This window comes from Leisingera sp. ANG-M7 (assembly GCF_000813965.1).
In the GTDB taxonomy this organism is placed as follows: Bacteria; Pseudomonadota; Alphaproteobacteria; order Rhodobacterales; family Rhodobacteraceae; genus Leisingera.
This window is the reverse complement of record NZ_JWLI01000001.1, coordinates 555,953-722,140: the sequence shown is the minus strand read 5'-3', so window position 1 is coordinate 722,140 and position 166,188 is coordinate 555,953. Positions and strand designations below refer to the sequence as shown.

167 protein-coding genes, 7 tRNA genes and 3 riboswitches (1 of these 177 running past the window's edge) are annotated in these 166,188 nt (G+C 63.0%); of the genes, 77 read left to right on the top strand and 97 right to left on the bottom strand.

Annotated features, from left to right (window positions below; genetic code table 11):
* Positions 1–406: 406 nt before the first annotated feature.
* The gene (locus RA26_RS03625; protein WP_019294714.1) at positions 407–592 is read right to left on the bottom strand and encodes a DUF6324 family protein; all 186 of its coding nucleotides are present in this window, start codon (positions 590–592) and stop codon (positions 407–409) included.
* Positions 593–682: 90 nt separating this feature from the next.
* On the opposite strand from RA26_RS03625, the gene RA26_RS03620 reads away from it, so the two are divergent.
* From RA26_RS03620 to RA26_RS23145, 3 genes are all read left to right on the top strand, one after another.
* On the top strand, positions 683–1,183 hold the full coding sequence (locus RA26_RS03620; RefSeq protein WP_039180063.1) for a GNAT family N-acetyltransferase: 501 nt from the start codon (positions 683–685) through the stop codon (positions 1,181–1,183).
* A gap of 175 nt (positions 1,184–1,358) precedes the next feature.
* A tRNA-His gene (locus RA26_RS03615) sits at positions 1,359–1,435 on the top strand.
* Positions 1,436–2,314: 879 nt separating this feature from the next.
* Positions 2,315–2,674, top strand: coding sequence for a hypothetical protein (locus RA26_RS23145; protein WP_241482574.1), 360 nt, complete (start codon positions 2,315–2,317; stop codon positions 2,672–2,674).
* 9 nt (positions 2,675–2,683) lie between these two features.
* Here RA26_RS23145 and RA26_RS03605 read toward each other — a convergent pair whose 3' ends face one another.
* Positions 2,684–2,989 (bottom strand): DUF6476 family protein, encoded by a 306-nt coding sequence (locus tag RA26_RS03605; protein WP_039179802.1) that lies wholly within the window; start codon positions 2,987–2,989, stop codon positions 2,684–2,686.
* On the opposite strand from RA26_RS03605, the gene RA26_RS03600 reads away from it, so the two are divergent.
* The 4 genes from RA26_RS03600 to RA26_RS03585 all read left to right on the top strand — a co-directional run bounded on the left by RA26_RS03600 (position 2,988) and on the right by RA26_RS03585 (position 7,174).
* Complete coding sequence (locus RA26_RS03600) at positions 2,988–4,013, top strand: RluA family pseudouridine synthase (protein ID WP_039179799.1); 1,026 nt, start codon at positions 2,988–2,990, stop codon at positions 4,011–4,013. The genes RA26_RS03605 and RA26_RS03600 overlap by 2 nt on opposite strands.
* 161 nt (positions 4,014–4,174) lie before the next feature.
* Entirely contained in the window at positions 4,175–5,071 is an 897-nt protein-coding gene (rpoH, locus tag RA26_RS03595; protein WP_039179797.1) for an RNA polymerase sigma factor RpoH, read from the top strand.
* A 517-nt stretch (positions 5,072–5,588) separates the two neighbouring features.
* Entirely contained in the window at positions 5,589–5,858 is a 270-nt protein-coding gene (locus RA26_RS03590; RefSeq protein WP_039179794.1) for a DksA/TraR family C4-type zinc finger protein, read from the top strand.
* 194 nt (positions 5,859–6,052) lie between these two features.
* The gene (locus RA26_RS03585) at positions 6,053–7,174 is read left to right on the top strand and encodes a serine/threonine protein kinase (RefSeq protein ID WP_039180058.1); all 1,122 of its coding nucleotides are present in this window, start codon (positions 6,053–6,055) and stop codon (positions 7,172–7,174) included.
* 100 nt (positions 7,175–7,274) lie between these two features.
* On the opposite strand, the gene RA26_RS03580 is transcribed toward RA26_RS03585, so the two are convergent.
* From RA26_RS03580 to RA26_RS03560, 5 genes are all read right to left on the bottom strand, one after another.
* Positions 7,275–7,652, bottom strand: coding sequence for a hypothetical protein (locus tag RA26_RS03580; RefSeq protein ID WP_039179790.1), 378 nt, complete (start codon positions 7,650–7,652; stop codon positions 7,275–7,277).
* A gap of 92 nt (positions 7,653–7,744) precedes the next feature.
* Complete coding sequence (locus tag RA26_RS03575; RefSeq protein WP_039179787.1) at positions 7,745–8,236, bottom strand: GNAT family N-acetyltransferase; 492 nt, start codon at positions 8,234–8,236, stop codon at positions 7,745–7,747.
* Complete coding sequence (locus RA26_RS03570; protein WP_039179785.1) at positions 8,236–10,056, bottom strand: M3 family oligoendopeptidase; 1,821 nt, start codon at positions 10,054–10,056, stop codon at positions 8,236–8,238. The genes RA26_RS03575 and RA26_RS03570 overlap by 1 nt, the downstream gene beginning before the upstream one ends.
* A gap of 147 nt (positions 10,057–10,203) precedes the next feature.
* On the bottom strand, positions 10,204–11,166 hold the full coding sequence (locus RA26_RS03565; RefSeq protein ID WP_039179782.1) for an alpha/beta hydrolase: 963 nt from the start codon (positions 11,164–11,166) through the stop codon (positions 10,204–10,206).
* The gene (locus RA26_RS03560) at positions 11,166–11,456 is read right to left on the bottom strand and encodes an SCP2 sterol-binding domain-containing protein (RefSeq protein WP_039179780.1); all 291 of its coding nucleotides are present in this window, start codon (positions 11,454–11,456) and stop codon (positions 11,166–11,168) included. The genes RA26_RS03565 and RA26_RS03560 overlap by 1 nt, the downstream gene beginning before the upstream one ends.
* 101 nt (positions 11,457–11,557) lie before the next feature.
* Between RA26_RS03560 and RA26_RS03555 the strand changes: the two genes are divergently transcribed.
* The 5 genes from RA26_RS03555 (at position 11,558) to RA26_RS03535 (ending at position 16,619) form a co-directional block, all read left to right on the top strand.
* Positions 11,558–12,124, top strand: coding sequence for a tetratricopeptide repeat protein (locus tag RA26_RS03555; RefSeq protein ID WP_039179777.1), 567 nt, complete (start codon positions 11,558–11,560; stop codon positions 12,122–12,124).
* 28 nt (positions 12,125–12,152) lie between these two features.
* Entirely contained in the window at positions 12,153–15,026 is a 2,874-nt protein-coding gene (locus RA26_RS03550; protein ID WP_039179774.1) for a helicase-related protein, read from the top strand.
* 7 nt (positions 15,027–15,033) lie between these two features.
* Positions 15,034–15,408, top strand: coding sequence for an RNA-binding S4 domain-containing protein (locus RA26_RS03545; RefSeq protein ID WP_039179771.1), 375 nt, complete (start codon positions 15,034–15,036; stop codon positions 15,406–15,408).
* Between the two features lie 62 nt (positions 15,409–15,470).
* Complete coding sequence (fdxA, locus tag RA26_RS03540) at positions 15,471–15,809, top strand: ferredoxin FdxA (RefSeq protein ID WP_019294695.1); 339 nt, start codon at positions 15,471–15,473, stop codon at positions 15,807–15,809.
* 300 nt (positions 15,810–16,109) lie between these two features.
* The gene (locus RA26_RS03535) at positions 16,110–16,619 is read left to right on the top strand and encodes a CarD family transcriptional regulator (RefSeq protein ID WP_019294694.1); all 510 of its coding nucleotides are present in this window, start codon (positions 16,110–16,112) and stop codon (positions 16,617–16,619) included.
* Positions 16,620–16,688: 69 nt separating this feature from the next.
* Here RA26_RS03535 and cobS read toward each other — a convergent pair whose 3' ends face one another.
* The gene (gene cobS / locus RA26_RS03530) at positions 16,689–17,447 is read right to left on the bottom strand and encodes an adenosylcobinamide-GDP ribazoletransferase (protein ID WP_039179768.1); all 759 of its coding nucleotides are present in this window, start codon (positions 17,445–17,447) and stop codon (positions 16,689–16,691) included.
* Between the two features lie 100 nt (positions 17,448–17,547).
* Here cobS and cobT point away from each other — a divergent pair, with 100 nt between their 5' ends.
* Positions 17,548–18,564 carry a nicotinate-nucleotide--dimethylbenzimidazole phosphoribosyltransferase gene (cobT, locus tag RA26_RS03525; RefSeq protein WP_039179765.1) on the top strand — a complete coding sequence of 339 codons (1,017 nt, stop codon included), beginning with the start codon at positions 17,548–17,550 and terminating at the stop codon, positions 18,562–18,564.
* A 53-nt stretch (positions 18,565–18,617) separates the two neighbouring features.
* Here the strand turns inward: cobT and RA26_RS03520 are convergent, their stop codons facing one another.
* The 3 genes from RA26_RS03520 to RA26_RS03510 form a co-directional block, all read right to left on the bottom strand.
* Positions 18,618–20,510 (bottom strand): cation:proton antiporter domain-containing protein, encoded by a 1,893-nt coding sequence (locus tag RA26_RS03520; RefSeq protein ID WP_039179762.1) that lies wholly within the window; start codon positions 20,508–20,510, stop codon positions 18,618–18,620.
* Between the two features lie 89 nt (positions 20,511–20,599).
* Entirely contained in the window at positions 20,600–21,820 is a 1,221-nt protein-coding gene (locus RA26_RS03515; protein WP_039179759.1) for a PAS domain-containing protein, read from the bottom strand.
* 67 nt (positions 21,821–21,887) lie between these two features.
* Positions 21,888–22,343 carry an Lrp/AsnC family transcriptional regulator gene (locus RA26_RS03510; RefSeq protein WP_039180055.1) on the bottom strand — a complete coding sequence of 152 codons (456 nt, stop codon included), beginning with the start codon at positions 22,341–22,343 and terminating at the stop codon, positions 21,888–21,890.
* 151 nt (positions 22,344–22,494) lie between these two features.
* Here RA26_RS03510 and hppD point away from each other — a divergent pair, with 151 nt between their 5' ends.
* Positions 22,495–23,595, top strand: a complete 1,101-nt coding sequence (gene hppD / locus RA26_RS03505; RefSeq protein ID WP_039179757.1) for a 4-hydroxyphenylpyruvate dioxygenase — start codon at positions 22,495–22,497, stop codon at positions 23,593–23,595.
* Positions 23,596–23,768: 173 nt separating this feature from the next.
* Here hppD and RA26_RS03500 read toward each other — a convergent pair whose 3' ends face one another.
* Entirely contained in the window at positions 23,769–26,258 is a 2,490-nt protein-coding gene (locus RA26_RS03500) for a hypothetical protein (protein WP_039180052.1), read from the bottom strand.
* Positions 26,259–26,436: 178 nt separating this feature from the next.
* Between RA26_RS03500 and RA26_RS03495 the strand changes: the two genes are divergently transcribed.
* Complete coding sequence (locus RA26_RS03495) at positions 26,437–27,156, top strand: SIMPL domain-containing protein (protein WP_039179754.1); 720 nt, start codon at positions 26,437–26,439, stop codon at positions 27,154–27,156.
* A 59-nt stretch (positions 27,157–27,215) separates the two neighbouring features.
* Here the strand turns inward: RA26_RS03495 and RA26_RS03490 are convergent, their stop codons facing one another.
* The 4 genes from RA26_RS03490 to RA26_RS03475 form a co-directional block, all read right to left on the bottom strand.
* Positions 27,216–28,508, bottom strand: a complete 1,293-nt coding sequence (locus RA26_RS03490; RefSeq protein WP_039179752.1) for an O-acetylhomoserine aminocarboxypropyltransferase/cysteine synthase family protein — start codon at positions 28,506–28,508, stop codon at positions 27,216–27,218.
* A 193-nt stretch (positions 28,509–28,701) separates the two neighbouring features.
* Positions 28,702–29,742, bottom strand: a complete 1,041-nt coding sequence (locus RA26_RS03485) for an ABC transporter substrate-binding protein (RefSeq protein WP_039179749.1) — start codon at positions 29,740–29,742, stop codon at positions 28,702–28,704.
* Positions 29,739–31,130: a sensor histidine kinase gene (locus RA26_RS03480; protein WP_039179746.1), complete on the bottom strand. Its 1,392-nt coding sequence runs from the start codon at positions 31,128–31,130 to the stop codon at positions 29,739–29,741. Before RA26_RS03480 ends, RA26_RS03485 begins: the two co-directional genes overlap by 4 nt.
* Complete coding sequence (locus RA26_RS03475; protein ID WP_039179743.1) at positions 31,123–31,794, bottom strand: response regulator transcription factor; 672 nt, start codon at positions 31,792–31,794, stop codon at positions 31,123–31,125. Before RA26_RS03475 ends, RA26_RS03480 begins: the two co-directional genes overlap by 8 nt.
* 156 nt (positions 31,795–31,950) lie before the next feature.
* On the opposite strand from RA26_RS03475, the gene RA26_RS03470 reads away from it, so the two are divergent.
* The 3 genes from RA26_RS03470 (at position 31,951) to RA26_RS03460 (ending at position 34,982) form a co-directional block, all read left to right on the top strand.
* Positions 31,951–32,928: a Bug family tripartite tricarboxylate transporter substrate binding protein gene (locus tag RA26_RS03470; RefSeq protein ID WP_039179740.1), complete on the top strand. Its 978-nt coding sequence runs from the start codon at positions 31,951–31,953 to the stop codon at positions 32,926–32,928.
* Positions 32,929–32,999: 71 nt separating this feature from the next.
* Positions 33,000–33,431: a tripartite tricarboxylate transporter TctB family protein gene (locus tag RA26_RS03465; RefSeq protein ID WP_039179738.1), complete on the top strand. Its 432-nt coding sequence runs from the start codon at positions 33,000–33,002 to the stop codon at positions 33,429–33,431.
* A 12-nt stretch (positions 33,432–33,443) separates the two neighbouring features.
* Positions 33,444–34,982 (top strand): tripartite tricarboxylate transporter permease, encoded by a 1,539-nt coding sequence (locus RA26_RS03460; RefSeq protein WP_039179735.1) that lies wholly within the window; start codon positions 33,444–33,446, stop codon positions 34,980–34,982.
* 131 nt (positions 34,983–35,113) lie between these two features.
* Here the strand turns inward: RA26_RS03460 and RA26_RS03455 are convergent, their stop codons facing one another.
* The 5 genes from RA26_RS03455 to RA26_RS03435 all read right to left on the bottom strand — a co-directional run bounded on the left by RA26_RS03455 (position 35,114) and on the right by RA26_RS03435 (position 41,077).
* Positions 35,114–36,622 carry an AMP-binding protein gene (locus RA26_RS03455; protein WP_039179732.1) on the bottom strand — a complete coding sequence of 503 codons (1,509 nt, stop codon included), beginning with the start codon at positions 36,620–36,622 and terminating at the stop codon, positions 35,114–35,116.
* A complete protein-coding gene (sauS, locus tag RA26_RS03450) occupies positions 36,619–38,040 on the bottom strand; it encodes an acylating sulfoacetaldehyde dehydrogenase (protein ID WP_039179727.1) in 1,422 nt (473 codons plus the stop codon). The genes RA26_RS03455 and sauS overlap by 4 nt, the downstream gene beginning before the upstream one ends.
* 72 nt (positions 38,041–38,112) lie before the next feature.
* Positions 38,113–39,072 carry a Bug family tripartite tricarboxylate transporter substrate binding protein gene (locus RA26_RS03445; protein WP_039179724.1) on the bottom strand — a complete coding sequence of 320 codons (960 nt, stop codon included), beginning with the start codon at positions 39,070–39,072 and terminating at the stop codon, positions 38,113–38,115.
* 41 nt (positions 39,073–39,113) lie between these two features.
* Entirely contained in the window at positions 39,114–39,569 is a 456-nt protein-coding gene (locus tag RA26_RS03440) for a tripartite tricarboxylate transporter TctB family protein (protein WP_039179720.1), read from the bottom strand.
* On the bottom strand, positions 39,566–41,077 hold the full coding sequence (locus RA26_RS03435; RefSeq protein WP_039179716.1) for a tripartite tricarboxylate transporter permease: 1,512 nt from the start codon (positions 41,075–41,077) through the stop codon (positions 39,566–39,568). The genes RA26_RS03440 and RA26_RS03435 overlap by 4 nt, the downstream gene beginning before the upstream one ends.
* A 114-nt stretch (positions 41,078–41,191) precedes the next feature.
* Here RA26_RS03435 and RA26_RS03430 point away from each other — a divergent pair, with 114 nt between their 5' ends.
* Positions 41,192–42,217, top strand: coding sequence for a LacI family DNA-binding transcriptional regulator (locus tag RA26_RS03430; protein ID WP_039179714.1), 1,026 nt, complete (start codon positions 41,192–41,194; stop codon positions 42,215–42,217).
* 39 nt (positions 42,218–42,256) lie between these two features.
* On the opposite strand, the gene cobF is transcribed toward RA26_RS03430, so the two are convergent.
* The 10 genes from cobF to RA26_RS03385 all read right to left on the bottom strand — a co-directional run bounded on the left by cobF (position 42,257) and on the right by RA26_RS03385 (position 49,576).
* Entirely contained in the window at positions 42,257–43,009 is a 753-nt protein-coding gene (gene cobF, locus RA26_RS03425; protein WP_039179710.1) for a precorrin-6A synthase (deacetylating), read from the bottom strand.
* A 74-nt stretch (positions 43,010–43,083) separates the two neighbouring features.
* Positions 43,084–43,584, bottom strand: coding sequence for a hypothetical protein (locus RA26_RS03420; RefSeq protein WP_039179707.1), 501 nt, complete (start codon positions 43,582–43,584; stop codon positions 43,084–43,086).
* Positions 43,585–43,645: 61 nt separating this feature from the next.
* Complete coding sequence (locus tag RA26_RS03415) at positions 43,646–44,344, bottom strand: CbtA family protein (RefSeq protein ID WP_039179702.1); 699 nt, start codon at positions 44,342–44,344, stop codon at positions 43,646–43,648.
* A 4-nt stretch (positions 44,345–44,348) separates the two neighbouring features.
* Positions 44,349–44,519 carry a CbtB domain-containing protein gene (locus RA26_RS22315; protein ID WP_082015742.1) on the bottom strand — a complete coding sequence of 57 codons (171 nt, stop codon included), beginning with the start codon at positions 44,517–44,519 and terminating at the stop codon, positions 44,349–44,351.
* 34 nt (positions 44,520–44,553) lie between these two features.
* Positions 44,554–44,766, bottom strand: a riboswitch (cobalamin riboswitch).
* Positions 44,767–44,836: 70 nt separating this feature from the next.
* On the bottom strand, positions 44,837–45,172 hold the full coding sequence (locus tag RA26_RS03410; protein WP_039179699.1) for a DUF1636 family protein: 336 nt from the start codon (positions 45,170–45,172) through the stop codon (positions 44,837–44,839).
* Positions 45,169–45,903: a uroporphyrinogen-III C-methyltransferase gene (gene cobA, locus RA26_RS03405; protein WP_039179696.1), complete on the bottom strand. Its 735-nt coding sequence runs from the start codon at positions 45,901–45,903 to the stop codon at positions 45,169–45,171. The genes RA26_RS03410 and cobA overlap by 4 nt, the downstream gene beginning before the upstream one ends.
* On the bottom strand, positions 45,900–47,219 hold the full coding sequence (locus RA26_RS03400; RefSeq protein WP_039179693.1) for a cobyrinate a,c-diamide synthase: 1,320 nt from the start codon (positions 47,217–47,219) through the stop codon (positions 45,900–45,902). Before RA26_RS03400 ends, cobA begins: the two co-directional genes overlap by 4 nt.
* A gap of 4 nt (positions 47,220–47,223) precedes the next feature.
* A complete protein-coding gene (gene cobM, locus RA26_RS03395; RefSeq protein WP_039179691.1) occupies positions 47,224–48,018 on the bottom strand; it encodes a precorrin-4 C(11)-methyltransferase in 795 nt (264 codons plus the stop codon).
* Positions 48,015–48,392, bottom strand: a complete 378-nt coding sequence (locus RA26_RS03390) for a cobalamin biosynthesis protein (protein ID WP_039179687.1) — start codon at positions 48,390–48,392, stop codon at positions 48,015–48,017. The genes cobM and RA26_RS03390 overlap by 4 nt, the downstream gene beginning before the upstream one ends.
* The gene (locus RA26_RS03385) at positions 48,389–49,576 is read right to left on the bottom strand and encodes a bifunctional cobalt-precorrin-7 (C(5))-methyltransferase/cobalt-precorrin-6B (C(15))-methyltransferase (RefSeq protein WP_039179684.1); all 1,188 of its coding nucleotides are present in this window, start codon (positions 49,574–49,576) and stop codon (positions 48,389–48,391) included. The genes RA26_RS03390 and RA26_RS03385 overlap by 4 nt, the downstream gene beginning before the upstream one ends.
* Here RA26_RS03385 and RA26_RS03380 point away from each other — a divergent pair.
* The gene (locus RA26_RS03380) at positions 49,575–50,315 is read left to right on the top strand and encodes a cobalt-precorrin-6A reductase (RefSeq protein ID WP_039179681.1); all 741 of its coding nucleotides are present in this window, start codon (positions 49,575–49,577) and stop codon (positions 50,313–50,315) included. The genes RA26_RS03385 and RA26_RS03380 overlap by 2 nt on opposite strands.
* On the opposite strand, the gene cobJ is transcribed toward RA26_RS03380, so the two are convergent.
* From cobJ to RA26_RS03345, 7 genes are all read right to left on the bottom strand, one after another.
* Complete coding sequence (gene cobJ / locus RA26_RS03375; protein ID WP_039179678.1) at positions 50,312–51,076, bottom strand: precorrin-3B C(17)-methyltransferase; 765 nt, start codon at positions 51,074–51,076, stop codon at positions 50,312–50,314. The two genes, RA26_RS03380 and cobJ, sit on opposite strands and share 4 nt — an antisense overlap.
* Positions 51,073–51,789 carry a precorrin-2 C(20)-methyltransferase gene (locus RA26_RS03370; RefSeq protein ID WP_039179674.1) on the bottom strand — a complete coding sequence of 239 codons (717 nt, stop codon included), beginning with the start codon at positions 51,787–51,789 and terminating at the stop codon, positions 51,073–51,075. The genes cobJ and RA26_RS03370 overlap by 4 nt, the downstream gene beginning before the upstream one ends.
* A 2-nt stretch (positions 51,790–51,791) precedes the next feature.
* On the bottom strand, positions 51,792–52,421 hold the full coding sequence (locus RA26_RS03365) for a precorrin-8X methylmutase (protein ID WP_039179672.1): 630 nt from the start codon (positions 52,419–52,421) through the stop codon (positions 51,792–51,794).
* A 1-nt stretch (position 52,422) separates the two neighbouring features.
* Entirely contained in the window at positions 52,423–53,586 is a 1,164-nt protein-coding gene (gene cobG, locus RA26_RS03360; RefSeq protein ID WP_039179669.1) for a precorrin-3B synthase, read from the bottom strand.
* Entirely contained in the window at positions 53,583–56,828 is a 3,246-nt protein-coding gene (gene cobN, locus RA26_RS03355; RefSeq protein WP_039179666.1) for a cobaltochelatase subunit CobN, read from the bottom strand. Before cobN ends, cobG begins: the two co-directional genes overlap by 4 nt.
* A 153-nt stretch (positions 56,829–56,981) precedes the next feature.
* On the bottom strand, positions 56,982–58,016 hold the full coding sequence (gene cobW, locus RA26_RS03350) for a cobalamin biosynthesis protein CobW (protein WP_039179663.1): 1,035 nt from the start codon (positions 58,014–58,016) through the stop codon (positions 56,982–56,984).
* 2 nt (positions 58,017–58,018) lie between these two features.
* Positions 58,019–58,429, bottom strand: a complete 411-nt coding sequence (locus RA26_RS03345) for a DUF1636 family protein (protein WP_019298451.1) — start codon at positions 58,427–58,429, stop codon at positions 58,019–58,021.
* A gap of 97 nt (positions 58,430–58,526) precedes the next feature.
* A riboswitch (cobalamin riboswitch) is annotated at positions 58,527–58,736 on the bottom strand.
* 51 nt (positions 58,737–58,787) lie between these two features.
* Here RA26_RS03345 and cobO point away from each other — a divergent pair.
* Positions 58,788–59,423 carry a cob(I)yrinic acid a,c-diamide adenosyltransferase gene (gene cobO / locus RA26_RS03340; protein ID WP_039179660.1) on the top strand — a complete coding sequence of 212 codons (636 nt, stop codon included), beginning with the start codon at positions 58,788–58,790 and terminating at the stop codon, positions 59,421–59,423.
* A gap of 63 nt (positions 59,424–59,486) precedes the next feature.
* On the opposite strand, the gene glpD is transcribed toward cobO, so the two are convergent.
* The 12 genes from glpD to metG all read right to left on the bottom strand — a co-directional run bounded on the left by glpD (position 59,487) and on the right by metG (position 70,545).
* The gene (glpD, locus tag RA26_RS03335; RefSeq protein WP_039179657.1) at positions 59,487–61,064 is read right to left on the bottom strand and encodes a glycerol-3-phosphate dehydrogenase; all 1,578 of its coding nucleotides are present in this window, start codon (positions 61,062–61,064) and stop codon (positions 59,487–59,489) included.
* Positions 61,057–61,842 (bottom strand): DeoR/GlpR family DNA-binding transcription regulator, encoded by a 786-nt coding sequence (locus RA26_RS03330; protein WP_039179654.1) that lies wholly within the window; start codon positions 61,840–61,842, stop codon positions 61,057–61,059. Before RA26_RS03330 ends, glpD begins: the two co-directional genes overlap by 8 nt.
* Positions 61,843–61,982: 140 nt before the next feature.
* Entirely contained in the window at positions 61,983–63,062 is a 1,080-nt protein-coding gene (locus RA26_RS03325; protein WP_039179652.1) for a DUF1513 domain-containing protein, read from the bottom strand.
* Positions 63,063–63,077: 15 nt separating this feature from the next.
* Positions 63,078–64,073, bottom strand: a complete 996-nt coding sequence (locus RA26_RS03320; RefSeq protein ID WP_039179650.1) for an imelysin family protein — start codon at positions 64,071–64,073, stop codon at positions 63,078–63,080.
* Positions 64,073–65,602: a di-heme oxidoreductase family protein gene (locus RA26_RS03315; RefSeq protein WP_039179648.1), complete on the bottom strand. Its 1,530-nt coding sequence runs from the start codon at positions 65,600–65,602 to the stop codon at positions 64,073–64,075. The genes RA26_RS03320 and RA26_RS03315 overlap by 1 nt, the downstream gene beginning before the upstream one ends.
* Positions 65,592–66,080, bottom strand: a complete 489-nt coding sequence (gene bfr, locus RA26_RS03310) for a bacterioferritin (RefSeq protein WP_039179644.1) — start codon at positions 66,078–66,080, stop codon at positions 65,592–65,594. The genes RA26_RS03315 and bfr overlap by 11 nt, the downstream gene beginning before the upstream one ends.
* Positions 66,028–66,321 (bottom strand): (2Fe-2S)-binding protein, encoded by a 294-nt coding sequence (locus tag RA26_RS22310; RefSeq protein ID WP_082015741.1) that lies wholly within the window; start codon positions 66,319–66,321, stop codon positions 66,028–66,030. The genes bfr and RA26_RS22310 overlap by 53 nt, the downstream gene beginning before the upstream one ends.
* 194 nt (positions 66,322–66,515) lie before the next feature.
* Complete coding sequence (locus tag RA26_RS03305) at positions 66,516–67,784, bottom strand: imelysin family protein (RefSeq protein WP_039179641.1); 1,269 nt, start codon at positions 67,782–67,784, stop codon at positions 66,516–66,518.
* A gap of 28 nt (positions 67,785–67,812) precedes the next feature.
* Positions 67,813–68,292 carry a hypothetical protein gene (locus tag RA26_RS03300; protein WP_039179639.1) on the bottom strand — a complete coding sequence of 160 codons (480 nt, stop codon included), beginning with the start codon at positions 68,290–68,292 and terminating at the stop codon, positions 67,813–67,815.
* A complete protein-coding gene (gene hemP / locus RA26_RS22305) occupies positions 68,289–68,459 on the bottom strand; it encodes a hemin uptake protein HemP (protein WP_019297511.1) in 171 nt (56 codons plus the stop codon). Before hemP ends, RA26_RS03300 begins: the two co-directional genes overlap by 4 nt.
* Complete coding sequence (locus tag RA26_RS22900) at positions 68,456–68,623, bottom strand: hypothetical protein (protein ID WP_193747577.1); 168 nt, start codon at positions 68,621–68,623, stop codon at positions 68,456–68,458. The genes hemP and RA26_RS22900 overlap by 4 nt, the downstream gene beginning before the upstream one ends.
* 203 nt (positions 68,624–68,826) lie before the next feature.
* Positions 68,827–70,545, bottom strand: coding sequence for a methionine--tRNA ligase (gene metG / locus RA26_RS03295; protein WP_193747576.1), 1,719 nt, complete (start codon positions 70,543–70,545; stop codon positions 68,827–68,829).
* 234 nt (positions 70,546–70,779) lie between these two features.
* Between metG and RA26_RS03290 the strand changes: the two genes are divergently transcribed.
* Together RA26_RS03290 and RA26_RS03285 are read left to right on the top strand one after the other, a co-directional pair.
* Positions 70,780–71,532, top strand: a complete 753-nt coding sequence (locus RA26_RS03290) for an OB-fold-containig protein (RefSeq protein WP_039179633.1) — start codon at positions 70,780–70,782, stop codon at positions 71,530–71,532.
* A 74-nt stretch (positions 71,533–71,606) separates the two neighbouring features.
* Positions 71,607–73,373: a flotillin family protein gene (locus tag RA26_RS03285; RefSeq protein WP_039179630.1), complete on the top strand. Its 1,767-nt coding sequence runs from the start codon at positions 71,607–71,609 to the stop codon at positions 73,371–73,373.
* Positions 73,374–73,465: 92 nt separating this feature from the next.
* Here RA26_RS03285 and RA26_RS03280 read toward each other — a convergent pair whose 3' ends face one another.
* The 5 genes from RA26_RS03280 to RA26_RS03260 all read right to left on the bottom strand — a co-directional run bounded on the left by RA26_RS03280 (position 73,466) and on the right by RA26_RS03260 (position 77,292).
* Entirely contained in the window at positions 73,466–74,692 is a 1,227-nt protein-coding gene (locus tag RA26_RS03280; protein WP_039179628.1) for an MFS transporter, read from the bottom strand.
* Positions 74,693–74,806: 114 nt separating this feature from the next.
* Complete coding sequence (locus tag RA26_RS03275) at positions 74,807–75,412, bottom strand: YceI family protein (protein WP_342586109.1); 606 nt, start codon at positions 75,410–75,412, stop codon at positions 74,807–74,809.
* Between the two features lie 175 nt (positions 75,413–75,587).
* Entirely contained in the window at positions 75,588–76,310 is a 723-nt protein-coding gene (locus RA26_RS03270; protein WP_039179625.1) for an ImuA family protein, read from the bottom strand.
* 79 nt (positions 76,311–76,389) lie between these two features.
* Complete coding sequence (locus tag RA26_RS03265; RefSeq protein ID WP_039179623.1) at positions 76,390–76,791, bottom strand: rhodanese-like domain-containing protein; 402 nt, start codon at positions 76,789–76,791, stop codon at positions 76,390–76,392.
* A 75-nt stretch (positions 76,792–76,866) separates the two neighbouring features.
* Complete coding sequence (locus RA26_RS03260; RefSeq protein ID WP_052272291.1) at positions 76,867–77,292, bottom strand: rhodanese-like domain-containing protein; 426 nt, start codon at positions 77,290–77,292, stop codon at positions 76,867–76,869.
* Positions 77,293–77,456: 164 nt separating this feature from the next.
* On the opposite strand from RA26_RS03260, the gene RA26_RS03255 reads away from it, so the two are divergent.
* Positions 77,457–78,500, top strand: a complete 1,044-nt coding sequence (locus RA26_RS03255) for an aldo/keto reductase (RefSeq protein ID WP_039179619.1) — start codon at positions 77,457–77,459, stop codon at positions 78,498–78,500.
* A 215-nt stretch (positions 78,501–78,715) separates the two neighbouring features.
* Here RA26_RS03255 and RA26_RS03250 read toward each other — a convergent pair whose 3' ends face one another.
* Positions 78,716–79,699, bottom strand: a complete 984-nt coding sequence (locus tag RA26_RS03250) for a GlxA family transcriptional regulator (protein WP_039179618.1) — start codon at positions 79,697–79,699, stop codon at positions 78,716–78,718.
* A gap of 132 nt (positions 79,700–79,831) precedes the next feature.
* Between RA26_RS03250 and RA26_RS03245 the strand changes: the two genes are divergently transcribed.
* The 3 genes from RA26_RS03245 to RA26_RS03235 all read left to right on the top strand — a co-directional run bounded on the left by RA26_RS03245 (position 79,832) and on the right by RA26_RS03235 (position 83,082).
* Complete coding sequence (locus RA26_RS03245; RefSeq protein ID WP_039179614.1) at positions 79,832–80,749, top strand: 3-keto-5-aminohexanoate cleavage protein; 918 nt, start codon at positions 79,832–79,834, stop codon at positions 80,747–80,749.
* 87 nt (positions 80,750–80,836) lie between these two features.
* Positions 80,837–82,312, top strand: a complete 1,476-nt coding sequence (locus tag RA26_RS03240; RefSeq protein WP_039179603.1) for a carnitine 3-dehydrogenase — start codon at positions 80,837–80,839, stop codon at positions 82,310–82,312.
* A gap of 11 nt (positions 82,313–82,323) precedes the next feature.
* On the top strand, positions 82,324–83,082 hold the full coding sequence (locus tag RA26_RS03235) for an SDR family oxidoreductase (protein WP_193747581.1): 759 nt from the start codon (positions 82,324–82,326) through the stop codon (positions 83,080–83,082).
* Positions 83,083–83,206: 124 nt separating this feature from the next.
* Here RA26_RS03235 and RA26_RS03230 read toward each other — a convergent pair whose 3' ends face one another.
* Positions 83,207–84,067: a helix-turn-helix domain-containing protein gene (locus tag RA26_RS03230; RefSeq protein WP_039179593.1), complete on the bottom strand. Its 861-nt coding sequence runs from the start codon at positions 84,065–84,067 to the stop codon at positions 83,207–83,209.
* A gap of 114 nt (positions 84,068–84,181) precedes the next feature.
* Between RA26_RS03230 and RA26_RS03225 the strand changes: the two genes are divergently transcribed.
* The 3 genes from RA26_RS03225 to RA26_RS03215 are packed head-to-tail and all read left to right on the top strand — an operon-like array spanning position 84,182 to position 86,216.
* A complete protein-coding gene (locus RA26_RS03225; protein ID WP_039179592.1) occupies positions 84,182–84,388 on the top strand; it encodes a DUF2061 domain-containing protein in 207 nt (68 codons plus the stop codon).
* Positions 84,381–85,295 (top strand): fatty acid desaturase, encoded by a 915-nt coding sequence (locus RA26_RS03220; RefSeq protein ID WP_039179589.1) that lies wholly within the window; start codon positions 84,381–84,383, stop codon positions 85,293–85,295. The genes RA26_RS03225 and RA26_RS03220 overlap by 8 nt, the downstream gene beginning before the upstream one ends.
* An 18-nt stretch (positions 85,296–85,313) precedes the next feature.
* Positions 85,314–86,216 carry an EamA family transporter gene (locus RA26_RS03215; protein ID WP_039179587.1) on the top strand — a complete coding sequence of 301 codons (903 nt, stop codon included), beginning with the start codon at positions 85,314–85,316 and terminating at the stop codon, positions 86,214–86,216.
* A 93-nt stretch (positions 86,217–86,309) separates the two neighbouring features.
* Here the strand turns inward: RA26_RS03215 and RA26_RS03210 are convergent, their stop codons facing one another.
* Positions 86,310–87,041 (bottom strand): NUDIX hydrolase, encoded by a 732-nt coding sequence (locus RA26_RS03210; protein WP_039179580.1) that lies wholly within the window; start codon positions 87,039–87,041, stop codon positions 86,310–86,312.
* A 4-nt stretch (positions 87,042–87,045) separates the two neighbouring features.
* Positions 87,046–87,471 carry a DUF983 domain-containing protein gene (locus tag RA26_RS03205; protein WP_039179578.1) on the bottom strand — a complete coding sequence of 142 codons (426 nt, stop codon included), beginning with the start codon at positions 87,469–87,471 and terminating at the stop codon, positions 87,046–87,048.
* A gap of 198 nt (positions 87,472–87,669) precedes the next feature.
* Here RA26_RS03205 and RA26_RS03200 point away from each other — a divergent pair, with 198 nt between their 5' ends.
* From RA26_RS03200 to RA26_RS03180, 5 genes are all read left to right on the top strand, one after another.
* Complete coding sequence (locus RA26_RS03200; RefSeq protein WP_039179564.1) at positions 87,670–88,140, top strand: EF-hand domain-containing protein; 471 nt, start codon at positions 87,670–87,672, stop codon at positions 88,138–88,140.
* 67 nt (positions 88,141–88,207) lie between these two features.
* Positions 88,208–88,789 (top strand): RNA polymerase sigma factor, encoded by a 582-nt coding sequence (locus RA26_RS03195; protein WP_039180044.1) that lies wholly within the window; start codon positions 88,208–88,210, stop codon positions 88,787–88,789.
* Complete coding sequence (locus RA26_RS03190) at positions 88,782–89,147, top strand: hypothetical protein (protein WP_052272290.1); 366 nt, start codon at positions 88,782–88,784, stop codon at positions 89,145–89,147. Before RA26_RS03195 ends, RA26_RS03190 begins: the two co-directional genes overlap by 8 nt.
* Positions 89,144–89,635 (top strand): periplasmic heavy metal sensor, encoded by a 492-nt coding sequence (locus RA26_RS03185; protein WP_039179558.1) that lies wholly within the window; start codon positions 89,144–89,146, stop codon positions 89,633–89,635. Before RA26_RS03190 ends, RA26_RS03185 begins: the two co-directional genes overlap by 4 nt.
* 288 nt (positions 89,636–89,923) lie before the next feature.
* Positions 89,924–90,442 (top strand): GAF domain-containing protein, encoded by a 519-nt coding sequence (locus tag RA26_RS03180; protein WP_052272289.1) that lies wholly within the window; start codon positions 89,924–89,926, stop codon positions 90,440–90,442.
* Here RA26_RS03180 and RA26_RS03175 read toward each other — a convergent pair.
* On the bottom strand, positions 90,403–91,797 hold the full coding sequence (locus RA26_RS03175; RefSeq protein ID WP_039180038.1) for a diguanylate cyclase domain-containing protein: 1,395 nt from the start codon (positions 91,795–91,797) through the stop codon (positions 90,403–90,405). The two genes, RA26_RS03180 and RA26_RS03175, sit on opposite strands and share 40 nt — an antisense overlap.
* Positions 91,798–91,912: 115 nt before the next feature.
* Between RA26_RS03175 and RA26_RS03170 the strand changes: the two genes are divergently transcribed.
* From RA26_RS03170 to RA26_RS03150, 5 genes are all read left to right on the top strand, one after another.
* A complete protein-coding gene (locus tag RA26_RS03170; RefSeq protein WP_039179555.1) occupies positions 91,913–92,197 on the top strand; it encodes a DUF3572 domain-containing protein in 285 nt (94 codons plus the stop codon).
* Positions 92,198–92,253: 56 nt separating this feature from the next.
* Positions 92,254–92,943, top strand: a complete 690-nt coding sequence (locus RA26_RS03165; protein WP_039179551.1) for an HAD family hydrolase — start codon at positions 92,254–92,256, stop codon at positions 92,941–92,943.
* Positions 92,944–93,189: 246 nt separating this feature from the next.
* Complete coding sequence (locus tag RA26_RS03160) at positions 93,190–94,749, top strand: trimethylamine methyltransferase family protein (RefSeq protein WP_039179549.1); 1,560 nt, start codon at positions 93,190–93,192, stop codon at positions 94,747–94,749.
* Between the two features lie 364 nt (positions 94,750–95,113).
* A complete protein-coding gene (locus tag RA26_RS03155) occupies positions 95,114–95,701 on the top strand; it encodes a heme NO-binding domain-containing protein (RefSeq protein ID WP_039179546.1) in 588 nt (195 codons plus the stop codon).
* A complete protein-coding gene (locus tag RA26_RS03150) occupies positions 95,698–96,750 on the top strand; it encodes a GGDEF domain-containing protein (protein WP_039179543.1) in 1,053 nt (350 codons plus the stop codon). The genes RA26_RS03155 and RA26_RS03150 overlap by 4 nt, the downstream gene beginning before the upstream one ends.
* A gap of 217 nt (positions 96,751–96,967) precedes the next feature.
* Here RA26_RS03150 and RA26_RS03145 read toward each other — a convergent pair.
* Positions 96,968–97,042, bottom strand: a tRNA-Glu gene (locus tag RA26_RS03145).
* Between the two features lie 593 nt (positions 97,043–97,635).
* On the opposite strand from RA26_RS03145, the gene RA26_RS03140 reads away from it, so the two are divergent.
* Positions 97,636–97,711: transfer RNA gene (locus RA26_RS03140), tRNA-Thr, on the top strand.
* 419 nt (positions 97,712–98,130) lie between these two features.
* Here RA26_RS03140 and RA26_RS03135 read toward each other — a convergent pair.
* Positions 98,131–99,510, bottom strand: a complete 1,380-nt coding sequence (locus tag RA26_RS03135; protein WP_446720168.1) for an aminotransferase — start codon at positions 99,508–99,510, stop codon at positions 98,131–98,133.
* A 38-nt stretch (positions 99,511–99,548) separates the two neighbouring features.
* Entirely contained in the window at positions 99,549–100,619 is a 1,071-nt protein-coding gene (locus RA26_RS23140; RefSeq protein WP_052272288.1) for a phytoene desaturase family protein, read from the bottom strand.
* A gap of 149 nt (positions 100,620–100,768) precedes the next feature.
* Between RA26_RS23140 and RA26_RS03125 the strand changes: the two genes are divergently transcribed.
* The gene (locus RA26_RS03125) at positions 100,769–101,425 is read left to right on the top strand and encodes a TetR family transcriptional regulator C-terminal domain-containing protein (protein ID WP_039179540.1); all 657 of its coding nucleotides are present in this window, start codon (positions 100,769–100,771) and stop codon (positions 101,423–101,425) included.
* Between the two features lie 430 nt (positions 101,426–101,855).
* Here RA26_RS03125 and RA26_RS03120 read toward each other — a convergent pair whose 3' ends face one another.
* Positions 101,856–102,773, bottom strand: coding sequence for a LysR family transcriptional regulator (locus RA26_RS03120; RefSeq protein WP_039179537.1), 918 nt, complete (start codon positions 102,771–102,773; stop codon positions 101,856–101,858).
* Positions 102,774–102,883: 110 nt separating this feature from the next.
* Here RA26_RS03120 and RA26_RS03115 point away from each other — a divergent pair, with 110 nt between their 5' ends.
* From RA26_RS03115 to RA26_RS03090, 6 genes are all read left to right on the top strand, one after another.
* On the top strand, positions 102,884–103,849 hold the full coding sequence (locus RA26_RS03115) for a glutathione S-transferase family protein (RefSeq protein WP_082015739.1): 966 nt from the start codon (positions 102,884–102,886) through the stop codon (positions 103,847–103,849).
* Positions 103,850–103,911: 62 nt separating this feature from the next.
* Positions 103,912–104,724, top strand: coding sequence for a hypothetical protein (locus RA26_RS03110; protein ID WP_039180029.1), 813 nt, complete (start codon positions 103,912–103,914; stop codon positions 104,722–104,724).
* 64 nt (positions 104,725–104,788) lie between these two features.
* Positions 104,789–105,460, top strand: coding sequence for a DsbA family oxidoreductase (locus RA26_RS03105; protein WP_039179535.1), 672 nt, complete (start codon positions 104,789–104,791; stop codon positions 105,458–105,460).
* Between the two features lie 551 nt (positions 105,461–106,011).
* A complete protein-coding gene (locus tag RA26_RS03100; RefSeq protein ID WP_039179533.1) occupies positions 106,012–107,031 on the top strand; it encodes a putative 2-aminoethylphosphonate ABC transporter substrate-binding protein in 1,020 nt (339 codons plus the stop codon).
* Positions 107,032–107,167: 136 nt separating this feature from the next.
* Positions 107,168–108,274 (top strand): putative 2-aminoethylphosphonate ABC transporter ATP-binding protein, encoded by a 1,107-nt coding sequence (locus tag RA26_RS03095; RefSeq protein ID WP_039179530.1) that lies wholly within the window; start codon positions 107,168–107,170, stop codon positions 108,272–108,274.
* 5 nt (positions 108,275–108,279) lie between these two features.
* Positions 108,280–110,295 carry a putative 2-aminoethylphosphonate ABC transporter permease subunit gene (locus RA26_RS03090; RefSeq protein WP_039179528.1) on the top strand — a complete coding sequence of 672 codons (2,016 nt, stop codon included), beginning with the start codon at positions 108,280–108,282 and terminating at the stop codon, positions 110,293–110,295.
* Between the two features lie 231 nt (positions 110,296–110,526).
* Here RA26_RS03090 and RA26_RS03085 read toward each other — a convergent pair whose 3' ends face one another.
* Positions 110,527–111,399 (bottom strand): LysR family transcriptional regulator, encoded by an 873-nt coding sequence (locus RA26_RS03085; RefSeq protein ID WP_039179525.1) that lies wholly within the window; start codon positions 111,397–111,399, stop codon positions 110,527–110,529.
* Positions 111,400–111,502: 103 nt separating this feature from the next.
* Between RA26_RS03085 and RA26_RS03080 the strand changes: the two genes are divergently transcribed.
* The 4 genes from RA26_RS03080 (at position 111,503) to RA26_RS22595 (ending at position 114,078) form a co-directional block, all read left to right on the top strand.
* Positions 111,503–112,231: a TSUP family transporter gene (locus tag RA26_RS03080; RefSeq protein ID WP_193747574.1), complete on the top strand. Its 729-nt coding sequence runs from the start codon at positions 111,503–111,505 to the stop codon at positions 112,229–112,231.
* Between the two features lie 6 nt (positions 112,232–112,237).
* A complete protein-coding gene (locus tag RA26_RS03075; protein ID WP_241482573.1) occupies positions 112,238–113,260 on the top strand; it encodes a D-cysteine desulfhydrase family protein in 1,023 nt (340 codons plus the stop codon).
* A 61-nt stretch (positions 113,261–113,321) separates the two neighbouring features.
* On the top strand, positions 113,322–113,687 hold the full coding sequence (locus RA26_RS23350) for an ester cyclase (RefSeq protein ID WP_275041633.1): 366 nt from the start codon (positions 113,322–113,324) through the stop codon (positions 113,685–113,687).
* Positions 113,688–113,775: 88 nt separating this feature from the next.
* Complete coding sequence (locus tag RA26_RS22595; RefSeq protein ID WP_206540422.1) at positions 113,776–114,078, top strand: hypothetical protein; 303 nt, start codon at positions 113,776–113,778, stop codon at positions 114,076–114,078.
* Between the two features lie 74 nt (positions 114,079–114,152).
* On the opposite strand, the gene RA26_RS03065 is transcribed toward RA26_RS22595, so the two are convergent.
* On the bottom strand, positions 114,153–114,644 hold the full coding sequence (locus tag RA26_RS03065) for a hypothetical protein (RefSeq protein ID WP_039179518.1): 492 nt from the start codon (positions 114,642–114,644) through the stop codon (positions 114,153–114,155).
* Between the two features lie 166 nt (positions 114,645–114,810).
* Here RA26_RS03065 and RA26_RS03060 point away from each other — a divergent pair, with 166 nt between their 5' ends.
* Positions 114,811–115,800 (top strand): hypothetical protein, encoded by a 990-nt coding sequence (locus tag RA26_RS03060; protein ID WP_039179515.1) that lies wholly within the window; start codon positions 114,811–114,813, stop codon positions 115,798–115,800.
* Between the two features lie 6 nt (positions 115,801–115,806).
* Here RA26_RS03060 and RA26_RS03055 read toward each other — a convergent pair whose 3' ends face one another.
* From RA26_RS03055 to thiC, 8 genes are all read right to left on the bottom strand, one after another.
* Complete coding sequence (locus RA26_RS03055; protein ID WP_039179512.1) at positions 115,807–117,165, bottom strand: amidase; 1,359 nt, start codon at positions 117,163–117,165, stop codon at positions 115,807–115,809.
* Between the two features lie 114 nt (positions 117,166–117,279).
* Positions 117,280–117,984: a bifunctional hydroxymethylpyrimidine kinase/phosphomethylpyrimidine kinase gene (gene thiD, locus RA26_RS03050; RefSeq protein WP_039179510.1), complete on the bottom strand. Its 705-nt coding sequence runs from the start codon at positions 117,982–117,984 to the stop codon at positions 117,280–117,282.
* Positions 117,981–118,952 carry a HesA/MoeB/ThiF family protein gene (locus tag RA26_RS03045; protein WP_039179507.1) on the bottom strand — a complete coding sequence of 324 codons (972 nt, stop codon included), beginning with the start codon at positions 118,950–118,952 and terminating at the stop codon, positions 117,981–117,983. Before RA26_RS03045 ends, thiD begins: the two co-directional genes overlap by 4 nt.
* On the bottom strand, positions 118,949–119,554 hold the full coding sequence (locus RA26_RS03040) for a thiamine phosphate synthase (protein ID WP_039180020.1): 606 nt from the start codon (positions 119,552–119,554) through the stop codon (positions 118,949–118,951). Before RA26_RS03040 ends, RA26_RS03045 begins: the two co-directional genes overlap by 4 nt.
* Complete coding sequence (locus RA26_RS03035) at positions 119,554–120,321, bottom strand: thiazole synthase (RefSeq protein WP_039179503.1); 768 nt, start codon at positions 120,319–120,321, stop codon at positions 119,554–119,556. Before RA26_RS03035 ends, RA26_RS03040 begins: the two co-directional genes overlap by 1 nt.
* A gap of 1 nt (position 120,322) precedes the next feature.
* Positions 120,323–120,520 carry a sulfur carrier protein ThiS gene (thiS, locus tag RA26_RS03030; RefSeq protein WP_039179499.1) on the bottom strand — a complete coding sequence of 66 codons (198 nt, stop codon included), beginning with the start codon at positions 120,518–120,520 and terminating at the stop codon, positions 120,323–120,325.
* Positions 120,489–121,457, bottom strand: coding sequence for an FAD-dependent oxidoreductase (locus RA26_RS03025; protein ID WP_039179496.1), 969 nt, complete (start codon positions 121,455–121,457; stop codon positions 120,489–120,491). The genes thiS and RA26_RS03025 overlap by 32 nt, the downstream gene beginning before the upstream one ends.
* Positions 121,454–123,268, bottom strand: a complete 1,815-nt coding sequence (gene thiC / locus RA26_RS03020) for a phosphomethylpyrimidine synthase ThiC (protein ID WP_039179493.1) — start codon at positions 123,266–123,268, stop codon at positions 121,454–121,456. The genes RA26_RS03025 and thiC overlap by 4 nt, the downstream gene beginning before the upstream one ends.
* A 137-nt stretch (positions 123,269–123,405) precedes the next feature.
* A riboswitch (TPP riboswitch) is annotated at positions 123,406–123,534 on the bottom strand.
* 212 nt (positions 123,535–123,746) lie between these two features.
* On the opposite strand from thiC, the gene bioB reads away from it, so the two are divergent.
* From bioB to RA26_RS02960, 12 genes are all read left to right on the top strand, one after another.
* Positions 123,747–124,724, top strand: coding sequence for a biotin synthase BioB (bioB, locus tag RA26_RS03015; RefSeq protein ID WP_039179490.1), 978 nt, complete (start codon positions 123,747–123,749; stop codon positions 124,722–124,724).
* On the top strand, positions 124,724–125,863 hold the full coding sequence (locus RA26_RS03010) for an 8-amino-7-oxononanoate synthase (protein WP_039179487.1): 1,140 nt from the start codon (positions 124,724–124,726) through the stop codon (positions 125,861–125,863). Before bioB ends, RA26_RS03010 begins: the two co-directional genes overlap by 1 nt.
* Positions 125,860–126,486, top strand: a complete 627-nt coding sequence (gene bioD, locus RA26_RS03005) for a dethiobiotin synthase (protein ID WP_039179484.1) — start codon at positions 125,860–125,862, stop codon at positions 126,484–126,486. Before RA26_RS03010 ends, bioD begins: the two co-directional genes overlap by 4 nt.
* Positions 126,483–127,781, top strand: coding sequence for an adenosylmethionine--8-amino-7-oxononanoate transaminase (bioA, locus tag RA26_RS03000; RefSeq protein WP_039179481.1), 1,299 nt, complete (start codon positions 126,483–126,485; stop codon positions 127,779–127,781). Before bioD ends, bioA begins: the two co-directional genes overlap by 4 nt.
* A gap of 3 nt (positions 127,782–127,784) precedes the next feature.
* On the top strand, positions 127,785–128,399 hold the full coding sequence (locus RA26_RS02995) for a pimeloyl-ACP methyl esterase BioG family protein (protein ID WP_039179478.1): 615 nt from the start codon (positions 127,785–127,787) through the stop codon (positions 128,397–128,399).
* Positions 128,399–129,190, top strand: a complete 792-nt coding sequence (gene bioC, locus RA26_RS02990; protein WP_039179476.1) for a malonyl-ACP O-methyltransferase BioC — start codon at positions 128,399–128,401, stop codon at positions 129,188–129,190. The genes RA26_RS02995 and bioC overlap by 1 nt, the downstream gene beginning before the upstream one ends.
* A gap of 162 nt (positions 129,191–129,352) precedes the next feature.
* Positions 129,353–130,321, top strand: coding sequence for an ABC transporter substrate-binding protein (locus RA26_RS02985; RefSeq protein ID WP_039179473.1), 969 nt, complete (start codon positions 129,353–129,355; stop codon positions 130,319–130,321).
* 382 nt (positions 130,322–130,703) lie between these two features.
* Positions 130,704–131,669, top strand: coding sequence for an ABC transporter substrate-binding protein (locus tag RA26_RS02980; protein WP_039179470.1), 966 nt, complete (start codon positions 130,704–130,706; stop codon positions 131,667–131,669).
* Between the two features lie 9 nt (positions 131,670–131,678).
* Positions 131,679–132,731, top strand: a complete 1,053-nt coding sequence (locus tag RA26_RS02975; RefSeq protein WP_039179467.1) for a quaternary amine ABC transporter ATP-binding protein — start codon at positions 131,679–131,681, stop codon at positions 132,729–132,731.
* On the top strand, positions 132,731–134,767 hold the full coding sequence (locus tag RA26_RS02970) for an ABC transporter permease (protein ID WP_039179464.1): 2,037 nt from the start codon (positions 132,731–132,733) through the stop codon (positions 134,765–134,767). Before RA26_RS02975 ends, RA26_RS02970 begins: the two co-directional genes overlap by 1 nt.
* A 123-nt stretch (positions 134,768–134,890) precedes the next feature.
* Positions 134,891–135,553: an NnrU family protein gene (locus RA26_RS02965; protein ID WP_039179461.1), complete on the top strand. Its 663-nt coding sequence runs from the start codon at positions 134,891–134,893 to the stop codon at positions 135,551–135,553.
* Positions 135,554–135,615: 62 nt separating this feature from the next.
* Positions 135,616–136,134: a DUF2478 domain-containing protein gene (locus tag RA26_RS02960; protein ID WP_039179458.1), complete on the top strand. Its 519-nt coding sequence runs from the start codon at positions 135,616–135,618 to the stop codon at positions 136,132–136,134.
* A 132-nt stretch (positions 136,135–136,266) separates the two neighbouring features.
* On the opposite strand, the gene RA26_RS22590 is transcribed toward RA26_RS02960, so the two are convergent.
* Positions 136,267–136,350: transfer RNA gene (locus RA26_RS22590), tRNA-Tyr, on the bottom strand.
* A 120-nt stretch (positions 136,351–136,470) separates the two neighbouring features.
* Here RA26_RS22590 and rlmB point away from each other — a divergent pair.
* From rlmB to RA26_RS02945, 3 genes are all read left to right on the top strand, one after another.
* On the top strand, positions 136,471–137,247 hold the full coding sequence (gene rlmB, locus RA26_RS02955) for a 23S rRNA (guanosine(2251)-2'-O)-methyltransferase RlmB (protein ID WP_039179454.1): 777 nt from the start codon (positions 136,471–136,473) through the stop codon (positions 137,245–137,247).
* A 94-nt stretch (positions 137,248–137,341) separates the two neighbouring features.
* Positions 137,342–137,803, top strand: coding sequence for a YHS domain-containing (seleno)protein (locus RA26_RS02950; protein ID WP_039179450.1), 462 nt, complete (start codon positions 137,342–137,344; stop codon positions 137,801–137,803).
* A gap of 204 nt (positions 137,804–138,007) precedes the next feature.
* Positions 138,008–138,478, top strand: a complete 471-nt coding sequence (locus tag RA26_RS02945; RefSeq protein WP_039179447.1) for a CoA-binding protein — start codon at positions 138,008–138,010, stop codon at positions 138,476–138,478.
* 241 nt (positions 138,479–138,719) lie between these two features.
* Here the strand turns inward: RA26_RS02945 and RA26_RS02940 are convergent, their stop codons facing one another.
* Together RA26_RS02940 and hisF are read right to left on the bottom strand one after the other, a co-directional pair.
* Complete coding sequence (locus RA26_RS02940) at positions 138,720–139,037, bottom strand: phosphoribosyl-ATP diphosphatase (protein WP_039179445.1); 318 nt, start codon at positions 139,035–139,037, stop codon at positions 138,720–138,722.
* A gap of 11 nt (positions 139,038–139,048) precedes the next feature.
* Positions 139,049–139,810 carry an imidazole glycerol phosphate synthase subunit HisF gene (gene hisF, locus RA26_RS02935; protein ID WP_039179442.1) on the bottom strand — a complete coding sequence of 254 codons (762 nt, stop codon included), beginning with the start codon at positions 139,808–139,810 and terminating at the stop codon, positions 139,049–139,051.
* Positions 139,811–140,020: 210 nt separating this feature from the next.
* Between hisF and RA26_RS02930 the strand changes: the two genes are divergently transcribed.
* The gene (locus RA26_RS02930; protein ID WP_039180017.1) at positions 140,021–140,467 is read left to right on the top strand and encodes a DUF302 domain-containing protein; all 447 of its coding nucleotides are present in this window, start codon (positions 140,021–140,023) and stop codon (positions 140,465–140,467) included.
* Between the two features lie 2 nt (positions 140,468–140,469).
* On the opposite strand, the gene RA26_RS02925 is transcribed toward RA26_RS02930, so the two are convergent.
* A complete protein-coding gene (locus RA26_RS02925; RefSeq protein WP_039179439.1) occupies positions 140,470–140,757 on the bottom strand; it encodes a hypothetical protein in 288 nt (95 codons plus the stop codon).
* Positions 140,758–140,783: 26 nt separating this feature from the next.
* The gene (gene hisA / locus RA26_RS02920; protein WP_039179436.1) at positions 140,784–141,506 is read right to left on the bottom strand and encodes a 1-(5-phosphoribosyl)-5-[(5-phosphoribosylamino)methylideneamino]imidazole-4-carboxamide isomerase; all 723 of its coding nucleotides are present in this window, start codon (positions 141,504–141,506) and stop codon (positions 140,784–140,786) included.
* Between the two features lie 135 nt (positions 141,507–141,641).
* Between hisA and RA26_RS02915 the strand changes: the two genes are divergently transcribed.
* Positions 141,642–142,028, top strand: a complete 387-nt coding sequence (locus RA26_RS02915; RefSeq protein WP_039179433.1) for a DUF2147 domain-containing protein — start codon at positions 141,642–141,644, stop codon at positions 142,026–142,028.
* A gap of 16 nt (positions 142,029–142,044) precedes the next feature.
* Here the strand turns inward: RA26_RS02915 and RA26_RS02910 are convergent, their stop codons facing one another.
* Together RA26_RS02910 and RA26_RS02905 are read right to left on the bottom strand one after the other, a co-directional pair.
* Positions 142,045–142,296 carry a WGR domain-containing protein gene (locus tag RA26_RS02910; protein WP_039179429.1) on the bottom strand — a complete coding sequence of 84 codons (252 nt, stop codon included), beginning with the start codon at positions 142,294–142,296 and terminating at the stop codon, positions 142,045–142,047.
* Between the two features lie 108 nt (positions 142,297–142,404).
* A complete protein-coding gene (locus tag RA26_RS02905) occupies positions 142,405–142,941 on the bottom strand; it encodes a peroxiredoxin-like family protein (protein WP_039179427.1) in 537 nt (178 codons plus the stop codon).
* A gap of 102 nt (positions 142,942–143,043) precedes the next feature.
* Here RA26_RS02905 and RA26_RS02900 point away from each other — a divergent pair, with 102 nt between their 5' ends.
* Complete coding sequence (locus RA26_RS02900) at positions 143,044–143,775, top strand: AraC family transcriptional regulator (protein WP_039179424.1); 732 nt, start codon at positions 143,044–143,046, stop codon at positions 143,773–143,775.
* Positions 143,776–143,842: 67 nt separating this feature from the next.
* On the opposite strand, the gene hisH is transcribed toward RA26_RS02900, so the two are convergent.
* Positions 143,843–144,481, bottom strand: a complete 639-nt coding sequence (hisH, locus tag RA26_RS02895) for an imidazole glycerol phosphate synthase subunit HisH (protein WP_039179421.1) — start codon at positions 144,479–144,481, stop codon at positions 143,843–143,845.
* A gap of 1 nt (position 144,482) precedes the next feature.
* Positions 144,483–145,070, bottom strand: coding sequence for an imidazoleglycerol-phosphate dehydratase HisB (hisB, locus tag RA26_RS02890; protein WP_039180015.1), 588 nt, complete (start codon positions 145,068–145,070; stop codon positions 144,483–144,485).
* A gap of 201 nt (positions 145,071–145,271) precedes the next feature.
* On the opposite strand from hisB, the gene RA26_RS02885 reads away from it, so the two are divergent.
* Positions 145,272–145,511 (top strand): Lrp/AsnC family transcriptional regulator, encoded by a 240-nt coding sequence (locus RA26_RS02885; RefSeq protein WP_039179418.1) that lies wholly within the window; start codon positions 145,272–145,274, stop codon positions 145,509–145,511.
* 75 nt (positions 145,512–145,586) lie between these two features.
* Here RA26_RS02885 and RA26_RS02880 read toward each other — a convergent pair whose 3' ends face one another.
* From RA26_RS02880 to RA26_RS02850, 7 genes are all read right to left on the bottom strand, one after another.
* Positions 145,587–146,939, bottom strand: coding sequence for an aminotransferase (locus tag RA26_RS02880; RefSeq protein ID WP_039179415.1), 1,353 nt, complete (start codon positions 146,937–146,939; stop codon positions 145,587–145,589).
* A 152-nt stretch (positions 146,940–147,091) separates the two neighbouring features.
* Positions 147,092–147,166 (bottom strand) — tRNA-Gly (locus tag RA26_RS02875).
* Positions 147,167–147,310: 144 nt separating this feature from the next.
* Positions 147,311–147,385 (bottom strand) — tRNA-Gly (locus RA26_RS02870).
* Positions 147,386–147,475: 90 nt separating this feature from the next.
* The gene (locus tag RA26_RS02865) at positions 147,476–147,889 is read right to left on the bottom strand and encodes a very short patch repair endonuclease (protein WP_039179412.1); all 414 of its coding nucleotides are present in this window, start codon (positions 147,887–147,889) and stop codon (positions 147,476–147,478) included.
* Complete coding sequence (locus RA26_RS02860; RefSeq protein WP_039179409.1) at positions 147,874–148,776, bottom strand: NaeI family type II restriction endonuclease; 903 nt, start codon at positions 148,774–148,776, stop codon at positions 147,874–147,876. Before RA26_RS02860 ends, RA26_RS02865 begins: the two co-directional genes overlap by 16 nt.
* Before the next feature lie 42 nt (positions 148,777–148,818).
* Entirely contained in the window at positions 148,819–149,778 is a 960-nt protein-coding gene (locus tag RA26_RS02855; RefSeq protein WP_039179406.1) for a DNA cytosine methyltransferase, read from the bottom strand.
* Positions 149,779–149,921: 143 nt separating this feature from the next.
* Positions 149,922–149,996, bottom strand: a tRNA-Gly gene (locus RA26_RS02850).
* Positions 149,997–150,151: 155 nt separating this feature from the next.
* Here RA26_RS02850 and RA26_RS02845 point away from each other — a divergent pair.
* Entirely contained in the window at positions 150,152–150,337 is a 186-nt protein-coding gene (locus tag RA26_RS02845) for a hypothetical protein (protein ID WP_039179403.1), read from the top strand.
* Positions 150,338–150,415: 78 nt separating this feature from the next.
* Here the strand turns inward: RA26_RS02845 and RA26_RS02840 are convergent, their stop codons facing one another.
* From RA26_RS02840 to RA26_RS02825, 4 genes are all read right to left on the bottom strand, one after another.
* Positions 150,416–150,907: a DUF2314 domain-containing protein gene (locus RA26_RS02840; RefSeq protein ID WP_152612550.1), complete on the bottom strand. Its 492-nt coding sequence runs from the start codon at positions 150,905–150,907 to the stop codon at positions 150,416–150,418.
* Positions 150,908–150,979: 72 nt separating this feature from the next.
* A complete protein-coding gene (locus RA26_RS02835; protein WP_039179400.1) occupies positions 150,980–154,423 on the bottom strand; it encodes a pyruvate carboxylase in 3,444 nt (1,147 codons plus the stop codon).
* Between the two features lie 322 nt (positions 154,424–154,745).
* Positions 154,746–155,891, bottom strand: a complete 1,146-nt coding sequence (locus RA26_RS02830) for an alpha-hydroxy acid oxidase (RefSeq protein ID WP_039180011.1) — start codon at positions 155,889–155,891, stop codon at positions 154,746–154,748.
* Between the two features lie 81 nt (positions 155,892–155,972).
* Positions 155,973–157,772 carry a sensor domain-containing diguanylate cyclase gene (locus RA26_RS02825; RefSeq protein ID WP_039179398.1) on the bottom strand — a complete coding sequence of 600 codons (1,800 nt, stop codon included), beginning with the start codon at positions 157,770–157,772 and terminating at the stop codon, positions 155,973–155,975.
* Positions 157,773–157,978: 206 nt separating this feature from the next.
* On the opposite strand from RA26_RS02825, the gene RA26_RS02820 reads away from it, so the two are divergent.
* Entirely contained in the window at positions 157,979–160,480 is a 2,502-nt protein-coding gene (locus tag RA26_RS02820; protein ID WP_039179395.1) for an ATP-dependent helicase, read from the top strand.
* A gap of 27 nt (positions 160,481–160,507) precedes the next feature.
* On the opposite strand, the gene RA26_RS02815 is transcribed toward RA26_RS02820, so the two are convergent.
* From RA26_RS02815 to RA26_RS02805, 3 genes are all read right to left on the bottom strand, one after another.
* Positions 160,508–161,371 (bottom strand): EamA family transporter, encoded by an 864-nt coding sequence (locus tag RA26_RS02815; protein WP_039179392.1) that lies wholly within the window; start codon positions 161,369–161,371, stop codon positions 160,508–160,510.
* Positions 161,372–162,160 (bottom strand): phosphodiesterase, encoded by a 789-nt coding sequence (locus RA26_RS02810; protein ID WP_039179388.1) that lies wholly within the window; start codon positions 162,158–162,160, stop codon positions 161,372–161,374.
* Between the two features lie 314 nt (positions 162,161–162,474).
* A complete protein-coding gene (locus RA26_RS02805) occupies positions 162,475–162,684 on the bottom strand; it encodes a DUF1127 domain-containing protein (RefSeq protein ID WP_039179387.1) in 210 nt (69 codons plus the stop codon).
* Positions 162,685–163,027: 343 nt separating this feature from the next.
* On the opposite strand from RA26_RS02805, the gene RA26_RS02800 reads away from it, so the two are divergent.
* From RA26_RS02800 to rsmH, 3 genes are all read left to right on the top strand, one after another.
* Complete coding sequence (locus RA26_RS02800) at positions 163,028–164,092, top strand: Mrp/NBP35 family ATP-binding protein (RefSeq protein ID WP_039179384.1); 1,065 nt, start codon at positions 163,028–163,030, stop codon at positions 164,090–164,092.
* 887 nt (positions 164,093–164,979) lie between these two features.
* Positions 164,980–165,483, top strand: a complete 504-nt coding sequence (gene mraZ / locus RA26_RS02795; RefSeq protein ID WP_082015735.1) for a division/cell wall cluster transcriptional repressor MraZ — start codon at positions 164,980–164,982, stop codon at positions 165,481–165,483.
* Between the two features lie 3 nt (positions 165,484–165,486).
* Positions 165,487–166,188, top strand: partial view of a 16S rRNA (cytosine(1402)-N(4))-methyltransferase RsmH gene (rsmH, locus tag RA26_RS02790; RefSeq protein WP_039179383.1) — the 5' portion only. The gene runs 291 nt beyond the window's last position; 702 of the gene's 993 nt are visible here — the first part of the coding sequence; it begins with the start codon at positions 165,487–165,489; the stop codon falls past the right edge of the window.

Sequence of the window (166,188 nt, the reverse complement as noted above, 5' to 3'; positions counted from 1 at the left end):
GTGTTGGGGGCGGGGGCAGGGACTGCTGGTGCGCCGCCCAGTTTCACAACCGCATTCTGCACCTGCGGTTTCTCCCAGCCGTGCGCCGCTGGCGGCAGGCCTTCCGGCCCGCGGCGGCCCTGGCTGCCGAACAGGGCGTTGGCTTCCTGCTGCAGTTCATCGGCGCTCATGCCGAGGGCTGGATTGATCCCGTCTAGGGAAGCGCGCGCGCCGCTGCTCACAGCGGTCAGTTGCGCTGAATAGAAAAAGGGGTTGGCTGTGCTGCTCGTCAGGTTCACCATCTTACTCACTCCAATAACTGGCTGAGCACCAAGGTGAGCCCTGAGACTTTAGATAGATATAATAGCTAAAATTGCAGATCAGAAAATTCGCCTGAAAACCATGGTGGTTTTTCCGAAAGCTTGTCTTACTTGACGGTGCGTGCTGCCTGTGCGGCGGCGCGAAGCTCGTCGGCGATCTCTTCTGCTTCTTCGGGGTCAAAGTCCATCGGGATCTCGACTCCGCCCGCCTCGATGAAAATCCGCACCATGCCTTGATCGGTCGGGCCGATCTGCATGTTTGCTTCAACGTCGCGTTCGGTATTGATGCCCATCTTGCACTCCACTGGCAGTCAGCCGCCTGAATGCTGGTGCTAGCCCGCCGCAGGCTGAAACGCAAGCCGGGTTTGCGCTACACTGCCTGCATGATGGATGTAACGCTGCGCCGATTCGCCCCGACCGACATGCAATGGCTGGTGGCTCGCCACCAGGATCTCTATTCCCGAGAAGCAGGGTTCGACAGCAGTTTCGGGGTGCAGGTCGCGGATATTCTGCACAGCTTCTGTGCCGCTCACGATCCCGTGTGTGAGCGCGGCTGGATGGCGGTCAGCGGCAAGGAGCGTCTGGGCACGGTATTCTGCATGAAGAAAGATCAGGAAACAGCACAGTTGCGCCTGTTCCTGCTGACGCCAAAGGCGCGTGGCAGGGGGCTGGGCAAACGGCTTCTGCGTGAGTGCATGGCCTTCGCCCGCTCCGCCGGATACAGCGGCATGATGCTGAAGACCCACGAAAGCCATCGCACGGCCTGCGCCCTTTACCGCGCTTTCGGGTGGCAGTTGCAGGACAGCCGACCGGTGTGCAATTACGGCCAGGATCTGGTGGAGCAGACCTGGCATCTTACTTTTCAGGAAGCTGTGGCGTCATAAGACGCAGCGGTGAAATTTTGGAGCAAATGCAAACTGTTGCGGGCGACGCTCCGCAACAGTTTGTGTGTTCCGCTGGGGTCATCGCCACGCGTGTTCTTATGAGGCGGATTTCTGAAACAGAAAGGTGAAAAACCTCTTGCACGGCTCCGGAGCGTGCTATAAATGCCCCCTCAGTGCCGCCTTAGCTCAGTTGGTTAGAGCGCTGGATTGTGGATCCAGAGGTCCCCCGTTCAAGCCGGGGAGGCGGTACCATCTCCCCGCTGAAGATGTATGAAGCCTACCTTTTCATCAGGCTGTTGGCGTCCGGATTTTCGGGCATAGAATTGTCCGGTGAACACATGAAGGGGGTGCCTTTATGTGCGGCGGCCAAGCCTGAGCCTGCCCTTCCTTAATCCGCTGACGTGGATGACGTGGTTGTGCTTGCGGAGTCACTGTCGCTTGCAACCACTGCAATGAACAGTAACCCGGTGATTGCCCCGGCGGCGGCTCCCGCTGAAAGCCCGGTGGCAGGCAGCGCCTGACCGGTGACACCACTTATTGATTGGGCTCCCGCAGCCTGGCAAGTGACTTGCAGAGCTCCATCGGGCAGATAGCTGGCAGAGACCGGCGTTCCCGCTCCGCAGGCGAGCCGTCTTTTGGCTTCGTCAAGCGCAGATGGATCTGTCTGTGCCAGAGCGGCCTGTCCGGCAAAAATGATCGGCAGAATAAGGGGTATTCCCCGGAAAATACTGGTATACATAGGTAAACAACCTCATCGGTTTGGATGGATTAAACTTAGGAAGTGATCTGTTTTCGAACAACATGATGGTGCTGTGTGATCCGTTTTCCAGCGAAATGCCGCCCAGCTGCGAATATCTGATCGGCGGAAATGAGTTCTGTGATGCCTGACAGCGAATGGAGAGGGAAACTATGTTCAGAGTGGTGTTAAAGAGTTTGACAGCAGGGGCGGCTTGTCTCGGGCTGGCGGGCGGGCCGGTCCTGGCTCAGGCCCCAGGGGGGCTTATCTATACTGTGGTAGTGCCTGCGGGGGAATTCGGCTCAGCCGCATTTCTAAGCGAGCTTTTGAGCACATTGGCAGCTGCCAAGGCTTTCTGCAGTTCCACCGGCGATTCGTCGCTGCAGGTTGACTGCTTGTCCGAACGTCTGGAGGCCGCGGCGGACGGGATACCTAATGGCACCGATTACGAAGAGGTGAGGGAAGTCCTGCAGGACACTTCTCAGCAGCTGAAGCGGCTGGCCCGCCAGAACAGGGATCCGAACCGGGGGCGGGTGACGGTCACCAGTTCAACAGACCAGGCGCAAAAAACAAACCGTCCTCTGATCCCGGTCCGTGCCTCGGCGCAGGCTGAGGTCAACAGGGAGGCGGCCAAGATGTTTGAGGAGGCTGGCAAAGTGCTGCTGCGCAGTGCAGAGGCGGCACAGGAGCGACAGACGCAATATGCGCAAATCGCCGCGGCAATCGACTCCAACAAGGTGCTGCTCAGATCCTGACCTGCCGGATCAATTGTTCATCAAAACTTCCTGGCGCAGATCACCGGTCTCACGGTCAAAGATCAGGATGCGGTTGTCCCGGCTGACGATTGCAATCCAGTCGCGGCCCAGCGTTACCGCTTCGGCTTCAACACCGTCGGGCAGGGCGATTTCCGCAGGCAGCGGCGCATCGCCTGCTTGCAGGCGGATGACAAGCAGCGAGATAATCACTACAAGCCCGCCAATCATCACCACCGTCAGCGTGGTTACCAGCCGCCGCAGGAACCGGATCTGCGGCGGTTCCTGTTGGATTTCGGTCTCGGAAGGATCAGTCATGGGCAGCCGCCGGATTGAGTTTGTCATCGCGGAAAACCCGCCTAAACGGCTTGATAAAGCGGTTTCGCGCGATGTGCCAGAGGAGGCGTCTCTGTCGCGCACCCGGCTGGCACGGCTGATCGAAGAAGGAGCGCTGACAGTGGATGGCGCCGTCGTGCAGGACCCCAAGGCGAAGATCGCCGAAGGCGCTCAGATCTCCATCCAGGTGGAGGAGGCCGAGGACAGCCACATTGGCCCCGAAGACATCCCGCTGGAAATCGTCCATGAAGACGAAGATCTGATTGTCATCAATAAGCCCGCGGGCATGGTGGTCCATCCGGCGCCGGGCTCGCCTTCTGGTACCTTGGTTAATGCTCTGCTGCATCATTTCGGCGGCAACCTGTCAGGCGTCGGCGGGGTTAAACGCCCCGGTATCGTGCACCGGATCGACAAGGAAACCAGTGGCCTATTGGTGGTGGCCAAATCTGATGCCGCTCACCAGGGGCTGGCTGCCCAGTTCGAAAAACACACGGTGGAGCGCTATTATCAGGCTGTCTGCTACGGCGTGCCGGATGGCAACGATCCCCGCTTGCGCGGCGTCAAGGGCGCCAGTTTCGAACCCGGCAATATCCTCAAGCTCACCACCCAGCTGGCCCGGCACAAGACCGACCGCCAGCGCCAGGCGGTGCTGTTCCAGGGCGGCCGCCATGCGGTGACCCGCGCCCGCATCGTCGAAAGCTTCGGCACCCCGCCGAGCCTCGCGCTGATTGAATGCTGGCTGGAAACCGGCCGCACCCACCAGATCCGGGTGCATTTGGCCCATGCCGGCCATGGGCTGATCGGCGACCCCACCTATGGCGGGCGCCGCAAGCTGGCTGCCAAGACTCTCAGCGAAGCAGGGCAGGCGGCGGTGCAGGCCTTCCCGCGCCAGGCTTTGCATGCGGCGGTTCTGGGGTTTGATCACCCGGTAAGCGGAGAGGCCCTCAGGTTCGAGGCGCCGCTGCCCCCGGATATGGCCGCACTGCTGGATGCCTTGCGCCAGTAAACTGACAGCAAATAAGCGTGTTCCCTCCTGTGACGCAATTCACAGACGAAAAGACTCGGGCTACCATAGAAGAATTCCTTAAGCGGTCCTTGAAAAGGGCTTAGCGCTATCACATATGCGCTAATGTTAAGTCCTTATACATTTTGGGAGGGACACTTTATATGGCGAATTATGCAAACCTGCCTGCCCCGACGCCCGAAGGCGGCCTGAACCGGTATCTCCAGGAAATCCGCAAATTTCCGCTTTTGGAGCCGGAAGAGGAATACATGCTGGCCAAGCGCTGGGTGGAAGAACAGGATGCGGCCTCGGCCCACAAGATGGTGACGTCCCATCTGCGGCTCGCGGCCAAGATCGCCATGGGCTACCGCGGCTATGGCCTGCCGCAGGCCGAAGTGATCTCCGAGGCAAACGTCGGCCTGATGCAGGCGGTGAAACGCTTTGATCCGGAAAAGGGCTTCCGTCTGGCAACCTATGCCATGTGGTGGATCCGCGCCTCGATCCAGGAATACATTCTGCGCTCTTGGTCTCTGGTGAAGCTTGGCACCACCTCGGCCCAGAAAAAGCTGTTCTTCAACCTGCGCAAGGCAAAGGCTCGCATCGGCGCGCTGGAGGAGGGCGACCTGCGCCCCGAAAACGTCGCGCGGATTGCCACGGACCTCGGTGTGACCGAGGATGAGGTGATCTCGATGAACCGCCGCATGTCCGGCGGCGATGCGTCGCTGAATGCCACAGTTGGTTCTGAGGGCGAAGGCACCATGCAGTGGCAGGACTGGCTGGAGGACGAAGATGCCGACCAGGCCGGCGACTATGAAGCCCGCGATGAGCTGGAGGCCCGCCGCGAGCTGCTGGCCGAGGCGCTGGACGTGCTGAACGACCGCGAGAAGGACATCCTGACCCAGCGCCGGCTGATGGATCAGGCAGTCACGCTGGAGGACCTGAGCACCCAGTACAATGTCAGCCGCGAACGGATCCGCCAGATTGAGGTGCGCGCGTTTGAAAAGCTGCAGAAGAAGATGCGCGACCTGGCGATGGAAAAGGGCATGCTGAACGGCGCCTGAACCAGCGTCAGTCCGAAAGAATGAAAGGCGGTGCTGTGCACCGCCTTTTTTGTCACCTGACAATGATGCTGGCTTTACGGCAGCGGTTCTGCCGTAATGTTTCGCGCGCGAAACATTTGGTCAGATGTGCTGACCTGCCTTGCTGGCAAATGCTGGCGGGAAAACCTGTCTGGCACGGGCCTGGCAAAAAGCTGGGTGCGCGGCTGAATGGGGAGGGCTGGCAGAATTGCTGGCTGAATACTCTAGGCGCGGCTGGCTGAAATCACTCTGGTTGCTGGCGATGCTTGCTGTCTGGCTGCCCTGACGGGTGGCTGGAGCGCTGGCTGCTTGCGGCCTGCTGATTCTGGCTTGCTTGCAATTTCTGCATTCTGTGTAACTGCCTAGGGTGCGGCAGTCAATGGAAAATGCAATAAAATCAAATAGTTGATAGATTTACTCGGAAATTGGAGCGGACTGGCCCTAGCCAGACTATCCGTCCGGCCCTAAATTCATTCCCTCTGGTACAGGAGGAAGGGACATGGCTGGCGGCTGGGCGCAGGACGGCGCGGTGAATGAGCAGATCGAAGCCTCGATCAACGACGAGCTGGCGCGGATGAAGGCGCAGAAACGCCCTGTCGGCGAAAGCCTGACCCATTGTGCCGAATGCGAAGAGCCAATCCCGGAAAAGCGCCGCATCGCCCTTCCCGGTGTCAAGCTATGCATCGACTGCCAGCAGGAGCGTGACAGCGCCCATCAGGCCCGCGGCGGCATCAACCGGCGCGGTTCCAAGGACAGCCAGCTGAAATAGCCCGGGTCTGGGCCTGGGGGTTGAAACATCTTCCCCGGCCTCATTGCTGATGTTATATCCAGTGCCGGGCTGACTGGCGATGGCGTCGCTGCAGAGCTGACTGCTCTGGCCCGCAACCCACGCTCCTGTACGCCGGGACTTTCAATCGGGAGATTGAAGGCCCCGCCTTTGCCTCCCTAACAATGGAGGCATCCATGGCCTGGTCGCCGGAGAAAACTGAAGTCAAAAGCTGGAATGAATGGGACACGCTGCGCCATGTGATCGTGGGCCGCGCTGATGATTGCCATATCCCGCCGGAAGAGCCCGCGCTGGATGCCAAGGTGCCGGAAGACAGCGACATGCGCGGCCAGTGGGGGCGCCGCCCGCAGGAAGCCATCGACCGCGCCAACGAACTGCTGGATAATTTCGCCGATCAGCTGCGCAAGCGGGATATCCGGGTGGACCGCCCGGTCTCCATCGACCATTCGCAGCCGGTGACGACTCCGGACTTCCACACCGACAGCCAGTTCGGGTGCATGCCGCCGCGCGACGTGTTGCTGACCGTCGGCCATGAGATGCTGGAAGCAACCATGTCCTACCGCTGCCGCTGGTTCGAATACCTGAACTACCGGCCGCTGCTGAAGCAGTATTGGGAGGAGGATCCGAACTTTCGCCACGAGGCAGCCCCCAAGCCGCGCCTGACGGATGCCGACTACCACCCCGATTACCTCAGCGACAAAATCGGTGTCGCCAAGCGCCTGGAATGGGCGGCAGAGAAGTTCTTTGTCACCACTGAGGAAGAGCCGCTGTTCGACGCCGCTGACGTGCTGCGGTTCGGCAAGGATCTGGTCGTGCAGCATGGCTTCACCACCAACCTCAAAGGCATCGAATGGCTGCGCCGCCACTTCCCGGATCACCGGGTGCACACAGTGAATTTCCCGGGCGACCCTTATCCGATCCACATCGACGCGACCTTCACGCCTCTGCGCCCGGGTCTGATCCTGAACAACCCGCAGCGCCGCTTGCCGGAGGAGCAGCGCGCGATGTTCAACAAGAACGGCTGGGATATTGTTGATGCGGCTCAGCCCGCCCACAACACCCCGCCGCCGCTGTGCTATTCCTCCACCTGGCTCAGCATGAACGTGCTGGTGCTGGACCCGAAAACCGTCTGCGTCGAAAAATCAGAGGTCTATCAGGCTGAGCAGATGGACAAGCTGGGCATGGAAGTGGTCGAGGTCGAGCTGCGCGACGCCTATGCGTTTGGCGGCGGGTTGCACTGCTGCACCGCGGATGTGTACCGCGACGGCGACTGCGAGGATTACTTCCCGCATCAGTAGACGGCTCGCTTGATACTAAACGGCCTCCCGAGTTATGCGGGGGGCTGCCTTTGGCTTTGAGCGCCTGGTAATCAGCCAATGCCCAAGAAACCAAGGTTTCCTACTGTAATCGCTTGCAGTGGACACGGTTTCGGGCATCCTGAAGCAATATCTGCCGACGGTTAAGTTTTAGAACATCCGAAACGTTGGTTTGACCTATCAGGTCATCTAGAAACGCATTTGCCTCGTCCAATTCTTGCTTTTCCTTTCCGAATACCTTGAACTCTGTCAATTCAGCGTGATTAGTGTGTTCAATCAGGCTGTCCTGGGATAGGGACCATATCCCAGAGACCTGCCCTGCGGATTTGACACGCACTCCCTGTCTGATCCCATCTCCAGCAAAGCTTGATGTGAAAAAGCCATCGTCGGTGTAGGTGATTGTTGTCTTAACTGCGCTTCCAATTTTGCATTCCCATGTTCCTTCAATGCCGTCGGCCATAAGCGGTTTTACGGACATCGCCGAAATCAGGGTCGCGATAACTATATGGAAGTATATTTAAAATATTGCCTTTTTAAATTTTTGAATGCGTTTCATTGAGTCTCGGGATGTTTCGTCAAAGCCATCCGCAGGATGTGCTGGGGTCCGGCAAGGCCGTACGGGTAGATGCCTCCTGTATCCTCAAACCCGCCCTTCAGGTAGCAGCGGACAGCGGCGGGGTTCTGCATATTGACTGTCAGAACTACTGCGCGGTGGTCCAGGTAGTGGGTGGGCAGATATGCTTTTAGGGCCGCGACGGCGGCGGTCGCAATGCCTTTACCCTGCGCGATGTGGTCAATCATGAAGCCGCGCAGGCCCAGGTCATCCGCCCCGGCGAAATCATAGGTCTCGTGATACAGCCGGTCGGTCTTGAAGAAGCCAACCGCACGGTTGCCGTTGAGGATGGCATGAAAATCCACGCCGTCCTCATCTTCTTCAAAGGCCTGCGCCACGGTGCCGGAAAAACGGATTTGATCCGGTTCCACCTGAATATGGGCGACCAGATCAAATTCCTCGCGGGACACCGGGCGCAAGGCTATCGGCATCAGTCTTCCATCGCTTCCAGCTCGTCAATGAAGCCGGAGATCATGGAGAGGCCTTTGTCCCAGAACTTGGGGTCGGTGGCATCCAGGCCGAAGGGCGCCAGCAGCTCCTTGTGGTGCTTGGAGCCGCCAGCCTTCAGCATCTCGAAATACTTGTCTTCGAAGCCTTCGGCACCTGACGCGTAGACCGAGTAAAGCGCGTTCACGAGACCGTCGCCGAATGCATAGGCGTAGACGTAGAAGGGTGAGTGAACGAAGTGCGGGATATAGGCCCAGAAGGTTTCATAGCCTTCCATATACTCGAACGCTTCGCCCAGGGATTCGGCCTGCACCGACATCCAGATGGCGTTGATGTCATCCGGGGTCAGCTCGCCTTCGGCGCGGGCAGCGTGCAGCTTGCACTCGAAGTCATAAAACGCGATCTGGCGGACCACTGTGTTGATCATGTCCTCGACCTTGCCCGCCAGCAGCACTTTGCGCTGCTCCTTGGTTTCGGCCTTGTCGAGCATCTTGCGGAAGGTGAGCATCTCGCCGAACACGGACGCGGTTTCCGCCAGGGTCAGCGGGGTGGAGGAGAGCATTTCGCCCTGTTCCGCCGCCAGCACCTGATGCACCCCGTGGCCCAGCTCATGCGCCAGGGTCATCACGTCGCGCGGCTTGCCGAGGTAATTCAGCATCACATAGGGGTGCACGTTGGTGACGGTGGGGTGGGCAAAGGCGCCGGGGGCTTTGCCGGGTTTCACGCCCGCATCGATCCAGCCATCGGAGAAGAACGGCGCGGCAATCTCGCCCATGCGGGGATCAAAGGCGTTATAGGTCTCCATCACCGTCTTTTCCGCCTCGTCCCAGCCAATAGTACGCGTGTCTTCCAGCGGCAGCGGCGCGTTGCGGTCCCAGACCTGCATCACGTCGAGGTCGAGCCATTTCCGCTTCAGCTCGTAGTAGCGGTGGGAAAGCTTGGGGTAGGCGGCAACCACGGCCTCGCGCAGGGCTTCGACCACTTCCGGCTCCACGTCGTTGGAGAGGTGGCGGCCGGTCTGCGGGCTGGGCATGCCGCGCCAGCGGTCGATGATTTCCTTTTCCTTGGCCTGGGTGTTGTGGACGCGGGCAAAGGTCTTGATGTTCTCGGCAAAGACGCGCGCCAGCTCGCGCGCTGCGGCCTCGCGTTTGCTGCGGTCCTGTTCGGTCAGCAGGTTCAGGGTGCCTTCGATGTTCAGCTCTTCGCCGTTCACGGTGAAGGTCAGGCCCGCGATGGTCTCGTCAAACAGCTTTTCCCAAGCGTCGCCGACGATGCCGAGGTCGTGCATGAACTTCTCCAGCTCATCCGACAGCTGATAGGGTTTCATTGCGCGGATGCGGCGGAACACGCTGTCATAACGGGCAAGTTCGGCGTTGGCGGCCAGATGCGCGTCCATCACGCTGTCTTCGATCCGGTTCAGCTCCAGCGTGAAGAACACCAGCGGAGTTGTGGCGATGGTGACCTTCTCCTGGCAATCGGACAGGAAGGCCGCGCGGTCGGCGTCGGTGGTCAGCTGATAATAGCGCAGGCCGGCAAAGGACATGAGGCGGCCGGCGATGTTGTTGATCTTCTCGTTGCGCTGCACGCAGGTCAGCAGCCCGTCCGCATCCAGATCAGCGAGCTTGCCCTCGTAATCTGCGGCGAAGGCAGCGCATTCCTTTTCCAGCCATTCCAAGTCGCGGGCCAGTTCGGGGGCGTCCTCAGACGCATACAGATCGCTGAGGTCCCATTCCGGCAGATCGCCAAGGCCGCCGGAACCGGCAGTGGCGTTTGCGTCGCGGACGGGGAAGGGAAGCTGGAACATGGGGGCTCCTGTCATGAGAAATTCTTTGATCCAACATCTAAGGGCGTGCTTGCGGGATCACAAGCAGGCGGATGCCGGGCCGCAAGAGAATGGCATATTCAGGTAATGAGCACGTAAACAGGGCGTACGCAGCCCAGGCAACGGGGGTCAGCTGCTGTACTGATCAAACAAGCGGCACATGCGGGAAAACACATGGGCGCGGATTTCCGGGGTTTCCATCATGACCTCGTGCTGGCCGCCCTTGATCAGGTCCAGTTCACCGCCCGGCCAGCGGTCCATGCGGCTGCGGATCGCTGCCGGACTGACGATCTGTTCATCGGTGCCGAGGAAGGTGATGCAGGGCAGGGCGGGTGAGGGCATCTGTTCCAGTTTCGCGCATTCCTCCAGGCTGACCCGCAGCCATTGGATGGTGGGGCCTCCCAGCGCCAGATCCGGTTGGGCTGCCAGCTGGGCGTGCATCAGCTTGTACATCTCGGGATCGGTGGTCAGTGTGTTGCCCTCGAACGGGGTGATCTGCACGTATTGCTCCAGCGCGGTGGTCGGCAGCAGCCGTTCGTCCAGGCGCAGAAATGGCGCGATGCCGCCTAGGGCGCGAACCAGCGGGCGCATCAGCGGCGGGATCTGGATGCCCCACATCGGGCCGGTGAAGCAGCAGGAGTTGACGTCCAGACCCTCGATGAGGGCGCGCAGGCCGATGGCGCCTCCCATCGAATGTCCAACTAGGTGCCAGGGCCGGGGCAGGTCCAGCTGCTTGGCCAGAGTGGCGAGCGCCTGCACATCTTTCTGAAAATCAGTGAAATGGCCGACGTGGCCCAGTCTGCGTTCTGCCAGCATCCGCCCGGCAAGCCCCTGGCCGCGCCAGTCCACGGTCAGGGTGGCATAGCCGCGGGCGGCGAACTCGGCCGCGGCGGGTCCGTATTTCTCGATATATTCCGTGCGTCCGGGGAACAGCAGGACCGTGCCCTTTGCCTTCCCCTCCGGACGCCAATGGCCTGCACGGATGCGCAGGCCATCTGAGGTGTGCACCCAGTGGGCTTCGCCGCCTGCCGGTCCCTGCGCGATCTCCGCAAACAAGGGGGCGGGCTGGAGGTCCACCGGAGCGCCGTCCATCAGGCCAGCGCAGAGGCGAGCTGCATCGCCGTGCCCATATCGCCGTCGATGGTCAGCTTGCCGGACATAAACGCAGCGGTCGGGTTCAGCTCGCCCTCAAGGATCGACTGAAAGGTGTCGGCGTCCGCAGACATGGTCACGTCGGCCTCTTCATCGGCGACGCGGGCGCCGGAGCCGTCCAGCATGATGGCGCCCAGGCCTTCGATCTGGAATTTGGCGGAGGCGGTGAATTCGCCTGCATCCAGTTTGCCGTTCAGGGCCTCAGCTGCCTGTTCAAGGGTAACGCTCATCTTGATCCTCAATCTGTTTTGCGCGCCTTATAGCACAAACCTGTGAAGCCATAGCAGCTATTACTGGTAAATGTAGCGCGCGGGATTACACTGGGAGCATCATGGTGGCAAATTTCCCAAAGCTCAAAGCTATCGTGGCGGCAACGGCGGCCATGACTGCGCTGTGCCTGCCCTTCGGCAGCGCTGCGCAGGTGCTGTCCGCCGACGTGCTGCTGCAGGACCTGGCGCAGGCGGAAGCGTCTGAGGCCGCCGCGATTGACCGCGAGTTGCAGGCGCTGTGGGCAAGAAGCGGCTCTCCTTCAATGGACCTGCTGCTGCGGCGGGGGCGCGATGCGATGGAGCGCGGGGACCTGCAGGAGGCGGTGGAGCATCTGACCGCGCTGACCGATCACGCGCCTGGCTTTGCCCGCGGTTGGTATGAACGCGCGCGGGTCTATTTCGAGATCGGGCTCTACGGGCCGTCTATCGCGGACCTGGAACGGGCACTGGCGCTGAACCCGCAGGATTACAACGCGATTTATGCGCTGGGCGTGGTGTTTGAGCAGTTCCGCCAGCCGGAGCGCGCCTATGAGGCCTACCAGCGCGCCAAGGCTATACATCCGCACCACGAGGAAGTAAGCAGCGCCCTCGAACGTCTGAGGCCCTCGGTTGAGGGCAGGGAACTGTAAGCCCCGCTGGGGCGCGGGGGCTGAAGTTATGGCAAGCGCATCGCGGATCGTGGCCGTTCTGGGCCCGACCAACACCGGCAAAACCCACTATGCCATCGAACGGATGCTGGGCTACCGCACCGGGGTGATGGGCTTTCCGCTGCGCCTTTTGGCGCGGGAAGTCTATGACAAGGTGGTGGCGGCGCGCGGCCCGTCAGTCGTGGCGCTGGTCACCGGCGAGGAGCGCATCGTGCCGCCGCGGGCGCAGTACTGGATCTGCACCGTGGAGGCGATGCCGGAGGGCATGGGCTGCGATTTCCTGGCCATCGACGAAATTCAGCTCTGCGCCGACCCGGAGCGCGGCCATGTGTTCACAGACCGGCTGCTGCGCGCCCGCGGCACTCATGAGACGCTGTTTCTGGGCGCAGACACCATGCGCGGACCGATCTCGGCGCTGGTGCCGGGTGTCGAATTCGTCCGTCGCGACCGGATGTCCGATCTAGTCTATACAGGTTCGAAAAAGATAAGCCGAATGCCGCCCCGCACCGCAATCGTCGGGTTTTCGGTTGATAATGTCTATGCGATTGCAGAGCTGATCCGCCGCCAGAAAGGCGGTGCAGCGGTGGTGATGGGGGCGCTCTCCCCCCGGACACGCAACGCGCAGGTGGCGCTCTATCAGAATGGTGAAGTTGATTACCTTGTGGCGACCGATGCCATCGGCATGGGGTTGAATCTGGATATCGACCATGTGGCTTTCTCTTCCACCACCAAGTTCGACGGACGCCGGATGCGGCCGCTGGCTCCCAATGAACTGGCGCAGATCGCAGGCCGCGCCGGCAGAGGGATGAGCCACGGTACCTTTGGCGTAACCGGTGATGCACGGCCGTTGGATGAGGGCACCGCATCGGCCATCATGAACCATCAGTTCACGCCGCTGAAGAAACTCAACTGGCGCTCTGCCGATCTGCAATTCGGCTCGGTTGAGGCGCTGATCAACTCGCTCGAATCAAGCCCCTCGAACGAGAACCTGATCAAGGCGCGTGAAGCCGATGATCTGGGCGCGCTGAAGATGCTGTCGCGGGAATCCGCCGTCATCTCGCGCACCACCAACGCGCAGTCGGTGAAACTGCTGTGGAACGTCTGCCGGATCCCGGATTTCCGCGGTATCAGCCATGCCGAACACACGTCGCTTCTGGGGGTGATTTTCGAGCATCTGCACGGCGGCGGAGTGGTGCCGGACGACTGGATGGCCCGCCAGATAAAGCGGATTGACCGCACCGATGGAAACATCGACACATTGTCCAAGCGTCTGGCATTTATCCGGACGTGGACATATGTCGCGCAGCGGAATGGCTGGCTGCGTGACGAAAGCCATTGGCGCGGGGAGACGCGCGCTGTAGAAGACAGGTTGTCAGATGCTCTGCATGAGCGTTTGACTCAGCGATTTGTGGACCGGCGCACGTCTGTGCTGTTGCGGCGGCTCAAACAGAAGGAGGCCCTTTTGGCCGAAGTGAATGACAAGGGTGAAGTGACGGTCGAAGGCGAATTCGTCGGCCGTCTGGAGGGGTTCCGGTTCAGCCCGGACAAAGCTGCGCAAGGCACCGAGGCAAAGGCCCTCAAGGCGGCCTCGCTGCAGGCATTGGCGCCGCAATTCCATCTGCGTGCGGACCGGTTCTATAACGCGCCCGATACCGAGATCGATTTTACCGAGCAGGGCGGCCTGATGTGGGGCGAGCATGCGGTGGGTAAGCTGGTTGCCGGCGCCGATGCGCTGAACCCGCAGATCGAGGTTTTCGTGGATGAGGCCGCAGGGCCGGATGTGGCCCAGAAGGTTGAACGCCGCCTGCTGCATTTCATCACCCGAAAGATCAACGCGCTGTTCGAGCCGCTTTTGAATCTGCAGAAAGACGAAGAACTGACCGGCCTCGCGCGCGGCTTTGCCTTCCGCATGGTCGAGAACCTCGGCGTGCTGCCGCGTGCAAGCGTTGCGCAAGAGGTGAAGGACCTGGACCAGGACGCCCGCGGCGCGCTGCGCAAACATGGCATCCGTTTCGGTCAGTTCACCATTTTCATGCCGCTGCTGCTGAAGCCGGCGCCGACCCGTCTGCGCCTGGTGCTGTGGTCGCTGGCCAATGGCCTGCAGGACTTCCCGGAGGCACCGCCCCCGGGGCTGGTCACCGTGCCGTCCATCAAGGATGCGCCCGAGGGCTATGACACCATGTCCGGCTACCGCGCGGCAGGCGAGCGGATGATCCGCATCGACATGCTGGAGCGTCTTGCAGACATGCTGCGCAGCGAAGACAGCCGCGGCGGCTTTGAAGCCAAGGCCGACATGCTGTCGATCACCGGCATGACGCTGGAACAGTTTGCCGACCTGATGCAGGGCTTGGGCTATAAGGCTGAGAAGGGTGAGCGCGAAAAGGTGAAGCCGGTTGCGGCTGAGGCTGAGGCGAAACCTGCTGAAGCGGTTGAAGAGGCGCCTGCAGCAGAAGAAACCGCTGCTGAAGTCCCCGTTGCCGAAGCTGCTGCGGAAACTCCGGAAGCACCGGCTGAGGCTGAGGCTTCACCTGTTGAAGAGGCAACTGAAGCCAAGGCTGACGCAGTTGCTGATGCAGATGCAGAACCTGAGGTCGAGGTCTTCTTTACCTTCACCTGGGGCGGCAACCGTGGCGGACGCCAGGGCGGTCAGCGCCAGCAGAACCGCCGCCCGCAAGGCGATGGCAAGCCGGCAAGCAAGGGTAAGCCGCGCGGTGCAAAAGGCGGCGACCGTGATGGCGGCCGGGGCAAACCGGGCCGCAAGGGCGGTCCGCGCCAGGATCAGGGGGCCAAGACCTATTCCTCGCGCCCTGCCAAGAAGGAAAAGCAGATCGATCCTGACAACCCCTTTGCCGCAGCGCTGATGGGGCTGAAGCAGGGCGACTGATCGCGCCATGGCCGACGGCGCGCTCAAGATCCGCATCGATAAGTGGCTGTGGCATGCGCGGTTCTTCAAGACCCGCAGCCTGGCCGCTAGGCAAGTCAGCGCGGGTCATGTGCGGCTGAACGGCAGCAAGGCACTGAAACCGGCTCAGAACGTCGCCCCGGGTGACGTTCTGACCTTCGCCCAGGCCAAAGTGATCCGCGTCGTTCGGGTCGAGGCCATAGGCGAGCGCCGCGGACCGGCGCCGGAGGCTCAGGCGCTGTACTCAGACATGACGGAAAAGCAGGAAAAAGTTCCAGCTAACCCAAAGTTCGAGGGAAAAGGCCGTCCGGACAAAAAAGCCCGCAGGGCGCTTGATCTTACCCGCAAGCCCGAGGGCTTTTGACGCCTTGAAGTGCAGCCGCGTCTGGATTAGCTAGGCGCAAACGGAAAACGGGACTCGGTACAATGACGTATGTCGTGACGGAAAACTGCATCGCCTGCAAATACACCGACTGTGTCGAGGTGTGCCCGGTGGACTGTTTCTATGAGGGCGAGAACACCCTTGTGATCCATCCCGATGAATGCATCGACTGCGGCGTTTGCGAACCGGAATGCCCGGCTGACGCAATCCGCCCGGATACCGAGCCGGACATGGACAAATGGGTTGAATTCAATCGCAAATACGCCGAGCTGTGGCCGGTCATCGTGTCCAAGAAAGACCCGATGCCCGGGTATGAGGAGCGCGACGGCGAAGAAGGCAAGATGGAGAAGTATTTCTCCGAGGCGCCCGGCGAAGGCGGCTGATTCTCTGCCTCGCACGGCAATGCCGCATTTGTGCGGAAAACCGCCGTATTGCTTCGGGTTTTCACAGCCCCTTGCCAGCAGGCCGCCTTTCAGGCGGCCCTTTTTTATGGTATACTTAAACCACAATAGACATAAACAATCGGAGTCCGCCCCCGGTGCGCCGTAGCAGTGGCGCGCATAATGGGCGGTATTTCTGCGGAGAAAGTGTCCTGAGAGCTGGTCAAACTGAACTGACCGGGACTGGAGATTTTTTCCGCCACAGTGCCGGTGCCGCCCGGCCATGAGTGAGGAAGAACCTGTATGACCAAGTCGAAGAAGCTCGAATTCCGCCCCAATGATTATGTGGTCTACCCGGCGCATGGCGTCGGCCAGATCATCTCAATTGAGGAGCAGGAAGTGGCCGGCTTTGCGCTGGAGCTTTTCGTGATCACCTTTGAAAAGGACAAGATGACCCTGCGGGTGCCGACCAACAAGGCGACCGAAGTGGGCATGCGCTCGCTGAGCTCGCCGGACGTGATTGCCCAGGCGATGAAAACGCTGAAAGGCAAGGCCAAGGTCAAACGCGCCATGTGGTCGCGCCGCGCCCAGGAGTATGAGCAGAAGATCAACTCTGGCGATCTGATCTCCATCGCAGAGGTCGTGCGCGACCTGCACCGCACCGACGACCAGCGCGAGCAGAGCTATTCCGAGCGTCAGCTGTACGAGGCCGCACTGGAGCGCCTGACCCGTGAAGTGGCTGCCGTTTCCGGTAATGATGAGATTGCGGCTGCTAAGCAGGTGGATGAGGTCCTCACCTCCCGCGCTGCCTAATCCCCGCGCCGATCCAAAACCGAAGGGCCGTGCCTGTGAGGGCGCGGCCTTTTCTTTATTGAAGGCGGATTAACGGCAGATAGCAAGCAGGCTGAGCAGGCCGGCAATTTCGGCAATTTGCTGAGATGCTCCCAGGATGTCGCCGGTCTGGCCGCCGATCTTGGCCTTCGCCAGCGCGCCCAGCCCGGCTGTGGCAGTAGCCATTGCCAGGGCCGCACCAATGGCCGCACCGCCGATCAGCAGCAGCGACAGGGCGACTGCCAGAACGGCCGCCAGAAGGCAGGGCAGGGCGTGGGGGCGGCCCACCGCCTGCGACAGACCCGCCGCCCGCGCATTGGGCAGAGCCGCCATCAGCGCGGGCATCACCGCTCGGCTCATCATCGCCAGCACCAGCAGCGGCCAGACCCCAGCAGCTGCAAACAGTGCGGACAGGGCGCTCCAGCGCAGGCCCAGCCCCAGGATCAGCGCAATCACCCCATAGGCGCCAATGCGGCTGTCCTTCATGATCTCAAGCCGCCGCTCGCGGTTGAACCCGCCCCACAACCCGTCAGCAGTATCTGCCAGCCCGTCCTCATGCATGGCGCCGGTCAGAAGGATCTGTGTGGCCAAAGCCAGACCGGCTGCCACTTGTGCGGGCAGTCCCGCAGCCAGCGTCAGAGAGGCCAGCAGTGCTGCGGGCAGTGCAACAGCGAGACCTGCCAGCGGAAAGGCCCAAACCGCTTTGGCCTGCCGCTGGAATGCTTGCGGCGGCAATTGCGGCAGCGGCAGCCGGGTCAGCAGCACCAGTGCCAGCAGGATGTCTTTTGGCAGTATGTCGTTTTTTGGCATTCGCGGGCCTATTGCAGTGCTTGCGGCGGGGCTGCTAGCGGTTAAAGAGGGTCCATCCGCTTTATCCGCGTCCACCACTCAGATGCAACGAGGCTTTCACATGCTGCCACAGCTTTCCTCCCTTGATGATTTCCGCGCCGCACTGGCTGGCGCGCCTGCCCAGGACCAAGCGTCTGTCGCCGGTGCGGCGGCACGCAATGGCCAGCTGACAAAACCGCCGGGCGCACTGGGGCGGCTGGAGGATCTGGCGGTATGGTACAGCGGCTGGCGGGGCAGCGACCGGCCTGAAATCACAGCACCCCAGGTGATTGTGTTTGCCGGCAATCATGGAGTGATCGAGCAGGGGGTCTCGGCATTCCCGGCAGAAGTGACGGCGCAGATGGTGATCAACTTTGAGCACGGCGGCGCTGCCATCAACCAATTGGCCAAGCTGGCCGGGGCCCGTATGGACGTGCATGCGCTGGAGCTGGACCGCCCGACCGCCGACTTCACAAAAGGCGCCGCGATGAGCCAGGAAGATTTGCTGGCGGCGCTGAAGACTGGCTGGGACGTTGTGGATCCGTCTGCGGATCTGCTGGTGGTTGGCGAAATGGGGATCGGCAACACCACCCCGGCAGCAGCCCTGGCCTGCGCGTTGTTCGGCGGTGAGGCCGCGGACTGGACCGGCCGCGGCACCGGTGTGGACGACGCGGGTCTCGCCAACAAAACCCGTGTGGTTGCCGAGGGTGTGGCGCTGCATGGGGATGCAATCCGCGACGGATTGGATGCGCTGGCCTGTCTCGGCGGGCGGGAGATTGCGGCCATGGCGGGTGCCATAGCCGCGGCCCGTGTGCTGCGCATTCCGGTGATCCTCGACGGGTTCATCTGCTGTGCGGCGGCTGCGTGCCTGCTGCAGACGGCGGATGGCGCGCTGGACCATACGGTTGCTGGCCACCAAAGCGCGGAAGGCGCGCACGCAGCGTTGCTTGCAAAACTTGGCAAGGAGCCGCTGTTGTCGTTGGGCCTGCGCCTGGGCGAAGCGTCCGGTGCCGCGCTGGCGATCCAGATCTTGAAGGGCGCCATTGCCTGCCACAGCGGCATGGCCACGTTTGCCGAGGCCGGGGTCTCGGACGGCTGATCCGTTGGACTATGCCATGAAACGGAAAACCCCGGCTTGATGCCGGGGTTTTATTATTCTGCGGCTTCCGACGACCTCTTTCGCTTTCTTTCAGCCATCTCGAAGATCGCGCTTTCGATTGCTTTTTCCAGCTCCTGCGCCCGCTCAATATACGCCGGGTTCTGGCTGGCCGGCACACCTGGCATCCAGTGCTGCGCCAGATCGCGCAGGTTCTGGCGGTCATGATTGTAGAAGGTCTGCGCCGCCTGTGCCGCCTCATATTCGCTGAGGCCGACGTTTTCGAGCACATAGCGGCCCGCGCGGACTGAGCTGTCGAACAATTCCCGCACGATGTCGTCGGCGCCAGCCTGGTACAACTCGTAGACGTGGTTGCGATCCTTTGCGCGGGCGATGATGTGCAAGTCAGGATAGGCGCGGCGAACATAAGACACCATCTTCACCACGCCTTCCGGGTCGTCCAGCGCCACCACAAAGACTTTGGCCTTTGCAATGCCTGCGGCCTTCAGGAGTTCTGGGCGGGTGGGGTCGCCGAGGAAACTTTTGACCCCGAAGCGGCGCATCAATTGCACCGCTTCCATATCGTGATCAAGTACAACAGTCTTGAAGCCGCTGGCCTGCACCAGCCGGTTGACGATCTGCCCGAAACGGCCGATGCCCGCGATGATCACCGGCCCTTCTTCGTCGATCTCGTCCGGTTCAGGTGCCTGCAGCGGCTCTCCCATGCGCTTGGACAGCAGATCATAGGCGATGAACAATAGCGGAGTGATCAGCATAGACAGCGCGATCACCAGCAGCAGTTTCTCTGACAGCGCCGCGGGAATAACGTTTAGCTGGGTGGAGAATGCCAGCAGGACAAAGCCAAATTCCCCGGCCTGTGCCAGGCTGAGGGTGAATAGCCACAGCCGGCGCCGGCGCAGCCCGAAGGCACGGCCGACAGCAAACAGCACCACCCCCTTGGCGAAGATCACCAACAGCGCCAGCCCGATCAGATCGCCGGGGTCGGCCAGGAACTGGCGGTAATTGATGCCGGCCCCCACGGTGATGAAGAACAGTCCGAGCAAAAGTCCCTTGAATGGGTTGAGGTCGCTTTCCATCTCGTGCCGGAACTCGGAGTTGGCCAGCACCACGCCCGCCAGGAAGGCGCCAAGCGCCGGAGACAGGCCGACAAGGGTCATCACGAAGGAAATGCCAACCACAATCATCAGCGCCAGTGCCGTATACATCTCGCGCAGGTTGGAGGCGTGAATGAAGCGGAACAGAGGCCGGGTCAGGTAGATGCCTGCCAGGATGATGAGGGCGATCGCAGCCAGGGTCACCAACGCCACGGCCCAGCCGGGCAGCCCCTCTACCAGTGACAAGGAGCCATGCCCGCCGCCATGCCCGCCCGCAGCTTCACGGCTGATGGAGCCGTCGGCAGAGAATTGCGGAATGGCGTAAGTGCCCAGAAGCGGCAGAAAGGCGAGAATCGGGATCACCGCGATATCCTGCGTCAGCAGCACCGAGAATGCCGCGCGGCCGCCGCCGGTCTGCATCAGCCCCTTTTCCGATAATGTCTGCAGCACAATCGCGGTGGATGACAGCGATAGCGCCAGGCCCACCGCCAGGCTGACATGCCATGGCTGGCCCATGGCCATCGCCGCGCCCATCAAAACAACTGTCGAAGCGGTAACCTGCATGCCGCCCAGGCCGATCAGCTTGTCCCGCATCGCCCAAAGCGCGCGGGGTTCAAGCTCCAGCCCGATCAGGAACAGCATCATCACCACGCCGAACTCGGCAAAATGACGAAGATCCTCAGTTTCCGCGCCGGTCAAGCCAAGCACAGGGCCAATCGCGATTCCGGCCGCAAGATACCCCAGCACCGACCCCAGACCGAGACGCGCCGCCAGCGGCACTGCGATGACCGCAGCACCGAGGTAAATGGTTGCCTGATAGAAAAACTCTTCCATAAAACAGGTATCGCAAGCCCGCCGGTACCTTGGCAATGGCTTTAGAGCGGCAGGGCAGGCTGTTATGGCAATTGAGCGCCTGCGTGGCGCTACTGCTCGAGCATACGGATGTCTTCGCTGAGTTTTGCGATCCTATCCAGCCGCCGTGAAATCCGTTCCTGGAAACCGCCGAGCTGGTCGATGATGTCAGCCAGGGTTTCGCCGGAATCCGTAAGCCGCGCACTTTCGATCTTGAGCAGTACCCTGGTCGAGCTGAGGCCCAGGAAATGGCGGTGCATGATCTGGCAGGCGCCAGTGATGCGTGCGGCTTCCTCATCCACTTCCTTCATGCCGTCCTCAGACCGTTTCACCTGCTCCTTCACCAAGTCACCCAGAATCTTGCGCTCGGATTCCATGTCGGGGTTGCCAAGTTCGCGACGTTCCTTCTGAAGCTGGTTGTCGCATTCAATAAGCACGCGCGCCATGCCTTCGACAAACAGGCTGTCGTTCACCGACGACTTAATCTTGGCGAAGTTGCTGTTCTCACCCATCACGTGGGCGCCGAACCAATCGGACATCTGCCGCGACATGGCTCCATAGTTCTGGGACAGGACTGTCACCGGGCCGCCCGAAGGTTCGATGCGTGAGGCCAGCACCCGCAGGTTATGCGGGATGGTGTGCATGGCATCGAAATCGGCAATCAGTCCATCGGTTTCCTCTGCCAGTTTTTCGGCATCCTGCAGCATGCCTGACAGCTCTTGAATCCGGGCATGCGTCTGGTTCCCCAGCCCCTGATCCCGTGCGATCAGTTCCTGGCTGAGAGCATGGGCTGCAAATTGATGATAGTTCTCGTAGCCTTGGCCTTTGAGCCAGTCGAGCAGATGCTGGGCGCTTTCTTCCGGCTTGACGCCTTCTTCCTTTTCGCGCTTCAGCATTTTGGCGTATAGGCTGCGCACGTCTTCGAACAGCTTGCTGCTTGGTTTGATGCGGGCGGACAGATAGCCGTCCTGACAGGGGACCACCACGGCGAAGACCCAATAGTAAAGCCCGTCTTTGGCCTTGTTCTTAACGTAGGCACCGATGCTTTCACCGCGCTGGATGGTATCCCAGAACAGCGAGAATACGCCCTTGGGCATGTCCGGGTGACGGATCACTTTGTGCGGCGCACCAATCAATTCTTCCCAGGGATAGGCGCCGACGCGGCGGAACACATAGTTGCCGGCCCGGATCACCCCGCGGCTGTCGGTTCGGGAAAAAAACACCTCATTGAGGCCAAACGGGGCCTCGCCGCTGGTTGGGCGAGTTTCAACACGGCGGTCTACAAAGGACACGGAAGGGTTCCACTTTGGGTTACATAGATCGTCGGTTCACCTTTAAGTCCAAAACCTTCCCAGCTGGTTAAGTCGGCAGCGGCGCGTCGCGTTTTAATTGTGCCATCACGATTTGGCTTTGAACCCTCGCAACACCGGGATGGGGCAGCAAAATTTCGTGGATGAGCGTGTTCAGTGCCTGAAGGTCGGTGCAATAGACGCGCAGCAGGTAATCGGCCTCGCCGGTCATGGTCCAGGCCGATGTGATTTCCGGCTGGCTGGCCACCAGTCGGGCGAATCCCTTCGACTGTTCCGGTCCATGACTGCTCAGGTGCACCTGCACGAATCCCTGAACGGCCAGCCCCAGCCTGGCGGGGTTGAGCCGGGCGGCGTAGCCCTCGATGTAGCCTTCTGCCTCCAGCCGCTGCCGCCGCCGGCCAGCTTGGCTGGGGGACAGGTTCAGCATCTCTCCCAGTTCTTGAGCCGTCAGGTGGGCGTTTTTCTGCAGAGCCGCGAGCAGTTTGGTGTCGGTCGGATCGATCATGCGCGGCATTCCTTTCAATGGGCAAAATTATGCGGCAATTGCGCATACATCAAGCTTCTGGTGCGTAAGTATGCGGAATATTTGCGCTACGAATGCGGTATTCTTGATTCAAGAAATCACATTGTCCCGAATGATATGAAGGAGACGCGCGATGGGTCCTTTCCCGCATAACGCCCCGAAATCCGAAATCACGCCGGAAAACCCGGCTGGCACGGATGGTTTTGAATTTGTTGAGTTCGCCAGCCCGGATCCGGAAGAGCTGCGGGCTCTGTTCACCCGCATGGGTTATGAACTGACGGGCCACCGCAAGGGCCAGCCTCTGGTGGAACTGTGGCAGCAGGGGGATGTCACCTACATCCTGAATGCCGACCCAAAGAGCTTTGCTGCAAAATTCGTGGATGAACACGGCCCCTGCGCCCCGGCTATGGGATGGCGGGTTGCTGATGCGCAAAAGGCGTTTGAACATGCCGTGTCCAAAGGCGCGAAAGCCTACGAAGGCCCTGGTAAGGTCATGAACGTGCCTGCCATCAAGGGCATTGGCGGTTCTCTGATCTACTTCATCGACCAGTATTATGACACCTCGCCCTACAACGAGGAATTTGAGTGGCTGAAGCAGTCCAAACCCCGCGGCGACGGCTTCTACTACCTCGATCACCTGACCCACAACGTCTACAAGGGCAACATGGACAAGTGGTTCAAGTTCTACGAAGAGTTGTTCAACTTTAAGGAGATCCGTTTTTTCGACATTCAGGGTAAATTCACCGGTCTGTTCAGCCGCGCGCTAACCTCGCCCTGCGGCCGCATCCGGATCCCGATCAACGAGGATCGCGGCGAAACCGGGCAGATCGTGTCGTACCTGAAAAAATACAACGGCGAAGGCATTCAGCATATCGCGGTTGGCACCGAGGATATATACGCCAGCACCGATGCGATTGCAGAAAAGGGCCTGAAGTTCATGCCTGGCCCCAACGACGCCTACTACGAGATGTCCAAAGAGCGCGTGCAGGGCCACGACGAGCCGCTCGACCGGATGAAGAAGCACGGCATCCTGATTGACGGCGAAGGCGTGGTGGACGGCGGCGAGACCCGCATCCTGCTGCAGATCTTCTCCAAGACCGTGATCGGGCCGATTTTCTTTGAGTTTATTCAGCGTAAGGGCGACGACGGCTTTGGCGAGGGCAACTTCAAAGCGCTATTTGAATCGATCGAGCGCGAGCAGATCGAAAGTGGCGAGATCCAGGCCGCGGAATAAGCGCAGGTTGAGGAACTGACTGAGCCGGGTCTGTCATGCAGGCCTGGCTTTCTTGCGTCTGAATAATGCTGGCTTTGGCGCCTGCAGGCGGACAACAGTGCTGTTGCTTGCCATGCAGCCAGCAACAGGGATGCCTAATGCCGCAGGATGCCTGGTGTGTTCAGTTTTCTCTTTTAGCCCTTGGGCATTGTCAGGGTGCGGTTGCGGCCGCCTTTCTGATACTGAAGCTGGCTTTCGCCAATGGCGATCACCCGGCCGCCGTCGATGCGATCGCCGACTTGCACCTTCTTGTAGCGGCCCGAAGGCAGGCGCACCAGGGCGCGGCGGTTGGCGGCTGTGCCATAGACGCCGATCAAGTTCAGCTTTCGCAGATTCAGGGCGTTGCTGACGGTGGCGCGGCGGGCGACAGAGGCGCTGGTCGGAATGCGCGGCGGGGTTGCCGCTGCGGCGGCAGGAACGGCAGCGGCAACCTGCACTTGGTTCTGCGCATTACGGCGGGCGCGGTCGACCAGATTGGCGAAATTGGCAGGACGGCCGCGCGGCACGACCGAGGACGCGATGGCCTGCGCGGTGACGGGTAGTTCTTCTTCTGCCGGTTTCAGGCTTGCGGGCCGGTGACGCGGTCGCAGGCTGGCCAGTTCGGCGCGGCTGAGGCCGCCGTTCTGAGTTCGTTCAACCTGTTCCGTAAGGTTAGCAGGACGGGCCTTGGGCCGCTTGCGCGACAGAACTTGATTTCGGGCGAGTTCTTCTGCCAGCGCTTCGGCGGCCGGGTCGCTGCGATCTGGCGCAGGCGGCGGAACCTTCTTGGGGCGGCCAAGAAAAACGGTGATTCCATCTGGATTGAGTGCCCCTTCCGGTGTTGCCTTGACCAGCCCGCGTGCGTCCAGATCGAAGGCCGATCCTGCTGCGGCAGGGGAGGCAACTGCAGACGGCGCGTCATCCTGATCATAGGACCGGGGATCTGGCAGGGCCACAGCGTCAGCCGCAAATTCGGTGCGGTCGACAGACGCAGTGTAAAGCTCTTCCAGACCGGCCGCTGCCGGGATGCCGCCGAGTTCCGGCGCCACTGGCCAGACGCCGGTCGCCGCGTAGCGTGCGGCCAGGGCCAGTTCGTCCAGTTCGGGGGAAACCTGCGTGTCTGTGGCACCAGGCTGCAGGGCCTCCGGATCCAGGAAGGCAGTATCTGTTCCTTCTTCCGGCGGCTCGACGCCGTCAGCAGCGGCTTCATCTTCTGCTGTGGGTTCCGCGTCCGAACTGCTGACTTCAGGGAGGCCGGTATCGGCGAGACCTGGGTCCGGCTGATCCGCCAGCACGCTGACCTGCGGTGCAATATCCTCTGCAGGCCCGGTTTCGCCGGAAAGCCGGGATGAAGCGGATTCGCTGCCGCTGATGGTGGGGGCAGGGGAAAGATCGTTGCCGGTTTCCGTCAGCGCGGCAAGAAAACCGTCTTCGCGGAACAGCGCCCAAGCGGCCACTGCCGTCAGGAGCAGTGCGGCTGTCAAGGCAAGCCCAAGTGAACGCCGCTTGCCGCCGGGTGCTGCTTTGTGTTTCGGTGCAGTTTTCGGCGGCTGGACCGGCGCGGCAGGAGACGGCGCGCGCAAGGCGGCCGGTGCGGGCGGAATCGTTCGCGTTGGTCCGGGCTTTTCCGCTGCGGTAGCGGCGCTTGCCGGCCCTAGCGGTTTCGCCGCTGCAGGACTTGCGGCACTTGAACGTCTTTCAGTCAGAATCAAGGGCGATGGTTTCGCCACAGGCGGCGGCCTGGAAGTGAAATTCGCTTCGCTTCCTTGCAAGTTCGCCGGAACCCGGGGGCTGGTGTCTTTTGGCATATCCGGCTTTGCGGCCTCCAGGGCTGGAGTGCTGCCGGTTTCGAAAGCGGCAGGCGGTGCAGGCGGTACGCTTGCTGGCATCGCTGCAAGGGGTGGCTGATCGGATTCCGCCTCCTTGGGCGTATCCGGCCGTTCCAGCAGGATGGGCGTCTTCGGGGTGTCTGGTTCCTCGTCAGATCCAGACATTTCTTCCGCTTCTGCAGCTTCCTCTGAAGAGGCGGTTGAGACGAATTCTTCTTCAGGTTCAAGTCTAGCATCAGCCGGGTCTTCAACATCATCGGCTGGCACAGGATCGGGCAGCTGAAACGCACCGATTGTTTTGACCACGGTATTGTCAGGTTCGACCTCGGTTCCGCGGATCGCCCGGGTGGTGCCAAAGAACGGCTCCCCCTGGAAAACACCGTCTTCCGGCACCGCCACGAAACTGACAGGCCCGAAGCCATGCTCAACCGCAAATGTCTCGGCCTCATCCAGCGTTTCCAGCGCCACTGCGGCCACATGGGTTACACTGCCGTCAGCGCAAACATCAAAGGCCAGTTCGTCCACCGGATAGGGTGTGGCGCCTTCCAGCGCCTGCCGTGCCGCCGCGATCCGTTCTCCGGCGGGCAGGCCGCCGGTTTCAATGCTCAGATACCGGATCTGGTCATTGGGCAGGATCAGCTTGCTGTAAATCCCGTCCGGCGCCAGCCGCAGAGCATCAGCCCGGATTGCGGCCAATGCGGCGGGAAGGTCCTCTGTGTCAAATGGAGTGCTGGCAACGCTCCTCCAGCCGTCCTCTGCGCGGTAGATCAATGCGATCCCGTCGGCGGAAAGCGAAAGAGCAAAGGCCGGTTTCATGCTTTGGGTCAAACCATCCAAATCCATACTGCCCGGGGGCGCATAGCGCGCCCGGTGTTTTGCTGCGGACCTTAAAGCAGGAACCTGCCGAGTTAAAGGAAAAGACATCTTCTGGCTCTTGCGGGCGGCGGTTTGCCGTCCCCATCTAAAGGGCATTCGGAAAAGGAGCTTTTTCAGCATGAAGGCAAAGAAACTTCTGGCAGCGGCGCTAATGCTATCGATGAGCGCAAGCGCTCTGGCCGCAAGCGAAACCGTGCCGCCGCGCCAGATTACCGTAAACGGTGAAAGCACCCTGCAGGTGCCGCCTGAACTGGCAACGATCACTCTGGGCGTGACGGAGGAGGCCGAGGAAGCCGCTGCCGCCATGGCTGCAGTCTCACAATCCATGGGGACGGTGATCGCCCGGCTCAAGGAGGGCGGCATCGCCGCCGAGGACATGCAGACCCAGCAGATATCCATGCGCCCTGTCTGGTCGCAGGACCGTTCCTATGACAGTGGCGGGCGGCGCGAAATTACCGGTTTCGAGGCCTCGAACACGCTGATGGTGCGGGTCCGGGATCTGGATGGTCTGGGACCGGTTCTGGACAAGGTTCTGGCTGCAGGGGCGAACCGGTTCCAGGGCTTGAGTTTCGCGGTGTCTGATCCCGCCGCAGTGATTGACCAGATCCGCGGCGAGGCGGTTAAAGATGCCATCCGCAAAGCCCAGCAGCTGGCGGATGCCGCTGGCATGGAACTGGGCCCGGTGCGCTCTATCACAGAGCATGGCGGCGGCGGCGGCCGTCCGATGATGGCCATGGAAATGGCCCGCAGCGACGCGATGCCGATTGAGGCCGGGGAACTGAGTTTTACCCACAATGTCTCAGTTGTGTTCGACATGACTGTGCCGGGTAGCGAGTAACATCAAACGCAGAAAGGCCGGGCTGGGTGCCCGGCCTTTCCTTTAAGGTGGGGCAGGCCTTAGCCGCAGGCTTTGGCCAGTGCCTGATCCAGGTCGCGGATAAGATCGTCCGCATCTTCGATGCCGATGGAGACCCTGACCACATTCGGACCGGCACCTGCTGCTTCCTGCTGCTCCGGGGTCAGTTGCCGGTGCGTGGTTGAGGCCGAGTGGATGATCAGCGAGCGGGTATCGCCGAGGTTGGCCACATGGCTGAAAATCTCCAGCGAATCCACAAGCTTGACGCAGGCCTCATAGCCGCCTTTGACGGCAAAGGTGAACAAGCCGCCGGTGCCCTTGGGATAGCAGGCCTTGGCGCGCTCGTAATAGGGGGAGGAGGGCAGCCCGGCATAGGTCACATAATCGACGCGGCTGTCATTCTCCAGCCACTCGGCCAACTTGCGGGCGTTCTCGCAGTGCCGCTGCATCCTGAGAGACAGGGTTTCGACCCCCATCAGCGTGTAATGCGCGGCTTGCGGGTTCATCGTCATGCCAAGATCGCGCAGGCCGATTGCGATGCCGTGGAAAGTATAGGCCAGCGGCCCGAATGTCTCATGGAACTTGAGGCCGTGATAGGCGGTTTCCGGCTCCGACAGCGACGGGAACTTGTCATTCGCGGACCAGTCGAACTGGCCGCTGTCAATGACACAGCCGCCGGTCACGGTGCCATTGCCGGTGAGGTATTTGGTGGTGGAGTGAACGACCAGAGTTGCACCATGTTCAATGGGTTTGCACAGGTAAGGGGTGGCGGAAGTGTTGTCGACAATCAGCGGAATGCCGGCGCCATCGGTAATGTCAGCAAGCGACCGGATGTCGGTCACATAGCCGCCTGGGTTGGCCACGGATTCGCAGAACACCGCCCGGGTGTTTTCATCGATTGCCGCCTTCACTGCATCCAGGTCGTCGGTGTCGACGAATTTCGCCGACCAGCCGAAGCGCTTGATGGTCTGGCTGAACTGGGTGACGGTGCCGCCGTAAAGACGGGTCGAGGCAACCACGTTGCAGCCCGGGCCCATCAGCGGGAACAGCGCCATGATCTGCGCCGCATGGCCGGAGGAGCAGCAGACTGCGCCGACACCGCCCTCCAGCGTCGCAAGGCGCTCCTGCAGTACTGCAACTGTGGGGTTGGTCAGCCGCGAATAGATGAAGCCGACTTCCTGAAGGTTGAACAATGCGGCCGCGTGTTCGGCATCGCGGAAGACATAGGCGGTGGATTGATAGATCGGTGTCTGCCGTGCGCCGGTGGCCGGGTCCGGCTTGGCGCCGGCGTGAATTTGCAAGGTGTCAAACCCATAAGACGGGGCGTCGGTCATCTGTATGTCTCCCTGAGAGGTCTTCTGTTGCGCGCACCTCAGCATGGCTGCGCGCGGAAGGCAATCGCGCGAATGCCGCAGCGGCAGCGTCCTGTCAGTCACTGGACGTTGAAAATCTTCAGCATCGAGGCGCCAGTGGCGTGGAGTTCAAAGCCCAGCCTGAACTCCGGCGAGTGAAAAGGCCTGAGTCTGCTCAGGGTGTGGCGCCCTGGCCAAAGGTATCGCTCCAGAACTTGAGCAAAAGCGCGCGCCGGTTGGCATCGAGCGCGACCAGCAGGGACGGTGATAGAGGGATGTATCGGCGGGCGCTGGCGGTAAGCCCGGAGCCGGTCTCCTCGATCACGGCGACGAGCCCGGCTTTGACGAGCATCTCTTGCGCCTCGGCGCTCAGCAGAAAATCGAGCAGCTCTGCAGATGCGCCCCGCTGTGCGGCGTGCTTGGGGATCATAAAGGCACGGGACAGAACCAGCGTGTAGTCCTCTGGCAGAATGGTGCCGACCTCCGGTGCGGAGGCGTTGGCAACATAGGATCCCAAGACGTTGTAGGCGATCAGAAACCGGCCCTCCGCAACGCCAGCGATGATTTCGGCGGAACAGCAGGTGGCCACGGCATCGACCCGGGCAAAGCCCTCCATCAGCGCGCCGAAGGTGGTGGCTTCCAAACTGTCGCTGTAGGCGAACAGGTAACCCAGACCGGAGGCGGCTATGTCGTAGGTGGCGATCCTGCCGCGGTAGAGGCCGGGTTTGGCGCGCAGTGCATCCAGCAGGGCAAAGCGGCTGCGCGGCACATCGGCGCCATCAAGCAGCCGCTTGTTGTAGACGATCACTGCCGGTTCGGTGGTGATCCCCCACAGTTCGTCACGCCAGCGTCGCGATGGCGGCAGTACCACTGTTGCGGGCGAGCGGTGCGGTTGCGCACAGGCCGCATTGACCAGCCAGACCATTTGCTGCACGGCCGAGGACAGCACCGCGTCGGCCGGCGGGCTGCCATCCCGGCAATCCGCGCGGCTCCTGGCAAAAAGAGCGTTTGAGCCCCATTGCTCGTAGGTGATTGTGAGATCCGGGTTCAATTCCGCAAAGCGTTCCATGACCGGCTGGATGACACTGTTGTCGGTGGTGGAACGGATCAGGAAAGGCACCGGGCCGCTGCCGTATCGCACGGCCGCCTCCTGCGCGGCGGCGGGAACCGGCAGCAGAGCGGCGATGAGCAACAGCATCTGCCAGGCCCGCATCATGGTTTCTCCTCCGCAGCGGGCAGAACCAGGGCCGCGCGGAAGCCGCTGTCCTCGTTCGCCATCTCTACCCGGCCGCCAAAGGCAGCGGCCACGGAAGCCACGATCGACAGGCCGATGCCGGTGCTGTTCTCCTGGGTGCCGGCGCTGCGGTTGAAGCGGCTGCCGAGCTGTTCCGTAACAGCGGGCGCCGGGCCGGGGCCGGCATCGCGCACCCACAGGATGGCCTCGCGGCCGCGCTGCTCTGCGCCTATGGCGACCGGCGGTGTGCCGTGCCTGAGCGCATTGCCCAGCAGATTTCCGGCCGCCTCGCCAAGGGAAAAGGCATCGGCCAGCACCATCACCGGGTCCTCTCCGATCTCCAGCCGCAGGTCGCTGCCGGGGGCCAGCAATGCGTGGTCATCGCGCTCCATGATCTCCAGTGCGACCTCGCGCAGGTCGACGGGCCGCCGCGGGGCGCTGTCGGTGCGATGCGCCACCAGCGCACGGCTTAGAAGCTGATCCAGCAGCCTGCCCAGCGAGCGGGTGCGCGCCAGCAGCCGCTCCAGGGCGCGGCGGCGGGCGGCTTCGCCGGGTTCGGCCACCGCGGTTTCCGCCTGCACGCGCATTGCGGCCACCGGCGTGCGCAGCTGGTGTGCAGTGTCGGAGATCAGATTGCGCATCGCCTCGACCTGAGTGTCCAACCGCCCCATGAACCGGTTCATGGCGCCCAGCACCACCTGCAGTTCCCGCGGAAGGCGGCCCGTGGCAATTGGTGTCAGGTCATAGGGGTCGCGGCGCGCCAAATCGTCGGTGATGTCCTCCAGCGGGCGCAATGCGGTGCGGATCACCAGCCAGGCCATTGCCATCAGCGCCAGACCTGCGACTGCCATCGGTAGGAGCGCATCCAGCATCAGATCCGATGTCATCGCCTTGCGCGCCCGCAGGGTTTGGCCGACCACAACCTCGACGGGGCCGGAGAAGCTGCGCTCCGCGAAGCGGCGGGTGATCCGGACGAAGCGCGCGGGCTCGCCGTTGAGGGGGGCCTCGAAGTAATCCGGGCCGCCGGATCCGGGGGGCGGCACCTGAACTTCACTTTCGGGATCAACGCCGGTTATGAACGCCTGCCCGGGCCCATGCACCGCATAATAGATGCGGTCGTCAGGAGCCTGTGCCAGCAGCTGGAAAGCCGAAACCGGCAGGTCGGCGGCAGGGACCCCCTCCTGGACCCGGACCGACTCGGCGATATCTCTGGCCGCGCCCAGCAGGATGCGGTCATAGGCCTGACGCGCGGCCTGCTGACCGTTCAGCCAGGCGCTTCCGGACACCAGCACGCCGCCGAGAAGCAGGATCAGCAGAACCGCCCCCAGCACCCGGGCCGCCAGCGTAAGCGGCGGGCGCGGCTCAGCCATTCAGATGCAGCCGGTAGCCGACCCCCCGCTGGGTGCTGATGCTGACATCGCTACCCGCGATCTTCTTGCGTAGGCGGGCGATGTAAAGCTCGATCGCGTTCTCGCCCACATCGGCATCGTCGAAACCATAGAGCGAGTCATAAAGCCGCGTTTTGGACAGGTAGCGGTCCTGATGGCGGATCAGCATATCCAGCAGGGCGGCCTCGCGCCGGGTCAGTTCCAGCAGGCGGCCGTCCAGCCGGGCGCTGCGGTCGCTGGGCGAAAAAGCCAGGCAGCCCAGCACGATCCGCTCATCCTTCCGCTCCATCTGGCGCCGCACCAGCGCCCGCAGCCGCGCTTCCAGTTCACGCTGGTCGAAAGGCTTGCCCAGGTAATCATCCGCCCCCTGATCCAGCGCTGCCACCCGGTCGTCCACCGAGGTCAGCGCGGTCAGCATCAGCACCGGGGCCGGGTCGCCCGCCAGGCGCATCTCGCGCAGCAGCGACAGGCCGGAGCCGTCCGGCAGGTTGATGTCCAGTATCACCGCGTCATAGGCCTGCACCGCCCGGCAGTCGCGGGCGCTTTCGATGTCCGGCGCCAGATCACAGGCAATTCCCGAACGGGCCAGGTGGGCGGTCACCCCCTCGGCCAGATCCTCTGCATCCTCAACCATCAAGACCCGCATTCAATGGCGCTCCGCTTTGCTGAAACCGGCGACAGGTTGGTGACAGCTTCAATGGGTAAACATGTCTAACCCGCAGAAACAGAGCTGCCAAAGCGAATTGTTGCGGGCGATCTCCGGTGCTTGGGAGTGCGCCGGCCACGACCTGAGGAGGAACGCATGAAATTCACTGTCACCCGCGGCCTGTTTGCCGCCGCCGCCCTGTCGCTGTCCGCTTTTGCGGCCCGGGCACAGGAAAACCCCGAATGCATCGCCCCGGCCAACCCGGGCGGCGGCTGGGACTTTACCTGCCGCCAGGTTGGCAAGTCGCTGCAGGATCTGGGACTGATCGACAAGACCATGCAGGTGGTGAATCTGGCTGGTGGCGGCGGCGGTGTGGCCTTTGCCGAGGTGGTCAACAAGCGCGCGGACGACAACAGCCTGATCGTTGCTGCTTCCAGCGCCACTGCAACCCGCCTGGCACAGGGCGCCTATCCGGGCAACAGCATGGACCAGGTGCGCTGGCTGGCGGCCATCGGCGCGGATTACGGCGTGATCGCGGTGTCTGCCGACAGCGGAATCGAAACGCTGCCGCAGTTGTTGGATACCATCAAGGCAGACCCAACCTCGGTCTCCGTCGCGGGCGGTTCTGCGGTGGGCGGCTGGGACCACCTGAAGGTTTTGATCGCGGCAAGTGCCTATGGCATCGAGGACGTGCGCAGCGTCAAATACATCGCCTTTGACGGCGGCGGCGAAGCCGTGACCCAGTTGCTGGCAGGTTCCGTGCAGGCCTTCACCGGCGACATCTCCGAGGCCAAGGGGTTTGTGGATTCAGGTGACATCAAGGTGATTGCAGTGCTGTCGCCGGAACGCCTGCCAGGCGAATTTGCGGACTTCCCGACCGCCAAGGAACAGGGTGTTGATGCAATCGGCGCCAACTGGCGCGGCTTCTATGCGCCTGGCGGCATGTCGGACGAGGCCTATGACGCATGGGTTTCCAAGATCGGTAATCTTTATGCGTCTGACGCGTGGAAAGAGGTAATGGCCGCCAACGGCCTGGCACCGCTGGACCTGCAGGGGGCGGCTTTCCAGGAGTTCGTCAGCGGCTCAGTTGCCCAGATTCAGACGATTTCGAAGGACATCGGGATCATCAAGTAACCTGCCGCGGGGCGGACCGGCACAGCAGCCTGTCAGCCCGCCCCGCCTGAATACCCGAACTGGAGACCGCCATGAGCGATCGTATCTTCGGGGTTTTCGGCATCATCCTTGCCGCCGGCTATGTCTTTGCCGCGCTTGCGATTGAGGAAAGCTTTCTCTCCGATGCCGTCGGCCCCAAGGCCTTTCCCCTGATCATTGCCGCTATCCTCGCCCTGTCGGGTGCCGTGATCGCGCTGCGCCCGGACCCTGAACCGCACTGGCCTGCCTTGGCACGTCTGGCAGAAGTTGCTGCTGCCGTGGTGGTGCTGATCCTCTACGCTGAAATGCTGCCGGTCGCGGGTTTTGTCATTGCTACCGCCTTTGCCGCCGCCTATCTGGCCTGGCGCCTGGGATCGGGACCGCTGGAAACAGCGGCCGTGGGCGCCGGCACTTCCATCGGCATCTATGTCACCTTTCACCTGATCCTCGGCCTGTCGCTGGCCAAGGGTCCGCTTGGCTTCTGAGGAGGGCGCCGCATGGAGCTTCTCGCAAATCTTGGCGACGGCTTTGCCATCGCGCTCAGCTGGCAGAACATCGGCCTCGCGCTGCTGGGCTGTTTCCTGGGCACCATCATGGGGGCGCTGCCGGGGCTGGGGCCGTCGAACGGGGTTGCCATCCTGATCCCGCTGGCCTTTACCCTGGGGCTTGGGGCGACGCCCTCGCTGATCCTGCTGACCAGCGTCTACTATGGCGCCATGTACGGCGGGCGCATCAGCTCGATCCTGCTGAATATTCCCGGGGATGAGCCGGCCATGATGACCTGCTTGGACGGCCATCCGATGGCCAAGAAAGGGATGGCGGGCGAAGCTCTGTCGCTGTCGGGTATCGCGTCCTTTGTCGGCGCCTTCCTGGCCACCTGGGGGCTGATCCTGCTGGCGCCGCAGCTGGTGAAGATCGCCCTTCTGTTCGGCCCGGCGGAATACTTCGCGCTGTTTGCGCTCGCCTTCATGACCTTGGGCGGCGTCTCTTCGACAAATCAGGCAAAGTCGGCCTTTGCCGCAGCGCTGGGCCTGGGCCTGGCGACCATCGGCGTCGATACCCAGACCGGCGTGCCGCGGTTCACCTTTGGTGAGGTGCATCTTTATGACGGGCTGGATTTCCTGGTTGCCATCGTTGGCCTGTTCGCCCTGTCTGAGGTCTTTATCTTCCTGGAGACCCGGCACGGCGGATCCGACGCTGCGGGGCGTAAACTGACCATCGGCAAGCTGTATCCGCCGGTTTCAATGATCCGGCGGACCACCCCGACCATGCTTCGGACGTCCTTTTTAGGCTTCATTGCCGGTGTTCTGCCCGGTGCGGGCGCCTCGCTGGGCTCGTTCATCTCTTATTCAATGGAGAAGAAACTGGTCGACAAGGAAGGCACCTTCGGCACCGGTGATCCGCGTGGCGTGGCAGCACCTGAAGCCGGCAACAACGCAGCTGCCGGCGGCGCGCTGGTGCCGATGCTGGCGCTGGGTGTGCCGGGATCGGGCACAACCGCGGTTCTGCTGGCGGTTCTGCTGGCGCTGAATATCACACCCGGCCCGCTGCTGTTCAGCCAGAACCCGGATGTGGTCTGGGGCCTGATCGCGGCGCTGTTCATTGCCAACTTCATGCTGCTGGCGATGAACATCCCGATGGTTGGCTTGTTCACCCGTGTGCTGATGATACCGTCGCGGATCCTGATGCCGATTGTGGCGATGGTCAGCTTTGTCGGTATCTATGGCATCTCGGGCAGCACCTTCGATCTCCTGGTGATGATCGGTTTCGGGGTGATGGGCTGGGTGCTGCGCAAGCTGGATGTGCCGCTGGTGCCGATCATTCTGGGCACCCTGCTGGGCAATTCGATGGAGAACAACCTGCGCCGCGCTGTGACAATCGACAATGGCAACTGGTGGACGCTGATTGACAGCCCGCTGTCCATCGCACTCTGGGCCATTGCCATTATCGGCTTTGTGCTGCCGCTGATTGTCGGCGCGCGTGTCAAAGCCAAGATGCACCAGCGCCGCGACGAGGAGGGCGCAATCAGCGACTGACCAAACGAAGAGCCATTTCAGAGCACCCTCTGGAATGGCTTCATTTGACTTTTCTGATCGATTAATTGCCCAGTTCGGCCATTGTTCAATGTGCCTGGCCCCGGTTCCGCGACGCTGCCGGAACGCGCAGTTTAGACATGGTGTCGGGCATTTGATAGTGCCGCAAGTATTTTGTTCCGCTGGATTTTTCCTGATGGGCCTTTGGGTAGTTCCTTGAGAAAATGCACCCCGTCAGGTGATTTGAACTTCCCAAGCTGAGCCCGGCAGATTTCGATCAGGTCCAATTCGGTCAGCTCGGAACCGTCGCGTATTTTCACTGCGGCTTCAACTGTTTCGCCATAGCTTTTGCAGGGACGCCCGAAGGCGGCGGCCTCTATCACATCCGGATGGGAGTAGAGGGCTTCGTCGATCTCGCGCGGGGCAATGTTTTCGCCGCCCTTGATGATCAGTTCCTTGAGGCGCCCGGTAACGAACACGTAGCCGTCGCCGTCTATCCGCCCCAGATCCCCAGTGCGCAGCCAGCCGTCCGGGGCAAAGGCGGCTGCCGTAGCCTCCGGGTTGTTCAGGTATTCCAGCATCACGTTGGGACCGCGCACTGCCAGTTCCCCCTCGCGGCCATCAGTGGCAGGCTGAAGCTGGGCATCCAGAGTCGTGACCTCATTGCCAAAGGCGATGCCGGGAGAGCCGATCTTGCGGACACCGGGAGGCAGGGGGTTGGACAGAATCTGCGCAGCAGTTTCTGTCAGACCCATGGTTTCGATGATCGCGATCCCAAAGCGGTCTTCAAATGCGCGCTGCACGTCCGGAGCCAGCGCCGATGAGGCGGAGCGGCCGAAGCGCAGCCGTGCCTTGGTGCTTTCCACGGGATCAAGGTCCGAGTGCAGCAAGTGCGAGATGATGGTGGGCACAACCGAAAACCAGGTGGCCTGCGACCAGCCTGCATGGGCCCAGAATCGGCTGGCGGAGAACCGTTCGCACATCGCAAGCGAGCCGCCGGAGATAAGCGCGCCCATTACCGTCACGCAGAGCCCGTTGATATGGTAGATCGGCAGCACGCAGAGGCCGCGGTCCTGCGGCGTCAGCTCATGCGCCACGGCGGTGGTCCAGCCGCCCGCCAGCAGGCTGGCGTGCGTATGCACCACCCCCTTGGGCTGGCCGGTTGTGCCCGAGGTGTACATCAGCAAAGCGTGGTCACCGGCAGAAAGCGGATGCAGCTCTGCCGGTGACCCGCCGGTTGCTGCCGCCTGGTCCAAAGGAGAGAGAAAAGGCAGGCTGGCAGTCTGCTCGAACAGGTCAATCTGGCTGGCGTGCACAAAGGCAAATCGGGCACAGCTGTGCTCCAGGGCGTAGGACACCGCGCTGTTGCCTGCGACCAGATTGATCATGGTGGCGCGGAAGCCGCCGTAGAGCACCCCGAACAGGCATTCGAGCGCTTCACGCCCGTTGGGATGCAGGATGGCGATGCTTTCGCCCTTGGCGATGCCTTTGTCGGTCAGATAGCGGGCGATGGCGTCTGCCGTCTGGCGCAGCTCGGCCCAGCTGAGATCGGGGCCGCCGTCCGGAAAGACAAAGCCGGTGCCGCCTTCAGCTGCGCGTGTGTCCAGCCAATCGCGAATGGTTCCCTTGGGCGGTTCCATCATTGGCCCGCCTCCGCCCAGTAGCTGCCAAAGACGTCTTCGAGCGCAGGTTCGCGGGAGGGGATTTCGCGCACGATCTTGGTGCTTTGCACGAAGTGGCGCCAGTTGAGGTTGGTATCGATCGAATTGCCGCCCCAACTGCCGCATCCCATCGACAGAGAAAATGGCATGCCATTGGTAAAGGCGCCGCCGGTGGCGAATGTATGGGCCTGATTGACGATCACCCGGCAGGTGGGGAGGTCGCGGCCCATTTGCACCGCGCGTTCGTCCCGTGTGGTATGAATGCCGATGGAGTGGCCAGCGCCCTGATGATCGAGGATGCGGGAAGCGGTGGCTTTGGCATCCGTGAAATCAGCAGCCCGGTAGACAGCCAGAATACGGCTCAGCTTTTCGCCGGACAGCGGGTGGTCCGGGCCGATGCCCTTGGTTTCCACCGCCAGGAAATTGGTGTCAGCCGGCACTTTGTCATCCATGCCAAGCGCGGCCAGCATCTTGTCCGCATCCTGTGCGATGACTTCTCGATTCAGGTGACCGTCCGGCCAGAGCCTGGCGATGATGCCTGCGGCGTCCGCCTCAGGCACCAGCGCGCCGCCTTCCCTGCCGAGCGCTGCAATGAACTGATCGTAGATGGCGTCCACCACCACGACGGAATTCTCCGACGAGCAGGAGGTGGCATTGTCGAAACATTTGGAGGCGGTGATCTTGGCCGCTGCATCGGCCAGGTCCGCGGTTTCGTCCACGATCACGGTCACATTGCCGGCGCCGACTGCTACGGCAGGCGTGCCGCAGGACTGGGCGCGGTGCACATTATTCTGGCTGCCGGTGCAGATCACCCGGTCGGCGGCCTCCATCAGCGCCTGGGTCTTGGCCTTGGAGCCCGGTGCAGGGATCATCTGCACCAGATCGGGGCTGAGGCCCAGCTTGGCAAACTCCGCATGGATATATGAAAGCAGCAGCTCGCAGGAGGCCACGCCTTTTGGGGAGGGGGCCACCACGATGGCATTGCCGCCCTTCAGCGCGTTGATGATGTTGTTGGCAGGCGTCGCCGCCGGGTTGGTCGAGGGGACAACGGCCCCGATCACGCCGATGGGGCGCATGATCTCGGTGATGCCGGTTTCCGGGTCGTCGCTGATGACGCCATGGGTCTGGACGTCCGCGATGTCGCGCAGCAGTCCCAGCGTCTTGCGGTGGTTCTTGGTGATCTTGTCCGGCACATTGCCGAGGCCGGTTGTTTCCACCGCCAGCTCCGCCAAGGCGCGGTTACGGGCGGGTTCCATGATGGCCCAGCCTGCCGCAAGAGCGGCCTTGTCATAAAGCGCCTGGCTTCCCTTGGCTTCAAAACCCCGTTGGGCGGTGCGGGCGCGCACCATGATCTGTTCCACCTCGGCGGTGCCGGAGGCGAGTGCGTCCTGAGCGTTCATGTCTTACCTCGATATCTTGGCCGGGACGCGCGCTGCGGCTGCGCGCGCGCCCCGGAGGAGCTCTGCCTGGGATCAGAGCCCGGCCAGAAGCTCTTTCAGTGTCTGTTCGCGGGCAGCCCACATCTTCTTGACCTCATCGCGGGTCATGATGTGCATGGGCGATCCGCCAGCCTGCATCTTCTTGGCAACGCGGGGGTTGGCGAACATCTCGGGTACCGTTGCCGCCAGTTTGTCTATCACCTCCTGCGGGGTGTCCTTGGGCACCATCACACCGCGGAAGTTGACGGAGGAATTGTCAACGTCCAGCCCTTGTTCCTGCATGGTGGGAACATCCGGCAGAAAGTCAGAGCGCTGCAGGTCGGCAACGCCCAGGATTTTCACGTTACCTGCCTCCTGCGCGCGGAAAGCGTCGGACAGGTTGTTGATGCCGCCCATGACTTCACCGGCGATCACGGCCTTCATTGCAGCTGCGCCGCCGCCCTTGGTCGGGATATAGGCCATCTTCACGCCTGCAGCCTTTTCAATTTGAAGCGCAGCGATGTGGTGGCCAACGAACAGTCCCGCACCGGAGAAGGTCAGCTTGCCCGGGTTTTCTTTGGCATGGGCAACCACATCTGCCATCGAATTGAAGGGGCTGTCGGCGGCGACCACAAAGACCGCCGGGTCGGCACCCCAGTTGGCAATGGGTTCGAAACTCTCAGCGGAATACTGGACACCGCCCTTGATCGACTGGGCGATGAAGTGGGGCACGTTGTAGGCTGCGAGGGTATACCCGTCGGCATCGGCCTGGGTGGCAAACCAGTTCCAGCCGACACGGCCGCCGGCGCCGGGCTTGTTGATGATGGCGATGGGCATTCCCAGCGCATCCTCGTTGCCCGCGGTCATGGTAACGATCCGGGCCTGGAAATCGGTGGCCCCGCCAGCCCCGTAGGACACCATCATCATGATCGGGCGCTCCGGGTAGTCCTCGGCCATGGCAGCGCCTGCCAGACCCATCAGCGCCATCGCAGCGCCTGCAATCAGTTTCTTCATTTTCTTCTCCTCCCTATTGGTATCGGACCGGGTTCAGGCGGTCAGAACAGAATTTCCCGCGGCGTGTAGACGCTCAGCAGCTTGGCAAAGAGGCCGTACATCACCGCCACGAACACCGCGGTGATCAGCGCGCGCCGGATCCAGGTCCTGCCTTCGGAATGCGGCGCGGGATCGTAGAGCGACAGCAGGATGAAAAAGCCGATGGCGGTGGCGGTGTAGAACCCCAGCGCCTTGGCGGCCCAGAAGACATAGACCAGCATCACGGCCAGCCCCGGCACCATGTTCAGGAACATCGTGCGCGTGACGCCGGAGCCGACTTTGCTGAGTCCCATTACCGCTTTGCCGAAGGTCCAGCCTGCCAGCACCACAAACACCGATGCGATCAGGCGCGGGAACAGGAAAGCCTCGGCAGGCTGCTGGGTATAGCTGACCCAGGCGACCCAGATGCCCACTGCGAACACAAGGCCGGAGCCAAGGATGTGCTGAGACCGGTTCATGCCTGCGCCTCCTCTTTGGTGGTGTAACGGCGGCTGCGCAATTCCATCCAGGCCGAATAGGCGATAGAGGCGACGACCACGGCGATCAGGAAGATGTTTAGCCCGCCGGTCAGGAAGTAGGCGGATTTGCCGACGGTGGCGTCGGCGATCATGCCGCCCTGGATGAAGTTCGCCTCGGCAATCGGGCCCAGAATCAGGCCCAGCACCAGCGGCGCGGCGGAAAAGCCGAAACGCTCCAGGAAATACATGCCAATGCCGAGGCAGGCCATGACATAGACGTCTCCCATGGAGCTTTGCACCGAGTAGGCTCCGAAGACCGACAGGGCCAGCACGATGGCAGCCATCACCGATTGCGGCACCTGGGCAACGCGGGCGGCAAGACCGGCGACGTACAGACCGAAGAGGCACATCAGGACCTGGCCCACCAGCATCGAGTTGATGAAGGTCCAGGCCACATCCGGGTGATTGTCGAACAGATCGGAGCCGGGGAAAATGCCGTGGATCAGCAACCCGCCCAACAGCACCGCGGCGGTGGGGCTGCCGGGGATCGACAGCGTCAAGAGCGGCACCAGCGACGGGCCGACCATCGCGTTGTTGGCGGCTTCAGCGGCGATCACGCCTTCGCTGTGGCCCTTGCCGAATTTCTCCTTCTCGGAAGAAAACTTCTTGGTCTGGTCATAGGCCACGAGTCCGGCGATCTGGCCGCCGACGCCGGGGATCAGTCCGATGACGGAGCCGGTGATGGTGCCGATGCCAAGCGCGCGTGGGCGGCGCAGCAGTTCACGGGTGGCGTCGAGGACGGAATGTTTCTGAACCTCGATCACCTCGGCGCCCTCCGTGCGGCGGCCCTTGGCAAACATGGTCAGCACCTGCGGGATGGCAAACAGGCCGATGAGGGCTGCAATGATGTTGATGCCGCCGCCCAGTGACGGGTGGAAGATAAAGCGCTGGGCACCCATGATGTCGTCAAAGCCGATGGTCGCCAGCCACAACCCGATGCAACCCGACAGCAGCCCCTTCACGACAGAGGCCGAATCCAGCGAGCCGATCACGGTGACGCCCAGGATTGCCAGCCAGAACAGGTGCGAGGGGCCGAAAGCCAGCGCCCACTCAGCCAGCAGCGGGGTCAGGAAAATTAGCAGGAGCACGCCGAAGATGCCACCCGCGGCAGAGGCGAGGAAGGACAGCTGCAGCGCCTTGGCGCCCTTGCCCTGCTTGGCCATCTTGTGGCCGTCCAGCGTGGTGGCGATATTGGCGGGCGCGCCGGGTATCTTCAGCAGGATCGCACTCACCGCGCCCCCCGCCACGGTGGAGGTATAGGCCGCCCCCAGGAGGATCAGGCCCTGAACCGCCTCCAGGTGGAAGGTGAAGGGGATCAGCAACGCCACTGCCATCGTCGGGGAAAGTCCCGGGGTCGCTCCCAGGATCAGCCCGCCGATTGTGCCGCCCAGAAGCAGCAGGAATGACAGCGGCGAGAACACGTCTCCGAAGTAATAAATGAACTCCATTCAGGGCCTCCCAACCCGGCTGATCGCGCTTTTGCTTTTGTTGACAAAACAGGTTAGGCCATGAAAATAGTATTGCAAACGTTTTCATAATTCTTGCCGGAGGAAGGGGAGATTATGGCGCCGAAACAAAAGGGTAACGTGGATATCGTGGCCGTGGCGAAAGCTGCAAAAGTGTCGCCCTCCACGGTGTCGCGCACCTTCAACCACCCCGATCTGGTGAGCCCGGCGACTCGCAAGAAGATCAATCGCGCGGTGCAGAAACTGGGCTATGTCAGGAACCGCGCCGCGCAGATGATGCACGGCAAGCGCTCCGGCACTATCGGGCTGGTGGTGCCCACCATCAACCACGCGATTTTTGCCGAGGTGATCCAGGCGTTTTCAGACGCCATCGACCAGGCCGGGTTCACTCTGCTGCTGGCGTCGCACGGCTATGATCTGGACCGCGAATATGAGATGGTGCGTAAGCTGATGGAGCACCGGGTGGACGGTGTGGCGCTGATCGGACTAGAGCATTCGGCGGCCACTTCCCGATTGATTGCACAGCAGGAAACACCTGCGATGGCGATCTGGAACTATGCAGAGGAGTCTGAGCTGCCCTGTGTCGGCGCGGATAACCGGCTGGCCGGCAGAATGGCGGCGGAGCACCTGCTGGAGCTGGGGCACAGGGACATCGGCCTGATCTTTCCCGATACCCGTGGTAATGACCGGGCGCAGTACCGGTTGACGTCGGCTTTGGAGGCGCTGCGGAAAAAGGGTGTGTTTGTCCCGGAACACCGCATGTCTGAGGCCCCTTACAGCGTGGCGCAGGCCAAGCAGGCGGCGATCAGGCTGTTTTCAGAGGACGCCCGGCCGACAGCCCTGTTGTGCGGCAATGACGTGATCGCCCAAGGCGCTCTTTACGGTGCACAAAAATGCGGTCTGCGGGTGCCCGAGGACGTGTCAATCATTGGGATCGGCGACTTCAAGGGATCAGCGGATATCGAACCTGGGCTGACCACCATCCGCATCCCGGCCGAAACCATCGGATCGCTCGCCGGGCAACGGTTTACAGGTTACATCACGTCTGACATGCGCGAGCAGTTCAGGCTGTGCTGCGGGCTGGAACGCGTCGTCCGGGGAACGACAAGTCCTGCTGCCTGACACCATTTCAGCGGCAAACCTGCCTGGTTGCAGTCTGCGTCATGTCCGCCGCAGAAGGTAGATATCCATGATCCACCCGTGCTCAGCCCGTGCCATTGCGCGGGTTTCGATGATCCGCCCGGCCACATCTGCCAGCGGGCCTGCGACGGATATCTGGTTCTCCATGCCTGCATAGGCGGTCCAGAAGATTTCCACGTCTTGCGGGCTGATTGCCTGAAAGGAGCATTCCCCGTCCAGCATGATGACCAGCGTATCTGCGCTGTCCGGCCAGCCGGTTTCACGCAACTGCCGCCCGGTGGTGATGGTGAATGGCGCGCCTATTTCGTTGACGGGGATGGCATGCGCCGCTGTCAGCGCCTGGATCGAGGTGATGCCGGGGATCACGGTCAGTTTGATTTCTGCCAGCCTTTTCAGCCGCTCGGCAATCCGCATGGTGCTGTCGTAAAGCGACGGATCGCCCCAGACCAGGAACCCGGCCTTGCCGCCATCCGGCAGATGGGCGGTGATATTCTGCCACCAGATTTCGGCGATGGCGTCGTGCCAGTCGTCCACCCGCTTGCGGTAGCCCTTGGTCGCCTCGTCCCGAACCGGTAGGGCGAACTCGACTATTCCCGGGCCTTCACCCTTGATTGCGCGCGCGCAGATCTCCCGGCGCAGTCCCGCCAGGTCATCCTTGCCCGCCCCTTTGTTGGGGATCAGGATCACATCCTGAGCGTTCAGCGCGTCGATGGCCTGCAGCGTCATGTGCTGCGGGTTTCCGGTGCCTATGCCGATCAGGGAAAGCTCAATCATGACGGGGCCTTTCAGGTGAAAACACGGCCTTCTATGGGGCCGTGCCATTTGTCTTGCAAGCCGGGATTTACGGCTCAGGAGCCTTCGCCTGCGGCAACGGTAATCTTCGCTTCCACCGGCTGGCCGTCCACCAGCAGTGCGCTGTGGCTGTTGGTGTTGAGCGAGACCTTGACCTCAGCCCCGTCTGGCAGGGCAGGGATATGCATCCAGCTGGCGTAAAGCCGGGCGAGTTTCTCGCCGTTCACATAGACATGCGCGTGGCCTTCACCGTCGACGTCTGCGGCAGAGGCGTTTTGCGGGGCAAAGCGGAAGTTCTGCGGCGTAACGTGCAGGTTCCAGCCGGACATCGGGTCCTTGTGCAACTGGATGGCGACGCCGGGCGCATCCGGGCCCGCTGCCAGGCTGACGGTCTGGGAATGGTCATGAGAAGCCATTTCGCCGTGACCGCCGCCGTGGTGCGCCGGGTCGCCATGGTCGTGGCCGTCAAAGGCGATGCCATTGCCGGCAGCGGTCACAAAGCCGGCACCGCCGCCAAAAATCAGGCCGATGGCAAAAAGAGCAAGAGAACGGGACATGATGTCACCCTCGAAAAAGAAAGCTCCCGCCGGGGCAGGCCCGGCGGGAGGTGTCAGGGGATCAGGCTGCGGCTTCCGCGCGTTTGCCTTCTGCTTGCCAGAAGTAGCCCGCAAAGCTGCCCAGCAGCACCCAGGCGGCCATGCCGACGCCGAAGGCACGGGCGGCAAACAGCGCGCCGATCTCGGTTGGAACCGGGCCAGAGAAGCTCTCAGGCTCAGGGGCGCCAACAATATGCGGGGCCATCAGCAAAAGGGCTGCGATCAGGTGGCTCACCAGATTGCCGCCAAAGGCAATCAGCCACATGGCAACGCCGGCCGAGGCCACAGTGATGGTCCACCAGACCTGGCGCACACCCACATCGGCAGCGGCAACACCCGGCACCTCGGGCGCCAGCGACAGGCCGGGCGCGAAGTGGAAGGTGATGAATCCCGCCAGGCCCCACATCAGGCCGGTGCGTGCGTTGATCTCATGGCCCTGGCGTTCGGCCACGGACATCAGCGCCGCCATTACCAGCGCATAGCCGGTGTAGGTCAGCATGGTGAAGATGATGCTGAGGCCATCGCGCACCGGCTCGGCGAACATGCCGGGCAGGTCGGGATGCGCGGTTACGGGGTCAGCACCAAAATGCACCAGCTCGCCGCCCTCGTAAAGTTCGGCGTGGAGCAGCACGGGCTGCACGAAATACAGCTGCAGCAGGGCGGTAATCAACCCTGCTGCAGCACCAGCGAACAAGCCGCTGGTCAGAATGCGACTGAACATGGCCTTAGTGGCAGGGGAAGCCAGTTGCGTGGCGCACGTCATGCGCGGCGTCGTGCAGGGCAGATGCCTGAACATGGCCGGTCAGCGTGATGATCCCGAAACCCAGAACCACTGCAAACAGTGCCGGAAGAACACTGGTGCCAGCGGCGGAAGCCTTAAGCGTCTTGGTCGTCATTTCTAGTCCTCCTTACCGTCACACCCGACGGTATAAGTTGCGTTTCCACACGGCCGGTCTCCTGACTCGCGGGTCGCTGCTGCCTTCCTCCTTCCCGGCTTGCGCCAGTGGTTTTTGGAAGGCCGCTCGCCGCTCACAGTCGCGGGGGCGGTTGAGGCTTCGGTGCCGCGATTTGGTCCACCGTCCTCATTCCCGTTTCAGTCCCAGTGCTTAGGCACTATCAGACACCGTATCGGATTATTTTGCCCCGTGCGGCTGAGTCTGGTCAAGGACGAAACCGCCAATCCGGGGCGCTTCAGCGTCATAGGGCAGGCGGATCAGCCCATACTCTCCGGAATGCGGGCAATCGCCTTGAACCGCAGGCGGCCCAACGGGCGGGCGTCGGCAATTTGGCCGTCAGGACTCTCCGCATAGATCCGCAGAAAGGTCAGGATATCCGGCAGGTCCTCAGCAGTGACCTCGCCGAACAGGTAGGCGGTCTTGCCGTGTTGCCGTACCGCCAGCGTCTGCGGACGCTTGCAGCCGGACATGCAGTCCACCTGCTGCAGCCGCGCCTTCACCCCTGCCGTCTCCAGCGCTGCGGCGACCTGCCCGGGCAGGGCAGGGTCGGCGTCGCGGCAGGTACGGCACAGGGTGAGGGTGGGCAGGTTCATGCGCCAGGCAGGTCCTGATCGGCCAGGGGCCCGTAAAGGATCAGCACCGGCGCCTTGGTCTCCATCGCGCGCAGAACGGCCGGCAGCTCTCCCACGGTGTGGCAGAACAGTTTCTGCTCAGGAGTGGAAACCCCCTGCGCCACCAGCGCGTGGGTGTCCGCGGGCAGGCCCGCTTCCATCAGCTTTTCCGCCAGCGCGGCAAAGGTGCTTTTGCCCATATAGACCACGGTTGTGGCATGCGGGTCGGCCAGCGCCGCCATGTTCAGATCGTCCGGCAGACCGCCGGTCACGTCATGGCCGGTGATGAACTGCAGCCGCCGCGCGGTCAGCCGCCGGGTGAGCGGAATATTTGCCGCCGCTGCCGCCGCCGAGGCTGCGGTGACGCCGGGCACGATCTCAAACCCGATGCCTGCCTCTCGCAGCGCGGTCATCTCCTCCTCCAGCCGTCCGAAGACGCCGGAATCGCCGGATTTCAGCCGCACCACATTGAGACCGCTCTGGGCGTAATCGACCAGCAGCTGGCTCACATGGTCCTGCTTGGGGGAGGGGCGACCTGCGCGTTTGCCCACACCCACCAGATCGGCGTCAGTCCGGGCATGGCTCAGGATTGGCCCCGACGACAGGTCGTCGAACAGGATCGCATCCGCCGCCGCCAGCCGTTTGACCGCCTTCACGGTCAGCAGTTCCGGATCGCCGGGGCCGGAGGAGACAAAGCTCACAAAACCGCTCATGCCTGTTCTCCCGTGATCAGGTGGAAGAATGTGCCGGTGACGTTGCCCTTGATGGAGCCGGTTTCCGGCACCGGGCCGCCGTCGGCGTCCATGACATTGGCCAGCGGCGCGTCCGGCTCTTCCAGAATGGTGGAGTAATGGAACTCATGCCCGCGCAGCGCCGTGCCTGCGTCAAAGCCCGGCATCCCGGCCTGCAGCACGGCACGGCGGTAGCCGAGATGGAACTTGCGCTTCTCGTAGGAGGTCACAAGGCCCAAGAGACCCAGCATCCGGTGGCGGTTGCCTTGCTTGTCGATCAGCGCCTCGCCTAGGGCCATGTAGCCGCCGCATTCGCCATGCACCGGCTTGGTCTCGGCGTGCTTGCGGACACCGGTGCGGAAGGTCTCCGCCGCTGCCAGGGCAGGCCCATGCAGTTCCGGGTAGCCGCCGGGCAGCCAGACCAGATCGGCGTCCGCCGCCGGGGCCTCATCTGCCAAGGGAGAGAACGGCAGGATTTCTGCGCCTGCCGCGCGCCAGCCGGTCAGCAGATGCGGGTAAGTAAAGGAAAACGCCGCATCGCGGGCCAGCGCAATCCGCTGCGCGGGTGGTTTGGGCAGGTTTGCCGGTGCGGGTGCCTGACCGGCCAGTGCCGCGGATTTGATGGCTTCCAGGTCCACATGCGCGCGCAGGAACGCCGCATAGTCTGCAATGGCGGCCTCCAGATCCGGATGCTCCACCGCTTGGATCAGGCCCAGATGCCGCTCCGGCAGGGTGAGATCGCCGCGGCGGGGCAAGGAGCCAAGGACCTTGATGCCTGCTTTCTCCATGCCCAGCCGGGTCAGCCGTTCGTGGCGCGGGCTGGCAACCCGGTTCAGGATGACGCCGGCAAAGGGCAGTTCCGGGTCGTAATTCTTGAACCCCAGCGCAGTGGCCGCGGCAGATTGCGCCTGACCGCCCACATCGACGACCAGCACCACCGGCCAGCCCATCCGCTTGGCAGTCTCGGCAGAGGAGCCGAAGCCCGACTGGCCGCGCGTCGCCACCCCGTCATAAAGGCCCATCGAGCCTTCGCCGACGCAGATTTCCGCACCAGCCGACTGGGCGGTGACTGCATCCAGAAGCCCGCCATCCATCGCCCAGGTGTCGAGGTTGAAGCTGGGCCGTTTGGCAGCTGCGAGGTGGAAGGCCGGGTCGATGTAATCCGGCCCGCTTTTGTAGGGCTGGACGGTTAGCCCGTCTTCGGCCAGTGCCCGCAGAAGGCCTAGCATCACAGTTGTCTTGCCGGTGCCCGAGGAGGGCGCCGAGATCATCAGTCCGGGAGGGTTCAAATTCGTCATAGCCTTAGTCGTCCCCATGGCTCCAGCTCGACCACGGGCTGTCGGCGCTTTGCGGGCGGTAGCGGCGGTCGTAGTCGGTGGAATAGAGGCAGCTTTCGTCAAATCCCTCGCCCTTCAGAACGGGCCCCACCAGAATGAGCGCGGTGCGGGAGATCTTTTCGTCCAGCGCCTCTTTCAGTGTTTCCAGCGTGGCTCGGATGATCTGCTGATCCGGCCAGCTGGCGCGGTAGACCACGGCCACTGGGCAATCTGCGCCGTAATGCGGTGTGAGGCTGTTCACCACATGGTCCAGATTGCCGATCGACAGGTGGATCGCCAGCGTGGTGCCGGTACGCGCAAAATTCTCCAACGACTCACCTGCAGGCATCGAGGACGCGCGGCCCGGCGTGCGGGTCAGTACCACAGATTGGCCCAGGCCCGGCAGGGTCAGTTCGGTTCCCAGCGCAGCAGCCGCGGCGGCAAAGGACGGTACACCCGGGGTGACGCTGACCGGGATGCCCTCTGCCTTCAGGCGGCGGATCTGCTCGCCCATCGCGGACCAGACCGACAGGTCGCCGGAATGCAGCCGCGCCACGTCCTGGCCTGCCGCGTGTGCGGCCTTGATCTCTGCCACGATGGCATCCAGGTCCATAGCCGCGGTGTTCACGATCTTCGCGTCCGCCGGGCAGTGGCTCAGGATTTCCTCCGGCACCAGGGAACCGGCATAGAGGCACACCGGGCAGGCGGCGATGATGTCGCGCCCGCGCAGGGTCAGAAGGTCGGCAGCGCCCGGTCCGGCGCCAATGAAGTGAACGGTCATGGCTCAAGTCTTTCTGCTATGGCCGCGGTGGCAAGCCCATCCGCGGTGACAACTCTGGGGGCGAGAAGGCGCGCGGTGGCACCCGCTGCCCCATGGCGCGCTCCGGCCAGCGCCGCGGCTTCCGCCAGCGACCCGGTGCCGAACCGCGCCTTGATCTTGGGCGAGCAAGTCAGTGTCTGCTCCCCGGCAATATCTTGTTCCTGCAATGAAATCACCGGCAGGCCTATGCTGCGCGCAAACTCCTGCATGGCGGGCGCCCCGGCCTTCTCAGCGATAGAGGCCAGCGCATCCACCTGCGCGCCGGTCAATGCCAGCGCTGCCTGCAGATCTGCCGCCGTGGCGGCACTGCGAAATCCGAAGCCTGCCACCTTCATCGCGTGACGCTCCATTGGATCACCGGCCGCGCCCGCCGCCAGTCGCGCATGGTTCCCAAGGGGCCTGCTTCGGCGATCTCCGCTTTCAGCAGATGGCCGCCGCGCGCGGCATGGGCCTGCATCAGCAGGGTCTCGGTTTCCAGTGTGACGCCATTGGCGACCAGCCTTGTACCCGTCGGCAGCACGTCCCACAGATGGTCCAGCAGCTCTTGCGAGCCGCCGCCGCCGATGAAGACACAGTCAGGCAGGGGGTGGCCGTCCAGCACATCCGGCGCCTTGCCGAGCACGGCTTGCATCCGGTGATCCAGCCCAAAGGCCGCCGCATTGGAGCGGATATTCTCCAGCCGGCTTTCGCGCGGCTCAAAGGTGATCGCGCGCGCCCCCCTTGCCGCCAGGCACCACTCGACCGAGACCGAGCCGGAGCCGCCGCCGATATCCCAAAGGAGTTCCCCCGCGCGCGGTGCCAAGACCGACAGTGTCAGCGCACGGATGGGGCGTTTGGTGATCTGACCGTCGCTGGCAAAGAGATCATCCGCCAGCCCGGACGCCTGCGGCAGCCCCTTGCTGCCTGCGGCTTCGACAGCCACTGCAACAGGCGCCTGAATGCTCTGCAAATCAAACCTCTCAGCAGTGGCGGAACGCACCCGCTGGCGCGGCCCGCCAAGGCACTCCATCACGGTCAGTTTTGAGGCGCCGAAGCCCTCAGCGGTCAGCGCTTCCGCCAGCTCCGCGGGCGCGTCGCCGTTGCGCATGGTGCAGATCACGCGCGTCCCGTTTCCAAGCAGAGCCCGCAGCCGCGCATAAGGTGCGGCGTGCAGGCCGAGGCACAGCACCTCCTCCAGCTTCCAGGCCAGATGGTTTGCGGCCAGCGCGAAGGTGGATGGCACCGGGTAAGAAACCCACTCGCCCGCCTCCAGATGCCGGGCAAGCGAGCCGCCTGCGCCATGCCAGAACGGATCGCCCGAGGCCAGAACGGCGACGTTGCGGCCGCGCATCGCCAGCACAGGTTCAATGGAAAACGGCACCGGCCAGGGCTGGCCTTTGCTGCCTGCACCCGCCAGTTCCAGGTGCCGCGGGCCGCCGAAGACGACTTCGGCCTCCGCCAGCGCCTTCCGGCTTGCATCGCCCAAGCCTTCCAGTCCATTTTCGCCCAGACCGATTATCGCAAGCCACGGATCAGACATGACACGCATCCTCCTGCTGGGCGGCACCACCGAAGCCTCGAGGCTGGCCAAGACCTTGGCCGGAGCGGGTATAGATGCGGTGTTTTCCTATGCAGGCCGCACCTCCAAACCGGTCAGCCAGCCGCTGCCCACCCGCGTTGGCGGTTTTGGCGGCGTGGAAGGGCTTGGGGAATATCTGAAGACCGAATGCATCACCCATGTAGTCGATGCAACCCACCCCTTCGCGGCGCAGATGAGCACCAACGCGGTGCATGCCTGCGTGGCGGCGGGGGTGCCGCTCTGCGCCTTCGAACGCCCGCCCTGGCAGGTGGGTGAGGGCGACCAATGGGTTCACACGGACAGTATCGAGGGCGCAGTGGCGGCGCTGCCTCAGACCCCTGTGCGGGTGTTCCTTGCGATCGGCAAGCAGAACCTCACCCAGTTCGCGGCCAAGCCCCAGCACCACTACCTGTTGCGACTGGTGGACGCGCCGGGGGCGGAATTGCCGCTGCCCAATACCACAGTCGAGATTGCCCGCGGGCCGTTCGACGTTGCGGGCGACACCGCGCTGATGCAGCACCATGGCATCACCCATATCGTCGCCAAGAACGCAGGCGGCGCTGGTGCTGCGGCCAAGCTCACCGCCGCGCGCACGCTCGGCCTGCCGGTCGTCATGATCGGCAGACCCAAGGTGCCCGAGCGGTCCATCCTGGGCAGCGTGGCAGGGGTGATGGCCTGGCTGTCGCATCCCGGCGCTTAACCCTCAGCCGCGTAGCGGGGCGTATAGACGTAATTGCCAACCCGCCGGGTGTCGCGGTTGCCGACGATGACCACGGTGCGCATGTCCGCCATCTCAGGCGTGGCCTCCTTCAGCGGCACCGTCAGCAACTCCTGCCCTGGCTTGGTCACGTCGCGGGCGAAGGTGATCAGCGTACCCTGGCCGCAGGCTTCACGCAGGATCTCCAATGCGCGGGCAAACTGATGCGGGCGCGATTTGGAGCGCGGGTTGTAGAACGCCATCGCCAGACCGGCCTCACCGACTAGCTGCAGGCGCTTTTCGATCAGGCTCCAGGGCTTCAGGTTGTCGCTGAGGTTGATGGCCGCGAAATCATGCCCCAAGGGCGCGCCGATGGCGGCGGCAGCAGCCAGCATCGCGGTGATGCCGGGCAGCACCTTGATCTCGAGATTCAGCCAGTCCGGGTGGCTTTCCGCGTTATTCTCCAGCGCTTCGAACACGGCGGAGGCCATGGCGAACACCCCCGGATCACCGGAGGACACCACCACAACCCGCTTGCCCTCGGCGGCCATTTCCAGCGCATGGGTGGCGCGGTCGACCTCAACCCGGTTGTCTGTGGCATGCAGGGTCAGGCCGTCGCGGGGCGCGATGCGTTTGACGTAGGGGATATAGCCAACAATATCGGTGGCGTCGGCGATGGCGTCACGCACTTCTTGTGTGACCAGCGCCTCGTTGCCGGGGCCAAGGCCCGCGATCACGACCCAGCCGTTTCCTGTGTTGCTCATGGCCGGCGCCCCTGTCCGTGAACCAATACGATGGAGAAATAGGGAACCTCGCCCGTGATCTCCGACAGCTTCTGCACGGTCTGGCCGGGCATGGTGCCGCGTTCGACCAGCCAGGCGTCATCGGCGCGGCCCGCGCGTTCCAGCGCGCGGCGCAGCTTGGGCAGGTTGCGGCCGATCTTCATCACCACCAGCGCGTCGGTTTCCGCCGCGCGCTTGGCCAGCTCATCCTCGCTGAGGGTCGCCATCGCCACGGTCAGCACGTCGTCGCCCCAGGTGATCGGCTGGCTGGAAGCGGTCCAGCAGCCGGACATGCCGGTGATGCCGGGCACAATCTCCTGTTCCGCGCGGCCCTGCAACCGGGTGTAGAGATGCATGTAGGAGCCATAGAGGAATGGGTCGCCCTCGCAGAGCACCACCACGTCTTCGCCTTTGGCAATCTCGGCCAGAGTGTCGGCCCATTGGTCGTAGAACTCCGCCAGCACCCGGTTGTACTCGGGGTCCGAGAAATGGATCTCCGTCGTGACCGGGTATTCCATCGCGTGTTCGGTGACGCCCTCAGCCAGCATGCCCTCAACGATAGCGCGGGCCTGGCCCTGGCGGCCTGCCTTGCGGAAATAGGCGATGTGGCGCGCGGAGGAGATCAGCCGGTGCGAGCGGACGCTCATCAGGTCGGGATCACCGGGGCCAAGCCCTGCGCAGATGACTTTGCCCATGGTTACTCTTTCCAGCTTGCCAGCGCGTTCACCGCCGCGACGGTGATGGCGGAGCCGCCAAGGCGGCCCTTTACGATCATCGACGGCACCGGCAGGTCTTCCATCAGCGCGTCTTTGGATTCCATCGCGCCGACAAAGCCCACAGGGCAGCCGATGATGGCAGCAGGGCGCGGGCAGTCCGGATCCTTCAGCATGTTCAGCAGGTGGAACAGCGCGGTGGGGGCGTTGCCGATGGCCACGACAGAGCCTTCCAGCTTCGGGCGCCACAGCTCCAGCGCGGCGGCGGAACGGGTATTGGACATTTCCTTGGCCAGATCCGGCACCTTGGGGTCGCGCAGGGAGCAGATCACCTCGTTGTCCGCAGGCAGGCGCGGGCGGGTAATGCCTTCGGACACCATGTAAGCGTCGCACAGGATCGGCGCTCCGTTGGCAAGTGCTGCGCGGGCGGTCTCGGCCATGCCCTCGGAAAAGCGCACATGCTCTTCCAGTCCCACCATGCCGGCGGCATGGATCATGCGGACGACGACGCTTTCCTCGTTCTTGTTGAAGCGGGCCAGGTCGGCCTCGCGGCGGATGGTGGCAAAGCTTTCGGCGTAGATAGCGGCGCCGTTGGTTTCATAGGTGTGGAGCATGTCAGCTGCCCTCTTTCAGAAGTTCGGGAGCGGCGCGCAAAGCGTCGGCGCTCAGGCGGGTCTTTAGCGGCTGATCCGCGGCAGTGCCATTGCGGATCAGGGAGAATTCGTTTTTGCCGGTGGCTGTAAGTGTCAGCGGCGCGGCGCCCGGGCAAGCGCAGCCCTTGGCGCAGCCGGACACATGCAGGCGGGATCCGGCGGGGACATGCGGTGCGAGGTCCCGCGCCAGATCGCGGGTCGGCGAAAGCGCCTGCAGGCAGCCTGGCGCGCCGGTGCAGGCGACGACTTGCAGGCGCGGATCCGTTGCATCCAGAATCAGGCCGGGCAGGTGCGGCAGGTTCTCCGCACCTTCCACCAGCAGCATGCGCCAGGGGGTGAGGCGGATATCGCCGTGGTCTGCCAATTGCGCGAGCGTCGCAGCAGGCATCTGGCCGAACTCCAGCGCCGCGAGTGTTCCTGCGAAAACAGTGCCTGGCTTTGCGGTGAAAGCGGTTCTTGCCACCGGTGCGGCATGTGCCGCCGGCGGTCCGCGGCGCGCGATAAGACGGTGCATCCTGCCGCGTCCCTCGGGCGCGCCGCCTTGTTCGAGGAACCAGCGGGCGAGGGCGAGGGCTTCGGGAACGGCGGATTCATGTGTGACGAGCTTGCCGGTGTCGGCGCCGTCAGCGCGCAGTATCAGGGTGCTGCCATAGCGTTCGATGCGGATATCGGCGGCGGTGTCTTGCAGGACAGGTTCCGCGCCGCAGTCAATGGCAAAGCCGAATTTTCCCGGCAGGGTTAGGTCTGTTGCCGCCGTCAGCGCAGCGCTCAGTCCGGTGGCGATGGCGTGGGTATCGTCACCTGCGCTCCAGAACGGGGCAAGCAAGACATTGCGGCGGGCTTCGACGTTTGCATCCGGGTCGATAAGGCCGAGATCGCGCAAGGCTTCGATCAGTTCCGCATGCGCGTCTTCGCGGATGCCGCGCATCTGCAGGTTGGCGCGGGCGGAGATGTCGAGAAGGCCGTTGCCGAACTCTTCAGAAAGTCTTGCCACACCGCGCGCCTGTGCAGCCGACAGTTTACCCAAAGGCGCGCGCACCCGCAACACCAGCCCGTCGCCGGAAATCATCGGGCGCAAGGCGCCGGGGCACCAGCCATAGACCTTGGGTTCAGCGGCGCTGCTCATGCCGCGCCCTCCAGCTCTGCCATGATCGAGTTGCGCCGGGTGCTCCAGAGGCCTGCGTCGTACAGGGCACGGAAGCGGTCGCGCATGGCGGCGAGCGCCTCCGGGTTTTCGCGCTCCATGAATTCGACCAGATCGTCACGGCCCAGGGTGGCGTCGAAGTAGAGGTCGAAGAGATGCGGCTGCACCACTTGCGCCAGATGCGCGAAGGCGGCCATGTGGTCGAGGGTGGCGGCAATTTCCGCCGCGCCGCGGAAGCCGTGGTTCATCATCGAAGTGGCCCAGCCCGGGTTGGCGGCGCGGGCGCGGGTGACGCGGGCGATCTCCTCGCCCAAGCTGCGCGCCTGCGGCTTGTCGGGGCGGGTCGCGTCTAGGTGATAAAGCGCGGGCGCGGTCTGGCCGATGCGGGCCATGGCGGCGGCAAAGCCGGCCTCATGCGCGGCATAGTCCGAGGCGACCAGCAAGTCGGTTTCCGGCAGGTCCTGCAGATGCACAAAGCTGTCAGCGCCCTGCAGGCGGGTTTCCAGCGCCGCGCGGGCGTCTGTGATGATGCCCTTGGCGTCGATGGCGTGGGAGGACGCGTTGAGCCAGGCCTCACCCGCGGCCTGGCGGGCCTCATCTGTGTAGTCGTCCAGATGCGGGTTCATTGACAGCCCGTACTGGCCAGGCTTGGGACCGAAGACACGAGGTGTTTCAGTGAGATAGGGGTTGTCGGCCTGGGTTTCCTCGCGGGCGGCCAGCGCGGCGGCGGCACTTTCGAACATCTGGGCAAGGCCTGGGAAGACATCGCGGAAAAGGCCGGACACGCGCAGAGTCACGTCGATGCGCGGGCGGTTCAGCATCGGCAGCGGCAGCACCTCAAAGCCGGAGACGCGTTCAGAGCCTTCGTCCCACTTGGGCGCGAGGCCCGCAAGATGCAGCGCCATGGCAAACTCCTCACCCGCGGTGCGCATGGTGGCGGAGCCCCAGAGGTCGATCACCAGCCCCTTGGGCCAGTCGCCGTGATCCTGAAGGTGGCGGCGCAGCAGCTCTTCCGCCAGTTTGACCCCTTGCGCATGCGCCGCCCGCGACGGCACCGCCCGCGGATCGGTGGTAAACAAGTTGCGCCCGGTCGGGATCACATCAGCACGGCCGCGGAACGGTGAGCCGGAGGGGCCGGGGGTGACAATTTTCCCGTCCAGCGCGGCAATCAGCCCGGCGCGTTCCTGTGGCCCGCATTGGCCGGTGCCGAAGATATGCAGCCCCTCGCCGTACTGGCTTTCCTTGATGTCGCAGACAAAGGCGTCGATGCGGGTGATTGCCTCAGCCGGGGAGGTGTCGGGGGTGAGGCCGAGGTCGGCTTCGACGCCGGTGCCCTGCGCCTCGGCGCGGATGTCGACGATCAGCCGGTCGCGGCGGGCCGGGTCCAGGCCGTCGGCGGTTGAATATTCGTCGAGCAGGCTTTCGAGCCGTGCCATGCCCTCGGGCAGGTTGGTCTGTGCCAGAGGCGGCGGCAGGTGGCCGAGGGTCACAGCACCGATGCGGCGTTTGGCCTGTGCGGCCTCGCCCGGGTCATTGACGATGAACGGGTAGGCGACGGGCAGCGGGCCGGTCAGCACCTCGGGCCAGCAGGAACCGGAGAGGGCGACTGCTTTGCCCGGCAGCCATTCCAGGGTGCCGTGGGCGCCGATGTGGATCAGCGCGTCAGTCTGGGCGCGCAGCCACAGGTAAAAGGCGACATAGGCGTGGCGAGGGGTGCGGTCGAGGTCGTGGTAGTCATCGACCCGGGTTTTCACTTCGCCGCGTTCGGGCTGCAGGGCGATCAGGGCGTTGCCGGCGCGCAAGGCCTTGAAGTGAAAAGCATCATCGCGGCAGTCAGGGTCTTGTTCCGGGGCGCCCCAGGCCTCGGCCAGGGTGTCCTGCAGGCCTTGCGGCAGGGTGGCGAGGGCGGCTTTGTAGTCGGCGAGGGGGACGCTGAGCGTCTCTTCCATCAGCCGCAGGCCGGTGTTTTCCGTCGCCTCGACGGAGTAGCCTTGGGCCGCCAGTTCGCGCAGGATCTCGTCGCAGGAGGCGAGCGCGTCCAGTCCGACGGCATGGGCGAGGTTGTGGTCGCGGCCAGGGTAGGTGGAGAGGATCAGCGCCAGGCGTTTCTCAGCATTCGTCAGCTTGGCGAGGCGGAGCCAGCCCTCGACGCGGTCCACGGCAGCCTTGATGCGGTCCGCGTCGGCACGGTGGGCAAAGCGGGAGTATTGAAGATCTGCGTCTTTCTTGCCCGGTGACTTGAAGCTGACAACGCCTGCGAAGATGCGGCCGTCGACTTCGGGCAGCACCACATGCATGGCGAGGTCGGCGGGCGACAGCCCGCGGTCGGCCTCAGCCCAGTCTTTCTTGCGTGCGGTGGAGAGGGCGACCTGGAACACCGGGCAGCCGGTAGCCGAGAGCGGCGAGGCGCTGCCGTCGGTGCCTTGCGCGGAAAACGCGGTGGCGTTGATGATGGCAGATGGGTTCAGTTCGGGCAGTTTCCCGCGCAGCCAATCGGCGGCAGAGGGGGCCTTGAGGCTGGCCGCAAAGGCGCCGTAGGCGGCATAGCCGCGGGCGCGCAGTTCCTCGATCAGCGCATCCACCGGAGCGGTATCGGCGGCGGTGAGGTAGGAGCGGTAGAAGCTTACCAGCACCAGCGGTTTGTCCTGCGGCGGAAGATCTGCGAGCACGCCCTTGGCCGGATCGTAGAAGCCGTGCTGAGGCATGGATTTGAGGCCAAGCACTGGGCCTGCGTAAAGCCCTGCGGCAAGTGACAGCTGGGCCAGCGCGGCCTGAGCGGCAACGGCGCCGCCGGCGTCGCACAGGGATTGCAGGCGGCGCAGGGTGGAGACGGGCAGGGTGGAGAGCTCATCCAGCCGCGCATCCTCGCGCCCGTCGGCGGGCAGGACCGCCAGCGCGATGCCCTTGCGGCGGGCGAGGTCCTGCAGGGTGGCAAGGCCGTAGGACCAGTAGCTTTCGCCGCCAATCAGGCGGACAAGGACGCCCTTGGCGCCCTCCAGCGTCTGTTCCGCGTAGACGTCGACCGAGAGCGGGTGTTTCAGCGCCACCAGGTTGGCGAGGCGCAGGGAAGGCAGCTTGCCGTCTGCCCGGTGCCAGCCCGCCGCGAAAGCGCCGAGGTCGCTGTCGGAGAAGGACAGCACCACCAGGTCCGCAGGCGTCTGCCCGAGGTCCTGCGGGGTATCGGTCTCGTCGAGGCCGTGGCTTTCGCGGAAGACGACGTGCATGGCTTACTTCCTGTTGGGATCGCCACGAAGGGCGGCGCCCGTCCCGGCGGGGAGGGCGAGAAGCGCCCGCCCCGTGGGGGGCGGGACGGGCGCTGCCCGGCCTGTCGGCCGGGCGGAGCATCCCACTTTGCGCCTCGTGGTTTTCATTTCAGCCTACGCCCCCAGCTCGGCGCGGATGGCCTGTTCGTCGATGTCGTCATGCTCGGCAATGACCACCAGGGCGGTTTTGCGCGGCTGCGCGCCCCAGGGCTGATCATACTGGGCGCGCAGGCGCTCGCCCACGGCCTGAACCAGCATCCGCATCGGTTTCCCCTCCACCGCGACATAGCCTTTGACGCGCAGGATGTTGCGCTCGCGGGCGAGTTTCACGATGGCATTCTGCAGCGCTTCCGGGTCGGAGACTTCGCCCATTTCGACAACGATGCTTTCAAAATCGTCATGCTCGTGGTCGTGGTGGCCGTCGTGATGGCTGGGGCGGGAGTCCAGATCGTCTTCGGCAGCGGCGCCCAAGCCCAGGATGATGCGCGGGTCGATGACGCCTTCGCTCATCGGCAGGATCGGCAGCTTGCGGGGGGCCTCGGCCTCGATCACCGCGCGGGCCTTCTCGACGCCTGCGTCGCCGGCCAGATCGGCTTTGGACAGGAGAACGATGTCGGCGCAGGAGATCTGATCCTCGAACACCTCGGACAGCGGGGTTTCGTGGTCGATGCTGTCATCCGCCTCGCGCTGGGCCTGCACGGCGTCCAGGTCAGGGGCGAACTGGCCCTTGGCAACTGCCTCGGCGTCGGCCAGCGCAATCACGCCGTCGACGGTGATGCGGGAGCGGATGGCGGGCCAGTCGAAGGCCTTCAAGAGCGGCTTGGGCAGGGCCAGGCCGGAGGTTTCGATCACGATGTGATCGGGCTTTTCGGGCAGGTCCATCAGCTGTTCGATGGTGGGGATGAAGTCATCGGCCACGGTGCAGCAGATACAGCCGTTTGCCAGCTCCATGATGTTTTCCGCCGGGCAGTTTTCATCAGCGCAGGATTTCAGGATGTCACCGTCAACGCCAGCGGTGCCGAACTCGTTCACCACAACCGCCAGGCGCTTGCCCTGCGGGTTCTGCATCAGGTGGCGGATCAGGGTGGTCTTGCCCGCACCGAGGAAGCCGGTGATGACGGTGACGGGGATCTTGTTGAGGTCGCTCATGATTACTCCTCGGAGAAGAACTTGGCCGGCGGGATGCGGGCAACGGATTGCTTGCGGAAGGTCTGCGGGCGCTCGCGCCATGGAACGACGCCATCGGTAGTGGCGGCATAGGCTGCGGCGCCTTCCAGAATTTCGGGGACGTGCTGGTCCGGGTCGAGGTCGCCGTAGACATAGGTCCAGCGTTCTTCGCCGCCGACCAGCGCCACGGCGCAGCCGCGCTTGCAGGAGGACAGGCATTCGACCCCGCGCAGGCGGACGCCTTCGGGCATCCCGGCTTCTTCCAGGGCTGCGTGCAGGATGGCGCCGGGGCGTGCTGCCTCGGGATCGGCGCCCTCGCGGCGGCAGGTGAGGCAAACGGTCAGCGTGACCGGTCCCTGGGTGCTGGCAGTCTTGCCTGCCATATCGTCAGCCATCAGCGCGTCTCCTGTCGCGGCAGGGCGTGCGGGATGGCCAGAAAGGAACTGTGTCGTGCCAGCCCCTCACCCGGTCGCAGAACACCCCGTCTGCCCGTTGATCTCTCTCTCGCTGGCAGGTCTCCCGGCTTGCGGATGCCAAGGCGCTCAGGCCTTGCCGGCCATCCTGCCTTCCCGGGACGTATTCCCAGTGGCATGGCGGCCTCATCCGGTCACGGTCGCGGGGGCGGCTGTGCTTGAGCCTTGGCAAGGCCTTCACATTCCCTCTTCGCCTGTTTTCACAGGAACCAGCTGAACCCCCTTGCGCTATGGCGCCCTTCTTTGTCAAGACATGGGGTCAAACAGCTGGAGAGCCCCCATGAGCGAAAAGTCTGAAACCGGCATCTCAGAGGAAGAAGCCGCCCGTCACGCCTCCAAGATGGCCAAGAAAAAGGCCGCGCGTGACCGGATGATGAAGACCAAGGACGGCGAGAAGGGCCTGATCATTGTTCACACCGGTCCTGGCAAGGGCAAATCCTCTTCGGGTTTCGGAATGATCATGCGCTGTATCGCGCATGGGATGCCGTCTGCCGTGGTGCAGTTCATCAAGGGTGCCTGGCAGACCGGCGAGCGGACCCTGATCGAGGAAAACTTCAGCGATCTCTGCCAGTTCTATACTATGGGTGAGGGCTTCACCTGGGAGACACAGGACAAGGCGCGCGACATCGCCGCCGCCCAGAAGGGCTGGGAGAAGGCCAAGGAGATGATCCTGGACGAGCGCAACACGATGGTGCTGCTGGATGAGATTAACATCGCCCTGCGCTATGAGTACCTGGACCTGGAGGAGGTGCTTGAGTTCCTGGTGGAGCAGAAGCCACCGATGACCCATGTGGTGCTGACGGGCCGCAACGCCAAGGAAGAGCTGATCGAAATCGCCGATCTGGTGACCGAAATGGGGCAGATCAAGCATCCGTTCCGCGCCGGTGTGAAAGCGCAGAAGGGCGTGGAGTTTTAAGAACTTTCGCCCGGCCGGCAGGCCGGGCCGCGCCTCAGCTCGCGTTTGCACGCCCCCTTTGCGTTATGCCGCGAGCTGTGACGCTTTTCCTTGAATATAGGCATCCACCGCCGCGCGCTGGGCTGCATCCAGCCGCAGCCCCAGCTTGGTCCGCCGCCACAGGTAGTCATCGCCTGTTCGCACCCACTCGCGGCCAATCGCCCAGTCCAGTTCCCGCGCTGTGATGGTGGCGCCGAAGTCTTGCCCCAGATCAGCGGCAGACTTGGCATCGTCCAGCACTTCCCAGGCCTCAGAGCCATAAGCGCGGATCAGGCGGCGGGTTCCGTAGGGAGACAGGAACGGATAGTCCGCTGCGAGTTTGCCTTGCAGCTTTTCCACATCCGCCACCGCAAAATCACCGCCGGGCAGGGCAATGCCTGCGGTCCAGTCCGCGGGCAGCTGGGGGAACACTTCGCCGATCTTTGCCAGCGCGGCCTCCGCCAGCTTGCGATAGGTGGTGATCTTGCCGCCGAAGACATTCAGGAGAGGCGCCTGGGCCTGATCCAGTGTCAGCACATATTCGCGGGTGGCCGCGGTGGCAGAGCTGGCACCGTCGTCATAGAGCGGGCGCACGCCGGAGTAGGTCCAGACGATATCGTCACGGCTCAGCGGCTGATTGAAGTACCCGGACGCGAAATCAATCAGATAGTCCTGCTCGGCTGCGGTGCATTCCGGTGCGGTCTCCGGATCCGGATGATCGGCGTCGGTGGTGCCGATCAGGGTGAAATCCTCTTCATAGGGAATGGCAAAAATGATCCGCCCGTCGGTGCCTTGGAAGAAATAGCAGCGGCCGTGGTCGAACAGTTTCGGCACCACGATATGGCTGCCGCGCACCAGCCGGACGTTTTCGCGGCTGTTCTGGCCCAGTTTCTGGTGCAGCACGTCGGCAACCCATGGCCCGCCTGCATTGACCAGCATTTTCGCGCGGCGCTGTTGGGTGTCGCCGCTGGCCTGATCCTGCAGGGTGATCACCCAGTGATCAGCGTGGCGCTCGGCGGACAGCACCTTAGTTCGGGTCAGAATCTCGGCGCCGCGGGCCTGTGCGTCGCGGGCGTTCAGTACCACCAGACGGGCATCCTCGATCCAGCAGTCGGAGTATTCAAAGGCGGTCTTGAACTTGTCCTTCAGGGGGCGGCCCGCCGGGTCGGCGGCCAGGTCCAGTTTCGCTGTGCCGGGCAGAATGCCGCGTTTGCCCAGGCTGTCATACAGGAACAGTCCCAGACGGATCAGCCAGGCCGGGCGGCGACCCTTCATCCATGGCATGAAGGTTGTGAGCAGCTTGGAGGTCGGTGTATCGCTGTCGAACCGCATGTCCTTGTGAAACGGCAGCACGAACCGCATCGGCCAGGAGATATGCGGCATCGCCTTCAAGAGCACCTCGCGCTCAATCAGCGCTTCGCGCACCAGCCGGAATTCGAAGTACTCCAGATAGCGCAAGCCCCCGTGGAACAGCTTTGTCGAAGCGGAGGAGGTGGCGGAGGCGAGGTCATTCATCTCAGCCAGTGTCACCGACAGGCCGCGGCCGGCGGCGTCGCGGGCGATGCCGCAGCCGTTGATGCCGCCGCCGATGATGACAAGATCCGTTACAGGGGTGTCAGTCATTTTCGCTGCTTTCGTTTTGTCCTGCGGTCAGGATTCGTGTGCCTGCCGCCTGCGCGGCCTCGGCGAATTCCGGGGGAACCGGCCGGTCGGTGATCACCACGTCCAGATCGTGAACGTCGCAGATCCGCACCGGGGCGGAGCGGTCGAACTTGCTGCCGTCGCAGACCAGAACCTTTTGACGAGCGTTCTTCAGGATCGCGCGGGCGACTGAAACCTCGCGGGCGTCATGGTCCATCACCGCGCCGTCGGCATCCAGCGCCGAGGCGCCGATGACGGCGAAATCCACCTTGTAGCGGGAGAAAAAGTCCACCGCGTCTTGGCCGGTGATGGCACCGTCGCTTTGCCGCACAGTACCGCCGGCTAGGATCAGCTCTTTGGCCTGTCCGCCTATCATCATGTTGATAATGTTTATGTTGTTGGACATAACCGTCAATCCGCTGTGGCTGGACAGCGCCCGGGCAACCTGTTCGGTGGAGGTGCCGATGTTGAGCGAAAGCGAGCAATTGTCGGGGATCAGCTCTGCCGCCAGAGCGGCCATAGCCAGTTTGTTGCCTGCGTTCAGCTTGCGCCGGTCCTCGTAGCCCTGGCTGGCGGCGGAGCTTACACGAACGGCGCCCCCATGCACGCGGGACAGCGCGCGGCGGGCCGACAGGTCGCGCAGGTCTGCGCGCACGGTCTGCAAGGATACGCCGAAGCGGCGGGATAGATCCTCAACCTCGACCCGGTCCTGCCGGTTCAGGAGGGACACGATTTCGTTCTGACGGCTTGCTGCATCCATTTGCTTTCCTTTCGCTGCGAATCTGTAGCGTATCGCGCGCGAAGAGTCATCATTCGTTTTCGTATTGGTTTCGAAGGTGGTTAAAACGAAAAGGGCGCGCCGTTGCGGGCGCGCCTCAGAAGTGCCAAAATACAAGTGTGTCAGAAGAGCGGGATCAGGTGGTTGTCCCAGGCCAGATCCGCCCGGTTCAGCACATGGTGCCCGGTGTCCGAAACGGCAAAGAACTGACCGGTTCCGGTACTGGCGGTGAACCCTCCTGCGGCGGCGGCCAGCCCGCAGACGTCGCTCATCCTGTGTTCCCGCAGCAGCGTGCCGCCGACAGTGTCCATCGCCTGCAGCACGCCGCCGCGCGGGGAGGTGACGCCGACCTGGCTGCCGTCGGCGGAAAACGCGATAGAGCCGCCGTAGCCCTGCATGTTCAGCACCCGCGCGTCGTCCTCGGCCAGCAGGAAGGGGGCGCTGCCGGGTATGTGTAGGCCCGCGGTAGGGACTTGCTCGCCCAGATCTCCCTGCCACTGCATGGCAAAGCCCACGGTGCCATCCGCGCGCATAGCCAAGTGCCGGATCGAGTTCAGGTGCAATTCCTGCGGCAGTTCCATCTGGTCCTGCAGTTGACCCTCGAAGCTCAGATAGCTGAGGTTCGGGCGCATGTCGGCAAGGTTCAGCTTGGCGCGGCCGCTGTCGGGATGGGTCTCAATGCCACCATTGGCCACCACCAAGCCCGGCGCATCGCGGCGCAAAAGCATATCGTGCGGTCCTATTCCGCCGGAGGAGAATGCTGCGATACGGCGGTAACCGTTTGCGGCGTCCCAGACACCAATCACACCGCGGGCGTTTTCATAGTCGTTCTCGGTGGTGAAAAGGCGGCTGCCATCCGGGGAGAAGGTGCCGTGGCCATAGAAGTGATGGCCGGCAGGCGGTTCCAGCCGCGCCAGAGCGGTGCCGGTCTGGCAGTCTATCACATCGGCAAAGCGGCCCGGGCGGCGGGCGAAGGCAACGGCTTCCGGGCGGGAGGGATGCGCGGCTGCTGCGTGGCCGCGGTCCGGCAGCGGGTGGCGGAACAGGATTTGTCCTGTCCCGGTGAGGCCCGCCAGCAGAAAGGCGCCGTTGGTATTCTTGCCCGCCGACAGGAAGGCCGGGCTGCCGGCACTGGCCCAGCTGGCCTGCGGGGCGAGGGTGGAGGCCATCAGGCCTGCCAGAAATCCGCGGCGGGAGGTCATGGCGGGTCCTTTCCGTTAGTCGCCGTCGAGCGAATTGAAACCTGCCGCCACGCCGAGAGCCGGGCCAAGGCGTTCAGAGACAATCACGCGAAGGTCTTTCACTTGCTGGCGCAGCGCCTCGATACGGATGCGGGTGGCGGGGTCGGCAACGCCCGCAAAAATCGGGTCGTCCAGTGCTTCGGCGCGGCTGCGGACCATACCGAAACCCTGTGCAAGGTCCGCCTTTAACCCGGCCTCATCCTGCGCCAGGGCCAATGCCAGTGGTTCCATCGCGTTCAGCGACACCAGAACATGGCGCAGGCTGCGCCCGGAGCGGTGAGCCTCGGCTCGGGCGGGCCGGGGTTTGTCAAAAGTGCCAAGGGGGCGGCCCAGGCGCATATCATCCAGCACCTGAAGGCCGGTGGTCAGCGCCTTCAGCAGCTCCTGCGTGATTTCTTCCTCGCTGCGGTAGCGGGTCCCGGGTGCGCGCAATTCCGCGGCGTAGTTTTCGTCCCAGTCCGTGGCAATGGCCTGCGCGGTGGCGGCAATGTCAATGCCGATGGCGCGGGTCAGAGCGCAGCGGTAGTCTGCGTTGCCGGTTGCGGACAGGTCCGGATCATACAGCAAATACTCCAGCGCATAGAAGCCGCGGGAGGCGATGGAGTAGCTGGCGAAAACGGAAGGGTCGCTGACCCCTGCATCCTCGCTGCGGATCAGATTGCCAAGCGCCTTGGGAGTCTTGTTGCGGCTGTCGGGCCAGAACGCCAGTGCAAAGGCGCGGCTGTCCGTTTCCGTCGGGCCAAAGCGGTAGTGGCTGGCGGAGATCCAGGCGTCGAAGGCTTCGCTGTAGGCGGAGCGAAGGGCCTCGGACTGCGGTGCGCAATCGGCCATTGCCGTGTCCGCCAGCGCTGCCGCATCTGCTGCCAGCTCGGTGAAAGCAGGGACGATCAACTGGTCGGTAATGCTGCTGGAGAGGTCCGAGGCGGCGACAGGCGCAGCCGCCAGAATCAGGGTCAGGGTAATGGCGCGCATCAGAGGCTCTCCAGGAAAGAAATCAGGGCGGCACGGTCCTGCGGCGGCAGTTTCACAACGCGGGTTTTGGCCGCTTCCGCTTCGCCACCGTGCCATAGGATGGCCTCCAGCAGGGTGCGGGCACGGCCGTCGTGCAGGAAGGTCGCGCGCGGCGAGACCTGCTGCGTCAGGCCAATGCCCCAGAGCGGTGCGGTGCGCCATTCGCGGCCTGTGGCGCGGCCCTCAGGGCGGTTGTCGGCGAGGCCTTCGCCCATGTCGTGCAGCAAGAGATCGCTGTAGGGCCAGATCAGCTGAAAGCTCTGCTCCCGCCGGTCTGCCAGCCGGTGTGTCACGTATTTCGGCACATGGCAGGAAGTACAGCCTGAGTCGTAAAACATCTGTTTTCCGCGCAGAACTTGCGGGTCCCCTGGAGTGCGGCGGGCAGGTACGCCGAGGTTGCGGCTGTAGAAGGTGACCAGATCCATGTTGGGCTGGTCGATCTCGGTTTCACGGGAATCACCGCCGCCGTGCGGGACGGATTGGCAGGCGGTCTGCAGATCCGTGCACTCGCCGGCATGGGCCGGAAACAACGGAGTGGAGATGCCGATGTCTCCGGAAAACGCACCCGCGGACTGCTCATGCACGGTTGGGGAACCTGCCTTTAGCCCGAAGCGGCCCAGCATGATCTGGCGGAACTCCCGCGACCAGACAAGATTGGCACGGCCCGAGATGCCGTCGCCGTCAGCATCATTCTCATCCGCGTGGGCAAGGATGTCGGCGGCGGGGATCGCCTCCAATAGGCCGAGGCCGATCATCGGCGGCGCAACTCGGGGGGACAGCATGGCACCCTCCGCCAGAGGGCCATAGCCGAGGCTGGCCGCGGTATAGCTGGGACGCCGCAGGGTGGCGGTCTCACCGCCGTTCAGGGCAACCACGATTTCCTCATACTCCACCTGCAGCCTGTATTCCGGGGCGATGCCGGGGGCGGAAAAGTCCTGCAGCTGGCGGCCATACTGCGGGTCCGGGGCAGTGCCGATGTAGTCCGTAATCTCCTGCAGCTCCGGCGGCACAGGGCCGGGGGTGGAGACGCGCAGGAACATCGAAGTGGAGGCATAATCCGGCTGCTCCGGCACATGGCCCCGCCCGTCCTTCAGGTGGCAGCGCTGGCAGGAGCGGGCGTTGTACAAAGGGCCGAGGCCATCAGAGGCCAGGGTAGAGGCAGGCGAAAATACCCAGATCTTCTTGAACAGCCCGTTGCCCAGCTTGAATTCCAGCTCCTGCTCAAAGCTGAGGTTGGCGGAATGCTGCGAGAAGGCCTCGTCATCCGGACGGGCGCGCACGGTGGCAGCCCCTGCCGGAAGGTCTTCAAACGGCTCAGGCGCCGAGAAGTCCGTGGCGGGCGCAACTGCACCGGCAATCCGGGCGCGTTCGGCATCAGTGCGGGGCAGGAGGGAGAGGTGCGGTTCTGCCTGGTACCGGCTGGCCAGATCCAGCGCCGCAAGGGGGCTGGCCGCCGCAAGTGCGGCGGCCAGAGCAATATTAGTCTTCAACCTCGGCCATCTTGGTGGCGTTGAGCTGGGCATAGTTTTCGGCACCGATCCGGTCATGCAGTTCAAGCTGCGTTTCGAGGAAGTCGATATGGCCTTCTTCATCCGCCATCAGATCTTCAAACAGCTTCTGGGTGACGTAGTCGCCCGCCTTGTTGCAGGCGTCGCGGGCTTCCTTGTAGAGCGCGCGGGCGTCCACTTCGGCGGCAAGGTCGCATTCGAGGGTTTCTTTGGGGGTCTGGCCGATCCGCAGCGGGTCAAGCTTTTGCAGGTTCGGGTGGCCGCCCAGGAACAAAATCCTTTCAATCAATTTATCCGCGTGCTGCATCTCCTCGATGCTTTCCTCGCGGCTTTTCTTGGCCATGCTGCCCAGGCCCCAATCGTCCTGCAGCCGGTAATGCAGCCAGTACTGGCTGACCGCCGTCAGCTCATGCCGCAGAGCCTTGTTCAGATAGTCGATAACCTTGGCGTCGCCCTTCATTATTCTTCTCCCGAATTGATCCAGCGCGTAAATTCGCAAGCTGCGCAGGTACTTCCAGCTTACTGCTTGCGTGCATGGTGTCGAGGAAAAGGGGCATGCAACCACCGCAATCGGCGGATTTTCCCAGCGCGTGATAGATCTTGCCGGGGGTGATTATCGTTTCAGGGTCGGCGCTTCGCATCCAGTCGATGGCGGCGCGGATGTCGTGGTCCGAGATCTGTGTGCAGTGGCAAACGATCATGCTGCCTGCGTCCTTGCCTGCTGGCCGCAAAGGCCAAGTGATTCCGTTGGGAAGATATATCCGACAAAATTACTGAGGATTCAAGGAGTATCCAGAGTGAAATACTAGGGAATTGGCGGGTGTCTGCTGACAACGCAGGAAGGGCCGCGGAAAATGCGGCCCTTCTCAGATGTGTTTCTGTGGTTTGAATACGCTCAGTTGAAGACGGCCGAGGGGTTGTCCAGGCTGTCGGAGCCTTCGATGGCAACACCGTCCAGTTTGAGGGTGGAAACCACACGCTCGATCGAGCGGGTCTGATCAATCAGCCCGTTGACGCCGCCCATCACCAGCGCTTCGCCGGCCACATTGCCCTGCGCCAGCATCTGGTCATAGGAGAAACCAGCCTCAGCGGCGGTCTTGATGCGGCCAAGCGCCAGCATTGTGGTGGACAGCTTGCCGCGCATCTCTGCGTCCAGATCCGCGTCCTTGGCGGTCACCAGATCCGACAGGGAGGGGCCGGACATCAGTTCGCCGTTCACCCGCACGTATTCGCCGAGATAGACGTTCTGCACACCCAGCCCGTCATAGTAGTGGCTGTTGTGGGTGTTGTCGGAGAAGCAGTCGTGCTCTTCCTCGGGGTCGTTCAGCATCAAGCCAAGGCGCATCCGCTCGCCCGCCTGCTCGCCATAAGACAGCGAGCCCATACCGGTCAGCATGGCGGTGATGCCTGCGTCCTCATCTGCCAGCAGCGCGGTGCGGGCATCGCCGGACTCGCCCCATTGCGCGGTGATCCATTCCAGATCAGATATCAGCAGCTCGGTGGCCGCCTGCAGGTACGCGCCGCGGCGGTCGCAGTTGCCGCCGGTGCAGGCGTCGCCCGTGGCATAGTCGGTCCAGGGCCGGTCGCCTGCGCCGTGTTCTGTCCCCTTCAGGTCCTGACCCCAAAGCAGGAATTCGATGGCGTGGTAGCCGGTGGCGACGTTGGCCTCGACCCCGTCAGCCTCATGCAGGGCGCCTTCCAGCAGTTCCGGGGTGATTTTGGCAGCGTCGATTACTTTGCCCGACAGCTCAAAGCTGGGGTTGGCGATCACGTTCAGCGCCGCCAGGGTGTTCTCGTCACTCGGCCCGCCATAAGACGCGTCGACATAATCGATCAGGCCTTCGTCCAGCGGCCAGGCGTTCACTTTGCCTTCCCAGTCGTCGACGATGGCATTGCCGAACCGGAACACCTCGGATTGCTGATAGGGAACGCGGGCCGCGATCCAGGCGGCGCGGGCGGCCTCAAGATTCTCAGAGGACGGTTCAGCGACCAGCGCGTCGACGGCGGCTTTCAGCACCTGCGCGGTAGCCAGGCTGTCCTGATACTTGGCTTCGGCGATATTTGCATAGTTGGTCAGCACCGCGGCCTTTTCAGCAGCCAGGGCAGCAGTGGAGCCAACGGCGAGACCGGCGAGGGCAGTGCCCGCGAGAAAAACAGCTTTCATCAGCTAAGTCCTTTGATTTGTTCTGTGTTCAATGAAGTGTGGCAGAGGAGGGCCGGGCCGGAAGCACGGGCGGCCGCAGCCCCATGATCTGCTGCATCAGCAACCCGCAGTCTGAGGCAAGCTGTGCCAGCTCCGGTGCCTTGCGCGGGGTGACGATCAGCGACGCAAGCACATGGGCGTCGTCCTGCTGGCCTTCCGCGGCTGAGGCCAGCAGGTTGGCAAAGCAGTTTTCATCCGCGCCCAGGCAGTTGCAGGTCATACCGTGGCGCACCAGCGGGCGGCGGCCATGGGCAGCGCAGAAATTGCACAAGTAACCAAAGGCCTCAAAGGCGGCCCCGGCAAGTTCCGGACCGAAGTTCACCTCAAAATCACGGCGCATCTGCTCGCGGGTTTCATCGCCGGAGAACCAATGGCGCAGGTAGATAACCGCGCCGGCCTCCAGCGGCGGCAACTCCGACAGGGTGCCGACGGTCACGCCGCCGCGGGGATGGGATGCGCCGCCGTTCATTTGGTCAGGATCAGCTTGCCTGCGCGGGTGATGCGCAGGGAATAGATCTGCCCGTTCAAAAGGATACGGGCCTGGGTGCCGCCGCGGGTCAGGTCCTCGGCGTGGTAGGTCGGGAACACCTCGGCGGTGGCCTCAGTGGGGACAGGTTTGGAAGTAATCTGGTTCATGACGTGCGCCCATTACTGAATTCCGCCCTGTCCAGAAGCCATTCCAGACAAAAACCGGACAGCGCGCCGGACGGCGCAAAGACCTGCGGCCACAGCTGGCGCATGTCCTCAGCGTCCGGTTCCTTGATGTCAGGGCCGCTGGGGCGGCGCGCACTGGTCGGCATGGGGGCGATCTCGGTTGATTGAATGTCACTCGGGCTCGCCTGATCCGAGTCAGGCTGGCTGGAATGCTGTATTCCTGATTTATTTACTCACCTATGTCAACCTGAGTTTTTTAGTCGGAAATAAGTTTTGCGTTGTGGCAATGGGATGGCAAACAAAAAGGCCGCCCAGCGGGCGGCCTCTGTCTCAGTTAAAGTCTGGTGCGTCAGGCGCGGGTGCCGGAGAAGCGTTCCTGCCATTCTTCGCGCTGTTCGTCGGTGATCTTGGCGAACAGCACCTCCGGCACGGTAAAGGCGTGGCCTGCGGGCAGAGCAGACAGGGCTGCCGCCGCATCGTCCGGCCAGCTGCGGTCCTCCGTGTTCAGCGCTGCCATCAGCGTGTCGCTGGCCTGCGGGATGAAGGGGGCAGACAGCACCGCGTAAAGCCGGATCAGATTGAGGCCCAGACGCACCTGCGCGGCGGCGCGCTCGGGGTCTTCCTTAAACACCGACCAGGGGGCGGCGGATTGCAGATATTCATTGCCGGCAACCCAGATTGCCCGCAGCTCCTGCGCCGATTTGCGCACCTCCATTGCTTCCATATGGCCTTCATAGGCGCGGATGCGGGTGGTGAGTTCGGCAATCAGTGCCTGTTCCTGCTCACCGTATTCGCCAGCCGAGGGTACTTCCTCGCCGAACTTGGAACGGCAGAACTTGGTGATGCGGCTGACAAAGTTGCCCAGCACGTCCGCCAGGTCCTTGTTCACCGACTGCTGGAAGTTCTCCCAGGTGAACTCAGAGTCGCTGCTTTCGGGTGCATGGCTCAGCAGCCACCAGCGCCAGTAATCCGCGGGCAGGATTTCCAGCGCCTGATCCATGAAGACGCCGCGGCCCTGCGAAGTGGAGAACTGACCGCCGTCGTAGTTCAGGTAGTTGAAAGACTTCAGGTGGTCGACCATCTTCCACGGCTCGCCGGAACCCAGAATGGTGGCTGGGAACGACAGGGTGTGGAAGGGAACATTGTCCTTGCCCATGAACTGGACGTATTTGACGTCCTCGGCGCCCTTGTCGGTGCGCCACCAGCGCTGCCAGTCGGCGTCGGACTTGCCGTTGGCATCAGCCCATTCGCGAGAGGCCGCGATATATTCGATCGGTGCGTCGAACCAGACGTAGAAGACCTTGCCTTCCATGCCCGGCCAGTCCTCACCGCCTTTCTTGACCGGCACGCCCCAGTCAAGGTCGCGGGTGATGCCGCGGTCCTGCAGCCCGTCGCCGTCATGCAGCCACTTCTTGGCAATCGAGGTCGTCAGGACCGGCCAGTCTTTCTTGCTGTCAATCCAGGCGTCTAGCTGGTCCTTCAACTGCGACTGGCACAGATACAGGTGCTTGGTCTCGCGCACTTCCAGGTCGGTGGAGCCGGAGACGGCAGAGCGCGGATTGATCAGGTCGGTCGGGTCCAGCTGCTTGGTGCATTCCTCGCATTGGTCGCCGCGGGCCTTTTCATAGCCGCAGTTGGGGCAGGTGCCTTCGATATACCGGTCGGGCAGGAAGCGGCCGTCGGCGTTGGAGTAGACCTGTTTTTCGGTCACTTCGCGGATCAGCCCCGCCTCAGCCAGTTTGCCTGCGAAATGCTGGGTCAGCGCGTGGTTCTGCGGGCTGGAAGACCGGCCGAAGTGATCGAACGACAGGGCAAAGCCTTTGGCGATCTCTGCTTGGATCTCATGCATTGCAGCGCAGTATTCCGCCACCGGCTGGTTGGCCTTGGCCGCGGCCAGTTCCGCCGGGGTGCCGTGTTCATCTGTGGCGCAGAGGAACATCACCTCATTGCCGCGTCCGCGCTGGAACCGGGCATAAAGGTCGGCCGGCAGCTGGCTGCCCACCAGGTTGCCCAGATGCTTGATCCCGTTGATGTAGGGGATTGCCGAAGTGATCAGAATGCGTGCCATGCCATCCATCCAGGTAATACGTCAAAGGCCCGTCTAACGCATGGCGCAGGCGGCGGGAACCCCGCCAGCAGAATTCGCTGGAAATAAGAGGCGTGCGTGCAGTTCATGCTTGAACTGCAATCCGGGCTGGCGCACTCAGGAGTTGTGAAACTCTATCTTAAGCCCTTGAAAGCTCACAAGAGCGTTACCATATGATTTGTATACCACGGCATACATTTGAAAGGCATTCCATAGGTGTTCGACTTCCTGCTTGATGGTGCGTTTGCGCCGTTTTCCCTTGCGCTCGCCCTGCTGGGCGGTCTGGCGGTTCTGGAACTTGCGGCTTTGCTGCTTGGCGGCAGTCTGGTCGGCGCTGATGGCGAAGCGGGGCTTGACGCGGCTGACGGTGCAGAGATCGGCGGGTTCCCGGATATTGGCGACCTGGGCGCAGATGCCGCCGCGGACGCTTTGGGTGATCTTGGAGACATCGACCTCGCGGAAATCGACGGGGCAGAAGCGCCAGGCAATGCCGGGGCTGCAGATGCTTCCGGCAGCCTGGCATCCTGGCTGGGCCTGGGGCGGATGCCGGCGCTGATCTGGCTGGCAGCATTGCTGATGGGCTTCGGCCTGAGCGGCATCGGCTTGCAGATGGTGCTGAAGTCCTATTTGGGTTCTGCCGCACCTGCCTGGATGGCGGGACTGCCCGCGGGTGCCTTTGGTCTGTGGTTTGCACGCGCCTTTGGCGGGATCTTTGCCAGGGCCTTGCCGCAAACCGAGACAGAGGCGCTGTCGGAGCGCAGCCTGGGCCGCCGCCGGGGGGTGATCACCCAGGGAACCGCTGCCGCAGGGCGCCCGGCCGAGGTACGCGTCATGGATGGCTACGGCAACGCTCATTACCTGCGCGCCGAACCCTTCGCTGCAGGCGAGGAACTGGCCCAGGGCACCGAGGTGCTGGTGATGCGCGACCGCCGCAAGGACCGCTTTGTGCTGATCGCACTGTCTGAATAATCCGCCGGACTGGTTCGTCCGGTTCACAGAAACCAACAAACACTGAAATCCTATTATCCAAGGAGGTATTCCGCATGGAATTTCAATTCATGCTCATTGTGGTGGTGAGCGCTCTTGTCTTTCTTCTGGTCTTCGGCCTGGTTCTGGGCCGGCTTTACAAACGGTCGTCCCGTGAGATCAGCCTGGTGCGGACCGGGGCCAACGGAAAGAAGGTCATCATGGATGGCGGCGTGCTGGTGGTGCCGCTGCTGCATGAGGTGAGCCCGGTCAACATGAAGACTCTGCGTCTTGAGGTGCAGCGCAACAATGACGGCGCGCTGATCACCAAAGACCGGATGCGCGTTGATGTCGGCGTCGAATTCTATGTCTCCGTCATGGCGACGGTTGAGGGCATTGCCCGCGCCGCGCAGACACTGGGTGACCGCACGTTCGACGTGGAGCAGCTGCGCGAGATGATCGAGGGCAAGCTGGTTGACGGCCTGCGGGCTGTGGCGGCGCAGATGACCATGGACGGGCTGCACGAAAACCGTGCCGACTTCGTGCAGGAGGTGCAGAATGCCGTGTCCGAGGACCTTCTGAAGAACGGCCTGTCGCTGGAATCCGTCTCGCTGACTGCGCTGGACCAGACCCCGTTTGAGGCACTGGATGAGAACAACGCCTTTAACGCGGTGGGCATGCGCAAGCTGGCTGAGGTGATTGCCACCTCCAAAAAGGAGCGCGCGCAGATTGACGCTGAGGCCGAGGTTGCGGTGCGCCGTGCGGCGATGGAGGCGGAGCGCCAGCGCTTGGCCATCGAACAGGACGAAGAGCAGGCCAAGATCGAGCAGGCCAAGCAGGTCGAGACCATGAAGGCGGCGCAGGAGGCAGAGATCGCACAGCGGCGCGAGGACTCAATGCGTGAGACTGAACGCGCCCGGATTGCTCGTGAAGAGGCCATCCGTTCGGCGGACATCGCCCGCGAAGCCAAGATCCGCGATGCCGAGATCGCCAAGGAACGCGCGGTCCGCGAGGCGGAGATTGCCAAGGAACGCGAACTGGAAGTGGCTGAACAGGAGCGCCAGATCATCATCGCGCAGAAGTCCGAGGAAGAAAGCCGCGCGCGAGCGTCCGCAGACTTGGCCAGGGCCGAAGCAACCAAGGCAACCGAAGCGGTGGCAACCGCCCGCCAGGTGGCCGAGGCCGAGCGTTTGAAGCAAATCACGCTGATTGAAGCCACCCGAGAGGCCGAGCGCCAGGCAACCGGCATCCGCCTGGCTGCGCAGGCCGAGAAAGAAGCCGCCGCCGACCGCGCCGAAGCCCGCCGCGAGGAAGCTCAGGCTGAGGCCGACGCCTTGAACATCCGGGCCGAGGCCAAGAAGAACGACATGCTGGCTGAGGCAGAAGGCAAGCGGGCTATTGTTGACGCGGAAAACGCCCTGTCGGGTGAACTGATCCGGATGAAGGTCGACCTGGCCCGGATTGAGGCGATGCCTGCGATCATCTGCGAGATGGTGAAGCCGGCAGAGAAGATCGACTCGATTAAGATTCACCAGGTCAGCGGCATCGGCGCCGGTGCGCCCTATACCGCCGCAGGTGCCGGGGCTGGCGCAGAGAAGCCGGTGGTGAACCAGGCGCTGGATTCGATCATGGGCATGGCAGTTCAGATGCCTGCGCTGAAGAAGCTGGGCGAGGAGCTGGGCTTGTCGATGGAAAACGGTGTCAGCGGCGTCGCCAGCCAAGCGCTGGGTGTTGAGGCCGATGAAGTCGAAGCCGCAGACTTGCCGTTGCTGAATGGCGCCGCGGCTGAACCAGCGGCAGAAGTGGCGGCTGAAACAGCAGAAACCGCCGCGTCTCAAGGCTGACCGGCAGCAGCCTGCAGGAACAAAGAGGCCGGAGTTTTCCGGCCTCTTTTTTATGTGTAAGCAGATCCTTAAAGGGTCATATATGCTGCCCTTTATTTCCGCCCCTCGCGCGAGCGTTTCAGCAGACGCCCGACGGTGAAGGAAGTGCGCGGTGAATAGACGTAGCTGGTGCGCTCCTCCGGCACCGGGCGGGCGCGCATCCGGTTGAGACCGAAGGCGATCAGCAGCAGATGGCCGCAGGCGACATAGGCAAACAGAGCCGCCGGCCCGAAACTGTCGATCAGTGCCGAGGAGACATAGGGCGAGGCGATGGCGCCAAGCGCGTACCAGAACATCAGCGCTGCGGACAGCTCGACCCGTTCGGCGGAGGTGGCAAAGTCGTTGGCGTGGGCGGCAGAGACCGAGAAGATCGGGAAGGTGGTGAAGCCGAAGAACCCGGCTGCCAGCATCACGCCCAGGGTGCCGGTGCCGCTGGCGGCCATGGTGATGCCGCAGCTGAGGATGGCGATGCCGGACAGCCAGATCAACACCCAGCGGCGGTCGTATTTGTCGGCCAGCCAGCCCATCGGGTATTGCGCCAGTGCGCCGCCAAGGACGAATGAAGCGAGGAAGAAGGCGATCTGGCCGATTTCCAGTCCGACCTCCTGGCCATAGACCGGGCCGACCATCCGGAAGGAGGCGGAGCTGAGCGCCGAGACAATCACGCCTGCCACTGCCAGCGGTGAACAGCGCCATGCCAGTTTGGGGCGCAACCTGGGGGCGTCGGGGGTTTCCGGCTGGCTGGCCTTGGTCAGCGTGAGCGGCAGCAGGGCCGCACAGCACACCACGGCCAGCAGATTATACGAGATGTAAACCGCTGGCGGCAGCACCGCGATGATCAGCTGCGCCGCCAGCGATGCACTCATGTCGGCAATACGGTAGGTGCCCATGGCACGGCCGCGGTTTTCATTGGTGACCTTGGCGTTCAGCCAGGCCTCGATCACCGTATAGGCGCCGGCCACGCAAAGGCCGGAAGCGATCCGCATCGCGGCCCAGGCATAGGGGTTTTCCGTCAGCGTGTGGCCCAAGAGGCCCATTGCCCCCAGTGCGGTGCAGACCGCAAAGGCGCGGGAATGGCCGACATTGCCCATCAGCCGCGGCGCCCACCAGCAGCCGATAAAGAAGCCGAAGAAATGGGCCGAGCCGAGGAGGCCGATCTGCTCCTTGGTGAAGTTGAGCGTCAGGCCGGAGATCGCATCGAGCGGGCCGACGCCTCCCGTGGACAGCTGCAGCAGGATGACGGAGAGGAACAGGGCGGCAAAGGAGACGATCAGGCGCATAACGTTGCGACCATGACAGGCTGACGCAGCATTGCCAGCCGGTTTCCGCCAAAGCCATGTCGTATTTCTGCGCGGCGGTGTTTTTCGGCACCTGCACAGATGCCGGGCCGGGGCTCAGCCGGTGCGGCGGATGCGGGCCTCGATGGCGAGGCGGACGCGGTCGGCAACCAGATCCGCATAACCGGTGGCGCCGAAGGCGGCGCGGCTGAGCTGGCCCGACAGCTGCACGTCTAGTTCGCTGAGATCATCCGGGGCGCTGCCGGGGCGGCGGTAGAGCGCAGCCTGCAGGGTCAGAGGGCGGGTGGTCCCGCGCAGGGTAAGCTCTCCCTCGATCGCGGCACCGCCTGAGATCCGCCCGTCCGGCCCTAGCCGGACACGGGTGGAGCGGAAGCGGATTTGCGGATGGCGGGCAGTGTTGAGGACACCGGGGCTTTTCAGCGCTTCGGTGGCAAAGACCAGCCCGGTGCGGGCGCGGCGGGCGTCGAGCGTGATATCGGCCTGACTGCGGGCCAGGCTCTTCGGGTCGATGCGGATGCGGGCCTTGGAGACCGGAATGCGCCCGTGCTGCGGCTGGCCGCTGAGCATGAAAGTGAACCGCACATCGGTGGCCTCTGGCACCAGCTGGTATGCCAGGGGCGCTGCATGCAGGCCTTGCGGCGCCAGCATCACAGCGCTGAGGCCGGCGAGCAGTTTGCGCCGCTGCAGTCCGTTTATGTCCAATTTTGGTTTCCTTTGCCGGTGCGTGGTGCAGGCAGAGTGTAGCCGGATCTGCCGGAGAGGGCTGCTCACTTTCGCGCGTGCCGCCGTGAAACGCGGCAAAACGAGGGCGCTCCCGCTGGGCTGCGGCTTCTGGCAAAGCCTCTGCCTGTTGGGCCCGGTGCTGGACCCAATGCCGCTAGGGCACCGCTGGCGCAACCAGCGGCGGCTGCGGTTGCGGGAGAGCCCGGGAAGCCGCAGGGCGTGCGGCTTGCTGGCGGTCAGTGCCAGTCGGCAGCGGGGCGGCCAGCAGAGAACCGCCCGTGCAGGCCCGGGTGATTTGCCAGCTGCGGGGCGGCAGGGTGCGGGCGCGCAGGCGCTGCAAGGTCCAGCACAGGCGGCTGCCCGCCGGGCTACTGCCGGGCAGGCTGCTGGAGGGGCAGGGCGCATGGGTCAGGTGCCAGCGGCTTTCGATGCCCTGGGCGCCGCCATGGCCCGGGGTCAGCAGCAGGCCCAGCGGCGCCGGGCCGAAGCTGCCGCCAGCCTCTGCCGCCAGATGCAGCCGCCGCACCGGGGTCATGGCGGGCGGCTCTGCCAGCTCTGCCACCACCAGCGGTGCGCCGCCGCGCAGGGCGTCTTCCATCGCCCAGAGCAGATCCTCTGTCCGGGCGGTTTGCACGAACAGGAACCGGGCCGGGCTGGCATAATCCGCTATCCCGTCCGGATTCAGCGGTCTGCCGGCCTGGGGTTGGGACAGCCACAGCACGGGTCCTTGGGCCGCTGCCGCCAGCCACAGCGCAAAACTGTGGCGGGCGGGGCCGCAGGCCTCATGCACGCGGGCCAGTTCCAGTGCGACCCCCTCTGTCAGGGGCAGCGCCGGGCGGGGCTTGTGGCGGCGGCGGGCAAGCAGGTGAGTCGGCATGCTGTAACATTAGCATGTTCGTGATTTGTTCTCAATTGCGCGAAGGGGCGCGCCGCGCCTTGACTCCGCGCCGCGGGCCTCAGCCCTCGCGCGGGACCACCGGACCGCCCTGCTTGGCCCATTCGGTAAAGCCGCCCTCCAGATGCACCACCGGTTTCAGCCCCATCTCCATCGCCGCCCGGGCGCTGAGGGCAGAGCGCCAGGCACTGGCGCAGTAGAACACGTAGGTCTTGTCCTGATTGAAGACCGGTTTGTGATAGGGACTGTCCGGGTCGATCCAGAATTCCAGCATGCCGCGCGGACAGGAAAACGCACCGGGGATCATGCCGCTGCGCTGCAATTCGCGGATGTCGCGCAGGTCGATGAAAACGAAGTTCTCGTCCAGCACCTTCTGCTTGGCCTCCCCGACGCTCATAGTCTCGACGAGGCTGTTTGCCTCCGCCAGCAGCGTCTTGACGCCCTTGGTGATCTGTTGCGGCATTCTCTGCTCTCCCGGAGTAATAACGGGAGACAGGCTGCAGAGTTTTACACCCGGGTGCAAGCGGCTGGGCGCGGTTCAATGAACCTGGTGCTGATCAAACGCGGCTATGCAGCCGCCGCCGGAGAGCCAGGCATCCATCCCGCCTTCCAAAAAGAAAACTTTCTGCAAGCCCATATGCCGGGCGCTTTGAGCGGCCTGGGGCGCGTGCAGGCCATCACCGCAGCAGAAAACAAACACCTTCCTATTGGCAGGCGCGGTGCCGCTGATGGGGCTGTCGGGATCAATCCACAGATCCATAAGCCCATGGGGGCAGGGAAAGGCCCCGGGAATGAGACCGGTTCTTTTCATTTCCCACGTCATACGCAGGTCAACAAAGACAGCTTCGCCGCGGCCATGCAGCCTGCGAGCTTCTGCAAGCGGCAACTGCGACGGAGGCGCTTCAGCTTCGGTTGCGGGAGCACTGCCGTTTTCAAACACTGTAATCGTCATCAGCCACTCCATGTTTATCAATTTGCGGCAAATTTGAGTGTATCATATTTTACTCGAATCGCTTTCTGGTTGTTCTTGAATGGTTAATGCCGGTCCGGCGGCAGGCTGCAGCCGCTTGCACTTGCCGTCCTGCCGGTTAGGGTCGCGGGCAGATCCGCAGCAGGGGAGCGCGCAAGATGAAGATGAACCCGTTGGGCCGCACCGGCATGAAGGTGTCCGAACTGTGCCTGGGCACGATGACCTTTGGCACTCAGACGCCGGAAGACGAGGCGCATGCGCAGATCGACATGGCGCTGGCTCATGGCGTGAACTTTGTCGACACCGCCGAAATGTACCCGGTGAACCCGGTCAGCGCAGAGACATTGGGCAACAGCGAGCGCATCATCGGCAACTGGAACGAAAAGACAGGACGGCGCGGCGACTATATCCTGGCAACCAAGCATTCCGGCGAGGGGATGAAACATGTGCGCGACGGGGCGCCGATTTCCTCCAGAACCATCGCGCCCACCATCGAAGCCTCGCTGAAGCGGCTGAAGACGGATTACATCGACCTCTACCAGTTCCACTGGCCAAACCGGGGCAGCTACATGTTCCGGCAGAACTGGAGTTATGACCCCTCCGGCCAGAACCGCGAAGAGACGCTGGCCAACATGGAGGACTGCCTGGAGGCGCTTCAGCGCGAGGTGGAGCGTGGCACCATACGCGCCTTTGGCCTGTCCAATGAGAGCGCTTGGGGCACCGTGCAATGGCTGCGGCTGGCGGAGGAGAAGGGCTGGCCGCGAGTGGCCTCGATCCAGAACGAATATTCACTGGTCTGCCGGATGTATGACACCGACCTGGCGGAGCTGAGCGTCAATGAGGACGTCGGCCTGATGGCATTTTCGCCGCTGGGCACCGGACTGCTGACCGGGAAATACCAGGACGGGGCGGTGCCGGAAGGCTCGCGCAAATCGATCAACCCGGAGCTGGGCGGGCGCCACAGCCCGCGGGTCTATGATGCGGTCGCGGCCTATCTGGAGATCGCAAAACGCCACGGACTGGACCCGGTGCATATGGCGCTGGCTTGGTGCCGCATGCGGCCGTTCATGGCCTCAGCGATCTTCGGTGCGACCCGTCTGGCGCAGCTGGAGCATTTGCTGAAATCAGTGGAGCTGGAGCTGAACCAGCAGGTGCTGGAGGAGATCAACGCCGCCCACCGGATGCATCCGATGCCTTACTGATCCTTGGGGCAGAGGCGCTCCCGCCCGGCCTGCGGGCATTGAGTGCCCTGGGACGGTTGGGCCGGGCGCTGCTGCGCAGCGCGGAAGGTTTTGCTAAGAGGCGCTTCAGGGGCAGGCCTGCCCCTGAAGCGCCTTTGCAAGAGTATTCAAGGGCTGCGCGTCAAGGGTGAACGGTGCTGCGCACCGCCGCTCTGAGGCCCTTGACCCGCGAAGTGTTAGTGCGCCGTTGGCCGGGCCTGTTCCTGGCGCAGGTCGCGGGCGGAGGTGCCATGCGCGGTGCGGAAGGCACGGGCGAAGCTCGATTGCGAGGTGAAGCCGGTGGCGATAGCCACATCCATCAGCGGCATCGTGGTGTCGGTAACCAGACGGCGGGCCTCTGCCAGGCGCAGCTGCAGGTAGTGATCCTGCGGCGTGGTGTTGAGCTTGAGCCGGAACTGCTGCTGCAGGCTGCGCGGGCTGGTGCCGAGTGTCTCGGCGATCTGGGCCAGAGGCAGCGGTTCATCCAGGGAGGCTTCCATCAGCGCGTTGGCCTTGGCGGTGAGCGCACTGTGGCCGCGGTTGCCCAGACGGCTTTGCGGCCGCGGCAGGGCGGCAGGCCCATCGAACAGGAACAGTCCGGCCACGCGGGAGGCAAAGCCTGCGCCGTGGCGGGCGCTGATTATGTGCAGCATCATCTCGATTGCGGGCGTGGCGCCGCCGGAAGTCAGGCGCGCGTCAGACACGGTGAAGCGGTCATTGCGGGCATCTACCTCCGGGAACCGGGCGGAGAAGTTCTCGAGGTCTTCCCAGTGGGTTGTGGCGGGGTGGCCGTCCAGCAGGCCTGCCTCGGCCATCAGCCACGGCCCGCCGTCGATGCCGGCGATGGTGGCGCCACTGGCGGCGATGCGGCGCAGGCCTGCCAGCAGGCTGGGGGTGGCATGGCGCGCCAGCTGGAAGCCCGCGACGACAATCAGCAGCTCGCAGCCTTGCAGCCGGGCCAGCGGAAAGCTGGGCACGGTGAGGCCGCTGGTCAGCATCGGCGGCTCAGCCGTGGCGCTGACATAATCCCAATCAAAGGCGGCCCGCCCAGCCAGCCGGTTGGCGGCGCGCATCGGGTCCACTGCGGCGGCAAAGGACAGCGTGTTGCATTCGTCCAGAACCAGAACCGCTGTTTTCAGCGGCCGGTTCTCGGGCTGCAGGATGTTTTTTGCGGATTTCATCAACTTCGATTCGCCTGGTGTAAACTGTGCCGCAAAAGGCTGCGGCAGAGTCGTCTGCAACGCAAATCGGAATCTGGGGAGGAGCCTGGGGATAACCCGCGGCAAAACCCTGTACATCGAAGGGAAAAGAAAATGCCTCTGGAAATGAACCGGGACGTCTTCATCACCTGTGCTGTGACCGGCTCTGGCGGCACCCAGGATCGCAGCCCGCACGTGCCGCGCAGCCCCAAGCAAATCGCCGATAGTGCCATCGCTGCGGCCAAGGCCGGGGCCGCCGTGGTGCATTGCCACGTGCGCGATCCCGAGACCGGCGTGCCGTCGCGCCGCTTGGATCTGTACCGCGAAGTGACCGACCGGATCCGTAATACTGAGGTGGATGTGGTGTTGAACCTGACCGCGGGCATGGGCGGTGACATGGTGTTTGGAGACACCGAGAACCCGCTGCCGCTGAAGGAGGCGGGCACTGACATGGTTGGGGCGACCGAGCGGGTGGCCCATGTGGCAGAATGCCTGCCCGAGATCTGCACGCTGGACTGCGGCACAATGAACTTTGCCGAGGCCGATTACGTGATGACCAACACGCCGGGCATGCTGCGGGCGATGGGACAGATGATGACCGATCTGGGCGTGAAGCCGGAGATCGAGGCGTTTGATACCGGCCACCTGTGGTTCGCCAAGCAACTGGTCAAAGAGGGAATTCTGGAGCCGAACGCGCTGGTGCAGCTGTGCATGGGGGTGCCGTGGGGGGCGCCGGATGATCTGAATACCTTTATGGCGATGGTCAACAACGTGCCCGACGACTGGACCTTCTCGGCCTTTGCGCTGGGCCGCAACCAGATGGCCTATGCAGCGCAGTCGGTGCTGGCGGGCGGCAATGTGCGGGTTGGTCTGGAAGATAATCTGTGGCTCGACAAGGGCGTGCTGGCGGAGAACTGGCAGCTGGTTGAGCGGGCCAACACCATCGTGTCGAACATGGGCGCGCGGGTGATCGGCCCCGCCGAAGTGCGCGAGAAGCTGGGGCTGACCAAGCGCGCGCCGGTGGCGAAGTAAGCGGATTTTCGAGGGGGTGCCACGCGTGCACCCCCTGTACACCCCCTGTGCACCGGCGGGCGCACGGGGAGGGCGATCAGAGGATAGATCATGAAAACAGCAGCAATCATCGGCGGCGGGGTTATCGGCGGCGGCTGGGGCGCGCGGTTCCTTCTGAACGGCTGGAACGTGCAGGTGTTCGACCCGGACCCGGAAGCGGAACGCAAAATCGGCGAAGTGCTGGCCAACGCCCGCCGCTCGCTGCCCGGCCTGGGCAACGTGGCGCTTCCTGCAGAGGGCAGCCTGACCTTCCATGAGACCATTGCGGAAGCGGTGAAGGGCGCCGAATGGATCCAGGAGAGCGTGCCGGAGCGGCTGGACCTGAAGCAGAAAGTCTATGCAGAGCTGCAGGCGCATTGCGCGCCGGATGCAGTGATCGGCTCCTCCACTTCCGGCTTCAAGCCGTCGCAGCTGCAGGACGGGCGCGAGAACCCGGGCCAGATCGTGGTGGCGCATCCCTTCAACCCGGTCTACCTGCTGCCGCTGGCGGAGCTGGTCACGACAGAGGCCAACCCGGCGGGCGTCATCGACCGCGCCAAGGAGATCATAACTGCCATCGGTATGTATCCCCTGCATCTGAAGAAAGAGATCGACGCCCATGTGGCGGACCGTTTTCTGGAGGCGGTCTGGCGCGAGGCGCTGTGGCTGGTGAAGGACGGCATTGCCACTACCGAGGAGATCGACAACGCGATCCGTTACGGCTTTGGCATCCGCTGGGCGCAGATGGGGCTGTTTGAGACCTACCGGGTGGCCGGCGGTGAAGCGGGCATGAAGCATTTCATGGCGCAGTTCGGGCCTTGCCTCAGCTGGCCCTGGACCAAGCTGATGGATGTGCCGGAATTCACTGATGAGCTGGTCGACCTGATCGCAGGCCAGTCGGACGAACAGTCCGGCCAGTATTCTATCCGCGAGCTGGAGCGGCACCGGGACGACAACCTGGTCGGAATGATGCGGGCGCTGGGCAACAACAACTGGGGCGCGGGCGCGCTGCAGAACACCCATGACCTGAAGCGCGAGGGTGAGGCCGGGCTGGTGCGCGCGATGGACGGTTTGGAAGACCTGAGCCAGCCGGTGCTGACCCAGACCCGCGTGGTGCCGCTGGATTGGACCGACTACAACGGCCATATGACCGAGAGCCGCTATCTGGACGCGTTCGCGCAATCCACTGACCGGCTGATGATGATCATCGGCTGCGATGCGGAGTATATCGCCAACGGCGGCAGCTACTTCACCGCCGAGACTCATATCCGCCATATCGACGAGGTGCATGCGGGCGACCCGATCCAGGTGCGCACCCGGGTGATCATGGGGGCAGGCAAGAAGATGCATCTGTGGCACGAGATGTTCTGTGGCGAGCGGCTGCTGGCGACCGGTGAGCATATGCTGCTGCATGTGGACCTGAAGACCCGCCGCTCCGCCCCGCCTGCACCGCATATCGAGGCCAATCTGGTCAAGCTGGCAGAGGCCCATGCTTCGCTGCCTGCGCCAGAGGGGCTGGGCCGCGCCATTGGTGCGCCGCGGTGAGCGCTGAAGGGATGCGCCGGGTTCTGGTTACCGCCGGCGGGTCTGGAATTGGCCGGGCCATGGCGGAGGGCTTTGCCGCCGCCGGGTTTCAGGTCTGGGTCACGGATGTCAGCGCGGTTGCGCTGGCAGACGTGCCGGAGGGCTGGCGCAAGACGGCGGTGGATGCCACCGATGAGGCGGGCGTTAAAGCGCTGTTTGCGGAGATCTCTGAAACCTGGGGCGGGCTGGATGTGCTCTGTGCCAATGCAGGCATCGCCGGGCCCACGGCGCTGATTGAGGACATCGCGCTGGAAGACTGGCGCAAATGTGTAAGCGTCAACCTGGAGGGCTGCTTTCTGGCTGCCAAATATGCGGCACCTTTGATGAAGGCCGCCAAGGCCGGGTCTATCGTCGTGACGTCCTCTACTGCCGGGCAGTACGGCTACCCGAACCGGGCGCCTTATTGTTCCGCCAAATGGGCTGTCATCGGCCTGATGAAGACACTGGCGATGGAGCTGGGACCGTTTGGCATCCGTGCCAATGTGATCTGTCCCGGCGCGGTGGAAGGGCCGCGGATGGAGGGCGTGCTGGAACGCGAGGCCGCGGCCAAGGGCATGACCCGGGATGAGGTCTATGCGGGCTATGCTTCCGGCACCTCGATGGGGCGGTTTGTCGAGGCCAGCGACATTGCCAATATGGCGGTGTTTCTAGGGTCGGATGCGGCGCGGCTGGTGTCGGGGCAGGTGATTGCCGTCGACGGCCATACGGAGAACCCGGATCCCAAGGTCTGAGGTTTGAGCGGTGGGTGGAACCGCCCACCCTACTGAAAACTGTTCCGCCCGGCCTGCCGTGCCGGGCGCCGCCCTTAGTGGCATTGCGGTGCAGGGAGGGCAATTTGCCCGCCAGCTAGGCGTGTCAGGAAATCGCCGCCCGGAGCGCGCGCAGCCGTCCGGGCAATTGCCGCGCGGTGATGTCGGCCTCGCGCACCAGATTGTCGAAATGGCTGGTGAATGTGGCGATCCGCTCCTTGTCGCGAAAGGCCATGTAATGGGTGCCTGCGTAGAACACGCAGAGGAGCGGGCCGAAGATGGTGATTGGTGACGAATAAAGCCGCTTGGCGTCGAACAGGTAGATGCGCAGCCGGGGGTAGAGCTGCTCGCAGAGGCGCTCGAACTGGTCCAGCTGCTCCAGCCGGATCTCCAGCGGCAGGCCCTCGTAGTAGCCAACCGCGTGAGCGAAACTGTCGAGCTCATAAAGCGGCAGGGCGATTTCGTAATCGGAGGGCGACTGGCGCATCCAGGTGAGCCGGTCCTCGGAGGCGCCGATGGCCTGGCCTGCGGTGCGGCCCAGGTGCGGGGCGTATTCCCATTCCAGCAGCGCCCGGGTTTTCAGCATGTCAGGCAGCGCGGCGGGGACGTGGCGGATCTTGTAGCCCTCGGCCTCCTGGTGCCAGTCGAAGATGCGTTCATCCACCAGCGCGCGCGGGGCCTCAGACAGGGTGAGGCTGGAGGCCAGCAGTTCGGCGGCGCTCTCGGGGCGGTCAGACAGGCTGAGGAGCCAGTCGGCGGAGACCCCCAGGGCGCCTGCGCAGGCGCCGACCACATGGGCGTTCGGCAGCCGCGCGCCCTCATCCGTCAGTAGCTGCGAGATTGTGGAGCGGTCAACGCCGATGGCGCGGGCCAGGGCGCTTTGGCTGAGGCCGCTGTCGCGCAGGGCCTTGTTCAGCCTTTGGCGGAACTGCTCTGCGCGCACCCGTTTGTCGATATTTTCTATCATGCGTTTTGAAATATCACGAATGGTGGATTTTGTTAACTGCATTCGGAATTCTGCACAGTCTGCGACTGGGGTAGTTTGGAAACAAGCACTTAGCAAAGACTTTCAGGAGGCAGGATGGAAACGCGCAGGCGCTCCATAGTTAAGGCTGTGATCTGGAACGCCCTTGGTCTGGCGACGATGACGCTGGTGGGGCTGGTTGCCACCGGGTCGGTCAAGGCGGGCGGGATGATGGCGCTGGTCAATACTGGCATCGGGTTCACGGTCTATCTTTTCTACGAACGCGCCTGGGCCAAGATCAGCTGGGGGCGCAGCCATGTCTGAGCGCTGCAGCGAATACATGCCGCGGGGTGTGGAATGGGGCACGTTGGGGCTGATCCTGGGCTGTTACGGCGGCTGGCTGGGGGTGCTGTGGCTGTTGCCGCAGGTCAGCCTGGTACTGACGGTGCTGGCGCTGGGCGTGATGGCGGCGCTGCATTCCTCGCTGACCCATGAGGCGCTGCACGGGCATCCGTTCCGCAGCCGCCGGCTGAACGAGGCGCTGATGTTCTTTCCGCTGAGCCTGGCGGTCCCATATGGCCGCTTCCGCGACACCCATCTGGCGCATCACGAGGATGAGGCGCTGACCGATCCCTACGATGATCCGGAGAGCAATTTTCAGGATCCGGCGGTCTGGGCGCGGCTGCCTGTCTGGCGCAGGACGCTCTTGCGGGTGAACAACACGCTGCTGGGCCGGGTGCTGCTGGGGCCGCTGATCGGGCAGATTTGTTTCATGGCGGGCGATTGGCGGCTGGCGCGCCGGGGCGAGCCGGGTATTGTCCGCGACTGGGGCTTGCACGCCGTTGGTCTGGTGGCGGTGGTCTGGGTGGTTCTGCAATCGCCGGCGCCCCTGTTGGCGGCACTTGCCGGGGCCTATCTTGGCCTTGGCCTGCTGAAAATCCGCACCTTCCTGGAGCACCGCGCGCATGAGACCGCGCGCGGCCGCACCGTGGTGATCGAGGACAGGGGGCCGTTGGCCTTTCTGTTCCTGAACAACAACCTGCACATCGTGCACCACATGCATCCGGGCGTGCCCTGGCATGCGCTGCCACGGCTCTACCGGTCGCGCCGGGAGGAGTTCCTGGCAGCCAATGACGGCTATATCTACCACAACTACCTGCAGATTTTCCGCAACTACCTGCTGCGGGCCAAGGACCCGGTGCCGCATCCGCTCTGGCAGCAGGGGGAATAAGGGCGCATAAGCGGGGGCATGTTTGCCTGGATCCCCGTTTCCATAGCTGCTGCCAGCTTTCAGACCGTGCGCTTCATGCTGCAGAAGGTCCTGAGCAGCGTGACGCTGTCGCCGGGCGGAGCCACCTTCGCCCGGTTTGTCTATTCCGCACCGTTCATCCTGGCCGGGCTGGCCGCCTACCTGATGGTGTCGGGGCGGAGCCTGCCGGAGCTGGGTGCGAAATTCTGGATGTTCGCAGCCATCGGCGGCACCGCGCAGATCCTGGCCACCGTCTGCGTGGTGGCCCTGTTCAAGCAGCGCAATTTTGCGGTCGGCATCACCTTCAAGAAGACCGAAGTGATCCAAACCGCTATCGTCGGGCTGGCGGTGCTGGGCGATCCGGTCAGCCTTGGCGGCTGGATTGCGATCCTGATCGGGCTGACGGCGGTGCTGGTGCTGTCCAAGACGCCGGATGCGGCAGGCCCCTGGTGGCGGCACCTGACCAACCGCGCGTCGCAGCTGGGGCTGGGGTCAGGGGTGCTGTTTGCCTTTTCCGCGGTCAGCTACCGCGGCGCGTCGCTGCAGCTGGCAGAGCTGGAGCCGGTGTTCCGCGCAGGCGTGACACTGGCGGCAGTGGTCAGCCTGCAGACGCTGTTCATGCTGGTGTGGCTGGGACTGCGGGAAAAAGGCGAGATCGCCCGGGTCTGGCAGGCGCGGAAGGTCGCGGTGTGGGTCGGGCTGACCAGCATGGGCGGATCGTTCTGCTGGTTCTGGGCCTTCACGCTGCAAAACGCCGCCTATGTGAAGGCAGTGGGGCAGGTGGAGCTTCTGCTGTCGCTGCTGGCGTCAGTGCTGTTCTTCAAGGAAAAGGTTACAGCCCGCGAACTGGCGGGCATGGGGCTGCTGATCGTGTCGATACTGGTGCTGGTGCTGGCCCTTTGAGGCGCCGCGCCTGCGCCAGGGCGGCCGGAATTATGTGAGAATTCCGGCTCGGAAAACACATGTTTTCCGGGACGTTTCCTGCGCTGGGAAACGTTACCCGTCGGCGGGCATCGGATAGCCCTTGAGACGCAGGAACAGGCTGGCCTCGTCGTTGTTGTGGAAATAGGGCACGCTTTGCGGCGGTTCGGCATCGCGGACGCGGGCGGTGACTTCAGCCAGCACAACTTCGGTGATGAAAGGCAGATCGAAGCTGCGCACCTGGCTGAGCGGGATCCATTGCAGATGCGACAGCTCATCCGCGGCGCGGGAGAAATCGTCAAGGTCGCCGGTGATCTGGTCCGCATTGACCAGGAAGAAACGCGCGTCAAAGCGGCGCGGGCGGCCCGGCGGGGTCAGGGCGCGGAACACGAACTGCATATCCTTGGCGGAGGGAATATGGCCGGTAGCCGCAAACTCCTGCCAGTCTTCGGGGATATCGCCCTGCCAGTTGCCTTTCTCGCCGAGGATCAGGCCGGTTTCCTCCCAAAGCTCGCGTACCGCGGCGACGGAGAGGGCGTGGTGCGCGTCTGCGGGCGATTTGTCTGCCAACCGTTCCTGGCAGACCGGGGAAATCGGCGAGGCCAGCGGAATGTCCGCATCCGCCACGTCCACGGCACCGCCGGGGAAGACGAATTTGTTGGGCATGAAGGCGGCCTTGGCGCCGCGCTGGCCCATCAGCACCTGCGGGTCATCGGACATCCGACCGCGCATGGCGATCACCGTTGCCGCGTTGCGGATTGCGGTCTTGTCGGTTGTGGTCTCGCCGCTGAGAAATGTCTTGCTCATGGTGTTACTGCCCTTGTCCTGCCGGTCCTGCCGGGGTGTCCTTGCCAAAGCCGTGCATCCGCCGTGCCCATTGATAGGCGATGACGATCCCCTTCATCCGCGGCAGAAGATAGAGGGAAGAGGCGAGGCAGCCAATCGCGAATACCGTGAACATCACCAGGGGCTCGGGCCGCCAGGAGAAATAGACCACATGCATCAGCGGCGCCATGATGTGGCCGACGATCAGGATCGTGAGGTAGGCAGGCCCGTCGTCGGCACGGGCATGGGTCAGGTCGAGGCCGCAGTTGCTGCAGGTCTCGTTCACCTTGAGATAGGAATGCAGCAGCTTGCCCTTGCCGCACTCCGGGCAGCGGCAGCGCCAGCCCTTGGCCAGGGCAGGCATTGTGGGGCGGTCGGCTTCCGGGGCCGTGACGGCGGGGGACTGGGTCATGTCGTTATCCTGTGTGCTGCGGGTATCTTTGCGCGCCTGCGGAGACGGCGAAAGGGGAAAGCCCGGTTTATGCGCCGGTTTGCCGCAACGGGACGGCGGAGAAAAAAGTTTGAGTTCCTGCGACGGAACCCCGGAGCTTGTGCGTTTTTTCTGTACATCGGGCAGCAAGAGGCTGCCGCAGGACAAAGGAAAGACGACATGAAACACGTCAAGTTCATCGCCCTGATCGTGGCCGCAGCAGGCATGACGGCAGGCAGCGCGGCAGTGGCCAAGGGGTTTGGCCATCACGGGCCGAAGATGTCCTTTGAGGAGATCGATACCGATGGCAGCGGCGAGGTGACCAAAGCCGAGATCCAGGCGATGAAGGACGCGCATTTTGCCAAGGCAGACACTAATGGCGACGGCAAGCTGTCGCTGGAGGAGATGCAGGCGCGGGCACAGGAGCGGGCTGGTGAACGGGCCGCGCAGATGCTGGAACGCTTTGACAAGGACGGCGATGGCGCGTTGAGTAAGGATGAGATGCCGCAACCGCGCCGGGCGGGTAAGATGTTCGACCGGATGGATGCCGACGGCAGCGGCGGCATCTCCAAGGAAGAGTTTGAAGAGGCCCGGGCACGGCATGGCGGCAAGCGCTGGCATGGCCACGGGGAGGACACGGAGCAGAACTGATCGCTGACGCGTGCTGCAACAGGCGGATATATCGCGGCGCCGGGCCCCTGATGCGGGTCCGGCAGCCATGAGCGCATCGGCGGAAGAGGCCTCCGACGATGCGCTTCTGGTGCTCTATGCCAATGGCGACAGCCGGGCCGCGGCGGAGCTGACGGCGCGGCTGGGGCCGCGGGTCTTTGGTGTGGCGATGCGGGTGATGGGGATCCGGGCCGAGGCCGAGGATGTGACCCAGGAGGCGATGCTGCGCCTGTGGAAGATGGCGCCCGAGTGGCGGCCGGGGGAGGCGCAGGTGTCGACCTGGCTGTACCGGGTGGCGATGAACCTGTGCATCGACCGCAAGCGGCGCGCCCGCGGCGGCCATGTGGACCTGGACGCGGTGCCGGAGCCGCCGGACCCGGGCCGCTCAGCGGCGGAGCAGATGCAGGACGGCGCGCGGCAGGATGCGCTGCAGGCGGCGCTGATGCAATTGCCGGAGCGGCAGCGGCAGGCGGTGGTGCTGCGCCACCTGGAAGAGCTTTCGAACCCGGAGATTGCCGGGATCATGGACATCAGCACCGAGGCGGTCGAAAGTCTGACTGCCCGGGGCAAACGGGCGCTGGCCGCGGCCTTGGCCGGGCGGCGCGAAGAGTTGGGGTATAGCGATGGCTGATGAGGATAAAGCACTGCAGGAGCTGGAGGATCTGTTTGCTGAGGCACGCAGTGCGCCGCCGGCGCTGCCGGATCATCTGAGCGCCGCCATCCTGGCGGATGCGGCGCGGGTGCAGCCGGGTTTCCAGCCTGCGGAGCCAGCACGGCAGCCGCTGTGGCGGCAGCTGGCGGAGGCGCTGGGCGGCTGGCCGGCTCTGGGCGGGCTGGCAGCGGCCAGCGCCGCGGGCCTGTGGATCGGCCTGGCGCCGCCCTCGTTCATGCCGGACCCTGTGGCGCTGGCCGGGTATGAGGACAGCAGCACCGCCTTTGCGGACGGCAGCTATGACATGGCGCTGATGCTGAGCGAGGACCTGCAATGACTGCGGAGGCAAAACCCAAGATGAAGCTGTGGCTGAAAGTGCTGCTGGCGGGATCGCTGGCGCTGAACCTGGCTGTGATCGGCATCGCGGCCGGGGCCGCCTGGCGGTTCAGCGGCAAGGACAGGCACTGGCAGCGGCCGCCGTCGGTGGGGGCGATGATTTTCCGTGAGCTGGACCATGATACCCGCAAGGCGCTGCGGCAGCAGGCGGGCGGCGATCACGGCAGCTTTGTCCAGCGCCGCCGTGCGGAAGGCGCTGCGGTTGTGGCGGCGCTGCGCAGCGAAGCATTCGATGCGCCCGCGCTGCTGGCATTGATGCAGGCGCAGGCCGAGGAACGTCACGCGTTCCACACCAAGGTGCAGCAAGCTTGGGTGAAGCAGCTGGAAGAGATGGCACCGCAGGAGCGGATGAACTTCGCGGACCGCCTGGAGGAGCGGATGCAGCGCCGCGGCAAGGGCAAGCGGCACGGCTGGCGCGAGGCAGAATAGCCTTCGGGGAAAGTTTGGCCGGTTCCCGGACGCCGGAATTGGCGGGAACGCAAGGGCTTGCATTCTGCGAGCAGGCGAGTGCAGCACCTTAGGATTGCACCTTCTGCGCGCTCCGATTGCAAAAGCGCAGGTTTGGCCGCTGGCAAAGCAATCCGCCGTTGCTTTGGAGGGTTCCCTTGACAAGGATTTATTCTGGAGCACCGCGGTCCTGTGCCCGGCACCGGCAAGGCAGCCTGGTGCTGAAGGTTCGGCTGTCAGGTCTCCGGGTAAATTGCGATGGGGTCCAGAATGGAAAACAGCAGTGAGGCCGCAGCGGTCATTCAGGCGATGGCGGAGTGCCGGGACTTGTCGCCACAGGAAAAAATCAGGCATCTCCTCGCCAGCGGAAATGAGCTTTTCAAAACCTCCTCCGCTCTGGTGAGCAGGGTTCAGGGCAGTAAGTACGTTGTTGAGTACAGCGTCTCGCAGGAAGCCGAGGTTGATCCCGGTACAGAGTTCAGCCTGGGAGACACTTATTGTGTCCACACCTTGCAGTCGGAGGCGCCGCTGGCCTTTCATCAGGCGGGCAGCTCGGAGATTGCCGGGCATCCCTGTTACGACATGTTCCGGCTTGAAACCTACATTGGTGCGCCAGTAAAAATCGGAGGTGTGGCCTGGGGGACCGTGAACTTCACAGCCATTGAGGCACGGGAGCCATTTGAAGAAACAGAGCTGGAATTGATGGCGGTGCTGAGCGACGCCGTTGCCAGTGAACTGGTTGCCTCCGGTCAGGCAGCCTCAGTGCACTCGGGCGACAAGGTTACCTGATTGCGGCCCGCGTTCTTTGCGTCATAAAGCGCCTGGTCCGCCTTTTCCACCAGCGCTGCAGTGCTGCCGCCGTGGCCTGCGCCGCCCATGACCGCGCCGACGCTGATCGTCACCTTGACCGGTTCGGCGGCACCCGGCACTTGGAACGGGGTGCTGTTGATTGCATTGCACAGGGCAATGGCCGCAAGGCTGGCATCCGCCTCGGTGGCGCCGGGCAGCACCGCCATGAACTCTTCGCCGCCGACGCGGGCCAGCAGGTCCGCCGGTCCCAGTACTGCTTGCATGCGGCGGGCGGCCTCGATCAGCACGGCATCGCCGGCCGGGTGGCCATAGACATCATTGATCCGCTTGAAATGGTCGAGATCGGCCAGCATGACAGCAAATTTCCCGCCGGTCTCAGAAGCTGAATGCGCCACCCGGTCCAGGAAGGGCTTGGCATAGCGGCGGTTATAAAGGCCGGTCATCGGGTCCAGGTTGGCAGCGCGCAAGCCGTTGCGGACGCTGTCGCGCATCAGGTCGTTGCGGGCTTTCTGCTGCAGTTGCGTGTTCAGGCGCAGGGCAAGCTCATCGACATCGAACCCGGTTTGCAGCACGTCGTGGGCACCGCGGTCCAGCGCCTCTGCCGCGATATGCGGATCGGCGGGATTGGGCACGGCAATCACCACCGATTTGCGGGTGGCAGCGCGGGCGCGCAGATCGGCCAGCAGGCGCAGCCCGGGGCCGGCCGATGCCTCGTTCAGTTCGATAATGATGGCATCTGCTACAGGCGCTTGCATCAGGCCGTGAATGTCGCTGATGGCATGGGTGCGGAGTGCATAGGGCAGGGTGGGCGAGAGACGGTCGCGCCAGGCCATGGCGGTGCGCGGGTCCTCGGCCACCAGGGCCACGGTTGCATTGCGCAGGCTCTCGGCGCCAGCACGGTCGCACAGTGGCAGGATGAAGCCCTGGGAGGCCTCGCGCTGCAGGTTCAACTCCTCGCTGGCGCTGCGCGCGCGCAGCAGGCTGCGGATGCGGGCCTGCAGGATCACGTCGTCCACCGGCTGCTGCAGTACATCGTCAATGCCTGCGGCCAGTGCCTGAAGCCGCGCCTGGTGCCCTTCCCAGTCGGAAACCGCGATCACCGGCAGATCGGCCAGCGCTTCATCCGCGGCCAGCGTGCGTTTGACATCTGCAGCGGTGCCATCGGGCAGCGACATCGCTGTGAGCACAAGGTCGGGGCGGCAGTTGCGGGCGGCCTGCAGCACCTCTGCCACGCTGCCGGCCTGCACGGCATCGTAATAGGCAGCCGCCAGCTGCACCTTCAGCATGATGCGGTTGGTGGAGACGCCGTCAATGACCAGGATAGTGCCTTGCACGCGGTATCCTTTCGCCCCTTGCAAATCCTATGATTTCCAATTTTGCTGAGACTGGTTAAAAAAACCTTTCGGATTTTTACTAAATTGGCGGCAATACGGCAGGAGTGTGGAGAACATGCGGATTTCCGCTGATGGAGCAGAGACACTGGCGCTGAAGGCTTTGGCCTGGCTGGCCGGAAATGACGAGCTTTTACCAGTTTTTCTGGGCGCCACCGGCGCCAGCGAAGCGGATCTGCGGGCGCAGGCGGCGGAACCGGCTTTCCTGGGCTCGGTGCTCGATTTTCTGACGATGGACGACGCCTGGGTGATGCAGTTCTGCGATGCCGAAGGGCTGGCCTATGAGATGCCGATGCAGGCGCGGATGTCGCTTCCGGGCGGGGAACAGGTGAACTGGACTTGAGAATGGCGCGGAGCGGCCCTAGGTTCGGCTCAAATTTCAGCGGATGAGGACCCGCCATGCCGGTAGACGCTTTCCTGTTCGACAAGGACGGAACCCTGTTCGACTTCGCCGCCACCTGGGACAGCTGGGCGGCGGACTTGCTTGAAACCCTCTCGCTAGGGAACCTTTCCTGCAAGAAAGCGATGGCCAAGGCGATCAGCTATGATCTGGACCGTGCGGCGTTCAACCCCGATAGCCTGGTAATTGCCAGCTCCAACGACGAGGTGGCGGAGGCGCTTGCACCTTATGTCGAGCATATGAGCCTTGCCGAGCTTACAGATTATCTTGCTCAGAGCGCGTCAGCGGCAGATCTGGCACCAGCTGTGCCGCTGGCAGCGTTCCTAGATGGCCTGCTGGCGCGCGGTAAGGTGCTGGGGGTGATGACCAATGACGCCGAGGTCTCAGCCAAAAGCCAGTTGCAGCGGGCCGGCGTGCTGGACCGCTTTGCCTTTGTGGCGGGCTGCGACAGCGGCCACGGCGCCAAGCCGGACCCGGACCCTCTGCTGGCGTTCTGCAAAGCCGCGGGTGTTTCACCGGACCGGACCGCCATGGTCGGTGACAGCCGCCATGACATGGAAGCAGGCGCTGCGGCGGGGATGCAGCGGATTGCTGTGCTGACCGGCATGGCCCTGCGCGAGGAACTGCTGCCGCACGCGGACATCGTGCTGCCGGACATTGGCCATATTCCGGGCTGGCTGGACCGCTGAGTCCCGGGAAATCCGCTGCTGATTCCCGCAATTCCACAGGGAAGTGAGCATTCCGCCGGCGCACTGCCCTTGTGCGCCGGCTTTTTTATGTGCCAGACTGGGCACAAGTGTACAGAAATGCTCCGGCCCGGCGCTTGATGCGGAGAAAGCGACAAGAGGGGTCGTGAACGGACAGGTTCAGGCACCCGGGAATGGCGCAGTGTTTGCCTGTCAGCACGTGATAAATCGGACCCAGGGGAGGGCGGCATGGCAGAGACAGGCACACGCAAACGGCGCGGCGGGGGCAGGGCGGGCGCGGCAGCCCGGCGCGGCAGTGCAGTCCTGGAGCAGATGCCCTGGAATCCGCCCCGCAACATCGACCGTCCCATCGAGCCGCTGAGCGAGGAGGGGGTTCAGGCTATCCACGATGGCGCCATGCGCATCCTCGAAGAGATCGGCATCCAGTTTTTCAACGAGGAAGCGCTGGGGATCTTCAAGCAGGCGGGCGTGAAGATTGAGGGCGACCTGGTCCGGATGGACCGGGACTTTGTTATGGAAATGGTGGCGAAGGCGCCGCGGCAGTGGACCCTCACGCCGCGCAACCCGGAGCGCCGGATCACCGTCGGCGGCGATGTGATGCTGTTCGGAAACGTGTCCTCGCCGCCCAATTACTGGGACCTGGAGCAGAACAAAAAAACAGCGGGTACCCGCGAGCAATGCCGCAACCTGCTGAAGCTGACACAGTACTTCAATTGCATCCACTTTGCCGGCGGCTATCCGGTGGAGCCGGTGGACATCCATGCTTCGGTGCGCCACCTGGATGTGCTCTATGACAAGCTGACGCTGACCGACAAGGCGATGCATGCCTACAGTCTGGGCAAGGAGCGGGTCGAGGACGTGATGGAGATGGTCCGCATCGCGGGCGGCCACAGCCATGAGGAGTTCGACGCCAGCCCGAAGATGTACACCAACATCAACTCCACCTCGCCGCTGAAGCATGATGAGCCGATGATCGATGGCTCACTGCGGCTGTGCCGCCGCGGCCAGGGGGTGGTGGTGACCCCGTTCACGCTGGCAGGCGCAATGGCGCCGGTGACCATGGCGGGGGCGGTGGCGCAATCCATCGCGGAATCGCTGTGTGCAATCGCGCTGTTCCAGTATGTGGCGCCGGGCTGCCCGGTGGCGATCGGCACTTTCACCTCCAATGTGGACATGAAATCCGGCGCGCCTGCCTTTGGCACCCCGGAGTATATGCGCTCAACCCAGATGACCGGCCAGATGGCGCGCTTTTATGGCTTGCCGATGCGGGCCTCCGGCGTCTGTGCGGCCAATGTTCCGGACGGGCAGGCGATGTGGGAGACCTCCAACTCGCTGTGGTCTGCGGTGCAGTCGGGCGCCAACATGATCTATCACGCGGCCGGATGGCTGGAGGGCGGGCTGATTGCAAGCCCAGAGAAGTTCATCATGGACTGCGAAGTGCTGCAAATGATCCAGCGCTACATGGACCCGGCGGTCAATGCCACCGGACCGGACGAAATCGCCCTGGATGCGATCCGGGAGGTTGGCAACGACGGTCATTTCTTCGGCATCCAGCACACTCAGGACCGCTACACCACGGCGTTTTACCAGCCGTTCCTGAGCGATTGGCGCAACTTCGAGGCCTGGGAGGCCGCAGGGGCCACCTGGACCGCCGAGCGCGCCCACAAGATGTTCAAGGAGATCATCGGATCCTTCGAGGAGCCGCCAATGGCTGCGGCAATCCGGGAAGAACTGGCGGATTTCGTGGCACGGCGCAAGGCTGAGGGCGGAGCGCCCACCGATTTCTGAAGCCAGTTAAAGTGGTTGCTGAAGCGGAGGCCGGGCCTCCGCTTATTTTTTTGCGGGTTCCGGACAGGTGGTGAGATTCCGCCGGGCAGGGTGGTGACCTGTGCCGCAGGCTTGCCACCGCGGGCAGGCAAGTACAGTAGTACAGGCGGTTGTCAGCGCCGGAAGAGGTTGGCCGGCACTCCGGTTGGATTATAATGGCCGGGCATTGCGCAGAATTGTTTGGTGGGATTGAGAGTGCAGGTTTCGTGCTAGGAGAAGAAAAAGCGGGATTTTCAGTCGCTGGACGCTCAACTGAACTGCTTTGTTGTGCCTTTCTTAACCAGCACGCGTCAAGACTGTGGCATAGGCAAAGAGGGGCCATTGCATGCACGGTCTGATCAACAGGGCGATTCAGGCTTTTGTGACGAGTACCTACGGGGTGGACCGCTGGGAAGAGGTCATGGAGCAGGCCGGACTCGGTTTCACCGAGTTCGAAGCAATGCTGTATTACACCGAGGAGCAATCCGGCAGTATGCTGACGGCGATGGAGAAGGTGCTGGCCCGGCCGCTTCCGGAAATGCTGGAAGATATGGGTACTTTTCTGGTGTCGAACCCGCAGGTGGAAGCGCTGCGGCGGCTGTTGCGCTTTGGTGGCGTGAATTACGTGGAGTTCCTGCATTCCCTGGACGACCTGCCGGACCGCGCCAGGCTGGCGGTGTCTGACCTGCAGCTGCCGGGGCTGGAACTGCTGGAACAGGCGCCGGATCAGTTTGAGTTGATTTGTCAGCCGGGGCTGCCAGGATACGCACATGTCCTGATGGGGGTACTGCGGGCGATGGCGGATGATTACGGCGACCTGGTCTTTCTCGACCACAGTGGCAGCCATGGCGGGGCAGAGGTGATTTCCATCACCCTGGTGGAAACCAAATTCGCCGCCGGGCGGGAATTTGACTTGGGGGCTCATTCGTTATGATGACACTCCAGCAGCTGACCGGAATGGCAGATGTCATTTGCCCTATGTTTGTGATCGTTGACCAAAAAGGGCGTATTGTTTCGGCCGGGCCAACCCTGAAAAAGCTGCGCCCGCAGCTGAAATGGGAAGGGCGGCGGTTCTTCCGGGTGTTCGACCTGTCCAGGCCCCGGTCTGTCCGGTCTGTCGAAGATCTGCTGGGCAGTGCGGGCAGCAAGCTGCATCTGCAGTTCCGGGATGCGCCGCAGACGGGTCTCAAGGGGGTGTGCACACCGCTGCCGGACGGTCAAGGCGCCTTTCTGAACCTGTCCTTCGGCATTTCGGTGCTGGAGGCCGTGCGCGACTACGACCTGACAAGCGCCGATTTTTCCCCCACGGACCTGACCATCGAGATGCTGTATCTGGTTGAGGCGAAATCTGCCGCGATGGAAGCGTCGCGCCAGCTGAACCTGCGGCTGCAAGGTGCCAAGATTGCCGCAGAGGAACAGGCATTCACCGATACGCTGACCGGGCTCAAGAACCGCCGGGCAATGGACCATGTCCTGGCCCGGCTGATCAGCAGCGGCCGCGAGTTCGCGCTGATGCATCTTGATCTGGATTTCTTCAAGCAGGTCAATGACACGCTGGGCCACGCCGCCGGGGATGCGGTGCTGCAGCAGGCGGCGCGGATCATGGTGGAATGCACCCGCCAGTCCGATACAGTGGCCCGCGTCGGCGGCGATGAATTTGTGATGATCCTAGAAGGGGTTTTGGATACCGGACGGCTTTCTGCGATTGCCAAACGGCTGATCCAGCGGCTGGAGGAACCGGTGCCGTTCGGCGGTCAGACCTGCAGAATTTCGGCCAGCGCAGGCACGACGCTGTCCACCTGGCAGAAAATGCCGGACGCCTTGGAATTGCTGAACCAGGCTGACCTCGCGCTCTACGCTGCCAAACGCGCCGGGCGGGCGCAGCACTGCTTCTACCGCGAGGGCATGGAGAAGACCGGTGGTACAGCTGCGGAGGCTGAGGCGACTGACCGCCCCGTTGCAGCCCGCGGCCCTGCCAAGTGACGCAGGCTGCGGGTGTTCTGCGGAGGGGCAGCGCAGCAGTTCTGCCCTTTTTCTGAGCAGGACAGGTTTGCGGCAGTGTATTGCCCCAGGCTCATGTCCGACTGATGACCGTTACCGCAGTTTGCCGGGGGCAAATCGGAGCGTAGGCGCTCTATCAGGAAATTTCCGCACCTGCTTCACTGCCAGATGGGTTCGTTATTGAACTGTGCGGAGAAAGTGGCAGCCCGTAGGGGAATCGAACCCCTCTTTCCAGGTTGAAAACCTGGCGTCCTAACCGATAGACGAACGGGCCACTCTGTGTGTGAGGCGCTGTTTACTGATTGCACCGCGCGGGCGCAAGGGGCTTTTTGCAGAAATGCGAAGATTTTCTAACTGCCGGGCTGGCAGGCTAAATCCATATGTTAAAACAAAAAAACACCATGGCTGCAGGCCGGCCGCAAAGGCGCGTTGCCTGAAGCGGTGCTAAATTTCCTATCCTAACGGCGGTTTTCCGGGTTTGCTTGTTTTGGAGCAGTGCCATTCCAAGATTTTGATGAATTGCGGATTCGCGGCTGATGCCGCGCTGTTTCGGGGACTGCGTCTGACCCGGCCACGGGGATTGGCGGAAAATCCGAAGGCGGATCCGCTGCGCCCCGCGCCTTTGCGGAAACAGCTTCACTTGAAAACGCGTTTGCGCGACTGCCGGGGCCTGCGGGCCAAATGGACGCCCGGTTTCCGGCAGTCCTGCCGCGGAGGGCATATTCGGAAATGCAGTCACTCCCAAATCCGTTACCTGCAAGCGTTTTACCAGAGCGGTACCAAATACTGGCCGGTCTGCGATTTTTGCTCAAAAGACCTCTTGCGACGGACCGCCGAAGGATGGTAAGCGCGGTTTCACAGCTCGGCGCCCCTATAGCTCAGCTGGTAGAGCAACTGATTTGTAATCAGTAGGTCCGCGGTTCGAGTCCGTGTGGGGGCACCATTAAATCTGAATATTGTCGTGATTATAAGAGCTTACGGGCGACTGGTTCAGTTCGGCCCCATTAAAAGCCCCACCTTGGCTGCTTGACGCCTAAAGTCACGGATTTTGGTTGAGGGCAATCATATCATCTCCGATGAGGCATCGCTGCCCTTACGCCATGGAGAACTGTTTGCAATAAGCCAATTAGAATTTGCGCTGCTTCATGCATTCTACTCCCATACTTTAGGAACATGTCGTTTAGAGGGACACTTTTTGGCACACCTCAATAGAGCAATGCTGGCATTCAGCCTCGCCCTGGCTCTGCCTTCGAAGGCAGAGCCAGGGCATGGTCAGGAACAAAAAAGGCGGGCGCCGGGACCACCGATTGCGCCCGCCAGTTCTGGAGGGACGACGGGAACCTGTGTCACCCCAGGACCGCTTCAGACTGCCAGTTGCGTTTCAACCTGCTGGATGGCACGCTCCAGGATGTCGAACATCTCGTCGATCTGCTCCAGGGTGATGATCAGCGGCGGCGAGAATACCGCCATGTTTATGAGCGGCCGCACGATCAGGCCCATTTCCTCGCAGGCGTCATCAATCATCGAACCGAGCCTGCGCTCGGCCTCAAGGTCTTCTGCCTGGCATTCAATACAGCCCAAAAGCCCCTCGCCGCGGGCGTCGCCGACGATATCGAATTTCATCAGGTCGCGCAGGCGCGACTGGAAATGCGGGGTGACGGCGCGGACGTGCTCCAAAATCCCTTCGCGCTCGATGATCTCGATGTTTTTTAGCGCCGCGACGCAGGACACCGGATGGGCTGAATAGGTGTAGCCGTTGGTGAAGGAAGAGGGGGTGCCTAGATGGCTCATCTGCTCCATCACCCGGTTGGAGATGATGCAGGCGCCCAGCGGCAGGTAGCCGGAGGTCAGCCCCTTGGCGCAGGTGATCATATCCGGCTGAATGCCAAAGACCTCCTCGGAGGCGAACCAATGGCCAAGGCGCCCGAACCCTGTCACCACCTCGTCGGAGATGTAGAGGATGTCATGCTCGCGGCACAGCTCCCAGGTCCGTTTGTGGTATCCGGGCGCGGGCACGATGACGCCGCCGGAGGACAGGATCGGTTCGGCGATGAAGGCGCCGATGTTTTCCGCGCCGATCTCCGCGATGGCGTTTTTCAGATCCGTGACCTTGGCGTCGCACCAGTTCGCGACGCTCATGCCCGCGGGGCGGCGGTAGGGATTCACGTCGGGCAGGAAATGCACCAGCCGGGTTTCGAAATCGAAATGGCTCTTGTCGCGTTCCTTGCCGGTCACCGAATGCGCCAGGTAGGTAGAGCCGTGATAGCCCTTCTCGCGTGCGATGATCATTTTCTTTTGCGGCTGGCCGCGGCGGTTGTTCATGTACTGCATGGTGCGCAGCGCCGTATCCACCGCAGTGGAACCGCCGGTGGTGAAGAAGACGTTGTTGAGATCCCCCGGCGCCATTTCAGCGATCTTCTTTGCCAGTACCGCTGACGGCTCGGTGGTGTTGGTGAAGGGCGAGGTATAGGGCAGCTTCATCACCTGCGCGGCGATGGCGGCGGCCATCTCCTGGCGGCCATAGCCGATCTGGGAGCACCACATGCCGCCAGGCCCGTCGATATAGCGCTTGCCCGCCGCGTCTCGCAGATGGATGCCGTCAGCGGACTCCATCAGCATGTTGTCGTAGCCGCGCCAATTATCCATCGCCATCCAGGGATGCAGCTGATGAGTACGGTCCCACTCGTGCAGCGTGTCGGCGCTGGGTTCATTTGCTATGCTGTTCGGTGTCATCTTGGTCATGGGGATACCTGATCGGGGTTAGAACGGCAGGGGCGGCGTCACCCGCGCCCGGTCATTGTTGAAAAAGGGCTTATCTTTGATGGTGACCGGCACCAGGCGCCTGACCCATCGGCCTTCCTAGTTGAAGTAAACTTCGGCCCGGAGGTCATCGGTGATGCCCCCGCCCAAAGGCGCCTTGAACTCGGCCAGCGCGATGTTGCGCTTGGTGGTGGGGGGCCGACGCCGGAGGTCACATGCCCCACCTCTTTCTTCTTCTTGTTGTAGATCAGCGCGCCGTCCGCCGGTTTGAAGCCGCCGATCCCGATCTTGCGCAGGTGGTAGCGCAGGCCGTTCTTCTGCTGGTCCAGCAGCGCCCGGCGGCCGTTGAAATGGCCCTTGGAAAAATCCACCATCTTGGCGAAGCCCAGCCCCAGCCCCAACTCCAGCTCCAGCTCCAACGGGCTGCGGCCGCGGCCCAGGCGCATGGCCGCGTGCACCGGCTGAAAGTCGAAGCCTGCCGCGATGAACCCGGCCTTGATCAGATCGTTTTCGAAATGCTCGATCCGGAAGTCGCTGATCGACATCGACCAGAACCGCAGCGTTTCACCCAGCTCCTTCTTGCTCTGCCTGTGCGCCTGCTTGATCAGAAACAACAGTTCGCCGATGTCGCGCGGATTCAGCGAGGTTGAGTCCGGCGCGTTGCGGAGCAAGAACGGCCGGATGAAGCGGCACCGGCGGATGACCGTTCGGCTGAACCGGTCGTAGGCGTCCGCATCATGCGCGCCGTGGCGGGAGATTTCCCGGCGCAGGGCGTCATGGTCCGACATGTAGGCAAAGTAACCGCCGTCGCGGCTGAAACTGGCACCGACTTCATAGGGGATTACCTGCAGCCCGTATTTCGGCAGCTCCAGATCGTGCACAATCTCGCGGCGCAGCAGCGAGCAGACATAGGAGCAGTTGGAACAGGTCCAGCCCTCGTGCAGCGAACGGCTCACCGCTGCGCCACCGAACCAATCGTTCCCTTCCACTTCCAGCACCTTCAGCCCGGCCTTGGCCAGGTAGCAGGTCGCGGTCAGGCCGTTATGCCCGGCGCCGGCCACGATGGCGTCATATCTGTCGTGCTGCCCCATAAGATACTCCAGGTTCGGCTGGTGCTGACCGGAGCCTAATGGAGAAGATTTTCCGCGTAAAGTTTTTTTGAGCGCTCAAATAAAAACAATGAAGCTGACAGGCGCAGGGAATTGTGGAACAAGGAGGAGAATTGAAGTTTGGATTTCTCATGGTGGCATCGCAGGGCAGCGGCAGGAAACCGCGCAAGGAACGCAAGGAAAACGCCGACATGCGGCGGCGGCAGATTCTGGATGCAACGCTGAAATCCATTGTTACCAATGGCCTGGCCAAAACGACGCTGGCAACTGTGGCCAATGAGGCCGGGCTGTCGCAGGGCGTTGCCGTCTTCTACTTCAAGTCCAAGACCGGCATTCTGACCGAGGCGCTGCGAGACCAGTACCAGACCTACGAGTCCCACTGGCAGGCGGCGCTGGAAAAGGCACCCGCGGATCCCGCGGTCCGGCTGCGCAAGATCATTGAGGCGGACTTCAGCCCCAAGATCTGCAATTCCAGCGTGCTCGCCATCTGGTTTGCCTTCTTCGGGGAGCAGAATTTCGTCCCGCAATACGCCGAGATCACCGGTGAGTTTGAGGAAAAGAGGTCTCAGATGCTTGCTGAAATCTGCCACAGGCTAATGCCGGAGGATCCCGTGAAGGCGGACAGGGCCGGCGGGTGGATCGACTCGCTGACAGACGGGTATTGGCAGAAGCTGCATTTGTTTCCCCACATCTACACCCGTGAGGGGGCGCTGGAGCAGACGCTGAACTTCCTTCAAACACTGTTCCCCGGCCATGCGGATGCTTTCCAGGCAAAGGCTGGCAGTTAAACCCGTCAGCAGCCTGACAGAACTTTTCCGCGTCAACGAGCTTCCCTCTGGAAAATTTCAGGGGTTCGGCCAATGAGCGCCGCCGCACTGCTCGGGTAGCGTCCTGCTGTGGAGCAACAGTCTGGATGCCGGTTCCATCGCCGACGTCTTTCCAGTCTCTGGACGCGCAAGAGACTGCAGTGAACTTCTGTTTCAGCCGTCATCCGGATTGTCACAAACAATGTGCACAGCCTGCGTCAGCCCTTTGGGACAACTCTGCTTGGCGTGGGACTTTGACCGGCAGGGCGCGGCCACCCAAGTCCGCGCCGCCGCGCTCAGCCGCGACACAGCTCTTGGTATATCTGCCGCAGAGCCTGCGGGGGAGGTTCGCCCGGGGCCGATGGGCCTGCGTTCAGAACCCGATTGGTTCAACAAAGTTCAGCGGCGGCCTTCATTCCAGCGTGCCCTGGTCCCAAGGCGGTATTTCACCGCCAAGGCGCTCCAGGATGAAATCAATGAAAACTCTTACCTTTTCAGGCAGATAGCGGCGTTCAGGATAGATGGCATAGAGCGTCTGGGATGGCAGGCTGCAGTGCGGCAGCACCCGCACCAGCCGCCCTGCTGCCAAGTCCCGCCCGGCGGTGAACGTCGGCAGCCGGCCGATGCCTGTGCCGCCTAGGATCGCTTCGCGCAGCGCCTCGCCGTTGTTAACGCTGTAGCTGCCGCCGGGCCGGAAAGTCTCCATCGCGCCGCTGCAGTCGAAGACCCACTCCTGAAAATCCCTGCTGTACGAATATTGCAGGCAGTTGTGGCGGCGCAGATCGCTGACCGTTTCCGGCACGCCATGGCGTTTCAGATATGCCGGGGCGGCAACCAGAATATTGTGCAATGGCGCAATCTTGCGGGCCACCAGCGCGGAATCCGCCAGCGTTCCGCCGCGCAGCGCCAGGTCAAATCCGCCGGCGAACAGGTCGGCCACCCGGTCATCCATCACCATGTCCACAGACACGCCGGGATAGCGCGCCAGAAAGCCAGAGATCAGCGGCGCCACATGCAACCGGCCGAAGGCCATCGGAACATTCACCCTAAGGCGCCCTTTGGGCGCCTCCTGCAGCGCCAGCACGCTGTCCTCGGCCTCCTGCGCCGCTTCTTGGGCCCGGACTGCATGGGCATAGAAATGCTCGCCTGCTTCGGTCAGGCTGACTTTGCGGGTGGAGCGGTGAAACAACTGTGCCCCCAGCCGCTTCTCGATCTGGGTAATCCGCTTGCTGACCGCGGACTTGGTTACGCCCAGCCGCCGCGCCGCCGCGGCAAACCCCTGCGTTTCGGCTACCGCCACCACCACCGGGATGTCTCCCATTCCTTCCATACGCCTCCTCCCGATGCGGTGAATTTTTCTCAACATGAGGTTTCAATGTAGCCGGATTATCGCATCGAGGGAAACCACATACCTTTGCCGGGTCATCAAGGAGACGAGCCATGGCAAAGATGCTGATCGACGGTGTGCTCACCGAAAAGCCGAAACCGGGCGACGGGGTATTCCGCCGCATGAGCAGCGGCTTCCGCGGATGGATCGAGCCGCGGGCGGATGCGGAGTTCCCTGCTAAAAATGGCCGCTATCACCTCTATGTTTCCATGGCCTGCCCGTGGAGCCACCGCACCACGCTCCTGCGCGCGCTGAAGGGGCTGGAGGAGATCATCACCATCACCCAGATGCTGCCGCTGGCAGGTCCTGATGGCTGGCAGATCGACACCGCAGTGCATGATCCGGCAGCTGGGGTACCGCAGGACGCTTACCTGTATCAGGTCTATCAGCGGGCAGATCCCGCCCACACCGGGCCGGTTACGGTGCCAGTGCTGCTGGACAAACAGACCGGCCGCATTGTCAGCAATGAGTCCGGAGACATCATGCGGATGCTGAATTCAGCCTTCGACGGGCTGACAAGCGCAACTCCGGATTTCTATCCGCAGCGGTTGCGTCAGGACATTGACCGGATCAGCGCCGAAATCTACGCTCCGGTCAACAACGGCGTCTACCGAGCAGGTTTTGCCACCACACAGGCAGCCTATGACGCGGCTATTGCCGCCTTGTTTGGCAAGCTGGACGAGCTGGACGCCCTGCTCGGCACCCGCCGCTACCTGACCGGGGAGCGGATCACCGAGGCGGACTGGCGTCTGTTCACCACCCTAGTCCGATTTGATCCGGTCTATGCGACCCATTTCAAAACCGACCGCAAGCGGATCGCCGACTACTGCAACCTCGGCCCCTACCTGCGCGACCTCTACCAGGTGCCCGGCGTGGCCGGCACGATCGATATGGAAGCGATCCGCCAGCACTATTTCCTGAGCCACCGGCACATCAACCCGCATGGGATCATCTCTGCCGGTCCGGACCAGGATCTGAGCCAGCCTCTCGGGCGGGACAGGACAGCCCTGCGCGCCTGAACCTCTAACCCCGCAACCGGACCGGGGCCGCTTCCCCGGAAACAGAAATGGAGAGTTCCATCATGAAACTGCTTTCGAAACTTGCTGCCGCCGTCGCCGTGCTGTGGCTGCCCGCCCAGGGTCTTGCCGGCGCTGAGGGCACCGCTGGCCTCCTGAAACTGGAATACACCGATGGCCGTCCCGCCTCGATCGGCGTGGAGGATGTGAACACGGTGCTGCACAGTGTTGGGGTCCGCGTCAGCACAGTTGCGATCCCGGACCAGGCACGGCCCATCCTCGAAGCCTCGCGTAGCCGCGCCATCACCGCGGAGGAGGAGGAGCAGCTGATCTCCGGTTTTGCCCTCAGCCGCAAAGACCTGCTGGCAGAAATCGCCGCCGCGGGGCGGAAGCCCACGGTCGAAAACGGCGGCTCGCTCACTACCTACGAGCCGGGCGTCGCGCCTTATCCCAAGGTCTATGACATGAACAAGATGGATGCGGACACCCGGGTTTGGGTCCACAAGAAATTCGGACCGCTGCACATCAACCACGCCGAGGACGGCACCGGCATTGATGAGGTGATGACCATTGTCTCCGGCGGCCCCTGGGTCTGGTTCTTTGAGCTGCCCGGCGATGTCATCGGCAAGCTGACGCTTGGCCATGTCGGCCCGGAAGGCGAAGCCTGGCGCATCAGCTACCCCGGCATCCGCCCGCACGGCGGATTCTTGGACCCGGAGTATGGTCTGGTTGTCGCCTACGCACACGGGCCGGAGCAGTTCGAGATCCACTTCGGTGCGGACAATATCGCCGGATCCCGCCTGAACGGCACCAACGCATGGATCGATATGTCCGGGGACAAGCCTCTGCTTCTGGATGCGCCGCTGACCGGCGACTGACACTGACACGGCTGCCGGCGACCCGCCCGCCGGCAGTCCCTTTCCCTCTCATCCTGGTGATCTGATGAAATCCCCCGTGCTTACCATCGACTTCTTCCACGACGCAGTCTGCGGCTGGTGCTTTGTGATGTCTCCGAAGCTGCGCAAACTGGCAGCTGAATTTCCAATCCGGGTGCACCACCGCACGTTTGTTCTGCAAGACACGCCCGCCAAGCTGGCCGCCGCCTTCGGGTCGGTTGAGAAAGCCAAGGATGCCATCCTGGACCATTGGCAGCGATGCGGCGAACATGACGATAGCAGCCGCATCAATGTGGAAGGTATGCGCCGCCAGCCCTTTCCCTATCCCACTGGACTGCTGAGCGCCAAAGCCTGCAAGGCGGCGGAACTGCAGGCCGGAGACGCAGGGCACTGGGACTATTTCGATGCGGTGCAGGCGGCGCATCTGACGGAAAACCGAAATATTGCTGATGACACCGTGCTGCTGGATACGGCCCGCACCTGCGGGCTGGACGCCGACCGTCTGCGCATGGACATGCGCAGTGCCGAAGTTGCGCGGCTGGTTTCCCAGGACCGGAAGCTGGCGGCCTCCTGGCGGATCAGCACTGTGCCTTCGCTTGCGGTTTTTAACGGAAAATGGCAGTTGGGCCACGGAACTCCCGCCCGAATGCGCGCAGAACTGGGTTCAGTAATAACTGATGTGCTGGCTCAAACCCCAGCCGGTAAAGGTCTGCGGTAATTTTGCTTCTGGTTAGAAGCAGGCAATCGTAAAGGGTGCAGCGGGTTAAGTTTGCTGCCCTTCTCGTTCTAGGGCTGGAACCATGCTGCGCAATGGCCGAGGATTTGCAACGGGCCTCTTGGCGTCGTGGCCGCTGGAGACCGGTGCCGCCATTCACCGTGGCTGCTGCTTGGACAGCCCCCGGTGTCAGTTTTTGGCCCAGTTGGCGATTGGGGCATATTTTTGGAATACCCTTCATTCCTGCTGATGAGCGCACAATTCCCCTCGCTTTGGCGGGCCGATTGAACGGCTTCCATGCCACAATCCTGTGAGTATTTCTGCTTCGGACTGAATCGCGTGTGTCAAATGCCCGGCACTTGCAACGTCTGCGGCCGGACTGGGCCAGCCGCGCCAGGCGGGCAAGATGTATAAGCCCGGCCTATGATGTGATGGGTATTACCGATTTTTATTGATGAGCAAACCTGTCAAACTGCCAGTCGAAGATAAAACTAAGACCAGAAAGCCCCGTTAGAGGGTGACCAATTATAACACCCAACCAACAGAGGAAATCCATGACACAGAAAGCGTCTTTCTTAACTGCTCTGGCCTTTACTATGACGGCTGCCAGCGCGGCCTTCGCCGAAACGGAGCTGACCGTATATACTGCGGTTGAGGCCGAAGATCTTGCCCGCTATGCCGAAACCTTCAATCAGAGCCATCCGGACATCAAGATCAATTGGGTGCGTGACTCGACCGGGATCATCACTGCCAAGCTGCTGGCCGAGCGCGACAATCCGCAGGCGGATGTGGTTTGGGGGCTGGCGGCTACTTCGCTGCTGCTGCTGAAATCCGAGGGCATGCTGGAACCCTATGCGCCTGCCGGCGTGGAGCAGCTGGATCCGAAATTCGTTGACGGCGACAACCCGCCCAGCTGGGTTGGTATGGACGCCTGGGTGGCTTCTGTCTGCTATAACACGGTTGAGTCAGAAAAACTCGGCCTTACGCCGCCCGCGTCCTGGAAGGATCTGACCGATCCGCAGTATGCCGGCCATGTGATCATGCCGAACCCCAATTCATCCGGCACCGGTTTCCTGGATGTGTCCAGCTGGCTGCAGATGTTCGGCGAGGATGAGGGCTGGAAGTACATGGACGCGCTGCACGAAAACATTGCGCGCTATACCCATTCCGGCTCCAAACCCTGCAAGCTGGCGGCGGCTGGTGAAATCCCAATCGGCATCTCCTTTGCATTCCGCGGCGCCAAATCCAAGGCTGCAGGCGCACCGCTGGAAATCATTGTGCCGTCGGAGGGCGTCGGCTGGGACATGGAGGCAACCGCCATCGTAGCTGGTACCGCAAATCTGGAAGCCGCGCAGACACTGGTCGACTTCACGGTCACCAAGGAAGCCAACGAAATGTACAACACCGGCTATGCGGTTGTGGCTTACCCGGGCGTCGCCAAGCCGGTTGAACATTTCCCCGAAGGGCTGCTGGACGCGATGATCGACAATGATTTCGAGTTCGCGGCCAACAACCGCGCTGCGATCCTCAAAGAATGGCAAGCCCGCTACGACAGCAAGTCGGAAGCGAAATAAGCCTTCAGGGGCGGAGGGTTAGCCTTCCGCCCTTCTGCCTTCCCCATTTTCACTGCCCATGCCCAGAGCCATGCCGCCCGTTGACAAAAGACAGGGTGCCGCGTTGGCATATGCAAGGACCAACGACGTGCTTCAAATGACCCCGCCAAAAGAAACCTACCTGAGCATCCGCGACCTCTGGAAAGCCTTCGGCAGCTTCATCGCGCTCAAAGACATCTCCCTGGACGTGACGGAGGGTGAATTCATCTGCTTCCTCGGCCCCTCCGGCTGCGGCAAGACCACCCTGCTGCGCGCCATTGCGGGTCTGGATCTGCAATCCAAGGGCACCGTGACCCAGGGCAGTCAGGACGTGTCCAACCTGCCGCCGTCCGAACGCGACTTCGGTATCGTGTTCCAGTCCTATGCGCTGTTTCCGAACCTCACCATTGAGAAGAACATTGCCTTCGGCCTGGAAAACGCAGGCCGCAGCAAACAGGAAATCAATGCGCGCGTCGCTGAACTTCTGGAACTGGTCGGCCTGCCCGATCAGGGCCGCAAGTACCCGGCACAGCTGTCCGGCGGCCAGCAGCAGCGGATCGCCTTGGCGCGCGCCATTGCGACCAATCCGGGCCTCTTGCTGCTGGATGAACCGCTGTCTGCCTTGGATGCCAAGGTGCGCGTCCACCTGCGCCACGAGATCAAGGAACTGCAGCGCAAGCTGGGTGTGACCACTATTATGGTGACCCATGACCAGGAAGAGGCGCTGGCCATGGCCGACCGCATCGTGGTGATGAACCACGGTGTGATTGAACAGGTCGGCTCCCCCACAGAAATCTACCGCGAGCCGGCCAATCTGTTCGTGGCCGACTTCATCGGCGAGATGAACCAGATCAGCTCCTCGGTTGCCAAGGGCGGACGTCTGGCTGTGGGGGAAAAAACCTTTGCCTGCCTGCCGCATGACTTTTCCGACGGCACCCCGGTCATTGCCGCCATCCGGCCCGAGGATGTTATCCCGCATGAGGCTGGATACCTTGAAAGCAGCGGCAACCGGAACTGTATCGACGTTCAATTGGCGGAAATGGAGTTCCTCGGCTCCTTCTGGCGCTGCCGCCTGACCAGTGAGCGTTTCGGCGGCAAGGAGCTGATCGCCGACTTCTCCATCAATGCGGTGCGGCGCCTGGATCTGGAGGCCGGCTGCCAGATGGAAATCGAATTGCCTGAAAACCGGCTGATGGCCTTTGCGCAAGACGGGCAGGGGGCGTGACGCAGATGACTGATACCACGCAATCCGTCATGCCCGCTGGTCCTGTGATCAAAGGCAAGCTGAGCCGCGACGACATCATCATGCGCGGCAGCATGATCATCATCGCGCTTTACCTGGTCGTGTCGATGGTCTTCCCGCTTTATGCGATGCTGTCCAAATCCTTCTCGACCTATCGGATGGAGCTGTCGCAGTATGAATTCCAGGTCAGCGACGAGGCCGGGCAGTTTGACGGCACTGTGCTGACCGGTGCCGATTTGAACGCCCTCACCGGCACCTTTGCGGAAACCGAGCTGTCCACAGGCGCTGACGGACGGCTGCCGGTCACGGGGTTCTTCCCGGACTTCAGCTTCCGCAGCCCGGTGATGTACCAAATCCGCAATACCTCCGATACCGGCCGCTTTCTGATCGGCTCTAACCTGCAGACCGGCACCGACTGGGTGACGCTCGACTCCAACACCTTCCGCCGTGTGCAGCTGCGCCCCGTGAAGGCACAAGGCATAGACAACTTCGTTTCCTACTTCTCGACGCCCGCGCTGTTCAACTCGATCAAGAACTCGCTGTGGATTGCGGTGCTGAGCACGGTTGTGACCGTCTCGCTGGCCTTCTGGTTTGCCTATGCGCTGAACCGCAGCTGCATGAAGTACAAGGGCGTGTTCCGCCTCATTGCCATGGCGCCGATCCTGGTGCCGTCGCTGCTGCCGGGTATCGCGCTGGTCTATCTGTTCGGCAACCAGGGCATGATCAAAGAACTTCTGTTCGGCGCCAGCATATACGGCCCCATAGGCATTGTGATCGGCTCGGTTTTCTTCACCTTCCCGCATGCCTTCATCATCATCTCAACCGCGCTGGCGATCTCTGACGCGCGCCTGTACGAGGCTGCCGCCAGCCTGCGCTCGACCCCCTGGCGCACCTTCTGGACCGTCACGGTGCCGGGTGCGCGCTACGGTCTGATCTCAGCGGCCTTTGTGGTGTTCAATCTTGTGATCACCGACTTTGGCCTGCCCAAGGTGATCGGCGGCCAGTTTAACGTGCTGGCGGTGGACATCTACAAACAGGTGATCGGCCAGCAGAACTTTGAAATGGGCGCGGTGGTCTCCGTAGTGCTGGTGATCCCGGCAATCCTCGCCTTTGCCATCGACCGCATGGTGCAGTCGAAGCAGGTGGCGCTGCTGTCGGCGCGCTCGGTCCCGTATGAGCCGCAGCCGAACAAGAAGATGGATCGTATCTTCTTTGCCTATTGCACACTTATCGGCCTGTTCATCGCAGGGCTGCTGGCCGTTTGCCAGTTTGCGGCGCTGATCAAGTTCTGGCCCTATGACCTAAGCCTCAGCCTGAATAACTACCAATTCGACAAGATGGACGGCGGCGGCTGGGGCTCCTATGTGAACTCGATCAAGCTGGCGCTGATGACAGCTGTGGCCGGCACCGCGGTGGTGTTCTTTGGTGCCTATCTGGTGGAGAAATCCAAGGGCTTCCGCACCGGGCGCGCCATCTTCCAGATGTTTGCGATGCTGCCGATGGCGATTCCGGGCATGGTGCTGGGGCTGGCCTATATCTTCTTTTTCAACAACCCCGCCAATCCGCTGAATGCAATCTACGGCACCATGGCAATCCTGGTGGTTTGCACCGTGACCCACTTTTACACGGTGTCGCATCTGACAGCGGTCACCGCCCTCAAGCAGATGGACCGGGAGTTTGAATCAGTCGCGGCCTCGCTCAAGCAGCCGACCATGAAGCTGTTTGCCCGCGTTACGGTGCCAGTCTGCCTGCCCGCGGTGCTCGACATCTCCATCTACCTCTTTGTGAACGCGATGACGACGGTGTCGGCGGTGGTGTTCCTTTATTCGCCCAAGACCACGCTGGCCTCGATTGCTGTGCTGAACATGGACGATGCTGGCGACATTGCTCCGGCAGCGGCGATGGGGATGATGATTTTCTACACCAACGCGCTGGCCCGGGTCATTCACCTGCTGGCGTCCCGCGGCATTCTGAGGAGAACACAGGCCTGGCGCAGCCGTTAGCAGCTGAATTTTGATTGGGTGAGTAAAACCTGCCAACGCATCAATTTGCGGGAAATGGCATCCAGAAGGAGGAGTGGAACCCGTAGCAATACTTCAGTTCGGAGACAGGCCGTCACTTCAACCGTCTGAAAGAAGTCCGAACAAGCTGTGCAAGGTTTTGAAGCCGGCCGCAGATACCAGGGGCAATAGCTCTGATGCGGCCGGCCAAATGCCTTTGTGCGGGTGCAGGATCTACAGCAGTTCTTTTGTAAATCTTCGAAGCCCTGGTATGTCCTGAGAGGCTGAAAGGGTAATCAGCCTTATCGGCCAGCTCAGCTCTGAAGTCAGAGCTGCAACTGAGACATCAACGCCTTTGGCCGCCGCCAAGATGCTTTTGTCGACAATGGCCCGGCCGGCCCCCTGCGCGACCATTCCTGCAACTGCGGTTTGCGTTCGGCCTACTGCGCGGATCTGAAATGCCACTCCTTCCCTATCGAACATGTTTTCGACCGCGCGGCGGAAGGGGCTGAGCGGGGGCAGCATGATTTGCGGCTTCTCTGCAAGTTCAGCAGCAGAAATTGCCTGGTTTCCGGCCAGCTGATCCCCCGGGGGCAGAATGGCGACAGGATGAATGTCGGCCAGCCTGGTGCAGGTCAGATTGGGATCTCCGGGATCAGAAGAAACAACAGCACAATCGGCGCGGCCTTCGCGCAGTGCGGCCAGCCCGGCGTGTTCATTCAGAACATCCACGTCTATTCGCAGGGCAGGAAACTCCGCCATGAGCTTTCCGGCGGCAACAGCAACCCGTGTGTCGGCCACGGCGGGCACCGTTGCAACGCGAAGGTGGCCGCCCGTGCCAGAGGCGATCTGCGCGGCTGTTTCACGGATTCTCTCCAGGCCCTGATAGTGCTTCTGTACGGCCTGCTGCAGGTTGTGCGCGGCTGCCGTAGGTTCGAATTTGCGGCCTGACCGGTCAAACAGCGTCACGCCCATTTCGGTTTCTAGCTCGGCCACAACCCTGCTGATCGCTGGTTGCGAAATATGCAGCGCGTCTGCAGCCCTCCGGGTGGAGCGATGGCGGTAAGCTTCTTGGAAAAGTTCGATCTGGCGGGCTGTGATACGCATTTGGATTGATAACATTTGAGTATCGAAAAATTCAATAAGATGATTTTTAATCCCGAATGGACGGCGTTAGGTTTCGGGCTGCGACCTGCTAAAGGAAACTTCTGTGCCCGGTGAACTTGCTCTCTTGCTGCTTGCCATCACTGCTGGCGCCGGGCTCCAGGCGGGCGTCGGGGTCGGCTTCAGCATCGTGGTTGCTCCAGTGATGATGGTCCTGCTGGGAACCGCCACGGCCGTTCCGGTGCTGCTTATGCTGAACACGGTGGTCTCGGCTCTGGCGACCGACCGACAGGCTTGGCTGCGGGACAAATCCCTGATCCGGAATGCCGTGTGCGGATGCCTCGCGGGGATCGTTTTGGGGCTGCTGATCTATCCCTTATTGTCAGAGCGGACGGTCCTGTCGCTAACTGCTGTGCTGCTCCTGATCGGTGTCGCTTCGTCGCTGACACCGCAGAGCAAAACTGTCGGTCGGCATGGGTTCCGGACTATCTCAGGCCTGTCGGGGCTGGCAACAGTCTGGGCTGCGACACCCGGGCCGTTGATGGTTCTCGGCCTGCTGGCCGCCGGACGGAGCGCCGGGAAAGCGCGCAAGCTGGTGCAGCCTGTTGCGCTGGTTGCTTATGGATCGGCCTTCACCCTGCATTGCCTGTCGGACTGGGTAGCTTTCGCCCGTGCCCCCTGGCTTTGGCAGTTCACGGCGGCGACCGTTCTCGGCAGCCTGCTGGGCCGCCTGACCGGCCCGCATCTGCCGCAAGCCGTGATCTCGCTCGCAATCCGGGTGATTTCTCTTTTCGCCTGTGCCGCCTTGTTCCGGCGCGCCTATCTGATCGGATGACAAGACATGACAGAACCGATGAACATTGATGCAAAGCTTGCGGAGTTCCCGCGTGCCAGGCTGATGAGCAGTGCAACGCCGGTTGAGCGGCTCGACCGCCTGTCGGACCGCCTTGGGATCGACCTGTGGATCAAGCGGGATGACCTCACAAGCCTCAGCTTTGGCGGCAACAAGACCCGCCAGCTGGAGTTCTATTTCGGTGAAGCGAAGCAGCAGGGAGCGGATACCATTCTGATCACAGGCGCTGTGCAATCGAACTTTGTCCGCTCTGCGGCTGCTGCGGCAGCAAAGCTGGGCATGCAGTCGGTGCTGCAGCTGGAAGAGCGCGTGCCGGGCATGGGCGAGTATTACTACCGGTCCGGCAACGTGCTGCTGGCACAGCTGCTGGACGCTGAGCATATGAGCTACCCCTTGGGAGAGGATGAAACCGGAGCGGACAATGCACTGCACGAACGGGCCGAGCAGCTGCGGGCGGAGGGGCGCAAGCCCTATGTGATCCATCTTGGGATTGATCACCCGCCGCTTGGTGCGCTGGGGTATGTGGCCGGAGGGGCGGAGCTGAAGGAACAGATCGGGGACTTCGACGCGGCGGTGGTTCCGTCGGGCAGCGGTTCGACCCATGGCGGATTTCTGACCGGCCTTCGGCTGTCAGGGCAAACCGCGCCTGTCTATGGCATTTGCGTGCGCCGCGACCACGGCCAGCAGCACGCACGGATGCAGAAGGTGCTCGGCAAGCTGGCTGACCTGATGCAGTTCGATCCGGCGCTGGTTATGAATAGCATCAACGTCTGGGATGGCGCGCTGGCGCCGGGCTACGGACGCGTCGGCAGCGGCACCCGGGACGCCCTGACCCTGATGGCCCGCAGTGAGGGCATCTTCCTGGACCCGGTCTACACCGCCAAAACCTTTGCCGGGCTTCTGGGCCTGCTCGAGGAGGGGGTGATCCGTACGGGGCAAAAGGTCGTCATGCTGCACACCGGCGGTCAGCCGGCTCTGTTTGGCTACCAGGAAGAGCTTCAGCCAAATTGATACGGCAGGCACCTCGGATTTGAGGTCGAGTGAAGCGAGCTCCGGCGATCATTAGAGAGCGGTGGCTTGTTTTGACAGTTTGCGCCGAAAACAGGACACGGATCAGCAAGTCGGCAACGTCCCGCCGCATCCTGAATGGGTTTCGGATCCGGCAACGGGGCTATTTCCGGGATTCGGGGGAGGGTTTGCCAAGCTCGTCCCCGATCTCGAATGGGCAGTGCAGGATATGCACCAGGATGGCGACACTGTGGTTGTCCGACGCCACGCCACCGGCGCGCCCGCAGGCCTCCTGTTCGGCGTTGACGGCGAGGGCCGCTTAACTGATATCCTGACGATTGACTTTCACAAGCTTGCGGACGGTGTGATCGCGCAGTCCTATCACGTCGAAGATTGGGCTGGCGCGTTACGGCAGCCTTCCGGTAAGTAAGTTCTTCGTGCGCGCTGCCGCAGGGGCGTTTGAGGCAGCGCCTCACAGCCTGGGCAGCAACCGTGCCTGAGTCTTGTGAGTTGTGATATTGCGACTTCAGCTTTTGACGGTAGTGAAGCGAAATCAATGGCTCCTGACCCTGGAGTTGCGGGAGATACCAGCCCAAAAAGCTTCCATCACTTTGACTCTTGGCATGAACACCGGCGGCAGATTTTCAGTATTTGAAATCGCGCAGAAAGCATTGCGAATGCGGGGCATGTGGCGCAATGTACAGGACTGCCGTTCCGCCGAGGTCACCGCTAGTCCCTTTCCGCAACCGTTTGACTTGTTTGAGCTGGACGGTTCCCCCGCGAAATTGTTTGCATCAGCACAAGCAGGTGTGCCCGGTTAAGCGCGTCTGGCAATTTCTTCGGCCGCGTTTGACTGCCGCAGGCCGCAGGCTGGAGCGCGGCAGGAGCCGCCGGGTCACTGCAGGGGCTGGCCGTTGCGGCTGAAGGTCAGGCTTTCGGTGCTCAGGTCGTCATAGGTCACCTCGACCGCGATTTGCTCGATCGAGCCGAGCGGATAGCTGCGGTAAGGCAGGCCGTCCTCTTCCTTGATCATGTTGGGAAAGCCTTCGTCCAGATGGCAGTCCGGCAGCGGCCAAATTTCCGGTGGCTGGCCGTTCACGCCCAGCTTGACCTGCGCCAGGCCGCAGCGCCAGGACCACAGGTGGGTCACATACAGCAGGTCCTGGCCGTCGAATTCGCGGACATGGATCCAGTTGGCCTGGGTCGCGGCCAGGATCGGCTTGACCTCCAGCGCGGTGGTGAAGCGGCCAGTGGCCTCCTGCGGTTCCGCGGCCAGGGCGGTTTGCATGGCGGCGGGTGCTGGCGCGGCAGCCGCGGTTTCCGGTGTGCCGCCGTCTGTGCCGGGCTGCGCGGAGGCTGCAATAATAGCCAGGATCACATCAAACATCGATTCTCTCCACTTACGGCGCCTTTTGCGTCACAAGGCGGCCCGAAATTCCATTGGCCGGTTGCGCGGCAGTTTGCCGACTTGTAGCTAGCTTAGCAGGCAAGTCTCTTTGCGGCCTTAACGCGCAGTCCTAACCGTCCGGCAGCGGCGGAAAACGGGGAAAACAATGGCAAATGCCCCCTTCAATGTGATGATCGTCGGTCAGACGGGGCGGCTGCAGTATGAGGCGCTGCTTTTTGCGGCCTCGCTGCGCCGCTGCTCCCCGGGATTTTCCGGACGCCTGTTCGTTGCGGTGCCGCAGGCAGGACCGCTGTGGGACAAGGATCCCGGCATCCGCAACCCGGATGTCCTCCAGGCCCTTGCGGATCTGGATGCGGAGATCCTGCCGTTCGAAAGCAAGGTGTTCGGCGCTGCCTACCCCTATGGCAACAAGATCGAGGCGCTGCAGGTACTGCCTGAGGGAGAGCCTTTTGTGTTCTTCGACACCGACACGCTGATCACCGGCGAGCTGGCGGAGGTGCCGTTTGATTTCTCCCGCCCCTCGGCGTCGCTGCGGGTCGAGGGCACTTGGCCCAAGCCGACGCTCTACGGGCCGGGATATGCAGGGATCTGGCAGGCGCTCTATGACCGCTTCGGCCTCGACTTCCAGTCCAGCCTCGACCTCAGCCAGCCGGATGAGTACTGGAAACGCTACCTTTATTTCAACGCGGGCTTCTTCTACGGTGCCTGCCCGCGGGTGTTTGGCGCGCGGTTCCTGGAATATGCGCAATCGGTCAGGAACGATCCGCCGCCGGAGCTGGTGGGGCAGAGCCTCGATCCCTGGCTGGACCAGATTGTGCTGCCGCTGGTGATCCATTCCTCTGGCGGCGGGCGCGATGCGCTGCCAGCAAGGTATCTCGACGGCGAAACCAGTTGTCACTACCGGCTGTTCCCGCTGCTCTATGCGCGCGAAAGCGACCGCGTGGTCGAAGTGCTGCACGAGGTCGCCGCACCGAACCGGATCAAGAAGGTGCTGAAGAGCTACGAGCCGATCAAGCGCATGGTCTATCAGGGTCGCGGCGAGAAGGTGCGGGCGCTGTTTGACCGCGAAAACCTGCCCCGGCGCGAGCAGGCGATCCGCAACCGGATCAAGTCCGAGGGGTTCTGGATGCGCTGAGCCGCGTCAGCCCTTAAGTGCCCGCTCGATGCTGCGGGCAAATTGCAGCAGCCGTGCATCCGACCCTTTTGGCCCGGTGATATGCAGCCCTGTCGGCATCCCGTCAGCAGATTGGCCAAAGGGAATTGAAACAGACGGCAGCTCCAACGGCGGCGTCAGCGTCACCGTGCGCCAGTCTTCGGTGATCTCTCCATCGCGCAGGTCAGCGGAAAACGGCATCCCCGTCGCGGTGGGCCAGAGGGCGAAATCGTAGCGCTCAAAGAAAGCGCAGACCTCTGTCCAGACCCGGGCGCGGGTTGCCTGATAGGCGATCAGCTCTGCCAGGCTGCGTCCCTCGGCCTGGGCGCAGGCGGTGCGGAAACTTTCACCCGCCAGCGCCATCTCAGGCTGCAGCGCTGCACGTATCTGCAGCGCGCATTGGCCGCGGATGACGTCCTGATGCGCCATCAGCGGCTCCAGCGGCGGCGCGTCTTCTGCGGTCTGCCAGCCAAGGCCGCGGCACAGAGTTTCCGCCTGGGCAATTGCCGCCTGCACGGATGGCTCTACGCTGGCACCAAAAGGGGACAGTGACAGAGCCACGCGTCCGGTTTGCCGGGCCGGGGGATTGTCCAGGCCCGCCAGCCGCGGCAGACTTTGCCAGAACCCCAGGGGCTGGCAGGCCGCATTGCCCTGCATCACCTCCAGCATCAGAACCAGGTCCCGCACGGTCCGTGCCATCGGCCCCGGCACCGACAGCCCGTCAAAGGGGGACGGGTTCGGGCCATAGGGGATCAGGCCGGAGGTCGGGCGCATCCCCACCACGCCGCACCAAGCGGCGGGCGTGCGGGTGCTGCCGCCAAGGTCGGAACCATCGGCCAGTGCCGCCATGCCTGCCGCCAGCGCTGCTGCCGCACCGCCTGAACTGCCCGCTACCGATTTCTGAGGGTTCAGCGGGTTGCGGGTGGTGCCCGCGACCAGATTGGTTGTCTGGCCGGACAGGGTGAACTCCGGTGTATTGGACTTGCCGGTGATCACCGCGCCTGCGTTCCGCAACCGGGCGACATGCAGCGCATCATAGTCCGGCACATGATTTTCAAAACTCTTGGACCCCCATGTGGTGCGCAGCCCCTTGGTTTCAAAGCAATCCTTGATGGCAACCGGCAGGCCGTGCAGCGGGCCGGCAAACTCTCCGCGTGCGGCCATCGCATCCAGCTCCGCTACCCGCGCTTCTGCCGCGTCCCAGTCCAGGGTGACAAAAGCATTGACCGTGGGTTCCTGCGCTACGGTCCGCGTCCTGTGTGCCGCCAGCACCTCACTCGCGCTCATCTCCCGCGCACGCAGCTTGGCAGCCATCGTTTCGGCGGTGAGCGCGGTGATATCGGTCATGGGGCAGGTCTCCCGAGTTTTGGAGTGGAGGTTTGCGGCGACCCTAAGAAGACCGCCCGTTCATCTCCGTCCTGAAACCGTCCCGAAAAACGTCTGCCTGCGACCTCGCTGCGGTCAGCGGCGCAGCCAGCTGTGGACGGCGCGCTTGGCTTGGCTGCAGGCGCCGTCCAGATCAGCACCCTGCGCCAGGTGGCAGGCGATGGCGGTGGCGAGACTGCATCCTGTCCCGCGTTTCGAAACAGGCAGCCGCTGCGCCGCAAAAGGCGTGACAGACCCATCCGGCATGAACAGTAGATCCGTGCTTTCGGCGCCGGTCCCGTGTCCGCCTTTGACCAGCACCGCCTGCGCGCCTTGGGCCAGCAGGGCCGCGGCTTGCGCATCAAGCGGGCCGCCAGTGCCGGCAAGCACCTCCAGTTCACTCAGGTTTGGAGTGACCAGCGCGGCACGGCGCAGCAGGGCGCCAAACCCGTCTGCGTCCATCAATGTGCCGCCGGAGCTCGCCTTCAGGACCGGGTCCAGCACAATGGGCAGCCTCGCTGGCAAGGCGGCCTCCACAGTCTCTGCCGCGGCGGCAGAGCCCAGCATGCCGATCTTCACAGCCCCCGGCGCCGGGGCAGTTGCCAGCGCAGCGCGGACCTGATCCGCCACAGTTTGGGGCGGGCAGGGGTGAACACTTAGAACCGCCGCATTTGTCTGAACGGTGATGGCGGTCGCCACCGGACGGACCGTGGCGCCCAGTTCTGCAGCCATCGCCGTATCCCGCGTCAGCCCCGCACCGCCGCTGCTGTCGGTGCCGCCGATGGCCAGAATAACGGTCAATTGCTGTCCCCTGCCGCCAGCAAGGCCAGGTTGCGGTATCCCGCCTGTCGCAGATCCCGCGCCGCGCCCCAGGCCCGCAGCCCGCTGCGGCAGCACAGCACAATCCGCCCCTCGCGCGGCAGCCCGGCGGCGGGCAGATCCGTGCGGGCGATCCGCAGGGCCTGCGGCACCGCCGGTTGGGGTGCCTCTGCCGTGTCCCGCAGTTCGACCACCACCGTGTCACCGGGCAGAATTTGCGCGGCTGAAACAAAGGGCAGAGCATCCTCCGGTTCCTCAGCCCCGTCAAAGCGGAAGGAACTTACCTGCAGATCCTCCAGCCGGAAGACAAACAGCTGCCCCAGCGGCGAGGGCCGATGACCCAGCAGCGCTTTCAGCACCAGTTGCGCCTGCAGCGCGCCGATCATGCCCACAAGCGGCCCCATCACCCCGGCGGTTGCGCAGGTCGCTGCCTGTGCGGGCAGGTCCGGGAACACCGCCCGCAGCGACGGCGCACCACCGCAAAAGCCACCTGCATAGCCCGATTGCCCCAGTGCAGAGGCCGAAATCAGCACTTTGCCCTGACGCAGGCATTCATCCGACAGGATATAGGACACCGCAAAACTGTCTGCCGCATCCACCACCAGATCAGCTGCTGCTACCATCTGCTCTGCGTTGGCCGCATCAAGGCGCAGTGACTGTGCTGTGACTTGCAGGCTAGGATTGGCTGCCAGCACGTGCCGCCGGGCCGCTTGCGCCTTGGGTAAACCGATGTCCGCGGCGGAATAGAGCACCTGCCGGTGCAGGTTGCTCTCCTCCACCACGTCACCATCCATTACCGTGATCCGCCCGACACCCGCGCCGCCCAGGTATTGCAGCACCGGACAGCCCAGCCCCCCGGCGCCAACCACCAGCACATGGGCGCGTGCGAGGCGTGCCTGCCCCTCCGCACCCACCTCCGGCAGGATCACCTGACGCGCATAGCGATTCATGCGTCTTCCTGGATCCGGCAAGCCTGCACCCATTCGCGGGTGCGGGCCTCAGGATCGTCTGCCAGCTGGATGTCCGTCACCACCGCTGCGCTGTCGGCGCCCGCGGCAAAAACCCCCGGCAGCCGCTCCGGGGTCAGTCCGCCGATGGCAACCAGCGGCACATCGCCCGTCATCTGCTTCCAGCGCGTCACCCGCTCCAGCCCCTGCGGTCCCCATTTCATCTGCTTCAGGAGCGTCGGATAGACCGGCCCCAGCGCCACATATGCAGGTCCAAGGGACAAGGCGCGGTCCAGTTCTGCCTCATCATGGGTCGACAGGCCAAAGCGGACCCCCTTGCGGCGCAGCGCAGCAAAGTCGGCGGTGTCCATGTCCTCCTGTCCCAGGTGCACAAAGCCGCAGTTCAGGTCCAGCGCCGCCTGCCAGTGGTCATTGACCACCAACTGGGCATCATGCACCGCGCAGAAATCCCGCGCCCGGGCGATCTGGCGGCGCACCTCTGCCTCCGGCCGGTCCTTGATGCGCAACTGCACCAGTTTCGCGCCTTGAGGAACCAGCAGCTCCAGACGGCCGACATGACCGACAATCAAATAAAACCGTTCCATCATGCAAACTCCGCCATTCCCAGAACAGGGGTTGAGGGCACCGCCATGTCGCGCCGCTCCATCGGGTCGGCGGCAAAGCCGGCACGGCCTGCCTCAACCGCCAGCGCCATTGCACGGGCCATCCCGGCAGGGTCGCCGGCCTTGGCGACCGCAGTGTTCAGCAGCACCGCATCCATGCCCAGCTCCATCGCCTGGGCCGCGTCCGAGGGCCGCCCGATCCCAGCGTCCACAATCATCGGTACGCCCGGAAAATGCGCCCGCATCGCCCGCAAGGCATCCGGGTTGCGCAGCCCCTGGCCGGAACCGATCGGCGCGCCCCAGGGCATCAGCACCTCGCAGCCCGCCTCCAAGAGCTTCTCCCCCACCACCAGATCGTCGGTGGTATAGGGGAAGACCTGGAACCCTTCGCCGCTCAGCACCCGCGCGGCCTCCACCAGACCAAACACATCCGGCTGCAGCGTGTCGGAATGGCCGATCACCTCCAGCTTGATCCATGGCGTGCCGAACAGCTCCCGCGCCATACGGGCGGTGGTCACCGCCTCCTGCACCGAATGGCAGCCCGCGGTGTTCGGCAGGATGCGGCAGCCGGTCTTCTGCAGCTCCTGCCAAAAGGCGGTGCCGGATCCGTCGGCGGTCTCCCGGCGCAAGGACACGGTGATGATTTCCGTGCCGCTTGATTTCACCGCCTCTGCCAGCACCGCAGGCGAGGGGTACTGCGCCGTGCCCAAGAGCAGCCGCGAGGCGATCTCTGTTCCGTAAACTCTCATCTCAGCCTCCTTGCATCGGGGCCAGGACTTCCAGGCAGTCGCCCGCGGCCAGCTGCACCTCTGCCCGCTGGCTACGGGCAACAAACGTGCCGTTCAGCGCGGTCGCAACGGCGGAACCGGCAAAGCCGAGCTCCTGAAGGGCAGATTGCAGGTCACTTGCCGAAACTTCATGCGGTTTGGCGTTCACGATGATCTTCATCTGATGTCTCCGGTAGCAGGTGGTCCGCGGCCTGCTGCGCCATCGCGGGCGCCAGCAGAAAGCCATGACGATAGAGGCCGTTGAGGAAAAGCGTGCCGTCCTGCTCCACCAGCCGCGGCAGGTTGTCGGGGAAGGCCGGGCGCAGGCCCGCGCCGGTCTCCACCACACTGGCCTCGGCAAATCCCGGGTGAAGGGCAAAGGCCGCGCTTAAGAGTTCACTTAAGGACCGCAGCGTGACGGCACGGTCAGAGCTGCTCTCGATCATCGTGCCGCCGATCATGAAATGCCCGTCGCCGCGGGGCACCAGATAGAGCGGCATCCGCGGGTGCAGCAGACGCAGGGTGCGGCGGATCTCCACCTCCGGGCAGTGCAGGATGGCCATCTCGCCGCGCACCGGGCGCAAACCGGGCAGCGAAGCCGCCATGCCGGTGCAATCCAGCGTGACGCGGGCCGGGGCAGGGGTGCTGAAACGGATTTCCGCCCCCAGTTTCTGCACCTTCTCAGTCAGGTCGCGCAGCGCCCGCCGCGGGTCCAGATGCGCTTCCTGCTCAAAGAACAGTCCTTGCGCAAACCGCCCCGCCAGCGCCGGTTCCAGTGCGCCAATCTCCGCCCCGTCCACACCCCGGTGGCCCGATGTGCGGCGGGCAAATCGGGTCAGCTCTGCCCGGTCGCGGGCAGGCGCCACCACCAGCGTGCCGCGCCTGTGGACCGGGGTGATCTTGGCCCACCAGCCGACGGCGCGGCTGCCGAGGGTGATCACCTCCTCCTCGGCGCTTTCGCGTTCGCACCAGGGGGCCAGCATGCCGCCCGCAAAGCGTGCGACACTGCCGGCGCCGGGCGCCCCGCCCTGCTCATAGACGGTGACCGCCGCCCCGCGCTGCGCCAGTTCATAGGCGCAGGCGAGACCGGCAAGGCCCGCGCCTGCGATGGTGATCATTCCGCCGGTTCCACAGCTTCGGCCGCAGGCACATAGAGCTCGCCACCCTCGCGGAACTTGGCGGCCATCGCCTCCATGCCTTCCTTCTGCGCCTCGGCGCGGATGTCGTGCGAAATCCGCATGGAGCAGAACTTCGGCCCGCACATGGAGCAGAAATGGGCGACCTTGTGGGCCTGTTTCGGCAGGGTCTGGTCGTGGAACTCGCGTGCAGTGTCGGGGTCCAGCGACAGGTTGAACTGGTCCTCCCAGCGGAACTCGAAGCGGGCGCGGGACAGCGCATCGTCGCGGCGCTGGGCGCCCGGCAGACCTTTGGCAAGGTCGGCAGCATGGGCCGCGATCTTGTAGGTGATCACCCCGGTCTTCACGTCGTCGCGGTCAGGCAGGCCCAAGTGCTCCTTCGGCGTGACGTAGCACAGCATCGCGCAGCCGAACCAGCCGATCATCGCGGCCCCGATGCCGCTGGTGATGTGGTCATAGCCCGGCGCGATGTCAGTGGTCAGCGGCCCCAGTGTATAGAAAGGCGCTTCGTGGCAGCACTCCAGCTGCTTGTCCATGTTCTCCTTGATCTTGTGCATGGCGACATGGCCAGGCCCCTCGATCATCACCTGGCAGTCCTTGGCCCAGGCGATCTTGGTCAGCTCGCCCAGGGTTTCCAGCTCTGCAAACTGCGCTTCGTCATTGGCGTCCGCAATGGAGCCCGGCCGCAGCCCGTCACCCAGCGAGAAGCTCACGTCATACTGGCGGCAGATGTCGCAGATTTCCTCGAAGTGCTCATATAGAAAGCTCTCCTTGTGGTGATGCAGGCACCACTTCGCCATGATCGAGCCGCCGCGCGAGACGATCCCCGTGACGCGGTTCACCGTCATCGGCACCATGTGCAGCCGCACACCCGCATGGATGGTGAAGTAGTCGACGCCCTGTTCCGCCTGCTCGATCAGCGTGTCGCGGAACACCTCCCATGTCAGGTCCTCGGCGATGCCGTTCACCTTTTCCAGCGCCTGGTAGATCGGCACGGTGCCGATCGGCACGGGGGAGTTGCGCACGATCCATTCGCGGGTGTTGTGGATATTGCGCCCGGTGGACAGGTCCATCACCGTGTCAGCACCCCAGCGGATCGCCCAGACCAGCTTGTCGACCTCTTCCTCCATCGAGGAGGTGACGGCAGAGGTGCCCATGTTGGCGTTGATCTTCACCTTGAAATTGCGGCCGATGATCATCGGCTCGATTTCCGGGTGGTTGATGTTTGCGGGGATGATGGCGCGGCCGGCGGCGATTTCGGACCGCACGAAGTCCGGGGTCACGTAATCCGGGATGTTGGCGCCGAAGTCATTGCCGTCGCGGTTCGCGTGGCACGGCGACAGCTCGCGCAGTTGGTTTTCGCGGATCGCCACGTATTCCATTTCGGGGGTGAGGATGCCGGCACGGGCATAGGCCAGCTGGGTCGGTGCCTTGCCATTCTTGCCGCGCAAGGGGGCAGGTTTCACCGGGAACTCCGGCGTCAGACGGTCGCCCTCTACAAACCCGTTGTCCTCGGGCTTCACGTCGCGGCCCTGATAGCTTTCGACGTCGCCGCGCGCCTCGATCCACTGGCGGCGCAGAGCGGGCAGGCCCTCACGGATGTCGGTCAGCACGTCCGGGTCGGTATAGGGGCCGGAGCTGTCATAGACCGGCAGCGGCGCCTCGCCCGCGGTGGGGTGGGTGGAGATCTCGCGCATCGGCACGCGGATGTCCTCATGGACCTCGCCGCTGACGTAAATCTTGCGCGACGCGGGCAATGCGCCCGTGGTGATTTTCGGGTTGGGGACGTTCATCTGGTGTTCCTCCGGGCCTTCGGTTCAAAAACACCAATTGAGCCGGGACGGAGGAAAACGGGCAGGGGGGTGTACAGCCGGTGTACGGCCGGTGCACGCATGCTGCCTGTCCGAAACGAGGGTTGCCGCCGGGGCGCCGCGCCATGTTTCTTGCTTCCTACGCCAGTATCAACTGGGTCAGGTTCAAAGGGTCGCGCCGCCGGTCCGGGATGCCCCGCACCATGACGCCTCTCAGTCCCTTGGGCGGGACTCCCCTGCGTGCCTATAGGGCTAGGGGAGGTACGGGGTTTGCGTCAACCGGAATCTTTGTAGATTATTTTTTGGTATTAAAATCAGTTTCATATTGGCCTTATTGGCGCGACATTGGGGCAAATCGCTGCAGCGCAGCTTTGATGCTTGATTGGCGGCCATAAAATTATCTATAAAACCGGAAACGCCATCCGCGCATGGCCAACAGGTATAGAGAACAGGAGACAGCATGCTGGACGCTGCACCCATCCGCACCGACTGGACCCGCGAGGAAGCGGAAGCGATTTACAACAAGCCCTTCATGGACTTGCTGTTTCAGGCGCACACCGTGCACCGGCAGCACTTCGACCCCAACCAGGTGCAGAAATCCAAGCTCCTGAGCATCAAGACCGGCGGCTGCGCCGAGGATTGCGCCTATTGCTCGCAGTCGGCCCGCAACGGCGCGCAGTTGTCGGCCTCCAAGCTGATCGAAGTGCAGCGGGTGATCGCCGAGGCCAAGAAAGCCAAGGAAGGCGGCGCGACTCGTTACTGCATGGGTGCCGCCTGGCGTTCGCCCAAGGACCGCGACATGGCCGCGCTGGAAGCGATGGTGCAGGGCGTCAAGGACCTGGGTATGGAAACCTGCATGACGCTCGGCATGCTGGACGAGGAGCAGGTGTTCCGCCTGCGAGATGCGGGCCTGGATTATTACAACCACAACATCGACACCTCGGAGCGTTATTACTCCGAGATCATCACCACCCGCACCTTCGCAGACCGTATCGACACCCTGAACCGGGTGCGCGAAGCAGGCATCAAGGTCTGCTCCGGCGGCATCGTTGGCATGGGGGAAAAGCAGCTCGACCGCATCGACATGATGCTGGCGCTGGCAACGCTGGAGGTGCACCCGGACTCGGTGCCCGTGAACATGCTGATCCCGATCGCCGACACGCCGCTCGCCAATGTCGAGAAGCTGGACCCGATCGAATTCGTCCGCTCCGTGGCGCTGGCCCGCATCCTGATGCCGAAGTCGCATGTCCGCCTGTCTGCTGGCCGCACCGATATGTCGGATGAAATGCAGGCGATGTGCTTCTTTGCCGGTGCCAACTCGATCTTTGTGGGCGACACGCTGCTGACGGCGGACAACCCCGAAGAGGACAAGGACCAGCAGCTGTTCGACCGTCTGGGCATCACCGCCATGGCCGCGGGCTGCGACGGCAGCCGCTGATGGCGGGCGCCTTCCCGAGGCATGAGAAATCGCTGGAAGCGCTGCGCACGCGCGGACGCTACCGGCAGCTGATGCCGCGGGACGGGCATGACTTTGCCTCCAACGACTACCTCGGGCTGGCGAGCAGCGATGTGCTGAGCGCCGCCGCCGCAGACGCGCTGGCCCGCGGGGTGCCGGTGGGGGCGGGCGGCTCGCGCCTCTTGCGCGGCAATGACGCGGAACACCAGCGTCTGGAAGCTGAGGCGGCTGAATTCTTCGGCACTGAGGCCGCGTTGTTCATGGGCGGCGGGTTCAATGCCAATCAGGCGATCTTCTCCACCCTGCCGCAGCAGGGCGATCTGGTGCTGTATGACGCTCTGATCCACGCCAGCACCCATGACGGGATGCGGCTGGGCCGGGCAGAGACGCTCAGCTTCGCCCACAGCGATGCGGAGGACGCCGCACGTATTCTGAAAGACTGGCGCTCTGAAGGCGGCACTGGTCAGGTCTGGATTGCGGTGGAAGCGGTCTACTCCATGGATGGCGACCTGGCGCCGCTGGATGCGCTGATGGCTTTGGCAGATGCAGAAGGCGTCGTGCTTGTGGTGGATGAGGCGCATTCGACGGGCGTTTTCGGCGACCTGGGCCGCGGGCTGGCGCATGAAATTGCCCACCGTCCGAATGTTTTGTCCCTGCACACCTGCGGCAAGGCGCTGGGCGCTTCCGGTGCGCTGATCTGCGGCCAGCGGGTGCTGATCGAGACGCTGATCAACAAGGCGCGCGGGTTCATCTTTGCAACCGCGCCGTCACCCTTGAATGCGGCGCTGGTGCGGGCGGCCTTGCAGGAACTTCAGCAGAACCCGGGCCGCCGTGAACAGGCGTGGCAGGGGATTACCCACGCCCAAGGCGAGGCCAAGCGCCTGTGCGGGCTGGAAGGATTTCAGAGCCAGATCCTGCCAGTGATCGTTGGCGATGACAAACGCACCATGGCGCTGGCCTCCGCCATGCAAGATCGAGGATACGATATCCGCGGCATCCGCCCGCCGACGGTGCCGCGCGGCACTTCGCGGCTGCGGTTGTCGATCACGTTGAATACGGGGGCGGGGGTCATCACCCAAATGTTCGAGGACCTTGCCCGGGAAATGGAGACCAAGCCATGAGCGCGCTGATCGTCACCGGAACCGATACCGGCATCGGCAAGACCATCTTCTCGGCCGGCCTGGTGCAGGCGCTGGGCGCCACATACTGGAAGCCGGTGCAATCCGGGCTGGAGGAGGAGACCGACAGCCAGATTGTGTCCCGCCTGTCGGGCCGCCCGGCGCTGCCCGAGGGCTACCTGCTGCAACTGCCCGCCTCGCCGCATCTGTCGGCAGAGGCTGAAGGCGTGGAGATCGACCCCGATGAACTGCCCTTGCCTGAGGTTGACGGCGTGCTGGTGGCCGAAGGCGCAGGCGGGCTGATGGTGCCGCTGAACCGCAAGGTGCTGTATCTCGATCTGTTCGCCCGCTGGCGCGCGCCGGTAATCCTCTGCGCCCGGACCCAGCTGGGCACGATCAACCACACGCTCCTGTCGCTGAAAGCCCTGCGCGATGCGGGCTGTGCGGTCGCGGGTGTGGCATTCATCGGCGATGCGGAGCCGGCGGTGGAGGAAACCATCTGCCAATTCGGCCAGGTGGCGCACCTGGGGCGGCTGCCGGTGCTGGGCGAGCTGACCTCTGACGCGCTGGCCGTGGCCTTTCAGGCCAGCATCCGGGTGGATCTGATCAAGGAGGCGCTGTCATGAGTGCCGCAGACCTCACCCAGCTGGAGTTTGACCAGCAGCACCTCTGGCATCCCTACACCAATGTCGCAAAGCCCGGTCCGACGTTCGTCGTGAAGGAAAGCGCGGGCATGTACATCACTCTGGACGACGGCACCCGGCTGATCGACGCCATGTCGTCGTGGTGGTGCATGATGCACGGGCATAAAAACCCGGCGATCACCAAGGCAATCCACGCTCAGCTTGACACCCTGCCGCATGTGATGTTCGGCGGGCTGACCCATGATCCGGCCATCGACCTGGGCCGCAAACTGCTGGAGATCACCCCCGAAAGCCTCACGCGCATTTTCTATTGTGATTCAGGCTCGGTCTCGGTCGAGGTGGCGATGAAGATGGCGGTGCAGTACCAGCACGCGATCGGCCAGCCGGGCCGCAAGGAGTTTGCCACCATACGCTCCGGCTACCACGGCGACACCTGGAAAGCGATGAGCGTCTGCGACCCGGATACCGGCATGCACCACCTGTTCCAGGGCGCGCTGAGCGTGCAGCATTTTGTGTCCCGCCCGCCGGTCCGCATCAGCGAGGATTGGGTGGAGGATCCGGCCCGAAATGGGTTGGGTGAGCTGCGCGCAGTGCTTGAGGCCAACGCCCAGAGGATCGCCGCCTTCATTCTGGAGCCCGTGGTGCAGGGCACCGGCGGTATGTATTTCTACCACCCGGAATATCTGAACCAGGCCCGCGCCTTGTGCGACGAACTGGGCATCCTTTTGATCTTTGACGAAATCGCCACCGGCTTTGGCCGTACCAGCGAACTGTTTGCCACCAATTTTTGCACGGTGGAGCCGGATATCATCTGCCTCGGCAAGGGGCTGACCGGCGGCCATATCTCTTTCGCCTGCACCATGACCAACGACCGCGTGGCGGAAGGCATCGGCGGCGGCAATCCCGGGCTGTTCATGCACGGGCCGACCTATATGGGCAACCCGCTGGCTTGCGCCGCGGCCAAAGCCTCGTTGGACCTGCTCACCGGGCAGGACTGGCGCGGCACGGTGGCCGCTATCGGCGAACAGATGCAGGCCGAACTGGCCCCGGCCCGCGACCTGCCGAATGTGGCGGACGTGCGGGTCTTGGGCGCCATTGGCGTCATCGAGATGAAGCACCGGGTCTCGGCGGATGAGGCGCATGCCCGTGCCCGTGAAATGGGTGTATTCCTGCGCCCCTTCGGCACCAATATCTACACCATGCCGCCCTTCATCACCTCACCGGATCAGCTGAGCGAAATCACCGTAGGCATGCTGCGGCTTGCGCGGGAGCTGTAAGCCATGGAGTTCCGCTGGCTCAAACAGAACCAAGCAGCCGAGGCCATCGTGGTCTTCGGCGGCTGGGCTGTGGGGCCGGAGGTGTTCTGGCACCTGGATGGCGAACAGGACATCCTGTTTGCCAATGGTTATGCCGATCTGGATGCAGAGCTGCCGGACCTGTCTGGTTATGAGCGGATCAGTCTGCTGGCCTGGTCGTTTGGCGTGGCCGCCTATGCCCATTGGCAGCAGGGGCGGCCGGATCCGTTCCAGCGCAAGGCGGCAGTGAACGGCAGCCTGCAGCCAGTGAGTCGCGGCGCAGGCATTCCGCCTGCCGTGTTCCGCCGCACCGTGGAAACCTTAAGCCCGGAAAGCTACCAGCAGTTCCTGGGCCGCGTCTTCGGTGCTCCTCAGGACGCCGAGGCGCTGGATGTAGAGGCCCGGCGTGCAGAACTTCTGGCGGTGGAGCGCCGGGGGGATGCGCCGCAGATGCGGTTCAACCGGGTCTGGATCAGCTCTGGCGATAAGATCTTCCCGCCCGCCAACCTGGCCCGCGCCTGGGCCGGGCAGAATGTGTCGCATCTGGACGCGCCGCATGCACCGTTCGACCGGTTTGCGCAGTGGGAGGAGCTGTTCTGATGAAGGACATGCAGCCCCCGCATCTGGATCAGTCCCGCGTGCAGCAAAGCTTCCGCCGCGGGCTTGAAAGCTATCATGGCGCGGCTTCGGTGCAGGCAGGAACGGCCGGGCATCTGGCCCGGATGCTGCAGGATCAGGGTGCACAGCGGCACTTTGGCAGCGTTTTGGAATTCGGTTGCGGCACAGGACATTTGACCCGGAATCTGCTGCAGCGTTTCGGCACCGACAGTCTGATCCTGAACGACCTTGTGCCGGAGGCAGCGCAGGTGATGCAGACGTTGGAAAGGGCGACCCAGGCTAAGATTCGCTTTAGAAGCGGTCCGGTCGAAAGCCTGCCGTTGCCGCAGGATCTGGACCTGATCGCTTCTGCCTCAACCGTGCAGTGGATACCCGACCCGCGGGCCCTGATGGCCCGGCTGGCAATGCATCTGAAGCCGGGCGGCTGGCTGGCGCTGTCGGGCTTCGGCCGGGGGCAGTTCCATGAGTTGGCTGCGCTGGGATCCACTGCCGCGGCGCCGAGCTATCTGGATGCGGATGAATGGCCGTCATTGCTGCCGGATGGCTTGGAGATCCAGGCAATTGAGCAGCGAACGGTCGTGCTGGAATTTGATAGTGCGCTTGATGTGCTCAGGCACCTGCGTCAGACTGGAGTGAACGGTAATGCCCAGCAGGGATGGAGCCGCCGGCAGCTGCGGTTGTTCGAGGATGCCTACCGGGAAAGGTTCGGCCAAGGCGGCAAGCTGCCGTTGACCTACGATCCGGTGCTGCTGGTGGCGCGGCGCACTGGCTGAATCAGACGCGCCCTTGAGGCAAGTTTTAGGCGTTTTTATTTCTGAAGGCACACCCGGTCCTGCGTGCCGTTAATCTTTGTCAACTCCCGCCTGATATGCCTGATCCCGGAGCTGCGCTGAGGCGCGGCGTGTGGGACGACTGGCAGTACGGGAGTTACGCCAATGAAAATTAATGTGATTGCCGCGGCGTTTGCGGCGCTGGCGGTTTCGGGAGCCGCCGAAGCAGCTGACATGGGGGACGTGGGAACTCCGATCCGGCTGTCGCTGAACAACTGGACCGGCCAGCACCTGTCGACTTACATTGCTGGCGGCATTCTGGAAGAGGCTGGATATACGGTCGAATATGTCGAGGCGGACCAGAGCAACCTGTACGGCGAAATTGCTACTGGCGATGTGCACGCGATGGTGGAGGTCTGGACCAGCAGCGACCCTGCTGAGTACTTCGATCTGGTAGATGCGGGGCAGCTGGAGAATCTTGGCGATATGGGGCTGGACGCGCGCAATGGCGTGGTCTTCCCGCCTTACGTTGCGCAGATGTGCCCTGGATTGCCGAATTGGGAGGCGCTGCGCGACTGCGCTGGCATCTTCTCAGAGGATGGCAAGGGCAAGCGCGGCATCTACCTGGCCTACCCGGAATCCTGGGGCTCGCCCGGTGCCGACCGGATCCGTGCGCTGGAACTGCCGTTCGACGTGGTCGCGGCCGAGTCCGAGGCGGCGATGATCGAGGCCTTCCAGACGGCCTACCGGGAAAAGCGTCCGGTGATCTCCACCTTCTGGGCACCGCATTGGGCAATGTCCTCTTATGCGCTGCAGTTCGTGCGCCTGCCCAAGCCGGAGCCCGCCTGTTACACTGATCCGTCCTGGGGGCCGAACCCCAAGGCCACTGGCGACTGCGATTTCTACCGCGGCGGCGTGGTCAAGGCGAGCTGGCCAGAGCTGAAGGACCGCTGGCCGGCCGCATACGAGATCCTGAAGAACTACCAGCTGAGCATCTGGGACCAGCAGCCGCTGATCGGCTTGGTGGACGTCCGCGGCGAGACCCCGAAAGGCGCAGCGCGCGGATGGATGGCGGTAAACCGCGCCAAGTGGATGCCCATTGTTGAGGAGGCCACGGGAAAGGGACGCTCCTGAGCCGCTCAAACCTCTCTCATCGCTTCAGCAGCGCGCCTGTAAAACAGGGGCGCTGTTTTGCTTTCAGGATGCGGCTTGCGGCCGGATTGCCGGCTCCTTAGGCCGGGCTCTGGAGGGCAAGGATGATTCCAGAACTTGTCTATTTGCACAAAAACTTGAATCGGCAATCAAAATTTTTCACACTTCGCGTCGCATTTGCTCGACAAGCGGTCGTAATATGTTCCAATACTTGCATTATCCCCGGCCACACTAAAAGCACCGGCTCCTGCACGTAATAAGATGAACTGCCAAAACGTTTGGCAGGAGCCATGAACCGCCGGGTTCCAATGACGCGCCAAGCCGGACAACCGGCGGCGCAAAAACAATGACAGGGAGTATTGAGATGAACTTCAAGGGATATGCGCTGGCGCTGGGCGCTGCAACAATGACAGTTGCCGCTGGCATCGCCTCTGCGGCAGAGCTGGGCGACACCAGCAAACCGATCAAGCTGGCGGTGAACGAATGGACCGGCCAGCATGTGACGACCCACATCGCGGGCGAAATGCTCAAGGCCGCGGGCTATGATGTGGAGTATGTCTCTGCCGGCATGATGAACCAGTTCCAGGCGATTGCCGATGGCGACATCCACGCGACGCTGGAAATCTGGTCCTCCAACGTGTCCGACGAATACGCCAAGAAGGTTGAGGAAGGCACCGTTGTCGAGCTGGGCGACCTGGAGCTGAACGCGCGTGAGGGCATCGCCTATCCGGCGCATGTGGCCGAAATCTGCCCCGGCCTGCCTGCCTGGGAGGCGCTGAAGGATTGTGCCGCGCAATTCGCCACTGCAGAAACCCTGCCCGAAGGCCGCCTGGTTGACTATCCGGCCGACTGGGGCACCCCTGGCGCCGACCGCATGACCGGGCTGGCGCTGCCGTTCAAGGCCGTGCCTGCGGGCTCTGAGGCCGCGCTGATCGTCGAGCTGCGCGCAGCCACCGAACGCAAGACACCGCTGCTGGTCACCTTCTGGCAGCCGCATTGGGCTATGTCGGCCTATGACGTCAAATTCGTCGACCTGCCGCCCGGCGAGGATGCCTGCTTCAGCGATCCGGCCTGGGGCCCGAACCCGGATGCCGTGAACGACTGCGATTTCTCACCCTCACGTATTTTCAAGGCCGCCTGGTCCGGCACTGCCGAAACCTGGCCTGCAGCGTTTGAGATCCTGTCGAACTATACCCTGGCCGTGGAAGACCAGCAGCCGATGATGGGCGCGGTCGACGTGGACGGCGGCAAGGTCGAAGAGGTGGTTGCCGAATGGATGGCCGCCAATGAGGACAAGTGGCGCCCGGTTGTCGACGCTGCCATCAATTGAGCCGCACACGTGACCGGCTCTGAAACGCCCGCCATCACCTGCCGGAATGTCTGGCAGGTGTTTGGCAGCAACGCAGACAGCGCCCTGAAAGAGGCGCTGTCGCGGCACGAAACACCCGAAGCGGCAGCGCAGGAACTGCGCGGCAAGGGGCTGATCCCCGCGGTGCAGGACGCCTCCTTTGATGTGAAGGAGGGGGAGCTGTTTGTGATCATGGGGCTGTCGGGCTCCGGCAAGTCCACCCTGATCCGCTGCATCTCGCACCTGCTGCATGCCACCGGTGGCGAAATCCGCATCGACGGCGAGAACATCGTCGAGGCCAGCCCCAAGCGGCTGATCGAGCTGCGCCGCAAGAAGCTGGGCATGGTGTTCCAGCACTTTGGCCTGTTCCCGCATATGACCGTGGCCGAAAACGTCGCCTACCCGCTGCGGGTGCAGGGGGTGAAGAAAAAGCAGCGGCTCGCCAAGGCGCAGGAGGTGATCGAGCTGGTCGGACTGGGCGGGCGCGAAAAGAACTTCCCGCGTGAACTCTCAGGCGGCCAGCGCCAGCGCGTCGGCATTGCCCGCTCGCTGGTGGCGGATTGCTCTGTCTGGTTTCTGGATGAACCGTTCTCGGCCCTGGATCCGCTGATCCGGCGGCAGCTGCAGGATGAGTTCCTGGAAATTCAGGCCAAGCTGAAGACTACCATCGTCTTCATCACTCATGACATTAACGAGGCGCTGAAGCTCGCCGACCGCATTGCCATCATGCGCGACGGCAAGGTGGTGCAGATCGGTACTCCGGCGGATATCGTGCTGCGCCCGGTCGATGACTACGTGCGCGAGTTTTCCAAGGACGTGGCCAAGGGGCAGCACGCGCATGTGTCCTCGGTGATGCAGCCCGGCGAACACCATGTCTATGGCGCCGACGATCCCGGCCTGCGCCAGGACATGACGCTGGATGCAGCCCTTGCGCGCTGCATGGAGCTCTACGAGCCGGTGCCGGTCCGCACGGATGACGGCAAGCTGGTCGGCGTGGTGAACCCGGCGGATCTGGCCGCGGCCTTGCAGGTGGAGCAGGGGTGATGGCAGGTCTTTCGAAAGGCTCGATTGCGGCGTTGATCGCAGCCGTTGTTGGCGCCCTGTGCCTGTTGCTGGAAAGCAGTATGCCTTGGCTGATCAAGTTTCCCGCCGCCTGGGTGCTGCCCGCCACCGACTGGGTCGGGGCCTTCATGGAATGGTTTCTGGCGCTGATCAAACCCGCCGCGCGCAGCTTCTCGGCGCTGATGTTCTACCCGATGGAAGCGGCGAACTATGTGCTGAGCCACACGCCCTGGCCGCTGGTCATCTGCGCCACCACGGCGCTGGCCTGGACCTTGGGCGGGGTTCGGATGGCGCTGATGGCGGTGGTTGGCCTCGGCTTTGTGCTTGCCTCCGGCTACTGGCCCGAAAGCATGAACACCCTGGCGCTGGTTGCCGTCTCGGTGCCGCTGGCGCTGATCATCGGCGGCGGTATCGGCATCCTTGCCAATGAATACCCCCGCGTCCGCCAGCCGGTGCAGGCGGTGCTCGACATCATGCAGACGGTGCCGACATTTGCCTATCTCACGCCCTTGCTGGTGCTGTTCGGCTTTGGGCCGGTGGTGGGCCTTATTGCCTCTGCCATCTACGCGGCGCCGCCAATGGCACGCAATGTGCTGCTGGGCCTCGAACGTGTGGAGCCGGAGATCAAGGAAGCCGCCATCATGGCCGGCGGCACCCGCCTGCAACAGCTGTTCCAGTGCGAGATTCCTTCCGCCGGGCAACAGATCATGGTTGGCGTCAATCAATGCCTGATGGCGGCGCTGTCGATGGTGATTATCGCTGCCGTGATCGGCGGCTTTGACGACATCGGCTGGGAAGTCCTGCTGACCATGCGCAAGGCGCAGTTCGGCCAAAGCCTGCTGGCCGGCCTGGTGATCGTGATCTTCGCAATCCTGATCGACCGGATGAGTGGCACCCTGACCCAGGACCGGCGCGACCAGCATGACCCGCGCGTTGCTTGGGGTATCCTGGCGCTGGGCGTCGTGGTCAGCGCGGCCTTCTGGGGCAGCGTTCAGCAGCCCGGCGCCTATGGCCTGTTCAACCCGGTGGCGGACAGTGTGGATCGGGGGCTTTCATCCTTCACCAGCGCTAATGCGGAGGCCCTGACCGCGCTCAAGAACAACGTGCTGTTCTATGTGCTGCTGCCGATGAGGATCGGGCTGGATCAGGCAGTGCTGCCCTTCACCTGGGGCTTTGCTTGGACCCCGATGATGAGTGCCGCGCTGTTTGCGGCGGGTGCTGCGGCCGGAATAGTCTTTGCGCTGCGTGGCCGGATGGCGCTGGGAGTGATGCTGCTGATTGCTGCCGGAATGCTGGAGACAGGCATCTCCCAGCTGCCCTGGCCTTTTGTGCTGGTCGGTGCAGGCGCACTGGCCTGGGTCGCAGGCGGGCGCGGGCTGGCGGTTCTGACCGTTGTTCTGCTGGGCACCATCCTGCTCTCCGGCCTGTGGGAACGGGCGCTTCTGTCGCTCTACCTCTCCGGCGCTGCGGTCTTTGCCTGCGCGCTGATGGGCGGAGCCATTGGTCTGGCCTCTGCGGTTTCACCCGGTGTCTGGCGCGTGGTGCGACCGATTTGCGACATGCTGCAGACGATCCCGCTGTTCGTGTTCCTGATCCCGGTGCTGATGGTGTTTCAGATCGGCGAGTTCTCTGCCTTTCTGGCGATCATCGCCTATGCCATCGTGCCGATGATCCGTTACACGCGGCACGGGCTGGTCTCGACGCCGGACGAAATGATTGAGGCCGCCACTGCCTCTGGCGCCACCACATGGCAGATGCTCAAGGACATCCGCGCGCCTTATGCGGCGCCGTCGATCCTGCTGGGTCTCAACCAGACCATTCTCTATGCCTTTGCGATGCTGGTCATTGCGGCGCTGATCGGCACCACCGGCCTTGGCCAGTCGATCTATCTGGCGCTGGGGCAGGCCGACGTTGGGCTGGGCATCTCGGCTGGCGCGGCGATGGCGATCCTTGCTCTGATCGCCGACCGCATGGTGCAGGGTTTTGCAGAAGAGCGGCGTAAAGCCCTGGGTCTGTGAACCTCTGGCACAACACTGGAAAGGGCGCCCCAGCGGCGCCCTTTTTTGATCTGGGGCAACGTTATAGACTGCCTATCCGCTTATAGCTGCACAAAAGACTGATCTATACCCGGAGAGACCCCGATGGGCTGGCTTGAATTCACCGCTGCGCTGCTGCTGTTCCTGGCCAGCCACGCGATCCCCGTGCGCCCGCCGGTGCGGCCCTGGCTGGTCAGCCGCTTGGGGTTGCGCGGCTATTTCATCGCTTACAGCTTGCTGTCGCTGGCAATCCTTGCCTGGCTGGTCGTGGCCGCCGCCCGCGCGCCTTATGTCGGCGTGCTGCCCTATTGGGAAGGTTTCCGCTGGGTGCCGCTCTTGGTGATGCCGCTGGCCTGCCTGCTGGCAGCGGGTGGCATGATGCGGCAGAACCCCTTCAGTTTTGGCGGGCTTGGCATCAAGCCCTTTGATCCGGCAGCCCCCGGTATACTGGCTGTCAGCCGCCATCCTCTCTTGGCGGCGATGGCGCTTTGGGCCGGGGCGCACCTGCTGGCAAACGGCGACCTGGCGCATGTGATCCTGTTCGGCCTCTTTGCGGGCTTTGCCTGGATGGGCATGGCGCTGATCGACAAGCGCAAACAGCGCCAGTTGGGGCAGGGCGAATGGAACCGTCTCAGCCGCAACACCGCGCGGCTGAATTTGATGCGCCTGCGCCCTGCAGCCAGTGAGGCCGGGGCAGCCGCAGCGGTGTTCCTGGGGCTTTTACTGCTGCATGCTCCGGTCATCGGGTTTAACCCGATGCCCTGGTAGGGCTTGACCGCGGGCGCCTCATGACCACCTATGAAACGACATGAGACTGGAGAGAACGACCAATGCACCTGGCCTATGTGATGACCGAAGAGCGCGGTGCCACGGACCGTTTGCTGAGCGAACTGGCTGAAAAACTGGAGGCCAAGGGGATCCGCCTGGCCGGCATCGTGCAGACCAATGTGGAATGCTACGACAAGGAGCTGTGCGACATGGACGTGCGGGTGCTGCCCGCGGGCGAGACCATCCGCATTTCGCAATCTCTGGGCGCAGGCGCCCGCGGCTGCCGCCTGAACCCGGAGGCGCTGGAGCAGGCGGTCGGGCAGGTCTCCGCTACCCTTCAAACGGACCCGGCGCCACAGCTGCTGATCGTCAATAAATTCGGAAAGCACGAGGCCGACGGGCGCGGCATGCGTCCCATCATCGGTGAAGCGCTGGCCTTGGGTATTCCAGTGATTTCCGGCGTGAACAAGATGAACGTGGAGCCGTTCCAGGCGTTTGCCGATGGCATGGCGGTTGAGGCCGGCCCGGATGTGGAAGCTCTGATCGAATGGGCTGAACAGGCCGTGGCCGAAACTGCCTGACCGGCGGATTATCTACTCCAATCAAATGGAAAGCCCGCGAAGCTCACGCGGGCTTTTTGCTGCGCAGCGTGGGTGCGCGGCCTGTTCAGCTTGCTGCTGAACCACCATCGTCAGATCTGAAGAGAGAGAAGATGGTGGGCGACCCTGGAATCGAACCAGGCGTGCGTCTCCGCGAGGGAGTTACAGTCCCCTGCCACACCTTGCGGCCTGTCGCCCACTGTCAGTTGCTTGTTGCACCTGATGTGGAGGCGTGATTACAAGCAGGCCAAAGGGGCGTCAACCGGAAAAACGCAAGTTTTTCGCACGCCTCGCAAATTCTTTCTGCCGGAGAGCGAAATGTCCAAGAAACCCAAATGGGTCGTCGAAAAAGAGCAGGCCAAACGGGCTGCTGCCGCGGAAACCGTATGGCTGTTCGGGCTGCATGCGGTGCGCGATGCGCTGCTCAACCCCAAGCGCGAAAAACTCCGTCTGATGGTGACCATGAACGCGCAGGCGAAACTGGCGGATGCAATTGAAGACTCCGGAATTGAGGCCGAAGTCATCGACCCGCGCAAATTCAATCCGCCGATCGATCCGCAGTCAGTGCACCAGGGCGCAGCACTTGAAGTGAAGCCGCTGAACTGGGGTGGCCTGGCTGAAAACTGCATCGGCCGCGAAGCGCCGCGCGTGCTTCTTTTGGACCGGGTCACCGACCCGCACAACGTCGGTGCCATCCTGCGCTCGGCCGAGGTGCTGGGCGCCAGTGCCGTGATTGGCACCCGGCACCACTCGGCACCTGAAACCGGGGCGCTGGCCAAGACCGCAAGCGGCGCGCTGGAGCGTCAGCCCTACCTGCGGATGCGCAACCTCGCCGATTCTATCACTGAACTGCAGAACATGGGTTTCATCGTGCTGGGCCTGGATGGTGAGGCCGATCAGACCATTGAGTCCGCGCTGGAGGGCAAGCAGCACCTGCCGGTGGCGCTGGTGCTGGGTGCCGAAGGTCCGGGCCTGCGCCAGAAAACCAAGGAAACCGTCGACGGGCTGGTCAAGATCGATGCCGCAGGCGGTTTTGGGTCACTCAACGTCTCCAATGCAGCGGCGATTGCCCTTTACGCATCCATCGCCCGCTGAGGCGCTTGGTGTCACACCTTGTTCACATCTGCGTAAGCTGTCTTTGCAACGGCACTGCGGTGCGGCAAAGTCGCAGGCCTGATGCAAGCAGTGAATGGAGTTCAATGTGACCCTGCGTCTGGTGCTGATGGCCGCCGCGGTATTGTTCCTGTCCCTGCCGGATGCGGTGCGGGCTGACCCGGCCGTGTACTCCTCGCGTGCCGGGGTCGCCATCGGCGGATATGATGCGGTTGCGTTTTTTGAACATGGTGCGGCCGAGGAGGGACGGCCTGTCCATGCCGTAATGTGGAAGGGCGTCGTCTGGCGCTTTGCCTCAGCCCATAATCAGGCGCAATTCGAAGCCAACCCGCGGGCCTATGCGCCTGCTTTCGGGGGCTACTGCGCCTATGCCATGTCAATGGGTCAGTTGCACGAAGGCAATCCGCAACTGTGGGCAATTGTCGACGGAGAGCTTTTTCTGTTGAATAACAGGCGTGTGCATGTGCTGTGGCAGGCTGATACGGCGCATATGATTGCCTCGGGCAGGATTCATTGGCCTGCAGCCCTCAGAAAATAGCCTGTCATCTCACAAATGTGTGATGTATGCTTTTATTTTTCGAACCGTGACCCATATACAATACAGACTGCGGAGTGGAACCACCGCAGATCTTTTTCACTGTCCCTCGTTCCATACCTTGCGCCCGGTTCGTCCGGGCGCATTTTTGTATCCAGGCGGCGTTTCCGCCTATGCGGCCGCCAGCGCCGCCGCTAGGGTTCCCGCATGACAGACTACAGCGATGAGCATCTGAAGAAGGTCCTGCAGCGCGCCAAGACGGTGGCGGTGGTGGGCGTGTCGATGAACCCGGTGCGCCCCAGCTACTATGTGGCACGCTACCTGGGCCTGAAGGGCTATAAGGTGATTCCGGTCAACCCTGGCCATGCCGGCAAGACGCTGTTCGGCGAAACGGTGCGGGCCAGCCTCTCCGAAATTGATCTGCCTGTGGATATGGTCGACATTTTCCGCCGTTCTGAGGCGGTTCCGCCGGTCGTGGACGAGGCACTGGAGGCGTTCCCGAAGCTGCAGACCATCTGGATGCAGATCGGGGTGGAGCACGCCGAGGCGGCGGCCAAGGCCGAGGCGCGCGGCGTCACGGTGATCCAGAACCGCTGCCCAAAAATCGAATACCAGCGCCTATTCGGCGAGCTGCGCATGGGCGGCTTTGCCACCGGGATCATTTCCTCGAAACTGTGACGCCTGTGGCCGGGCAGGGTGCTCCCGCCCGTTCCCGCCGTCCTGCCGGACGGCTTCCACAGTTGGGCCGGGCGCCGCTGCACGGCGCAGATTTTTTTACCGAGAAGCCCTTGAGGGGCAGGAGTGCCCTTAAGGGCCTTGCCGAGTGTGTTTCAGAGTGCGCGTCAAGGGCAAGCCGCGCTGGCGCAATCCGGCTGCGCCTCCCTTGATCCGCGGCCGGATTGCCGGTTCTGACCGAGGATCAGCCTTTGGGGCGGCTGGCCTTCTCGGCAATGCCGCTAAGGCCCTGGCGTTCTGCCAGCACCTGCAGCACATCGTCCAGCGCCACATCGCGGGCGGCCAGCATCACCAGGAAATGATAGAGAACATCGGCCCCTTCGGAGGCGAGCCCTGCCTTGTCATCCTTCACCGCCTCGATAATGGTCTCAATGGCTTCCTCACCGAATTTCTCGGCACATTTCTCCGGCCCTTTGGCCAGCAGTTTGGCGGTCCAGCTGGTGTCAGGATCAGCCCCCTTGCGAGACAGGATGGTGGCTTCGAGGTCGTGCAGCAGGCTCATCACATGCCCTTTCAGTTCAGCCGCATCGGGATGCCGGCAGCGGCCATGTGTTCCTTGGCTTCCTGGATGGTGTACTCCCCGAAGTGGAAGATCGAGGCCGCCAGCACCGCGCTTGCGCCGCCTTTGGTCACGCCCTCCACCAGGTGATCCAGGTTGCCGACGCCGCCGGATGCGATCACCGGCACGTCGACCGCATCGGAAATTGCCTTGGTCAGCGGCAGGTTGAAGCCGGATTTGGTGCCGTCCCGGTCCATCGAGGTCAGCAGGATTTCCCCCGCGCCCTTGGATGTCACCAGCCTGGCAAATTCCACCGCGTCGATGCCAGTAGGCTTGCGCCCGCCGTGGGTGAAGATCTCCCAGCGCCCCGGCTCCACCGTCTTGGCGTCAATGGCGCAGACGATACACTGGCTGCCGAACTGATCCGCGGCCTCTGCAATTACATCCGGGTTGGCCACCGCCGCTGAATTGAAGGAGACCTTGTCAGCACCCGCCAGCAAGAGCGCGCGCACATCCTCCTTGGTCCTGACCCCCCCGCCCACGGTCAGCGGCACAAAACACTGCTCAGCGGTGCGCTGGACCATGTCGAACATGGTGCCGCGGTTTTCATGGGTCGCGTGAATGTCGAGAAAGCAGATCTCATCCGCGCCGGCCGCATCATAGGCCTTGGCGCATTCCACCGGATCGCCCGCATCGCGCAGGCCGACAAAGTTGACGCCCTTGACCACGCGCCCGTCAGCGACGTCCAGACAGGGAATGATGCGGGTTTTCAGCATGGATCGTGCCTTTCAAGCTGCTTGCCCCGTGGGTACGCAAACCAAAAGGCAAGCGCAACAGATATGGAGGGATATGCGCGTTTTGGTCCGGACCCCTTGCGCGGTCCGCACGGAACCGCCGGAACCGGGCGGTCTCGCAGAAGTGAATTGCCCCTGCGGGATGACAGCCCCGATGATGTGCAAATGTCCCTGATTTCCGGAGTATCCGTTATGAAAAAATCTCTTTCCCTCGCAGGCGCCTTGGCGCTCGTCTCTGCATTGCCCGCCGCCGCGGAGCTGGTGACTGTGCCAAGCCAGAAACCCGTGGCCGAAACCATGGATGCGCTGCAGGCGGCAGTGGAGGGTGCGGGCGCCACTGTCTTTGCCCGGGTCGACCATGCAGGCGGCGCAGAGAAGGCAGGAATGGAGTTGGCGGGATCGCAGCTCCTGATCTTCGGCAACCCCAAGCTCGGCACTCCGGCGATGCAGGCGGATATGCGTGCAGGGCTCTATTTGCCGCTGAAGGTGCTGGCTTATGAGGATGCCGACGGCCATGTCTGGCTGACCTATCAGGACCCGGCAGAAATGCTCTCAGGCCTCGACGTTCCTGCCGATGCTGAATTTATCGCCAAGATGCGGGGCGCCTTGGGCAAGCTGACTGCAAAAGCAGCCGAGTAGGCTCAGCGCCGCGCTGCCAGATAGCGCGACAACGCAATGGCCAGCCCCCACAGCAGCCCGGCCCCCATGGAGACCGGGCCGAAGATCAGTGGCCCCCAGGCGGCAAGGACCCCCATGGTATAAGCCGTCTCGCCCAGGTCCTGGCCCAGCACCATGCAGGGGTTGGCAAACCCCTCGTGGATTTCGCAATCAAAGCCGAACCCCAGCAGCATCACAAAGGCTATGCATAGCAGCCACAGGACGATGGGTCCTATGGTGAGGGTTGCAAGGATTCGGCGGACAAGGCGCATGAGAGTTCCCTTCGCCGGGGGAGGCGTCAGGGCTTCAGAACTGCCAGCGCCTCTTTCAGGTCAATGGCGCCATCATACAGCGCCCGGCCTGAAATCGCACCATTGAGAGGCGCGCCGCAGGATTTCAGCGCCCTGAGGTCGTCCAGCGAGGAGACGCCGCCGGAAGCAATCACCGGGATGCTGACCGCATTGGCCAGATCGGCGGTTGCCTCCACATTCGGGCCCTTCATAGCGCCATCTCGCAGGATATCGGTATAGATGATCGCGGCAACGCCTGCGTCCTCAAAGGATTTGGCGAGGTCGGTGACCATCACGTCGGTTTCTTCGGCCCAGCCCTTGGTTGCGACCTTGCCTTTACGTGCGTCGATGCCGACTGCAACCTTGCAGGGGAATTCCCGTGCCGCTTCGCGCACCAAGTCCGGGTTCTCCACCGCCACGGTGCCCAGGATCACCCGTGCAAGGCCCTTGCTGATCCAGCGCTCGATGGTGGCCATGTCGCGGATGCCGCCGCCCAGCTGTGCGGGCACTTTGGTTTGCTTCAGAATCTCCTCGACCGGCGCGGCATTCACCGGCTCGCCGGCAAAGGCACCGTTCAGGTCCACCAGATGCAGCCACTCGCAGCCGGCCTCGACAAACTCCAGCGCCTGCGCGGCGGGGTTGTCGTTGAACACGGTGGTCTTGTCCATTTCGCCATGCAGCAGGCGCACGGCCTGGCCGTCTTTGAGGTCAATCGCGGGGTAGAGGATCATCCGGGCGGTCCTTCGTGAAATCAAGCTGGCGGTGTTTTGCACAACGTAAGGGCAGATTGCAACGCGACCCGAAGTCAACCTTGCCTCAATGACCGCATCAGGGACAGGCTGCCTGAAAAACAGGGAGGAAATGGAATGAAACATCTACTGGCAGGCATGGCCGTAGCCGTCGGTCTGGCAGGTGCCGCGGCGGCGGATCCGGTGCTGGGGGTCTGGAAAACGCAAGCTGATGACGGCTCCTATGCCCATATCCGGATGGCGAAATGCGGCGCTGCGGTCTGCGGCAAGATTGCCCGTACCTTCAACAGCGAAGGCGAGTACAAGTCCCCGAACATCGGCAAGACGCTGGTGATCGACATGGTACCAAACGGCGACGGCTCCTATGAGGGTAAGGTCTGGCGGCCCTCCAACGACAAGATCTACATTGGAAAAATGGATCTGGCGGGCAGCTCCTTGGCCTTGCGTGGCTGCGTTGTCGGCGGGCTGATTTGCTCCAAGCAAACCTGGACCCGCGTACAGTAAACCCATGGGGCTGCCCCTAGAGCAGTCCCAGCTGCACTGGGATCGGCGCATAGCCGCGCTTCAGCTGCCGGTCCCGGAACCCTTCGAAGATCGCCAGCGCCTCCGCGTGCGCGGCGAAATAGGTCCGCTTCTGCGCGCCGCCTGGCGCGTTCAGCGGCCCGGACACACGCTCAACACACCAATCGCCGAACAGCGTCGGCGTCAGGCTAAGGAGGCAATAGCGATGCTTGCCTTCGGTGTGGTCGTATTTCTCGAAACGGATGTGCAAGGGGGACCCTGGGCGCGAAAAAAGGTCCGCTCCGTATGCCCCGAAGCAGACCTCTTGTCTATTGCTCAAACCGGTGAAGTGCACCGTCCCCTGCGGCAGCTGTGACGCTTACACCTCACCGGTGTACTCACCACGCGCCGGGTAGTTGTTGGGGATGGCAAAGTCCAGCGCCGCCACCAGTTCCGAAAAGTGCGGGCGCACAAACGGCATCGTTTGCACAGACCCGTAATAGAGCGTCTGCTCCGGCGTCACCAGGAACAGGCCAGGTTCCGAAAACAGCGCCGGCTCTTCAATCCCGATCGAGGTTTTGCCGCGCGAAGTAGAGATGTAAAGCCCCCATTCCTTGGCAACTGACAGCGGCAGATCATAGCCGAAACGCAGCTCCTTGGCTTCGATCTTGTCGGCCATCGCGCGGGTGCGCTCCTCGCCGTCAGAGCTGATGGCGATGCAGTTGACGCCGCGCTCGGCAAAGGCTGCGACTTTCTTCTCGAATTCCTTCAGGTAGGTCGCGCAGATCGGGCAGTGCAGGCCGCGGTAAAAGCAGATCACTGTGCCGCGCTCGGCCGTTTCCGAAGACAGGTCGAATTGCCCGTGGTCTAGCGTCGGCAGTGTCAGGTCCGGGGTCTTCTGGCGGGGGATCAGCATGTGAATGTTCCTTGTGAATGGTGTGAGTGGTGGTGCTTGTCTGAATGTATGACGCAGTTTAGTGTCGTATAAATCCGAAAAGCCTGATGGGAACACCGGAAGATGGATAGACTCACCACATTGATGGACCGTTTCCAGCTCGCCGTGCAGGCTGCTGTTCCGGGCCGGGCCAACTTGATTGCCCTGGCGGACGGGGCGGGCGAGCCAGTGCAGATCCTCTACCGTACCCGCGGCCCGCTGGCGGACCCTGCTCCAGGTGCGGTCATGTGGGCAGCGCGGGTGGAATGGTCGGGGCAAAGCAACCCGTTCCTGGCCGCCTTGCCGCCGGTGGTGGAGTATGACGTTTCCGGCAATGCCGAGGCACAAGGGCTGGTACGGCTGATGCGCGATGAGGCCGAAGGGCAGCACTGCGGCGCGCAATCGGTGATCAACCGGCTGGGGGAGGTGCTGATGGTGCGCCTGTTGCGCAATCAGATCCAAAGGGGCGCGACAGAGCCGGGGCTGCTGGCGGGCCTCGCCGATCCGCGCCTCAGCCGCGCCATCGTGGCGATGCATGATCATCCGGGCCGCCTTTGGACCAATGCCGACCTGGCACAGGAAGCAGGGCTGTCGCTGTCACGCTTTGCGGAACTCTTCGCGGCAGAAGTGGGCGAAACTCCGATCGGCTACCTGCGCCGCTGGCGGCTGATCCTGGCGCATCAGGACCTCGCACGCGGCGATCGGGTGGAGGCCGTCGCGCGCCGCTATGCCTACACCAGCCCCGAGGGCTTCACCCGCGCCTTCCGCAAGGCCTATGGAGTCGCGCCGGTCTCCCTGCGCTCCGCTGCGGCCTGAACGCCGCGGTTTTCATCCTTCCCCAAATACTCAAAGCCAAGGTAAACGGCGCTTCAGCGCCGTCCCCTTAGGGTTTCCAGGTCAGGAAGTTTCCGATTATCCGCAGGCCGGTGGCCTGGCTTTTCTCTGGGTGGAACTGCATGCCGACCATCGTGCCCCGCCCGATGACGGCGGTCACGTCGCCGGCATAGTCAACATGCGCCAGCCGCTCCGCCGGGTTTGCCGCGCGGAAATGGTAGGAGTGCACGAAATACACGTGATCACCGCTCTGGATGCCGTCAAACACCGGGTGCGCGTGGTCGATCACCAGATCGTTCCAGCCCATATGCGGCACCTTCAAGGAGGCATCCGCGGGCGTGATCTTCACCACATCGCCGCCAACCCAGCCCAGGCCCGGCGTCTCTTCGTACTCATGCCCAGTGGTTGCCATCAGCTGCATGCCGACGCAGATGCCCAGGAACGGGCGGCCCTTCTGCTCCACCGCCTCGACCATCGCGTCATAGATGCCCTTGTGGCCGCGCAGCTCTGCCGCACAGGCGGGGAAGGCGCCGTCGCCGGGTAGCACCAGCCGGTCGGCCCGCGCCACAACATCGGCGTCGGAGGTCACCACGACCTCGCCCGCATCCATTTCCCGCGCCATGCGCTGAAACGCCTTCTCAGCCGAGTGCAGGTTGCCGGACTCGTAGTCAATGATTGCGGTCAGCATCTCAGAGTGCACCCTTGGTGGACGGAATCGCATCCGCCTTGCGCGGGTCGGTCTCCACAGCCAGCCGCAGCGCGCGGGCCACCGCCTTAAAGGCCGCCTCGGCGATATGGTGGCTGTTGAACCCGTGCAGCTGGTCAATGTGCAGGGTGATGCCGCCATGGGTGCTGAGCGCCTGGAAGAACTCCCGCACCAGCTCGGTGTCAAAGGTGCCGATCTTTTGCGTGGGCAGCTCAACATTCCAGATCAGGAAGGGGCGCGCCGACAGGTCCAGCGCGCAGCGCACCTGGGCGTCATCCATCGGCAGGTGGCACTCGCCATAGCGGCGGATGCCCTTCTTGTCCCCCAGCGCCTGCACCAGCGCCTGCCCCAGTGCGATGCCGGTGTCTTCCACAGTGTGGTGGTCGTCGATATGATAATCGCCCTTAGCACGGATGGTCATGTCGATCAGCGAATGCCGCGCCAACTGGTCCAGCATGTGGTCGAAGAAGCCGACCCCGGTCTGGTTGTCATAAACCCCGGTGCCGTCGAGGTTGATCTCGACAGAGATATCGGTCTCCGCGGTCTTGCGGGTCACTTTGGCGGTACGCATCAGCGGCTTATCCTTCGTCATGCTGCAAGAACTTTAATTCTGCCTGGGCGCTTATAGGGCGGGCAGGGGGCACGGCTCAAGTGCGGCATTGTGCATGGCGGTCAATCTGTTGCAGCAATTCCGGCTCCAGCCTGTCTCTTGCGCCTGCTTGCGCCGCATGCGAGCTTGGGCGCAAATTCCTGATCAGCCATGAGGGCCCCCATGTCCACCTGCGTCTTTGTCCAGATCCGCTGCAAACCCGGCACCACCTACAAAGTGGCCGAGGAGATTGCCCTGCGCGAAATCCACTCCGAGCTTTACTCCACCAGCGGCAACTTCGACCTGCTGATGAAGCTCTACATCCCGACGGGTGAGGATGTCGGGAAATACATCAACGACCAGTTGCTGCAGATCGAAGGGATCGAGCGGTCGCTGACCACGATGACCTACAAGGTGTTCTGAGGCTTCCGGCAGCGAAGCCACGGAAAGCAAAACGCCCCGCACTGCGGGGCGTTATCTGTTTGCGGCATCGCGCGGTCAGGCGGCGATCAGGCCTTGCTCGCTGAGTTCAGCAAAGGCCTGATCAACCGCGGATTTCATCCGTGCCAGCATGTCGTCCACCTCTGGTTTGGTGATGATGATCGGCGGGCACAGCGCCAGCGCGTTGCCCGCGACCGCCCGCAGGATCAGGCCGTTCTCCTGGCAAGCCTTCTGGGCCGCTGCGCCAGCAGCGCCTTTGTCAAAGCTGGCACCGGTGGTCTTGTTCGACACCAGCTCCAGCGCCGCGATCAGCCCCTTGCCGCGCACCTCGCCGACCAGCGGATGATCGGTGAAAATCTCGCGCAACTGCGCCTGCATATAGGCGCCCACGTCCGCGGCGTGCTCGAACAGGTCGTCGCGTTCATAGATCTCCAGTGTCTTCAGCGCCGCGGCACAGGCCGCCGGGTGGCCGGAGTAGGTGTAGCCGTGACCAAAGACGCCGACCTCATTGGTCTGGTCGATCATCGCCTCATACATGTAACCCGGAATGACCGAGGCCGAGATCGGGAAATAGGCCGAGCTCAGCTGCTTGGCAAAGGTCATCAGGTCCGGCTTGATGCCCATGGTGGTGCAGCCGAAATCGGCACCGGTACGCCCGAAGCCGCAGATCACCTCATCGGCCCAAACCAGGATGCCATGTTCGCGCAACAGCGCCTGCAGTTTCTCATAATACCCTTCCGGCGGCACGATCACGCCCGACGCTCCGGTGATCGGCTCCACGATCATCGCTGCGATGGTGTCGGGGTCTTCCGCCAGGATCTGCTCTTCCAGGTTATTGATGATCCGGTCGACAAACTGTTCTTCGGTCTCATTGCCCTGGCGGCCGGTGTAATAATGCGGCGCGTCCGAGCGCAGAATGTGCAGCGCCTCCAGCGGCGCGTCGAAATGCGCCAGATTCGCGGGCAATGAGGTCAGCGACCCAGCCGCCACTGTGACGCCATGATAGCCGCGCTCGCGGGTAATGATCTTGCGCTTCTCCGGCTTGCCGATGGCATTGAAGTAATAGCGCAGCATCTTGTAGTGGGTGTCATTGGCGTCCGAGCCGGAGTTGCCAAAGAAGATATAGGCATCCTCCACCGGCACCATCGCCTTCAGCTTCTCCGCCAAGTCCATGATCGGCTTGTGGGTCTTGCCGCCGAATGTGTGGGTGAACGGCAGCTTGTGCAGTTGCTCGGTGATTGCGTCCATCACTTCGGTGTTGCTGTAGCCCAGCGAGGTGCACCACAAGCCTGCCAGCCCCTCGATGTATTTGTTGCCGTCTGTATCAAAGACATAGATGCCTTCGCCGCGGTCCAGGCACAGCTGTTCGGTCGCGGTGAAATTGGTGGTGGGATAGATGACTGGGGCCATGGCCAAACTCCTGCGATGATCTGCCCGTGAGCATTGTTTGGCAGTAGCATTGGCTTGTTTTTCAGCCCGCGTCAAAGGAATTTGATCAAATTTCACGAGGGCGCTTGAAAAAGCGAAAGGCCACCCCGGAGGGCGGTCTTTTCGTTTCCCGATGGAGCGGGCGATGAGATTCGAACTCACGACCCTTACCTTGGCAAGGTAATGCTCTACCCCTGAGCTACGCCCGCGCTGCCATCCGGTGACGCGGTGAATAGGAAATCCCTGCGCGGGCCGCAAGTAGAAAATGACAGTTCAGTGAAGAAAATGCCGCCGGTGCTGCGGTGCGGAAAAGCGAAAGGCCGCCCCGAAGGACGGCCTGTTCCGCTTTCGAATGGAGCGGGCGATGAGATTCGAACTCACGACCCTTACCTTGGCAAGGTAATGCTCTACCCCTGAGCTACGCCCGCGCTGCCATTCGGTGAGGCGGTGTTTAGGGTTTTCCCAAACGGGCCGCAAGAGGAAATTTTCGGAACCTCGCAAGTAACTGTGGATAAGCATTATTCTGCCGTTTCAAGGAAGTCTGCGAGGCGGTCTTCCAAGGCGGCAAGATCCTTGGTCTCGCATTCCCAGATGGTCAGCACCTTCCACCCCGCCGCCTGCAGGGCTGCCAGTTGTTCCGCGTCGCGTTCGGCATTGCGCAGCAGCTTCAGTTCCCAGTAGTCGCGGCGCGAGGCAGGAATGCGCCCGTCGCGGCAGTCATGCAGATGCCAGAAACAGCCATGCACGAAGATCACCTTGCGGCGCGGGCCGAACACCAGGTCCGGCTTGCCCGGCAGGTCCTTGCGGTGCAGCCGGTAGCGGAAGCCCAGGCCATGCACCATCCGCCGCACCAGCATTTCCGGCTTGGTGTTCTTGGCGCGGATTTTCGCCATATTGGCGCTGCGCCGCTCTGGTGTCAGCTTGTCGGCCACGCGATTGGATGCCCTGATTGTCTGGCCATGCGGGCATGGTACTCCGTTTCAATCCGGCAGGAAATAAATTCGCTGGCCGCACAGGGCGGCAGCTCCAGTGCCTTGATCAGCTGGGCATCCTTGCGTCCCTCCAGCACCACGATCTGCTCACGCCCCAGAATGTCGCGGGTGCCATGGCCGCCGTCAGCACGGATGCGGCGCATGAAATCCTTCTGCTGCGCCACCGCCTCCACCGCGGCGCGGGGAATCGGGCGGCGCTGCATCAGCCGGAACAGTGTGGCCATGCGGGCGTTGCCCGTGTCGCAGTCAAATATAACCTGGACGGCATCCGCATCCGCAGTGCGCCAGAAGTTGGCCGGGTAGGGGTGGTCCTTCAGCAGCCACTGGATGTGTTTGAACCCTTCAGCGGAAATGCTGCGCTTGGCATCCTTGTTCTGGCCTGTAGTCAGGTATTCGGGCCGGGCCACGATCAGCCCCAGGTAACAGCGCGCCCGCGCTTCGTCCGCGGCCACCAGCAGGCAGGCGCTGCCCACAGCTTCGGTCGGAATCATCCAGTTGCTGCCCATGGTGTGCTTGATGTCCACGTCATGGCCCAAAATCACGGTGTCCAGCCGTCCCTTCCGCAGGCCCAGCAAGGCCCGCAGCTCAATCTCCACCCGGGTGCCGATATAGGTTTTTTCGGTCTTCTCCAGTTCTTCGTAAGACCGCCGCCCGGTTTTGGGTGTCATGATCACATCGTCGATGCAGTCACGCAGCATGAAGGCCACGTCATGTTCCAGCGCCAGCAACCCGCCGGCGCGCTGGGTGATCTCCATCTCAAGTTGGAGCAGGACGTTGAAATCCTGGTGGTCGAAATCAACCAGGCTGTCAGGAATTTTCTGTTTCATAGCAAAAGCCGCCCGGTGGCCGGCAACGCAGCGGGCGCGGGGTTAGGCCCGCACTGCATGCAGCTTTGGTTTGGCAATTGCTGCCTTCAGCTCTCGCGCCACCGCCTCTGCCACCGGTGGCGGGAAGGCGTTGCCGACCTGCCGGTAGGCATTGGTCTTGGCACCGGTGAAGTGCCAGGCATCGGGGAAGCCCTGGATACGCGCGACCATCCGCACCGTCAGGCGCGGCATGTCGTTGTGAAACGGATCCGGCGCCTCGTTCGCAATCGTGCGGCCCTCAACGCCCAAAGCCGCCCAGGCGCGCCGCGCGCGGGTCGGGCCCAGATCGGGACCCCCGTGTTTCTTTGAGCCGCCGACGATGGTCGGCGCAATTTCATCTGCTTTGGCAGCCCAGTCATCTGCCCCGCGCCAGCCGCGTTCCTTCATCAGGTCGATCAGGGTTGCACCAACAGTCGGTGGGTTGTGCGGCAGCGGCTCGGGCCAGTTGAACTGGCCGGCAAACTCCTTGCGCAGCGCAACAATCGCCACCCGCGGCCGCAGCTGCGGGACGCCAAAATCGGAGGCATTCAGCAGCCGCCAGTCGGTTTCATAGCCCAGTTTCGAAAGCTGTTTCTTTAGTTTCTCACGGTAGTCATGGAACACCGCATCCAGAAAGCCGCGCACGTTCTCGATCATCACAGCGCGCGGGCGGGTGGCATCGACGATCTCGATCGCATCATCAAACAGGTTGCGCTCATCCTTCTCGCCCAGCTGCTTGCCCGCGACCGAAAACGGCGGGCAGGGCAGGCCGCCGGCCAACAGGTCGATGCCTTTGTAGTCGCCCGCGACGTCCTTGAACTTGCGCACGTCCTCTTCCAGCACGTTCCACGCCGGGCGGTTGTGGCGCAGGGTGGCGCAGCAGTGCTTGTCGATCTCAACCAGCGCCGTGTGGTCAAAGCCCGCCGCCTCGAGACCGAGGGCCTGGCCGCCCGCACCTGCGCATAGTTCTACCGATGTCAGCATTCTGCTCTGCCCGTCTGTTTATGTTCTTGCTCTGTTCCTAGGCGGTAAAGCGATTCCGCACAAGGTTTTCTGCGCCCGGCCAGACTATGCGGAAATGCTGAAAAGCGAAAGGCCGCCCGAAGGGCGGCCTGTCCGTTTCCCGATGGAGCGGGCGATGAGATTCGAACTCACGACCCTTACCTTGGCAAGGTAATGCTCTACCCCTGAGCTACGCCCGCGCTGCCATCCGGTGAGCGGTGAAATAGGATCTTGAAGGCTAGGCTGCAAGAGGAAAATCGGCGGGGGATGAAAAAAACTGCCGGGGCCGCGACGGAAAGGCAGAAGATGTGCGTTTGACTGTCAAACAAGAGGAACTTCAGGGGAGATTGAGCCCATGCCTTGCAATGATTACCTGCGGATCGCCAGCTTGGGTGCTGCGATTGCCCTGGGTCTGCTGGTGCACAGCGGTAAGCACCGCAGCGCACCGCAAGCGGACAGCTGGGCGGGCTCGACTGAGCAGCTCAAGCCGGTTCCAGTTGAAACCACAACGCTTCCGGCAACCGCTGTGTTGAACGCCTGATCCTGATATGCTCGTTTCGTTATGCCGATCCGGTGATTGAAAAACCCGTAAGGTGGGCTTTCTCTGCCAGAGGCTTGTTTACCAATCCTGAGGCACAGGTGTTGCTGACAGAACCTGTTCAAGCTGTGCCCGGCTGTCTGCGTCCAGATGCGGTATCATCACCCGAGTGGTGAAGTTGCCGTACAATTTTCCGTCAAGGAACACGCTCCAGTCGCGCAGGCTTGCCCGGTCAAATTTCACGGTGTCGCCGAAATGCTTGCCCGGCAGGTCATTCGGTTCATTGGCCAGCTTGCCGGTCATTCCACCGCCGCTGGCAACAGTGAATTGGTCCACCCAGATGTTCTCGTGGCCATAGCTGGTCTCCAGCGCCACTTTGACCAATGCCCCGTCAGCCGCATTGCCCTGGCTGTCCAGAACATGGCTGAGAAAGGCATCCATCGAGCTTAGCGCCGAGCCGATGGCGGTGTTCATTTCCGCGTTCTCAGTCTCGAACTGGATGACGGGGTCCCCGGCGAATGCGGCGGCAGGGGAAAGTGCAACGAAAGCGGCGATAATCAGAGGCCTGATCATTTGAAACTCCACAAAAGAAAAGCTGCGGCCAAGGGCTGGCCGCAGCTTCAACTCTAGCGCTTTCCGGCTGGCTTATTCCAGCTCGACCAGCAGATCCTTGGCGTCAATCTGGCCGCCGGCCTGAACATTCACCGCCTTCACCACCGCGTCGCGTTCGGCGTGAATGCCGGTTTCCATCTTCATCGCTTCGATGGTCAGCAGCATGTCGCCCTCATGCACCTGCTGGCCCACCTGCACCGCGACTGACGCCACAACCCCCGGCATCGGCGCGCCAACGTGGTTGGGGTTGCCCGCTTCCGCCTTGGGGTTTGCTTGGGTCGAAGCTTTGACCAGACGGTTCGGCACCCGGATTACCCGCGGCTGGCCGTTCAGCTCGAAGAAGACTTTCACTTCGCCCTTTTCGTCGGTCTCGGAAATCGCCTGCAGGCGGATTTCCAGGGTCTTGCCCGGATCGATTTCGGCAGTGATCTCCTCACCCGGCTCCATGCCATAGAAGAAGGTCCGGGTCGGAAGGGTACGCACCGGACCGTACTGGCGGTGGCGGCCCATGTAATCCAGGAACACCTTGGGATACATCAGGTAGCCATTCAGGTCCTCGTCATCGACCTTGAAGCCTTCCAGCTGCTTGGACAGGTCCGCACGGACTGCTTCCAGATCCACCGGTTCCAGATGCGCGCCGGGGCGCTCGGTGTTCGGCGCTTCGCCTTTCAACACTTTGGAGACGATGCTTTCGGGGAAACCTCCCGGAGGCTGGCCCAGGTTGCCGCGCATCATGTCGACAACCGAGTCGGGGAAGGCCACGTCGGTTTTCGGATCCTCAACCTGATCGCGGGTCAGGCCTTGGGAGACCATCATCAGCGCCATGTCGCCAACCACCTTGGACGACGGAGTCACCTTGACGATGTCGCCGAACATCTGGTTCACGTCGGCATAGGTCTGCGCCACGTCGGCCCACTTCTCTTCCAGACCCAGGGAGCGCGCCTGCGCCTTCAGGTTGGTGAACTGGCCGCCCGGCATTTCGTGCAGGTAAACCTCGGAAGCCGGGGCCTGCAGGCCGCTTTCGAAGGCCGCGTACTGGCCGCGCACCTGTTCCCAGTAGCCGGAGATCTCGCGCACCTTGGCAATGTCGATGCCAGTGTCGCGGTCGGTGTTGCGCAGCGCCTCGACGACGGAGCCCAGGCAAGGCTGCGAGGTGCCGCCGGAGAAGGCGTCCATGGCTGCATCCACCGCATCGACGCCGGCATCTGCCGCCGCCAGGATGGTGGCGCCGGCCACACCGGAGGTATCATGGGTGTGGAAGTGAACCGGCAGGCCGACCTCTTCTTTCAGCGCCTTGACCAGCTGGCGGGCTGCGGCGGGTTTCAGCAGGCCGGCCATGTCCTTCAGGCCCAGGATGTGGGCACCAGCGGCCTCCATCTCCTTCGCCATGCCGACATAGTACTTGAGGTCGTATTTGGCGCGGTTCGGGTCCAGGATATCGCCGGTATAGCAGATGGTGCCTTCGCAGACCTTGCCGCTCTCGACCACTGCGTCCATCGCAACGCGCATGTTCTCAACCCAGTTCAGCGAGTCGAAGACGCGGAATACGTCGACACCGGTGGCTGCCGCCTGGCGCACGAACTCCTGCACCACATTGTCCGGATAGTTGGTGTAGCCGACGCCGTTCGAGGCGCGCAGCAGCATCTGGGTCATCAGGTTCGGCATCCGCTCGCGCAGGTCGCGCAGGCGCTGCCAGGGGCATTCCTGCAAAAAGCGGTAGGCCACATCAAAGGTCGCACCGCCCCAGCATTCAACCGAGAACAGCTGGTTCAGATGCTGCGCGTAGGCCGGCGCCACCTTGATCATGTCGAGCGAGCGCATCCGGGTCGCCAGCAGCGACTGGTGGCCGTCACGCATGGTGGTGTCGGTCAGCAGCAGCTGGCGCTGCGCCTTCATCCAGTCGGCCACCGCCTGTGCACCTTTCTGCTCCAGCAGGTTGCGGGTGCCATAGGGCAGGTTGCCCACGTCCGCCTTCGGCGCGCGCGGCTCCTTCAGGTCGGCGGCGGGGGCTGCGCGGCCTTCGGTCTCCGGGTGGCCGTTCACGGTGATGTCCGCGATATAGGTCAGTACCTTGGTGCCGCGGTCGCGGCGCTTCTTGAACTGGAACAGGTCCGGGGTCTCGTCGATGAACTTGGTGGTGTATTCATTCGACAGGAAGGTCGGATGTTTCAGCAGGTTCTCGACGAACGCGATGTTGGTGCTGACACCGCGCACCCGGAATTCACGCAGCGCGCGGTCCATGCGGGCAATCGCCTTTTCCGGGGTCGGCGCCCAGGCGGTCACCTTGGTCAGCAGCGAGTCGTAATAGCGGGTGATCACGCCGCCCGCATATGCGGTGCCGCCGTCCAGGCGGATGCCCATGCCGGTGGCGGAGCGGTAGGCGGTGATGCGGCCGTAGTCCGGGATAAAGTTGTTCAGCGGATCCTCAGTGGTCACGCGGGTTTGCAGCGCATGGCCATTCAGGCGGATGTCGCCCTGGCTGGCCTTGCCGGTGGCTTCGGCAATGGTCTTGCCCTCGGCGATCAGGATCTGCGCCTGCACGATGTCGATGCCGGTGACCTCTTCGGTCACGGTATGCTCCACCTGCACCCGCGGGTTCACTTCGATGAAGTAGAACTTGCCGTCGTTCATATCCATCAGGAATTCGACGGTGCCCGCGCATTCATAGTTCACATGCTGGCAGATCTTGCGGCCCAGGTCGCACAGCTCGGCGCGCTGTTCTTCGCTCAAGTACGGGGCAGGGGCGCGCTCGACCACTTTCTGATTGCGGCGCTGAACAGAGCAGTCACGTTCATACAGGTGGTAGATCTCGCCGTGCTTGTCGCCCAGGATCTGCACCTCGACGTGGCGGGCGCGGGTGATCATCTTTTCCAGATAGCCCTCGCCGTTGCCGAATGCAGCTTCCGCCTCGCGGCGGCCTTCCAGCACCTTCTCTTCCAGCTCCTTCTCGGCGTGGATCGGACGCATGCCGCGGCCGCCGCCGCCCCAGGAGGCCTTGAGCATCAGCGGATAGCCGATCTCTGCCGCTTCCGCCCGGATCGCGTCCATGTTGTCGCCCAGCACTTCGGTCGCCGGGATGACCGGCACGCCGGCCGCAATCGCCACCTTGCGGGCAGAGGCCTTGTCACCCAGCGCGCGCATGGTTTCGGCCTTGGGGCCGATGAAGGTGATGCCGTTGCGGGCGCAGGCGTCCACGAAATCCGGGTTTTCCGACAAGAGGCCGTAACCGGGGTGGATCGCATCGGCACCGCTTTCCTTGGCAACGCGGATGATCTCGTCGATCGACAGGTAGGCCGCAACCGGCCCCATGCCTTCGCCGATCCGGTAGGCTTCATCCGCCTTGAACCGGTGCAGGCCGAGCTTATCTTCCTCGGCATAGACGGCGACGGTGCGCTTGCCCATCTCGTTGGCGGCGCGCATCACGCGGATCGCGATCTCGCCACGGTTGGCAATCAGGATTTTTTTGAAGTCGGTCATGTCACCCTCGGGGTCCGTGCAAGTTGGTGCAGTGTTAGGCGGATATTATCGAACCGCACAACAGTAGTTCTGGGTATTTCCGGCATGATTGCGCTCTCAAGCGGCTTGTCCTTTCCTTTCTGGCCGCGTTTTCGGGGGATCCTGACTTTGCAACTTATCGCGTTGCTTGGCGCTAACATTTGCAGATTCTGCAGAAATTCTGCACGTGCAGCATGCTTTTGTAACTTTTTTTGTTGCGGCGCAGCGCAAAATGACGCTGCGGATGCGTCATTTTGGCGCAATTCATCCGAATTGGCGCAAAAAGCGCCGACAGGGCGCGCAATCAGCCCAGGTGACGGATTTGCAAACCGCGCGCTTCGGCCAGGCCGGGCAGGCCCAGCTGGCCCATGTTGGCCTCCAGATCCTTGGCGAGGATGCTGATCAAATGCGCCGGCCCGGCCTCTCCCAGGGCGGCCAGCGCATAGTGAAAGGCGCGCCCCAGCATGATGAAGTCCGCCCCCAGTGCCAGCGCCCGCAGAATGTCCAGCCCGCCCCCGATGCCGCTGTCAAAGATCACCGGCACGCTCACCGCATCCCGCACTTCCGGCAGCAGGCTGATGGCCGGCGGGCAGCCGTCGAACTGGCGGCCGCCGTGGTTGGACAGCCAAATTGCATCCGCGCCCGCCTCCTGCAGTCGCTGCGCATCCGCGGCCCGCTGTACACCCTTTATGATAAACGGTCCGTCCCAGTTGCTCCGCAACCAGTCGACATAGGCCCAGTCCGGAGAGGTCCGCAGCAGGTATCCGATATGCGCTGTTGGCGGCAGGTTGGCCTGATCGCCGCTGGTGTATTTGTCCAGTGTCCGCATATGCGGCATGCCAGCCCGCGCCATTCCCAGCGCCCAGGCAGGGCGCATGACGATTTGCGCCAACAGGCGGGGTGTCAGCCGCGGCGGCTGTGTCAGGCCTGAGCGCGTCTGCCGTTCCCGGCGCGACGCCACTGGCACATCCACTGTCAGAACCAGGGTGCGGAACCCGGCGTCCTTCGCCCGCTTCAGCAGGTCGGCTCGGATGCCCTCATCCTTGGGCGGATACAGCTGGAACCAGGCATTTGCCCCCAGATGCGGCGCCAGATCCTCAGGCGACCGGCTGGCAACGGTGGACAGGCAATAGGGAATGCCAGCCGTCCTGGCGCTGCGGGCCAGGATGCCCTCAGCATCCGGCCAGATCAGCCCCGACATGCCGACAGGAGCGACCCCGAAGGGGAAGGCGTGTGTGGTGCCCAGCAGTTCAACGGTCAGATCCGCCTCCAGCGGCCCGTGCAGCACCGAGGGCAGCATGCCGATCCGGTCCAGACCGGCACGGTTTTGCGCCTTGGCGGCCTCTAAGCCGGTGCCGCTGTCCAGATATTCCCAGACAAACTTGGGCAGCCGCCGCTGTGCGCGGCGCTTCAGGTCATCCAGGCCGGGATACGTCTGATGCAGATCCATCTGCGCATTGGTACGCGCCGCAGGGGATTGTGCAAGGAAAAGCGCCGGCACCTGCATCGGGCGCCGGCGGCCAGCCGCGGCTTACGCCGCGCCTTTCTTTCGATCCTCCGCATCCGCAGAGATGGCGGCAGCAGGCAGTGCTGCGGGATTGCGGGGCAGGGGGCTGGCGCCGTCGGCCACACAGACCTGATTGCGGCCTTTGGCCTTGGCCTCGTACAGCGCCTCATCCGAAGCGCGCAGCAGATCCTGCGGCATGGTGCCATGTGCCGGGTAATGGGCCACCCCCAGCGAGATCGAGATCCGCGGCAGCGCCTTTTCGCCGTAGCGCACCACCACATCCTCAATCGCCTGGCGCAGCAGTTCCGCCTTGGTGACCGCATCTTCCGGGCTCACGCCCGGGAGCAGCAGCGCGAACTCCTCACCGCCGGGGCGGCAGGCCACCTCGTCACCATCGCAGGCCTGCTCCATCGCGGCGCCAACAGCGCGCAGAACCATGTCACCTGCATCATGGCCGTGGTTGTCGTTGAATTTCTTGAAGTGGTCGACGTCGATCGACACCACGCTCAGCGGCTTGCCGCTGCTCTGGCTGGCGCCGACGAATTTGCGCAAGGACTCGGTCATGTGGCGGCGGTTGAACAGCCCTGTCAGAGAATCGCGCACCGATTGGTCATGCAGTTGATCGCGCATCTTCACGTTGGCAATTGCCATGCTGATCTGTTCGGCGCACATCTGCGCCAGCTGCTTGCAGCCGGTAAAATCCCCGGCCCGGCTAGGCCGTGCCCGCAGATGCATCAGGCCCACTGTCTCACCATGCGCCAGAATCGGAAAGCAAAAATAGGGGCGCCCGTCATGCGGCTCTGCGTGTTCGCAGGTGAACTCCACTTCCGAGGCGCCGAACTCATAGGTGCGCCCGCGGCGCAGCCCCCAGCACTCGCCCGGCTGGATATGGTCCTTGTGGCTTCCGCCGTTCCAGCTGGAGCAGCCATCCAGCACATCACGCGAATTGGAGAACACATAGATGCTGCCCTCCGCGTCGGGCAGCAGATGGCCCATGAACTCCGACACCATGTCAAACAGCTCATCCAGGGAGCGGCAGGATTGCAGCCATTCGTTCAGTTCGCCCAGCAGCTTCACCTCGCGCGCCAGCTGCAGCTGGTTCGCCATCGCCTCCTGATCGCGGGCGGAACGCTCTTCGACCTGCCGTAGGCTGCGGCGGTTGGTCTTGAAAACAACAACCGACACGATGGTCATTGCTGCCACTGTTACCAGCGAAATCAGGGCCAGCGAGATCCGGACGCGGGTAATGAAGGTGTTCCGGATATCGGTGATGTCCGAATAGAACTCGATGGCGCCAATGAAAATGCCGTCGTGCAGCACCGGGGAATAAACCTCGGCCACCTCGCGTTCCGGGATCGATCCGTCCGCATTGGCTGCGGTGCGCAGCCCGTCCACCTCTGTCGCGGGCCGTTCCTCGTGCTTGTAATAGACCAGTCCCTGCGAGACGACAGACTGAAAATACGGCTTGGTGTTGCGCTCACCGATTTCCTCGGGCCGGGTCGACCAGAAGATGGTGCCATCCGCCTCAAACAGTTTCAGCCGGTACACATCCGAGGTTTCCGGCACCAGGCCCAGGTATTCCTGGTCTTGCTCATCCAGATCACCCAGCACAAAGGCATCCTTGCTGTTTTCAAGATGCAGCAGAACCGCCCGCCGCCAGGTGTCGGCCTGCTTGCGCAGGTCCGCTTCCAGCATCCGGTCCACGATAGGAGCCGGCACAGAATAGACCGCCCAGGCGCTCAGGCCGGCCGCCGCCAGCAGCAGCGGCAGCATTGAAAATGTTTTGAGCTTGGATGTCAGCTTCCAGGCCGTCCCCTGTGTCATAGTAGTCCTCAAGCAATAGGCGTTTGCGCTAGAATTGCGCGTTAGCCTTTACAGAACATGAAGATGCCGCCCTGCGCTTGTGCCGAATAGGCAAAATGCAAGTGAAAGCAGGTCTTGACGCAGGGCGCGGATACTACGGGCGGACAAGTGAACAGACTGTGAACGTCCTCTTTCCGCCGGACCTGAATCACGCTAGGATCACGGCCATGAGCAGTTTTGACGAAATGGACGCCTTCGAGGGCGCATCGCTGTCGTCCCGCGCCATGGCCGCGCGGCCGATGCCGTATATGGACTCGCTGAATCCAGCCCAGCGGGAGGCGGTTGAATGCCTCGACGGCCCGGTGCTGATGCTGGCCGGCGCCGGCACCGGCAAGACCAAGGCGCTGACCACCCGCATCGTGCATCTTCTCAGCACCGGCAAAGCGCGCCCGAACGAGATCCTGTCGGTCACCTTCACCAACAAGGCCGCGCGCGAGATGAAAGAACGCGTCGGAGGCATGCTGGGGCAGGCGGTCGAGGGGATGCCCTGGCTTGGCACTTTCCACTCGATCTGCGTGAAACTGCTGCGCCGCCATGCGGAACTTATTTGCCTTTCGGAGAAGACGGATTCTCGCCCAAAGCCGGGTGTTTCAGAATTAAATGCCAGTGGGCTGGATGCTTATGATCATGGTCCCGTGCCAATGCCGCCGCAGCCGGAACCTGTCAGGAGACAGGCCGATGGACATGGCGTTCATCTGAAATCCAACTTCACCATTCTGGATACCGATGATCAGATCCGGCTTCTGAAACAGCTGATCCAGGCCGCAGGCATCGACGACAAGCGCTGGCCCGCGCGAATGCTGGCGAACATCATCGACGACTGGAAAAACCGCGCGCTGACGCCGGACAAGGTGCCGTCTGCAGATGCCGCTGCCTACAACCATCTGGGCGTAGAGCTTTACCGTCAGTACCAAAGGCGGCTGTTGGAGCTGAACGCGGTTGATTTCGGCGACCTGCTCCTGCACATGGTGACGATCTTCCAGAACCACCCGGACGTGCTGGAGCAGTACCAGCGCTGGTTCCGCTACATCATGGTGGACGAATACCAGGATACCAACGTCGCCCAGTACCTCTGGCTGCGGCTGCTGGCCGGCGCCCATAAAAACGTCTGCTGCGTCGGTGACGACGACCAGTCGATCTACGGGTGGCGCGGCGCCGAGGTTGGCAACATCCTGCGGTTTGAAAAGGACTTTCCCGGCGCCATGGTGGTGCGGCTGGAGCAGAACTACCGCTCCACTGGCCACATCCTGGCGGCGGCTTCGAATGTTATCCGCGGCAATGCCGGCCGTCTGGGCAAGGAGCTGTGGACCGATGCCGGCGACGGTGAAAAGGTCAGGCTGATCGGCCATTGGGACGGCGAGGAAGAGGCCCGCTGGATCGGCGAAGAAATTGAATCGATGCAGCGCGGCACCCGCGGCCAGTCACCGATCGGCCTCAACAGCATGGCCATTCTGGTCCGTGCCTCCCACCAGATGCGCGCGTTCGAGGACCGCTTCCTGACCATCGGCTTGCCGTACCGGGTGATCGGCGGCCCGCGCTTCTATGAGCGGATGGAGATCCGTGACGCCATGGCCTATTTCCGCGTTGTGGTCTCACCTGATGACGGTCTGGCGTTTGAACGCATCGTCAACACGCCAAAACGCGGCCTAGGCGACAAGGCGCAGCAGACCATCCAGATGATTGCCCGCGAGAACGGCGTCTCGCTGGTTGAAGGCGCCCGTCTGGCAGTTGAAGGCGGCCATATCAAGGGCAAGGGCGCAGGCAAGCTGCGGGAACTGGTCGATGGCATTGCCCGCTGGGGCCGCATGGCGGGTGACGCGGACATCACCCATATGGAGCTGGCGGAGATCATCCTCGACGAGTCAGGCTACACCACCATGTGGCAGAACGATAAGAACCCCGACTCCCCGGGCCGCCTGGAAAACCTCAAGGAACTGGTGAAAGCGCTGGAAAGCTTCGAGAACCTGCAAGGCTTTCTCGAACACGTCAGCCTGGTGATGGACAACGACAAGCAGGACGCGGACGAAAAGGTCTCGATCATGACCCTGCACGCCGCCAAGGGTTTGGAGTTCCCCGCCGTCTTCCTGCCGGGCTGGGAGGACGGGCTGTTCCCCTCGCAGCGCTCGATGGACGAAAGCGGCCTCAAGGGCCTCGAGGAGGAACGCCGCCTGGCCTATGTCGGTATCACAAGGGCAGAGCAGATCTGCACCATCTCCTTTGCCGGCAACCGCCGGGTATTCGGCCAATGGCAATCGCAGCTGCCCTCGCGTTTCATTGACGAACTGCCGGAAGAGCATGTCGAGGTGCTGACCCCACCGGGCCTCTACGGCGGCGGCTATGGCGCCGCCGCACCGGCGGCAGGGCAGGTCCGGTCCACCATCGAAGAAAAGGTGGCGCAGGCGGACGGCTACAACTCCCCCGGCTGGAAACGGATGCAGGCCCGCGCGGGCCAGTACGGCATGTCCCAGCCCAAGGAGAGCAAGAACACGGTGATTGACCTCACCGCCACCTCAAGCTTCACGATGGGGGAGCGGGTGTTTCACCAGAAGTTCGGCTACGGTGCCATCACCGGCATAGAAGGCGACAAGCTGGAAGTGGACTTCGAGAAGGCAGGCCCCAAGAAAGTGGTGGCCAAATTCGTCACAGCCACCGACGACGTGCCGTTCTGACGAGCGGCGGGGGCCGCCCCGCCGCGTTCACCGCAGCGCAATCATCGCAATGCCGGCGGCGATCAGCACCGCCCAGCCCAAACGGCTGAGGCCGCGCGGCTCCTTCAGCACCAGCGCCGCCAGGATCACCGACACCGGGATCGATACCTGCCGCACCGCGCTGACCGCCGCGGCCTCTGCGCCCAGCTGAAATACCCGCAAGATCAGCAGATAAGATAGATAGGACGACAGCCCCGCAAACAGGATGCGCCAGGGGTGCTGTGCCCAGCCGCGCACCACGCCCAGAAGGGGCGCGGATTGGCCCCGGTCCTCCCAGGCGCGCAAGGCCCCCATCGCCAGCGTCACCAGGATATAGGTCCAGAACAGAAACGGCGCGCTGGCGGTGCCTTGCATCGCAGCGGCATCTGAAATCGAATAGGCGGCCGACCCCAGCATCGCCATCGCCGCCATGGCAAAGGCGCGCGGGTCATCCAGCAACCGCCCCTTGCCCTTCTGGATCATCAGCCCGGCCCAGATGATCAGCCCCATCCCCAAAAGGGCCGCACCGGTATAGCTGCGGTCCAGCGCCAGCCAGCTGAACGCCGCGATTGCCAGCGGCGAGGAGCGCACAATCGGGTAGTAGGCCGACAGGTTGCCCCGCCGCAGGGCCGACAAGGTGCCGTAGTAGTAAATCGTCAGCCCCAGCGCCGAGGCCAGCACCAAAGGCCAGAGCCCGGCGGGCAGGGCAGGGGGCTGCCCCGCCAGCGCCATATGCGCAGCGGCAAACACCACCCACGACAGGCACACCCCTGTGTAACAGGACACCGGATGCGCCACGCCCTTCAGCGCAAGGTCGCGCAGCGGATGGGTGACCGCCGACAGCAGCACCAGCAGGATCCACAGCAGCTCCACTTAGGATGCGGCCTCTTGTCCGGGCCGGTCTAGGTAAGCGTCAAAATGCACCGTCACCTGGTCGCCGCTCATCTGCACCACCCCATAGGCCATCGGCTCGACGCTGTACTCGCTGCCAGCCCGCTCCGGCACCAGAGGGATCTGGTGGTTGGTGCTGGGCAGTGAGGTGAAGCTGTAGCCGCGCCAATTCACATAGGTCATCCGGTGAATGTGGCCAAAGAAGATATGCCGGATGTTCCGCCCCTTCTGCAAGGCGCGGTAAAACGCCTCCGGATCGCGCAGCTTGATGTCGTCCACATAGGGCAGACCGATGTCAAACGGCGGATGGTGCAGGAACAGGAACACCGGTGTTTCCCCGGCCTGCTCCAGCTCCGCCTCCAGCCAAGCCAGCCGTTGTGCACACAACTCGCCATCATGGACACCCGGCCCGCCGGTCAGGGTGTCCAGAAACAGGAACCTGGCACCACCCGCCGCGTGACTGTGCTGCACGAAACCGCCAGAATCGCGGGGGTGATCTGCAAAGACACCCAGGAAGTTCTCCCGCACATCATGATTCCCCAGCATCAGAAACGTTGGCAGCGGGAATGCCGCCAATTGCTCCTGCAGCCAGCCATAGGCCGCGGGATCGCCCTCATCCGCCAGATCGCCTGAAATCACGCAGAACGCGGCGTCCGCGTGCCACTTGGCAATATCCGCCAGCACCCGGCCGAGATTCTCTGCGGGATCGCTGCCGTTCAGCGGCACCCCCGGTGCCATCAGGTGAATATCTGTCAGATGAATGAATTTCATGACACCGGTCCCGCAAATCGCTGCTGCATATGCCGGCGATAAAATCAGCAGATGCAAGAAAGGGATAGCGGGAAAACGTCAGGGCTCCGGCCAGCACGCGGCAAACCTGGCCCAAAAATAAGAAACGGCGGCGCCCAGGGAGGAGGAGGGGCACCGCCGTTCTGTCAAACACCGGGTATCAGGGAGGAGGAGAACCCGGTGATCCAAGCCCGGCTTTCGGCCGGTATAGGGTGCGGCGGCATCAGGGAGGAGGAGGATGCCGCCGCAGAAGACAGGCTCTTCTAAGGGAGGAGGAGAAGGAGCCTGATCTCTATTCAGTTGTTCTCGTAAGCCGCCTGGTAGGCGACGCGCTTGATTTCAGACCGGTTCAGGCCCAGGTCTGCCAGGTCGCGGGCGGTCAGCGCAGACAGCTCATTGACGGTCTGGCGGTACAGGCGGTAGCGGACGAACTTGACCAGCAGGGCATCCAGGAAGCCAAGCGGGGATGCAAAGCTCACCGCGGAGATCTGTTGTGCTGCTGCCATCGTTCTGTTCCTTCGTCTAACCGTCTCGTCGTGTGCCGCTGTGGCATTTCTTGAATGACAATTTAAGGATATGCTGCGGATGCACAATCCCGTGCTTCGTCATTGCTGCTATGCGGCATGTGCATGGGTGACGCAGGGTAGACCTTTGTTATTGGACGAGATTTTCAGCAGTTCGTTATGCGCCTGTATAATTTTCGGGCATCCGCCCGCGCTCGGCGCAGGGCTTGTGCGGCTGCGGATTGACATATCCGCCTCCCTGCAGATGCGGCAAAGGCGCAGGCCGGGTTCCCTGCGCGCGGGCACACACATATATATGGGCCGGAATTGACGCAGGAGAGCAGCCATGGGTGTCACACAGGAACAGATTCACGCGGTGCTGGAGCGGCTGGCGCTGCCGGACGGCGGCACCCTGGTGTCGCGCGACATGCTGCGGGCCTTGCGGATTGAGGGCAGCAAGGTGAGCTTTGTAATCGAGGCGCCAAGCCCCGAGATCGCCAAACTGATGGAGCCGCTGCGCAAGGCCGCCGAGGCCGCGGTGCAGTCGCTGGAAGGCGTTGAAACCGTCTCCGCCGCACTGACCGCCCATGCCCCCCAGCAGCCCGCCCCCAGCCTCAAGGTCGGCGGCCACCCGAAACCGCAGGCGGAGCCGCTGAAGCCTGCAGGGGTGAAGCGTATCCTGGCGATTGCCTCCGGCAAGGGCGGGGTGGGGAAGTCCACCGTGTCCTCGAACCTTGCCGTGGCGCTGGCCAAACAGGGCCGCAAGGTCGGGTTGCTGGATGCAGATATCTACGGTCCCTCCCAGCCCCGGATGATGGGCGCCAAGGGACGGCCTGCCAGCCCGGACGGCAAGATCATCGAACCGCTGCACGCCCATGGTGTCACCCTGATGTCGATCGGTTTCATGCTGGAGGAGGGTAAGGCGGTGGTCTGGCGCGGCCCGATGCTGATGGGCGCGCTGCAGCAGATGCTGGGGCAGGTGAACTGGGGTGAGCTGGACGTGCTGATCGTCGACCTGCCGCCAGGGACCGGCGACGTGCAGCTGACGCTCTGCACCAAGGCAGAGCTGACCGGTGCCATCGTTGTCTCCACCCCGCAGGACGTGGCGCTGTTGGATGCGCGCAAGGCGATGGATATGTTCAGCACCCTGAAAACCCCGGTGCTGGGGCTGATTGAGAATATGTCCTTCTTCACCTGTCCTGACTGCGGCGGCGAGCATCACATCTTCGGTCGCGGCGGTGTGGCGGCTGAGGCAGAGACTTTGGGTCTGCCTCTCCTGGGCGCCTTGCCCATCGACCTGGAGACGCGGCTGGCCGGCGACAGCGGCACGCCTATTGCAGCGGGGGATGGGATGATGGCCCAAGCATATGCCCGCATCGCCGAAGGCTTGATCGGCGGCGGCATGGCCTGAGGCACCGGTCCGCCACTAATATAGTGAGGCTTTTCTGACAGGCCCGCCGTTTTGGCGGGCCTTTTGCGTGGCGGAGTTGATCCACGGCTTGCCGACGCGGCGGGTCTTGCTGGCGGGGCAGGGAGCTCTGCTGCTTTGGGCGCAGATGGGATTGCCCGCCTGAGATGGGACTGCATGGCACTTGCTGCGCCGGGTGGGAGCCTATGGGACAGGTGGCGGTGCGTGGGGCTGGTGGGAAAGCATGGGAACTGCGGGAAATCATGGGCAGCATGGGAAATCATGGCCCATTCCCGCAGTGCACCCCTTGAAGTTGCGAATCACTCGGTGTTGAAACGCTTACGCAGGGTGTTTTTGGCGCTTTTTTTGATTGCCGGGCCTGAACGTACCGGGAACATTCTGAATCATGGGTGCAGGACCTGCAAAGTCGCGGGAAAGTATGGGAAAAAAATTGCCTCTGCAATCTGTATCTATATCTAGTGTTTGCGCTGAGTTTACTCACTAGTGGTTCCGGATTTTGCCCCAATTTGACTGCGAATCTTGCCCGAATCTGCGGATTCCTTGTCAAGGCTTCGGCGATTTCCCGCAAAAAACAGTTGCGGGACCATCAATTCCCATAGTATCCCTAGTTCATCGGATGAGACGAGGGACGGGGCGCCAAACGACCCCAGAGCCAAAAACAAAACAAGCAGGTTTCATACAGGCCTTCGCTTTCATCGAACAAGAGATCCGGCGCGCGGGCGAGCAGACATCCCCCCAGGTGGCGCGTGCAGTCGGACATCCCGCAAAGCGGGCCAAGGCGGCGGGTTGATCAGTGGCAGCAGATCAACCCGCCCCTTTTCATTCTGGGGGACGGATTAACGCGAGGGACGCGCGAAAAGGACGGGAAATTGGGCCGCAGGTTCAGAGGCGAAAGCCACCACAAGGTGGACACAAAGGGGCGGGTGTCGATACCGGCCTCCTTTCGCCGTGTGCTGGAGGCCGCCGACCCCAATTGGCAGCCCGGCCAGAACCCCGAATTGGTGATCGTCTACGGAGACCAGCGCCGCAACTTCCTGGAATGCTATACTATAGAGGCGATCGAGGAGGTCGACGCCAAGATCGACCAGCTCCCGCGCGGCTCGATGCAGCGCAAGATGCTGCAGCGCATGTTCCACGGCCAGTCGTTCCCGACCAACGTGGACGAGACCGGCCGCCTGGTGCTGCCGGCCAAGCTGCGACAGAAGATCGATCTTGAGGCAGAGGCCTTCTTCATCGCCGCAGGCGACACCTTCCAGATCTGGAAGCCGGAAACCTACGAGCAGGAAGAGCTGGCCCAGGCCGAAGAGTGGATGGATGACCTGCCAGAGGGCTTCGATCCAATGGAATTCCTAGACGGCGCCGGGGGCGCTTAAGACATGACCCAGGACCAAACAGCTGCCAATGGTCCCCACATTCCGGTTCTCCTCCGCCCGCTGCTTGCAGCCGTGGCGCCGGTTTCGGGCCGCTGGCTTGACGGAACCTTCGGCGCCGGCGGCTATACCCGCGGCCTCTTGGAGACCGGTGCAGAGCAGGTGATCGGCGTGGACCGTGACCCGCTGGCCTTTGAACTGGCAAAACCCTGGGCTGGGGAGTACGGCGACCGTCTGATCCTGCAACCCGGTGTGTTCTCCCGCATGGATGAATACGCGCAGGACCTCGACGGCGTGGTGCTGGACCTTGGCGTCTCCTCGATGCAGCTGGACCTTGCTGAACGCGGTTTCTCCTTCATGAAAGACGGCCCCCTGGACATGCGCATGTCGCAATCCGGGCCCTCCGCTGCCGACCTCATCGCGGAACTGGACGAGGCGCAGATCGCCGACATCCTGTTCCACTACGGCGAGGAGCGCGCCAGCCGCCGCATTGCCAAGGCGATTGTAAAAGAACGGGCAATCGAACCGATCACGACCACCCTGCGCCTGGCCAAAATCATCGAAAGCTGCCTGCCGCGCCCCAAGCCCGGCCAGTCGCACCCTGCGACCCGCAGCTTTCAGGGCCTGCGCATCGCGGTGAACGCCGAATATGAGGAACTGTTCGAGGGTCTTCTGGCCGCTGAACGGGCGCTGAAGCCCGGCGGGCTC

What these genes read in the sequence shown, in the direction of transcription:
- RA26_RS03170 (WP_039179555.1), top strand. Translation starts at nt 91,913, where the DNA reads ATGCGGATTTCCGCTGATGGAGCAGAGACACTGGCGCTGAAGGCTTTG.
- hppD (WP_039179757.1), top strand. Translation starts at nt 22,495, where the DNA reads ATGGGTCCTTTCCCGCATAACGCCCCGAAATCCGAAATCACGCCGGAA.
- cobO (WP_039179660.1), top strand. Translation starts at nt 58,788, where the DNA reads ATGAGCGAAAAGTCTGAAACCGGCATCTCAGAGGAAGAAGCCGCCCGT.
- RA26_RS03305 (WP_039179641.1), bottom strand. Translation starts at nt 67,784, where the DNA reads ATGAAAGCTGTTTTTCTCGCGGGCACTGCCCTCGCCGGTCTCGCCGTT.
- bioD (WP_039179484.1), top strand. Translation starts at nt 125,860, where the DNA reads ATGAGCGCGCTGATCGTCACCGGAACCGATACCGGCATCGGCAAGACC.
- RA26_RS02885 (WP_039179418.1), top strand. Translation starts at nt 145,272, where the DNA reads ATGTCCACCTGCGTCTTTGTCCAGATCCGCTGCAAACCCGGCACCACC.
- RA26_RS02930 (WP_039180017.1), top strand. Translation starts at nt 140,021, where the DNA reads ATGAAAAAATCTCTTTCCCTCGCAGGCGCCTTGGCGCTCGTCTCTGCA.
- RA26_RS02970 (WP_039179464.1), top strand. Translation starts at nt 132,731, where the DNA reads ATGGCAGGTCTTTCGAAAGGCTCGATTGCGGCGTTGATCGCAGCCGTT.
- RA26_RS03555 (WP_039179777.1), top strand. Translation starts at nt 11,558, where the DNA reads ATGGTGGCAAATTTCCCAAAGCTCAAAGCTATCGTGGCGGCAACGGCG.
- RA26_RS03260 (WP_052272291.1), bottom strand. Translation starts at nt 77,292, where the DNA reads ATGGAGTGGCTGATGACGATTACAGTGTTTGAAAACGGCAGTGCTCCC.
- RA26_RS02830 (WP_039180011.1), bottom strand. Translation starts at nt 155,891, where the DNA reads ATGGATCTGCATCAGACGTATCCCGGCCTGGATGACCTGAAGCGCCGC.
- cobF (WP_039179710.1), bottom strand. Translation starts at nt 43,009, where the DNA reads ATGATTGAGCTTTCCCTGATCGGCATAGGCACCGGAAACCCGCAGCAC.
- RA26_RS03620 (WP_039180063.1), top strand. Translation starts at nt 683, where the DNA reads ATGATGGATGTAACGCTGCGCCGATTCGCCCCGACCGACATGCAATGG.
- RA26_RS02950 (WP_039179450.1), top strand. Translation starts at nt 137,342, where the DNA reads ATGGAGTTCAATGTGACCCTGCGTCTGGTGCTGATGGCCGCCGCGGTA.
- RA26_RS02985 (WP_039179473.1), top strand. Translation starts at nt 129,353, where the DNA reads ATGAAAATTAATGTGATTGCCGCGGCGTTTGCGGCGCTGGCGGTTTCG.
- RA26_RS03085 (WP_039179525.1), bottom strand. Translation starts at nt 111,399, where the DNA reads ATGCGTATCACAGCCCGCCAGATCGAACTTTTCCAAGAAGCTTACCGC.
- RA26_RS03165 (WP_039179551.1), top strand. Translation starts at nt 92,254, where the DNA reads ATGCCGGTAGACGCTTTCCTGTTCGACAAGGACGGAACCCTGTTCGAC.
- RA26_RS03625 (WP_019294714.1), bottom strand. Translation starts at nt 592, where the DNA reads ATGGGCATCAATACCGAACGCGACGTTGAAGCAAACATGCAGATCGGC.
- RA26_RS03365 (WP_039179672.1), bottom strand. Translation starts at nt 52,421, where the DNA reads ATGCTCCACACCTATGAAACCAACGGCGCCGCTATCTACGCCGAAAGC.
- RA26_RS22900 (WP_193747577.1), bottom strand. Translation starts at nt 68,623, where the DNA reads ATGCCGACCAGTGCGCGCCGCCCCAGCGGCCCTGACATCAAGGAACCG.
- RA26_RS03270 (WP_039179625.1), bottom strand. Translation starts at nt 76,310, where the DNA reads ATGCCGACTCACCTGCTTGCCCGCCGCCGCCACAAGCCCCGCCCGGCG.
- RA26_RS03060 (WP_039179515.1), top strand. Translation starts at nt 114,811, where the DNA reads ATGGCAAATGCCCCCTTCAATGTGATGATCGTCGGTCAGACGGGGCGG.
- RA26_RS02905 (WP_039179427.1), bottom strand. Translation starts at nt 142,941, where the DNA reads ATGCTGATCCCCCGCCAGAAGACCCCGGACCTGACACTGCCGACGCTA.
- RA26_RS03400 (WP_039179693.1), bottom strand. Translation starts at nt 47,219, where the DNA reads ATGACGAATTTGAACCCTCCCGGACTGATGATCTCGGCGCCCTCCTCG.
- RA26_RS03120 (WP_039179537.1), bottom strand. Translation starts at nt 102,773, where the DNA reads ATGGAAGGAATGGGAGACATCCCGGTGGTGGTGGCGGTAGCCGAAACG.
- RA26_RS23140 (WP_052272288.1), bottom strand. Translation starts at nt 100,619, where the DNA reads ATGGGGCAGCACGACAGATATGACGCCATCGTGGCCGGCGCCGGGCAT.
- metG (WP_193747576.1), bottom strand. Translation starts at nt 70,545, where the DNA reads ATGGCACGCATTCTGATCACTTCGGCAATCCCCTACATCAACGGGATC.
- RA26_RS02900 (WP_039179424.1), top strand. Translation starts at nt 143,044, where the DNA reads ATGGATAGACTCACCACATTGATGGACCGTTTCCAGCTCGCCGTGCAG.
- cobG (WP_039179669.1), bottom strand. Translation starts at nt 53,586, where the DNA reads ATGAGCAGCGCCGCTGAACCCAAGGTCTATGGCTGGTGCCCCGGCGCC.
- RA26_RS03440 (WP_039179720.1), bottom strand. Translation starts at nt 39,569, where the DNA reads ATGAACCGGTCTCAGCACATCCTTGGCTCCGGCCTTGTGTTCGCAGTG.
- RA26_RS03585 (WP_039180058.1), top strand. Translation starts at nt 6,053, where the DNA reads ATGGCCTGGTCGCCGGAGAAAACTGAAGTCAAAAGCTGGAATGAATGG.
- RA26_RS02880 (WP_039179415.1), bottom strand. Translation starts at nt 146,939, where the DNA reads ATGGCCCCAGTCATCTATCCCACCACCAATTTCACCGCGACCGAACAG.
- RA26_RS03150 (WP_039179543.1), top strand. Translation starts at nt 95,698, where the DNA reads ATGATGACACTCCAGCAGCTGACCGGAATGGCAGATGTCATTTGCCCT.
- thiS (WP_039179499.1), bottom strand. Translation starts at nt 120,520, where the DNA reads ATGAAGATCATCGTGAACGCCAAACCGCATGAAGTTTCGGCAAGTGAC.
- RA26_RS02840 (WP_152612550.1), bottom strand. Translation starts at nt 150,907, where the DNA reads ATGATCAGGCCTCTGATTATCGCCGCTTTCGTTGCACTTTCCCCTGCC.
- RA26_RS02800 (WP_039179384.1), top strand. Translation starts at nt 163,028, where the DNA reads ATGGGTGTCACACAGGAACAGATTCACGCGGTGCTGGAGCGGCTGGCG.
- RA26_RS03180 (WP_052272289.1), top strand. Translation starts at nt 89,924, where the DNA reads ATGGAAAACAGCAGTGAGGCCGCAGCGGTCATTCAGGCGATGGCGGAG.
- RA26_RS03575 (WP_039179787.1), bottom strand. Translation starts at nt 8,236, where the DNA reads ATGCCGATAGCCTTGCGCCCGGTGTCCCGCGAGGAATTTGATCTGGTC.
- RA26_RS22315 (WP_082015742.1), bottom strand. Translation starts at nt 44,519, where the DNA reads ATGACGACCAAGACGCTTAAGGCTTCCGCCGCTGGCACCAGTGTTCTT.
- RA26_RS03430 (WP_039179714.1), top strand. Translation starts at nt 41,192, where the DNA reads ATGGCGCCGAAACAAAAGGGTAACGTGGATATCGTGGCCGTGGCGAAA.
- RA26_RS03025 (WP_039179496.1), bottom strand. Translation starts at nt 121,457, where the DNA reads ATGATCACCATCGCAGGCGCGGGCCTTGCCGGTCTCGCCTGCGCCTAT.
- RA26_RS03055 (WP_039179512.1), bottom strand. Translation starts at nt 117,165, where the DNA reads ATGACCGATATCACCGCGCTCACCGCCGAAACGATGGCTGCCAAGCTG.
- glpD (WP_039179657.1), bottom strand. Translation starts at nt 61,064, where the DNA reads ATGACTGACACCCCTGTAACGGATCTTGTCATCATCGGCGGCGGCATC.
- thiC (WP_039179493.1), bottom strand. Translation starts at nt 123,268, where the DNA reads ATGAACGTCCCCAACCCGAAAATCACCACGGGCGCATTGCCCGCGTCG.
- hisB (WP_039180015.1), bottom strand. Translation starts at nt 145,070, where the DNA reads ATGCGTACCGCCAAAGTGACCCGCAAGACCGCGGAGACCGATATCTCT.
- RA26_RS03345 (WP_019298451.1), bottom strand. Translation starts at nt 58,429, where the DNA reads ATGGCTGACGATATGGCAGGCAAGACTGCCAGCACCCAGGGACCGGTC.
- RA26_RS03410 (WP_039179699.1), bottom strand. Translation starts at nt 45,172, where the DNA reads ATGAACCTGCCCACCCTCACCCTGTGCCGTACCTGCCGCGACGCCGAC.
- RA26_RS03605 (WP_039179802.1), bottom strand. Translation starts at nt 2,989, where the DNA reads ATGACTGATCCTTCCGAGACCGAAATCCAACAGGAACCGCCGCAGATC.
- RA26_RS03220 (WP_039179589.1), top strand. Translation starts at nt 84,381, where the DNA reads ATGTCTGAGCGCTGCAGCGAATACATGCCGCGGGGTGTGGAATGGGGC.
- RA26_RS02925 (WP_039179439.1), bottom strand. Translation starts at nt 140,757, where the DNA reads ATGCGCCTTGTCCGCCGAATCCTTGCAACCCTCACCATAGGACCCATC.
- RA26_RS02805 (WP_039179387.1), bottom strand. Translation starts at nt 162,684, where the DNA reads ATGGCAGCAGCACAACAGATCTCCGCGGTGAGCTTTGCATCCCCGCTT.
- RA26_RS03590 (WP_039179794.1), top strand. Translation starts at nt 5,589, where the DNA reads ATGGCTGGCGGCTGGGCGCAGGACGGCGCGGTGAATGAGCAGATCGAA.
- RA26_RS03480 (WP_039179746.1), bottom strand. Translation starts at nt 31,130, where the DNA reads ATGGCTGAGCCGCGCCCGCCGCTTACGCTGGCGGCCCGGGTGCTGGGG.
- RA26_RS02960 (WP_039179458.1), top strand. Translation starts at nt 135,616, where the DNA reads ATGCACCTGGCCTATGTGATGACCGAAGAGCGCGGTGCCACGGACCGT.
- RA26_RS22310 (WP_082015741.1), bottom strand. Translation starts at nt 66,321, where the DNA reads ATGATCGTTTGCCACTGCACACAGATCTCGGACCACGACATCCGCGCC.
- RA26_RS03040 (WP_039180020.1), bottom strand. Translation starts at nt 119,554, where the DNA reads ATGGAACGGTTTTATTTGATTGTCGGTCATGTCGGCCGTCTGGAGCTG.
- cobM (WP_039179691.1), bottom strand. Translation starts at nt 48,018, where the DNA reads ATGACCGTTCACTTCATTGGCGCCGGACCGGGCGCTGCCGACCTTCTG.
- RA26_RS03535 (WP_019294694.1), top strand. Translation starts at nt 16,110, where the DNA reads ATGACCAAGTCGAAGAAGCTCGAATTCCGCCCCAATGATTATGTGGTC.
- RA26_RS03495 (WP_039179754.1), top strand. Translation starts at nt 26,437, where the DNA reads ATGAAGGCAAAGAAACTTCTGGCAGCGGCGCTAATGCTATCGATGAGC.
- RA26_RS02855 (WP_039179406.1), bottom strand. Translation starts at nt 149,778, where the DNA reads ATGCTGACATCGGTAGAACTATGCGCAGGTGCGGGCGGCCAGGCCCTC.
- RA26_RS03415 (WP_039179702.1), bottom strand. Translation starts at nt 44,344, where the DNA reads ATGTTCAGTCGCATTCTGACCAGCGGCTTGTTCGCTGGTGCTGCAGCA.
- RA26_RS03100 (WP_039179533.1), top strand. Translation starts at nt 106,012, where the DNA reads ATGACACAGAAAGCGTCTTTCTTAACTGCTCTGGCCTTTACTATGACG.
- bioB (WP_039179490.1), top strand. Translation starts at nt 123,747, where the DNA reads ATGCTGGACGCTGCACCCATCCGCACCGACTGGACCCGCGAGGAAGCG.
- RA26_RS03320 (WP_039179650.1), bottom strand. Translation starts at nt 64,073, where the DNA reads ATGCGCGCCATTACCCTGACCCTGATTCTGGCGGCTGCGCCTGTCGCC.
- RA26_RS03255 (WP_039179619.1), top strand. Translation starts at nt 77,457, where the DNA reads ATGAAGATGAACCCGTTGGGCCGCACCGGCATGAAGGTGTCCGAACTG.
- RA26_RS02940 (WP_039179445.1), bottom strand. Translation starts at nt 139,037, where the DNA reads ATGAGCCTGCTGCACGACCTCGAAGCCACCATCCTGTCTCGCAAGGGG.
- RA26_RS03565 (WP_039179782.1), bottom strand. Translation starts at nt 11,166, where the DNA reads ATGGACGGCGCTCCGGTGGACCTCCAGCCCGCCCCCTTGTTTGCGGAG.
- RA26_RS02835 (WP_039179400.1), bottom strand. Translation starts at nt 154,423, where the DNA reads ATGACCGACTTCAAAAAAATCCTGATTGCCAACCGTGGCGAGATCGCG.
- RA26_RS03230 (WP_039179593.1), bottom strand. Translation starts at nt 84,067, where the DNA reads ATGATAGAAAATATCGACAAACGGGTGCGCGCAGAGCAGTTCCGCCAA.
- RA26_RS03570 (WP_039179785.1), bottom strand. Translation starts at nt 10,056, where the DNA reads ATGTTCCAGCTTCCCTTCCCCGTCCGCGACGCAAACGCCACTGCCGGT.
- RA26_RS03380 (WP_039179681.1), top strand. Translation starts at nt 49,575, where the DNA reads ATGACACGCATCCTCCTGCTGGGCGGCACCACCGAAGCCTCGAGGCTG.
- cobN (WP_039179666.1), bottom strand. Translation starts at nt 56,828, where the DNA reads ATGCACGTCGTCTTCCGCGAAAGCCACGGCCTCGACGAGACCGATACC.
- RA26_RS03205 (WP_039179578.1), bottom strand. Translation starts at nt 87,471, where the DNA reads ATGACCCAGTCCCCCGCCGTCACGGCCCCGGAAGCCGACCGCCCCACA.
- RA26_RS03600 (WP_039179799.1), top strand. Translation starts at nt 2,988, where the DNA reads ATGGGCAGCCGCCGGATTGAGTTTGTCATCGCGGAAAACCCGCCTAAA.
- RA26_RS03520 (WP_039179762.1), bottom strand. Translation starts at nt 20,510, where the DNA reads ATGGAAGAGTTTTTCTATCAGGCAACCATTTACCTCGGTGCTGCGGTC.
- RA26_RS02845 (WP_039179403.1), top strand. Translation starts at nt 150,152, where the DNA reads ATGCCTTGCAATGATTACCTGCGGATCGCCAGCTTGGGTGCTGCGATT.
- RA26_RS03095 (WP_039179530.1), top strand. Translation starts at nt 107,168, where the DNA reads ATGACCCCGCCAAAAGAAACCTACCTGAGCATCCGCGACCTCTGGAAA.
- RA26_RS03285 (WP_039179630.1), top strand. Translation starts at nt 71,607, where the DNA reads ATGGAATTTCAATTCATGCTCATTGTGGTGGTGAGCGCTCTTGTCTTT.
- RA26_RS02965 (WP_039179461.1), top strand. Translation starts at nt 134,891, where the DNA reads ATGGGCTGGCTTGAATTCACCGCTGCGCTGCTGCTGTTCCTGGCCAGC.
- cobS (WP_039179768.1), bottom strand. Translation starts at nt 17,447, where the DNA reads ATGCCAAAAAACGACATACTGCCAAAAGACATCCTGCTGGCACTGGTG.
- rpoH (WP_039179797.1), top strand. Translation starts at nt 4,175, where the DNA reads ATGGCGAATTATGCAAACCTGCCTGCCCCGACGCCCGAAGGCGGCCTG.
- RA26_RS03330 (WP_039179654.1), bottom strand. Translation starts at nt 61,842, where the DNA reads ATGGATGCAGCAAGCCGTCAGAACGAAATCGTGTCCCTCCTGAACCGG.
- RA26_RS03250 (WP_039179618.1), bottom strand. Translation starts at nt 79,699, where the DNA reads ATGAAATCCGCAAAAAACATCCTGCAGCCCGAGAACCGGCCGCTGAAA.
- bioA (WP_039179481.1), top strand. Translation starts at nt 126,483, where the DNA reads ATGAGTGCCGCAGACCTCACCCAGCTGGAGTTTGACCAGCAGCACCTC.
- RA26_RS03385 (WP_039179684.1), bottom strand. Translation starts at nt 49,576, where the DNA reads ATGTCTGATCCGTGGCTTGCGATAATCGGTCTGGGCGAAAATGGACTG.
- RA26_RS03300 (WP_039179639.1), bottom strand. Translation starts at nt 68,292, where the DNA reads ATGAACGGCGGCGCATCCCATCCCCGCGGCGGCGTGACCGTCGGCACC.
- hisH (WP_039179421.1), bottom strand. Translation starts at nt 144,481, where the DNA reads ATGCTGACCGCAATCATTGACTACGAGTCCGGCAACCTGCACTCGGCT.
- RA26_RS02915 (WP_039179433.1), top strand. Translation starts at nt 141,642, where the DNA reads ATGAAACATCTACTGGCAGGCATGGCCGTAGCCGTCGGTCTGGCAGGT.
- RA26_RS03550 (WP_039179774.1), top strand. Translation starts at nt 12,153, where the DNA reads ATGGCAAGCGCATCGCGGATCGTGGCCGTTCTGGGCCCGACCAACACC.
- RA26_RS03225 (WP_039179592.1), top strand. Translation starts at nt 84,182, where the DNA reads ATGGAAACGCGCAGGCGCTCCATAGTTAAGGCTGTGATCTGGAACGCC.
- RA26_RS03115 (WP_082015739.1), top strand. Translation starts at nt 102,884, where the DNA reads ATGGCAAAGATGCTGATCGACGGTGTGCTCACCGAAAAGCCGAAACCG.
- RA26_RS03110 (WP_039180029.1), top strand. Translation starts at nt 103,912, where the DNA reads ATGAAACTGCTTTCGAAACTTGCTGCCGCCGTCGCCGTGCTGTGGCTG.
- RA26_RS03370 (WP_039179674.1), bottom strand. Translation starts at nt 51,789, where the DNA reads ATGGGCAAAGTCATCTGCGCAGGGCTTGGCCCCGGTGATCCCGACCTG.
- cobJ (WP_039179678.1), bottom strand. Translation starts at nt 51,076, where the DNA reads ATGAGCAACACAGGAAACGGCTGGGTCGTGATCGCGGGCCTTGGCCCC.
- RA26_RS03090 (WP_039179528.1), top strand. Translation starts at nt 108,280, where the DNA reads ATGACTGATACCACGCAATCCGTCATGCCCGCTGGTCCTGTGATCAAA.
- RA26_RS02945 (WP_039179447.1), top strand. Translation starts at nt 138,008, where the DNA reads ATGACAGACTACAGCGATGAGCATCTGAAGAAGGTCCTGCAGCGCGCC.
- RA26_RS03435 (WP_039179716.1), bottom strand. Translation starts at nt 41,077, where the DNA reads ATGGAGTTCATTTATTACTTCGGAGACGTGTTCTCGCCGCTGTCATTC.
- RA26_RS02810 (WP_039179388.1), bottom strand. Translation starts at nt 162,160, where the DNA reads ATGAAATTCATTCATCTGACAGATATTCACCTGATGGCACCGGGGGTG.
- RA26_RS02995 (WP_039179478.1), top strand. Translation starts at nt 127,785, where the DNA reads ATGGAGTTCCGCTGGCTCAAACAGAACCAAGCAGCCGAGGCCATCGTG.
- cobW (WP_039179663.1), bottom strand. Translation starts at nt 58,016, where the DNA reads ATGAGCGACCTCAACAAGATCCCCGTCACCGTCATCACCGGCTTCCTC.
- RA26_RS03390 (WP_039179687.1), bottom strand. Translation starts at nt 48,392, where the DNA reads ATGAAGGTGGCAGGCTTCGGATTTCGCAGTGCCGCCACGGCGGCAGAT.
- RA26_RS03280 (WP_039179628.1), bottom strand. Translation starts at nt 74,692, where the DNA reads ATGCGCCTGATCGTCTCCTTTGCCGCCCTGTTCCTCTCCGTCATCCTG.
- RA26_RS03500 (WP_039180052.1), bottom strand. Translation starts at nt 26,258, where the DNA reads ATGAAACCGGCCTTTGCTCTTTCGCTTTCCGCCGACGGGATCGCATTG.
- RA26_RS02825 (WP_039179398.1), bottom strand. Translation starts at nt 157,772, where the DNA reads ATGACACAGGGGACGGCCTGGAAGCTGACATCCAAGCTCAAAACATTT.
- RA26_RS03245 (WP_039179614.1), top strand. Translation starts at nt 79,832, where the DNA reads ATGCCTCTGGAAATGAACCGGGACGTCTTCATCACCTGTGCTGTGACC.
- hemP (WP_019297511.1), bottom strand. Translation starts at nt 68,459, where the DNA reads ATGAACCAGATTACTTCCAAACCTGTCCCCACTGAGGCCACCGCCGAG.
- RA26_RS03455 (WP_039179732.1), bottom strand. Translation starts at nt 36,622, where the DNA reads ATGATGGAACCGCCCAAGGGAACCATTCGCGATTGGCTGGACACACGC.
- RA26_RS03185 (WP_039179558.1), top strand. Translation starts at nt 89,144, where the DNA reads ATGACTGCGGAGGCAAAACCCAAGATGAAGCTGTGGCTGAAAGTGCTG.
- RA26_RS03475 (WP_039179743.1), bottom strand. Translation starts at nt 31,794, where the DNA reads ATGCGGGTCTTGATGGTTGAGGATGCAGAGGATCTGGCCGAGGGGGTG.
- RA26_RS03420 (WP_039179707.1), bottom strand. Translation starts at nt 43,584, where the DNA reads ATGTCCCGTTCTCTTGCTCTTTTTGCCATCGGCCTGATTTTTGGCGGC.
- RA26_RS03210 (WP_039179580.1), bottom strand. Translation starts at nt 87,041, where the DNA reads ATGAGCAAGACATTTCTCAGCGGCGAGACCACAACCGACAAGACCGCA.
- bioC (WP_039179476.1), top strand. Translation starts at nt 128,399, where the DNA reads ATGAAGGACATGCAGCCCCCGCATCTGGATCAGTCCCGCGTGCAGCAA.
- RA26_RS03195 (WP_039180044.1), top strand. Translation starts at nt 88,208, where the DNA reads ATGAGCGCATCGGCGGAAGAGGCCTCCGACGATGCGCTTCTGGTGCTC.
- RA26_RS03325 (WP_039179652.1), bottom strand. Translation starts at nt 63,062, where the DNA reads ATGACCTCCCGCCGCGGATTTCTGGCAGGCCTGATGGCCTCCACCCTC.
- RA26_RS02860 (WP_039179409.1), bottom strand. Translation starts at nt 148,776, where the DNA reads ATGAAACAGAAAATTCCTGACAGCCTGGTTGATTTCGACCACCAGGAT.
- bfr (WP_039179644.1), bottom strand. Translation starts at nt 66,080, where the DNA reads ATGAAGGGCGACGCCAAGGTTATCGACTATCTGAACAAGGCTCTGCGG.
- RA26_RS03545 (WP_039179771.1), top strand. Translation starts at nt 15,034, where the DNA reads ATGGCCGACGGCGCGCTCAAGATCCGCATCGATAAGTGGCTGTGGCAT.
- RA26_RS03470 (WP_039179740.1), top strand. Translation starts at nt 31,951, where the DNA reads ATGAAATTCACTGTCACCCGCGGCCTGTTTGCCGCCGCCGCCCTGTCG.
- RA26_RS03490 (WP_039179752.1), bottom strand. Translation starts at nt 28,508, where the DNA reads ATGACCGACGCCCCGTCTTATGGGTTTGACACCTTGCAAATTCACGCC.
- RA26_RS03265 (WP_039179623.1), bottom strand. Translation starts at nt 76,791, where the DNA reads ATGCCGCAACAGATCACCAAGGGCGTCAAGACGCTGCTGGCGGAGGCA.
- cobA (WP_039179696.1), bottom strand. Translation starts at nt 45,903, where the DNA reads ATGAGCGGTTTTGTGAGCTTTGTCTCCTCCGGCCCCGGCGATCCGGAA.
- RA26_RS03190 (WP_052272290.1), top strand. Translation starts at nt 88,782, where the DNA reads ATGGCTGATGAGGATAAAGCACTGCAGGAGCTGGAGGATCTGTTTGCT.
- RA26_RS03160 (WP_039179549.1), top strand. Translation starts at nt 93,190, where the DNA reads ATGGCAGAGACAGGCACACGCAAACGGCGCGGCGGGGGCAGGGCGGGC.
- RA26_RS03485 (WP_039179749.1), bottom strand. Translation starts at nt 29,742, where the DNA reads ATGATGCGGGCCTGGCAGATGCTGTTGCTCATCGCCGCTCTGCTGCCG.
- hisF (WP_039179442.1), bottom strand. Translation starts at nt 139,810, where the DNA reads ATGCTGAAAACCCGCATCATTCCCTGTCTGGACGTCGCTGACGGGCGC.
- rlmB (WP_039179454.1), top strand. Translation starts at nt 136,471, where the DNA reads ATGTCCAAGAAACCCAAATGGGTCGTCGAAAAAGAGCAGGCCAAACGG.
- RA26_RS03510 (WP_039180055.1), bottom strand. Translation starts at nt 22,343, where the DNA reads ATGATCGATCCGACCGACACCAAACTGCTCGCGGCTCTGCAGAAAAAC.
- fdxA (WP_019294695.1), top strand. Translation starts at nt 15,471, where the DNA reads ATGACGTATGTCGTGACGGAAAACTGCATCGCCTGCAAATACACCGAC.
- sauS (WP_039179727.1), bottom strand. Translation starts at nt 38,040, where the DNA reads ATGAACGCTCAGGACGCACTCGCCTCCGGCACCGCCGAGGTGGAACAG.
- RA26_RS03215 (WP_039179587.1), top strand. Translation starts at nt 85,314, where the DNA reads ATGTTTGCCTGGATCCCCGTTTCCATAGCTGCTGCCAGCTTTCAGACC.
- RA26_RS02820 (WP_039179395.1), top strand. Translation starts at nt 157,979, where the DNA reads ATGAGCAGTTTTGACGAAATGGACGCCTTCGAGGGCGCATCGCTGTCG.
- RA26_RS03010 (WP_039179487.1), top strand. Translation starts at nt 124,724, where the DNA reads ATGGCGGGCGCCTTCCCGAGGCATGAGAAATCGCTGGAAGCGCTGCGC.
- RA26_RS02980 (WP_039179470.1), top strand. Translation starts at nt 130,704, where the DNA reads ATGAACTTCAAGGGATATGCGCTGGCGCTGGGCGCTGCAACAATGACA.
- hisA (WP_039179436.1), bottom strand. Translation starts at nt 141,506, where the DNA reads ATGATCCTCTACCCCGCGATTGACCTCAAAGACGGCCAGGCCGTGCGC.
- RA26_RS03155 (WP_039179546.1), top strand. Translation starts at nt 95,114, where the DNA reads ATGCACGGTCTGATCAACAGGGCGATTCAGGCTTTTGTGACGAGTACC.
- RA26_RS03135 (WP_446720168.1), bottom strand. Translation starts at nt 99,510, where the DNA reads ATGACCAAGATGACACCGAACAGCATAGCAAATGAACCCAGCGCCGAC.
- cobT (WP_039179765.1), top strand. Translation starts at nt 17,548, where the DNA reads ATGCTGCCACAGCTTTCCTCCCTTGATGATTTCCGCGCCGCACTGGCT.
- RA26_RS03045 (WP_039179507.1), bottom strand. Translation starts at nt 118,952, where the DNA reads ATGAATCGCTATGCGCGTCAGGTGATCCTGCCGGAGGTGGGTGCGGAG.
- RA26_RS03560 (WP_039179780.1), bottom strand. Translation starts at nt 11,456, where the DNA reads ATGAGCGTTACCCTTGAACAGGCAGCTGAGGCCCTGAACGGCAAACTG.
- RA26_RS03125 (WP_039179540.1), top strand. Translation starts at nt 100,769, where the DNA reads ATGGTGGCATCGCAGGGCAGCGGCAGGAAACCGCGCAAGGAACGCAAG.
- RA26_RS03035 (WP_039179503.1), bottom strand. Translation starts at nt 120,321, where the DNA reads ATGAGAGTTTACGGAACAGAGATCGCCTCGCGGCTGCTCTTGGGCACG.
- RA26_RS03460 (WP_039179735.1), top strand. Translation starts at nt 33,444, where the DNA reads ATGGAGCTTCTCGCAAATCTTGGCGACGGCTTTGCCATCGCGCTCAGC.
- RA26_RS03105 (WP_039179535.1), top strand. Translation starts at nt 104,789, where the DNA reads ATGAAATCCCCCGTGCTTACCATCGACTTCTTCCACGACGCAGTCTGC.
- RA26_RS03235 (WP_193747581.1), top strand. Translation starts at nt 82,324, where the DNA reads ATGCGCCGGGTTCTGGTTACCGCCGGCGGGTCTGGAATTGGCCGGGCC.
- RA26_RS03065 (WP_039179518.1), bottom strand. Translation starts at nt 114,644, where the DNA reads ATGTTTGATGTGATCCTGGCTATTATTGCAGCCTCCGCGCAGCCCGGC.
- RA26_RS03580 (WP_039179790.1), bottom strand. Translation starts at nt 7,652, where the DNA reads ATGGCCGACGGCATTGAAGGAACATGGGAATGCAAAATTGGAAGCGCA.
- RA26_RS03075 (WP_241482573.1), top strand. Translation starts at nt 112,238, where the DNA reads ATGACAGAACCGATGAACATTGATGCAAAGCTTGCGGAGTTCCCGCGT.
- RA26_RS03200 (WP_039179564.1), top strand. Translation starts at nt 87,670, where the DNA reads ATGAAACACGTCAAGTTCATCGCCCTGATCGTGGCCGCAGCAGGCATG.
- RA26_RS03465 (WP_039179738.1), top strand. Translation starts at nt 33,000, where the DNA reads ATGAGCGATCGTATCTTCGGGGTTTTCGGCATCATCCTTGCCGCCGGC.
- RA26_RS03445 (WP_039179724.1), bottom strand. Translation starts at nt 39,072, where the DNA reads ATGAAGAAACTGATTGCAGGCGCTGCGATGGCGCTGATGGGTCTGGCA.